Consider the following 230686-nt stretch of genomic DNA (forward strand, 5'->3'; position numbering starts at 1 on the left):
CGACCCAGTGCGACTCGCCCTTCTGCGACCGGCCCGTCGTCACCTGGTACATCCCGGGCACGGTGGCGGAGACCCGGAGCGAGCGTGCGGCCAACGCCACCAGCGGCTCGAGCTCGACGTCGCCGATCGGCTGGAACGGGGAGACGCCGCGAAGGAAGGCGAGCTCGTTCACCCACAGGTTGCCCAGGCCCGCCATGTTGCGCTGATCGAGCAGCGCCGACACGAGCGGCCGCGCCGGCTCCCGCCGCAGGCGCCCCACGGCCTCCGCCGCGTCCCAGTCGTCGCGCAGCGGATCGGGGCCGAGGTGGCCGATGACCTGGTCTTCGTGCGATGTCGGCACGGTCTCCACGACGGGGAGGTCGAGCCCCCACATCGTGCGCCCGTCATCGAGCCGCATCCGCACCCTCACCTTGTCGTGCATCGCCCGCGGGAGCGTCTTGCCCGTGCCGGTGATCGACCAGCTGCCCTGCATACGCAGGTGGGTGTGGAGCGTGACGCCGTCGTCGAAGCGCATGAGCAGGTTCTTCCCATGCGTCACCATCTCGAGGATCTTCCGGCCGGCGAGCGGTGCCCCGGCCGACGGACCGGAGCGCAGTTCACCGTCGACGACACGGCGACCGTCGCCCACTGCCCGCAGCCGCGCGGCCAGCAGATAGACGCTGTCTCCCTCCGGCACCCGCTCACTGTAGGCGCGACCTGCGACATGATCGTGGCCTGGCGCCGGAGCCCGGGATGACGTAGGACGTCTCCGCCACGGGCGTCAGCTGATCCGGGTGACGCGCACGGTCACGTGCACCCCAGCGCCGTCGCCGAACCGGGCGGCGATCGCCTCGGCGGCGGCCCTGCCTGTCTCCGGCGCGGGGCGTGACCGGTCCACACCCACGTGCGCGAGCGCCTCCACGGCGTCCGTCTCCTCGTCGACGTACACCTTCGACAACGCGGCGAGGTCGTGCGCCAGCACGGCCGCCACCGTCTCAGGTGGATCGGCCAGCGCCGCCGGCGCCGGGAAGACGTCGGTCACTCCGTCGACCTCCCGCGCAGCATCCGTCAGCTCGGACTCTTCGGGAACAGCGTTCATCATCCCTCCCCCGTTCTCGTCGATCGGTGCACGTCGACGATCGAGATGTCGATGTCCTCGATGCGCAGCTCGGTGTGCTCGGCGATGGCCTCGGCGACCGCGTCGCGGAGGGCCGTGATCGCCTCGGCGGCGGGCACCTTCCAGTCGAGGCTCACGGTCAGCACGACCCGTGTCGGCGCGCCGGGGGTCTCGACGTCGCCTTCGAGGCTGCAGCCGGCGATCACCACGCCGGGGATCGATCCGCCGACGGAGCGCACGAGTGCGCGCACGGCGCCTTCGGCGATCACGACCGTCAGGCGCGGATCGGGGTGCGCCACGGGCAGGTCCCGGCCCGATCTCACCTCGAGCGCGATGCTGTCCAGGATGCCGCGGATCCACGACTCGTCGGGCGCGCCCAGCCGTCGGCCGTCATCCTCGAGGAGCTCGCGGGACCACGCCGAGAGATCGTTCAGACCGCTCAGCGCATTCAGGCACTCCGCGCAGTTCTCGATGGTGGGGTCGTACGGTTCGCGCTGCTGAGAGAGGTAGTCGCTCAGCTCATCGATCGTCTTCCCGCATGCCAGCATGCGAGGGTCAGAGGTCGTCATCGCCACTCCTCCATTCGCGTATAGATCGTCGCCCGGGCCACGGCGAGGCGCGCCCGGACGTCGGTGTCCGTCAGTCCGAGCAGCTCCGAGATCTCGTGGACCTCGAGTCCGCCCATCTCTCTGAGGAGCCAGCAGTGCCTCTCTTCGTCGGGAAGCGCATCGAGCACACCCGACAGCGCCCGGGTGCGCACCTGACGCGGGTCGGGCTCGGCCGTCTCGTCATGAGCGGATGCCGCGGCATCCTGATCCTCGTCGTCCACCGCGGGCACGTCATCTCCGTTGCGGCCCTCGCGAAGCCGCGTCAGAGCGAGGCGGATGGCGATGCGCAGGAGCCACCCGCGGAGGTCGGCACCGGCGGACATGCCCGGCAGCTCGCGCCAGGCCGTGAAGAACGCCTCCTGCGTCAGCTCGTCGCCATCGGCCGTCGACCCGGCCAGTCGCCCGAGGAGGGCGCGCACCACCGGCCCATGACGGCGGATCAGCGCTGCGAACGCCTCCGTGTCACCGTCGACCGCGCGCTGCACGAGCACCTCGTCGGACACGTCCGCGAGGGCCCCCTCCTGTGTCATCGTTTCGCTCACCGAGATCAGTCCCGCCCTTTCCTCTCGGAGATAAGAGGGTGTCGGCGGCTGTTTCGTCACGAATCCATCCCGAGCACGACGACGCGGGAGATCTGAGCGGAGACGGGCAGAAGAGAGTACACCGCGGTCTCGTCGGCCGCTATGCCCGCGGCCGCGGTGGCACGCCTGCCTACGCTCGGTGTACGGGGCGATCTCGCGCGCCCCCGCGTGGGCTCTGACCGAGCCGCCGCTCTCGCACGGCAGAAGGAGTTCCCGTGGGTATCGGCAGCGGCATCGCTCTCATCGTGATCGGCGCCATCCTCGCGTTCGCGGTGAACGTCGACCTCGGCGGCTACGTCGACATCCACCTCATCGGCTACATCCTGATGGCAGCCGGCGCCGTGGTGTTCCTGATCAGCCTCATCTTCGTCCTGCGACGCCGCTCGACGGTGTCGACGTCGCACACGGCGGTCGACCCCGCGAACGGGCAGAGCGTCACCACCCGACGCACCACCGACAACGGCGACCCGCTCGTCTGACCGCATGTCCGACCTGCTGGCCGCGCCGCTTCCCCACACGGGAGAACTTCTCGCCGGACGCTACCGTCTGATCGAGAGGATCGGCGCGGGCGGCATGGGGCGCGTCTACCGCGCTCGCGACGAGCTGCTCGGCCGCGATGTCGCCCTCAAGCTGTTCTTCCAGGGCGAGGGCGGCGAAGCGGATGCTGCGCGCCGGGCATCCGAGGCGAGGGTGCTGGCGTCGCTCAACCACCCGTGCCTGGTCACCCTCTACGACGCGCAGGTGACGGCGGCCGACCAGGCGTACCTGGTCATGGAGCTCATCGACGGTCCGACGCTCCGCCACGTCATCGAGGACGGTCCGATCGATCCGTCCGATGTGGCGCGCCTGCTGCAGGACCTCGCGGGCGGTCTCGCGGCGGTGCACCGCGCCGGCGTCGTGCACCGCGACGTGAAGCCCTCGAATGTGCTTCTGCGCTCCGAGCCCGGCGGCCGACCCTTGTATCGGGCCGTGCTCGCAGACTTCGGCGTCGCCCATCTGGTCGACGGCGGCCGACTGACCACCCCCGGCACCGTCATCGGCACGGCCGCCTATCTCGCCCCCGAGCAGGTGCACGGCGGGGAGCCGACGACAGCCTCCGACGTGTACGCGCTGGGCCTGCTCACGCTCGAGGCGCTCAGCCGGCTCCACCCGTTCGGCACGCATTCCGCGCCGGCCACCCTGCTGGCGCGTCTGTCGCGCGAGCCGGAGATGCCCGCCGACCTCGGCGAGCGCTGGAGAGACCTCCTCACGGCGATGACCGCGCGCGAGCCGGACGATCGGCCGAGTGCCGAAGAGGTGGAGGAGCGGGCGGCGCAGCTCGGACCGCTCGGTGATCTCCGTGCATCAGCGCGTCGAGAGGCGAGGGAGACGCCGACGCCGACACCCACTCGCGTGATGGCGGCCGCGGCCGACGAGCCGACGGTCGCTCTTCACGCCGCCGTCGTGCCGGCGGTCGCCGCGCCCGGCACCACCGCCTCGTCCGCGGCCGGCAGCGAACTCGACGAGCTGTTCGCCGCAGGCGCCGCGGAGACGGAGGTCGAGCGCGAGCCCGGCTCGACCCCGCGGAAACGGGCGGGCGTGATCGCCCTTGTGGGGGGCGTCGTCGTGGCCCTCCTCCTCATCCTCTGGATGGTGCTGGCGACGCTCGCGTCCGGAAACGTCACGACTCCGTCGCCCGACCCTGTCGTCACCACGGACGGCTCCAACCCCGCCCCGGCAACGGACGGCGCGACGAACGAGCAGACCACCGTCGACCAGACGGGCACCGACGATTCCGGCGCCGAGCAGTCGGCGCCCGACGGGTCGACACCCGTCGAGACGACTCCTGTCGAGACGACACCCGTCGAATCGGCGACGACCGAGCCTGTCGGCGGCGGAACCGTCGAATCGCCGGCGCCCGTGGTCGATCAGCCCGCACCGGAGACGACCGCTCCGGCGCCCGCCCCCGAGCCCTCGACACCCGCCGAGAACCCGAACAAGGGTCCCGGCAACAGCAACGGCGGCGGGAACGGCAACGGCGGCGGCAAGGGCCCGACCCGCCCGTAGCGCTCACATCGGCGGAAGGGTGCTCCCCGGCATCCTGTCGTGGACACCGCCGACGACCACGGCGCCGACCGCCTCGACGACCTCGGCAAGCGACGCATACGACGTCGAGTCGGCACGGCCCGCGATGGACAGCTCGTAGCCGCCGTCGACGGTCGCGTCGACACGGCCGAGCGGCCGGCGGGAGCCTCCGGGGCCGGGCGCGGGGTCGCAGAGTACCCACGTGCCTCCGCCCTCCCAGAGCAGGATCGGCCGGCGCGCGTGCGGCGACCGCGCCGCCTTTCGTCGGGTGTCCATGATGGTGTCTCCGTCCCCCGCCGCACAGAGCAGACGCGGCAGACCCCCACGATCGGCCACGGACGGCCGTCCCCTCACGGGGGTTGACACCTTGACGCCCCGAAGCCAGGAGGGGTCTGATCGACTGACCCGGCCGCGGCAGCGAGGGGTCGATCAGAGCGACGCGACAAGCGCCTCAGCCGCGGCGCGGGAGCGCGTCAGCCTCGCAGGATCGACGTCGAAGTCGCCGAGGAAGACCGAGCCGAGCGCGCACATCAGCAGGCCATACGCCACCGTCGCCTGCGCATCGTAGGGGGCGTCGGGCTTCGCCGCGGACACCAGGTCGAGCAGCTGCTCGCGGGTCGCGCTGTAGGCGGAAGTGAGCACATCGGCGATGGCCGGGGTCGTCCGCGACAGCTCGACCAGCCCGAGGACGACCGCGTTCTCCCGGTCAGGAGAGAGGAACACCTCTCCGAAGAGATACTCGAGCGCATCGCCGATCTCTGCGACGTCGGCCGGCAGAAGCGAGCCGACCTCGCCGGTCTCGTCAGCGAAGACGAAGATCGCCGTGTCCATCAGCAGACGGTCGCGATTGCCCACGAAGTGACGCACGTGCCCGCGCGACATGCCCACCGCGTCGGCGATGCGGTCCAGGGTGGCGCCCCGGATGCCGTATTCGGCGATCGTCGTCATGGTCGCGTCGATGATCTGGTCGCGGCGCTCTGCCGCGATCGATGGGCGTGCCATCGCGGTACCTCCGATTTCGCGGTGAGGGCGAGGTCTTCGTCGAGTGTAACGAGCGTGTAAATCCTAGTCTAGTCGGACTTGACTACTTTCGTCCGGGGGGTTTAGCGTCATCGTCACCGCATATGGCGGTGCTGTCGATCATGACGAAAGAATGAGATGCCTGACGTCCTGCGCATACCCCCCGGCCCCGAAAGCCCGCTTTCCTCGGCAGCCAGGATCCGCATGCGCGACGGCATCACGCTCGCCGGGGATCTCTACCTCCCCGGCGCGCCCGACCACGCCGATCGGTCGCCTGGCGACACGATCCTCATCCGCCTTCCGTACGACAAGTCGGGCTCCTACTGCTTCATCCCCCTCATCGCCGAGTACTTCACGAACCGCGGCTACCGGGTGTTCGCGCAGGACGTCCGCGGGAAGTTCCGCTCCGGCGGGGACGCGCTCCTGTTCGTCAACGAGGTCGAGGACGGGTACGACACGATCGAGTGGATCACACAGCAGGAGTGGTCCAATGGCCGCGTCGCGATGTGGGGCGACAGCTATTACGGCTACACCCAGTGGGCCGCCGCTGCGAGCGGGCATCCCGCTCTGAAGGCGATCGCCCCGCGGGTCACCGGCACAGGCCTCGGCGAGCCCGTGCGCCGGGCCCCCGCGGAGCGCACACGCGCGGTCGAGTGGACGGTCACCTACATGTATCCCCTCACGCAGTTCTTCGACCGTGACATGCTGCTGTGGGAGCCGGACTGGGAGCGCCGCGACTTCGCTGCACAGGCCGAGGAGTTCATCCAGCAGGTGGGGGCGCGCGGGCTGTCCTACGACCAGTGGTACCCACACCCCGTCCTGCTCCCCCGTTTCCCGTCCGGAGACCCGTTCGCCGGACGATCGGTACCCGCCCTGCACACGGTCGGCTGGTGGGACAACTGCGCGCCCTTGGCGTGGGCCGACGTCGAGCGGATCAGGAACCACCCCAACTGGGACGCCCACCACCATCTGCGCATCGAGGCGCTCGACCACGAGGGCTATTACCTCCTCGACGACGACGCTGACCGCGTTGGCGAGCGCAGCGATGAGCAGCTCCGCGCCAACCTCCCGCGCATGCTCGATCCGGCGCTGGACTTCTTCGAGGTCTTCGTCAGGGGGAACGGGGCAGCCGCCGACGTGCCTGCGGTCTGCTGGAATCTCGCCGGCACCGACGAGATGCGCCGCGACGCGACTTGGCCTCCCATCGGCGCACACCCGATCGTCCGGTTCGCCACGGGCGACGGGGCGCTGTCCGCGGAGAGGCCGGTCGCAGCATCCGCACCGCAGTGGACCCACGACCCGGCCGACCTCGTCCCCTCGAGCGCACCCGACGCCTTCGCCTTCCTTCTCACCCTCCCCGACGAAGCGCCCCTCGGAGAGCGAGCGGATGTCCTGCGCTTCGACTCCGCTCCCGCGGTCGGGGACGTCGACCTCGCCGGGCCCGTGTCCGCCCGTATGACGGTGGCCTCCGACGGCCCGGTCATGGACTGCTTCGTCCGCCTCCTCGACGTGTCCCCCGACGGCACCGCCTTGCGGATCGCCCGCGGACAGATCCAGCTCCACGACGCCACGAAGGCCGCGACGGTGGACATCGACATGGGCCACATCGGATATCGACTCGCGAGCGGGCACCGGCTGCGGGTGCACGTGTACAGCAGCGATTATCCGGAGTACCTTCCGCAGACCGGAACGGGTGCCGACCCATGGACCTGGGGGTCAACCGCGCCCAACAGGCAGACGCTGACCCTGGGCGGCCCGGACGCCTTCCGACTCACCCTGACCGTCCTGGATGGAGAACTGCCGTGATGGAACCTGTTCTGGAGTACGTCTTCGAGATCCGCGCGCGCATCGACGCCGACCTGCACATCGGCCGAGGGCCCGACGAGAGCCTGTCCTTCACCCCCATCTCGGGCGGCAGCGTGTCGGGCCCGCGCCTCAACGGCGCCGTTCTCGCCGGCGGCGGCGATTGGGCGGTCGAACGCTCCGGCACCGCGCAGCTCGAGGCGCGATACCTGATCCGCGCCGATGACGGCGCCGTGATCGACATCCTCAACCGCGGCTACTTCCGCGCGACGCCCAGGATCCTGGCCCGGATGGACGCGGGCGAGGACGTCCCCGAAGACGAGCCAGGGCTGTACTTCCGCACCGCGCCCGTCTTCCAGACCGACGCGCCGGCGCACCGGTGGCTCGCCGAGAACCAGTTCGTCGGCCTCGCACGCGATGAAGACGGGCACGTCTGCATCCGCGTCTACCTGCTCACCTGACACGAGATCGACCCGACACCGCAACGATCAGAAGGAAAGAACATGAAGCGATCAGCACTCGCCATCGGAGCTCTCGCCTGCGTGACCGTTCTCGCGCTGAGCGCATGCGCACCCCGCGACGAACCGAACCCGCAGAGCAGCGGGGAGGTCGCGCTCGTGGACGCGCAGCCGGCCGGCACGAAGCCCGTGGACGAGGTCACATGGGCGATCGTGGAGGGGGAACCCGCCACGCTGAACCCCGCGGCCTCTGCGAACCTCATCATCCCGAATCTGTGCGACAACCTGCTCTCGCTTCAGCCGGACTTCTCCATCCAGCCGGGCATCGCCACGACCGCCGAGTTCGTCGACCCGACGACCTTCGTCATCACGCTGCGCGATGACGTCACGTTCTGGAACGGCGACCCCGTGACGGCCGAGGACGTCGCCTACAGCCTCCGCCAGAGCACGAACCCCGCCTCGCAGTGGTACGGAGCGTTCGCCCTGGTCGATCCCGATCCGGCCACCGGCATCACCGTGACGGGCCCGAACGAGGTCACGGTGCGCTTCGTCGCCCCGGACTCCGCGTTCCGCGACGCGCTGGCCGGTCAGGGGTCGGCGGTGATGCAGGAGTCGTTCGGCGCGGCGGCCGGCGGTGCGGTCGGGACCTCCGACGTCGGACTCATGTGCACCGGCCCGTTCGAACTCGCCCCGGGCGGCTGGAAGCCGGGGAGCGAGATCGAGACGACCGCCAACCCCGACTACTGGAACGGCACCCCCCTGGTGCAGAAGCTGACCTACAGTTTCGTCTCGGACGGGCCGACGCTCACCACCGCCCTCACGCAGGGTGACATCGACGGCGCGATCAACGTCGCTCCGAGCTCACGGACCACCTTCGAAGGCGACGGTGCGGGCACACTGACGGTGGGCCACTCGACGGCGTCGTACAGCTTCGGGCCCGCAACGGCCGAAGGCCCGGCGGCCGACCCCGCCATCCGTCGGGCATTGAGCATGGCCATCGACCGGCAGCAGTTCCTCGACACCGTCGTCAGCGGCCTGGGCTACCCCCAGAAGACGATCGTCCCCGAATTCTCCTTCCAATCGCTGGATGCCGCGGCCACCTACCAGGCAGGCTACGACGCGCTGGCGGCGCCGGCGGTCAACATCGAGGGTGCCAAGAAGCTGGTCGAGGAGAGCGGTGAGGATGTCAGCCGGCCGTTGGTCCTCGCGGTGCCGGCGGGAGCGCGCGAGCTGCAGCAGACGGCGGCCATCATCCAGAGCGCCGGCGCGTCCATCGGGCTGAACATCACGATCGACGCGATGCAGGCATCCGACTTCGGCGCACTGTTCTACGACCCCTCCCGACGAGACGGCGTCGACTTCGTGGCGACGCAGGGTTACCTCGAGACGCCGGGCGTGCTGGGATACCCGTCCCTCTTCATGCTCCCCGCCGCACAGGGAGGCGTCTTCAACTGGAGCGAGTACGACAACCCCGAGGTCACGGCCGATCTGATGGCCGCCCGCACCGCCACCGACGCCCAGAGCGCAGCCGAGAGCTTCGTCGCCGCGCAGGAGATCTTCGCGCCGGACATGCTGCAGATCACCCTCGCGGGGTCGTACCAGCTGACCTATCTCAACAAGGAGCTCACGGGTGTCACCACCTCGGTCGCCGCGTACGGCAGTCCGTGGGCTCTCCACCTCGGCGGCAAGTGACCGCATGAGCACTCCCGGTGGCGTCGCCGAGTCCTGCGACGCCGCCGGGATCAGGAAGGGCACCACGATATGAACCAGGGAAAGGAGGCGCGGCGCCGATGAATGCGATGTTCAGAATGGTCGCCGGCCGACTGGGAGGGTTGCTGCTCACGCTGCTGCTGGCCAGCATCGTGATCTTCTCGGCGGTGCTGGTGACGGGCGATCCGATCTCGACACTCGCGGGAGGCGCCAAGCCGACGCCGGAGCTGATCGCACAGATCCGCGCGGACTACCGGCTGGACGACCCCGTGTGGACGAGGTACTGGCTCTGGCTGACCGACGCGCTGCACGGCGACTTCGGGCGCTCCTTCGTCTACAAGACCGACGTGGTCTCGCTCATCGGCCCCCGGTTCGGCGTGACCCTCCAGCTCGTGCTGCTGACACTGGCGTTCATCCTCGTGTTCGGCGTGGGGTCGGGCATCCTCGCCGCGACGCGCGGACGCGTCGTGGACCGGACGGTGTCGATTCTGACGTCGCTCGGGATGGCCCTGCCCACCTTCGTCGTCGCGATCCTCCTCATCTGGCTCTTCGCCAAGACCCTCGGGTGGTTCCCCGTGTTCGGCGAGGGTGACGGTTTCGTCGACCGGCTGTGGCACCTCGTCCTGCCGTCCGTGTCGCTGGCGGTGCTGTTCGTCGCCTACATCAGCAGGATCACCCGGGCCGCATTGGTCGCGCAGCTCTACTCCGAGCACGTCGAGACGGCGACCGTCCGCGGGATCCCGCGTGGTCGCGTCTTCCGCATCCACGTCTTCCGCAACGCGGCACCCCAGATCCTGGCGATCTCCGGCACGACCGTCGCCGGCCTGTTCGCCGCGTCGGCGATCGCGGAGGTGGCCTTCGGGATCGGAGGGGTCGGGTCCTTGCTGGTGGAGGCCGCCGCGCGAGCGGATCTTCCCGTCGTGCAGGTGCTCTCCCTCATCCTCGTCGCGATCTTCGTGGTCCTCAACGCGGTCGCCGACATCATCGCGGCGCTCATCGACCCGTCGAGCGTGGCTGGCGGTGTCGCCGCATGAGCGTCGCGCAGATCGCCGGAGGGGCGACGCCGGCCGTCGCCCGGCGGGCGGCGAAGAAGGACTGGCTGGTGGCCGCGGCCGCTGTCGTCCTGGGCCTCGTGGTCGTGGGCGCCGTCATCGGGCCGTGGGTGGCGCCGTACGACCCCACCCAGCTCTACGTCGGTCCGGTGAACGGCATCGCCGGTCTCGCCCATCCCTTCGGGACCGATGATCTGGGCCGCGACATCTTCTCGCGCGTGCTGGCCGGCGCAGGAGCGAGTGTGTTCGCCCCCGCCATCGTCGTCGCGTTCTCGACGCTCCTCGGCGCGGCGATCGCGGTGGTGTCCGCCTGGTTCGGCGGCTGGGTGAGTGCCGGCATCGCCCGGCTGATCGACGTCATCTTCGCCATCCCCGGTCTGGTGGTCGCGGTGCTGGCGGTGGCGATCTTCGGCAAGGGGATCGCCGCGCCCGTCATCGCGCTCTCGATCGCCTACATCCCGGTCGTCGCCCGTCTCACGCGCACGGCGGCCGCCCGCGAGCTCGGCAAGCCGTACATGGCCGCACTGCAGGTGCAGGGGGTGAGCAGCATGGCCATCGTCTTCCGCCATCTGGTTCCCGCCCTGCTTCCGCTCGTCGCCGCGCAGATGGCGATCGGCTTCGGGTACGCGATGCTCGACCTCTCGGCGATCTCCTTCCTCGGCCTCGGGCAGCAGCCACCGGCGCCGGACTGGGGGTCGATGATCGCCAACGGACAAGCCGGCATCCTCGCCGGCGCTCCCGAGCAGTCCGTCTTCCCCGCGGTGCTCGTGGTGCTCACGGTGCTGTCCGTGGGCGTCCTGGGGGGCAAGGTCGCCGTCTGGGCCGAGGAGAAGGAACGATGACCGCCGTCCTGCAGATCGAAGGCCTCGACGTGTTCGCGCCTGCCCCTGGTGGACCCCGTCAGCTGGTGTTCGGCAGCTCGCTGTCGGCCGGCCGCGGCGAGTCCGTCGGACTCGTCGGCGAGTCCGGATCGGGCAAGACGCTCACCGTCCGCGCGATCGCCGGCCTGCTGCCCGAGGGTTTCACCGTCGACGGGTCGATCCGCGTCGACGGACAGGACCTGTCGGATCTGGACCCGCGGAGCCTTCGTGACGTGCGCGCGCGCCGCATCGGCATGATCTTCCAGACCCCCCGCGCACACCTCAACCCCCTCCGCTCGATCGGCGACTTCATGACCGAGGCGCTCGTGAGCGTCGGCGGAGCGCGGCAGGCCGATGCCGAGCGGCGCGCGCGGGAGCTGCTGGATGAGGTCGGCATCACCGACCCGGGGCGACGGATGCGCCAGCATCCCGCGGAGCTGTCCGGCGGCCTCCTCCAGCGGGTCATGATCGCCGCGACTCTGGCGATGGACCCGCGCATCCTGCTGGCCGACGAGATCACCACCGCACTCGACGTGACGACGCAGGAGGAGGTCATGGCCGTGATCGCCGACCTGCGCACGCATCGCGAGTTGGCTCTGCTGTTCATCACGCACGACCTCGCCCTCGCCGGAGCGGTGTGCGACCGGGTCAACGTCATGCAGCACGGCCGCATCGTCGAGACGCTGGCGGCCGGCTCCATGCGGCAGGACGCGACCCACGAGTACACGCGCACCCTGATGTCGGCGGCACTGGACGAGGCGGTCCCCGTCGACGCACGTCAGGACAACGCCGAGCCCATCCTCCGCATCGAAGACCTGCGCAAGCGCTATCGCGTGCGCGCGGCCGGCGGCGGCACGGAGATCCTGCAGGCCGTCGACGGCGTCACGCTCGAGGTCGCGCCCGGCGGGTCGCTCGGCATCGTCGGGGAATCGGGATCGGGGAAGTCGACCACCGCGCGCATCCTCGTCGGGCTCGAACGCGCCGACTCGGGCATCATCCACGTGGCCGGGGAGGACTGGAGTCGCCCGGCCCGGCGCGGATGCGAGCGACGGTCCCGCGCGAAGATCGCACAGATGGTCTTCCAGGATCCATACCAGTCGCTCGACCGGCGTCAGACGGTCCGCCAATGCCTCACCGAGGCCGTGCGGGTGCACCGCCCGAACGACGCGAAAGGCATCGTCGCCGCGCGAGTGGACGAACTCATGACGCAGGTGCGGCTGGATCCGCGCCTCGCGGACACCCGGCCCCGATCGCTGTCCGGCGGGCAGCGCCAGCGCGTCGCCATCGCCCGCGCCCTCGCGGCGGACCCGCTGCTGCTGGTGCTGGACGAAGCGGTCTCGGCGCTGGACGTCACGACGCGGGTGGAGATCCTCACCCTTCTCGACGACATCCGTCGCGACACCGGCGTGGCACTGCTGATGATCACGCACGACCTCACCGTCATCCGCCGGCTGTGCGATCGGGTGATCGTGATGCGCCGGGGCACGGTGGAGGAATCCGGCTCCGCGGAGGACATCCTCGACGATCCCCGCGCCGAATACACCAGGATGCTGCTGGACTCGATCCCCCGCGAAGGCTGGTCGCCACGCCGTCGCGGACTCGGGCGCACGCAGGCACTCCCGACGATCATCGACGACGCCCCCGCGCCCTGAGGAGACGAAGACCCGTGCACGACGATCACATGACTCCGGCATTCGAGTACTGCTTCGAGCTCCGCTGCACCGTCGAGGAGGCTCTGCGTCTCGGCGGGGAGACCCCGGGTGAAGGACTCCACTTCGCCAAGGTGTCCGGCGGCGACGTCAGCGGCCCACGCCTGAGCGGTCGCGTGCTCGACAGCGGCGGCGACTGGTGGCGTGGTCGCGGGCTGACCGTCCACCTGGACGCGCGTTATGTCATCGAGGCGCACCTCCCCGACGGGACGGCCGGCATCGAGGTGGTGAATCGGGGCATCTGGCGCACCGACCCGGCGACATTCGAGCGGATGCTGGCGGGCGAGCCCGTCGGCGAGGAGGAGCTCTACTACCGCACGGCGTTCGAGTTCCGGACCGAGCACCCCGCCGTGCAGTGGCTGACTGAGTCGCAGTTCGTCGGGTACGCGCGGGCGGAGCCGGGCGTGGTCGTCATCCGCGTCTTCCGGCTCGTGTGAGCGGGGGCGTCATGCATCCATCAACTGAGGAGAAACCCATGCCAGAACACGCAGACCTCGTCGTCACCGGCGGCCGCGTCTTCGACGGGCGCGTGCGCACCGATTCCACGGCCGTCGCCGTCACCGGGGGGCGCATCGTCCGTGTGGGCTCCGACGACGACGTGCACGCGCTCACGGGACCCCGCACGCGCATCGTCGACGCCGGCGGCGCACTCATCCACCCCGGCTTCGTCGACGCGCATGTCCACGCCGTCTTCGCCGGCGTGGAGCGCCTGAGCCTGGACCTCACCGGCGCGCGGACCGTCGAAGAGACTCTGGAGCAGATCCGGATCGGAGCGGAGCGCAGCGACGCCGCCTGGCTCACAGGGGGCGGCTGGGACCACGACCTGTTCCCGCACCCCACCCGGCACCAGCTCGACGCGATCGTGCCCGATCGCCCCGTCGCACTCAGTGACGCGGGACACCACACGCTGTGGGTCAACACGCGGGCGCTCGAGCTCGCCGGCGTCGACCGCTCCACTCCCCAGCCGCACAACGGCGAGATCCACCTGGACGCCGCCGGGGATCCGTCCGGCTACCTGAACGAGACGGCGGCGGAGCTCGTCGGACGGGTGATCCCCGCGTCGACGCCGCAGGAGATGGTGGCGGGGCTGCTGAACGCTCAGGATCACCTGTGGTCACTCGGCGTGACCGGATGGCATGAGGCGATCCTCGGCGAGTACAACGGCAAGGCGGACGGCACTCCGGCCTACCTCCGGGCGATCGCCGACGGCACGCTGAGCAGCCTGGCATCCGGGGCGCTGTGGATCGCGCCCGGTCTGCGGCTCGAGGACGTCCCCGACCTGGTCGACCGCTTCGTCGCAGCGCGCGAGCGCAACGGCGACGCCGGCTTCGACACCTCCACGGCCAAGGCGATGATCGACGGCGTCCCGCACGGCGAGACCGCTGCGCTGCTCGAGCCCTACTGCAGCCATGCCGAGGACGGCTTCTCCGGTGAGCTCCACTTCGACGAGGCGACGATCTCGGCGTTCGTCTCCCGACTGGACGCCGCCGGGTTCGCGCTGCACCTGCACATCATGGGCGACCGCGGCATCCGCGTCGCCCTCGACGCCATCGAGGAGGCCCGCGCCGTCAACGGCTCCGGACCCCGCCACCACATCGCGCATCTCTCGATGGTGCAGCCCGAGGATGCCCGCCGCTTCGGCCCGCTCGGCGTCACGGCGAACATCCAGGGCCTGTGGGCCGCGCCCGACCCCTTCCTGGCGTCGATGATCGGGGAGGAGCGGATGCAGACCGGCTACCCGTTCCGGACGATGGCGGACGGCGGTGCCGAGCTCGCGATGGGATCGGACTGGCCGGTGTCCCCCGCCGACCCGTGGCTGGCGATCCACGTCGCCGTGAACCGCTGGGCGCCCGCGCCCCCCGGACATTCCCCCGCGCCGGCCGGTGTCGAGCCGCCGACTCTCGACGCGGAGCACCAGTCCCTCACCCTCGCGCAGGCGCTCGGCGCCTATACGAGCGGGTCGAGCGCGCTCGTGCTGGGACGATCCGGACGACTCTGCGTGGGCGAGCGCGCCGACCTCGTCGTGGCGACGGCCGATCCGTTCGACCTGCCCCTGTCGCAGATCGCGGCCGTCCGATCGCGGGTGACCGTCGTAGCCGGAGACGTCGTCCACGAGATGTGAGGCGCGACCGGATGCCGCCGCATCCGGTCGCGCCACTCTGTCGGTCTCGACCTCCCGTCGACTCCATATCGGCACCTTCTCCCACAGATCGCGCGCCCAGACTTGACGCATGAGCGAATCAGCCGTACCCCTCCTCCCGCATTGGATCGACGGCGCCGAGCGCCCGTCGACGTCCGGGCGCACGGCGCCCGTCTACAACCCGGCGACCGGAGTCGTACGGGGGGAGGTCGGGCTGGCCGACGACGCGGAGGTCGCCGAGGCGATCGCGTCGGCGGAACGCGGCTTCTCCGTCTGGAGCGGGTACTCGATCGCGAAGCGGCAGACCGTCTTGTTCGCGTTCCGGGAGATCCTCCACTCCCGCAAGGGCGACCTGGCCGGGATCATCACGGCCGAGCACGGCAAGGTCGTCTCCGACGCCCTCGGTGAGATCCTCCGCGGCCAGGAGGTCGTGGAACTGGCGACCGGCTTCCCGCACCTGATCAAGGGCGCCTACTCGGAGAACGCGTCAAGCGGCATCGACGTCTACACGCTCAAGCAGCCGCTCGGCGTCGTCGGCATCATCTCGCCGTTCAACTTCCCCGTGATGGTGCCGCTGTGGTTCGCCCCCATCGCGATCGCCGCCGGCAACGCCGTCATCCTCAAGCCGTCCGAGAAGGATCCCTCGGCGGCCGTGTGGATGGCCGCGGCGTGGAAGGAGGCGGGTCTTCCCGACGGTGTCTTCACCGTGCTCCAGGGCGACAAGCTCGCCGTCGACGGACTGCTCACGAGCCCGGCCGTCCAGTCGATCTCATTCGTGGGATCGACCCCCATCGCTCAGTACATCTACGAGACCGCCTCCCGTCACGGGAAGCGGGTGCAGGCGCTCGGCGGGGCGAAGAACCACATGCTGGTCCTTCCCGACGCCGACCTCGATCTCGTCGCCGACCAGGCGGTGAACGCCGGCTACGGCGCCGCCGGCGAGCGATGCATGGCGATCTCCGTGGTCCTCGCCGTCGAGCCCGTCGCCGACGAGCTGATCAGCAGGATCACCGACCGCATCGCGCGGCTGCGCATCGGCGACGGAGCCGGCGGCGTCGACGGCGAGCCCGACATGGGCCCGCTCATCACCGACGCGCACCGCGAGAAGGTGTCGACATACGTCGACATCGCGGAGCAGGACGGCGCCACCATCGTCGTCGACGGTCGGGGATTCACTGTCCCGGGCAACGAGGACGGCTTCTTCTTCGGGCCGACCCTCATCGACGGCATCCCCACCACGTCCCGTGCCTACACGGAGGAGATCTTCGGCCCCGTCCTCTCCGTCGTCCGCGTGCAGACCTACGAGGAAGGGCTCGCGCTCATCAACAGCGGCGAGTTCGGCAACGGCACCGCCATCTTCACCAACGACGGGGGCGCCGCCCGGCGTTTCCAGAACGAGGTGCAGGTCGGCATGATCGGCATCAACGTGCCGATCCCGGTGCCGGTCGCTTACCACTCCTTCGGCGGCTGGAAGAAGTCGCTCTTCGGAGACGCGAAGGCGTACGGCGTCCACGGGTTCGACTTCTTCACCCGCGAGAAGGCGATCACGAGCCGCTGGCTCGACCCTGCCTCGCACGGCGGCATCAACCTGGGATTCCCTCAGAACAGCTGACGGGGGCCGTCTGCTCCCGGCGACAGCTCGTCGGTCGCATCGGCGAACTGCAGAGCGGCCCACAGCTCCGCCCGTCCGGCGAACGTCGACAGGTCGAGACCGATCAGGGCTCCGAGTTCGTCGATGCGCGCGCGGAGCGTGTGACGGTGGATGCCGAGGCGCCGCGCCGCCGGATCCCACGCTGTGTTCGCGTCGAGCCAGACGCGAGCATTTTCGAGGAGCCGCGCGCGCTCGACGTCGCCGAGCTCGCCCAGCCGGCGATGAAGATGGGTGGCGAGCTCCTCTCCCCCACCGGCGCGAAGCGCACCGAGGATCCCCGCGGCGGCGACGTCCTCGAAGCGCACCACTCCGGTCTCCGTCTCCGTCTGCGCGGCGCGGGCGGCCTCGCGCACGCCCTGTGCGAGCTCCGACCACCCGACCGGAGTGGACACGCCCAGCGTCAGGCCGTGACGCTTCAGGGTCGCCGTCGTCGTCGGCACGGAGGCCGGTGACATCAGCAGGACGACCTCGTCCCCCCGCTCGGCGAAGAAAGCCGCACGGCCTCTCGTGCCGCTCTGCACCTCGAACTCCTCCAACAGGGACGGGGCGGCGTGCACGTCACGCACCATGCCGACGAGGAACGGCGTCTCCGGGAGAGCTGCTCCGAGCGCCTTCGCCGCGCGGCGGGCTTCGGCGGTCCGATCCGCGAGGGCCAGCTCGAGCACGCCACTCCGGATGCGGCGGCGCGCATGACCGAGTGCCCGCTGCTGCTCGAGGGCGATGCTCGCCAGAGCGATGACCGCCTCCACCAGATCACTTTCCGCGGCCCCGAGCCGCGTAGCGCTGCCGACGGCGAGGACACCGCGCAGGCGACTCGCCTGGCCGATCGTCTGCAGCGTCGCCAGGGGCTCCTCGAGAGTGCGGAGACTCGCCGGCAGGCCGCGGTCCAGAAGCCGCCGCACCTCCCTGTCGACGGTTGCGGACCGCCCACCGGGCACGGAGGTCAGGCCGGGGATGCGCACCGGTTCGCCCGTCGCGCCGTAGAGCGCGACCCATGTCTCGAGCCGCTGAGACAGGGTGCGGAGGATCTCACGCAGACCGTTGTCACGCACGGCAGCGCGCGCGACGGCCTTCTGCGATTCGAGGGACCACGACAGCCGGGCGCTGCGGTCAGCCGCAGCGACATCCGCGATGTGCCGGATGATGCCGAGGAACGGGGTTGCGCGGGGCACGACGAGCAGCGGCAGCCCCTGCTGCGTGCATGCCTCGACCACGTCCGGCGGCACCGCCGCATGGATGACGTCGACGGCGAATCCGAGGCCCGCGGCACCCAGGTCCACCAGCCGACGCACGTATGCTGCGGCCTCCGCCGTGTCCCGGCCTCCGATGAATTGCGCTCCGTCGGTCAGCAGCAGTTGCCCCGGTTCGAGCCAGGGGGTCGGATCGGCGAGATCCGAGCTGTGCGCCCAGGCGATTGTCCGATCGAGCATCGTCTCGTCGAGGGGCACGGCCGGTCGGAGGTCGAAGGCATCGACCTCGAGAAGGGATCTGAGCGTCGTCGGCATTCCTGGTCCGCCATATCGTCGATCGCCGATGCTTCCCGTCGACAGTCTGTCCAGTCATCGGCTCCACACATCGTACGAGAATCCCAGTCATGACCGATTCCACGATCACCGCCGCGACCAACGCGGCCGTCATCGACCGCGACCGCCGCAGCGTCTTCCACTCCTGGTCGGCGCAGGGCTCCTTCGGCGGTCTGCCGATCGTCGGCGGCGACGGGACGACGGTGTGGGATGCCGACGGTCGGTCCTACCTCGATCTGTCGAGCCAGCTCGTGAACGTGAACATCGGCCACCAGCATCCCCGAGTCGTCGAAGCGATCCAGCGACAGGCGGCGACCTTGTCCACGATCGCTCCGGCGCACGCGAACGAGACCCGCGCCCACGCCGCCGAACTCATCCTCGAACGCGCTCCCGAGGGCTTCTCGAAGGTCTTCTTCACCAACGGCGGCGCCGACGCGAACGAGAACGCCATCCGCCTCGCGCGCCTGACGACCGGTCGCGAGAAGGTCGTGTCGCACTACCGCTCGTACCACGGCAACACGGGCACCGCGATCAGTGCGACGGGCGACTGGCGCCGCATGCCGAACGAGTACTCCCGCGGGCATGTCCATGTGTTCGGGCCCTACCTCTACCGCACCGAGTTCTGGGCGGCGACGCCCGAGGAGGAGGCGGAACGGGCGCTGCGCCATCTGGAGCGCACCATCCAGGCAGAAGGTCCGGACACCATCGCCGCCGTCCTGCTCGAGACCATCCCCGGTACCGCAGGGGTGCTCGTCCCCCCGCCCGGCTACCTCCCGGGCGTCCGCCGGATCGCCGACCGCTACGGCATCGTGCTGATCCTCGACGAGGTGATGGCCGGGTTCGCCCGCTCGGGAGAGTGGTTCGCGTTCGACGCGTTCGACGTCCGGCCCGACCTGATCACCTTCGCGAAGGGCGTGAACTCCGGCTACGTGCCCCTCGGCGGGGTCGTCATCTCCGAGGAGATCGCCCGCGCCTTCGACGACCGGATCTTCCCCGGCGGGCTGACCTACTCCGGCCACCCGCTCGCCGCCGCCAGCGCGGTCGCGACCATCCAAGCCATGGCGGAGGACGGTGTCGTCGAAAACGCCCGCCGCATCGGCGGTGACGTCCTCGGTCCGCGACTGACGGCCATGAGCGCCGTCGCGCCCGTCATCGGGGAGGTCCGGGGGCTCGGGGTCTTCTGGGCTGTGGAGCTGGTGGCCGACCGGGAGACCCGAGAGGCTGTGTCGCCTGCCGTCGTCGCCGCGGCGAAGTCGGCGCTGCTCGAGCGCGGGGTTCTGGGATTCTTCGCCGACAACCGGCTGCACGTCGTGCCACCCGCGGTCATCACGGATGACGAGGCCGGTCGCGGTCTCGACGCGATCGAAGAGGTCCTCGTCTCGATCGACCCCCTCGCATGAGCGACCTCGAGCCGTTCGCGCCCATCGATGCGCTCACGGCCGCCCTCGCCTACGACGTCGTGCCCGCGGCCCAGGTCGTCGATGGCGGCCCGCGGACCGGCCTCCTGGAGCTGGCGACGGTGGCCGGTGCGGAGGTCGGCATCTGGGAGCTGACGGCGGGCACCGCGCGCGACATCGAGTCCGACGAGGTGTTCGTCGTGATCGACGGACGGGGAACGCTCACGCTCGAGACGGACGGTGGGGAGCAGCACATCGAGCTCTCCCCCGGTGTCGTGTGCCGGCTGACGGCCGGCATGACGACGCGGTGGGTCGTGCCCGACCGCCTCCGCAAGGTCTACATCCTCGGTGCCCCGGGCGATGCGCCGTCATGACCGCGTACCGTGAGCCGTACCCCGTCGATCCCGAGGAGCACGCATGACCGTCCCCACCGCCTACGGCCACGACCTGCGCACCCCGCGGGCGATCGTGGATGCTGCGCTGTCGGATGCCGCCCCCCGGCCCTTCTGGCTCGACGACCCCTCTCGGCCCGCGCCCCGGCCGGCGCTGCGCGGCGATCGCGAGACCGATCTGGTCGTGGTCGGCGGCGGCTACTGCGGTCTGTGGACCGCACTGATCGCCAAGGAGCGCGACCCGCAGCGCCGGGTCATCCTTCTGGAGGGCCAGCGCATCGCGTGGTCGGCGAGCGGTCGCAACGGCGGGTTCGTGGAGCCGAGCCTCACCCACGGCCCCGAGAACGGCGAACTGCACTTCGCCGACGAGATCGCCGAGATCACCGCGCTCGAGACCGAGAACTTCGAGGCGCTCGATGCGACGCTCACCCGCTACGGCATCGACGCGGAATGGGAGGAGACCGGCATCCTGACCGTCGCCACCGAGCCGCACCAGCTCGGCTGGCTGGAAGAGGCGGCCGCGGCCGACTCCGGCCACGGGCACGCGGAGTACCTCACCGGTGATGCGCTCGCGACGAAGGCGTCGTCGCCGCTGTTCCGCGCGGGGCTCTTCGCCGCCTCCGGAGCCGCGTACGTCCACCCCGCCAAACTCGCCTGGGGTCTGGCCGAGGCGGCGGAGGGTCTGGGCGTGGAGATCCATGAGCACTCGCCCGCGATCGGTCTGAAGACGACCGCCGAGGGCGTCGTCATCACGACCCCGGACGGCGAGGTCCGCGCGGCACGGGTCGCCCTCGCGACGAACGTGTTCCCGTCGCTGCTGCCCTCGCGTCGCCTGTTCACGGTGCCCGTCTACGACTACGTGCTCATGACCGAGCCGCTGAGCGCCGAGCAGCTGGAGAGCATCGGATGGACCGGCCGCTACGGCATCACCGACTCCTCGCGCGAGTTCCACTACTACCGCAAGACCGCCGATGACCGGATCCTGTTCGGCGGCTACGACGCCGTGTACCACCGGGGAGGCCGGGTGCGCCGCTCACAGGACCAGCGTCCCGAGACGTTCCGCCGCCTCGCGGACCACTTCCTCCTCACCTTCCCGCAGCTGAGCGGCATCCGGTTCACGCACGCCTGGGGCGGCGCGATCGACATGTCGACGCAGCTGGTCGCGTTCCACGGCGTGGCGAAGGGCGGGAGGGTCGCGTACAGCGCCGGGTACACCGGCCTCGGGGTCGCCGCCACGCGCTTCGGCGCGGAGACCATGCTCGACCTCCTCGCCGGCGCCGACACCCCGCGCACCCGCCTCAAGATGGCGCGACGCCTGCCCGTCCCCATCCCGCCGGAGCCGTTCGCCTACCCGCTCATCCAGACCATGCGGCACGCGGTCGCGGCGTCCGACGCGAACGGCGGCAAGGACGGCCCCCTGCTCAAGCTCGCCGGTCTGTTCGGCGTCGGCTTCGACTCCTGAGGGCGGCCCTCGCCCGCATCCGTCAGCTCCGGTCCCGGCGCCCGTTCAGAGACCGGTGAATGACCTCCGCCGCGATCTCGCCGAGGGGTCGCCTGCTGTTCCGGGCACGCGACCGGAGGACCTGGAACGCCTCGTCGAGGCTGATCTTCTCCGAATGGGCGATGACGCCCTTCGCCTGTTCGATGACGACGCGGCTGTCGAGGGCGTGCTGCAGCTGCTGAGTGAGCCGGACACTGTCTTCGAGCGTGCGCTGCTGCAGGATGCTGATCGTGGCCACATCGGTCAGCGCCTGCCCCGCGGCGACGTCCTGCGCGTCGAAGGTCCGCGGCGTCCGCCCGAAGAGGTTCATCACCCCGATGACGGTGCCGCGCAGTCGAAGGGGGAACGAGTGCAGCGAGCGGAAGCCCTCCCTGCGGGCGCTGTCGCGGAAGTCCGGCCACTGCTCGGCGTCCGTCTCGATGTCGTCGATCGACACCGGCTCGCCGATCTCGAAGCTCGTGATCGAGGGACCGCGGCGGGTGGCGAGCTGCTCGGCCTCCAGACGGCGCGGTCCCCCGTGGGTGGACACGACCGAGCGCAGCTGCGACGTGGACGGGTCGGCGATCAGGAGACCGCCCTCGTCGGTGCCGAGCAGCTCGATGCTCTTGGCGACGAGCGTCTCGAGCAGGTCGATGAGACTGTAGTCGGACGTGAGGGTGTCGGCGAGAGTGACCAGCGCCACGCTGAGCCTTCGATCCCGCGACGATCGCGGGCGCGACGAGGCGGGCACCGGATCATCCATGCCAGATCCCCCTGGAGTCGTGTTCGTGACCGGCGGGATCTGGGCCGTTGGGTGCGGAAGCCTCTGGGCGGTGAGGCGCGTGAGGAGAGCCGTTTCGGGCGGCATCCGCTTCAGAGAATCTATCTGAGACACGCGTGTTCCCGTGGCAATGGGTCGCCGGACGACACGCCCGCGTCGCCCGCGAGCCGGGCTCTCGACAAGGCTTGCGGGGAGGGAAAGAGGGGCAGTCCCCTGCCGAAGGCGACCTGGGTCCCTGGTCCACCCCGCGCCTCGCACCTAGAGTCGGCCCATGCGTCTGGGGACCGGCGACCGTCTGCGCGCAGCCGCGGGCGCGTTCGCGAGCAATGGGCGCAACCCGAACCTGCGGCGGGCACAGCTCGGCTTCCTCGGAGCCTGGACCGCGGAATGGGCCTTCACGGTCGCGCTCGGCATCGTCGCCTACAACGCCGGCGGCGCTCTCGCGCTCGGCCTGGTGGGCCTGCTGCGGATGGTTCCCTCCGCCATCCTCGCCCCGCTTCTCTCGCCCTTCGCCGATCGAGGAAGACGGGAACGGGTGCTCGTCGTCGTCTCACTGCTTCGAGGGCTGGCCACCGCGGTGGCCGCCGTGGTGGTGGCCCTTTCGGGCCCGGTGTTCGTCGTCTATGCACTCGCCGTGCTCTCCACGATCGCGGCGACCCTCTTCCGGCCCGCGCATTCGGCGCTGCTGCCGACACTGTGCCGCACCGGCCACGAGCTCGCCAGCGCGAACGTCGTCCGCGGCTTCCTGGACTCGGTCGCGACGCTGGTCGGGCCGCTGCTGGCGGCGGTGCTGCTCGCCTTCACGGATGTCTCCGTCGTCTTCGCCGTCGCGGCAGCCGCGTCGTTCTGGGCGGCGCTGCTGCTGTCCCGGGTCCGCTACGAGGCACCGGCGCGCTCCGCCGCCGCTCGACCGCAGCTGGTGAGGGAGGCCGTCGAGGGCATCCGTGCCGTCGCGGGCGACCGCGACCTCGCGCTCATCCTGCTGCTGGCCGCCGCGCAGTCGATCACCCGCGGGGCCCTCACGGTGTTCTCGGTGGTCGTCGCGATCGAGCTGCTGGCCATGGGGGAAGCCGGAGCGGGCACGCTGATGGCGGCCGTCGGCGTCGGCGCGGTCATCGGGTCGCTGTCGGCATCCCTGCTGGTCGGCACCGGGCGCCTCGGAGCGTGGTTCGCCGTCGGCGTCGCCCTGTGGGGCCTGCCGATCGCCCTGATGGGCGTGTTCCCTCAGCAGGCCGCGGCGCTGCTGCTCCTGTCGTTGGTCGGCGTGGGCAACGCCTTGATCGATCTCGCCGGGTTCACCCTCATCGGCCGCCTGGCGCCCGACGCGGTGATGGCCCGTGTCTTCGGCGTGCTGGAGAGCCTGGTCGCCGTATCGATCGGCGTCGGATCGGTTCTGGCATCGGCGCTGATCGCCTGGATCGGTCTCGCACCGGCGCTGATCGCGGTCGGGCTCCTCTGTCCGGTGCTCGCGACCGCCGCGTGGTGGCGGCTGCGTCGGCTCGACAGCACGGTCGACGCGATCGATGCCGACGTGGACCTGCTGCAGAGGGTGCCGATGTTCCGGCCTCTCCCCCTGCCGTCGATCGAACAGCTCGCGCGAGGGCTCGAGCCCGTCGAGGTGCCCGCCGGCCGGAAGGTCTTCGCCCAGGGCGACATCGGCGATCGCTACTACGTGATCGAATCCGGGCAGGCGGACGTCGTCGGCGACGGGCGCGTGGTCGCTCGGCTCGGCGCGGGTGACGGTTTCGGCGAGATCGCGCTGCTCCGGCGGACGCCCCGCACCGCCGGCGTCGTGGCGCACACCGACCTGATCCTGCGCGCGCTGGAGCCCGAGACGTTCGGCGCTGTCGTCATGGGCTACGCCCCGAGCGCGCGCGCCGCGCAGGACGGCGTCGACGGACAGCTCGGGCGCTTCTCGCCGCCCGGGGTGCCGGCGCACACTCCGCCGGACTCGACCGCATGACTCGGCCCGCACCCACTTCTTCGCAACGGAGCGCCTCATGACGACATCCCGGACGACCCTCCTCATCGCCGACATCGGCGGCTACACCGAGTACATGGGGAGCCACCGCATGACCCTCGCGCACGCCGAGGTCAACACCGCCCGGATGCTCGACAGCGTGATCGATGCGGCCCGTGGATTCGACCTCGTCGAGATCGAGGGCGACGCCGCCTTCCTGTCGCGCCGCGCAGGCGACCGGGATGCCGACGCCGTGCTGGCGGAGGTTCTCCAGGCGGCCGCGCAGATGCACCGCGCCTTCCATCGCGAGCGCGAGTACGTCGTGGCCAACCTCTGCCCGTGCGGGGGATGCCGGCAGGCCCGCGCACTCACCTTGAAATTCGTCGCGCACGTGGGTGACGTGGCGACCCAGAGCATCCGCGGCCGCTCGAAGCTGGTCGGCATCGACGTGATCCTGGCGCACCGTCTGCTGAAGAACGACGTGACGATCCCGGAGTACGTCCTGATCACCGACGACCTCTATTCCGAGGTCGCCGGCTCCCGCCCGGAAGGCGTGCAGGAGCTCACGCAGGAGGTCGAGGGGATCGGACAGGTGCTGACGCACATCGTCGACGTCGGCGAGCTCGACCAGGGCTCCGACCCCGGCCGCCCGACTCTCGCGACCCGTCTGAGCAGCACGTTCTCCGCCATCGGGCGGGGGCTGCCGTACATGATCGGCGCCAGGGGGATGCGCGTTCAGCGCTGATCCCGGCGGGCGGGACATCCGACCAGCATCCGGAAATGACAGAAGCCCCGGTTTCCCGGGGCTTCTGTCGGTCACTGTCTCAACACAGTGTGCGCCCGAAGAGACTCGAACTCCCAACCTTCTGATCCGTAGTCAGATGCTCTATCCATTGAGCTACGGGCGCAAACCCACGCGCGAAACGGCGCGCGGGCCGTTGTTCAGCTTACCCCAGCTCCGCCGAGGTCGCGAATCGGCGACACGGACCGTCAGCGCTGCGCGGCCTCGGCATCGGGCGCCTCGGCCTCGACGTCCGCGTCCGACGCGCCGATGTGACGCTGGTGCGCGGCCAGCCGAGGCAGGTCGACGAGGCGGAGGGCCTGCATCCGAGCCGAGCGCAGCTGCGCGTAGTCGGGATACGAATCCGCCGTCATCCCCTCGACCCGCAGGCGGCGCTGCAGGTTCGCCTCGACGTCACCCCACGCCGCATCGCGAGCTTCTTCGACGAGCTCGCGCACAGCGTCGCCATCCGCAGCCACCTCTCGCAGCCGCGCGGCCACGCGGGCGTACTGCCGCTGCCGCTTCCGCAGGTTGCGCGTGTCGCGATCCCGGTAGTCGTGCGTGCCATCGGGATCGGAGAAGCGTCCCCAGGCCTTCTTGCGCTGCTTCTTCGCGAGGGATGCGGCGGTGTCCTGCTCCTGCGCGAGGTTCTCGAGCATCTCACGCGCGTATCCGGCGATGTCCTCGACGACGAACGGTTCACCGCGGGAGATGGTCTGCACGAGGATGTGGTTGCGCACGGCCAGACGCGCGGCGGATGAGGCGATGGACACGCCCTCCTCCACAGCCTCCGAGGTCTTGCCCACCGGTGCTCCTCTCCCCTGCCCCAGGCTATCGCGCGCCCGCGCCCGTCACGATCGGCCAGGAGGGCGACCCGCTCGGCGAGCAGCCGGTGTCAGACCGCGAGCGTGGAGACGATGGACTCGATCCGGCGAGCGCGGGTGTCCGCGGTCTTCGCGCCCTCGACGCCCGTGACGTGCGCTTTGCGCCGGCTCGGCGAGAGGGCGTCGAATTCCTCCCTGCGTCCGGCGGCCGCGAGCGCCGCCGCGAGATCCTCGGGCACGTCGACGGTGCGCGGTGCCGTGTCGAGCTCCACCTCCACCACGATCGCGTCGCCGCCGGAGATGCCGCTCGCGGCCCGCTTGTCGGAGCTGAACGGGATCAGGGACTTCCCCGCCATCGCCCCGACCGTGCTCTTGTAGGCGAAGCCGTTCACCGTGACGTCTACCGCCGGTCGCCTGCCGCCGCCGAGGGCCTCGAGCACCTCCGGCGGCACCTCGATCCCGGTGTTGTTGCCCATCTGCAGCATGGTCGTCTCGAAGCGCATGCCGCGAGTGTGACACGGATGCCGCAGCCTCCGCCAGCGCGGGATACCAGTGCGGGCGGCGAAGGGGCAACCCCCGGGTCAGAGGCGGAAAGCGGGCCCTAGCGTGTGTGGTTGCAGCACCGCGCCTCCCGGCTCGGAAAGGATTCACATCCGATATCCGCTGCTGAACGAACTAACAGATGAACGCGGCGCAGCCGCACGAACAAGGAGGTCGCTCATGCGTCAGTCACCCAATCGCCTCGTGGCAGTCATCTTCGGCGCGGTCTACGTGCTCGTCGGTCTGCTCGGCTTCGCCTTCACCGGGGGTGTCGGCTTCATCGCCACCCAGGGAGGCCTGCTGCTCGGCATCTTCGAGGTCAACCCGCTCCACAACATCGCCCACCTCCTCATCGGTGCGGCGCTGCTGATCGCCGGCCTGTCCAACGCCCGCGCGGCGAAGGGCGTCAACATCACCGTCGGAGCCGTCTACCTGCTCCTGGGCATCGTGGGCTTCTTCATCGGCTCGCCGGACAACGCGCTCAACATCCTCGCGCTGAACGTGCCCGACCACTTCCTGCACCTCGCCAGCGCGGTCGTGCTCCTCGGCGTCGGCCTGTCGGCCGACAAGGACGTCCGCGCAGCCACGGTCTGATCACCTCATGACCCTGCAGCAGCACATCCGTACGGCCGCCCCGACCGAGGTCGGGGTGGCCGTACGGCCTGCGCGCTTCACGGGTTCCTGGCCGTCGGCTGCGGCCTGGGGCGCGGGGCTCGTGCAGCTCGCCCTCGGCGCCGGAGCCATCGTCTCGGCCGATTCCAGCACCGCGGCCCGCATCGTCGGCATCGTCGTCGCCCTTCTCGGCGCGGCGGCGTTCGCGTGGGGGTGCGCCGGCCTCGCACTCTCCCGCCTGGTCGCGCCCCGCACGGCACTGGCGGGTGTGCTCGCCGGCGTCCTGGCGCTCTTCGCTCTCCTCGTCCTCGCGCCGGCGCGCGCGAGTGTGTTCGCCGTCGCGATCGGCACCGTTCTGCTGATCGTCGTGGGTGCCTTCTGCGCCGCGGCCGTGCGCCGCGGCATCCGTCCCCGTGATGCGGGAAGCGGCCGCGGTGTCATCGGTATGCTTCTGGCCGCCGCCGTGCTCTCGGCCCTGGTCACCCCTGCGCTGGGCGCCACGCAGGACGGCTATCTGCTGCGCGACGACGGCACGCTGCCGGTCATCACGCACGAAGGCCACTGACGCGTCGGTTCCGACCGCCCCCGCGTGATCAGTCGATCGCGTGGACGATCCACTCGGCCGTGGGTGACCACTCCCCCGGCGCGATGGTGATCAGGCCGGCGTCGAAGTCGTAGCGGTCGGCGTTGTACGCATCGGGCGCGCACGTCATCGGCTCGACGGCGAGACCGGCACGATGCCCGGGAGTGCCCGGTCCGGCCGGCAGGTCCGCCGTGTGGATCTGCACCCAGGGGCACACCGCGCCCCAGCTCATGGCCACGCCGCGGCCGTCGTCCGCGGTGAGGGTCACGGTGGCGACGCCGTCTGCGCGCGACAGTCCGGCGTAGGCGTGGTCGATCTCCACCGCGCCGATCCGCCGCTCCTCGCGGAAGTCGAAGCGTGCGGCGTCCGTCTCCACGCCGACGAGCTCGGTCGGAGCCAGGCGGTCAGGTGTCACCTCGAGCACGCGCGATGCCGGGAGCCGCAGCATCCAGTCGTCCACCGATCCCTCGCCGGCGACGAGGTAGGGGTGCGGCCCGGTGCCCCAGGGCGCCGGCTCGTCCGTGTCATTGCGCGCGCGGACGGACTGCGCGAGCCCCTCGGCGGTCAGCGCGTACGTCGTCTCGACGACCAGGCGCCACGGGAAGGAGGTCTGCGGCTCGATGACCGCGGCCAGCGTCACGTGGCTCGGACTCTTGTCGATCGCGTCGAACTCGAGCCACGCGGCGAGCCCGTGGAGGGCGTGCCCGCGGTCGGGTTCGGTCAGAGCCAGCTGACGCTCGACACCGTCGACGGTGTACAGCCCGTCCACGACGCGGTTGGGCCACGGCGCGAGCGTCGCTCCGCGGAACCCCGGGCGCACCTCGTCGGCCTCGAAAGGCACGACGAGGTCGCGTCCGGCGTACGTCAGCGAGCGCAGGGAGGCGCCCACGCCGGCGACGACCGCCTCGTAGCCGCCCGCGCGGAGCGAGTGCTGGATGCCGGAAAGGGGGGTACGGGCCATCGTGGCGCTCCTGGGTGTCGCGTCACCGACGGTGACGTTCGGGCTTCGGGGCTCAGAGGCCCTGTGCGAGACGGTAGTACGCCTGGTTCCAGCGCAGCTCCTGCTGGAAGCCGCGGACGGTGGTGTCCTCGTCGATGACGACGAGCTCCGTGCGCGAGATCTCGGCGAAGTCGCGGAACACCTCGATGCCGACGGTGGTCGTCATCACGGTGTGGTGCGCGGCTCCGGCGGTGAGCCAGCAGGCGGCGCTGGTGGCGAAATCGGGCTGCGGCTTCCAGATGGCGCGGCCGACGGGGAGCTTCGGCAGATCCGGCGCCTCGACGTTCTCGACGACGTTCGCGACGAGGCGGAAGCGGTCGCGCATGTCGCTCATCGCGACGACCAGCGCCGGGCCGGGGTCGGCCGTGAACACCAGGCGCACCGGGTCGGCCTTGCCGCCGATGCCGAGCGGGTGCACCTCGAGGCGCGCCCGGGAGCTCGACAGCGTCGGCGACACCTCGAGCATGTGCGCGCCGAGGATCCGCTCGGATCCGGGCACGAGGTCGTAGGTGTAGTCCTCCATCAGGCTCGCGCCGCCGGGAAGACCCGCGCCCATGACGTTGGCGACGCGCACGAGGATGGCCGTCTTCCAGTCGCCCTCCGCGCCGAAGCCGTAGCCGTCGGCCATCAGTCGCTGCACGGCCAGGCCGGGCAGCTGGGTGAGCGCGCCGAGGTCTTCGAAGCTCGTGGTGAACGCGCCGAAGCCGCCCTCCTCGAGGAACGACCGCAGTCCGATCTCGATCGCGGCGCCGTCGCGGAGCGACCCGTGGCGCTCGGCACCAGGGAGCAGCTCGGGGGCCACGTCGTACTCGTCGAGGTAGACCGCGACCAGCGCGTCGATGTCGGACTCGGATGCCGCGGCCACCGCCTCCGCGAGCTCGTTCACGCCCCACGTGTTGACCTGCACGCCGAAGCGGAGCTCGGCCTCGGTCTTGTCGCCCTCGGTGACGGCGACGTAGCGCATGTTGTCGCCGAACCGGGCGAGCTTCAGGGTGCGCGCGGCGGTCCAGCCGGCCGCCGCGCGCTGCCAGTCCTCGACCTGCTGACGCACGACGGGATTCGACACGTGGCCGACCACGGTCTTGCGCGCGACGCCGAGGCGCGTCTGGATGTAGCCGAACTCGCGGTCGCCGTGCGCGGCCTGGTTCAGGTTCATGAAGTCGAAGTCGATGTCGGCCCACGGCAGCTCGACGTTCGCCTGCGTGTGCAGGTGCAGGAGCGGCTTCTGAAGCGCGTCGAGACCTGAGATCCACATCTTGGCGGGGCTGAACGTGTGCATCCACGCGATCACGCCGATGACGTCGTCGCGGCTGTTGATCTCGAGCGCCATGCGGCGGATGCTGTCGGAGTCTTTGAGCACCGGCTTCCAGACGACCTTCACCGGCAGACCGCCGAGGCCGTCGGCGACCGCCTGGGACTGCTCGGCCACCTGGCGGAGGGTCTCCTCGCCGTACAGGTTCTGGCTGCCGGTGACGAACCAGATCTCGTAGCCGTCGAGGGACGTGGACAGGGGCGTGCGGGTCATGCGGTTCTCCAGGGGGTGAGGCGGGTCAGAGGGCGTCGACGGCGGCGGACTCGACCGCGAGCCCCGCCCGGTACCGATCGAGCCAGGCGGCGAAGCCCGCGACGTCCGCGGGCTCGGGGTCGGCGGTGTCGAAGGTGGTCGAGGCGAAGACGGACTCGAGCAGGTAGTCGTCGAGATCTGCTCCGGATGCTGCGGCTCCCGCTGCGGGCGCGGCACTCGTGTGCGCGGCTGCCCGATGCGCGGCGAAGGCTGCGAGCACGGCCATTCCCCACGCTCCGCCCTCGGAGGCGGTGCCGGCCACCGCGACGGGAGCGTCGAGGGCGGCCGCGAGGAAACGCTGCGCGACACCCGCCGTGCGGAACATGCCGCCGTGCGCATACATCCGGTCCAGCGCGACGTCCTCCTCGGCCAGCACGCGCATGCCGAGCGCGAGCGTGCCGTACACGCCGTAGAGCTGCGCGCGGATGACGTTGGCCAGGGTGAACGGGCTGTCGGGCGAGCGCACCAGCAGCGGGCGTCCCTCGCTGAGCCCGGCGATCGGCTCCCCCGCGAGGTGGTTGTAGGCGAGCAGGCCTCCCGCGTCCGCATCGCCCTCGAGCGCCTCGCGCAGGAGGACGTCGAACGCGGTGTCGGCGTCGACGGGCCGACCCGCGGCATCCGCGAATCGGCGGAAGAGCCCCACCCAGGCGGCGAGCTCGCTGGCGCCGTTGTTGCAGTGCACCATGGCGACCGGGTCGCCGGCCGGAGTCGTGACGACGTCGAGCTCGTGGTGGAGACCCGCGAGCGGACGCTCGAGCACGACCATCGCGAAGATGCTCGTGCCGGCCGAGACGTTGCCGGTGCGCGGAACGACGGCGCGCGTCGCGACCATGCCGGTGCCGGCGTCGCCCTCGGGCGGAGCGGCGACGGCGCCCGGGCGCAGGGCCCCGGACGGGTCGAGCAGGCGCGCGCCGGCCTCGGTGAGCCCGCCTGCGCTCTCGCCGGCGACGAGGACGTCGGGAAGGAGACTGCGGACCGGGCCCGGCAGCGCCGTGTCGGCCGCCAGCGCGTCGAAGCGGCCGAGAAGGTCGGCGTCGTAGTCGCGGGTGGACGGGTCGATGGGGAACATGCCCGAGGCGTCGCCGACGCCGAGGACGCGGCGTCCGGTGAGCTTCTCGTGGACGTACCCGGCCAGCGTGGTGACGGAGGCGATCGCCGGCACATGCTCCTCGCCGTCGAGGACGGCCTGGTAGAGGTGCGCGATCGACCAGCGCAGCGGGATGTTCACGCCGAACGACGTCGTGAGGGCCTCCGCCGCCGGACCCGTGCTCGTGTTCCGCCAGGTGCGGAACGGCACGAGCAGCTCACCGTCGGCGTCGAATGCGAGGTAGCCGTGCATCATCGCGGAGACGCCGATGGCCGACACCGAGGCGAGCGCAGCGTCATGCCGCCCGGACGCATCGGAGACGAGGTCGGTGTAGGCGGCCTGCAGACCGCTCCAGACCTCGTCGAGACCGTACGTCCACCGGCGGTCGACGAAGCGGTTCTCCCACTCGTGTGATCCGGTGGCCAGCACCGCGGCATCCGGTCCGATGAGGCACGCCTTGATGCGCGTCGAGCCGAGCTCGATGCCGAGCACCGCACGTCCGTCGGCGATGACGGTCGCCGCGTCGACGCTCATCGGCGGTCGTCCGTGTTCTGTCCGTAGACGTTCTGGTAGCGGCTGAAGAGCGCGTCGATCCGGTCCTGCGGGATCGGGATGAGCGGCCCCGCCTCGCGGGCGATGTGCACCGTGCGTGCCGCGTCCTCGCACATGACAGCGGCCTTGACGGCGTCCTTCGCGCTGACGCCGATCGTGAACGGACCGTGGTTCTGCATCAGCACGGCGCGGGAGCGGTGACCGCGGAGGGTCTCGACGATGCCGCGGCCGATGGAGTCGTCGCCGATGACGGCGAACGGGCCGATCGGGATGGGCCCGCCGAACTCGTCGGCCATGCCCGTGATGACGCAGGGGATCTCCTCGCCGCGTGCGGCCCAGGCGACCGCATAGGTCGAGTGCGTGTGCACGACACCACCCACGTCGGGCATGTGGCGGTAGACGTAGGCATGCGCGGCGGTGTCGCTCGACGGGCTGCGCTCGCTGCCGGGAGCCCCGGGCATGGCGACGCCGTCGAGGTCGCAGAGGATCATGTTCTCGGGGGTCAGGTCGTCGTACGACACCCCTGACGGCTTGATGACGAAGAGGTCGGCGCCCGGGACGCGGCCCGAGATGTTGCCTCCGGTCCAGATCACGAGGCCGTAGCGGACGAGCTCCGCGTGCAGGCGGGCGACGTCCGCCCGGGTGCGGTCGATCGCCTCCGCGAGGGCGGGGTCGGTCAGGTCGGCAGGGGTGGCGGTCATGCGGGTCACTTCCTCGTGTCGAGCGGATGCCGCGGCATCCGGAGTCATGTTACCGGTAACAATCGCGCTTGACCAGTGGCGTGATCGCCGGGCGGCGTTCAGCGGGCGGGCGGGGCGCTGGAGGCGCGGACGATGAGGCGGGCCTCGTCGGGGACCGCGGCCTCGTCGTCCGGGGGTTCCTGGTCGGTGGGCGCTTCGCGGTCGCGCAGCACCGCCGCGATGCAGGCGCGCGCCTCGCCGTCCACGTCGAGGCGCACCGTGGTGAGCGCGGGGCGGTAGAACGCGGCGTCGGGGTTGTCGTCGAAGCCGACGACGCTCACCTCGTCGGGAACCCGGACGCCCGCGGCGGTGAGGCCCGCGATGAGTCCGAGTGCCATCTGGTCGTTGGCGACGACGATCGCCGTCGGTCCGCCCGGCGCGCGCACCGCCTCCGCGACGGCCGGAGCGAGGTCCGACCCGGTGCGGGCGGACCAGTCCCCCGACCACACCGGGCCCGGGTCGAGGCCGAGCGCGGCGAGCGCGGCGGCGTGACCGTCCGCGCGCGCGCTCTCGTCGAGCCAGTCGGCGGGTCCGCCGAGACGCGCGATGCGGCGATGGCCGAGGTCGTGCAGGTGCGCGACGACCGCGGCGGCGCCGTCGGCCTGTCGGCGTGCGCCCGGCCCGCCGTGCAGCGTGGCGAAGGGGAGTCCGCCGGTGGCATCGGCGAGCACCTCGAGGGTCCTGCCGTGGGCTCCGACGAGGATGATGCCGTCGACGCCCTGCGCGTGCACATGGGCGAGAGCGGCGGCGACGGATGCGGCATCCTCCGCACTCGCGTACGCCGTCGAGATCCAGCGCCCCTGCGCGCGCGCAGCCGACTCGAGCGCGGCGATGCCGGCCGCGGGGCCGTAGAGGGTCGGATCGGACGCGATCACGCCGAGCGTGCGGGTGCGGGCCGTGCCGAGGGTGCGGGCGGCGTTGTTGACCCGGTAGTCGAGGGCGGCGATGGCCTCGCTGACGCGGGCGCGGGTCTCCTCGCGGATGTGCGGGTGCCCGTTCAGCACGCGCGAGACGGTCTGCGTGGACACGCCCGCGCGGTGCGCGACCTCCCGCATGCCCGCGCGCCGGGTGCCGCGTTCGTCCGCCGTGCTCATCGAGGACACGTTATCGCGCGCGCACGCACCCTCATCCGGGCCGATAGGGCCGCCCTCTCCTCCGCGAGACGTCGCAACACGCCGTCACCGCCCACCCACGCACGGCATGTTGCGACGTTTCGCGGGAAGAGGGGAGGGCGAGGAAGGGCGAGGGCCGCGCGCGACGAGCGCGACGAGCGCGACGAGCGCGACGAGCGCGACGAGACGAGCGAGAGGAGGAGCGGAGCCGGGACCTGCCCCCAGTGCAGTTCCCGGCTCCACACGGCGGCGCCCGCCGAGCGAGGAGCCCGGGGGTCCCCCCGGGCCGCCGCGGAGCGCATCCCCAGATGCGCACAGATTCTCATTCGGGGGGCGGTCGGAATCGGATGGGCGTTTTCACCGAACACTCAGGAACGCGGCCGCGGCTGTCTGACAACCCGCTCTGCGAGCTGCGCCGGCGGCCCTCGCCTCCTGCCACCGTGGCACGCTGGATGGATGCGACACCGGACCCGTTCCCGATCCGTTCCGGCTCCCGCGCTCCTCTCGTGAGCACCCGCGAGGAGCGGCTGCGCGGACGGCTCCTGACCGCACTCTCCGGCGACGCCGGCGGCTCGCCGCCGTGGATCCGTGCGCTCGCCGACGGCGACGACACCGGCTACTTCGAGGAGGAGGGCGCGGTCTGGACCGTGCACTCCGGGATGGGCACGCTGGTCGCCGGCATCCGCGCGCTGCTCATGCAGGCGCTCCACCCCGGCGCCCTCGCCGGCGTTCACGACTGGTCGCGCTACCGCGACGATCCGATGGGGCGTCTGACCGGCACGGTGCGCTGGGTCATCACACTCACCTACGGTTCGCGCGAGCAGACCGGCCGGGAGGTCGGGCGCGTCGCGCGCTTCCACGACAAGGTCAAGGGCACCTACGTCGCCGCGGACGGCTCCGAGCGGTCGTACTCCGCGGAGGACGCCGACCTCGCCGAGTGGGTGCACCTCGCGTTCACCGACTCCTTCCTGGCCGCCCACGAGATGTGGGGCGGTCCGATCCCCGGCGGGTCCGATGCCTACGTGCGCGAATGGGCGACCGCGGGAACGCTGATGGGCGTCCCGCACCCGCCCACGACCGAGCGGGAACTCCGCGGCCGCATGGCCGGCTACCTGACGGCGGGCACCCTCCGACGCGACGAGCGGGTCGATGAAGTGGTGCGGTTCCTGCGCCGCATCCCGTTCACCGGTCCGATGCGCCCGGCCTACGCGGTGCTCTTCCGCGGCGCCGTCGCCAGCATCCCGAAGCCCTACCGGCGTCTGCTCGGCCTGCGACGGTCGCCCTTCCCCGTCGTGACCGCGACCCGGCTCATCCTCGCCGTCACCGGCCGCACGCTGGGCGGCGGACCGCGCGCGCAGGACTTCGCCCGCCGGCGACTGGAGCGCCTGCGCACCCGCACCCCGTGACAGGCTGAGGGGATGCGCATCGCACTCACCGGCTCATCCGGCAAACTCGGCTCCGTCGTCGCCCGCGAGCTCACCGCCGCCGGGCACGACGTCATCGGACTCGACCGCACGGGGGAACGCGGGCCGCGGTTCGTGCAGCTCGACCTCACCGACTACGGGCAGGTCGTCGATGCGCTGGCCGGCGTCGACCGCGCCGTCGGCTTCGACGCGGTCGTGCACCTGGGTGCGATCCCCGCGCCGGGGCTCATGACGGATGCCGCGACCTTCCACAACAACATGACGAGCACGTTCAACGTCTTCTGGGCGGCGGTGCGGCTCGGCATCCGCCGGATCGTCTACGCCTCCAGCGAGACCGTGCTCGGCCTGCCGTTCGACGTGCCGCCGCCCTACATCCCCGTCGACGAGGAGTACCCGCCGCGGCCCGAGTCGGTGTACTCGATCGTCAAGACGCTGGAGGAGCAGCTGGCCCGTGAGCTCGTGCGCTGGCATCCGGATCTGTCGATCACGGCGCTGCGCTTCTCGAACGTGATGTGGCCAGAGGACTACGTCGAGTTCCCCTCGTTCGACGCCGACGCGTTCGCGCGGAAGTGGAACCTGTGGGGCTACATCGACGCCCGTGACGGCGCGCAGGCGATCGACCGTGCACTGGATGTCGCACCCCTCGGCTTCGAGACGTACATCATCGCGGCGGCCGACACCGTGATGTCGCGCCCGAACGCGGAGCTGGTGGCCGAGGTGTTCCCCGAGGTGCCCGTGCACGGTGAGCTCGGCGAGCACGACACGATGCTGTCGATCGCGAAGGCCCGCCGCGTGCTCGGCTACGAGCCGCAGCACTCCTGGCGCGACCCGCGCTGAGACCGGCCGACCTCCGCACGATCGCGCCGGCCGGAACCCGCCTCACACCGCGCGGGTGCTCCCCCGGATGATGAGCGGCGGTTCCCGTGGCGCCGGCAACCGCGTGCCCTCCTCGTCCTGCAGGAGCGCGAGGACGGCGGCCATGGCATCGCGTCCGATCGCGACGAAGTCCTGCCGGACCGTCGTGAGCGGCGGCGAGAAGTGCGCGGCCTCGGGGATGTCGTCGAACCCGATCACGCTGACGTCCTCGGGCACCCGGCGGCCGGCCGTCTGCAGCGCGTGCAGCACGCCGAGGGCCATCTGGTCGTTCGCGACGAACACCGCCTCCGCCCCGGTCTCCGCGAGCGCGGCGCCGAGCTCGTAGCCCGACGCGGGCGTCCAGTCGCCGCGCAGCGCCTCGGTGGGGGTGAGTCCCGACTCCTGCAGCCGGTCGCGCCATCCGCGCAGCCGCTCCTCGCCGTCGATCGAGCCGACCGGGCCGGCGACGTGGCGGATGTCGGTGTGCCCGAGTTCGAGCAGGTGCGACACCGCGGCGCGGGCCGCGCGGTACTGGTCGAGGCCCACGCGCACCGCGCGCCCGCGGGGCTCCCCCGACACGACCACGAGCGGAACGCCGAGCTCCCAGCCGTCGAAGGCGTCCAGCGCGACCCGCTCGGCGGCGATCAGCACGATCGCCTCGACGTTCTGGCGGATCAGCAGCTCCGCGGCCGACCGCAGGCTCGGGCCCGCAGCATCCGCCAATGTCGTCGTGATCACGGCGTAGCCCGCGTCGCGCGCCGACTCGTTCACCGTGAGCACGTAGCTCGCGGGGCCGTAGTCGGGCAGGCCCGTCGCGACGAGGCCGATGGTGCGCGACCGGCGTGTCACCAGTGCGCGCGCGGCCTGGGAGGGCACGTAGCGCAGCTGCCTGATCGCCTGCTCGACCCGCTCGCGCGTCGCCGGGCGGACGTTCGGGAGGTCGTTCAGCACGCGCGAGACCGTCTGATGCGACACGCCGGCCAGCCGGGCGACGTCGAAGATCGTCGTCCCCCGACTGCGGTCGCCGTTCGTGCTCACGTGCTGCGCCGGCTCCCCCCGGGCGCGCCGACACGCGCCCTCGACCTCATTATCGCGGCAGGGTCTGTGTTCGCCCCCGCGCCGCGGGCCGTCATCGTCGTCGCGCGGTCAGCACGCGCTGCAGGATGATGAAGACCAGCAGCAGTGCGCCGATGAAGATCTTGGTCCACCAGGACGACAGCGTCCCCTCGAAGGTGATGATCGTCTGGATGATGCCGAGCACCAGCACGCCGAGCACCGATCCGAGCACGAAGCCGTAGCCGCCCGCCAGCAGGGTGCCGCCGATGACGACCGCGGCGATCGCATCGAGCTCGGTGCCGATCGCCGTGAGCGGGTAGCCCGACAGCGTGTAGAAGGTGAAGAGGATGCCGGCGATGCCGGAGCACAGTCCGCTGATGAGATAGACGAGGACCTTCGTGCGTGCGACGGGCAGGCCCATCAGCATGCCGCTGTGCTCGCCGCCGCCGATGGCGTAGACGGTGCGGCCGAAGCGCGTGCTGTGCAGCACCCACACGGCGATGACGACGACGAGCACCGCGATGATGACGCTGGGCGTGATCGACAGGCCCGGTCCGAGCGGGATCCGCGTCACGGCCAGGGCGATGAACCCCGGGTCGGTGATCGAGATCGAGCTCTGACTGATGATGTAGCAGAGCCCGCGGGCGAGGAACATCGCCGCCAGTGTCGCGATGAACGGCTGCACGTGGAAGTAATGGATCATCAAGCCGACGAGAAGACCCAGGATGCTGGTGGTCACCAGGATCAGCGGGATCACCACGACCGGCGACCACCCGCTCTGCAGAGTGCTGGCCGCGATCATGCCCGACAGGGCGACCACCGCCCCCACCGACAGGTCGATGCCGCCGGTGAGGATGACGAAGGTCATCCCGACCGCGAGCACGATCAGGTAGGCGTTGTCGACGAACAGGTTCAGGAAGACCTGGCCGGTGAAGAAGCCGCGATAGCGGAGCCCGCCGCCGATGAAGACGACGAGGAAGAGGATCGCGGTGACGAGGACGGGTCCGTACTTCGGGCTCGTGAAGGTGTCCTTCAGGATGCCGGTGGTGCGGGTCAGCGGCGTGCGCGGCGCTGCGGTGGTCGTGGTCATCATGCTGCCGCGACCCCCTTTCCGGAGCGGAGGGCGAGGCGACGGCGGAAGCCGGCGAACGCCTGGTTGGTGGTGGGCGACTGCAGCAGGCAGACGATGATGACGACCGCCGCCTTGAACACCATGGTCGCGACGGGCGAGATGCCGACGGTGTAGACCGTGGTGACGAGCGTCTGGATCACGAGGGCTCCGACGAGCGTGCCGGCGAGGGAGTACCGCCCGCCCGCCAGCGATGTGCCGCCGATCACGACGGCGAGGATCGCGTCGAGCTCGATGAACAGGCCCGTGTTGTTCGCGTCGGCGGCCATCGTGTTGGCCGTCAGGATGAGCCCGGCCACGGCGGCGCACACGGCCGTGAAGATGTAGACGGCGAACAGCACCCCCCGCGCCCGGACGCCGGCCTGACGGCTCGCCTCCGGGTTGATGCCGACCGACTCGATCAGCAGTCCGAGGGCCGTCCGGCGGGTCATCAGGGCGGCGATGATGAAGATGAACGCCGCGATGAAGATCGCGACGGGCACGCCGAACCAGAAGCCGGTGCCCAGCACCTTGAAGGGCGGGCTGGTCACGGTGAGGATCTGGCCCTCGGTCAGCAGCATCGCGATGCCGCGGCCCGCGGTCATCAGGATCAGCGTCGCGATGATCGGCTGGATGCCGATGACCGCGACGAGCAGGCCGTTCCACAGCCCGCAGCCGACCCCGATCACCAGGGCGACGAGGATCGCGACGATGACGGTGGCCGGGTCGCCGGGGTTCGGCGAGCCGAGCAGGATGCTGCACGCCACCGCTCCGGAGATGGCGGCGACCGCGCCCACCGAGAGGTCGATGCCGCGGGTGGCGATGACGACCGTCATGCCGATGGCGACGATCAGCGTCGGGGCGCCGTTGCGCAGGATGTCGATGAGGCTGCCGTAGAGGTTGCCGTCGCGGAAGGAGATGCTGAAGAAGCCGGGGAACGCCACCACGTTGATGGCGAACAGCACGGCGAGCATCACGATCGGCCAGAAGATCCGGCTCGAGACGAAGCGGGCGAGGACGGTCTTCATGCGGGATCTCCCTGCGGGCGGGCGGTCGAGTCGGCGGGAGCGGTCGTGTCGGCGGGAGCGGTCGGTTCGGCGGGAGCGGTCGCGCCGGCGGGGTCCTCGATCTCGAGGGAGCCGTCGGCGATGAGGGCGAGGAGCCCGTCCACCGTGAGCTCGTCGTTGACGAGGTCGGCCACCTTGCGCCGGTCGCGCATGACGATCACGCGATGGCTGAGCCGCAGCACCTCCTCGAGCTCCGCGCTGATGTAGACGACCGACATCCCGTTCTCCGCGAGGGAGAACACGAGCTTCTGGATCTCCGCCTTCGCGCCGATGTCGATGCCGCGCGTGGGCTCGTCGAGGATGAGCAGGCGCGGTGCCGTCGCGAGCCACCGCGCCAGCAGCACTTTCTGCTGGTTGCCGCCGGACAGGTTGCGCACGATGGCGTCCTTGTTGGCGGGGCGGATGTTGAGGGCCTGGATGTAGCTGTCGGCGAGCTCGTCGCGGCGCTTCTTCGAGATGGGCCGGAACCAGCCGCGATCGGCCTGCAGCGCGAGGATGATGTTGTCGCGCACGGTCAGCTCGTCGACGATGCCTTCGCTGCGGCGGTTCTCGCTCGAGTAGGCGATGCGCTTCTTCAGAGCCTGGCGCGGAGTCCGCAGCCGCTGCGGCACGCCCGAGATGGTGAGCTTCCCCTCGTCGGAGCGGTCGGTGCCGCCCAGCAGGCGGGCGAGCTCGGTGCGGCCCGATCCGAGCAGGCCGGCGAAGCCGATGACCTCGCCCTCGTGGATCGTGAGGTCGAACGGCGCGACCGAGCCGCGGCGGCCGACGCCGGAGGCGCGCAGGAAGACGGTCTCGTCACCGGAGTCGCCGTCGGACTCCTGCACGCGCTGCTCGAGCTCTTCGAGGGTGGTCAGCTCCTTGCCGATCATCTTCTGCACGAGGTCGATGCGCAGCAGCTCGGGCGTCAGGTACTCGCCGATGAACCGTCCGTTGCGGAAGACCGTGAGCCGGTCGGCGATCTCGTAGACCTGGTCGAGGAAGTGCGAGACGAAGAGGATGGCGACGCCGTCGTCCTTCAGCGAGCGGATGATGCGGAAGAGCTCCGCCACCTCGTCCGCGTCGAGGCTGGAGGTCGGCTCGTCGAGGATGAGCACCTTGGCGTCGATGTTGGTCGCCCGCGCGATCGCGATCAGCTGCTGGATCGCGAGCGAGTGCGAGCCGAGCAGAGAGGCCGGGTCGACATCGAGCCCGAGGTTGGACAGCACCTCGGCGGCCCGACGGCGCATGCCGCGCGTGTCGATGGAGCCGAAGCGCCGGGGCTCCCGCCCCAGCATGATGTTCTCGGCGACCGAGAGGTTGGGCAGGAGGTTGACCTCCTGGTAGACGGTGCTGATCCCGGCATCCTGCGCCTGGGCGGTGCTCGCGAACGACACGGGCTGACCGGAGAGGAGCACGGTGCCGGAATCGATCTGGTAGACGCCCGTCAGCGCCTTGATGAGCGTGGACTTCCCGGCGCCGTTCTCGCCCATGAGCGAGTGGACCTCGCCGGGGAACATGCGGAACGAGACCCCGTCGAGTGCCTTCACCCCGGGGAACGAGATCGAGATGTCGCTCATCTCGATGACCGGCTCGGAGTGGGCTGCCGGTGCCGGCGGACGAGCGGGCGCGGCGGTGCGACTGGGCGCGGTCATGTGGTTCTCCATCGAACGGGATCGGCTGCTCTGAGAGTAGAGGGGTGCCGCGGCCCCGGCGTCTGCACGTCGGGGCCGCGGCGTCGTGTTCAGTACTGGCGGTCGGGCAGGGCCGTGACGGCCTGCTCCTGGGTGAAGGTGGTCTCGTCCGTCAGGATGCGCTTCTCGACGGTGCCGCCCTCGTTCAGGGTCGTGATGACATCGACCAGCTGGGGTCCGAGGAGCGGGGAGCACTCGACGATGAAGTTGATCTTCCCGTCGGCGAGGGCCTGCATGCCGTCCTTGACCGCGTCGACCGTGACGATCTTGATGTCCTTGCCCGGGACGAGGCCGGCGGCCTCGATCGCCTCGATGGCACCGAGTCCCATGTCGTCGTTGTGGGCGTAGACGAGGTCGATCTTCGGGTTGGACTTGAGCATGGCCTCCATGACCTGCTTGCCGCCGGCGCGGGTGAAGTCACCCGTCTGGCTGGCGATCACGGTGAGGTTCGGGTTCGACGAGATGGTGTCGGCGAAGCCCTCGGCGCGGTCGATCGCGGGCGCGGCACCCGTCGTGCCCTCGAGCTGCACGATGTTGACCGGCGCGGAGGCGTCCTTGTACTCGTTCACGACCCACTCGCCGGCCTTCTTGCCCTCTTCGACGAAGTCGGAGCCGAGGAACGTGACGTAGAGCGAGTCGTCCTTGCTGTCGACGGCGCGGTCGGTCAGGATCACCGGGATGTTGGCGGCCTTGGCCTCGTTGAGCACCGCGTCCCAGCCGGTCTCGACGACGGGCGAGAAGGAGATGTAGTCGACGCCCTGCTGGATGTAGGAGCGGATCGCCTTGATCTGGTTCTCCTGCTTCTGCTGTGCGTCGGAGAACTTGAGCTCGATGTTCGCCTCCTCGAAGGCGGACTGGATGCTCTTGGTGTTGGCGGTGCGCCAGCCGGACTCGGCGCCGACCTGCGCGAAGCCGACGACGAGCTGGTCGGTGGCCTTGGGGCCTGCGGCGTCGCCACCGGCAGTCGTTCCCCCGCCCGCACAACCGGCGAGCCCGAGCAGCAGGACACCTGCGGCTGCGAGCGAGATGAGCTTCTTCATGTGCGTGAACCTCCTAGTTGCGTCCTGGTGCGCAGCACTGCGCTCCTGGTGCGTCGGCCACCGTGGCCGTGATCAGGATGTTAGCGCTCACTGTTAGCGTTCACAAGGTTTCTCAGGGGAGCACAATGCAACGTTCCGGTAACGGATGTGAGCGTGAACATTCCGTGCTGGACGGGGGCGGGACCGGACATGATGAGCGGCCCGAGGCGATGTGACGTCAGCGGCGGGGCGCGCCGCGCAGCGACAGCGCGATCCCGATGGCCACGCCGGCGACGCCCACCATGAGGACGCAGACGGCGATCAGGGCGATGTGCACCGCGTCGGGCATCGCGACGACGGCGGCGATCACGCAGCAGGCCACGGCGACCAGGGCGCACGCGGCCGCGATCAGCCCGAGGTTCTTCGCGTTCACCCGACCACCGTATCCGGCGCGGGCGGATCGATCAGATCGAGACGTCGTTCTCGATCTGCTCGGCGAGGTCCTCGACGACCTCCGGGCGGAGGTGCATGCCCGCCTCTTCGAGCCGTTCGTCCAGCACGTGGCTCACGTCGTCCTCGACGTGGCCGTGGCGGATGTCGTCGCGGACCTCGTCGATCACCTGGTCGACGGCTTCGTCGTCGTCGTTCTCCGGCCGCTGCTGCTCATCCGTTGCCATGATCCGACCCTCTCTCCGGTCGCGCAGATGCGGGATGCCCTTGACGCGCGCCGTCGACGCGGTCCGGGACGACGAGGGCATCCAGGCTCAGGATCCCGCCGGGCGCGCCCTGCGGGCCGCGCGACGCTCCCGCCACGACGGCCGCCCGACCTCGCGCTCGGCGGCCCGGGCGGCGGCGGCGGCACGGGCCGCGGCATCCCGTCTCTCCCGCCACTCCGTCACGCGCTCCTCGACGTCCACCAGCGGCGTCACGACAGGCGGACCGCCGAGCAGCTGCCGACGCGCTTCGATCACCCGTCGGTTGAAGTCCTCCAGCGCCTCACGGACGTCGGTCTCGCGGGAGTGCTCGTCCAGGCGGGCGTCGAGGTCGGCGTACTCCGTGCGCAGCAGGAGCGCGGGCGGACCGAGACCGGTCAGACCCTCCACCTCGATCTTGCGCTTCAGCCACCAGTCGGGATCGTGCGAGCCGCCGAGCCCGGCCAGCGGCTTGCCCGCACCTGGGAGATCGTCGAAGTCCCCGCGGCGCACGGCCTGCTGGATCGCGTTCTCGACGTAGGCACTGCGTTCCCGCCATGTGGAAGCGGATGCGCGGGATTCCGCGGCGGCCGGCTTCTCGGTCGAGTCCGTCGCCTGCTCCGCACCCCTGGACTCCTGCTCGGCCCGATAGCGGGCCGCCGCCTCGCGGGGATCAGCCATTCCTGCACCTCCGATTCCAGGGTAGAACGGGCGGAAACACCTCCGGGCCGAGCCGGCCGCCGCGTCGCAGGGCCATGATCAGGGGATGACCCGTCACTGGACACCCCTCGCCGTCGGCTACGCCGTGCTCGCCGTCGCCGGCTTGGTCGGCACCTGGATCTTCAACGTGCTCTCGGTCGTGCAGATGTCGAACTTCATCGGAGACCTGGTCTCGAGCGGTCCGGCCGTCTCGTCGATCACCGTCGACCTGTTCGTCGTGGCCGTCGCCGGGAGCATCTTCATCATCGTCGAGGCGCGCCGGCTGGGCATGCGCCGCGGCTGGCTGTACGTGGTGGCCGCGGGCATCACCGCGTTCGCCTTCGTGTTCCCGCTGTTCCTCGCGAACCGGCAGCGGAGGCTGACGGCGCTGGCGGCGGAGGCGGTCTGAGCCCGCGCGCCTTGAATCGACGCCGCGGCTCGGGGCCGCGGCATCCGTCACTCAGATGCCGAGCATCTCCTCGGACCGGTCCCACAGCCGTCGGGCGAGCTCGGAGTCCTCGGCCTGCCGCTTCGGGCGCTTCACCGCCCGGTCGACGAAGTACTCGCCCGTCGGGTAGTCCACGCCCGGCTGCCCGTCGGCGAGGAAGACGAGTGTGTCGGCGCCGCGCTCGACGGGCACGAGGAAGCGCGCGAAGAGCGGCGAGGTGTAGATCAGCCGCATCGCCGTGCCGCTCGAGCCCGAGAAGCTCGAGGCGACGACCCCGGGGTGGAACGCGGTGGCGGACAGGCCGACGCCGGAGAAGCGGCGCTCGAACTCCTTCGTGAAGAGGATCTGCTCGAGCTTGGCGTTGCCGTACGCGCGGCGCGGGTCGTAGCGGCGTGCAGCATCCAGGTCGTCGATGTCGAAGCGGCTGAACAGCTTGTTCGCCGCGCTCGAGGTGTTGACCACCGTCCCGCCGGCCGCGAGGAGCGGCTCGTGCAGCAGGTGCGTGAGCAGGAACGGCGCGAGGTAGTTCACCTGGAACGTCTGCTCGTGCCCGTCGGTCGTCAGCACCCGCGTCCTGCCGAAGATGCCGCCGGCGTTGTTGGCGAGCACATCGATCCGCTGATGCCGCTGCCTCAGGTCATCCGCCAGCCGCCGGACCGAGGCGAGGTCGGAGAAGTCCGCGAGGTGCGACTCGGCGTCGAGCTCGCGCGCGACGGCGGCGGTCTTGTCGGGCGAGCGGCCCACCAGCACGACCTCATGGCCCAGGCGGGAGAGCTCCCGCGCGGCGGCGGCGCCGATGCCATCGCTGGCACCGGTCAGGACGATGGTTCGAGAGGTCACCGCCTCACTCTCGCACGCCCGAGCGAGGGGTCGGCTGTGGACGGGCGGTCGGGAGGAGATGTGCAGCACGGGAGGGACGGATGCTGCGGCCCCGCCCTCCGGATCGCCACATCTCCTCCGGTCCCGCACGGGCGGGTGGTGGGTGGGGTGTGTCCCATCCGCCGTCACCGGCACCACGGGTCGTGCAGACGTCGGGCTTCGCGGGTGGCCGGGCGGCGAGCGCGGCCCTATCGTGTGGTGAGACGACACGAGGAGGCCCCATGTCCGACGCCGCGACTTTCATCCATCCCGAGGTTCCGCCCTCTGGCACCGGCTGCGTGGAGTGCGAGGAGCAGGGCAGCTGGTGGCTGCACCTGCGGCGCTGCGCGGACTGCGGACACATCGGATGCTGCGACGACTCGCTCAACAAGCATGCGACCGCCCACTGGAAGGCCACGGGCCACCGCGTGATCCAGAGCTTCGAGCCGGGCGAGGACTGGTTCTGGGACTTCGCCACGGAGGAGATGTTCGACGGACCCGAGCTCGCGCCGCCGACCGAGCACCGCGCCTCGCAGGGCGTGCCCGGACCGCGCGACCGCGTGCCCGGCGACTGGCAGCGTCAGCTCGCCGCGCAAGCACGCTGACGCGCGAGCGCGCTGACTCGGCGACACGCTGACGCGACGACACGCTGACGCGACGTCGCCCCGCGCGGGGCGGGCCCGGCGATAACGCCGGCCGCTCGCGTCGCCGTGCGGGCCTGGCGGACAGCTCCGGCCGTCGTCGGGCGGCGCGCCCGCGTCAGAGCTTCGCGAGCGCTCCGTCGACGTCGGCGAGCAGGTCGTCCACGCTCTCGATGCCGACCGACAGGCGCACGACCTCCTCGGGCACGGCGAGCGCGGTGCCGCGGACCGACGCATGGGTCATCGCGTCGGGGTAGTTGACGAGCGACTCCACACCGCCGAGCGACTCGGCCAGCTGGAAGAGGCGGGTCGACTCCGCGAAGCGACGTGCGGAGGCGGCATCCTCCAGCGCCAGCGACACGATGCCGCCGAAGCGGGTCATCTGGCGCGCGGCCAGCTCGTGCCCGGGGTGCGAGGCGAGGCCCGGGTAGTAGACGCGCGCGACGCGGCCGGAGCCCTCGAGGTGCTCGGCGATGGCCTGAGCGCTCTCGCTGTGGCGCTGCATGCGCAGCGGCAGGGTCTTGATGCCGCGCGTCGTCAGCCACGCGTCGAGCGGACCCGACACCGCACCGGCGGCGAACTGAAGGAACCGCGCCCCCTCGGCGACCGTGTCGTCGTCGAGCACGAGGGCTCCCCCGACGACGTCGGAGTGTCCGCCCAGGTACTTCGTCGTCGAGTGCACGACGACGTCGGCGCCCAGCGAGAGCGGCCGCTGCAGCGCGGGCGAGGCGAAGGTGTTGTCGACGACGACGAGCGCGCCGACGGCGTGCCCGAGGGCGGCGAGACCCGCGATGTCGGTGATGCGCAGCAGCGGGTTGCTCGGCGTCTCCACCCACAGGATGCGGGCCGGGCGCTCCTCCAGCGCCGCGGCGACCGCACCGAGGTCGCTCATGTCGACGACGCGGAGCTTCACGCCCCACGGTCCGAGCACGCGGGCGATGAGCCGGTAGGTGCCGCCGTAGACGTCGTCGCCGAGCAGCACCTCGTCCCCGGGGGTCAGCACGGAGCGCAGCAGTGCGTCCTCTGCGGCCAGGCCCGACGCGAACGAGATGCCGTGACGGCCGCCCTCGAGCGCGGCGAGCTGGGTCTCGAGCGCGGTGCGCGTCGGATTGCCGCTGCGACCGTACTCGTAGCCGCCGCGGAGTCCGCCGATGCCGTCCTGCGCGTAGGTCGTCGAGAAGTGCACGGGCGGGATGACCGCGCCGGTGGTCGGGTCGAAGGCCTGACCTGCGTGGACGGCGAGGCTCTCGATGCCGCGCGCGGCGCTGTGGGCGCCGGAGGTGTGATCGGTCATGCAGAGGGTCCTTCGGTCGCGGAGCGGGCAGCAGAGTTGTCGGGGTCGCCGGGGCGGGGGTCGAATCCGGCGGGCAGGAGGGATGCCGCGGGCTCGACCTCGTAGCCGCGATCGGTCATCCACCCGTCGTCGAAGATCTTCCGCACGTAGGCGCGGCCGTGGTCGGGCAGGACGACGATCATCACGGCGTCGGCGGGGAGGGTGCGGGCGACACGCAGCGCGCCCACCACGGCCATGCCGCTGGAGCCGCCGACGAGGAGCCCCTCCTCGCGGGCGAGGCGGCGGGTCATGGCGAAGGACTCGGCGTCGGAGACCCGCTCGTAGGCGTCGACCACGGTCGGGTCGAACGTCTCGGGCCAGAAGTCCTCGCCGACGCCTTCGACGTCGTAGCCGTGCGCGGGTCCGCCGGAGTAGATCGAGCCGACCGGCTCCACGCCGATCACGCGGACGGTGCCGTCGGAGATGTCGCGGAGGTAGCGGCCCGTGCCGGTGATGGTGCCGCCCGTGCCGATGCCCGCCACCAGGTGGGTCACGCGGCCGTCGGTGTCGTCCCAGATCTCGGGACCTGTGGACTCGTAGTGCCCGCGGGGACCGTTCTGGTTCGCGAACTGGTTCGGCTTGAACGCCCCGGGGATCTCCCGGACGAGACGGTCGGACACGGAGTAGTACGAGCCGGGATGCTCCGGCGGCACGCTCGTCGCGGTCTCCACGACCTCCGCGCCGTACGCGCGCAGCACGTCGACCTTGTCGCCCGCGAACTTGTCGGGCACGACGAAGATCATGCGGTAGCCGCGCTGCAGCGCGATGAGCGCAAGCCCGACGCCGGTGTTGCCGCTGGTGGGCTCGACGATCGTTCCACCCGGCTGGAGCGCGCCCGAGCGCTCGGCCTCGTCGATGATCGTGCGCGCGATGCGGTCCTTGGCCGAGCCGCCGGGGTTGAAGTACTCCACCTTCGCCAGCACGGTGGCGGCGATGCCGTCCGTGACGCGGTTCAGGCGGACGAGAGGTGTGCGGCCGACGAGATCGGCGACACTCTGCGCGTAACGCACGAGATGTTGTCCTTCGGAAGGGCCGCGAGCGCGGCGTGCTGGAGGGTCGGCGAAGACGAGCGCGAAGCGCTCAGCGACAACACAGACAGGTCAGCACGGCGACCACTCTAGCCCGAACCGGGCGCTGCCACCCGGTTCGCGGGAGAATGGAGGTCTATGACCTCCGCATCCGCCCTCGCTCCCGATCACGCGTCGCCCGACGGCGGCCGCGGGCCGCGGCATCCGCTCGACGTCGCCCACATCCGTGAGGATTTCGCCTTCGTGGGCGCCGGCGACCGCATCTACCTCGACTCCGGCGCGACCTCGCAGCGCCCGTCGGCCGTCCTGGACGCCGAGCGCTCGTTCGTCGAGACCTCGTACGCGGCGGTGCACCGCGGGTCGAGCGAGGCCACCGGCTCCGCCACGAGCGCCTTCGAAGACGCCCGCGACGACGTCGCGCGCTTCGTCGGCGCGGGCGCGGGCCAGATCGTCTTCACCGAGAACGCGACGGACGCCCTGAACGTGGTGGCCCTGGGTCTGTCGGATGCCTCGCTCGGCCTCGGCGCCCCCGAGCTCGCCCTGAAGCCCGGCGACGAGATCCTCCTGACCGAGGCGGAGCACCACGCCAACCTCATCCCCTGGCAGCGGCTCGCCCTGCGCACCGGCGCCGTGCTGCGCTGGGCCGCGGTCGACGACGACGGGCTGTGGGGCATCGACGACCTCGCCGCGGCATCCGGGCCCCGCACCCGGGTGATCGCGTTCGGGCACGTCTCGAACGTCACCGGCGCACTCGCACCCGTCGCTGACGTCGTCGACCTCGCGAAGACGCTCGGCGCGATCACGGTGCTCGACGCGTGCCAATCCGTGCCGCACCGACCGGTCGACCTGGGAGTGCTCGGAGTGGATCTTGCGGCGTTCTCCGGGCACAAGATGCTCGGCCCCACGGGCATTGGGGTGCTCTACGGGCGGTCGGAGATCCTCGACTCCCTCCCACCGGCGCGCACCGGCGGATCCACCATCACGACCGTGACGATGGATGCCGCGGAGTTCCTTCCGGCACCGCAGCGCTTCGAGGCGGGCACGCAGCCGGTGAGCCAGGCCGTCGGACTGGGTGCCGCCGTGCGCTACCTCGAGGGTCTCGGCATGGACGAGGTGCTCGCGCACGAGGACGAGCTGGCGGCCCTGCTCGTCGAGGCCGTCACCCGCGTGCCCGGCGTGCGGCTGTTCGGGCCGCGCCCCGGCGCCGACCGGGCGGCGATCGTGAGCTTCACGGTCGACGGCGTGCACGCGCACGACGTGGGGCAGTTCCTCGACGACCGCGGGATCACGCTGCGCACGGGTCACCACTGCGCGCAGCCGCTCCACCGCCGGCTCGGCGTCGCCGCCACGACGCGCGCGAGCGGCTACGTCTACACGACGGCCGACGAGATCGAGCGCTTCGGCGGCGCCCTCGCCGAGGTGCGCGCGTTCTTCGGAGCAGACCGATGAGCGAGCTGGAGGACCTGTACCGCGAGGTCATCCTCGACCACTCGCGACGGCCGATCGGCCGCGGCGACGTGTCGGGTGCCGCCGTCACGCACCACGAGCTCAACCCCTCCTGCGGCGACGAGATCACCGTCGGCCTGAGCGTCGACGGCGACCGCATCGCGGGCATCACGTGGGAGGGCCAGGGCTGCAGCATCTCGATGGCGTCCGCCTCGGTGATGACCTCCCTGCTGGACGGGATGCCGCGGCCCGAGGCGCAGGCCCTGATCGAGGAGTTCCGCACCATGCTGCGTTCGCGCGGCGGCGGGGCGGAGCCGTCGGAGGAACTGGGCGACGCCGCCGCGTTCCAGGGCGTCGCGCGCTACGTCATGCGGGTCAAGTGCGCCATGCTCGCCTGGGTTGCGCTGGAGGCGTGCCTGCTGCAGACCGAGGCCTGACCGGCCCGTCCCCACGTCATCCCGCTCGCCGCTGCGCGTTCCCGCGAGACTGCACCCGGCCGGCGAGACGTTGGGGTTTCCCCTCCGTCTCGCGCTCCGAGTGCTGTCTCACGGGGGACGGGTGCCGGGCGCGGGCGGGACGGCGCGGGGCGGGCGCGGGGCAGGCGCAGCGCTGGGCCCCGTCCCCGCGAGACTGCACCCGGCCGGCGAGACGTTGGGGTTTCCCCTCCGTCTCGCGCTCCGAGTGCTGTCTCACGGGGAAGGGGTAGGGGGCGCGGGCGGGACGGGGCAGGCGCGGCGCGGGGCAGGCGCGGCGCTGGGCAGGCGCGGCGCTGGGCAGGCGCGGCGCGGGGCGGGCGCCGCGCGGAGCGTGCGCGGCGCGGAGTGGGCGAGCGGGTCAGGCAGCCCAGCCGTAGGTCGCGCGGAAGCGCTCGCGGAGACTGCGCTCCACGAGGGTCGGCACGTATGCGCGCAGCCGCACGCCGTCGAAGCGCTCGAACTCGTCGACCGTCGCGGCGAGGAGCTCGTCTTCCGGGAGCAGCGGGTAGCGCGAGGACAGCCGGCGCATGACGTGCACGAGGGACTCGTACTCGCTCTCCGGATTCGTCGCGCTCATGCTGTCATCCTCGCCTCCGCGCCACCGTCACGGAAACCCCTTGCGCAATCGGGCGTGCGGTGTTTCCCCGCCGCACGCGGCGCCGACCGCCGGGCGCCCGTTCTCGGGCGTCGCCCCGCCTACCCGCGCAGCGCGAGCGCGAAGGGCAGCACCGCCTCCGCCCCCGCCCGTCGCAGCTCGCCGGCGGCGACGGTCAGGGTCCATCGGCTGTCGGCGAGGTCGTCGACCAGCAGCACCGGGCCCGGCGGGATGCTGAGCCCCGTCGCATCGAAGCGGTCCCACACCCCGGCGAGACGATAGACGCTGTTGCCGCCCGGCTGCCCGGACGGCCCTCCCCCGCGGGTGCCGAGCGTGCCGAGGAACGGCAGCCGGCCCGCGCCGGCGAGCGCCTGGGCGAGCGACGCGATCAGCTGCGGCCGCGAACGGGAGGGCATGGCCACGACCGAGCCGGGACGCTGCGCCCACGGCCACGACGCGAGCACGCGCACGGTCGCCTCGAGCAGCGCCGGGGGAACAGGGCCGTCGGGGCTCGACGCCGCGAACAGCTCGCGCAGCGCGCCGCCCCAGCCCAGGTCTGTCAGCCGGGCCAGCGCCCGGCCCTCCTCGGCCCGCTCGTCGAGCGGGATCCGCCCCTTCACGGGCACGCCCAGCCGGTCGGCGCCGGTCGGCCACTGCGCCCGCGGCTCGATCGGCACGCCGACGCGTTCGAGAGAGGCGGATGCCGCGGCATCCGCCTCTCCGGGAACCTCAGCGTCGAACCACATCCCGGCGCAGTTGTCGCACCGGCCGCACGGTGCGGCGGTCGGGTCGTCGAGAGCGGTCTGGAGGAACGCCATGCGACAGGTGGCGGTGCGCTCGTAGTCGAGCATGTTCTGCTGCTCGGCGACGCGCTCCGCGGAGATGCGCTCGTAGCGCTCGGCGTCATAGGTCCACGGCTGTCCGGTGGCCGCCCACCCGCCGCGCTCGCGACGCACCGCGCCGTCGACGTCGAGCACCTTCAGCAGCAGCTCGAGCGGCGTGCGGCGGATGTCGACGAGCGCCTCGAGCGCGGGTGTGGAGGTCGGGTTCGGCCCGAGCTCGGAGATGACGCGCTCCGCGCGCTCCCGTGTGGGCATGGAGGCGGTCGCGAAGTAATGCCAGATGTCGGGATCCTCCGGCCCGGGCAGCAGCAGCACGTCGGCGTTCTCGGTCGCGCGGCCGGCCCGGCCGACCTGCTGGTAATAGGCCACGGGCGACGACGGCGCGCCCAGGTGGACGACGAATCCCAGGTCGGGCTTGTCGAAGCCCATGCCCAGCGCGCTCGTGGCGATGAGGGCCTTGACCTCGTTCGACTTCAGCTGCGCCTCGGCCTCCTCGCGCTCCCCCGCGTCAGTCTGACCGGTGTAGGCGCGCACGTTGTGGCCCGCCTCCCGCAGCAGCCGGGCGACGTCTTCGGCCGCACTGACGGTCAGCGTGTAGACGATTCCGGAGCCGGGCAGGTCGGCGATGTGGCTCAGCAGCCACGCGAGGCGGGCCTTGGCCGTCGGCAGGCGCAGCACCCCCAGCCGCAGGGACGTGCGGGCGAGCGGACCGCGGATCGTCAGCACGTCCGCAGACCCGGTGCCGCCCTCGGATGCCCACCCGGCACCGCCCTCGGATGCCCCACCGGCACCGCCGAGCTGCTCGGCGACATCGACCACCACGCGACTGTTGGCCGTCGCGGTCGTCGCGAGGATCGGCACCCCGGCCGGCAGACGACGGATGAGTTCGGCGAGACGCCGGTAGTCGGGGCGGAAGTCGTGGCCCCAGTCACTGATGCAGTGCGCCTCGTCGACCACCAGCATCCCCATCCGCCGCACGAGCGCGGGAAGCTGCTCGTCGCGGAAGGCGGGGTTGTTGAGCCGCTCGGGCGACAGCAGCAGCACGTCGACCTCGTCGCGGTCGAGCGCCGCGACCACGTCGGTCCACTCGTGTGCGTTCGTGGAGTTGATGGCCACCGCGCGCACGCCGGCCCGCGCGGCCGCGGCGATCTGGTCGCGCATGAGCGCGAGCAGCGGCGACACCAGCACGGTCGGTCCCGCACCCGCGCGGCGCAGCAGAAGGGTCGCGACGAAGTAGACCGCGGACTTGCCCCATCCGGTGCGCTGCACGACGAGCGCGCGCCGGCGGTCGTCGACGAGCGCCGAGATGGCCTCGAACTGCCCCTCGTGGAAGTCGGCGTCCTCGCGGCCGACGAGGGTCTGGAGCACGCCGCGGGCGGCGGTGCGGGTGTCGTCGGTCATCTGTCGAGTCTTTCAGCGGGCGGCGACATCGGCGCCACGAGAGCCGTAGCATCCTCGGAGAGACGAACGTCGGCGGATGCCGGGGAGGAGCCACCCATGGACGACCGCACCCGATCCCGGCATCACCTCGGCTTCTGGATCGTCGCCGTGGTCTTCGTCCTGGTGATGTCGTACGCCACCGTGCCGACACCGCTGTATCCGCTCTACCAGGAGCTCGACGGCTTCCCGGTGGCCATGATCACGGTGATCTTCGCGGCCTTCGCCGCCGGCGTCATGCTCGCGCTGTACCTCGCCGGCCACGTCAGCGACTGGGTCGGACGCCGACGCGTGCTGCTGGTCGCCGTGCTCCTGTCGATCGTGGCCGCGGTCATCTTCCTGCTCTGGCCCGAGACGGCGGGCCTGCTCGTCGCGCGGGTGATCGACGGGCTCAGCGTGGGCCTGCTCACCGCCACCGCCACCGCGCATCTCGGCGAGCTCCGCGCGGTCGCCCGTCCCGGCGAGGGGCCGGCACTGGCCGCCTCACTCGCCGGCGCCGCGAACATCGGCGGCCTGGCGCTGGGGCCGCTCATCGGCGGTCTCTTCGCGGAGTTCCTCCCGGCACCGCTCGTGCTGCCGCACGCCGTCTACCTGGTGCTGCTCGTCGCCGCTGCCGGCGCGCTGCTGATCGTGCCCGAGACCGTCACGCGCCCCGATGAGCTGCCCGCGTACCGCCCGCAGCGGCTGGCCGTGCCGGAGGGCGGCGGACGGGTCTTCCTCCTCGCCGGGGCCGCCGTGTTCTCCGGCTTCGCCGTGTTCGGACTCTTCACCTCGCTCGCCCCGACGTTCCTCGCGAAGACGTTCGACGAGACCGACCATCTGCTGGCCGGCATCCCGCCGTTCGCCGTCTTCGCCGCCGCCGCGATCGGCCAGGTCGCGCTGGCGGGCCTCTCGCTCCGGCGCCAGCTGACGATCGCGATCATCACGTGCATCGCCGGACTCGGACTGGTGGCCGTCGGCGCCGTCGTGCCGGAGCTGATCGCGTTCATCGTCGGCGGGGCGATCGCCGGTGTCGGCGTGGGCCTCCTCTTCAAGGCCGCGACGAGCACGGTGCTGGCCGTGGCCGACCCGGCCCGTCGCGGAGGAACGCTCGCGCTGCTGTTCCTCGTCGCCTACACCGGCCTGACGGTGCCCGTCATCGCCGTCGGCGTCGCACTCGTGAGCATCCCCCCGGTGCCGGTGCTCCTCGTCTTCATCGCCCTCGTGCTGGTCGGCACCACCCTCGCCGGCCTGACGATGCGCCGCGATGCGGCCCGGGCCGCAGCATCCATCGCCTCCTGAACGCGGGCATCGTTCACCTGCTGGTCACCCGGGCGTCGTAGCGTCGCGCCATGAGCGACAGCGACACCCCCGACGACACCTACCTCGCCCAGACCGGGTTCGCCTCGACCACCCGCGGCGACCGCGGTCCGGCGCCGGAGGAGGACGAGATCCTCATCGAGGAGCGCCGTGCCGGAGCCGCCGACGAGGGCGTCGACGCGCACGAGTCCCCCGTGCCGCCCGCGGCCGAGGAGACGCCCGAGGAGGCCGCCGAGCGCGCCCGCCTCGAGGAGGCGGACGTCGAGAAGGTCGTCGAGCGGCTCGCCGAGAGATTCTCCGATGTCCCCGTGGAGGTCGTCGAGGAGACGGTGACCGAGATCCACGAGTCGATGGAGGATGCCGCGGTGCGCGACTTCGTTCCGCGCATCGTCGAGCACGATGCCCGCGACCGGCTGCGCGAGGTCGAGGAGGAGATCGACGGATCCTCGGCGGACGAGGCTCCTTCCGCACGCTGACACGCGTCCGGTCGTCCCACCGGCCGTCAGCGCCCGCGCGACCCGCTTAGGCTGGAGCGCAGGAGGATCATGTCGTCTCGAGCCGACCGCGGCACCCGCGCCCTGCGCGGCGTGGCCGCCGCCGCAGTCGCGACGTTCGCCGCGACCGCCTCCCACGCCGCGGTCACCGGCCAGGCGCCGCCGCTCGCCAACCTGCTTCTGGCCCTCGGCCTGGCCGCGCCGATCTGCGTGATCCTCACCGGACGGGCGCCGTCGTGGTGGCGCATCTCGATCGCCGTCGCCGCGAGCCAGACCCTGTTCCACTCGATCCTGTCCCTCGACCTCGCCGGGACCGGCGCCGACGCCGCGGGTCACCACGGCATGACCATGTCGGAGCATGCGAGCTCCGCGACGGCGGCCGGTCCTGCACTCCTCCACGGGGTCGACTCGCCGTGGATGTGGCTCGCCCACGCCGTGGCCGCCGTTCTCACGATCCTGGCCCTCGGCCGCGGCGAGCGCGCTCTGCGCGTCGTCCGCGACTTCCTCGCCGAGGCCTTCCGCGCCCTCGCGCCGCTGCGCGCGCCGGTCGTCCACACCGTCCCGCAGCCCGCCGTTCCCGCGCCCCTCGTGCGCTCAGGCATCGCCGTGCTGTCGGTGATGCGGCGGCGGGGACCGCCGGCTGTCGCCTGACCCGCGACATCCACCTCTTCCCTCTCCGCGCGCAGCGGCGTCGATCGCGCGCGCGTCCGCAGAAAGCAGCATCACCATGTCTTCACGCAACACGTATCGTCGCGCCCTCACGGGTGCGGCCCTGGGCATCGTCCTCGCCGTCGGCGTCCCGCTGGCAGCATCCGCCCACGTCACCGTCAACCCCGGCACGGCCGATCCCGGCAGCTACACGCAGGTGCAGTTCCGCGTGCCGAACGAGTCCGAGACCGCCGAGACCGTTCGTCTCGAGGTCACGCTGCCCTCCGACACCCCGTTCACGAGCGTGCGGTACGAACCCGTGCCCGGATGGACGGCGACCATCACCACGGCGACCCTGCCGCAGCCGGTCGAGGTCGGCGGCAACACCATCACCGAGGCGCCGACGAGCATCGTCTGGCAGGCCGATCCCGGCGTCGGGATCGGTCAGGGCGAGTTCGTGAACTTCCCCGTCTCGCTCGGACCGGTGCCGGACGTCGGCTCGGTGCTCCTGCCGGCCGTGCAGACGTACGACGATGGCAAGGTCGCGGAGTGGACCGCCACCCCCGACGAGGTCGCCGCGGACGACACCCTCGATCCCGCGCCCGTGCTCTACATCACCGACGTCCCGCCGGCGGATGAGCACGCTGCGCACGGCGCGGGTGCCGCCGGGTCGTCGGGGTCGTCGGACGAGATGACGATGACGACGGATGCCCCGGCCGACTCCTCGTCGGGCCTCGCCCTCGGACTCAGCATCGCCGCGCTGGTGCTGGGTGCCGGCGGTGCGGTGCTCGGCGCGCTCGCGTTCGCCCGCCGGCCGAAGGCGCGCTCGTGAGGGCCGGCCGCCTCACCGCGGCGCTCGTGCTCGCGGGAGTCGTCGTCTTCGCGGGGGCGCAGACCGCCTCCGCGCACGACTCCCTGATCGCCGCGTCGCCCGCCTCCGGCGACACTGTGGCCGCGCTGTCCCAGGTCGAGCTCACCTTCAGTGAAAACCTCCTCGACCTCGGCGCGGGCAACATCGTCGAGATCACCGGCCCCGACGGCCGGTACTACGAGACGGACTGCGTGGCGCTGGCAGGGCCCACGCTCTCCACCCCGGTGGCGCTCGGCGCAGCCGGCACCTACGAGGTCGTGTGGCGCGCGGTCTCCTCCGACGGCCATCCCGTCTCCGACACGTACTCGTTCGAGTACGCGCCGGCCGCCGGCGCCGCCGCATCGGCCGGATCGGCGACGCCGGTCTGCGGCGACGGGTCGACGGGTGACGCGGCGGCCGGCGACGCAGCGGCCGGTGGCGACACATCCGCCGCACCGGATGCCGCGGCGGACGGTTCGCCCCCGGGATCCGCGGGCGACGGCGGCATCGGCCTCGGCCTGCTGCTCGGCGGCGGCGCGGTGGTGCTGGTCGGGGCTGCGGTGATCCTCATCCTCCGCACCCGCACGCGCTGATCACCCGGCACCGGGAGCGCCTCGCGCGCCCGGTGCCTGGTGGCCGCGCGAGCTCGAACCGGAAGAGCCCCCTCCGCTAGGCCGCGGCGCCCTGAGCCGCCGCCTCCGCCTCCGCCTCCGCGAGCGACACGGCGAGCACGTCGCGGAGGGAGGTCGTCGGCCTCCCCAGCACATCGGCGAGCGTCGGGTCGACGATGCCGAAGTGCCGCTGCCGAGCCGCCTGGAAGAGGCCGATCGACATGCGCGCCGCCATCTCCGGAGCCCCTCCGCGCGTCAGCTCCGCGGCGTGGTCCTCATCGTCGATCACCGTGTGCCGGATCTCACGGCCGAGGATGCCGGATGTCGCGGCCGCCAGTGCCGCCATGTCGAACGCCTCCCCCGCCGTCAGGTTGACGGCGGGAAGCTCGAGGGTCTCGTCGAGCAGCAGGGCTGCGATGCCGGGCCCGAGGTCGCGGTGGAAGGTCCAGGACACCGGGGCGTCCCGGGGCGCACGCAGCTCGCCGCCGGAAGCCGCGGTCGTCGCCATGCGCAGCGCCGTGTCGGCGTAGAACCCGTTGCGAAGCGCGGTGAACGGCAGACCACTGTCGCGCAGCATCACCTCGGTCGCGGCGTGCGTGACGGCGGGCGGGAACGGCGACAGCGCGTCGGCGCCGACGTGGCTCGTGTAGAAGACACGCGACACCCCGGCGGTGCGGGCGGCATCGAGGGCGACGCGGTGCGCCTCCAGGGCGGCCGGGCCGATCCGCGGCGCGGAGACGACGAGCACCCGGTCGGCGTCGGCGAAGGCGTCGACCAGTGACGACGGGTCGTCGTAGTCGCCGCGACGAACGCGCACGCCCCGTTCGGCGAGTGCGGCGGCCGCCTCCGGACGTGTGGTGCTGACACCGATGGATGCCGGGTCCGCGCGCTCGAGCAGGGCGTCCACGACAGCGCGGCCGAGGCGGCCGCCGGCTCCGGTGATGACGATCATGAGATACCTCCTTATCGCTGCTAACGCATTTTCGTTAGCGTTGGGTTAGTGACGCTAACACCGTTGCGATAGCGTGGTCAACATGGCTGACGACGACGCCCCGACGGGCGAACGCATCCTCCGCTCCGTCCTCGAGCTGCTCGACGAAGGCGGGGCCGACGCCGTCTCGACGCGCGCCGTGACGGCGCGCGCGGCCGTGCAGGCTCCGGCCATCTACCGGCTGTTCGGCGACAAGGACGGGCTGCTGCTGGCCGCCTGCGAGCGCGCCTACGCGGACTGGGTCGGGAGCAAGGCCCGCCGATCCCCGCACGAGGACCCGGTCGAGGCGCTGCGCGACGGCTGGGACGACGCGGTCGACTTCGGCACCCGGCATCCTGCCGTCTACCGGCTCGCCGAGGGCCGCTCCGACCGCCTGCCCTCACTGGCGGCCGGACAGGTGATCCTCGGCGACAAGATGGCACGGCTGGCGGCGGCGGGCCGCCTGCGGGTCAGCGTCGAGCAGGCCACCCTGCTCTTCCACGCCGCCGGTCGCGGTGTCATCCTCACCCTCATCGACGGCTCCATGGACACGGCCGGACTCGCGCTCAGCGATCTGGCGCGCGAGGCGGCGATCGCGGCCATCGTGACCGATGCGCCTCTCGCCGGCGACGCCACCGGCGCGGCGAGTGCCGGAGCCCTCCGCGCCGCCCTGTCGGCCGACCCCGACCTGTCAGCGCACGCCAGGCTCATCCCCGCGGAGGTGCAGCTGCTCGACGTCTGGCTGCAGCGCATCGCCGCTCCCCCGCTGCCCCCGCTGCGTGTCGGTTCATGACGCCGCGAAGAGCCCCGCACAGCCCGGACGTCTAGCGTGTCGTCATGCCCTCGCCCGACGCTCCCGATCGCGCCCCCTCCGGCGACCGCCTCGGCTTCGCCACCCGTCAGCTGCACGCCGGCGACGAGCAGCACGGACCGCACGCGCCGCGCGCGACGCCGATCTACCTGACCGCCGGGTTCGAGTTCGACGACTTCGACCAGGCGCACGGCCGGTTCGCCGGCACGGAGAGCGGCTTCAGCTACACCCGTGTCGGCAACCCCACGAACGCCGCCGCCGAGCGCCGCATCGCCGACCTCGAGTCCGCGAAGGACGCGCTGCTCGTCGGGAGCGGGCAGGCCGCCGTCGCGACGACGGTGCTGGCGCTCGTCTCGGCCGGAGACCACGTCGTGGCCGCGTCCAGCCTGTACGAGGGCACGCGCGAATTCCTGCGCGACGACCTCAGCCGGCTCGGCATCACGGTCGACTTCGTCGCAGACGCCCGCAACCTCGACGAATGGGATGCCGCGTTCCGCCCCGCGACCCGACTGGTGCTGGCCGAGTCCATCCCGAACCCCAAGAACGACGTGCTCGACATCGCGGCCATCGCCGCCATCGCGCACCGCCACGGGGTTCCGCTCGCGATCGACAACACGCTCGCCACCCCGTACCTCGTGCGTCCGATCGAGCACGGCGCCGACATCATCGTGCACTCCGCGAGCAAGTTCCTCGCCGGCCACGGCTCGGTGCTCGGCGGCTTCGTCGTCGACGCCGGCACGTTCCCATGGGGCGACCATCCCGACAGATACCCGCAGCTCGTCGTGGATCGGGGTCCCGACGGACGCACCCACCTCGAGCGCGCCGGCGCCACCGCGTTCACCGAGTTCGCCCGGCGCGTGGCCATGCGCTACGGCCCGTCGCCCTCGCCGCTCAACGCGTTCCTCATCCTGCAGGGCATCGAGACGCTGTCGCTGCGGGTGAAGCACCAGTCCGCTGCCGCCCTGCAGCTCGCCGAGTGGCTGGAGAAGCAGCCCGGCGTCGCCTCCGTCGACTACAGCGGACTGGCCTCCAGCTCGTACCACCCGCTCGCCGAGCGGTACCTGCCCGACGGCCAGGGATCGGTGTTCGCCGTCACCGTCCACGGCGGCCTCGAGGCGGCCCGGGTGTTCCAGAACGCGCTGCAGCTCTTCACGCGCATGACCCACCTCGGTGACGTGCGCTCGCTCGTGCTGCACCCCGCCACGACCACCCACGTCGGCAGCACCGACGAGCAGCGCGCGGCGCGCGGCATCGAGCCCGGTCTTCTCCGGCTCTCGATCGGGCTCGAAGACGTCGAGGACCTCATCGGCGACCTCGCGCAGGCGCTGGAGGCCGCAGCATCCGCTCGCCTCCTCACCGAAGCGGGACTCGCGTGAGCAAGCCGCAGCACTTCGGCTGGTTCCTCTCGCGCGGCTTCGGGCCGCACGGGTGGGCGCGGCCGTACTGGGAGTGGAACCACGCCTGGAAGGAGCCCGGCCTCTACCAGCAGTCCGCCCGCGAGCTCGAGCAGGCCGGCTTCGACTTCGTGCTCATCGAGGACGCCCTCTCCGTCGGCATCAGCCCCGCCACGCTCGACCTGCGCGTGCGCAAGGCCTACGGCGGGCCCAAGCACGACCCGTGGATGCTGGCTCCCTACCTCTTCGCCGCAACCGAGCATCTGGGTGTCATCCCGACCGCCAACCCGGCGGCGTGGCATCCGTACACGGCGGCCCGGCAGTTCGCCTCGCTGCACCACCTCAGCCGCGGACGCGTGGGCATCAATGTCGTGACGGACGTCGGCTCCGCCCACCACTTCGGGCAGGACCGCCTCTCCCACGACGCGGCCTATGACCGCGCGCAGGAGTGGCTCGACGCCCTGCGGCTGCTCTGGCGCAGCTGGGACGACGACGCCCTGATCCTCGACGCGGAGTCGCAGATCTACGCCGACGGCACGAAGATCCGCGCGGTCGAGCACCGCGGCGAGTACTACTCGTTCGACGGTCCGCTCAACGCGGAGCCGCTGCCGACCGAGCCGGTGATCGCCTCCCCGGGCGGATCGGGCCGGGGACTGGGCTTCGCCGGACGCAACTCCGAGATCCAGCTCGCGCTGTCGAACCTCGACGTCGACGCGATCCGCGCGTACCGCGCGAAGGTGCACACGGCAGCCCGCGCGGAGGGCCGCGACCCGGCGGCGATCAAGACGATGTTCGTGTTCAAGCCCATCGTCGCGGCATCGGTCGACGAGGCCGACCGCATCGTCGCCGCGTCGGCGCATCCCGACGACGCGGCGCTGCTGGCGGTCGCGGAGGCGTGGTCGAGCGACCTCGAGACCGACCTCACCGCGCTCGACCTCGACCGGCCGCTCGACCCGGGCATCTTCGGCGAGCACGTGTCGCAGGGCACGATCAAGGGACTGCGCGGCCGCTTCGACTCGTTCGCCGACGTGCCGTTCCGCGAGATCCTGACCGGCAAGGCGCGGCTGGGCCGCATCGGCGACGGGATCAGCGGCACGGTGGGCACCGCCGACGAGCTGGCCGACCTGATCCAGGCGCTCGGAGACGACGCCGACAACGACGGCCTGATCTTCTCGGGCGACCTGCACCCGGTGACGCTGCACCGAGCGCTCGACGAGCTCGTGCCGATCCTGCGTCGCCGCGGCATCCTGCGCGACGACTTCACCGGCGAGGGGCTCCACGCCAACCTGGCGTCCTTCTGAACCGGAATGCCACCGAGCCGACCGACGTTGACACAGGACGCAACAGGACGACGCGAGCCGACACATTCGCGGCCCGTCGTGCGGGAGAGGATTAGCGTCGAGACATGACCGCATCGCGCAGTGCCCGTATCGAGGCCGAGGACTCCGGCCCCCACCGGCCGCACACCCTGGGCGCCACGGTGTCGGCCGACGAGTTCAAGGCCGTCTTCCGCGGCCACCCCGGCGGCATCGCGGTCATCACCGCGCAGGGCCCCGACGGACCCGTCGCCCTCACCGCGTCGTCGGTCTCATCCGTGAGCGTCGACCCGCCCCTGCTGATCTTCTCGACCTCCGTGCTCTCCTCCGCCACCCCGGCCATCGCCGCGGCGGAGACGATCGTCGTGCACCTGCTCGATGCCGATGACCTCGACCTCGCCCGTCTGGGCGCGACGAGCGGCGTCGACCGCTTCGCCGACACCGACGCGTGGACCCGCCTGTCGACCGGCGAGCCGGTCTACCGGGGCGTGCGCGCCTGGGTGCGCTGCGCGGTCGTGAGCAGGATGGATGCCGGCAGCTCCGTCGTCATCGCCGCTCAGGCCCTCCAGGCCCACGTCGAACGCGACATCCCGCCGGCCGAGGCCGGCAACGGGCTGGTCTATCACAACCGTCTCTGGCACCGTCTGGGCGAGCACTCCCGCGTCGACTGAGCACGGCGCCGCGGTCAGGCCGCAGCGCGCGCCATGCAGTCGTAGTCGGGGACGACTCTTGTCGGCTCTGAGGATCGCCGCGCGACAGAAGTCATCCCAAACTCTCGCCGGGCAGGGCTGGGCCGGGCCGGGCCGGCGGGCGCGACGCCCAGCGGGAGCCGGACTCGAGAGTGACGCGGTCAGGCAGGGTCGTCGAAGAGCTGGCCGATCGGCTCGCGCTTCTCGGACTGGAAGCGGTCTTCCGCGCGGCCGCGCGCCCAGTATGCCGACAGCGACATGTCGGTGCGCGACAGGCCCCAGACGCGCTGCAGGTGGGTTCCGAGCGCCTTCACCTGGCCGCGCTCGCCGTGCACGAACGCCTCGACCGGCGCGTCGGGCGGCGTCAGGCCGGAGACCTCGGTCACCACGTCGGACTTGCTGCGGTGCACCCAGCGCACCCGGACGCCGGCTGGCGCGCGCAGCGGCACTTCGTCATCGGGACCGTCGACCTCGATCAGCACGCTGCCCACGGCATCGGTGGGCGCCGCCTCGAGCGCGGCGGCGATCGCCGGGACGGCCGACTCGTCGCCGACGTACAGACGGTGGACCGCGGCATCCTGTGTCGGCAGGAACTTGCCGCCCGGACCGCTCAGGCACAGCAGGTCGCCCGGCTGAGCGGAGGCAGCCCACGGTCCGGCGATGCCGTCGTCGCCGTGCACCACGAAGTCGATCGCGATGGTGCGGCCCTCGAGGTCGACGTCGCGGACGGTGTAGGTCCGTCGCGACGGGAGGTCTTCCGGGGCGAGCGTCTCGCGCAGCGCATCGAGGTCGTAGGGCGGCTGGAGGCCGAGCTCCGGCTTGGCGAAGAGGAGCTTGACGTACTTGTCGGTGGCGGCGAGGCGCTCCGGGTCGGCCTGGGTCAGGAACTGCTCCACGCCCGCCCCGCCCAGGCGCACACGGGTCAGCGACGCCGAGAGCCTCTCGGTCGCGACGACCTCGAGCACGAGCGGGGTGCGGGGCTTGCGCGGCCGATCCATGGGCGAAGAAGGCGGGGTGAGGGTCATGGGTGCTCCTGGGCGATTCAGCCGGCGCGCAGCTCGTGGATGGCGGTGGACAGGTTCGTGCCGTTCAGCTCGAGGTAGACGGTGCCCTCGGTGACCGAGACGGACAGTGTGCTGCGGCGCTCGAGGGCGGCGGCGGCCGCGTCGACGAAGCCGGGGTCGAAGCTGCGGAGCGGGATGTCCTCAGCGCGGTGGATGCGCTTGCCGTCCCACGTCGCGGCCACCTTCGCCGGATCGCGGTGGGTGTACACGACGGTGCGGTCGGCGAGCTTGCTGCCGGTGTGCAGTCGCGACGCATCCGGGGAGCCGACCTCGATCCACGACGTCACGCGCCCGGTCAGGTCGCGCACGAGCACGGCGGGCTCGTCAGTGGCGGCGACGCCCTCGCTGAAGGAGATGCCCTCGGCGTACTCCAAGCAGTAGGCGAGCACGCGCGTCATCATGAAGGCGGCGGTCTCGGACGGATGCCGCGCCACGCGCAGCGTCAGATCCTCGTAGACGCCGCGATCGACGTCGGCCAGCTGCACCGCGAAGGTGTGGATCGTCGCACCGATGGCCATGTGATCGAGGCTACCCGCGCGGGCGACCCCCACCGCACGGAGCGGAGGCGCGGCCGTGGCTCAGAGCGCCTTGAGCCGCTTCTTCGCCTGCTTCTCGACCAGCACCGCCACGAAGTCCCGCACGTGGGCGTCGTGCAGCTCGTCGAACGAGTCCTCGACGACGGAGCGGACCGTCTCTTCCGGAACCTCGGGGAATCGCGGGCGGAGGCGTTCCGCGATCTCCTCGATGCTGACGGTTTCCTCGGGGGTGCGGTGGGGCATGGCGTGTCTCCGTGGGGGCGAGGGGAGCTTCCACGCTACTCCTGCATGCAGCCGAATACTGTCCTCTCAGGGCGCCGCATCCCACCAGTCGAGCACCCGTGTGCCGATGAGGGTCAGCCACGGCGAGCGCTCGCCCTCGTCGACGTCGACGTCGAACCACGTGCGACCGGGAAGCCTCCCCGCCTGCAGCCAGGTGCCGTCGCTCTGCCGCGCCGCGCGGACGAGTTCGATCGCGTCGGCGAGGCGATGGTCGGGCGGCGTGCCCTCCAGGTCGGAGGCGTCGCGGAAGTGATCGAGGGCGGCGAGGGCGCTGTAGCGATAGCGATCGGGGTAGAGGAACTGGTCGACGAACTCCCCGACGCGCTCGCCCGTCGACGCGCGATACAGCAGCCTCCGCGACAGCAGATACTCCTCGCCCGCGTGACGCGCCTCGCGGAGTGACGTGTCGCCGGTGATCCGTTCGTAGGCGAGCATGCCGCGCACCGCATTGAGCGTGGAGTGGAAGGACGATCGCGTCGAATCGCCTTCTTCGGCCTGACAGTTCCAGCCGCCGTCGGCGAGGCGATGCTCGGGGAACCAGGCTACGAGGCGCGAGACGTCCGCTCCGAGCCAGGCACCCGTCGCAAGCGTGAATGCGTTGATGCAGACGTCGACCTCGCCGCCCCAGTAGGGGAGGTCGTCGTACTCCCAGCGGCTGTGGCGGTCGAGTTCCTCCGCCGTTCCTGCGAGCACCGACGCGTCGAGCCCCCACTCGCGCAGGTCTTTGAGGCTCCACGTCGTGGCCACCCAGGGCTGCCCGGGCTCTTCCGCCTCGGGGCTGTCGAAGTAGCCGGCCGGGAAGTACGCGCCGCCCAGCCATTGCCCGTCGTCGTCCTGGTGCGAGAGCAGCTCCGCCCCGAACCCCTCCGTGGCCACGCGCGACCGGGTCTCCTGCCAGACCTCGGGCGGCGCCTGCAGCAGGTCGCGCTGCACCTGCCAGCGCAGTGCGGGGTCGGTGTCGAGGAGCCAGTCGAGCGTCTTCGGATCGAGGGACATGGCGGCACGCTACTCCCGCCCGCCGACACCCGCGACCCGCCCGCTCACACCCGCGACCCTCGCTGACACCGGCGATCAGGCCGCCGGCACCGCCGCCGTGGTCGCGCGGGGCACCAGCCTCGTGGGGAGCAGGATGCTGGTCTGCGCCGGCGTCTCCCCCGCCATCAGCGCCATGGCCAGCTCGGCGGCGATCCGGCCCAGGCGGTGCATGGGCTGGCGGACCGTGGTGAGGGCGGGCAGCCGGCGCGAGGCCTCGGGGATGTCGTCGAAGCCGACGACCGACAGGTCTTCGGGCACCCGCAGGCCCAGCTCGGCCGCGACGCCCAGCACCGCGAGGGCGGAGAGGTCGTTCGCGGCGAACACCGCGGTCGGTCGCGCTCCACCGAGCAGGGTGCGCGCAGCATCCCCCGCCGCCTCCGGCTCGTACCGGCCGACCTCCACCAGCCTCGGGTCGAAGTCGATGCCGGCATCGGTGAGCGCCTGCCGGTAGCCGGCCTCGCGGAGCTTCGCCGAGCGGAGGTCGGGACGGCCGGCGAGGAACCCGATGCGGCGGTGGCCGAGCTCGACGAGGTAGCGGGTCGCCTCGACCGCTCCCCCGAAGCTGTCGGACTCGACGGTGGGGAGATCGCCGTGGCCCGTGTGCGGGTCCACCGCGACGATCGGGATCTCGGCACTCGGGGCGATGACGGTCGGGGTGACCATGATCGCGGCGTCGATGAGGGTGCCCGACAGCCGCTGGAGCGACCGCTTCTCCCACCCGGCGGAGGCGTGGTGGCGCACCCCCGCGTAGGCGAGGACGTCGTAGGGCGAGCCGGCGAGGCCGGCGCTGACGCCCTTGAGGATCTCGGCGGTGAAGGGCTCGAAGTCGGGCACCAGCACGCCGATCACGCCCGTCTGGCGCGCCCGCATGCTGCTGGCCACGAGGCTCGACGCGTATCCGAGGCGCTCGACCTCGGCGAGCACGCGCTGCGCCGTGCCCTCCGCCACGCCGTACCTGCCGTTGACGGCCTTGGAGACCGTGGCGACGCTCACCCCGGCCGCCGCCGCGACGTCGTGGATGGTGGCGCGACGCGTGGGCATGAGGCTGAATCTAGTGGAAGAAAATGATTTCGAAAACGTTTGACGAACCGCGCCCGCGGTTGCGACGATCCTCGGACCGGTCGCCGGACAGCTTTACGGCACCGACCTGCGTCGTCACCCATCGGCGCCACTCAACGAGGAGAACATGGTGAGTCACATGAACAGCAGAAGGATGCTGGTCGCATCGGCCGCACTCGTCGCGGGAGCGCTCGCTCTCAGCGGCTGCGGCGCAGGCGGAGACAGCGGCGGGGACAGCGACGGCGGCGACGTCACGATGAGCCTCTGGCACAACTCGACGACCGGCCCCGGCAAGGACTTCTGGGACACGACGGTCGCTGACTTCGAGGCGGCCAACCCCGGCGTCACGATCGAGATCCAGTCGGTGCAGAACGAGGACCTGGACGGCAAGCTGCAGACCGCGCTCAACGCGGGCGATGCCCCCGACCTGTTCCTGCAGCGCGGCGGCGGCAAGATGGCCGCCATGGTCAAGGCCGGCCAGCTCAAGGACCTCACCGACGCCATCAGCGGCGCGGCCAAGGACGAGATCCCCCAGGCGGCGTACTCGGCGAACAGCCTCGATGGGAAGATCTACGCCCTCCCCGTCGCCGTCCTCCCCGGCGGCCTCTTCTACAGCCAGGACCTCTTCACGCAGGCCGGCATCACCGAGACGCCCACCACCATGGACGAGTTCGACGACGCCGTGTCGAAGCTGAAGGACGCGGGCGTCGCCCCGGTCGCGCTCGGCGCGAAGGACGCCTGGCCGGCCGCGCACTGGTACTACTGGTTCGCGCTGCGCGAGTGCAGCGCCGACACCCTGGCCCAGGCCGCCGACGAGAAGAACTTCGACGACGAGTGCTGGATCGCCGCGGGCGAGGACCTCGAGAAGTTCGCCGCGACGCAGCCGTTCAACGAGGGCTTCCTCACCACCTCCGCCCAGCAGGGCGCGGGAAGCTCGGCCGGTCTCGTGGCCAACCACCAGGCCTCGATGGAGCTCATGGGCGCCTGGGACCCGGGCGTGATCAGCTCGCTCACCCCCGACGCCAAGCCGCTCGCCGACCTCGGCTGGTTCCCCTTCCCGGAGATCTCCGGCGGCAACGGAGAGCCCGGCTCGATGATGGGCGGCGTGGACGGCTACTCGTGCTCGGTGGACGCCCCCGACGCCTGCGTCGACTTCCTGAACTACCTGGGCACCTCCGACGTGCAGACGAACTACTACAAGGCCTTCAACGCGCCGCCGGTGAACACCGTCGCGCAGAAGGCGGTCACCGAGCCCTACCTGCAGAGCATCCTGGAGGCGTACAACGCCGCCCCGTACGCCTCGCAGTGGCTCGACACCGTCTACGGCCAGAACGTCGGCAACGCGATGAACGTCGCCGTGGTGGACCTGCTCGCAGGCAAGGGCTCGCCGCAGGACCTCGTCGAGGCCGTCAAGAGCGCCGCAGCGAAGGCGTGAGGTCATGCACTCACGCGTGAGCGCCGCCGAGCGCGGCAGCACACCGGGAGTGCTCGCGCAGGCCGGCGGGGACGACGTCATCTCGTCCCCGCCGGCTTCGCCGCCGGCATCCCCCCGCCGCAGGCGCGGCATCAGCTGGTCGACGCGGCTGGAGATCCTGCTCCTGGTCGGGCCAGCCCTGATCATGTTCCTGGGCTTCGTGATCTTCCCCGTCGCGATGGCCGCCTACTACGGCTTCTTCAGCTGGCAGGGCTACGGCGCCCCGACCGACTTCGTCGGCTTCCGCAACTACCTGACGATCATCCAGGACCCGCTCTTCCTCGAGGCGCTGGGGCACAACGGCTTCATCGTCGTGCTGTCGCTCGTGCTGCAGGGGCCGGCGGCGATCCTCCTCGCCCTGCTGCTGAACCGGCGCATGCGCGGTCAGTCGCTGATCCGCGTGCTGATCTTCGTGCCCTACGTCATCGCCGAGGTCGTCGTCGGCACCGGCTGGAGCCTCATGCTCCAGACCACGGGCGCCCTCAACGGGCTCCTGGAGAAGATCGGGCTCGGCGCGTTCACGGCCGACTGGCTGTCGGACCCGAGCATCGCCATCTGGACCCTCATGGGGATCATCACGTGGAAGTACATCGGCTTCGCCGTGATCCTCTTCCTCGCCGGTCTCCAGGGCATCCCCGAGGAGCTCTCGGAGGCGGCCGCCATCGACGGCGCCTCGTTCTGGCAGATCCAGTGGCGCATCACGCTGCCGCTGATGGGCCCGACGCTGCGCATCTGGGCGTTCCTGTCGATCATCGGATCGCTGCAGCTGTTCGACCTCGTCTACATCATCTGGGGGCAGTACATCGCCTCCACCGCCGGCACGTCGACCATGGCGACGTACATGGTCTCCGAGGGCCGCAACGCGGGCAACTTCGGCTACGGCAACGCCGTCGCCGTCGTGATCTTCGTCATCTCCCTGGTCGTCGCCCTCATCTATCAGCGCTTCGTGCTGCGTCGGGACACCGACGGCGCCCTCACCGGCGACAGCGGCAGGAAGAGGAAGGAACGCCGATGACCGCCGCTCCCGCACCCCTGACCGAGCGTCGCGGCGCCCGGACCGCGACCCGCCCCACGGGCGACGCGCCGACCCGTCGGCGCCCCCGCGCCGGCGGAGCCCTCCCCACCGGCAGCCCCGGCGTCTACCTGATCGCCGTCGTGGTGATCGCCGTGATGCTCGTGCCGATCGGGTACATCATCATCGGCGGCTTCCGCACCAACGCCCAGATCACGGTCGACCCGTCCGGGTTCCCGAGTCCGTGGGACGCCGGCAACTACATCGACGTCCTCACCGGCGGCATCTTCTGGCGCCAGGTGGGCAACTCGCTCATCGCCGCGGTGGCCACGACCGCCGGCGCCGTCGGCCTCGGCCTCATGGCCAGCTATGTGCTCGCCCGCTACCGGTTCGCCGGCCGCGGCGTGCTGTACGCGCTGTTCGCCGCGGGCCTGATGTTCCCGCTGACGGTGGCGATCACCCCGCTGTACATCGTGGTGCGCAACCTCGGACTGATGAACTCCCTCGGCGGGGTGATCCTGCCCCAGATCGCCTTCGCCCTGCCGACGACGATCATCATCCTGGTGCCGTTCCTGCGCGCCATCCCGGACGAGATCCAGGAGGCCGCGTTCATCGACGGGTGCAGCCGCATCGGCTTCTTCTGGCGCATGGTGCTGCCGCTGTCGCTCCCGGGCGTCATCACCACCGGCATCCTGGCGTTCATCGGCAGCTGGAACAGCTATCTGCTGCCCCTGTTCATCCTGAACAACGAGGCCGCCTTCACCCTGCCCCTCGGGGTGCAGTCCTTCGCGTCGCAGTACTCGGTCGACACCGCCAAGGTGCTGGCCTTCACGTCGCTGTCGATGCTTCCGGCGCTGGTGTTCTTCAGTCTCTTCGAGCGCCGCATCGTCGGCGGCCTCACCGGAGCCGTGAAGGGCTGACGCCCCCGCGAGGTGTCCGGCCGCCGACAGCGGCCCGACACCGTCTCGCACGTCCGCCGGACGTGCCCGCAGATACAGAAAGAGAACGACGTGGCCCTGCCTGAAGCATCCCCGGTGTCGCCCCGCGTGCGCGACCTGCTCGCCCGCATGACGATCGAGGAGAAGGTCGCCCAGCTGGTCGGCTACTGGGTCGACCAGGGCGACGAGGTCGTCGCGCCGATGGCGGGTGAGATGCGCACCTCCACGCGCTACGCGGAGGCGACCGCCCACGGCCTCGGACACCTCACCCGCGTCTACGGCACCCGCCCCGTCGACCCCGTCGAGCGCGCGCAGTGGCTGCACGGCGAGCAGCGGCGGCTCACCACCGAGACCCGCCTCGGCATCCCCGCGATCGTGCACGAGGAGTGCCTCACCGGACTCGCCGCGTGGAAGGCCGCGACCTTCCCGACTCCGCTGGCCTGGGGCGCCTCCTTCGACGAGGCCCTCGTCGAGGAGATGGCCGCCGCGATCGGCGGCTCGATGCGCGAGCTCGGCATCCATCAGGGCCTCGCCCCCGTGCTGGACGTCATCCGCGACCCGCGCTGGGGCCGCGTCGACGAGTGCATCTCGGAAGACCCGTACGTGGTCGGGATGCTGGGCTCGGCCTACGTCCGCGGGCTCCAGGGCGCCGGGGTGCACGCCACCCTCAAGCACTTCGTCGGCTACTCCGCCTCGCGCGCGGGCCGCAACCACGCCCCCGTCTCGGCCGGCGCCCGCGAGCTCGCCGATGTGCTGCTGCCGCCGTTCGAGATGGCCGTCCGCGATGCGGGCGTGCGCAGCGTCATGAACTCCTACGCCGAGATCGACGGCATGCCCGTCGCCGCGACCCCCGACTACCTCCAGACCCTGCTGCGCGAGGTCTGGGGCTTCGACGGGGTGGTGGTCTCGGACTACTTCGCCGTCGCGTTCCTCATGACCATGCACCGCGTCGCCGAAGACCGCGCCCGCGCGGCCTCGCTCGCCATCGCGGCCGGCATCGACGTCGAGCTGCCCGGCGCCGATGCGTATCCCGAGCTCGTCGCGCTGGCCGCGGCGGGGGGGATGGATGCTGCGCTCGTCGACCGCGCGGTCGCCCGCGTGCTGACGCAGAAGGAGGACCTCGGGCTCTTGGACGCCGTGTTCGAGGCGGCGCCCGAGACGATCGACCTGGACACGCCCGAGCACCGCCGCATCGCGCGCGAGCTCGCGGAGGAGTCGCTCGTGCTGCTCAGCAACGACGGCATCCTCCCCCTCGCCGCCGGCACGACCGCGCGCGTGGCCGTCCTCGGCCCGAACGCCGACAGCGCCGAGGCGCTGATGGGGTGCTATTCCTTCGTCAACCACGTGCTGGCCCACCACCCCGGCACGCCCGCCGGCATCGAGCTGCCCACGGTGCTCGACGGCCTGCGCGCCAACCTGCCGCACGCCGGCATCACGCACGCGGCCGGGTGCGACGCCGAGGGAGCGGACCGCAGCGGCATCGCCGACGCGGTCGCCCTCGCCGCCGACGCCGACGTCGCGATCGTCGTGGTCGGCGACCGCGCCGGGCTCTTCGGGCGCGGCACGGTCGGCGAGGGCAACGACGTCGAGTCGCTCGAGCTCCCCGGCGTGCAGCGTGAGCTCGTCGAGGCGGTCGCGGCGACCGGCACGCCGGTCGTGCTCGTGCTGCTGACCGGCCGCCCGTACGCGATCGAGTGGGCCCTGCCCGCCCGCGCGACCGACCCGGGCACGAGAGCCGGACTCGGCATCCCCGACGCGCCCTCCGACGCGGATGCCGCGGCCCCGGGAGCCACGGGGGCCGCAGCCGCCGCGCTCCAGGCGTTCTTCCCCGGCGAGGAGGGCGGCATCGCGATCGCCCGCGTGCTGAGCGGCGCCGTCGTCCCGTCCGGGCGCCTCCCCGTCTCGCTCCCCCGCTCCGCGGGCGCGCAGCCGTACTCCTACCTGCACCCCGTGCTGGGCGGGCGCAGCGACATCACGAGCGCCGACCCGACCCCCACGCTGCCCTTCGGCCACGGCCTGTCGTACACGACGTTCGCCCACGAGGAGCTCCTCGTCGACGGCGAGGTCGCGGCCGGAGCCTCGTTCACGGCCCGCGTGCGGGTGCGCAACACCGGCGAGCGCGCAGGCACCGACGTCGTGCAGCTCTACGGGCGCGACCTGTTCGCGAGCGTGACCCGCCCGGTCGCGCAGCTGCTGGCCTTCGCGCGGGTGACGCTCGAGCCCGGCGAGGAGACCCTCGTGCGTTTCGAGGTGCCGACGCAGCGCCTCGCGTTCACCGGGGTGCACGGGCGGCGGATCGTCGAGGCCGGCGCCGTCGAGGTGTGGGTCGGCCCGTCGTGCGCCGAGCGCGACGCCGAGGCGCTCCTCGACATCACCGGCGCCGAGCATGTCGTCGCCCCGGAAGACCCGCGGGTCGCGCGCGCCGTGATCGAGGCCTCCGCCCGGGTGGAGTGACCGGCCCCGCCCGAGTCGCGTGACCGATACCGCCGCGGTCGGTCGGCCCGGCGCCCCGTCACGCCCGCGGGCGCGCCGCGTCAGCGTCCCCGGCCGGTGGCGCCGTCGATCCGCCGACGACGAGCGTGGTGGCCAGCTCCACCCGTCGCGGCGCAGCCGCACCGTCCTCGTCCGGTCGCAGCACGGCGCGTGCGGCCGTCTCCGCGATCTCGCGGAGCGGCAGTCTCACCGTGGTCAGCCGCGGCGTGGACAGCTCGGCCGTCGCCAGACCCCCGACACCGACGACGGACAGCGCGGCCGGAACGGACAGACCGAGGCCGCGCGCGGCCCGGATCACCCCCACGGCCTGAGCATCGCTGCCCGCCACGATCGCCGACGGCTGCGATGCGGCGCCGAGCAGCTCGCGGGCGCATGCCTCCCCGCCGTCGGCGTCGGAGGGGGCGAAGCGCGCCCAGGCCGGCGCGACCTCGAGGTCGGCCCCCGACAGCGCGGCGCGGCAGCCGTCCATGCGCGCGACGGACGACATGTCGCTCGACGGGCCCATGATCGCCGCGATGCGGCGGTGGCCCAGGTCGAGGAGGTGGCGGGTCGCAGCGAGGCCCCCGGTCCAGTGGGCCGCCCCCACGGCTGCCACGCCGACCTGCGGATCCCCGGCCGGGTCCACGAGCACGACGGGCACGCCGGCGCGGTCGAGGTTCTCCCGGGCGCCGGGCGGCAGGCCCGAGGCGAGCACGATCACGCCCGCCGGTCGGCGGCGCACCGCGGCATCCGTCCACTCCGTCGCCGCGGACCGCGCATCTCCCGACAGCGCCAGCGACACGGCCATGCCCTCGGCGGTGGCGACGGCGAGGATCCCGTCGACGAGCTCGAGCATCTCCTCGCCGTGCAGGCGCGGCAGCACCACCTCGATGTACTCGCGGCGCCCGGCGCCGCCGCGGCGGCGGTACCCCCGCAGGCGCAGCTGCTCCTCGATCGCCCCGCGCGTGGCCGATGAGACGTCCGACCCGCCGTTCAGCACCTTCGAGACCGTCGTCAGCGAGACACCCGTCTCGGCGGCGATCTCCCGGAGCGTCACGCGGGCCGTCACGTCGGGCGTCCCGTCAGTTCCGGAGCGAGCCCCGGAGCAGATCCGCGAGCGGCTGACGCACGACGCAGCGCTCGAAGGCGAAGTCCCCGGCCAGCTCCGCGGCCGCGGACGGCGCGACGCCCGCGAAGAGCCGCGCGTGGTCGTCGACCATCGCCTCGGCCAGCATCACGTGCCGCACGTGGCCGTGGATCCACCGTCGGGCGCCCCACGGGTAGGGCTGGAAGTCGGGGAACTCCTCCGCGAACAGCTTCTCGATCGGGTCCAGGATGCTGCGCACCCCCGCATCGGTCGAGCCCCAGGAGTCGACTCCCAGACGGGCCTTCTTCTCGCGCACGGGGGCGATCAGGCGCAGGTAGTCGCCCTGCGGGTCGGCGGTCACGACGCCCTGCAGGCCGATGTCCTTGTACGTCCAGAGCGCCCAGCTCGCGTCGTACCGGTCGTAGATGTCGAGCTGATCCTGCAGCAGCTGCGAGCGCTCGGCATCGCGGTCCGGGTCACCCGTGTAGACCGGTCCGAACTCGCCGACCCAGATGGGGGTGCCCGTCCGGCGCATGAACTCGGTGCGCTGCAGGAAGGTCCGCTCGACGGCGTCGCGGTCGACGAACTGCCCTCGCGAGACGCCCGGATACGGGCCGCCGTCGACGAAGCCGGGAAGCGCGTAGTCGTGCGCCGTGTAGACCGTGTTGGGCAGCGGATCGCCGAGCTGGTCGAACTGCGTGGAGTACCGGTTGCCGTCGAGGAAGAGGATGTGATCGGGATCGACCCGCCGGATCGCGGCCTCCAGCCGCCGGTAGAACGGGCCGATGGTGGACCCCTCGACGTCGGCCGGCTCGTTGACGGGGTTGTAGCCGGCGACCCAGGGGTTGCCGCGGTAGTGGTCGGCGATGTGCTCCCACAGGGCGACCACCCGGTGCTGGAACTGCTCCTGCGCCCAGAAGCCCGCCCACTGCGTGGGGTTGTCGCTGTGCCAGTGCTGGTTCTGGGCGCCCGGCACCGCGTGGAGGTCGAGGATCGTGTAGATGCCGTGGCGCGCACACGCCTCGACGACCCGATCCAGCAGGCGGAATCCTTCGTCGCGCAGGACGAGGGGCTCCGCGTCGTCTTCGAAGTGCCGGTAGCTGAACGGCACGCGGAGGGAGTTCACTCCCAGCGACTGCAGGAACGCAGCATCCGAATCGGTGAAGAAGTCGTGCAGGAAGCGCTCGAAGAACGCCTCGTACGCCTCCTCGCCCATCGCCCGGCGCAGCGCCCTCCGCTGCTGCGACTCCGAGCCGGCGTAGCCGGTGATGAAGTTCTCCATGTTCATCCAGCCGCCGAGTCCGAAGCCGCGGAGGCGCACGGGCTCCGTGCCCGAGACGATGCGCGTCCCGTCGACGCGCAGGATCGGCAGCTCAGACACCCGAGCCCTCGCCTCCGCCCTGCGCGGCGCCCAGTGTGACGGCGCTCCACGAGACCGGCGGCAGGGTGATGGTGACCGTGGAGCCCTCCCGCCGCACCGAGGTGTTCTCGGCGGGCGCGACGCGCTCCGGCTCGGCCAGCGTGTTGGCCGCGTGCACGTCGGGGTCTGCCAGCGTCGTGCCCGACACCGCGTCGATCGCGCCGAAGGCCGAGATGTCGACGCTGAGTTCGACCTCCTCGGTCAGGCTGCGGTTGACGAGGAACACCGACACGTCGCCGGTCGCCTCGTCGTGCGTGGCCACCGCGTCCACCACGGGCACGGCGCCGAACACCGCCGTGTCGTAGGTGGGGCTGTCGAGCGTCACCCGCAGCGCCTGGCCGCGGGCCAGACGCGAGGTGAGCGAGAACGGGAAGAACGTCGTCTGGCGCCAGCTCGGGCCGCCCGGCTCGGTCATGATCGGCGCGATCACGTTCACCAGCTGAGCCAGGCTCGCCGAGGTCACCCGGTCGGCGTGACGCAGGAGCGAGATCAGCAGGCTGCCCACGACCACCGCATCCATCACCGAGTAGGAGTCCTCGAGCAGGCGGGGCGCCACGGGCCAGGTGTCGACGTCGGTGATCTTGTCGACGTCGTTGTAGCGCGACTGGTACCAGACGTTCCACTCGTCGAACGAGATCTTGATCGTCTTGTCGCTGCGGCGGAGCGCCTTGACGTGATCGGCGGTGGAGACCACCGACTCGATGAAGCCGTCCATGTTCACCGCGGAGGCCAGGAAGCTGCCGAGGTCGCCGTCGATCGGCTCGTAGTACGCGTGGCACGAGATGTAGTCGACCTCGTCGTAGGTGCGCTCGAGCACGACGCGCTCCCACTCGCCGAACGTCGGCATCTGCGCACCGGAGCTGCCGCAGACCACGAGCTCGAGGTCGGGGTCGATCTGACGCATCGCGCGTGCCGTCTGGCCCGCGATGCGGGCGTACTCCTCCGCGGTGCTGTAGCCCAGCTGCCACGGTCCGTCCATCTCGTTGCCCAGGCACCACATGCGGATGTCGTGGGGTTCGGGTCGGCCGTTGGCGACCCGCTGCCGGGCGAACGCCGTGTCGGTGCGGAGGTTCGCGTACTCGAGCACGTCGAGGGCGTCCTGGATGCCGCGGGTGCCGAGGTTCACGGCGTACATGAGCTCGCTGCCGACCTTCTCCAGCCACGAGGCGAACTCGTCGAGGCCGATCTCGTTCGTCTCCGTCGAGTGCCAGGCGAGGTCGAGCCGTCGCGGGCGGTCCTCCCGCGGTCCGACGCCGTCCTCCCAGCGGTACCCGGAGACGAAGTTGCCGCCGGGATACCGGATGGTCGAGACGCCGAGCTCGCGGACGAGGTCCATGACGTCGGTCCGGAAGCCCTCCTCGTCGGCGGTCGCGTGCGTCGGCTCGTAGATGCCGTCGTACACGCATCGGCCGAGGTGCTCGACGAAGGAGCCGAAGAGGCGGCGGTCGATCGGTCCGATGGCCGCGGCCGGGTCGATCGTCAGGCGGGAGTGGAGCATGTTCTTCTTCCGGGGTTCAGGGGATGAGGACGACGCGGACAGCGGGGATCATTTGAGGCTTCCGATGGCCAGCCCGCCCTGCCAGTACTTCTGCAGGGTGAGGAACGCGATGATCAGCGGGATCACCGACACCAGCGAGCCGAGGATGATGATGCTCCACAGCGATGTGCCGCCGGCGTTGTTGGCCGAGGCGATGCCCTGCCACAGGCCGATGCCGACCGTCACCGGGAAGAGCCGGTTGTCCGAGAGCATCGCCAGCGGCAGGAAGTAGTTGTTCCACGACGCGACCACCGACAGCAGCACCACCGTCACGATGGCGGGGCGGAGGAGCGGCAGCGCCACCTGGACGAAGATGCGGAATTCACCGGCCCCGTCGACGCGGGCGGCGTCGAGCAGCTCCTCGGGCACCGCGTCGCGCGCATACACGTGCATGAGGTACACGCCGAACGGGTTGAGGAGCGTCGGGAGGATGACGGCCCAGATCGTGTTCGTCAGACCCATCTGGGAGAACATGATGAACGTCGGGATCACCAGCGCCGTGGCCGGCACCATGACCGAGCCGAGCAGGATGGCGAATCCGAGCCGGCGCCCGCGGAAGTCGTACTTCGCGAACCCGTAGCCGGCCGCGACCGCCAGCACCGTCGCGCCGAGGCCTCCCACGACCGCGTAGAGGGCGGAGTTCATCAGCCACCGGAGGTAGATGCCGTCCTGGAACGAGAACAGCTGGACGAGGTTGCCCCAGTAGTCGACGTTGTCCGTGAACCAGAGGGCGCTTCCGCCGCCGAAGAGGCCCGCGGCATCCTTGGAGCTGTTGACGATGACCCACCAGAAGGGGATCAGGAAGTAGATCAGCAGGAATCCGAGGAGGACCTGGAGGGGGATGTAGCGCTGCTGGCGCGGCTTTCGCAGCTCGAGGGTCGAAGCGGTCATGACAGGAAGCTCCCGCGCTTGCGTGTGATGAACATGAAGAGGTAGACGCAGAGGAAGACCACGGCGCCGAGGGCGAAGGAGATCGCCGACCCGTAGTTGTAGTTCGCCAGCGCGAAGGCCTGCTGGTACGCGTACATGTTGGGCGTGAAGTCGGCGCTGATCGCTCCGGCGGCGAGGTACCGCAGGATCTGCGGTTCGTTGAAGAACTGCAGGGTGCCGATGAGCGCGAACACCAGGATGAGCACCAGGGCGGGCGCGATGAGCGGGATCTTGATCCGCAGCACGATCTGCCACTGGTTGGCGCCGTCGATGCGGGCCGCCTCGTACAGCGTCGGGTCGATGCCCTGGAGCGCGGCGTACAGGATGATCATGTAGTAGCCCGCCCACTGCCAGATGACGATGTTCAGCAGGCCGTAGAAGATGAGGCCACGACTCAGGAAGTCCGGGCCCGTGGCTCCGAAAGTTCCGAAGATCTCCGCGAGAGGGCCGAAGCTCTTGCTGTAGAGGAACCCCCACATCAGCGCGCCGATGACGGCGGGGATGGCGTAGGGCAGGAAGATCATGAGCCGCGAGAACCGCGCGAAGCGAGTCGTGACCACGTCGAGCATGAGCGCGACGGCCAGCGACACCAGCATCTGCAGCGGGATCAGGACGAGCGAGAACCGGACCACGAACCAGACGCCGTCGAGGAAGCTCGGGTCGGTGAAGGCCTTGACGTAGTTGCCGAAGAGGACGAAGCGGGTGCCGCCGATGAGCTGGGACTGGAAGAGGCTCAGGTACAGGGCGTAGAGGAGGGGCGCCACCAGGAAGGCGAGGAAGACGATGGCGAACGGGGCGATGAACCCCCATCCGATGAGACCACGTCGGGATCTGCGGCGTCGGGGTGCGGGTGCGACGGCCTGGGGCGCGTCCTTCACCAGTTGAACGGTCATGCGTGTCTCCCGGAGACGAGGGTCGGGACGACGGGGGCCGGTCCGGCGAGCGGACCGACCCCCGTCGCGGTGGTCACTTGACGGTGAAGCCCTGCTCCGTGGCGTAGGCGGCGATGTCGGCCTGCAGAGCGTCGGCGGCGTCGGAGCCGGAGATCGAGCCCTCGTTGATGGAGGCGAGCTGCTGCGTGAAGGCGTCGTAGTAGTACTGCCCGAACGGCACGTACGTCATGCCGGTGTAGTCGTTCGCCGCCGGCACGTACACCTCCTTGTTGGCCTGCTGCCCGCTGAAGAACGGGATCTCGTAGTCCACGAAGGCGTCCGAGTTCAGCGCGGTGAGGTTGAGCGGGAAGATGACCTGGTTCTGCCAGCCGTCCTCGAGCGACTTCTCGTCCGCGTAGACGCCGAGGGCGACCTTCGCCGCCAGCGCGGGATCCTTGGCCTGGCTCGTCACCGAGAACGCCGACCCTCCCCAGTTCACGGAGATCGGGTTCGAGGAGTCCCACTGGGGCAGCGGAGCGGTGCGCCAGACATCGGCGTCCTCGCCCTCGCCCACGCCGGCACCGGTCAGGTATCCGGGCGCCCACGCGGCGGAGATGTAGGTGGCGTAGTTGCCGCCGATGACCCCCGAGATGTACTCCGGCGTGAACTGGTCCTGCGTGCCCACGAGGCCCTTCTCCACGAGCCCGGCCCAGTAGTTCAGGACCTCCTTCGACTCGCTGCCGGCCAGGTCGATCGCGATCTCCTCGGGCTTCGAGGAGTCGTACCCGAAGGGCGTGGCGCCGTTCTGGTACTGCAGCGCCATCATGACGGCCGGGACGTTCGCGCCGAGGTCGCCGAACAGCGGTCCGCCGGCATCCTTCATCTTCTGGGCGGCGGCCTCGTACTCCTCCCACGTCGTGGGCGGGGTGATGCCGTACTGCTCGAAGATGTCGGCGCGGTAGATCATGCCCATGGGGCCGCCGTCGACGGGGACGCCGTAGACGCCGTCGCCGACGGAGACGTCCTTCCAGGCTCCCTCGCTGTAGTCGCCCTTCACGTCCTCGTAGCCGAGGTCTTTGATGTCGACGATGCCCTTCTGGATCTGGAAGGTCGGGATGCGGTCGGCCTCCACCATGATCACGTCGGGTGCGCCGGTGCCGGCGGTGATCGCCGTCTGGAACTTGTCGTACTCGTCACCGCCCTGGCCGACGTTCGTCCAGCAGACCTGAACCTCGTCGTTCTGGTCGTTGAAGTTGTCGATGACCGTCTCCATGTTGGGGTACCAGGCCCACATGGTGACGACGGGGAGGTCGGCTTTCGGAATGGTGTTGGTGCAGTTGGTGGCGTCGTTGCCGCCTCCACCGCCCTGGGATGCAGTACCGCCTCCGCCGCCGGAGCAGGCGACGAGCCCGCCGGCGAGCACGAGCGTGGTGGCCGCAGCAAGGACATGCTTCGTCTTCACTGGAGATTCCTTTCGGTGTGCTGGACTTCTTCGTCGGTGCCACCCCCGGAACACGCGACGCGACGGCCGAGCCGTACGCGTCGCCGTTTCCGGCAGGTTATTACAACGTTGTATATAACGTTGTAGAGAGAATGCCAGCCGACCCCGCGGGTGTCAAGAGAGTCGGCGGAACTTCCCGGAGACTGAGCGGAACTTCCGCTCAGTACCGGATGGGCGGGGCCGGCAGATCGGCGAGGAGGCGCGACAGTGCGGCGTAGGCGTCGTCGCGGTAGCGCGCGACCTCCGGGGCGGTCTCGGGCGACGTGGCCAGGAACCCGCGTCCCGTCTTCAGGCCCAGTTCACCCCGCTCCACGTGCGCGGCGAGCACCTCCGGCTCGGCGAAGCGCTCGGGATAGGTCTCCGACAGCGACCGGTAGCAGAACTCGTACACGTCGAGGCCGGCGATGTCGGCGATGGCGAAGGGCCCGAAGAACGGCAGCCGGAAGCCGAAGGTCGTGCGGGTGATGAGATCGACCGCCTCGGCCGTCGCGACACCCTCCTCCACGAGGCGGGCCGCCTCGCTGAACAGGGCGTACTGCAGGCGGTTGAGCGCGAAGCCGGTCACGTCCTTGATCGGCACCCCGACCTTGCCCGCCTCGGCGAGGAGCGCGATGACGCGCTCGACGACACCGTCGGCGGTGCCGGCGTGCGCGATGACCTCGACCCCGGGCACGAAGGTGGCCGGGTTGCTGAAGTGCACCCCCAGGAAGCGGTCGGGGCGCTCCAGCGCGTCCGCCAGAACGCCGATCGAGATGGTCGACGTGTTGCTGCCGATGATGGCGTCTGCGGGGCAGGCGGCGTCGATGCGCGCAAGGGTGCCGGACTTGATCTCCGGAACCTCCGGCACGGCCTCTTCGACGAACTGGGCCTCCGCGACGGCGTCCTCGATCGACGCGGCGGCCGTGACGCCCGCGGCGACGCGGTCGCGTGCGTCCGGCGGGAACAGCCCGCGGGCGGCGTGGTCCGCAGCCTCCGCGATGATGCGCTCCCGGCCCGCCGCGGCGACCTCGGGGCTCACATCGGCCAGCGACACCCTCCGGCCCGCCAGAGCGAGCACCTGGGCGATGCCGCCCCCCATGTAGCCGGATCCGACGACGGCGATGGACTCGATCATGCTGTCTCCTCGTGCTTCTCGATCAGATCGACCTTCGCCGCCGACGGCGACGCGGGGTCGAAGCGGTATTCCAGCCACTCCGCGACGAGGCGCTTCGCCAGCTCGAGGCCGATGACGCGGGCGCCGAGCGCGAGGACGTGGGCGTCGTTGCTCAGGATGCTGCGCTCGACCGAGTAGCTGTCGTGAGCCGTCACGGCGCGGATGCCGCGGACCTTGATGGCGGCGATCGCCATGCCCAGTCCCGTGCCGCAGACCAGCACGGCGCGATCGGCCGTCCCCGCGGCCACGCGCTCCGCGGCCTCGACGGCGATGCTCGGGTAGGCCGTGGACCCGCCCTCCGCCACGCCGATGTCCTCGACGCGGTCGACTCTCGGGTCGGCGGCCAGCAGGTCGCGCAGAACGTCCTTGTACGCCTGCCCGGCGTCATCCGCCCCGACGACGATGCGCCAGCCCATGTCAGCTCCCCTTCTCGACGCGCGCCGCCACGGCATCGACGATCATGGCGAAGGACGTCGCGCCGGGGTCGGCGTGGCCGACGCTGCGCTCGGCGAGCGGTCGCGCCCGTCCGCGGCGCGGCACGAGTGCGGCCGTCGCCTCGGCCGCCCCCGTCGCCGTTGCGGCCGCCGCGCGCAGAGCGCCGGCGACGGGCTCGCCCGCCGCGATCCCCTGCCGGAGCGATGCCGCGAACGGCGCCATGGCGTCGAGCATGGTCTTGTCTCCGGCTTCGGCGCCGCCGAGCGCGCGGATGCGCTCCACTGCCGCGTCGACCGCGTCCGCGACGAGCGCGGGCGGGTATTGATCGTGGTCGCCCAGCGAGGTGCCGAGCTGTGCGAGAGCGGCGCCCCACAGCGCTCCCGAGGCGCCTCCGGCGCGCTCGGCCCAGCCTTCCCCCGCCGCGGTGAGCGCCGCGGACAGCCCCGCGGCGGCGCCGCTCCGCTCGGCGGCCGTCACCGCTGCATCCAATCCGCGCACCATCCCCACGCCGTGGTCGCCGTCGCCCGCGATCGCGTCGAGTGCGCCGAGCTCGGCCTCGTGGGCGCCGACGACGTCGTGCGCGACCCGCAGGAGGTGGATGGCCGTCTCCGCGGCGGCGACCGAACCCGCCGGGACGGACTCGGAGGACGACGGGATGCCGGAGGAGCCCTCGACGGCAGGCTCGTCGTCGATCTGCTCGGCGTCGCCCGTGCGAGGTGCGACCGCGCCCCGGTGGAAGGCGGGCGCTGCCGCCGCCGCGGCCCAGAGCTCCTCGAGCTCGTCGTCGAGCCACAGCAGGCTGACGGACGCGCCGCCCATGTCGAGGCTCGTCACCAGTTCGCCGCAGAGCGGCTGCACCACGGTGATCCCCTGCGCGTCGAGCAGGCCCGACACCTCTCCGAACAGCACGAACAGCTCCTCGTACTTGACCGAGCCGAGGCCGTTGACGATGAGGGCGACGCGGTTTGCGTCTGCGGGCCGCTCCGCGAGGAGCGGCTGCAGCAGGGTCGCGGCGAGGTCCGGCGCGGTCTGCAGCGGGACGTCCTCGATGCCGGGCTCGCCGTGGATCCCCAGTCCGAGCGACATCATCCCCGCGGGCACCTCGAAGAGCGACGCATCGGCGCCGGGCAGCGTGCAGCCCGAGAACGCGACGCCGAAGGTCACGGTGCGCTCGTTGGTGAGGCGCACCAGCCGCTCGACCGAGTCGAGATCGTCGCCGCGGTCGGCGGCGGCACCCGCGATGTGGAACGCGAACACGATGCCGGCGATGCCCCGGCGCTGATCGCGCGCATCCCGGGGCGCGCTGGCGACATCATCGGTCAGCAGCACGGTGCGGGCGTCGACGCCCTCATCGCGCAGACGGCGCTCCGCCTCGCCGAAGTGCATCACGTCGCCGGCGTAGTTGCCGTAGGCGAAGAGGATGCCGCCCCCGGCGTCGGCCGCATGCGCGACGCGCATCGCCTGGCCGGTGGACGGCGAGGAGAAGATGTTGCCGCAGACCGCGCCGGCCGCCATGCCCTCCCCCACGTAGCCCGCGAAGGCGGGGAAGTGACCGGATCCGCCGCCGATCAGCACCGCGACGCGCCCAGGAGCGGACCTGTGGCGACGGACGACACCGCCGTCGACCGCACGCACGACGTCGGCGTGCGCGGTCACGAAGCCCGCCAGCGCGTCGCGGGCGAAGGTCTCGGGCTCGGACAGGATGCGCGTCACGACGACACCGGCGCCGGCGTCTGACGCACCCGGCTCTCGCCGGCCTCATACGCCCGCCTCGGCAGCACGCGCCGGAGGTAGTCGCGGTTCGCCGCGCTCATGCTCAGCCCGTCGCCCCCGTAGTGCTCTGTGCAGATGACCCCTTGGAAGCCGGCTCCGACGGCGATCTTCACCGCGGACCGGTAGTCGATCACGCCGGACTCGAGGTAGGACGGGGTCGTCGAGAACCAACCCGCCGCAGCATCTTCGTCCCTCGCATAGTTCTTGACGTGCCAGAAGTTCGCGTACGGCATCGTGGCCTCGAGCAGCATCCGCCACGATTCGACGGGCTCGTGCAGACGGACGAGGTTTCCGATGTCGGGATTCAGGCCGACGGTGTCGAGACCGATCTCCTCCACCAGCCGCACGGACGAGGCCGCCGAGCCGAGGTAGGTGTGCTCGTACATCTCCAGCGAGACCACGAGACCGACCTCGCCCGCGTGGGTGCCGAGTTCGCGGAAGCGCTGGACAGCGCGCTGCCACGCATCGCCGTCGTCAGGGTCGTCGCGGTGCCCCTCGACGGTCCAGAACCACTGCTGCTTCGCCTGCTCGGCGGTCAGCGCGCGATGCAGTCCGAACGACACCACCTCGACACCCAGTTCGGCCGCCGCGTCGATGCAGCGGTGGGCGTAGGCGAGGTGCGCGTCGCCGTCGCGCTCGTCGATGACGCTGCGCCGGATGGCCGACATCGACAGGGCCCGCAGGCCGGTCTCCGTCAGGGCCTCGCGCAGGGCGGTCAGGCCGCGGGCGTCGAGGTCGCCGTACCGGACCCAGGAGTCGGTGAGATCGACCCCCTCGAACCCCGCGTCGCCCACCTCGAGGAGATCGGAGCGCCACCTCTCAGCCAGCCCCGCCGCGGGCACCACCGCGGGATCGGCGTCTCCCAGAGGGAGGAGGGCGGCCGCGATGGGCCAGGTGTCGGCGGTCAGCATCGAGGACTCCTTCGTCGTGATGGTCAGCACACTACACACGCGATACAACGTTGTAAAATGAACGGTTCGGAGCGATGAGGGAAGCGGATAAAGTACGAGGATCGCTCTGGCCGGATGGAGGCGTCGATGGGATCGACGATGCACGACGTCGCGCGCGTCGCGGGGGTGTCGATCAAGACGGTGTCCAACGTCATCAACGACTACCCGCACGTGCGTCCCGACACCCGGACCCGGGTGCAGGATGCGATCGCGGAACTGGACTACCGGCCCAACCTCTCCGCGCGCGGTCTCCGCTCCGGGCGCACCGGGGTCATCGGGCTGGCCGTGCCCGCCCTGCGCGAGAACTACTTCGCCGAGCTCGCCGACGCCGTGATCCGCAGCGCCGAGGCGCACGGTCTCGGGGTCGTCGTCGAGCAGACGAGCGGGGAGCGCGACGCCGAGCTCCTGGCCGTGTCGGGCGGCCGGCGCCGCTTCCTCGACGGCCTGCTGTTCAGCCCGGTCGCGATGGGCCAGACGGACGCGGCCGCGCTCACCGGCGGCAGCTTCCCGCTCGTCCTCCTCGGGGAGCGCATCTTCGACGGTCCGACCGACCATGTCGTGATGCACAACACGACCGCGGCGCGCGCCGCCGTCGAGCACCTCCTCGAGCGCGGTCGACGTCGCATCGTCCTGATCGGCGCCGATCCGGCCGCCGGCGACGAGGCCAGCTCCGCGAGCCTGCGACTCAAGGGGTACCGGCAGGCGCTGGACGCCGCCGGCATCGAGATCGATCCCGCGCTCATCCGCCCCTGCGAGCACTGGAACCGCGCCGGCGGCGCCGACACGGTGCGCGGCCTGCTGGACGAGGGCGTCGACTTCGACGCGATCTTCACCCTGAACGACACCCTGGGGCTCGGCGCCCTGCGCACCCTGGGCGCCGCGGGCCTGCGCGTGCCGGACGACGTCGACGTGATCGGCTTCGACAACATCGACGAGAGCCGCTACTCCGTGCCGTCGCTGTCCACCGTCGACACCGGCCGGGACGAGATCGCCGCGATCGCCGTCGAGCTCCTGATCGAGCGGATCGCCGAGAAGGACGATGCCCGCCCGCCGCGCACCATCAAGCCCGACTTCCGCATCGTCGCCCGCGAGTCCACCGGCAACCCCGACTCCGCGCAGTAGCGGGGGTCAGCTCGCGCCGACCCGGTCTTCGCCGACGGATGCCGCGACATCGGCCGGCGCGACCGACTCTTCAGCAGCGGAGGTCCCGGACGGGATCGTCGCGGCCGTGGCGGCGGCGACGGCGGCGTCGATCCGGGCCTGGACGCGTGCACCCGACCGACGTCGCACAGCCCGCCAGCCGAAGAACCCGCCGACGATCAGCAGCAGGAGCACCAGCTGCGACCACGGCACCGTCCACACCGTGAACGCCGTGGAGGCGGAGGCCAGTTCCGCCTCCACCGAGTCCTCCCCCACGACGACGGGCGCGGAGCGCACCTCCCCCCAGGCGAAGAAGAGCGGCGCGACGGGGACCGTGACGGTCGCGGTCGTCGCCTGGCCGGGCAGCACCTCGCGCTGCGACGACACCTCGCGGGCCGCGCCGGCGCCGAGCGGCCCCTGCAGAGCCGTCTCGGTCTCCGCTCCGAGGCGCACGTTGCCCGCGTTCGCCAGCGCATAGGTCACCGTGACCATCGACGGCTCGAACGGGTTCCACGACGGGGTGACCGCCGTCTGCACGGCCTCCGGCACGACGGCCGCCACGACGTCGCCCGAGACGCGGAGGTGCATCCGGACTCCGACGCGCGATGCGAGTTGGACGTTCGAGCCGTTCGCCGGCACGAACTCCGCGACGACGCCCGCGGGGTGGTCGCCGGGCGTCGCGTTGCCCGGCACCGAGATCTCGATCGGGATGAGGGCGGTGGCTCCCGCCTCGAGGGGGAGGAGCATCCCTCCCCCGTCGCGCGGCGTCGAGCCGGCGACGTCTCCGAGCGCGACCCACGAGCCTCCGTCGCTCGGCGCCTGATCGGCGGGGACGAGGTCGAAGCCGCCACTGCTGCTGATGGTGCCGTCACTCGCGTAGACCGCGAAGGTGGCCGGCTGTGCGCTGAAGTTGGTGAGAGCGATCGCATCGGATGCCTGCGCACCGCCGTCGATGACGTGGCGCAGTGAGACGCGGCCGTCGGGGCCGTCAGCGGTGGCGGGCTGGAGCGCCCAGGTGGTGCCGCCGGCCGGCGTCGGAGCCGCCTCCCCCGACCATGCGGAGGGAGAGGCCGGCTGGGCGCCCGAGGCGGCTGCCGGTGCAGCACTCAGACAGGCCGCGACGACGGCGGCGAGAACGAGAAGGGTGCGAGGCCGAGCGTTCATGGTGTCCTCCGAGGACGCGGCCGGCGATCGGCCGGCCGCGTCCTGTCAGGTGTTGCGTGGGTCCTGCGTGATGGTGATGCGGGTCAGTCGACGGGGAACAGAGAGATCGTCACCTGACCGGTGTAGGTGCCGGGCTGGGTGTCCACGGGGACCTCCAGTCGCAGCTCCGCGCCGAGCTTGGCGGTGCCGAAGCGTCCCTCACGGTCCGCCGAGGCCAGCTCGCCCGGCGTGGTCAGCCCGGGTCCGGCATCCATCACCGTCAGCACCGGGTCACCGGCTGACAGACCAGGACGCGGGGTCAGCACCTGCGGGATCCAGCCGAAGTGCTCCGCCTCGACGGTCTGACCGTCGGAGGTGAACGCGTCCGCCTGACCCGACACGGCCCACCCGCCCAGACCCGCCTGCTGCGCGGTGCGGGAATCGGTGACCGTCACCTCGGGCAGCGCGCCCGTCATCCGCAGACGGTCGCCGGCGTTCTCCGGAGCCGACAGCGCCACCCCGTCGCCGAAGTCAGCGACCGTGAGGGCCAGCACACCGTTCTCGGCCTCCGGGATCGTCGCCTCCACCGGAATCCCCGACGACGTGTCCGCCTTGAACAGCCGCGGAGCGAAATCGATCAGGGCCTTCTGCCACACGTCCCAGCTGTGCGGGCCGGCGATCACCGGGTTGAACTCGAACTCGATGCCCCTGCTCGTGAGGGAGTCCACCAGCGCCAGCGTGTTCTGGTAGGTGAAGTCCTGGATGTCACCGGTGTAGATGCGCAGGAGCTTGGTTCCCGCGTTGATGGCCGCGACATCCGCGGTCGCGGGGACGTTGGCGAAGGCGGAGAAGCCTCCGACGTAGGCGAACTCGCCGGGGTACTGGAACAGCGTCGTCAGCGCGTGTCCGGAACCCATCGACAGCCCGGCGAGAGCGCGCTCCGCGGGATCATCGCTGATGTTGTAGCTCGCATCGACGGCGGGGATGATCGCCTGGCGCAGTTCGTTCTGGAAGTTGACCCCGTTTCCGTTGCCCATGACGACGACCATCGGACCGATGCTCCCGTCCTGGTACAGGTTGTCGAGGATCTGGGCAGCACGGCCGACCTTCACCCAGTCCGACCAGGTCTGTCCCGCTCCGTGCTGGAGGAAGAAGACCGGATACGGCTCCGCGCGATCCGCGTCGTACCCCGGAGGTGTCCACACGTTGGCGGAGCGCTGCTGGTTGGCCGCGGTGCTCTGATACGTCAGCTCGGAGACGGATCCCCGCTGACCCTCGGGCACGTCGCCCAGGAAGTCGCCGCGCAGACCGTCACCGGCGACGAAGAACGTGCTCCAGTTCGGCTCGGACGGCAGGTTGTCGGCGGGGTTGCCGGTGTCCTTCTTGTCCACGCGGTCGACGATGAACTTGTAGTAGTACGAGCCGCCCGGGACGGCACCCACCGTCACCCGCCAGCGATCGCCCGACTTCACCATCGGGATGCGGAGCCATCCCCCCGCGGGGGCGAAGTTGCCCCAGACGGTGACGTTCTTGGCGTCGGCGTACTCGGTGCCGGTCTCGAAGGTCACGATCCCGTTCTCATCGATGAACGGCGTCGGCGTGGTCCCCGGAGCCGGCAGCGAGGTCGGCCCGGTCAGCTCGAGGTTGCCCTCGCTCGGCCCGTGGTCATCGACCGTGCGGAACAGACGCGACGCGAAGTCGCGCAGGTTCTCCCGCCACGTGTTCCACGTCCCACCCGTCTCCGCGGTGACCCCGTCGAACTCGTACTCCACACCCGCACCGTCCAGCTTCTGCACGAGGCTGACGTTCTGGTTGTAGGACGAGTCCGTCGCGTTGCCGACATACAGCCGGATGAGATCGGTCGCATCGTTGATCTGAGCCGCCTTGGCCGACCCGATGCTGCTCACCAGGCCGCCCGAGAACGAGCCCACCTTGGAGAACTCACCCGTGTCGGTCAGCAGCAGGTTCAGCGCCTGCGACCCGCCCCGTCCGATCCCCGCGATGGCCTGATCAGCCGGCTCGTCCGAGATGTTGAAGTCCTCGCGCGCCGCCGGGACGATGTTGTCCAGCACCTCCGCACGCGCCTCCGACGTGTCACCGTCGCCCATCACGACGACCATCGGCTCCGCCTCGCCCTCCACCACGAGGTTGTCCAGGATCTGACCCACCCGGCCCAGCTCCGCCCACTCCCGGTAGCTCTGCCCGGCATCACCCAGCAGATACAGCACCGGATACGGCTCCGCCCGCTCCGCGTCATAGCTCGGCGGAGTCCACACCAGCGCCGACCGCTCCGCACCCGCCGTGGAGCTGTCATACGAGATCGTCTGCAGCGCACCACCCGCCGGCACATCCGCCATCCACGCCGACTCCGCACCCGACACGAAGATCGTGTTCAACGACCCGTCCGACGACACCTCCTGCGGCGACCCCGGATTACGGAAAGACACCAACGCCTCCGAGCCTCCGACCGTCGCCTTGTAGCGGTACGAGTACAGCCCCGGCTCGAGGGGCCCGATCGTGCCCGTCCAGTTGTCGCCGCTGCGCGACATGTTCAGCTGCGCGGTGGTCTTCCCCGGACCGAAGCCGCCTTCGACCGCCACCATCGCCGCCTCCGAGCCGACGGCCGTGACGACCGCCGCGTTCGGGACCGAGAACCGGTAGTACGCATCCTGCGGCACCGAGACCCAGGAGTCGTCGTCCACCGCCATCGCCGGCGGTGCCGCCAGAAGCGACCCCACCCCCACCGCTGCGGCCGTCATCGCGGCCGCCCATCTGCTGCGCGTGCGACTGCGCCGCGCCCGAGTATCCATCACCGTTGATTCCTCTCTGGGGTGTCGATGCGCAGGTCCGCGCACCGCCGGCCACCGCCGCGAGACGTCCGCGAGCCGGCTGCCGTGTAGTGGCGTCCACCACCCCGGATGAGGCGAGGATCATCCGTTTACAACGTAGTAAACGCCTCCGTGCTCAAGAGTGCCGCTCGGGCCGCAGGAGGTCAAGGAAAATTTCTAACGTTGTACAAGAGACGCGGAACAGCACCCAGCGCCGCCGGAGGAGGTCCGTCGGGTCGGCGACTCAATGACGCGCCGGCGGTCCCATCCGACCGGGGAGGAACGGCAGCACCGGCGCGCGATACGCGATCGGTCCGTCATCCGCCGGATCGATCGTCAGCTCGGCTCGGCCGAAGCGCCAGAACCGGGCGAAGAGATAGACCCCGAGCACGACGGGGCGTTCGTCCGGCAGCTGCCAGGTGCCCACACCCCACTGCACGGGCTGCCCTCGACCCTCGATGACGAGCGTGGGACGGATGCCGGCGTAGAGCGCGAACCGCGGCTTGTGCAGCGTCAGCTCGATGCGCCGGGTCATCGAGCGCGCCGCGAGGTCATCACGCCACCGTAGCCGGTGGCCGTGGCATCCGGTCTCCGGTCTCCGGTCTCCGGTCCCGGTCTCCGGTTCCGGTCTCCGGCGGCGACGCGCGTCACCCCTGATGCGCTCCGGCACTCATGCGCCGTAGATTTCGAGTGTGACCGTTCGGCCGCTTCCCCCCGCAGGAGGTCCTGCGGCGCGCGGCAGCGATCAGCTCCCGCGCGTCTCGGTCATCGTGCCCGCCTTCAACGAGGTCGAGACGGTCGGCCGGTGCCTCGCCGCCCTCCGGCGCCAGAGCGTGGCTCCCTTCGAGGTGATCGTGGTCGACAATATGTCGACGGACGGCACGCTGGAGCACGCCCGCGCACTCGCGACCGTCGACCCGTCCGTGACGGTGATCACCCAGACCGGTGCCCAGGGGCTCGTCCCCACCCGCGATTGCGGCTTCGACGCCGCACGCGGCGACGTGCTGGCGCGCATCGATGCCGACACGGTCGTCTCGGCCGACTGGGTCCGTCAGCTCGCGCTGTCGTTCGCGAGGCCCGGCATCGCGGCCACCACCGGCCCCGTGGGGTATTACGACCTGCCGCTGGCCACGGTGATGCGCCAGGTCGACGACTTCGCCCGCCGGGCCATCACCACCATCTGCGGAGCGCCCTTCCTCTACGGGAGCAACATGGCCCTGCGGCGATCGGCGTGGCGCAGCATCCGGTCATCGGTCTGCTCCGACCCCGACGACCTCTTCCACGAGGACATCGACCTGGCCGTGCATCTGGCCCAGCACGGCCTGCCGATCGGCTACACGCCGCGGATGGTCGCCACCGTCTCGGCGCGACGCATGGGCGATTCGGCGGCGGAGTTCGCCGACTACACGCGGCGCTTCGACCGCACCCTCGATGCGCACGGCGTGCGGCACGCGTCGCTTCGGGTCACCGGCGCGCTGCTGCGGCGCGCGTATCCTGTGCTCCACCACGCGCACCGGTACGAGGTGCGTCGCGCCGCAGCCGCCTGACGGCTGCCGACGCGTCAGGGTCGCGGTCGCCGGACGATCACCGTCGCAGGCCCGTGACGAGCCGCGGGGTGAGCAGACCGTCGGCCAGCCCGATCCGCAGGAGGTCGTCGAAGACGCGCTGGTCGCGGCGGCACGCGCGCACGGCCGCGTCGATGATGCGCGGGGCCCGCGTCCCCCGCGCGAGAAGCGTGGTGTGCCGGAAGTGCCTCCCCAGGGCGCCGCGCATGGCGCGGCGGTACAGCGTGCCCGCCCGGGCTCCGGCGAGCGCCGCCCGCCCCGCGAGCTGCCCCGACCGCACGGCGTAGAAGATCCCCTCCCCCGTCAGCGGGTTGATGAGGCACTGCGCGTCGCCGACGAGGAGGATGCGCCCGTCGGGGATCGGCGGGCGGCCCGTCGACAGCGGCAGGCGGTGCGCGCGCAGCGCGTCGCGCGGACCGCCCGCGGGGGCGAGCGCGTCCCACCGCTCCAGCATCGCCGCACGCGACGGCGGCGCGGCCGTGAGCACCTCGCCGTAGCCGACGTTCGCCCGCCCGGTGCCGTCGGGGAAGCTCCAGGCGTAGGCCGGCCAGTGCGCGGAGGTCATGGTGATGACCTGCGTGCCGGTCTGTCCGGCGGGCTCGTCGGCGTACGCGCGGAAGGCGAGCGCCACCGTGCCGGCCGGGGGCGCCGGGTGCAGCGCCCGGCGCACGACCGATTCGGCGCCGTCCGCCCCCACCACGACGTCCGCCCGCAGCCCGTCGACGGTGACACCGTCCGGCGTCGACTCGACGGAGCGCACCGCGTGCTGACGGAGCACGACGCCCTGGCGCAGCGCCTCCGCGACGATGCGGGCGTCGAGCACGCGCCGCGGGATGACGTGGGCCGGCCGCGCCAGGGGACGCTCGACCTCTGTGCCGCCGGGGGCCGCCAGGCGGAGCCGCTCGACCGGCGGATAGCCGTCGGCGATGGCCGCGGCATCCATCCCCAGCTCTGCGAGCACGTCGAAGGCCTCGGCGGCGATGCCGTCGCCGCAGACCTTGTCGCGGGGGAAGTCCGAGCGGTCCAGGAGCAGCACCCGCGCACCGGGGCGGGTGCGGCAGGCGGCCACTGCCGCCGCGCACCCCGCGGGCCCCGCGCCCACCACGATGACGTCCCAGCGCTCGGAATCCGACTCCTCGTGCGTCATCCTCCGACTGTCTCACGCCGGCGCACCCGGCGGTCCGCGGAGCTTTGGATACCCACCCGGCCGGCGGCGACCAGATCGGTGAGACGTCGGAGCGGGTGAGGCCACGACGTCGACGCGCGGACGGAGGCCGTCACCGCGCCTCAGTGCGGAGCGTGGAACTCCGTCTCGCCGCTCTTCCCGTCGGATCCAGCCCCCTGTCGCACGAGGCCCTAGGTCTTCTCGGTCATGCCGTTCTCCGTTCCATCGGCCCGCTCACTCCCACAGCACCACGCTGCGGTCGCCGAGATCGAGCACGCGCGCGGTCGCCTCGTACAGCGCCGACAGGTTCTGCGCCGTCAGCACCTCGCGCACCGGCCCGTGATGCACGACCCGACCGTCGCGCATCGCCACGACGTCGTCGGCGAACTGCGCGGCGACGTTGATGTCATGCAGGACCACCACGACGGTCATCCCGCGCTCGGCGACCAGACGGCGCAGCAGCTTCATCAGGCCGACGCTGTGGCGCGGGTCGAGGTTGTTGAGAGGCTCGTCCAGCAGGAGGTGGTCGGTGTCCTGGGCGATCGCCATCGCCACGAACGCTCTCTGTCGCTGCCCTCCCGACAGCTCGTCGAGGAACCGTCCGCGGACAGCCCCGAGGTCGAGCAGCTCGATGGCGTCCTCGATGTGGAGACGGTCCTCGGCTGTGCGCCGGGACCCGCCGTGCGGGAAGCGCCCGTAGGCCACGAGGTCCTCGACGCTGAGGCGGATCGCGAGGTGGTTGTCCTGCCGCAGGATCGCCAGCCTCCGGGCCAGGTCGCGCGATCGCACCGCCGCGACATCCAGTCCGTCGACCGTGATGACGCCCGCATCCGTGCCGATCAGCCGGCCGACGGCGGCCAGCAGGGTCGACTTGCCCGCCCCGTTGGGCCCGATGATGGCGGTGAGGCCGGCCGAGATGCGCAGGTCGACGTCGTCGACGGCGAGGAGGGAGCCGTGGCGCTTGACCACGGAGTCGATCGAGATCACGTCAGCGGGCCCTTCCGGTGAGCACGAGGATGATGAAGAAGATGCCGCCGGCGAACTCGATGACGACGGGCAGCTCGGTGCCGAAGCCCAGGACGCGATCGAGGATCAGCTGACCTCCGACGAGCGCGATGACGCCGATGGCGATGGCCGCGGGGATGCTGCGCATGTGCCGGTGCCCGACGGCCCCGTACGCGAGCGTCGCCACGAGCAGCCCGAAGAACGTGACGGGGCCGACCAGCGCGGTGGATGCCGCGACCATCGCCGCGATCGCGACGACCGCGTGCATCACCACGCGCCGGTGCTCGACGCCCAGGGAGACGGCCGTGGCCTCCCCCAGCGCCAGGACGTCCAGCGACCGCCGGATCGGCCACAGCGAGGCGACGGCCACGACGACCAGCACTCCGGTGGGCACCAGCAGATCGCGGTCGATCGAGGTGAAGCTGGCGAAGGCGAGGTTCTGGATGATCGCGAAGGTGTCGGGGTCGAGCAGTCGCTGCAGGAAGGCAGTGACCGCACGGAAGAGCACGCCCAGGACCAGCCCCGCCAGCACGATGACGTGCAGGTCGAGACGTCGCCGCACGAACAGCCACCAGTACAGCAGCACGATCGCCCCGCCCATGAGCACGAGCTCGACGATCCACGAGGCCAGCGGCGGTGCCGACACCAGCAGCGCCGGCCCGATGAGGAAGGCGGTGAGCACCTGGATGGCCAGGAAGATCGCGTCGAAGCCCATGATGCCCGGCGTCAGGATGCGGTTGGCCGTGATCGTCTGGAAGAGCACCGTGGCGACCCCGACCGCGGCGGCCGCGATGACCATGCCCGCGACGGTCCGGCCGCGCAGGCCCAGGGCGTACTCCCACTTGCCGGGCAGGCCGGTCAGCAGGAAGAGGGCGACGACGAGGACGGCGGCGGCTGCCAGCGCGATCAGCCGGGCGGCGGGAGAGTGCAGGAGCCCCCGGGCGTGAGGCGGCGGCGAGGTCCTCGACGGCGCGCTCATCGCACGGCCGCCGTCCGGGCGCGGCGCCGCCGCGGCGCGGCGTCGACGGGTCGGGCGGTGCCGACCAGCAGCCACAGGAACACGACACCGCCGATCACGCCCATCACGATGGAGATCGGCAGCTCGAAGGGGAAGCGCACGACGCGGCCGACGATGTCGCACAGCAGCACCATCGCGGCCCCGAGGAGGGCCACCAGCGGAACGGCCCTGCGCATGTTGTCGCCGATGAGGCGGCTGACGATGTTGGGAACGATCAGCCCGAGGAACGGGATGGCGCCGGTGACGACCATGAGGATGCCGGTGACCACCGCGATGATCGCGACGCCGAGGCCCATGACGGCCCGGGTGTCCAGCCCGAGGCCGCGGGCGGTGTCGTCTCCGAGACCCGCGACGGTGAACCTGTCGGCGGCGATCCAGGCGATGGCGGCGGCGGCCGCCGCGAAGAACAGGATCTCGTAGCGGCCGCGCAGAACCCCCGAGAAGTCGCCGATGCTCCAGCTGAGCAGCTCCTGCAGCACGTCGGCGCGGTAGGCGAAGAACACCGTCACCGCGCCGATGACGCCGCCGTAGAGGATGCCGACGATCGGGACGAGGACGCTCGAGCGCGACGGAATTCGCCGCGCGAGCGCGAGGAACCCGAACACACCGGCGAGCGCGCCGATCGACGCGGCGATCGCCTTGCCCCACAGCGGCAGCGCCGGCATCGTCAGGAGCACCACGAGCAGCGCCAGGGAGGCGGCATCCACCGCGCCCGTCGTGCCGGGCTCGACGAAGCGATTGCGCGTGAGCAGCTGCATGATCAGGCCGATGATCGCGAAGGCGGAACCCGCCAGGATCAGCGCGACGGTGCGGGGCAGCCGGCTGGCGAAGAAGACCAGCGCGTCGAGCTCGGCGACCCCGATGAACAGCGAGATCGTCGCGAGCGCGGCCACGGCGGCCGCCCCCGCGACGATCCAGAGCGTGGGCGAGGAACGGGTCAGGAGACCGCTGCCTCGCCTCGGCGGATGGACGGGGAGATCATCAGGCGGCCAGCTGGTCGTGCACGGACGCGAGGACGTTCTGGATGGCCGTGAGGCCGTTGATGACGATGTACAGCTCGCTGGCCGGGAGCAGGACGATGTTGCCCTCCTTCGCGGCGGTGGTCTGCGCGACGAGCTCGTTGTCGAGGGTCGCCTCGGCCGTCGAGCTCTCGCCCGTGGCGGCGCCGCGGTCGAAGGCGATGATCCAGTCGGGATCGGCCGAGAGGATGAACTCGTTGGTCACGGTGTCGCCGTGCGGGGAGCCCTCGGCGCCGGGCAGTTCGGCGGCCGCGACCGCGGGGGTGAAGCCGAGCTCGTCGAAGAAGTAGCCGAAGCGGGACCCCTCGCCGAAGGCGCCGTACTCCCCGCCCGACACCGACAGGACGAGGGCGCTGCCGGCGGCCTCGTTCGTGATCGTGGATGCCAGCTCGTCGATGCCGGCGACCTGGTCGGCCACCTCGTCCTCCGCGCCGAAGATCTCGCCCAGCTGTTCGGCGCGCTCGATGCCGGCGGCGGGGCTGAAGGCTCCGGCGTAGGCGGCGGTCAGGTCGATGGTGGTGGAGATCTCGGAGAGCTCGTCGAACTGCCCGGTGCTGCGGGCGGCGGTGACGATGAGGTCGGGCTCGAGTTCGGCGACCGCCTCGAAGTCGGGCTCGAAGAGCGTGCCGACCTTGGGCAGGTCGGAGTACGCCGCGAGGTAATCCGGCAGCACGACGTCCGGGATGCCGATGACCGCGTCGCCGGCGCCGATGGCGTGCAGGGTGTCGAGCGTGGCGATGTCGAAGGTGATGACGGCGCTCGGCTGGAAGGGCACCTCGACCGTCTCGCGCGCCACTGCCATGTCCTCCTGGTAGGAGGATTCGCCTTCCTCCTCGAACAGGACGAGCGCGGGTTTTGCGCGTTCGACGAGGACCGTCCGATCCTCGTCGGCGGATGCCGCGTCCGCCGGTGCGGAGGGGGTCGTCGCGCATCCGGCGACGAGGGCGACGGAGGTCAGAGCGGTGAGGGACCAGGACACACGTGATGTAGTGGACATGAAGGTAAGGCTAACCTAACCTCGCGAACCATTCGAAATCGACGGGTGTTGACCGACGCGGTGCGGGCGGCGGCCGCCCGCACCGTCCGTGTCAGAGGCCCCGCCCTCGCAGCCGCGCGGGCCAGATGCCGGCCTTTCCGGGGTTGAGGATGCCGTTCGGGTCGAGCGCGTCCTTGATCCGCTCGTTGAAGCGGCGCTGCGCGTTGTCGTTGAACGAATAGGTCGCGGCGACCTGATCGGCCCAGGCGTGGTGCGCACGGTACTCGCCGTACCCGTTCTGAGCTGCTTCATCGATGAGCTCGTGGACGAGGCGAAGGGTCTTGTCGCGCTGCGCCGGGTCGGTCTTCGTGTACAGCAGCAGGCTGATGTGGTGCATCTCGCGCAGGCCGATGACGAACTGCGCCGCGTAGTCGACCGAGAACTCGTCCGCGCGCTGCTTGACCATGCGGAACTGCCGCAGCGCGTCGGCTCCATCGGGCGCGGAGAGCGGCGAGAAGCCCATGTGCGCGCCGTCCGGCAGCCAGTTCATCAGGTTGGCCTCTTCGATGGTCGGGATGCCGGTGTTAATCCGGTGCCGATCGTGCAGCGTGTGCGCCCCTCGGTCATCGGCGGAGTGCGGCCGGGTCCGGGTCGTGTGGAACCGCGATCCGGGGATCTGCGAGAAGGCGCCCTCGATGATCTGCAGATACTGCTCGACGACGGGCGGCGGCCCGTACACGGTGCCGTAGAAGTTCCAGTAGCCCAGGTTCAGCTCCGCCTTCATGCGCTCCACCACGTCGTCGGGGATGGGTCCCTCGCCGGTGTACCAGTCGCTGCGGCGCGAGACCTGCGCGGCGTCGAGGAAGATGTTCCGCAGCACCGGCACGTTCTGCAGGGGCGCCATGTTGATGCGCAGCGGCAGCATCAGGTCGATGATCGCCTCGAGGTCCTCGGGGTTGTCGAAGGTGATCTGGAAGGTCTCGGCGGCGGGCGGCGCCCCCATCAGCTGGATGCCCAGCTTCGTGACGATGCCGAAGTTGGACTGCTCGAAGAGGTTGTCGGGCTGCGGACCGAAGCTGGGCGCGAACAGCTGCCACGTGTTGCTGCCGGGCAGTCCGCCCATCCCTGTGCGCAGCAGGTCGCCGTCGGGCAGCACGATCTCCATGCCCGATTTCCACAGCGAGTGGTTCCCGTAGGGCGTGTAGCCCACGCCCCGGTCGAGGATGTTCCCCACGATGCTCCCCCACGACAGGTCGGGCGCGTCGATCCACAGCGGCAGACCGGCGTCCTGGATGGCCTGGTAGAGCTCGAAGTAGGTCACCCCGGGCTCGATCAGCGCGTACGCGAACTTCCCGTTCAGCTCGAGGATGCGGTTCATCCGCTTGCCGACGTGCACCACGATGGAGCCCGCCACGCGCGGTGACGCACCCCCGTAGCCGAGGTTCTTGCCCGTGGAGATCGCGTGCAGCGGGATGAGGTGACGGTTCGCGATCCGGACGATCTCCTGCACGTCCTCCGTCGTGGCCGGGAAGACGACCGCGCTCGCGGTGAACGAGAGGTCGCCCGTCACGGGGAACTCGTCGTCGTAGCGCCCGACGAGCTCGGGGTCGACGTGCACGCCGTCCTCGCCGAGTGCCGCGATCAGCTCGCCGATCGCGGTGTCGAAGGTCGCCGCCGAGACATCGGGCGGCAGCACCCGGGCCAGATCGGACGGATTCCGCACAGTGGTGGGCGTGGACATGGGTGCGCTCCTCATCGAGTCGTCGTCGGGCGCCGCGGGGAGCGCTCCGTCCCGGATCACCGGGCGGACTCGACTGTGCGCCGCCGTGCGCGCCCGGACAACGCCCGTGCGCTTTTCGGACATCACCCGGGACAGGCCGACGGGATGCGGCGCGCAGCCGCCGCGGAACCTGCCGGCGGCTATCCGCGCCGCAGCGTCGCCGACGGACTCTCGCCGAACCGGCGACGGTACTCCGACGAGAAGCGTCCATGATGGGCGAACCCCCAGCGGTCGGCGACCTCCGCGACCGATACGGCGTCGGGGTCGGACCGTTCCAGATCGCGCCGCGCATGAGTGAGCCGGCGCTCGTGCAGGAACGCGAGCGGCGTGGTGTCGAGCGACTGCCGGAACCCGACCTGCAGCGCGCGTACGCTCACGCCGGCGACCACGGCCAGCTCGGGCACGCTGATGCGGGCCGCCTCCGCGGACGCGTCGACGTGGGCGACGGCCCGCTGCACCGCCCGCGGCGCTGCGGCACCGACGGGCTGGGCGAGCTCGTCGCGGAACGAGTGCGGTGAGGCGACCAGCAGCCCGGTGAGAAGCGCGTCCTGGAGATTCGCCAGGACGAGCGAATCGTCGGTGAGTCCGCGCTCGCTCCACAGGCGCCCGGCCAGCAGCTGCACCAGCGTGAACCAGTCCCGTGCCGGCGCGGTGTCGAGGACGAACCCCAGACTGAATTCGATGTGCGCGCCGTTGAGGTCGCGTCCCAGCAGCACCTCGAGTCGTCGTTCCAGGGCGACACGGTCGATCTTGACGCCCAGCAGGCGGGTGGGCGTGTCGAACCCCTCGAAGCCGTGCGGGTGCAGGCCGTACTGCACCGCGCGGCGGGGGGTCGCGATCAGGTCCTCGCCGCCGAGCCGGCCGGTGCGCAGCGAGCCCTGCAGGACGATGTTCGTCTGGTACGCGGTGGGCACCGCGGTCGATTGCAGCTGCACGCCCGAGCTGTAGTGGAGCGTCCCGAGGGTCACCGGACCCGACCGGTACGAGGCCAGGTTCAGTCGCGGCGGTCGGGACGCATCGAGCGGTCGCAGAACGTGGCGGTGGAACACGAGGCTGCCGATCGACATGGCCTCCTCCATCGTGGCGTCGCGCAGCGCCACTGTGGGCGGGGACACCCCTGTCCCCGCGACCGCACCGTCGACTCTCACACTTCCTGGAGTAACACCTCGCGACGCGGGCGACAAGGCGCGCACGAGGATGTCCAGCGCTTTATCCGAATTGCGAAGCGCGCGGACGTTCGGAGGATCCGCGGACCATACTCGCCTGGACGTGCCCGGCCGCCCCCTCCGGACACGTGACCCGATGTCTCGACGAGGAGAATGCGATGACCGACACCCTGACCGCGCCCGAGGTCGCCACCTTCGCCCCGGGCCGCCTGTACATCGGCGGACAGTGGCGGGAGGCCTCCGACGGCGGCCGATCCGACGTGCTCGATCCCGCCACCGGCCGCGTCATCACCGACGTCGCGCGGGGCACGACAGCCGATGTCGATGCCGCTGTGGCCGCCGCCCGCGCGGCCTTCGACTCCGGCGTCTGGTCGACGCTCTCCGGCCGCGAGCGCGGACGCATCCTGCAGCGCGCGTACGCCCTCATGCGCGAGCGCACCGAGGAACTCGCGCAGGCGGAGTCCGCCGACGTCGGCAAGCCGATCATGCTCGCGCGGGTGGTCGACGTGAACAACGCCGCCGAGCTCTACGAGTACTACGCCAGCCTCGGCCATCACCTGGACGGAGTCGTGCGCGAGACGACCGGGAACACGCACGCCTACGTGAAGTCCGAACCGCTCGGGGTGGTCGCCGCCATCACGCCGTTCAACTTCCCGCTCATCCTGTCGTCGAGCAAGATCGCGCCGGCGCTGCTGGCCGGCAACACGATCGTCCACAAGCCCGCCTCGATCACGCCGCTCTCCGCGCTCCTCATGGCCGAGATCCTGAGCGAGGCCGGCGTGCCCGACGGGGTGTTCAACGTCGTCACCGGCCCGGGCTCCGTGCTCGGCGATCACCTCGTCTCGCACCCTGACGTGGACAAGGTCGCCTTCACCGGATCCACCGAGGTCGGTGCGCATGCGGCGTCACTGGCCGCTCAGGCGCTGAAGCCCTTCACCGCGGAGCTGGGCGGCAACGCCGCCAACATCCTGTTCGCCGACGCCGACCTGGATGCCGCCATGCACACCGTCATCTCGGCCTTCGTGTTCAACACCGGCCAGTTCTGCATGGCCGGTCCGCGCCTCCTCGTCGAGCGACCGCTGTACGACACGGTGCTGGGGATCCTCGCCGATGCGGTGCCCCACGTGCCGCTCGGCGACCCCTCGGATCCCGACACGGTCATCGGCCCGCTGGCGAGCGCCGACCAGCTGGAGAAGGTCGCCTCGATGGTCGACCGCGCCCGGAGCGCCGGCGCCCGCGTGGTGACGGGCGGGGAGCGCATCGACCGGGGCGGCGGCTTCTTCTACGCACCCACCGTGCTCGCAGGGCTCCCCTCCGACGCCGAGGCGGTGGCCGAGGAGATCTTCGGACCGGTCCTGACAGTCCAGCCGTTCGACACCGAGGAGGAGGCGATCGCGATGGCCAACGGCACGCGCTACGGCCTGGCCTCGGGCATCCAGACCGCGGACCTCGCACGCGCCCACCGCGTCGCCGCCCGGCTGCGTGCCGGAATCACCTGGGTCAACGGCTGGGCGCTGCTGGACCCGTCGGTGCCGTTCGGCGGCGTCAAGGCATCGGGATGGGGGCGCGAGGGCGGCCCGGAGGCGATGGCGTCGTACCAGCAGTCGCACTCGATCGTCTTCGACCTGGGCGCGCAGAAGTGACCTTCGGACGCGCGGCGGTCCTGGACGGGCCGTTCCAGCTCACGGTGTCCGACGTCGAGTTCTCCGACCCCGGGCCGGGTGAGGTGCTCGTGCGGATCGTCGCCTCCGGCCTCTGCCACACCGACCTCGGCGTGCTGGCCGGCGGCATCCCCTTCCCGACCCCGGGCATCATCGGACACGAGGGCGCCGGGGTCGTGGAGACGGTGGGCGCGGGAGTGCACACGGTGGCCGCGAGCGACCGCGTCCTGCTCAGCTTCACCTCGTGCGGGTCCTGCGCGGCCTGCACCGCCGACCACCCCGCCTACTGCGAGACCTGGCTGCCCCGCAACCTGCTCGGCGGACTGCGGGATGCCGCGTCCGGCGGCGTCACACGCGACGGCGAGGCCGTGGCATCCCACTTCTTCGGGCAGTCCTCCTTCGGGTCATGGGCCCTGGCCGACGAGCGGTCGGTCGTCAAGGTCGATGCCGAGGAGGCGGAGCTGGTGGCGCTCGCGCCCCTCGGGTGCGGCGTGCTGACGGGCTTCGGGTCGGTGTGGAACGTGCTGGACCCGGGGCCCGGCGACATCGTGGCCGTCTACGGCACCGGCGCGGTCGGACTGTCCGCGGTCATCGCCGCGGCGCTCCGTTCGCCCGCTCAGCTGATCGCCGTCGACCTCGTCGACGCACGCCTGGACCTCGCGCGCGAACTGGGCGCCACCGCGACGATCAACGCGGCGACCGAGGACGTCGCGGCACGCCTCGCCGAGCTGACCGGCGGACGGGGGGTGTCGCACAGCTTCGACACCACCGGCAATCCGCAGGTCGCGCGCGGAGCGCTGGACGCAGCGTCTGTGCGGGGTACGGTGCTGGTGTGCGGCGCGCCGCCGCCGGGCACCGAGATCGCGGTCGACATCCAGGGGATCCTCACGGGCAAGGTGCTGCGCGGCGTGACGATGGGCGACACCGACCCGCAGCAACTCATCCCCGAGCTGGTGGCCCTGCATCGCGAGGGAAGGCTCCCGCTGGATCGGCTGGAGCGGCGCTACGCCCTCGACGACATCGCGCAGGCTGCCGAGGACATGCACACCGGCGCGACCGTCAAGCCGGTCATCGTCTACTGAGGTCCGCTGCGCGGCACCCCGAGGTCGTGCGTCGTCGTCAGACCAGCGAATCGAGGATGTCGCGCAGCAGCTCGATGGTCGTCATCGGGCTGATGATCGCGAAGCGCAGCACCGGCTCCCCGTTGTGGGAGGACGGCACGACGAAGGCGTGCTGCTCGGCCAGGAGCCGATCCGACCACGCCTGGTAGTCGGCGAGCGCCCATCCCTCCCGGCGGAACACGACCACCGACAGCTGCGGCTCGTGGACGAGCGACACCTCGGGGCGGCGGCGGATCTCGTCGGCGATGTCGGCGGCGAGCACGATGCCGGCGTCGATGGCCGCCCGGTAGTGCGCGGTGCCGTGCGTGGCCAGGGAGAACCACAGCGGGAGGCCGCGCGAGCGCCGCGTCAGCTGCACCGCAAGGTCGGACGGATTCCAGTCGGGCTTGTCGGTCAGGTGGTCGAGGTATTCGGCCTTCTGCGTGTGGGCTGCGCGCGCCTTCGCCGGCTCGCGGTAGATGAGCGCGCACGCGTCGAACGGCGCGAAGAGCCACTTGTGCGGGTCGACCACGAGCGAGTCGGCGAGCTCGACGCCGCGGAAGAGCGGACGCGTGCGCTCGACGAGCATCGCGGCGAGCCCGTAGGCGCCGTCGACGTGGAACCAGATGCCGTGCGCGCGGGCGGCCTCGCCGACCGACGCGATGTCGTCGACGATGCCGAGGTTGGTGGTGCCGCCGGTCGCGACGACGGCGAAGACGTCCTGACCGCGCTCGGCGAGCACGGCCCGGACGGCGTCGCCGCGCAGCCGGCCCTCGGCGTCGGTCTCCGCCGTCAGCACGTCGACGTCCATCACGGCCGCCGCGGACGCGATCGACGAGTGCGCGCCCGAGCTGCACACCACGGCCCACCGCGACGGCAGCGGCTCGTCGGATGCCTCCCGCGCGCGACGCGCGTCGTGGCGCGCGGCGACCAGCGCCGACAGGTTGCCGATCGTGCCGCCCTGCACGAAGACGCCACCGGCGCCGGCCGGCAGCCCGAACTCCGATGCGAGCCAGTGCAGCACCTCGTTCTCGGCGAAGACCGCTCCCGATCCCTCCAGCCACGACCCGCCGTAGATCGACGACGCCGACACCACGAGGTCGAACGACAGCGCGGCCTTCGTCGGCGCCGAGGGGATGAACGACAGATAGCCGGGGTGATCCGTCGTGATGCACGCGGGTGCCAGCACGTGCTCGAACAGGTCGATCGCGCGCTGGGCGCCGATGCCCTCGTCGGTGATGGACCCGGATGCCACGGCCGCGAGCTCGTCGGGAGTCTTCGGCTCGTCGAGGGGCACGTCCTCCCACAGCGCGCGCCGGCGGGCGTAGTCCAGGACGACGTCGACCGTCCCGGTCGTGTCGGGGGTGATCGCGTGCATCGCGCGGGCATCGGTCATGTGCGGGCCTTTCCGCGGTGCCGGTCGGCGGGCGCGTGTCGGGGGTGGAGCGCCCCGCGCCGCGCACCGGGACGGGCGGGCGTTCGCGGGACGGCTCCGACGCTACCCCGAGTCGACGCTTCCGCCCATCCCGGTTCGGCGCCGGTGCAAGCCCTCCGGGCGACACCGGGCGCGGGGTAGCGTCGAGGAGTGAGCGACACCCGGCATCCGTCCCCACCGCCCGAGCCCGACTGGGTGGCCCACGCCATCTGGTGGCGCGTCTACCCGCTCGGCTTCGTCGGCGCCGTGCCCGCCCCTGAGGGCGGTGCGCCCGGCCCCGAGGAGCGCCGCCTCCGTCGCCTCATCCCCTGGCTCGATCACGTCGTCGAGCTCGGGGCGTCGGGCATCGCACTCGGACCGATCTTCGCCTCCGACACCCATGGCTACGACGTCGTCGACCACTTCCGCGTCGACCCGCGCCTCGGTGACGACAGCGACGTCGAGGCCCTTTTCGCCGCCGCGCACGAACGCGGACTCCGCGTGCAGCTCGACGGGGTCTTCAACCACGTCGGACGGCGGCATCCGCTCGTCGCCGACGACCCCGACGGGGTGCTGCGCCGCACCGAGGGAGGCGATCTCGTCGCGTTCGAGGGCCACGACGCGCTCGTCGAGCTCGACCACTCCCGACCCGCGACCCGGCGGCTGGTCACCGACGCGATGCGGCACTGGCTGGACCGCGGCGCCGATTCCTGGCGACTGGATGCCGCATACCGCGTACCTCTCGACTTCTGGGCCGCCGTCCTTCCCGACGTGAGGGCCGCCCACCCCGGAGCGTGGTTCGAGGCGGAGGTCATCCACGGCGACTACGCGGCGTTCGTCACCGAGGGCACCGTGGACAGCGTCACGCAGTACGAACTGTGGAAGGCCGTCCGCTCCAGCATCCAGGAACGCAATCTCTTCGAGCTCGCGTGGTCGCTCACCCGCCACAACGAGTTCCTCGAGGTGTTCGCGCCGGTGACCTTCGTGGGCAACCACGACGTGACGCGCATCGCGTCGGCCATCACCGACCCGCGCCACCGCCCGCACGCCCTGGTGCTGCTGGCGCTGCTGGGCGGCACGCCGGCCCTCTACGCCGGTGACGAGTTCGGCTGGGAGGCGGTGAAGGAGGAGCGTGCGGGAGGAGACGATGCGATCCGACCCGAGTTCCCCGCCGACGGCCCGGCCGCGGTCTCCGGCTTCGACGAGCGCGTGCTGCGGCTCCACCAGGAGCTGCTGGGCCTCCGTCGCCGCCACCCGTGGCTGCACCGGGCGCGCACCGACGAGCCTCGCACCCTCACCAACGAGCACCTGGAGATCGACGTCATCCTCGGCTCCGACCGGCTGACCGTCGCCCTCAACCTGAGCGACGAGACCTTCCCGCTCACCCCCGGAGAGCTCCTCTCGGCCGACGACGGCACGCGCGGGATGCCGGGACGTCTCGCCCCGCACGGCTGGGCGGTCGTGGCACCCCGCTGAGGGGCGCCTAGCGATACCCCATGTCCGCGCCCGGGGGAACCCCGGCGTGCGCTCGCGCGACCGCTCGTAGCGTGGCGGCCATCGCGCCGCATCCGGACGGCGCGTCGGACCAGGAGGACACCGTGACCGATCAGCCCGCACAGCAGCAGGACGTCCCCGGCGAGGAGGCGGCGCTCGAGCCCCGCGCCGACCACGGCGAGCGCAGCTACGTCGGCACCGGCAAGCTCACCGGCAAGATCGCGCTCATCACGGGGGCCGACAGCGGCATCGGCAAGGCCGTCGCGATCGCCTTCGCCCGGGAGGGCGCCGACGTCGCCATCTCCTACCTTTCGGAGGACGAGGACGCTCAGGACACCGCGCGGTGGGTGGAGGAGGCAGGACGGAAGGCCGTCCTCCTGCCCGGCGACCTGTCCGACCCGCAGACGTGCCGCGACGTCGTCGCCCGGACGGTCGGCGACCTGGGCGGCCTCGATATCCTCGTCAGCAACGCAGCCTTCCAGATGTTCCGGGAGGACATCACCGACATCCCCGACGACGAGTGGGACTTCACGGTCGCGACCAACCTCAGCGCGTACTTCCACCTCGCCAAGGCCGCCGTGCCACATCTGAAGCCCGGATCGGCCATCATCGCGACGTCGTCGATCCAGTCCGACTCGCCGAGTCCGCAGCTGATGCCCTACGCGATGACGAAGGCGGGGATGGCGAGCATGACCGCCTCGCTCGCGCAGATGCTGGGCGAGCGCGGCATCCGGGTCAACGCCGTCGCCCCGGGACCCGTCTGGACCCCGTTGATTCCCGCCACGATGCCGCCGGAGGCGGTCGAGCAGTTCGGCGGCGACACTCCCCTGGGCCGCGCCGGACAGCCGGCCGAGCTGGCACCGGCATACGTGCTGCTGGCTTCGGATGACGGCAGCTACATCTCGGGCGCGGTGCTGCCCGTCACCGGCGGGAAGCCGATCCTCGGAGCGTGAACGCTCTCGGCGGGGCGTCGGCGCGGATCCTCAGTCGAACGCCGATGCCTCGTCATGACCGCGGGCGTGGTCGAGGAAGCCGTCGAACGCCTCGTCGGTGTCGCGCGGGTCGACGTACTCCGTCTCGCTCGCGATCGAGACGTGACTGCTCCCGGTGATGAGCACGCTCGCATCGCAGTCGCCGATGACGGTGAACTCCACGAAGCTCTACGTGGTGCCCGAGCCGGCCCACCCCAGCAACGGGGAGACGTTCGATGAAACGGATTGACCTCCGCTACGGCGGCGAGCAGTACTCCGTGGGCGGTCGCGACCTCGCCGAGTTCCAGAGCGACATCATCGCGCGTCTGAGCCCCGGCGCCCCGCCGTTCTGGCTCGAGGTGAACCAGGGCGAGGGCGACCCCCGTCCCACCTTCCTTCTCATCACCCCGAGCACCGAGCTGGCGGTCATGCCCGTCCCGGGCGGCTGACGCGGCGCCGGAGTCGACGACCGCGGGACTGAGGCGGCGCCGGAGACGCCGCCCGCGCGACATCCGACTCAGGCGGGGCAGGCTTGGAAGACGTGGTCGGCGTCGTCCGCCGGCACCAGGTCGCGGTCGCGCAGGATCGTCGAGTGCGGGCGGTCGTCGACGGCGCAGGCGGCATCGAACCCGCTCAGAAGGTTGTCGGCGTACTCGATGTCGAGCACCGCCTCGCCGTAGACATCGCGGTAGGCGGAGCACTCCTCGAAGGCGACGCACTCCTCCGCGACGGCGAAGTCGAATCCGACGTCGTCGCGCCCACGGGGCCCCATCTCGGCCGCGTTCTTCTGCCCGATGAGCAGTCCGGCGTCATGCGCCGCCTGGACGTAGAGGGTGGCCAGTGCGATCGCGTCCTCCTCGGTGAGGCGACCGTCCGACCGGGTGTAGGAGTCGAGGTTGTCGATCTCGACGGCCGAGAACCCCTTCCGCCCACAGGCGGCGATGCTCTCCCCGACGCGGGCGGCGATGCGCTCGCGCCGATCGGCGGTGGAGATGTCGAAGATCAGCTCGTCGGGCCAGTTGTCGTCGATCAGCGGCTGGCCGTCGTCGCCGATCAGCACGAGGTCGGGCTCTGCCAGCCAGGAGTCGCGATCGGCGGGCTGACTCTGGAACCCGTTGACGTAGCAGATCGAGTACATCCCCGGCTCGGCCACGTCCGTGCTGTCACGCACCACGCCGCCGACACCGGCCGCGGGTGCATAGCCGCCGCCGAGCTGGTAGTCGAAGACAAGGAATGCCGGGAAGCCGGTGTCGGCGCTCGGCGCTCCGGCCGGGGTGGTGGTGGCCGCGCACGCGGGAAGAAGGGCGGCGAGCGCCGCGAGGGAGCCGACCACCCTCCACCGGACGGTGATTCCTCGGCGCACGTCCCTCATTGTGGCGCTCACGAGGTCGGGCGGGCGGAGGCGATCAGCATCCGCAGTCCGAGCGCGAATGCGCGGGAGGCGACCGGATCCTCGGGATCCTCGTCGGCGACGGTGTCGAAGGCGGCGGAGAACCGGGGGAACTGCTCCTCCTGGCCTGTCGGGTCGAAGACGACCGACGGACCGGACATGTCGAGCACGCTGCCCAGGATGAACGACTCGAAGAGCGTGAGGAGGGGCAGGATGTCGCGGGTCGCCCAGCCTGCCGCCTCGGCGGCGACGGCGAAGTCCTCGTAGCCGGCGAGGAGCACCGGCGCGGACGCCGACATCGTCATCAGCAGAGGGATGGCGCGGGGATGCTGCGCGAAAGCCGCCCGGTACGACCATGCCCAGGCCTCCAAGCCGTCCTCCCACGGCAGCTCCCGGAGCGGCCGGAAGTCGATGCGGGCCGAGACGATCGCCCGCACGTCCTCCACCATCGCGGCACGGTTGGGGACATGGTTGTACAGCGACGCCGGGTTCACGCCGATGCGGGCGGCGACCCGGCGGATGCTGGCTCCCTCCACGCCGTACCGGTCGACGAGGGTGAGCGCCGTCCGGGCGATCAGCTCGCGACTGAGCAGGGGATGCGGTGGTCGGGCGATGACGGGCCTCCTCGGGGTAGTGACAGTCTAAAACAAACGCTGTATGTTTTAGCCGGAGGGCCGCATTCATCTCCGGGAGACCATCATGACCCCCAGCACGTTCACCGTCGTCGAGGCGGACATCGACAGCCTGCGCACGGCGCTGGATGCCGGTGCGGTCACCAGCGTCGAGCTGGTCGCCCGCTACCTCAACCGGATCGCCGCCTACGACCGCAGCGGACCGCTCCTCAACGCCGTCCCCGTCCTGGATCCGACGGCCTTCGTGCAGGCGCGCGCGTCCGATGAGCGGCGCGCGAGCGGGCACCCCCGCGGGCCGCTCGAGGGCATCCCCTTCACCGCGAAGGACAGCTACATGGTGAAGGGCCTCACCGTGGCCGCCGGGTCACCCGCCTTCGCCGACCTCATCGCCGGCGACGACGCGTTCGCCGTGGCCCGTCTGCGCGAGGCCGGCGCCGTCATCCTCGGCCTGACGAACATGCCGCCCATGGCCGCCGGCGGCATGCAGCGCGGGGTCTACGGCCGGGCCGAGTCCCCCTACAGCGCCGACCACCTCACCGCCGCCTTCGGCTCCGGATCCTCCAACGGATCGGGCACGGCCACGGCGGCGAGCTTCGCCGCGTTCGGCCTCGGCGAAGAGACCTGGTCGTCGGGGCGCGCTCCCGCCTCCAACAACGCCCTCGTCGCCTACACGCCGTCGCGCGGCATGATCTCGGTGCGCGGCAACTGGCCGCTCGTCCCCACGATGGACGTCGTGGTGCCCCACACCCGGTCGGTGCCCGACCTCGCCCGCGTCCTGGACGTGGTGGTCGCCGACGATGCCGACACGGGCGGGGATCTGTGGCGCCGGCAGCCGTGGGTTCCGATCCCCAAGCCGTCGGAGGTGCGCCCGCCGTCCTTCGCGGCCCTGCCCGACCTGCCCCTCGCCGGCCTCCGCCTCGCCGTGCCACGGATCTACATCAACGCCGACCCCGACAGCGCGCTGCCGATCGTCACGCGCGCCAGCGTGATGGACCTGTGGACCTCGCTCCGCACCGACCTGGAGGCGGCGGGCGCCGAGGTCATCGAGACGGACTTCCCTGCTGTGGACAACTACGAGAAGCTGCACGCCGACTCCCGCGACTTCGTCGAGCGGGGCTTCGTGTCGGCATCCTTCCTGGACACCGAGCTCAGAGAGCTGTCGGCCGCGGCCTTCGACGACTTCCTCCGCCGCAACGCCGACCCCGACCTCGATCGTCTCGCCGATGTCCGGGCGGACCTGATTTTCCCCCACCCCCCGGGGGCCCTGCCCGACCGCTACGGCATCTTCTCCTTCGACGTCTCGTACGACCTCGCGGAGTACGTGGATGCCGCGCGACGGGGCCTCCCTGCCGTCACCGAGGTCGAGGGTCTCGAAGCCGGCCTCCGCGGGCTCGAGCACACCCGCAAGGTCGATCTCGAGGACTGGCTCGCCGCCGAGGGCTTCGACGCCGTCGTCTTCCCCGCCGCCGCCGACGTCGGGCCGGCGGACGCGGATGTGAACGAGGCGTCCGCCGACATCGCGTGGCGCAACGGCGTGTGGGTCTCCAACGGCAACCTCGTGCCGCGCCACCTGGGCGTGCCCACGGTGACCATCCCGATGGGGATCATGGCCGACACCGGCATGCCGGTGGGCCTCACGATCGCGGGAGCGGCCTACGACGACGCGCGGCTCGTGGCCCTGGCCGCCGCGATCAGCGCGCTCGGCGATCGCCGCGCCGCGCCGCCGCGCACGCCCCCGCTCGCCGACGAGGCGCCGTTCGCGCGCTCCCGCCCCGCAGCCCGCGGTCCGCTCGCCGTCGACCTGCGCGACGTCCGCGCCGAGAGCAGCGGCGACCGGCTCGAGGTCTCGTTCACCGCGACGGTGACCGGGGGTGCGGTCGAGGACTCCGCGGCCTACGTCGACGGCGTCCGCGTCCCCCTGACCGTCGACGGCCACCGCCTGACCGCCACCGCCGTCCTGCCGGGCGACGCCCACGGGCGGGCTCACAGCACGTGGCGCGATCCGTACGGCCCGCTCGTCGTCGTCATCGTCCGCGATGACGCGGGCGCCGTCGCCGGAGCCTTCGGCACCACCGCCTCCGCACCCCTCTGACCCGCCCCGCCACCGCAGGAGAACCATGACCGTCCCGACGTTCGATTACTTCGCGCAGGTCGAACTCCCCACCCCCACGCTCGGCCTGGACGAGGTGCGGCGGCTGTTCGCGTCGACCTTCGGGATCGAGGTGGATGCCACGTCCCTCGGCAGCCAGCAGGATCAGAACTTCCGCGTCTTCCGGGCCGGCGAGAGCGAGCCGCTCGGCGTGCTGAAGCTGAGCAACCCGGCGTTCAGCGAGTCCGAGATCGAGATGCAGGACGAGGCAGCGGCCGTCGTCGCCGACCGCCAGCCGACCCTGCGCATCCCCCGCATCGTCGTCGGCCCCCGCGGTCCGCTCTCGGCATGGTGGGAGTCCTCTCAGGGCCGCATCCACGCGCGCGTGATCGAGAACATCGCCGGCAGCACGCTGATGGGGTCGGGCTACCTGTCGCCGTCCGTCGTCGCGCGCATGGGCGAGGTGTCGGGGCGGGTGAGCGTCTCGCTCGCCGACTACGTGCACCCGGCGTTCAGCCGCGTCCTCCAGTGGGACCTGCGCCACGCGACCCGGGTCATCGACATCCTCCTGCCGCTGGAGCCCGACGCCGCCGTGCGCGAGGAGGTCGACCGCGCGGTGCGGCCGGCCCGCAGCATCCTGCAATCCGTCTCCGAGCGCCTGCCGGTGCAGGCCGGTCACTTCGACGTCACGGACGACAACATCCTGCACCCGCACGGCGACCCCCTCCCCGACGCCGTCATCGATTTCGGCGACGTCACGGCGTCGTGGGCGGTGGGCGAGATCGCGGTGACGGTGTCGTCGGTGCTGCACCACGACGGCGCGAGCCCGGTGTCGGCGCTTCCGGCCATCCGCGCGTTCCACGCGCTGCGGCCGCTGTCGGACGAGGAGGTCACCGCGCTCTGGCCCCTGGTGGTGCTGCGCGGCGCGATCCTCGTGCTGAGCGGTCGGCAGCAGGTGCGCCTCGACGAGGAGAACACCTACGCGGGCGATGCGCTCGATCGCGAGTTCGACGTGCTGCGTCAGGCGGCGTCGGTGCCGCTCGAGGTCATCACGCACACGATCCGCCGCGCGCTCGGACTGCCTGCCGCCGCCGAGCCGGCGTGGGACGGATCCGTCCTGCTGCCCGCCCTCGCCGACGTCGTCACCCTCGACGCCGGCACCGTGTCGGAGCTCAACGACGACGGCGCCTGGCTGCAGGCCGACACGATCGACCGGGCCGCCCATGCAGCGCTGGCCGGCGGCGCCGACGCGGTGGTCCTGCCCGCGTGGCTGCCGGTCCTGTCCGGCGCCCCGCGCCGCACCCTCACGCCGCCCGCCACAATCCCCACCGCCCTCACGCTGTGGCTGGCCGAGGCTGTGACCCTTCCCGAGGGGGCGGATGCCGCGGCATCCGCTGACGGGACGCTCGTCATCCGCTCCGGCGACCGCCGGGTGAGCATCACCGGCATCCCGGCCGGGACGCCCGAGCGCACCCTGCCCGCGGGCGTGGCGCTGCGCGTCCGCGGACCCCGCGCCGCGGATCTCGACGCGCCTGAGCGCGTCACGGCGTCACTCGCCCCCGCGTGGCGCACCGTGCTCGGCGATCCGGCGCCGGCGCTCGGCCTGCCGTCGGCTCCGGCCGGCCACGACGACGACGTGCTCGACCGGCGCGAGCGCGTGCTCGCCGAGGTGCAGGAGCACTACTACGCGCGTCCGCCGCGCATCGAGCGCGGCTGGCGCGAGTACCTCGTCGACGTCGACGGCCGCGTCTACCTCGACATGGTCAACAACGTCGCCTCCGTCGGCCACGCCCACCCGAAGGTGGCGGCCGCCGCGTCGCGCCAGCTGCGGCTGCTGAACACCAACTCGCGCTTCAACTACGGGGCGATCACCGAGTACGCCGAGAAGATCGCCGCGACCCTGCCCGACGAGCTCGACACGGTCTTCTTCGTCAACTCCGGCTCGGAGGCCACCGACCTCGCGATCCGCCTCGCGATGGCCTCGACCGGTCGACCCGACATCGTCGCCATGCGCGAGGCGTACCACGGGTGGACCTACGCCAGCGACGCCGTCTCCACCTCCATCGCCGACAACCCGAACGCTCTCGGAAGTCGCCCCGCCTGGGTGCACACCGTCGACGCCGCCAACTCCTACCGAGGCATCCACCGCGGCGACGACGCGGCGAAGTACGCGGCCGAGGCGGCCGCCGTCATCGATCGGCTCGCGGCGCAGGGCCGCCCGGCGGGCGGGTTCATCTGCGAGACGTTCTTCGGCAACGCCGGCGGCGTCGCGCTCCCCGAGGACTACCTCTCCGAGGTCTACCGCACGGTGCGCGCTCACGGCGGCATCGCGATCGCCGACGAGGTGCAGGTCGGCTTCGGCCGCCTCGGCGAGTGGTTCTGGGGCTTCCAGCAGCAGGGCGTGCTCCCCGACGTGGTGGCCGTGGCGAAGTCGATCGGCGGCGGCCAGCCCATCGGCGCGGTCATCACCCGGAAGGAGATCGCCGACCGCTACCGCACGCAGGGGTACTTCTTCTCGTCCACGGGAGGATCGCCTGTCTCATCGGTGATCGGCATGGCGGTGCTCGACGTGATCCAGCAGGAGCAGCTCCAGGAGAACGCCCGCCTCGTCGGTGCCCACCTGAAGGCCCGCCTGCAGGAGCTCGGCGACCGGCATCCGATCGTCGGCACCGTGCACGGCTCCGGGCTGTACCTCGGCCTCGAGTTCGTCCGCGACCGCGAGACCCTGGAACCGGCGCCCGACGAGACCGCGGCGATCTGCGACCGCCTGCTGGAGCTCGGCGTCGTCATGCAGCCGACGGGAGACTTCCAGAACGTGCTGAAGATCAAGCCGCCGCTCTGCGTGACGCAGGAGTCGGCCGACTACTTCGCCGACGCGCTGGAGCGGGTGCTGTCCACCGGCTGGTGAGCCGGCCGACGCATGTGCAGACACCGAACGAACACCGAGGAGACGATATGTGGCGCATGCCCGCGGAGACCGCACCGCACGACCGGACCTGGATGGCCTTCCCGCGCGAGGGCCTCACACTGGGCGACAGCGACGCCGAGCGCGAGGAGGGGTACGCGACCTGGACGGCCGTCGCGCACGCCGTGCTCGAGTTCGAGCCGGTCACCATGGTCGTCGACCCGTCGGAGATGACCCGCGCGCGACGGATGCTGGACTCGTCCATCGAGATCCTCGAAGCGCCCATCGACGAGTTCTGGATGCGCGACATGGGGCCGACCTTCGTCGTGGACCCCGACCGGCCCGGCGTCCTCGGCGCCGTCGACTGGATCTTCAACGGGTGGGGCGACCCTGCGTGGGCCGAGTGGCGCAAGTCCGCCCGCATCGGGCGCATCGCCGGCGAGGCCGCCGGCGCGGAGGTCATCAGCTCGCTCCTCGTCGCGGAGGGCGGCGGTCTCCACGTCGACGGCGCCGGCACCGTCCTGCTGACCGACACGGTGCAGCTCGACCCACGCCGCAACCCCTACGCCGACCGCGCGGGCGTCGAGGCCGAGATGCTCCGCACCCTCGGCGCGGAACGGGCCGTCTGGCTCTCGCGCGGCCTGACCCGCGATTACGACGAGTTCGGCACGAACGGCCACGTGGACATCGTCGCGGCCTTCGCCGACGTCGACCACATCCTCCTGCACGACCAGCGCGACGCCGCGCACCCCGACCATGAGGTCACGGCGATCATCCGGCGCGAGCTGGAGGAGGCGTACGCCGCAGACGGCCGGGCGCTGCGCATCACCTCGCTGCCGGCACCCGCCACGCTGCGCGACGACGACGGCATCGTGGACTGGAGCTACGTGAACCATCTCGTCGTCAACGGCGGCGTCATCGCGTGCGGCTTCGGCGAGGAGGCGGCCGACGCCGAGGCGCGGGAGATCCTCACCGAGGCGTACGGCGGACGGCGGGCGGTGACCGTCGACGCGCGGCCGCTGTTCGCGCGCGGTGGTGGCATCCACTGCATCACGCAGCAGCAGCCGTCCACGCCGAGGGTGTGAGCCGAACCTGACCGCTAGCGTGTGAGCCATGCAGGACTTCCTCGCGGCGAACCGCGCCAACTGGGACGACCGCGCCGCCCTCCATGCGGACCGCGGCGGCAAGGGCTACCGCGTCGGCCGGTACATCGACGACCCTGCGGCGCTCTCCGACGTGGTGCGGTTCGACCGCGAGCGCCTCGGCGACATCCGCGGGCTCCGCGTCGTGCACCTGCAGTGCCACATCGGCACCGACACGCTGTCGCTGGCCCGCATGGGCGCCCGGGTGACCGGGCTCGACTTCTCCCCCATCGGCATCGCCGAGGCACGCCGACTGGCGGCCGACGCGGGGGCCGGGGTCGACTACGTCGTGTCGGATGTCGCGGACGCGGTGTCCGCGCTGGGTGCGGGCCGCTTCGACCTCGTCTACACGGGCATCGGAGCGCTGTGCTGGCTGCCGAGCATCCGCGCATGGGCTGACGTCGTCGCGGGCCTGCTCGCCCCCGGCGGGCGGCTGTTCATCCGTGAGGCGCATCCGATCCTCTGGGCCGCCGACGAGACGATCGGCGACGACGTGCACCTGCGCTACTCGTACTTCGAACGCGCCGAGCCGCTCGAGTGGGACGACGACAGCAGCTACGTCGAGACCGACCGCGCCCTCACGGCCACGAAGACCTACGAGTGGAACCACGGGATCGGCGAGGTGGTCACAGCGCTGCTCGATGCGGGGCTCGCGATCACCGGGCTGGTCGAGCACGACAGCGTGCCCTACGACGCACTGCCGGGTCAGATGCGCCTGCGCGAGGACGGCGAGTACGTGCTCCACGCGCGCTCGGGTGTGATGCCGCTGAGCTACACGCTGCAGGCCGTCGCGCCGGGCGCGTAGGACGGGTTTTCGTCAGACGAGGATCTCGCTGCTGCCCATGAAGCGCGTCGGCGCGATGTGGATCGCGACGCGCTCGGGGTTCTCGCGCGGCTGCCGGTAGCGCTGCGAGTACAGGGCCACGGCGAGCGCCACCTCGTCGGGATCGTCGTGCACCGTGGCGATGCCCTGGATCGTGAGCCACGCCGGACCGCCGACCTGGCTCACGGTGGCGGCGCCGTCGCGCCGCACGTTGCGGACCTTCTGCGACGCGCGCGACGTGATGATGCGCACGACGCCGTCATGCAGGGTGAATCCGACCGGCACGACATGGATGCCGCCCCAGGGCGCCATCGTCGAGAGGGTCGCGAGGTGCCGCTCCGTCGCGAACGCCGCGCCGGCCTCGGTGAGGGCACGGAACGCGCTCACGACGCCGCTCCCGTCAGCGTCGACGCCGGCGAAGGGGCTGGGGCGGAGGATCCCGCCGCCAGCCTCTCGCCGAACCAGTCGGCGAGCAGCTGTCCGCGCTGCACGCGGTGCACGGGGCTGCCGGTGCGCGTGAGGGAGTGGCCCTCGCCCGGGAACCGGATAAAGCGCACGGGACGACCCAGGACGCGCAGCGCGAAGAAGAGCTCCTCCGCCTGCTGGATCGAGCAGCGCCAGTCCTCCTCGGAATGGACGATCGCGAGCGGCGCGGTGATGCCGTGCACGAACTTGAGCGGCGACGCGTCCCAGTAGGGTGCGGCGTCGTCGAGGTGCGAGACGCCGAGGTACTGCTCGAAGAACCAGGGCGCCTCGTCCTTGGTCGCGGCGTCGCTGAGGAGGTTGTAGGGCCCGCGCTCGGCCCATCCCGCGGCGAAGAGGTCGGTGCGCGCGAGGAGCATCGCGGTCATCATGCCGCCGTACGAGCCGCCCATGACGCCGACCCGCGCGGCATCCACGTCCTCGGAGCCGATCAGGTGCTCGACGACCGCGACGATGTCGGCGAGGTCCCGCGTGCCCCAGCCCGCGCCGGGCTCTGCGGCGCCCGGCGCGGCGTTGACCTTCATCCATGCGGTGCCGTAGCCCGCCGACCCGCGCGGGTTGAGCCAGCAGACCGCGTATCCGGCGCTGAGGAGCAGCTGCACCTCGTGCGACCACTGATAGCCGTACTGGGTCCCGCCGCCCTGCAGCCACACGATGAGCGGGTGCGGACCGTCGCCGGGCGGCACGGCGATCCACGAGTCGATGGTGGTGCCGTCGGCGTCGACCGGCACGTGACGCGACTCGATGAGACGGTGGCCGGCGCGGTACGCCGCGTTGGGGTCGTGGATGACGCGCTCGGCCGCCCCCGCGCCGCCGCCGGCGATCACGCGCGGCGGTGAGGTCGGCATCGCCTCGACGGCGACCCACCGGTCCCCGTCCGCGTCGTGGGCGGTGAGGTGGCGCCGCCCGGTCAGGATCGTCCGCGCTGACGGCGAAGCTGCGGGCGCGCACGCGATCTCGACGACCTCCATGCGTCCTTCGCTGCCCACGATCACCGTGAAGGCGTCGTCGGACACCCAGTGGATCGAGGACGCCGCGCCGTCGCGGTCGACCACGTCGCGCAGGTCGGTCACCCGGCCCGTGGCGAGATCCACGAGAGCGGGATGCGACGTGCTGGGGTAGCTCTGCAGTTCGACGGCGATGACCGCCGCGCGGCTGCCGTCGGGCGAGAGCACCGGACCTGAGAGCTCGCGCGTCGCGTCGGTGATCTGCTCGACGGAGCCGTCCTCCAGCCGCAGACGGAACAGCGCGTTGGCCTCGGTGAGGTCCCGGTCGGGCTGACGCTGCGACACGAACAGCAGGTGGCCGGCGTCCTCCCACGCGACGCCGTGGTCGTCGGCGGTGCCGTCGCTCACGCCGCGGAGGTCGCCCGAGGCCACGTCGACGACGAAGAGCTGCCGGCGGGTGTTGACCGTCCAGCCGATGCCGTCCGCCTTGAAGCGCAGAGTCTCGATCACGAGCGGCGGGCGGCGGTCCACCGGCGCCTCCCACCAGGTGCGGTCATCGGGCACGCGGGCGACGACGGCCAGCGTCGCACCGTCCGGCGACCAGGCGAGCTCCTCGATCCCGTCGGGGAGCGCGGCCACCTCGCGAGCCGCGGCGGTTCCAGCCGGCCGCAGATCGAGCAGACGCACCGCGCTGCGGCCGTCCCGCGTCGCGGCCCAGGCCACGACGTCGCCGGACGGCGAGAACGCAACGGGACCGATGCCCCGGCCGGCATCCACCTCGGTCAGGTCTGCGCCGTCGGCGTCTCCGAGGAGGAGTCGCCCGACGTAGGTGTTCTCGTCGACGTCGGGACGCGTCTCGAGGATCAGCACGCGGCCGGCGTCCGGCTGCAGGCGGACCTCCACCGGCGTCCAGATCTCCGTGAGGTCGTTGGCGAGGACCGGAGATCCCCCTGTGTCAGAACCGCTGTCGACCACTCTCATCCCTCCGCCACGACCGAGGGGCAGGCTATCAGCCGGGCGAGGGGCGGCGGCGTCGGGTAGATGACGAACCTTCGCCTGACCCGAACTGCGCGAACCCCACCTGTTTCGCCGCATCTTGCGTCCGGTGGACGGCGTCGCCGCCGTGGCAACGACCGAGCCGGGGCACTCGACCAATCCACCTGAACCGAACTGCGGTATCCAGCCGCCGTTCCCGCCTCACACGTCAGGCCGACTGACGCGCACCGGCGAAGCGTGCGGGCGTCGTGCCCAGCAGGCGGCGGAAGTGACGCGTGAGGTGTGCCTGATCGTGGAAGCCCGCCGACGCCGCCGCCGTCGACGGCCTCTCGCCCCGCAGGAGCAGCTCCCGTGCGAGGTCGACGCGGCGGCTGGTGAGGTACCGGTGGGGCGGCATCCCGAACGAAGCCGCGAACGACCGCGACAGATGCCCCGGATGCGACCCGAGCACGCGACCCGCGTCCTGCAGGCTGATGCCGTCGACGAGGTGCACCTCGAGCAGGTCGCGGAGCCGGCGCGCGAGCACGTCGTCGCGCTGCGGATGCGCGTCCCCGTGCGCGGCGGCTGCCAGCATCTCGGCGACGCGCAGCAGCGCGTGCTCGGCGGCATGCTCCTCCCCCGGCTCGGCGAGTGCGCGATGGAGCCGCCGGGTCGCGGCGAGCAGGTCGGTGCGACCGGGCATGTCGACGACGGGTCCGGCGAACGACTCCGGCATCCATGACCGGTCGAGGTAGGCGACGCGCTTGGTGAAGCCGTCGCTGCGGGGCGCCGCCCGCCCGTCGTGCGCGATGCCCGGCGGCAGCAGTGTGGCGCTCGAGCGATCGGCGATGCGCTGCCGGCCGCCGAGGTCGTAGACGACCGCGCCATCATCGACCAGCATCAGCGCCCAGTCGGCGTGTGCGTGAGCCGGATACGCGTGGTCCGTCATCCGCGCGTGCAGCACCTCCCGCACCGACGGCACGGCCGGGCTCCACGCCCTCATCCAGGTGCCGCCGCCCATGCGAGAACAGTACAGACGCGCGAAGGCAGCACGTCGACTTCACGCCGTGACCGGCTGCGGAGGTCGCCGCGCTCCGTTCGCGCGGCAGCGCGCCGGCGCGACCACATGGCGGGTGTGCGACACTCGACCGACGACGGGGGACGAGTGGCCATCGAAGTGCAGGGACTGACGAAGTCCTACCGGTCCGTTCGGGCGGTGGACGATCTCAGCTTCTCCGTCGAACAGGGCACCCTGTTCGCCTTCCTCGGCGCCAACGGGGCCGGCAAGTCGACCACGATCAACTGCCTCACGACGGTGCTGTCCTTCGATGCGGGACGTGTCGAGATCGCCGGTCACGACGTCGTCCGCGACGGCGCGGCAGCCCGTCGCCGCATCGGGGTCGTGTTCCAGGAGTCGATCCTCGACTCGGCGCTGACGGTCGAGGAGAACCTCCATCTCCGCGCCACCCTCGCGGGCGTCGACCGCTCGCGCGCCACCGCGCGCATCCGCGAACTCTCGGAGCTGATCTCGTTGGGATCGTTCCTGAAGAGCCGGTACGGACGGCTGTCCGGCGGTCAGAGGCGCCGTGTCGACATCGCGCGCGCCCTCCTGCACGAGCCGTCCATCATCTTCCTCGACGAGCCGACGGCCGGGCTGGACCCCGCCAGCCGCGCGATCGTCTGGGAGACCATGAGCGACCTCCGCGAGCGGACCGGCCTGACCGTCTTCCTCACGACGCACTACATGGAGGAGACGGAGGAGGCCGACCGCGTGTGCGTCATCGAGAAGGGTCGCATCATCGCCGACGACACCCCGGCCGCCCTGCGCGCCCGCTACAGCACCAGCATCCTGACGATCGACACGGTCGACCGCACCGCGCTGTCCGCATTGGCCGCCGCACAGGGGGCGGAGGTCGGCTACGAGAACGGTCTCGCCGTGATGGCGGTGCCCGACGCGGCCACCGCCCGCGCGATCCTCGCAGCGCACGGCGACCACGTCCGGGACTTCGAGTTCCGACATGGCCGGATGGACGATGTCTTCCTCGCGCTCACCGGGCGCACTCCCGAGGGCGACGACGTCGCGGAGACCGCCGCGTGAGGGTCGTCACGGCCGTCGTCGGGCGGAATCTGCGACTCTTCTTCCGCGATCCGATGAACGTCTTCTTCTCGCTGCTCGGGGCGCTCATCCTGTTCCTGCTGTACACGCTCTTCCTCGGCAACCTGCAGATCGAGGGGCTCAAGGGGACCTTCCCGGATGCGACCGAGGATGAGGTCCGGACATTCGTCGACAGCTGGATGTTCGCGGGCATCGTGCTCCTGTCGACGATCACGACCGGCCTCGGCGCTCTGGCGCCGCTCGTGAACGACCGCGAGACCGGTCGGTTCCGCGACTTCCTCGTCTCCCCGGTCAGGCGCGCGCAGCTGGTGCTCGGCTACCTCATCTCCGCGGTGACCGTCGCCATCCTGATGTCGAGCATCGTGCTCGTGATCGGACTGCTCTACCTCGGCCTCGTCGACGGCGTCTGGCTTCCCGTCTCCTCCATCGCGCGGCTCCTGGGGTGCGTCGTCCTGTGCTGCCTCGGCTTCACCGCGCTCACCGCGTTCATCGTGACCTTCGTCAAGACCAGCGCCGCCTTCTCCGGTCTGTCGACCGTCATGGGCACCATCCTGGGCTTCGTCGCAGGCGCCTACATCCCGGTCGGTTCGCTCCCCGACGGCGTCGCGAACGGCATCAACACGCTGCCGTTCGCCCAGGGGGCCATGCTGCTGCGTCAGGAGTTCACCCGCGAGACGCTGGCCACGATGGTCGGCACCGTGGACGGAGCCGGGGCATCGATCTCCGAGTTCTACGGCATCGACATCCTGGTCGGCGGCAACGTCCTGCCCATCTGGGTGGCCGTCGCGGTGCTCTTCGGCGTCGCCGTCGTCTTCACGGTGCTCTCGGCCGTCCGCATCCGGAGCCTCATCCGCTGACGTGCGACGGTCACCGGCGTCGTCCCCGGCTCTGCCACCGGTGTGCGGAACGTACAAGACACGGCGGGCGCAGCATCCCAGGATCGGACCATGACCGATGAGCCCGTCCGCTTCCCCACCCGCATCGCGCTCGTGCTGCGCGACGACCTCGCGCCCTGGCAGATCGCCAACGTCGCCGCGTTCCTGGCCAGCGGCGTCGCGGCCGAGCCCGGCCTTCTCGGCGAGCCCTATGTGGACGGCGGCGGCACCTCGTACCTCCGGCTCCTCGGGCAGCCGATCACGATCCTGCAGGGCGATGCCACGACGCTGCAGGACGTGCGCGCGAAGGCGGTGACCCGCGATCTCCGGGTCGCCGTCTACGACCGGGCGATGTTCACCACCGGCCACGATGCGGCGAACCGCGAGGTCGTGGCCGCCGTCCGAGGAGACGCGCTCGACCTCGTCGGCGTGGCCGTGCACGGTCCGAAGAACGCCGTCGACCGCATCCTGAAGGGCGTACCGCGCCATCGGTGATCGCACCCACGACCCGGGGGCTACGCTCGGACCACGTTCCCGCCACGGTCACGGAAGCTCGCCGCTCCGATCGCGACGGGATCCCCCGCCCGACGCGCACGCCCGTCGGCAGACGCCGCGAAGGGCCCCATGTCTCCGAAGAAGCAGGACCGCAGGATCACGCCCACGCGGGTGTCGAAGAGGGCCTACGAGAAGGACCTGCGCAAGCTGCAGATCGAGCTGGTCAGCATGCAGCAGTGGGTCATCGCGACGGGCACCCGCGTGCTCGTGATCTTCGAGGGGAGGGATGCTGCGGGCAAGGGCGGCGCGATCAAGCGCGTGATGCAGTACCTCAACCCCCGTCACGCCCGCGTGGTCGCGCTGCCGCAGCCGACCGAGCGGGAGAAGGGCCAGTGGTACTTCCAGCGCTACATCGAGAAGCTGCCGACGGCCGGCGAGATCGTCCTCATGGACCGCTCCTGGTACAACCGCGCCGGCGTGGAGCGGGTGATGGGCTACTGCACCGATGAGCAGTACGAGCGCTTCCTCCAGCAGGTGCCCGTCGTGGAGAAGATGCTCGTCGACGACGGCATCATCCTGCTCAAGTACTGGTATTCGGTGTCGGACACCGAGCAGGAGAAGCGGTTCCACTCACGGCTCGACGATCCGATGCGGCGCTGGAAGCTCTCCGACACGGATCTGCTGTCGATCACGCGCTGGGAGGACTACTCCCGCGCCAAGGACGCGATGTTCGAGGTCACCGATCAGGCGGACGCCCCGTGGTGGACCATCACCAGCGACGACAAGAAGGCCGCCCGACTCAACACCATCAGCCACCTCCTCAGCCAGGTGCCCTACGACCACCTCGAGCCCGAGGAGGTGCACTTCCCCGATCGGCCCGCGCCGACCGGCGCTGCTCGCCCCCCGATGGACGAGCACCGGTTCGTGCCCGACCACGCCGCGACGCTCTGACGAGCCCGCACATGCCGCGCTCCGTCGTCTCGGACCCCGCCGCGCCGGAGCCCGTCGGTCCGTACTCCCACGCCGCATCCGGTTCGGGCGCCCTCCTGCACCTGTCGGGCCAGACGCCGATCGATCCCGCGACGCAGCGGCTGGTGGAGGGCGACGTCGAGGTGCAGACCCGGCAGGTCTTCGCCAACCTCGGCTCGGTTCTCGCCGCCGCGGGGCGCGGCTTCGACGACGTCGTCAAGGTCAACGTCTATCTCACCGACATGGCCGACTTCGCCGCGATGAACGCCGTCTACGCGACGATGTTCACCGCCCCCTACCCCGCGAGGACGACCGTCGCCGTCGCGGGCCTCCCCCTCGGGGCGCGCGTCGAGATCGAGCTGATCGCGGGCGAGCACGGCTGAGACCCGGCATCCCGCGTCCTCGCGGCCGTCTCCGGCCCGAACGCGGTCGTCGCCGGTCCGCGCACGCGGTCGTCACGGGTGCGCGCGATCCGCGTGCACCCGTCAGAAGTGGATGACCTGCCGTACGGCACGGCCGGCGGCGAGCTCGTCCATCGCCTCGTTGATGTCGCCGAGGCCGATGTGCCGGCTCACGAGCTTCTCGACGGGCAGGCGACCGGCGCGCCACAGCTCGACGAAGCGCGGGATGTCGCGCCGAGGCACCGAGCCCCCGAGGTAGCTGCCGATGATCGAGCGGCCCTCGGCGACGAGGGCGAGCGGCGACACCGTCGCGAGGTCGTCCGGCGCGGGAAGCCCCACCGTCACCGTGCGCCCGCCGGGCGCGGTGAGCTGCAGCGCCTGCTCGAAGGCGCTCGCGCGGCCGACCGCCTCGACGACGACATCGGCCGTCAGCCCCGCGTCGACGGCATCGGAGGACGTCAGCGCGTCGTGCGCGCCGAGGGCCCGCGCGGAATCGAGCTTGGCCGGCTGCACGTCGACAGCCGTCACCCGACCCGCGCCCAGAGCGAGACCGGCCAGCACCGCAGCGAGGCCGACTCCCCCGAGCCCGACGACGATCAGCGACTCGCCCACCTGCAGCCGCGCCGAGTTCATCACCGCGCCGCCGCCGGTCAGCACGGCGCAGCCCATCAGCGCGGCGACGTCGGGCGGCACGTCGTCGTCCACGACGACCACGGAGCGCTCGTCCACGACGGCGTGGTCGGCGAACGCCGACACCCCGAGGTGGTGCGCGATCTCCTCACCGCGACCCTCGCCGCGCTCGCCATCGCCATCGCCGCGCTCGCCATCGCCACCGCCGCGTTCGCCGTCGCCGTCGCCGTGGAGGCGGCTGCCGCCGCCGAGCAGCACGCCCGCGCCGTTGGCGGCGCTGCCGACGCTGCACGGGGCGCGACCGCCGGTGCGGCACGCGACGCACTCCTCGCACCGCGGGAGGAACGTCATCACGACTCGCGCGCCCACCGGCACCGACGTGCCCGCGCCGGCCGCCGTGACGATGCCGGCGGCCTCGTGGCCGAGGAGCATCGGCACCGGCCGCGGCCGAACTCCGGAGACGACGGAGAGATCGGAATGGCAGACCCCGGCCGCCTCGATCCGCACCAGCAGCTCACCCCGCCGCGGATCGTCGAGCCGCAGCCTGCGGATGCGGAGCGGACGCGAGTCCGCGTAGGGCGCTGGGTCTCCGATCCGCTCGAGCACGGCTCCGGTGATGGTGGTGATCACGCTCTCCTCCTCGATGCGGCGGGCTCAGGCGATGAGAAGGCTGAACATCGTCTCGAGCGTGTCGGTCATCTCGTCCGCGTTCTGGGTCGGCGAGCGCAGGAAGAACTGCAGGGCGAGCCCGTCGCGGAGGGCGATCAGACCCGACGCGAGCTTCTCGGGATCCGCGGTAGTCACCAGCGTCCCCTCCCGCTGCATCTGCGCCAGCGTCGCGCGGAGGTCGTGGTGGATCCGCGTGTACACATCGTGGAAGAAGTCGTGGGCGGGATGCTCCGGACGGATCGCCTCGGCGGCGAGCTGCGTGAACATGGCCGTGATCCCGGGGGCGGCCGCATTGGCCCGCACGACGGCGACGATCGCCCGGAACGGTGAGCCGGACTCCCTCAGCACGCCCTGGAACAGCTCCTGATCGGCCTCGTCTCGCTGGCGCAGCAGCGCCATCAGGAGGTCTTCTTTGCTCTTGAAGTGGTGGAGAAGGCCCTGTCGTGAGATCCCGCAGGCCTCGGCGATCTCCTGCACCGACACGCCGTCGAAGCCCGCGCGCCCGAAGGCGCGGGTCGCCTCGGCGAGGATCTGCTGCTGCCGAGCGCGTCCCGGTGCGTAACCGCTTCCCGTTGACACGCCTTCACCTAACCACAGATCGAATACTTACGGAGATGTAGGTATTCGTGCTACCGTCGCCGCGTTGACCACCCGTTATGCAAAGGAGCTTCACCGTGTCCGACACCATCACCGCGGCATCCCTCGAGGAGATCACCGCCGAGCTCGCCCACCTTCGCGAGGAAGTCGCCGCCGCGAGGGGCCTCGCACAGCGTGCGGAAGACCGCGGTCAGGTCGAGAACCTGTTCAACCGATACATGTTCCTGCACAACGCGTTCGAGGACGAGCAGATCATCCCGATGTGGGTGAAGGAGGGCACGGAGGGCATCCGCGCCCGCTACACCAACGCCGGTCAGTACACCACGTGGCAGAGCGTGACCGACTACCACCGCGGTCGCCCCCACCCCGAGGGCAAGCTCATCCTGCACACCACCAACACGCCCGTGATCGAGGTCGCCGCCGACGGAAAGACCGCGAAGGGCGTCTGGCTGATGGCCGGCACCGAGTCGGGCCTCACCGACCCGGCGGTCGCCGAGGCGTTCCCCGACATGTACTCGCCCGACGAGGTGCTCGGCAAGAAGGTCTGGGCGCACTGGGTCTGGTGCAAGTACGCGATCGACTTCCTGAAGCAGGACGGCGAGTGGAAGTTCTGGAAGTTCCGCTGCTACGAGCTGGCCCGTGCGCCGTTCGAGGAGAACTGGGTCAGCTTCGGCCTCAAGAACCAGGGCGCCTTCGACCTCGACCTGATGTACTTCGGTGACGACGGCAAGCCCGTGTTCATGCCGCCCGCCGACGAGCCGGCGCCGTCCACGAACCACCCCTACAGCCCCGAGTCGGTGCAGAAGCTCGAGCCGGTGCCGCCGGTCGCGCACGACACCTTCACCGACACCTTCGCCTGAACCGGTTTCGGCAACAACCACCCGTCCCGGGCTCATCGCCCGGGACGGTGCTCGGAAGGAGCACCTCATGGCAGAGCCGCTGAAGATCCTGATCGTCGGCGCCGGTATCGGTGGCCTGACCACCGCATCGGCCCTGGCCCGGATCGGCGCACGGGTCGAGGTCATCGACGACAAGCCCGAGATCAGCGTGGCGGGCGTCGGCTTCGGCCTCCGTATCAACGGTCTCCGAGCGGTGCGCGAGATCGGCATGCTGGAGGATGTGCTCGCGATGGGCCACCCCGCGCCCGGGATCGACAACTACGACTCCGAGGGCAACCTGCTCAGCACCATGAGCTACGGCACGCAGGACGAGGGCCTCCCGGGCTGCGTGACGATGTCGCGGGTCGCCTTCCTCGAGCTGGCCACACAGCACGCGCTCGACAACGGCTGCACGTTCCGCATGAGCACGACGGTCTCCGCCCTGACGCAGGACGACGACATGGCGCTCGTCACCTTCAGCAGCGGCGACCAGGAGGAGTACGACCTCGTCCTGGGCTTCGACGGCCTCAACTCGCAGATCCGCCGCGACTACTTCGGCGAGAAGCACGCTCCCCGCCCCGTCGGCGGCGTGGCGTGGCGTGCGGGACTTCCGAATCGACGGAAGATCATGCAGCCGATCATCTGCCAGGGCCACGGCGGCAAGATCATGCTCACGCCGCTGTCGGAGGACCTGATGTACATGGTCCTGACGGTGGCGGAGGAGGGGCGCCCTCGGTACGACGCCAACAAGATGGCCGAGATCATGCACGACCGCGCGGTCGCCCTCACCGGAGGAGCGGAGTTCCTGGCCGACGCACTGGAAGACGTCCGTCACGCCGAGAACGTCGCCTACACGCCCTACTCGACCGTGTGGGTGCCGTATCCGTGGTTCCGCGGGCGTGTGATGATCATGGGCGACGCGGCGCACACCATGACTCCGTACCTGGGGTCGGGAGCCGCCATGAGCATCGAGGACGGCGTCGTGCTCGCCCAGGAGCTCGCGAAGGATCAGTCTCTGCTCGACGCGCAGCTGAACGTCATGAAGCGCCGCCTGCCGCGCGTCCGCGCCGTCCTCGATCGATCGATCGAATCGATGCTCGAGGAGTTCGACTCCGTCACGCCGGAGGCGTACCGCGCCCGCATCGAGCACCTCCGCCACGACGAGCCGATCGCGAACGAATACGCGAACCGCCTGCTGCGGATGCCCTACTGAGCGGCTCAGCCCGCCCCCTCGATCTCAAGGAGATGCTCGTGTCGCGAACCGACGAATCCACCCCTGCCCGTGTACTCGTCATCGACGCCGGTGAGGAGAGCGCCTTCCGGCCGCTGAACGGGGTCGGAGGCATTCCCGGGCCGGTCGCCGCCTACCCGCAGTTCCCGGACATGACCCCGCTGTGGCGTGAGGCCGGCGTCACGGTCGTGCGGTCGTTCGACTGGGTGTCCCGGCTCGACACGCGCAACAACCCCACGAGCCTGTTCCCCGACTGGGACGCCCCCGTCGACGATCCCGCGAGCTACAACTTCGCCGCGACGGACGAGTGGGTGGAGGCCGTCACTGCGGCCGGCGCCGAGGTCATGTTCACGGTGGCCAGCTCGATCCCCTCGAACAAGCTCCCCGCGCAGGACATCGACGTGTACGGGCGGGTCGTGGAGCACATCGTGCGCCACTACTCGCAGGGGTGGGCGGGTGGGCCGTCGCAGCCGATCCGCATCTACGAGTTCGGCGATCAGCCCGACTTCGGGCCGCTGCACTTCGGGGGTCGCCCCGAGGAGTTCTACGCCATGTACCAGGCGTTCTGCGCGGCGGTGCGGCGCGTCGATCCGTCGCTGACGGTCGGCGGTCCGGCTCTCGCCTTCCCCCTCGAGATGGATGCGCCCTACCGCGAGGGCTTCCTCGCCTTCGTGCGCGAGAACGACCTGCCGCTGGACTTCTTCTCCTTCCTCTGGTTCACCGATGGGAGTCGCGACCCCCTCGACTACCGCTACGTGTCCGCCGAGCTCCGCGCGCTGCTCGACAGGCACGGATTCACCGACACCGACCTGACGCTCTGCTACTGGAACTACCTCGCCGTTCCCAGCAGCTCCGCGCCGGCGGCGGAGAAGGGCGCGTTCCAGGCGGCGACGGCGATCTACCTGCAGGACACCGTCATCGACCACGCGTTCTTCTTCCGCGCCGACAGCGGGCGCGACCCGCACTACGGCTTCGTGGATCCGGGCGGTGTCGGAACGGCGGACGACGGTCCCGACGAGCGCTCCCGTGCGCTCGCCCTCGCCGGACGCACCCTCGCGGGTCGCCGTCTGGCAGTCACGGGCGGGGACGAATCGGGTCTGGCCTGCGCGGCCGGTCGCGACGACGACGTGGTGCGCGTGCTCGTGGCCAATTACGTGGCCCCCGACGTGGCGCTCGCCGAGCGGGCGGAAGACCGCTTCACCTTCCGCATCCCGATCGGTGCCGAGCGCATCGAGCTCGGTCTCACCCTGCCCCCGCAGCGCCCCGAACTGGAGTCGGCCGGATCGACGTCGGCCCGGATCGACGTCCGCAACCTCCCGTGGGCGGGGCGGACGGTGAGCGTCACGCGCACCTCGACGACCGGGAACGTCGACGGCCCCCGCGACGCGCAGGTCTCCGAGGCGGGCGACATCCAGCTCGACCTCGACCTCGCTCCTCAGTCGGTCTTCCTCGTGGAGCTCCAGGCGCGGTAGCCGTGGAACGGCGCTCCCTCGTTCACAGCGACGCCGCCAGAGTCCGTCCGACGGTGCGTCCGGTGAAGATGCATCCGCCGAGGAAGGTGCCCTCGAGGGCGTTGTAGCCGTGCGCGCCGCCTCCTCCGAAGCCGGCCGCCTCGCCGGCGGCGAAGAGGCCCGGAATCGGTGTTCCGCCCATCCCGAGAGCGCGTCCGGAGAGATCGTTCTGGATGCCGCCGAGGGTCTTCCGGGTGACGATCCACAGCCGGACGGCGATGAGCGGACCGTGGGCGGGATCGAGGATCCGGTGGGGCTTGACGGTCCGGAACAGCCTGTCGCCGAGGAAGCGGCGGCTGTTCTGGATGCCGATGGTCTGCGCATCCTTCGAGAACGGGTTCGCCATCTCGTTGTCCCTGGCGCGGATGATGTGCTCGATGTCCTCGCGGTCGAGCAGCCCGTCTCCGGTGAGCGCGTTCATCCCGGCGACGAGCTCGTCGAGGGTGTCCGCGACCACGAAGTCCTCGCCGTGCGCCTTGAAGTCCTCGACGGGGCCGGGGGCGGATCGGCCGAGGCGGCTCTTCAGCAGCAGCGTGAGATCGCGGTTCGTGAGGTCGGGGTTCTGCTCGGAGCCGGAGAGGGCGAACTCCTTCTTGATGATCGACTGGTCGAGGATGAACCAGGAGTAGTCGTAGTCGACGATGTCCGGCGTCGTGCGCAGGATCTTCAGGGTGCCGAGGGTGTCGTAGCCCGGGAGCCCGGGGGCGGGCAGACGGCGTCCGCGGGCGTCGAGCCAGACGGACGAGGGGCCGGGGAGTATCCGGATGGCGTGATCCGGCCAAATCGGATTCCAGTTCTGCAAGCCCTCGGTGTAGTGCCACATCCGGTCGCGGTTGACCAGGCGCACACCCTGCTCGGTGGCGATGTCGAGCATGCGGCCGTCGACGTGCTCCGGCACACCCTTGATCATCCGGCGTGGGGGCGTGCCCAGACGCGCGGGCCACCACTTCCTCACCTGCTCGTGGTTCCCGCCTATGCCGCCGCTGGCGATGACGACCGCCTGGGCGTGGAACTCGAACGCGCCGACCGCGTCGCGGCTGGACGGGGCTCCTCGTCGCGCGGTATCCGGGGCGAGCACGGTGCCGTGCACGCCGGTGACCTGATCGCCGTCGAAGACGAGACCGTCGACCCGGTGCCGGAAGGCGAAGCGGACGAGGCCGGAGGCGGCCGCCTCGCGGGCCTTGTCGGCGAAAGGCTCCGAGATGCCGGTTCCGGTGCCCCACGGCACGTGGAACCGCGGCACGGAGTTGCCGTGCCCGCGCGCGGTGAGACCTCCCCGCTCCGCCCAGCCCACCAGCGGAGTGAACCTCACACCCTGCTCCTGGAGCCACGGGCGCTTGTCGCCGGCCGCGAACTCGACGTAGGCGCGACCCCACTTCTGCGCCCACTCGTCCTCGGGGTGATCGCCCTCGAGGCGGTCCCAGCCCGCTGAGCCCTGCCAGTCCTGCCAGGCCAATTCGAACGAGTCGCGGACGCGGAGCCGGCGCTGCATCGGGGTGTCGACCATGAAGATCCCGCCGAAGGACCAGAACGCCTGTCCGCCGAGGTTCGCCGCGTTCTCCTGCTCGACGAGAAGCACCCGCTTGCCTGCACGGACGATCTCGTTGCTCGCGACGAGGCCCGCCAGCCCGCCGCCGATGATGATGACGTCCGCGTCCATGCGACTCTCCTGACTTCGACGGATGCCTCGACGCACACCCCACGACGATTCAGACCGTACTCTCCGAGACGCGGAAGCGGCTGCGGGAGGCCTGCGCGGCGTCGGCGGCGAGCGTGCCTGATCGACCGAATGAGGACCGGCGGTACGCCTGTCAGCGACGGGCAGGGTTCAGCGGGAGCCACTCGTCCAGGCGTGTCGCGAAGATCTCCGCGCCGTCGGCGGGGATGAGCGTGCGCTTCTCGATCTGGGCACCGTAGTACGGTGATGCGTCGTCGCGGACGACCGTCCGGGGGTCGTTGTGGAACGCGAGTCCCCGACGGATGAACTCGTCCAGGCCGAATTGCTCCGGGCCTCCCACCTCGATGTCACCTGCAGGTTCTCCTGCGGCCGCACGGGCAACAGCCGTGGCGACGTCCTCGGCCGCCATCGGCTGGATGAGAGCCCCGGGAAGCGTCACCGTGTCGCCGTCAGTGGAGATGTCGGCGATGCTGCCGAGGAACTCGAAGAACTGCGTGGCGTGCACCAGGGAGTATCCGATCCCGGATTCGCGGATGAGTTCCTCCTGCGCGGTCTTCGCGCGGAAGTAAGGGATGTCGTGCGGACGATTGGTGCCGACGATGGTGAGGGCGACATGGTGCCGCACTCCTGCTTCGCGTTCCGCAGCGAGGACGTTGCGGGTGGAGGTGGTGAAGAACACCATCACGTCGTGCTCCTCGAATGACGGAGAGTTCGACACGTCCACCACGACGTCCGCGCCGACGAGGACGTCGGCGACTCCTTCACCGGTGACGGTGTTGACACCGCTTGCCGGGGAGGCGGGAACGACGTCGTGTCCGTGGTCTGCCAGCTTCCCGACCACTTTGGATCCGATCAATCCCGTGCCGCCGATCACAACGATTCTTGCCATGTCCATGCCTTTCGATGAGGAGGCCGCCGGATGTCAGCGCCCGTGAGTATGACCAGGTGCGGCCGGCGGTTGTGACGTCACAGGGGCCACCGGGTTCCAGTGCGTGAGTTTGCGCGGATCCTCCGTCATCCAGACGTGCGAGATGCGGGCTCTTCGGAGGCCGATGCTGATCACGGCGATGACCTGGCCGTCTTCGCGGAGAGCGAGCCCGGGTCGCCCGTTCACGCCGACCTCATCGAGCGACGCATTCGACCAATCCACCGCGATCTGAATGAGGGCGGCCGCGAGAGAGGCGCGGCGAGCACCCGAGCGGGAGGGAGCGACGCCCGGTCCGTCGCTGTCGACGACGAGAGTCGCCCGCGGTGCCAACAGTCTCCGGAGTGCAGGCTCGTCTGCGTTCTGCCAGGCGTGAAGAAGCGCGCGTGCGACGTTTCGAGTGCGACGTTGATCGAGCCGCTCCCGCGTGCGCCGACCCGGGAGACGGCGGTACGTCATACCGACACTGCGCTGCGGGTACGTCCCGAGGAGATCCACGCGTCCAGGGACGTCGACCCGTACTGCACTTCCCCGCTGGGCAGCAGCTTGTCGGATTCGATGTTGAAGCCGACAGTCTGCCTGGTGGCATCTTCCACGACGAAGCGTGGGTCATGATCGGCGAGGAGCACGCGGCCGACGAATCCCGGAAGGGGCATCGGATCGGGACCCCCGAACTCCACGGCGCGCTCGAGCGGACATGAGCGAGCGATCTCGTAGAGAGCATCGGCCACATCGACGGCGGCCACCGGCCGCACCGTCGTCGGGGGGAGATGGATAGTGTCCTCGACGGTGTTCCAGTCGGCGATCGCGCGCGCGAATTCGAAGAATTGTGTGGAGCGCAGGATCGTGAACGGTATGCCGCCGGTGGAGACCACGCGTTCCTGCTCCGCCTTGGCCGCGAAGTAGCCGTCGTCGTGAACGAGCTCCGCTCCGACGATCGACAGCACGACGTGGTGCGACACGCCCGCGGAGCGCTCGGCCTCCAGCAGCCTGCGAGAGGATTCAGCGAAGAAGTCCTTGCCTTGACGGTCGTCCCGGTGAGACGAGTCGGTGACATCGATGACGACGTCGGCGTCCTCGAGTGCGGCTGCCAGACCGTGGCCGGTGCGGGCATCGACGCCGTGCCGACGGGCCGCGACGACGACTGCTTGCGCGGCTTGCTCGAGACGGTCGACGACCAATCGACCGACGTGTCCGGTTCCGCCCATCACCACAACGCGCATGAACAACCCTCTTCTCCTGAATCACGGCCGCTGGGCGGCCATGCTCGCGGATGCGAGCTCTACAGGGAATGACCGGCGAACACGACGAGATGTGACGGCGTCAGCCGGCTGAGGTGTGCTGCTGCTGCTGCTCGAGTGCGGCGAGCTTGTCGGGGTTCATCACCCACATCACCTTCTCAATCGCCTCTTCGCCCACCTCGACACTCAACAGGGCCTGAATGCGGTCTTCTTGGAGCAGCAGCGCACTCTCTCGCCCGTTGACCTGAATCGTGCGCACCTCGAGGTCATCCCAGAAGCGGAATCTCTCGGCGAAACCGCAGAGGAAGCGGACGAGGTGATCGCGTCCCAGGATTTCGCGTCGTGCCGTGTGAGCGACGATGCCGCCGCCGTCCGTGTAGTTCACCGAGTCGGCGGCGAGAAGAGTTTCCAGTGATGTTGCGTCGCCGCGGCGGGCTGCGTCGAGGAACGCAGTGAAGAAACGATGGTGGTGTTCACGCGACGCCTCACGAGCGGTCCCGGTCATGAGGTGTTTGCGAGCCCGGCTCACGAGTTGTCTGGATGCAGCCTCTGTGGTGTCGACGATCTCCGCGATGCGTCCGTAGGGGTAGTCGAACGCTTCGCGAAGAACGTAGGCGGCTCGCTCGGTCGGTGTGAGGCGCTCCATCAGCAGCAGGGTCGCCAAGTGCAACGCCTCCGTCCGCTCGGCGCCGAGAGTGGGATCGGAAGTCGTGTCCACCGGGCTGGGAAGCCAGGGGCCGATATACGTCTCACGGCGAACCCGGGCGCTCTGCAGGACGTTGATGGCGATACGAGTCGCTGCTGTCATCAGGAACGCTGCAGGCTCCCGCACGGCGGTGCGATCACACGATTGCCAGCGCAGCCATGTCTCCTGAACGACGTCCTCAGCCTCCGCCGCGCTGCCGATGATCCGGTATGCGACGCCGAACAAGCGCTTGCGCAACGATGTGAACACCGCCACCGCGTCGTCGTGAACGGGTGGGGAGCTGCAATCGACATCGCTGACCATCACCGGCTCCTTTCCCGATCGGAGACCATCCCCGCCATCATGCTCACTCCCCCGCGAAGCATGTCATGCCGTCGCCGGCCATGAAGGCTGCTCGACCTCCGACGACCGGCCGGCGCGCGGCGCGCCGGAACGCCAGTCGCGGAAGCGTGTCGTCGAGATGGTCGCCTGCGGAGATGGGAGGAGGTCGTAGGGTGCGAGGCGGGCGCCGAAGTACGTGCCGAGGGGGTCGGCGACGACATCGCGCTCGTCATCAGCCCACCGCATCTCCTGACACGCGAGATCCGGCAATCGGAAGACATCGGGGCCGGCGAATTCCCTCATCGCGTTCGACGGCTGCGCCACCGAGGCAAGGGCGACGGCCGCCGCTACATCGTCCGCGGCCATCGGTTGCATGAAGACGTCGGCAAGAGTGGCCACGCCTCCGCGTGTGGAGTCCGCCACGATACTGCGGATGAACTCGAAGAACTGGGTGGCGTGCACGATCGAATACGGTCGCCCGGACTTTGAGATGAGGGCTTCCTGTGACGCCTTGGCCTGAAAGTAGCCGCCTTCGGCTCGCGCGAGGCGGTCGGTGCCCACCACGCTCAGAGCGACGTGGTGACTCACTCCGGCGGCCGCGCCGTAGGTGAGGAGATTCATCGTCGAGGCGTAGAAGAATTCGCGCGCCGCAGCCTCGTCGATGTAGGACGAGTTGGACACATCCACGATGGTGTCCGCCCCCACGAGCGCGTCGTCGAGACCTTCGGCAGTGAACGAATTCACGCCTGTCGCGCGCGCGGCGACGACCACGTCGTGTCCATCCCCGCTCAGGCGAGCCACCACTCGAGCGCCGATCAAGCCTGTTCCTCCCACAACCACGATTCGCAAAACGGTCTCCCCCACTCAGGCATATCCAGATCGTCGGGCGGCGAAGAAGCCACGCCTACAAGAACTGACAAGGCAGGCCGAGGAATTGTGACAGCCCTGAATAAGGGATCGAAGCATGTCCGGGGCCGATAGATCGTCCGCCCCCTCGACGAGGGTGAGGTCGCCCTCGGCACAGTGACCATCGGACTCCCGTTCGCGGTTCAGTTCCTCCTGCACGGTCTTCCGACGGGAGCGGTCGCTTTCCGCGTCGGCAGATGGAACAGCGGTTTCGCGTGTCTTCTCTCCCTCCCGCACGTCGCTGTGGCCTCTTGCCGGTAGGACCCCTCAGGACCACCCGTCGACCCGCGCCGTCACGGCGATCATGCGACAGCGCGGGCCGCGGCATCCCGCGACAGAACCGGATCACGCTCCCAGGGGCGCGCGGTGCTCGTGGTGCTCCGATGTCGACCTGCCCAACGATGTCGTCAGAGTCAGCGCGATGCGCGCCGGCGACGAAGGCCGCCGCGGCGACACGCTGGGCACTCTCGTGTGCGCCGAACTCGAATGCGAAGACAACGTGCGACGTCGGACCCGAAGCGCGAACCTCGGCTTCGACGTCGGGGCAGCCCACCGGCGGCGGATCGAGATGACGGGTGAAAACACGAAAAACCCGCGGAATTCCGCGGGTTCTTGAGAAGGTTTCGTGGCGGAGACGGAGGGATTCGAAACCCATCTGTGGACGTCGCGGCTGTTCGTGTTGGATCACTATCGGTCACCCTGCCGCGGATTTCCGCCGCAACGATCGTCGACTCCGTACCCGGACGGCGGTCTCGATCGTGCTCGATCTCGACCATTTGTGGGCAAGATGCGGGCACACGCCGACCCCGCACCCGAATCGGCTCTGAGACGTATCAGGACATCCCTGACGATTCTCCACCAGGACACCTCTGACATCTCCTGCGTCGGCGTCGGCTTTGGCTAACGGTGCTCCACGACGAGGGTGCAGCGGAGATTTTCAGGAGATGAGCGTGTCCGCGGCCAAGTGCATGTGGTTCTCTACGGTCGCCGTCGCGATGGTGGCATCGCCGGTCGCGATGGCGTCGACGATCTCCATGTGCCGGGTCACGTCCATGTTGCGGAGCGCCCGCTCGATGCCGGAGTGGGTGATCGACATGACGATCGACCCTTCGAGTGACCCCCAGGCACGAGCGAGCGTGGAACTGCCGCTCAGCTCGCACAGCAGCCGGTGGAAATCGAGATCGGTCTGCATGCGATCGCTCAGCGATCCGGCGCCGTCCATGCGTTCGACCGCGGCGCGCAGGCGGGCGACGGCGACGGCGCGGTCGTCGTGCTCGCAGATCATGCGCGCGGCCAGGGCTTCGAGCGCTCCGCGGACGCGGAAGAGGTCGAGCAGCTCGTCCTGGTTCATCTGTCGCACGAGCAGACGACCGCGCGACCCCTCCGTGAGGAGGCCTTCGAGTTGGAGGGTGCGCATGGCCTCACGCAGGGTGCCTCGGCTGATGGCGAGCCGTGCCGACATCTCGATCTCCGAGACGTGCGAGCCCGGAGGCAGTTCGCCGGTGGTGATCGCGCGCCGGAGGGCATCGACGGCCTGCATGCGCAGGGTCGTTCGCTGCAGCCCCAAGATCGCCGGCTGATCGGTCATCGCGCTCCCCCTCCCCGCCTCTCGAGTGTAACGAGAGCGGCACGCCGGACCGGCGCGCCGCTCTCGTTACAGCGCGCCGGTCAGCGCGACGTCTGCAGCTGCGAGTCGTCGGCGGAACTCGCCCGCAGCGCGAACTCGCGCTGCGCCCGCGTCCAGGTCTCCGGCGTCAGCACCGCGGAGATGAATCCGATCAGCGCGTACAGGGCGAACAGCGCCGCCGGTCCGACCCAGCCGAACGAGGTGAACAGCAAGGTCGTGATGAAGGGGGTGAAGCCCGAGACCATGGCGGAGATCTGGTACGCCAGCGAGGCGCCCGACGTGCGGGTGTTCGCGGTGAACAGCTCCGGGAACCACGCGCCCTGTGCCCCCGCGAGGGCATTCTGGAAGACCGCGTACGAGAGGACGATGACGACCACGACGAGCGGGTAGACCGCCGTGTTGACGCCCAGGAACATGAGGAAGCCCCAGAACACGCCGGCAGCCGTCACGATCAGGTAGAGCGGGCGCCGGCCGATCCGGTCGGTGAGGGCGGCCCAGCCCCACGTCGCGAAGATGCCCACCCCGGCGGCGATGCACAGGGCCGTCAGCGTCTGCCAGCTCTCGGTGATCTTGTTGGTGTTCAGGTACGAGATCAGGTAGGTGATCGAGACGGCGTAGCCGGCGGTCTCGGCCACCCGCAGGCCGATGCCGCGCAGGATGTTGCGCCAGTCGGTCTTGATGACCTCCGTCAGCGGGGACTTCAGGATCTTGCCCTCGGCCTTGACGTCCTCGAAGACCGGCGACTCCGGAACCTTCGCCCGGATGATGAGCCCGACGATAACCAGCAGGATGCTGGCCAGGAACGGGACGCGCCACGCCCAGTCCCCGGGGAGGTGCACGCTGACGAGGAACACGAGGTTGGCGAGGAGGAGGCCGACGGGGAAGCCCGACTGGACGATCCCGGTGAACCGGCCCTTACGGCGCCACGGCGCGTGCTCGTAGGTCATGAGGATCGCACCGCCCCACTCGGCGCCGAAGGCCAGGCCCTGGATGATGCGGACGATCACCAGCAGGATCGGCGCGGCGATGCCCACTGCGGCGTAGGTGGGCAGGAGCCCGATGACGAACGTGGCCAGGCCCATCAGGATCAGGGATGCCACGAGCACCGGCTTGCGTCCGACCCGATCGCCCAGATGACCGCCGATGATGCCGCCGATCGGGCGGGCGGCGAAGCCGACACCCAGCGTCGCGAACGACAGCAGCGTGCCCGTGACGGGATCGGAGCCCGGGAAGAAGGCGGTGCCGAAGTAGAGCGCCGCGGCGGTGCCGAACCCGATGAAGTCATACGTCTCGATCACGGCGCCCACACCGGATCCGACGGCGACGCGTCTCGCTTCGGGAGTTCCGTTGACCGGTCCTCGCATCTTGATGGCTGCTTCGCTCATCGATCTGCCTTTCTCACAACATTGTGTCCGGCCCGCGTCGCGAGCTGGTGGACATCAGTATTGAAGGGCGCCCGGTCATTGTCAACAGTCAAACAAACTGACTCTTGCAATGTCGGTAACCGCGGCCATAGCATCGTCCTGCTGCCGCGAAGACGCGGCGGGAAGCAGGAGTCATGACAGAAGCACGCACGGCCGTCCTCACCGGAGCGGCGGCGGAACGCGGAATCGGACAGGCGACGGCCCGGGCATACGCCGAGGCCGGGTGGGCGATCGCCGTCCTCGATCTCGATGGTGGAGCGGCCGAGCGCGTCGCCGCCGACATCGGTGCAGCATTCGGGGTCGCCGCCTACGGCGGTCCGATCGATGTCGCCGACGAGTCCTCGGTCGAAGCCGCCCACGCCGCGATCGAGCAGCGCGTCGCCGGCGGGGCGCTCCCCCCCGTGGGGGCGCTGGCCAACATCGCCGGCATCACCTCGCCGGTGCCGTTCCTCGAAACGACCCTGGACCTGTGGAACAAGGTGATGGCAGTCAATGCCACCGGCACCTATCTGGTCACCCGCGCATTCCTTCCCGGCATGATCGAGCGCGGCTTCGGTCGCATCGTCAACATGTCGTCGGTGTCCGCGCAGCGCGGCGGCGGCGTGTTCGGCAAGGTGCCCTATTCCGCCGCCAAGGCCGCCATCCTCGGCTTCACCAAGGCGCTGGCACGCGAACTGGGCTCGACCGGCGTCACCGTGAACGCGGTGACTCCCGGCGCCGTCGACACCAACATCCGGGTGGGGTCGACCCCGGAGCAGGAGGCAGCGATCGCCCGCGACATCCCCCTCGGCCGTACCGCGACCCCCGAGGAGGTCGCGGCGGTGTTCGTGTTCCTCTCCAGCGACCAGGCCGGCTACCTGCAGGGCGCCACCATCGACATCAACGGCGGCAGCCACCTGCACTGATCCGCGCGCCCGCGCAGACCTCGAACGAAGGAGTTTCGACGTGACCACCGCTGTGACCACCCCGGCCCGCGCGGAGCGCATCAGCCGCGTGCGCGACGCCGCTTACCGGATCCGCCGCAACGCGCTGACGATGGGGGAGGTGCAGGGGCAGGGGTATGTGGGCCAGGCCCTCGGCGCCGCCGACATGTTCGCCGCGGTCTACGCCGGGGCTCTGCGCTTCCGCCCCGAAGAGCCCGAGTGGGCCGGGCGTGACCGCATGCTGCTGTCCACCGGGCACTACGCCATCGGCCTCTACGCCGCGCTCGCCGAGGCCGGGGTCATTCCGCTCGAGGAGCTCGACACCTACGGCTCGGACGACTCCCGGCTGCCGATGTCCGGCATGGCCAGCTACACGCCGGGGATGGAGATCTCAGGCGGATCACTCGGCCACGGACTGACGGTGGCCGTCGGGATGGCGCTCGGCCTGCGTCTGAAGGGCAGTGACGCGCGCGTCATCAACTTCCTCTCCGACGGGGAGCTCAACGAGGGCTCCACCTGGGAGGCGGCGATGGCCGCAGCATCCCATCGCCTCGGAAGCCTGATCGCACTGGTGGACATGAACGCCCTGCAGGCGGACGGTCCGACGGCGGGGGTGCTGCGCATCGAGCCCGCCGAAGAGAAGTGGCGCTCGTTCGGGTGGGGCACGCAGCGCATCGACGGCAACGACCCCGCCGCCCTCGTCGACGCGTTCGACGCCATCGATGCGCGGGAGCCCGACGGGATGCCCCATGTGATCGTCTGCGACACGCGCGTGGGTCGCGGCGTGCCTCTGCTGGAGAACCGCGAGAAGGCGCACTTCATGCGCATCGAGGAGCACGAGTGGGCCATCTGCCAGGAGCAGCTGACCACCGGGCACGACGCCGCCGTCGCGGCACAGGGAGAGATCCGATGAGCGCTCCGACCACACCGAAGCTGAAGACGTCCGCGATGATCGCGTCCTTCGCCGACCCGGGTCAGAAGACCGCGCCCGCGCCTTTCGGCCACGCGTTGGCCGCGCTCGCGGAGACCGACGAACGGATCGTCGGCCTGTCGGCCGACCTGGCGAAGTACACCGACATGCACATCTTCCGTGATGCGCACCCCGACCGCTTCTTCCAGATGGGGATGGCGGAGCAGGCACTCTTCGGTGCCGCAGCGGGCATGGCGGAGGTCGGGCTCGTGCCGTTCGCCTCGACCTACTCCGTCTTCGCCGCACGCCGCGCGTACGACTTCATCTGCCTCGACATCGCCGAGCCGCAGCTGAATGTGAACATCGTCGGTGGGCTGCCCGGCCTCACCACGGGCTATGGCCCGAGCCACCAAGCCACGGAGGACGTCGCGATCTTCCGCGGGGTGCCCGGTCTCACGATCGTCGACCCCTGCGACTCAGTCGATCTGGAGCAGGCCGTACCGCAACTCGCCGCGAGCCCCGGACCCACCTATCTGCGCCTCCTGCGCGGGAACGTGCCCACCGTGCTCGACGAATACGACTACACGTTCGAATTGGGCAAGGCGAAGGTGCTGCGCGGCGGCGCGGATGTCGTGTTCGTCTCCAGCGGCCTCATGACGATGCGGGCGCTGCAGGCTGCCGACGCGCTCGCCGCTCACAAGGTCGACGTGGCGGTCGTGCACGCGCCGACCCTCAAGCCCTTCGACGAGGAGACCGTGCTGCGGGAGATCGATACGCCGCGCCTGGCCGTCACGCTCGAGAACCACAGCGTGGTGGGCGGCCTGTTCGAGACGGTCGCCTCGGCTGCGGTGCGCCGGGGGACCAGCACCCGCGTCGTGCCCATCGCCCTCCCCGACGAGTTCCTCGACGCCGGAGCCCTGCCGACGCTGCATGACCGCTACGGCCTGAGCGTGCAGCGCATCGTCGCCCGCGTGCTCGGTGAGCTCGGATGACGCGCACCGCGAGCTCGCCGGCGGGTCGCCGCTGATGGCGGTCTCCGACTACGTCGTCTCGACGGTGTGCCTGCGCCGATACCCGCTCGGGGAGGCGCTCGAGGTCGCCGCGGCACTCGGCTTCGACGCGATCGACCTCGTCGGGCTGCGCGGCCTGTGCGAGCACGTCCCGGTGATGGGGTCGACGAAGGACCTGATGGATGCTGCGGCCATCGTTCGCTCGTCGGACCTGCGTCCTGCGAGCGTGAACGCCGACCCCGGATCCTTCGACGGACACGATGACCAGAGGGCGGTCCTCGGCCGGGTCGAGCGTCTGCTCGACTTCGCAGCCGACGTTGCCGCGCCGATCCTCGTCCTCCCCGCAGGCGAGAAGAGAACGGAGCCGGACGTCGCCCCGGCGGTCGGGCTCATGGCCGAGTGGATGAACCGCAGCGGAGAGCTCGCGCGAAGCCGCGGCATCCGCCTGGCCATCGAGGCACCGTACTTCGGGCGTCCGATCGATCGCATCAGCCGGACGACGGATCTCCTTGCGGAGCTCGAGCCCTCGATCGAGCTCGCCTTCGACGTGTCGCACGTGGCGGGAGCGGGCGAGTCAGTGCCGGACGCCTTGCGGCTGTTTCGCGACCAGGTCGCCGTCGTGCACGTGCGCGATGCGGTGGCGGGCGACATCCGCCGCGTGTTGGGGGCCGGGGAGATCGACTTCGCCGGGTTCCTCGGGGACCTCTCCGCCGATGGATGGATGGGCGACGTCGTGCTCGAGCTCGAGACGCGCAACAGCCCCTTCGTCTCCAAGGAGGCGGAAGTGCTCGCCGCCGTCGCCTTGCTCGACGCAGCCCGGACTCGATCTTTCATCGCACCGGAGCACTGATCGCTGCAGAGGGCGAGGCCGGGCCGCGGATGCGGCTCCCTGCGGCATCAGGACAGAAGACCGCCCATCTGCTTCGCGATGAGCGTGGTGGCTGTCTTCGGGCTCAGTCTGGACAGCCGGTCCATCGTCGCCGCATCGCGTCCGATGGTTGCGCGGAACTTCTCCTTCTTGATCGCGTCGATGATCACGCGCGCTGCTTCTTCCGGCGGAGTGGTCTTGTACGCCGGGGCATCTCCGGACGCGTGTCCGAGTGACACGCCGGAGTTGGAGGCGATGTCCGTGCCGATCGCCCCGGGGAAGATCACGGTCACGGAGACGTTCGTGTCGAGCAGTTCGGCATAGAGGGCCTCGGTGAGGATCTTCACGGCTGCCTTGGACGCACCGTAGACCGCTTGGCCCGGTACGGGTGCGTACGCACCCATGCTCGAGACGTTGACGAGTGCCGCAGAGGGGCGTGCGAGCAGCGCAGGGAGGAACGCCTTGCACATGTTCATCGTCCCCCAGAAGTTGACGTTCATGACCTTCTCGATCTCGGAGAAGGGCAGGTCGATGACCTTCTTGAACTGCTGGATGACGCCGGCGATGTTCACCACGGCGTCAACTCTCCCGAAAGCGGCCTCGACGGCCGTCGGTAGCGCTTCGACGGCCTCGCGATCAGTGATGTTGAGGACATGAGACGCGAACCTCCCGCCCGCGTCCGCGAGTCGCGCCGTCTCGGCAAGGCCGGACTCGTTGAGATCGACGCCGGCGACCGACGCTCCTTGGGCCAGGAGCTGCAGAGCGACTTGACGGCCGATGCCGTTGCCTGCGCCCGTGACGACGATGACGTTGCCGGGAATGTTCATGATTCTGTTCCTTCACTGGTGCGCTCGCCGTCGGCGACGGAGAGGCGGTTTTCGGCGGTCCGGCCCGCGCCGGGGGCGGGAGTCGCGTTTCGGGTGATGTGGTCGGTGTGGGGGACGGGGCTCACGGCCATCCACGCGAGCGCGGCCTCCACGACGTCATCGACAGGGAGGGCGACGTCAAAGCGGGCCCCCGGTTCGCCGCCGCGAAGTGGTTCCAGTGCCGATATCTGTGAATCGAGAAGGGATGCGGGCATGAAGTGGTCGTGACGGGCGGCTGCGCGCGACAGGAGCAGTTCGCGAGAGCCGTGCAGGTGGAGGAAGCGGACGCCGTGTGCGGAGGCTCGCAGGTGATCCCGGTAGGTGTGGCGCAGCGCGGAGCACGCGATGACAATGCCGTCGCGGCGTGCGGCGACGCCGAGCGCGTCCCCCACCAGGTCCAGCCAGGGCCACCGATCACTGTCGTCGAGCGGCACTCCCGCCGCCATCTTCTCCAGGTTCGGTACGGGGTGCAGATCGTCAGCGTCGAGCCACGGCGTATTCAGCCGCGCGGCGAGCGCCGCTGCCACGGTGGACTTCCCCGCCGCTGATACTCCCATCACGACGATGAGGGGCTGTTCGTGTGACATCGCGTCGATCGGGTCACCAGTCATGCACGGTGCCGTCGAGGAGTCGGTTGTAGGGCAGATAAGCCTGCTCGTACGGGTACCTGCCCGCTTCGTCGACGTCGAGTTCCACTCCGAGTCCGGGCTTGTTGCCCGGATGGAGGTAGCCGTCGGTCCAGGTGAAGGACTGCTGGAAGACCTGATCGGTCTTCGCCCCGTGGCGCATGTACTCCTGGATGCCGAAGTTGTGGATAGAGAGTCCGAGGTGCATAGCGGCGGCCATCCCGACGGGCGAGATGTCGGTCGGTCCGTGCATGCCCGACTTGATCTGGTACATCGCGGCGTAGTCGAGGGTCTTCTTCAGCGCGGTGATACCGCCCATGTGGGTCACGGCGCCGCGGACGTAGTCGATGAGCTGGTCGCGGATGATGTCCTTGAAGTCCCAGACGGTGTTGAAGATCTCGCCGATGGCCAGGGGTGTCGTGGTGTGCTGGCGGACGAGGCGCAGCGCTTCCTGATTCTCGGCCGGGGTGCAGTCCTCGAGCCAGAACAAGTCGTAGGGCTCGAGGTCCTTGCCCAGGCGAGCGGCCTGGATGGGGGTCATCCGGTGGTGCCCGTCGTGCAGCAGGGGGATGTCGGGACCGAATTCGTTGCGGACCGCTTCGAAGACGCCGGGCAGGTGGTTCAGATACGCCCTGGTGTCCCAGTCCTCCTCGACGGGCTTCGCCCCGCGCCTCGCGGGCTCGTGGTCGTATCGGACGGTCGCGTCGCCGACATCGGCGCCCTGCGCCGCGATCCCGTAGATCGCCTTGAGCGTGGGCACACCGGTCTGGATGCGGATCGCCTTGTAGCCCTGCTCCTGATGTGCCCGGACGGAGTCGAACAGTTCGGGCAGTTCCTTGCCGGATGCGTGGCCGTAGGCCATCAGCCCGTTGCGGCTCGCGCCCCCGAGAAGCTGGTAGACGGGCATCCCCGCCGCCTTGCCCTTGATGTCCCACAGCGCCATGTCGACGGCGGCGATCGCCGCCATCGTGACGGGGCCGCGGCGCCAGTATGCCGAACGGTAGAGGAATTGCCAGGTGTCTTCGATGCGACTCGCGTCGGCACCGATCAGGAGCGGCACGATGTGCTCGCGCAGGTAGGCCACCACGGCGAGTTCGCGGCCGTTCAGAGTGGCATCGCCGAGGCCGGTGTGACCCTCGTCGGTGGTGAGCTTGAGCGTGACGAAGTTGCGATCGGGACTCGTGACGATGACGTCAGCTTTGTCGATGATCATGGATGCTGCCTCCTGTGTTCCGGCATGGTCATGGGGCCGAGCGGCAGAGCTTCCGACTGCCGCTCGAGCTCGCGCGCGATGTCGGCGACGGAGCGCGGGACGTCGGAGCGCGCGGCGAGCGCGGGCGAGAGCCGCCGGAGCTCGGTCGTGATGCTCGTCACGTCGGGACGTATGCCCTCGCGCACGAGGACGGCGGCGATCGCCGTGAGTCCTGCGAGGGGATGACGCCCGTTGTCGAGTTCGTGCAGAACGGTGGGGATGATGCGGATGCGCATTTTGGCCGGCGCGTCCTGGCTGATCTGGTCGAGGTGGTGGGCGATCCGGGAATTCGCGAATCGCTGGACGAGCGAGGCGCGGTAATTCTCGAGATCGAGTCCGTCGGGGAGGCCGTTCTCCACCTCGTCCCACCAGCGCTCGACGACGTTCCGGCATTCAGGGTCGCGGATGGCGGCGTCGACGGTGGCGTGTCCACGCAGGGCACCGAAGGAGGCCAGGAGGGTGTGAGCGCCGTTGAGGATCCGGAGCTTGCGCAGCTCCCACGGCCGGATGTCCGTGACGAATCTGGCCCCTGCGTCCTCCCACGCGGGTCGTCCGGAGGGGAATCGACCGTGAAGCACCCAGTCCGTGAACGGCTCCGTCACCACGGGGATGCTGTCGGAGCGCCCGGTCAGGACGCGGACGGTCGCCACGTCCTCGATCGTTGTCCGCGGCGTGATGCGGTCGACGGACGTGGAGACGAACGACGCGGTCTGGTCGAGCCATCCTGAGTCGCCGGGGTCGACCGCCTCGACGAACGCGCGGCACGCGTCGGCCAGGGCGCGCCCGTTGTCAGGGATGTTGTCGCACGGAACGACGGCGACGGCGGACAGGCCCGCGTCGTGTCGCGCCCTCAGTGCGGTTGCCAGACGTCCGACGACACTGCGCACGGCCGGCACCGCATCGGTCCCGCGAGTGGCGCGGACAGCATCCACATCCCCCGCGACCACAGGGTCATCCAGCCTCAGGCGTCCGTCGTCGTCGAGCCGATAGCCGGCCTCGGTCACGGTGAGCGTCACGATCGCGACCTCGGCGCGTCGGAGGAGCTCCAAAAGCATGGTGACGTCGTCGCCGGGGTGCGCGTCGACGATGCTCTCGATCGTCTCCGATCGATCCCCCTCCGATGAGCGCTCGATCAGCGTGTACAGGCAGTCTTGGGCGCGCAGCTCATCGGCGACGACGGAGGACCGCCCGGTGAAGGCGGCGATCCCCCAGTCGGCCGCATCGGCGGCGTGGGCGGTGTACCACGCCTGGTGGGCACGATGGAAAGCGCCGATGCCGAGGTGGACGATGCGCACCGGTGGGGTGGGGCGGGCGCGCACCAGGGCGGGCGCGGCGATCGATGCAGGGCTCACAGTTTGAACACCCTTCGGGGCTGAGGTCCGACGATGTCGTCGGCGATGCGCTCGGCGTCCGCCAGGCGCAGACGACCCTCCGCGACCAGACGCGCGAGGAATCCGGCATCCGCCCGCCGCGCCGTGTCGTGCCGGGCGGGAATGGACAGGAACGCACGGGTGTCGTCGATGAAGCCGGAGCCGCGACTGAAACCTGCCGTCTCGGTGGTGGCCGAACGGAATCGGGCCATGGCGTCAGGAGCGTCGAGGAACCACCAGGGGGCCCCGATGAACACGCTGGGATAGAACCCGGCGAGCGGCGCGATCTCCCGCGAGTAGACACTCTCATCGACGGCGAACAGCACAAGGTGGAATCCCTTGACCAGACCGAATCGCTCCAGAAGCGGCCGCAGTCCACGGGCGAAATCCGTTCGCACAGGGATGTCGTGGCCGGTGTCGGGGCCGAACCGCTCGAGGGTGGGGCTGCTGTGGTTGCGCAGGACTCCGGCGTGAACGGTCATCACCAGCCCGTCGTCCACGCTCATCCTCGCCATCTGCAGCAGCATGTGACCGCGGAAGTCGCGGACCTGGCTCGCGTCGGCGGTCTCGGCAAGGACAGCCTGGAAGAGAGACTCCGCCTCTTCTGGCGTCAGATCGACGGTGTAGGGCTCCTCGACACCGTGATCGGCGGACACGGCACCATGTCGAATGAAATGGGCGCGTCGCTCCTCGAGCGCCTGGAGGTAGCCGGCGAATGTCGCGGGCGCGGAGGTGATTCCGAGCAGGGCGTGGACGTTGCTTCTGAAGCCCGTGGCGGAGGGATCGAGGTACCGGTCCGGGCGGAAGGTGGGGAGCACGCGGCCGGGCAGTGGAGTTCTCGCGAGCTCGGCGTGTCCGCGCAGGTCGTCCAGCGGATCGTCGGTGGTGGCCAGCACGTCGATCCGGAAGCGCTCGAACAGTGCACGTGGCCGGTAGCCGGGGGTGTCCAGGAGAGTCTGGACACGCTCGTAGATGTGGTCGGCGGATGCGGAGTGCAAGGACTCGGCGATGCCGAAACCTCCGGCGAGCGCTTCCTCCATCCAATAGCCGGACGCGGTTCCGGCGAACAGATGCCAATGCTCGGCGACCCGCCGCCAGACCGATCTCGGATCGGCGTGGGAGCCTCCGACGCCGAGGTCGGCGAGATCGATTCCCGACGCGTGCAGGAGGCGGGTGATGTAGTGGTCGTGGGTGATCAGGAGCGCCGCGGGATCGCGGAAGGGTTCATCGCGAACGAGCCAGTCGACCGGGACGTGACCGTGCGGCGACACGATGGGCGCGGTGGCGACACGGTCGTAGAGGTCCCGGGCGATCGACCTGGTGCGCCGGTCGGCCGGCAGAAGGCGGTCGGGATCACGGTCGGGAGTCGCGGTCGGGTCGGGGCCTGTGGCGTTCCTCATCGCACCGTCTCCGACTGAGCGCCGGTGATCCGCTCGAGAATCTCGTCCATCGTCCGAGCGACGCGGACGGTGTCGTCCCGACCGTGCCAGGGATGCTGGGCGAGACCATCCTCCAGCGCCTCCACCACCGCGGCCAGCATCGGCTGATACCCGTTGCCCACACGCGGGTGCTCGATGAGTTCGGGCTCCACGAAGATCCTCTGGACGGAGCCGGCGTGCACCCGCGCCCGGGTACCCGCCCAGAACATCGGCTCGAGGGTGATCCACCCGCTCTCGCCGCTGATGGTGGCCGACAGGTCGAGGAACTCGACGCCCGACCACGCCAGCTGGGCGAAGCCCTGCTCCGACTCGAGAGTCGCGTGGCCGCGGACATCGACCTCGCCGTCGACGGTGCCGGTCGCGCGGATGGTGTCCGGAGCGCCGAGGAACCACTGCGACAGCGTGATCGGGTAGATGCCCCTGTCGAGCGTGATGCTGCCGCCCTGCGCGGGGGCCAGCACCCGGCCGCGCGCGCGGAACGGTGTGCCGAAGGCTGCGCGGACGCTGCGCACGGCGCCGATCTCGCCGGCCGCGATCCTTTCGCGGACTTCGATGTGGAGTGGGTTGAATCGCATCCACATGGCCTCCATCACGAAGCGCCCCGCCTCCTCTGCCGCCGCGAAGACGACCTCTGTGTCGGCTGCGCTCGTGGTCATCGGCTTCTCGACGAGGATGTGCTTCCCAGCCGCGAGCGCCTGCAGGGCGATGTCCCGGTGCGTCGTCGCGGGTGTCGCGATGTACACCACGTCGACGTCGTCGCGCCCGAGCACGTGTGCAAGGGAGTCGGATGCCACGGCTATGCCGTGCTCCGCCGCGAAGGCGTGCGCACGATCACGGGAGCGCCCCCAGACCGCGGTGATGCTGCCGGGAGCCACCGCCTGCAGATCCGATGTGATGCTGCGCGAGATCTCACCCGTGCCGATGATCGCCCATCGATGCATTGCTGTCCCTTCCTGCTCGCCGCCGGAGGCCGGCGGAATCCGTGGTCCCGGCCGGGTGGGTCGATGCCGTGATCCCGCCCGACCGTGGTCTCACCGGACGGACTTGACCTTGAAGATGATCAGCGCCGCGCCGATGAGAGCGAACGCTCCGCCCACCAGGTAGAGCAGCGTGTAGTTCTTGACGCCCTCGGCCGCGCCGATCGTGATGATGCCCGCGGCCAGGATCGGGGCGAACGCGCTGGGGATCTTCTGCGCGAACTGCACGACCGCCATGTAGCGGCCGGCCTCGGCCCGCTCGGGGAGGATGGCCATCACGATGGCCTGGTCGACGGCCCCGAAGGCGGCCAGGGCGAGGTTCATCAGCACCGCACCGACGATGAGGGTGGGAACCGTGTAGGCGGTGGCCTCCACGATCGCACCGGCGGCGAAGAGTCCCGCGCCGATTCCCACGAACAGCTTGCGCCGTCCGAGCTTGTCGGAGAGGAACCCGCCTCCGATCGCGCCCACCACGGCGGCGACGATGCCCAGGATGCCGATGATCGCCACGAGACCCGCGATCTCGGAGATCGGGAGGCCGAGGCGCTGGGAGTAGAAGAACGTTCCGAAGGCCGTGTTGAAGTAGAGGCCCACGAAGAAGATGAAGCGGCCGAGCCAGTTCCATCCGAAGTCGGGGTGCTTCCGCGGGTCGAATACGAAGGCGCCGAAGACCTTCTTGATCGAGATCCTGTCGCTCGGCAGGTCCATCTGACGCGAGTCGGGGTCCTTCCCGAAGAACACGAAGAACAGCGCGAGGATCGTGCCGACGACGCCGGGCAGGACGAACACGAGGAACTGGCTGACGTTGACCACGGCGTAGACGACGCCGATGCCGAGGATGGCGGCGATCTGCGCCGCGACGCCGGTGAGCGCGGAGACTTTGCCGCGCTGCGAGTCGGGCAGCTGGTCTGCCTGGATGAACAGCACCGTCGATCCGACGTTGGCCCACCCGAGCATCCCGATCGTCCACCCGAGGATCATCACCGGCACGTTCGGGGAGATGCCGATGATGGCCAGACCGATCATTCCGATGACGATGCCACCGAGGATGAAGGGCTTGCGTCGTCCGAGGCGGCTGCGGGTGCGGTCGCTCCAGATGCCGATGAGGGGTGAGGACAGGATGAAGACGGTCTGGGCGATGCCTGTCGCGTAGCCGAGGATCTCCTCGTGACCGGGGGCCAGTTCCTGGATGCGCAGCGCGAGCGAATAGGTCAGCGGGACGAGGAACGCCATCGCAGAGCCGAAGTTCAGCAGGATCAGCCAGAGGATGAATCGCTTGGTGACCCGCTCGGTCGGACCGCTCTCGGTCGCGACCGTCGTCGTCAGCGGGCCGGCCGCCGGGCCGGCCGTGATCGGGCGGCCGGCTGCGACCGCGAGGGTGATGCGCTCCGCTTCATCGGCGGTGAGGTCATCGTCGTCGTTCATTGGGGACTCCTTCGTCAATCATGAATGTCGGGTGGTGCAGCGACCAGGGAAGGTCAGTCGGTGGTGCCGGGCTTGCGTCCGTCCAAGCCCAGCCACCGCCGGCGGAGGGAGTGCGCGGCGGTCTTGGGCTTGCGGTCGCGGGTGAAGATGCCCTTCTTGTTGCCCTCGACACGGTGGATGCCGTTCGACGTGGCGAAGTCGGCGAAGTTCCATACCTGCTCGCCGACGAACTGCGGGAAGCGGTCGAAGACGCGATGGTTCATCGCGAGGTAGTCGCGCTGGTACTCCTCGGTCCAGGCCGCATCCCAGATGGAATGCACGCCCGGCTGGGTGTCGGCACCGTACTCGGTCATCATGATCGGCTTGCCCGTGCGGTCGATCCACCCTTGGATGTCGCCCTGGAGGTACATCTCGGCGAGGGCCAGATCGGCGGTCGCGATGTACCAGCCGTAGTAGCGGTTCATGCTGACCACGTCGAACAGGTCGATGATCTTGTCGTTCTGGAACGTCGCGAACATCACGAGCGAGTACGTGACCGGTCGCGTCGGGTCGAGCTCCCTGGTCAGCGTCACCAGGGGCTCGAAATACTCGAGCGCGCCCTCCTCGTTGGAAGCGGGCTCGTTGGCGATGCACCACATCACGACGCAGGGATGGTTCTTGTCGCGCGCGATGAGCTCGCGCAGGTGCTGGGCGTGCGCTTCCTGCGTCGCGGCATTCGCGTATTGCTCGGAGAACGTCGGGAACGGGGGCGTCCCGGACATCCCGCCGACGACACCCATGTTCAGACCCACGGCGGCGGTCTCGTCGATGACGACGATGCCGTGCCTGTCGGCGAACTCGAGCACCTCCTCCGCATAGGGATAGTGCGAGGTGCGGAAGGAGTTCGCGCCGATCCATTCCATCAGCTGGAAGTCGTGCACCATGAAGGCGTCGTCGTGCCCCTTGCCGCGCACGGGCGAATCTTCGTGCTTCCCGAAGCCTGTGAAGTAGAACGGCTCATCGTTGATGAGGAACTCGTGCCCGCGGACCTCGACGGTGCGCACACCGACCGGCAGGCTGTAGCTGTCGACGACGACACCGTCCGAGACGGCCTCGACCGTCAGGTCGTAGAGGTACGCGGCACCGGGCCGCCACAGCACGACATCCGCCACCGTCAGCGTCCCGACGGGACCGGTCGCTTCGGCGACGATGTTGCCGCGAGCGTCGGCGAGTCGCACGCGGACGTCGATCGCACCCGACGTGACGATGCGATAGTCCACCGATCCGGCGGTGCCCGCGAAGCCGGTGACGACCGTCACGTCCTCGACGTGCGTGCGGGGCCTGCTGTACAGCCAGACCGACCGAGCGAGGCCTGCGTAGTTGTAGAAGTCGTGGAAGTAGGTCTGGCGGCGCCGGCCGTCTATGCCGACCTCGATCTTCCCCGGGGGGACGGTTTCGTTCGTGAGCTCGCCGCTGACCGCCACGGTGAGACGGAAGGAGCCGCCGGCGGGCACGATGCCGGTGAGGTTTACGTCGAACGGCGTGTAGCCGCCGATGTGCTCCCCGACGAGTCGGTCGTCGACGTAGACACGAGCGGCATGGGTGGCCGCGTCGAAGCGCAGGAGCGTCTCGTCCTCGCCCCATCCGCGCGGCACACGCACCTCGCGCTGGTAGTACACCCAGCCGACGTGATCGCGGATCTCGGGGTCGGCGAAGAGGTCGTTGTAGCTGGCGGGGACAGCCGCTTCCAGTGGCGTGTCCAGCGGTCCATGCCAGGGCTGGTCCGGCAGCCGTGAGTCGATCGCGAATCGCCAGACGCCGTCGAGGCTGACGAGCTCACGGGTGGAGGTGGAGGTGGGTTTCAGCATTGAAGGTCCTTGTCTGGGCGGAGGCCGAGGGTCAGATGGTCTGGCCGGCGTCGGCCAGGAGGGTGCTGCCGGTCATGATCATCGACATGTCGCTGGCGCAGAACAGCACCACCCGCGCGATGTCATCGGGGGTCCCCAGGCGGCCGATCAGGCTCTGGTTCATCACCGGCAGGGTGGAGGGGTCGACCCCGGCGGCCTCCATGGCCGCCGCGGCGGCGGCGATGTTCCCCTCCGTCGGCACGAAGGTGGGTGCGACGCCGAGCACCCTGATGCCGAGGGGCGCGAACTCGAGTGCCATCTGCTTCGTCATGCCGCGCACGGCGTGCTTGGAGCCGACGTAGGCGGACAGGCCCGGAGCCGTGCCCTGGAATCCTGCGGTCGAGACGACGTTGACGATGACCCCGGAGGCTCCCTGCACCATGTGGCGCGCAGCCTCCCGGGCGCCGTTGAAGACCCCCCGCGCGTTGACGGCCAGCACGTGATCCCACGCCGCGTCGTCGGTCTCCAATACCGGCATGCTGGGGAAGACGCCCGCGTTGTTCACCCAGATGTCCAGGCCCCCGAAGGTCTCCACCGCGACAGCCGCGGCCGACTGGACGGATGCGACGTCCGTCACGTCCATCCGCACTCCGATCGCCCGGGCGTCGAGGCGAGTGGAGACATCGGCCGCCGCATCCTGCGCCAGCCGCTCGTCGATGTCCGCGATCGTCACACGTGCACCGGCCTCCGCCAGGCGGAGTGCGATCGCCTTGCCCAGGCCGCGCGCGCCACCCGTGACGAGCGCGCTTCGTCCGGTGAGGGACAGGAGGTCGCGGACGGGCGACTCCGAGACGTCGGCGAAGGGGAAGCTCACGCAAGCACCTCGGCGGGGAGACCGTTGTGCTGTGCGACCTGGCCGAGCCACGCGAGGCTGGGCTTGGGGGTGCGGACGAAGGTCTCCCGGTCGATGGCGATGAGACCGAATGTCGGCTCCCAGTGGCCCCACTCGAAGTTGTCCAGCAACGACCAGTGCAGGTAGCCGCGCACATCGATGCCGTCGGCGATGGTCTCCCCCAGTCCCTGGAGCGCTGCGGTCGTGTACCGGATCCGCTCGGAGTCGTCTGCGGTGGCGATGCCGTTCTCGGTGATGAGGATCGGAACCCCCTGGGTCACCTCCGTGGCGTGCCGCACGGCCATCGCGAGCGAATCCGGCCGGAAGGTCGTGCCGACGAGGGTGTTGTCGGGACGCTGAGGGTGCGGGACGAGACCGTTCGCGTCGACCTGCTGACTCGAGTAGGCCTGAACGCCGGCCCAGTCGTCGCCCCGGCTGCCCTCCCAGAAGATGTCCTCCTTGCCGTAGCGGATCTCGAGGAGCTTCTCCTCACCGCCGGGCGCTGCGGTCAGTGCGCCCGCGGCGATCGTCCAGCCGACTTTGGCCTCAGTGCGCGCGCGGACGACCTCGCGAGCCGCATGGTGGATCTCGACGAACCGGCGACTGATCGCGGGGTCGGCGTAGGCGAGGAAGTCGTTGCGTGCCGCCTGCTGACTCTCTTCGTCGCTGGTGTGCTCGGCCTCGACGGTGGGACTCTGCCACTGGCCCCCCGACTGCGCCATCCGCGCCATCGCCGTCATGATCGCCGCCTGCATGTTGGGCTCGTTCATGGTGGCGACCCATTCGACGCCGTCGAGAATGGAACACGCCTGCTCTGCGTAGCGGACGAACAGCTCCTTCGCGTCGGGGCCGGACCACCCCCCGGCTTCGGCGAACCACTGCGGCGTCGTGAAGTGCTGCAGGGTCACGACCGGCGTCACTCCGCGGTCGAGGCACGCGTCGATCACGCGGCGGTAGTGCGCGAGCTCCGCCCGGGAGAAGTGGCCCCGGATCGGTTCGATGCGCGACCATTCCAGGCTGAAGCGGTAGGACGTGAGGCCGGCATCGGCGAGCAGCTGGATGTCTTCCGCGTAGCGGTGGTAGCTGTCGCACGCGTCGCCCGACAGCTCCATGCCGGGCATCTGCTGTTCGCGAGCCCACCAGTCGCTGTTGACGTTGTTGCCTTCGATCTGGTGGCCGGCGGTCGCCGCACCCCACAGGAAGTTCTCGGGGAAAGTGGTCATTTTCGGTCCTTCGGTGTGAGGGGGTCAGTCGGTGCGGGTCACTGCGCCGCGGTCAGGAGGGAGGAGGGATGCCGCAGGGGGCGTCGTGCGGAGAACGAACCGGGTTCCGCCGACACCTCTGTGCCGTCGGGGAACACGATGCGTGCGTCCGTCCCGGACGGCAGCTCCGCCGAGATGTGCATCTCGCCGTCTTCGATGCGCCAGTCGACGGTGATGAGCCCCTGGGGACTTTCGTGCGAGCCGCGCGCCCACGTGATCGACGGACCGGGGGTCGGCTCGATGATGATCGACTCCCACGCGATCGAACCGGGCGCCTGTCTGAGCCCGAGAGCATGGGTGTGGAGGAAGCGGATCACCGCGCCCTTGCTGTAGTGGTTCAGCGACTCGTGCGCGACGCCGGCCTCGTCGATGCCCTCCCAGTCCTCCCAGATCGTCGTCGCTCCGCGCTCGATCATGTTCAGCCACGACGGCGCTGTGCGCTGGAGGAGGAGGTCGTACGCGACGCCGACGTGGCCGGTGTCGCACAGCACGGGCAGGAGGTCGCCGGTCGAGAGGAACCCGGTCCGCAGGTGCGTGCCGGCGGCGCGGATCAGTTCGACCAGGCGCGTGGCCGCGGCATCCCGGAGCTGGTCGGGGATGAGCCCGAACGAGAGCGCCCGAACGTAGGCGGCCTGCGTGTCGGCGACGGTGGTGCCGTCGGGGCGCAGATACGCGGCGCGCCAGGCATCAGCTACCCGGCCGGCGGTCAGCTCGTAGCGCGCAGCCGCATCGCGGTGGCCGAGGATCGCCGCGATCCGGGCGAGGGTCGCGGTGGACCGGTGGAGGTAAGCGGTGCCGACCTCCCCCTTGTCTGCCATGAACCACGCCATCGGGTTCTGCATGATCGGGTCGATCGCCCGCCCGTCGGCGTCGACCTCCTTCGGTTCGGTCCACTCCCCCCAATGGAAGCTGCCGTCCCAGAGGTACTGCTCGAACGGCTCCGGATCGTGCGACAGGCGCGCGTGATGACGCTCGGTGCGAGCCTTGCCGAGAGCCCACTCGACCCAGCGGACCATGGCATCCCAGTTCTCGGACAGCACACGTTCGTCGCCATACGACTCGTAGAGCTCCCACGGCACCGCGACGATCGCGTCGCCCCAGCCGGCGGAGCCGGTCATCATCGCGAACTGATCGTCGAGGTGGTGCTTGATGCGTCGTCCGTCCGGGGAGAAGTTCGCGATGCGACCGTCGTCGAGCTGGTCGTCGCGCACGGAGCGCAGCCACTTGCGGCTGAAGCCGAGCACGTCGTACAGGCGCGTCGCCGTCGGGGCGAAGATCTGGTAGTCCCCGGTCCAGGCCAGGCGCTCGCGCGTCGGGCAGTCGGTCGGCACGTCGACGGCGTTTCCGCGGAAGCTCCATTCGGCGATCTCATGCAGCCGGTCGAGATCCTCGTTGCTGCACGCGAAGGTGCCCGTGCGGCGCAGATCGGTGTGCACGACCTGCATCGTGACGGCTGCCGTGTCCAGCGGGGCGCCGTGGCGGGTGATCCGCGCGTACTGGAACCCGTGCACCGTGTGACGGGGCTCGAAGACGTCATGGCGCGGGCCGGCGATGACCTCGTCGCGCTGGCGGAAAAGTACGGGAGGCTCTCCAGGTCGCTGGGAGTCCAGGTGAGCGGTCGACAGATTCCCTTCGACATCGACGAACTCGCCGTAGTCGACCACGGTCACCGTGCCATCGGGTCCGAGATCGCTCAGCCGCACCCACCCGGAGGCGTTCTGACCGAAGTCGAAGATCCACACTCCCGGTCCGCTTTCGCGGACCGAGCGGGGCTCACGCGACTCCACGACCCGCACGGGCGGCGCCGGTGACCAATCGATCGCGGGAGCGTCCACCACTCCGACCCGCACGGACGTGGGTGCAGAGGCCACGACGGTGAGATCCACCGCCTGGCCGTCCATCAGATCGGCGCGGACGATCGAGGAGCGGCGCCCGGTCCAGGCGTCGTCGCTGCGGACGACCGTGCGGGTCCCGTCGGCGTGGTCGATGTGGAGCTCGACTCGAAGGCCCAGCGTCGTGCCCCATCCCGCCGGCATCCGGAAGGCGCCGACCTGGCCGCGGTACCAGCCGTCGGAGAGCTCGAAGCTGAGGCGATTCTCACCCAGCCGCAGGCTGGCGGTGACATCCGACGCTTGGGCGTACAACGTACGGTCGTACGAGGTCGAGCCGGGCGAGAGCTCCGCCGTGCCGACTCGCGCGCCGTTGACCTCAGCCGTGTACAGACCGAGGGCGGTCGCGAAGAGCCTCGCTGAGCTCACCGGCGACGTGACGGTGAAGTCCGTGGCGAGCAGAGTGGCCGGACGACGGCCGTAACCGGGGTCGTCGGAGTCGATGGGCGAGATCCATGAGGCTGTCCAGTCCGCGTCGAGCAGACCCACCTCGAAGTGCGCCGGGTCAGACCAGTCCGCGTCCAGCGTCGATGATGCCATCCGCACGCGCCATGCGATGCGCTGACCGCTGCGCAGCGGCGCCCAGGGCCATGCGACGAATCGATGACCGTTCACACGCATCGGGCCGGGCAGAGGGGTGCCGTCCACGTCGGCCTCGAGCTCATACACCGCGTCAGCGCGCGCATCGGAGGAAGGCTTCCACGACAACCGCGGGCGGTCGCCGCTGACGGCGAACTGATCGCCGCCGTGGTCGATCGTGAGGTCGAAGGGAGTGCGCATCATCGGTGTCACTTCTCGGGCAAATGTAACCACCATGGTTACTGGATCGCTACTGTAACCAAAGTGGTTACACTTGGCAAGCGACCGGTGAAAACGCGTTAAGGTCGGGCGAGGATCAGAAGACAGAAGGGAACCATGCGTGGCCGCATCGGTGAGTGCTGAAGACACCCGAACGGACCCGCGCCGCACGCGGGGGCAGTCCGCGTCGACCCCCGCGCGACGCGCGGAGATCGTCCACGCCGCCTCGGCGAGCATCGCCGAGCACGGCTACGAACGCGCGTCGCTGCGGGACATCGCCTCGCGCGCGAACGTCACCCATGCGGCCCTGCTCCGCCACTTCGCCAGCAAGGACGAACTCCTCCTCGCCGCCCTCGCTCGTCGGGATGAGGACGACGAAGACCTCGCTCGGCGCATCATGGGGTCGAAGGTCCCCGCCGAGCAGGTGCTCAGCTCAGTGCTCCGCGAAGAGTTCGCTCATCCGGACCAGCAACGCAATTGGCTGGCCATCGCCGTGGCGGCCACCAACCCCGAGCACCCCGCCCACGACTTCTTCATCGCGCGCCGTGAGCGCCTGCGCGCTCATCTGTCCAGCGGACGGCTGGGAACCGCTCACGACAGTGAAGAACTGACGGCTGATGAGAAGGTCACCATGGTGATGGCCATGGTGGACGGTCTTCGCATCCAGGCCCTCCTCGACCCCACACGCGAGACGCTGCCCCTGCTCGAGACGTTCATGCGCCTCATCGCCACAGCCGAGAACTCGTGAGAGCCTCCCCGGCAGGACAGATGGCGTGAAATTCAAGTTCGCTGCAACGTGGCAATTCGTTTCAGTGCGAGCACGTTGCCGAGTTCTCTAAGCGGCTGGACGAGCCGCGATGCCTGGGGGTAAGGCACGGCCCTGAGCCGAACTCCGGAGGGACGACGGGGCTGCGACGTCCGATGAGGACAGCGTCGCGCCACCGGCCGATCGCCCGGCCTGCTTGCAGCGAGTCGTTCGCGACCGTCGCGGTCTACCCTCCTCGACGCGTTGGGTGGACTCGCCGGCAGGGGTGTCGATTCGGGAGCGAAGACTGAGCGATGCAAATGTGCGAGCTGAGGAACCGACAGATCGACCGACATGACTACGCAGCAACGCCACGAGCATTTGCACCACGGGCCCGCAAACCAGATGTGGGCAAATTGTGGGCTAGCGTCCTCGAGAATTTAGCGCTGATCTGGGAATTATGTGGCGGAGACGGAGGGATTTGAACCCTCGCGGTGCCTCAGCGAGGGAGCGGATCTGGTTGTTGTTCGCGTATTTCTGGGCCATTCTCGGTTACGAGGGCTCCTCCGGATGACTTGAAACAGGATCATCTGTTGTCACGGCGTTGTCACGGCGTCGTCACCCCTCATAGTCCGGAGGCATCTGCCCACCCTTATCTGGGTTCGCGTGATTCCATGCCCGTTCGAGGAAGTCCCGCCGGAGTTCTCGCGCGCGCTTTGCGATCACCTGCTGCGCGTCCGACCGTGTGTAAACAACCGGGGGCTTGTCGCCCATCCGGATGACCTGGTTGCCGAGGGAGTCCGTCCAGTAGAGGTCCGGACTCGGAAGCATGCCAAACCAATCGTCATCCATGGCCCCGTTCCAGTTGCCGTCTACTGTGCGGGCGCCTCCTGGCTCCAGGTATTCGATCTTCAGGGCTGAGGCAGCAGTCCAGCTCCAGTACTGATTGCTCAGATAGACCGGATTAGGCAGGAAGGCGATGTCGGTTATTGGCTGACGCGTCGCATTCCTGACAGTGAAGGACATCTGGGATGTGGCCTGATCGTCGGGCGCAGGCACCCGCGAGACCGTGATTCCCCTAGCTTCCTGCGCTGCAGTCAGCGTGCGCTCCTTCCTCCGTGCTCTGCGGTCCAAAAAGACGCCCCCGACCGCAATGAGGAGGGCAACTCCCGAGGCAATGAGGGAGCCCACGAACGATGACCAGTCTTGCGGCCAGTTAGTCACCACCACGTCGATCGTCGGCATCGGCGTGGGGCTGTTGGACCCGTGCAGGATGATCATGGCCCGACACTACGGGTGCAGTTCTCGTGACGCGATCGCTACCGCCGCCCGGTGTGGCGCTGATGGCATGCACTGCGTACGATCCGGACATGGACCCGCTTGATGACGCCGTTCAGCCGAAGTGTCCCGAGTGCGGGACGGTGCTACATAACGCCGGCGGCCAAGGGTACGTCTGCCGGAGCTGCGAGATCGTCGTCATCGGCTCGATCCCGTCCTAAGCTATGCCGTTCCAGGACCCGCGCTGGCTGAGCTACCGCGCCGCAGCTGCACGGGTCGGCCGGAGTGAGATCACGGTGAAGCGATGGCGTCGAGATGGCATGGCGACGAAGTTGAGTGGGGGTCAGCGCGTGGTTCGGGAGGATGTGCTGCTCGCGTGGTGGCGAGACCGGCTGGCGGCAGACCCGGCGCATAAGTATCGGATGCGTCGGCTTATCGCGACAGACCCTGAGTGAGGCGCAGCACGCTGCCTTCCCCCGCTGCGCATCCACGACCTTTACTATCCACTCGTGGATCCCGAACTCTTAGAGCGCTTCCAGGAAGAAGTCCTGACGCAGTGTGACTACATTGCCTTGCACTACGCGAACGCGGGCATAGCCTTTGACCGCAAGCAAGTTGCTGCACTGTGGTCATCGCTTGAGCCCATGATTTCGGCCGGCGCGAACGTGGCGAAGCTCCTCTGGGGACCGGGCGGTCGCTTGGCCGATGAACGAGCTCCACTCCGCGAGACTTTAGATGTCGCGGATGATTCGCCTCTGCACGAGGTGACTTTTCGGAATCACTTCGAGCACATCGATAACCGAATCGATAGGTGGTGGACGGAATCGACGTTGCCGCGAGCCATCCTCGACATGAACGTTATGCCCGAGGCGATGCTCCAGCGTTGGCAGAAGGTGTCCATCTTCCGGAACTACGACCCCCAGACTGGCAACGTCTACTTCTGGAGTGATGCGTTCGCAATCCACGAACTCGCGTCGGCAGCCGCTGACCTCGCCGTTAAGGCTCGGGCCGCTCTCTCAGTGGACCTCCAGCAGCCGCCGAACAGTGTGACGTACGCCCGTACATTCACGGGCGGCGACGTGCGCATCTCTGACCTCCTCAATGGCGAACACCAGCTGAGCGGATTCACCTTCGATTCGTGCCGGCTAATCGGCCCTGCAGTTCTGATCACGGTCGAAGGCGGGTACTACCAAGACAACGAGATAACGGACGAGATGCTCTGGCAGATCGAGAGAGAAAAGTCCTATCTGGGATCCGTTGGTCTGGTCAATTGCACGATCGTCAGGTGCTCGTTCGTGAATGTCGGATGGGCGAAGCCGCCGCCTGGTGAGTGATCGCTCAAACTTCAGCGCTCGTCGGGGGATCAAACGTCTTCGTCCGCCGATTCTTCGGTCTGAGTCAGCGGGTAGTACCAGGCGTTACTCGGGTCCAGGTCCAGACGATTTGGGCCCTTGGAAACGAAATTTCCGTCAACGTCGTACCAGCGAAGCTCTGGGGTCACGTAGAGCGTTATCGATGGGTTGACAGTGATTGGTGGATGTGGCGCTCCCGTGCTCGCATCAGACCAGTAGCCGGCGAAGGCGAACGTCTCGCCTGGCATGATGACCCTCGCCACCCAGTCGCTTCCGTCCGGCCGCCGCCAGAACTCTACTGGAGCGCCAGAGCTGGTCGTCTGCACAGAATCGACGGAGAAGTTCAGGATGGGGTCGGAGGTTGCATTCACGACCTCAAACTCACCCTCCGTGTAGCCGTCCTGATCCGTGCCTAGAAGTCGGTGTGTCACCACCACCCGCGAAGCGTTCTTCCGTGCGGCCGCGAGAAGCGCCGTTCCCTGTGCCTTCTCGTTTCTGGCGCGCTCAAGACGACGCTCTCGATCGTGATACTCCCGCTCGTCGGCGAGTGCCTTAGCGCTCAGCTTCGTGTCAGCCGAGCGATCCCGTCGCGACACAATGAAGCTCCACGCTGCGATGGCCAGCGCGACCGTGGGGGCGATCAACTGCACCCACCAGAGATCATTCGCTGCGGGCGGCTGACAGTTGATCATCGCCACAGCGTATTCCGCAGCTACCTCGATGTCAGGGGTCACGAGTTACCCTGAACACTCTCGGCCGGAGATCGGATGCTGGCCATGCTCTCCACTACCTCGCTGGATATTCATGTCGCGGCGACGTGCACCCGCCACCAGTTCACCCGCGATCCGGCGGCAGTCATCGAGCAACTCCAGCAGATCGGACCGCCAGAGAAGCTGGCTCCGACGATTGGACGGTGGATTGGCTACTACGACCACCCCGACCGGCAGACCCTAATCGCTGCTCTATTGGCGGCGTACCCGAACAGCTCCCGGTGGATCGCGGACGGCGCCGCGATGCGATTCCAACCGGTACACGGGACTGCCTGCTACTGAGAGAGCCCGAGCCCGTCAGGTTCGTGTCAGATCGGAGCCTCGCGACGGTCGTCTACCGTTAGCGTCTACTCCGACGATCGCTTCGGCGGCCGCGGGAACCTGACCACGTTGTCAGCTCTCGCCGGCGCGTCATCTGACTCAGCGACCGCGAGACGACGGGAGCGAAGTTCCAGCTGCATTCGCACACGCGGCGTGCCACCGAGAGCGTCCAGCAGACGCGACAGCAGACCATGCGCCCGTATCGCTAAAGACAGCTCACCCGCCTCCATGGCTGAATCCACGATGGTCGCCACCGCCCGAGCCTGCGCAACCGCAGCCCCATCACTCGGAGCAATCCACTTCATCGCCTCCACCGCCGCATCTACCGACTGACGCACCGGACCCAGCACACCGTCAGACGCCGCACGCGCCCGTTCAGCCCGAACCACACGCTGTCTGGCCCGGTACTCCCGTGCGTACCTGCGGTCACGCTCCTGCTTCGACTCCGCGGTCATCTGACGCACTTTCTCTGAGATTCGGACAGGTGGGGGAAACCACTGCCGGAGAAGTTGCCGGGGCTGTGGGTAGTAGAGATTGGCGCCCCCTTCCACCGGTGGGAATGAGGATGGGGAGTCGACCGGTATGGCTCCGGCCGACTCCCCTGGAGACCCCGCGCAGGGTGGCAACACTGAAAGTACTCCCCGCGCGGGAGTATGGGTCAGGCGGCGAGTGCCGTCTTGACGAACGAGAGCGGGCGTCCGACCTTCAGGCCGTATCGACCCTCGACACGCATCCGGAACTGGTTCTTCTCGAACAGGACACCCGAGGTGTCCGTGTCCACGTGGTCGTCTTCGCGCACGAGGAGCTCCACGGTGCGCCAGTCGCCGAGCAGGCCGGTGCCGACCGTCATCTGCGTGGAGAGCACGATGGGCGCACCCAGGAACGCCTCAGCGTCCTTCAGCCCGTTGCGGAACAGGAACGCGCCCGTGCTACCCGACTCCCGCAGCAGCTCCAGCTTCTGAGCATCGGTGGGGTTGAGCACCCACGCCGTGGGATCCTGCGACGCGCTGATCAGCTTGAACTTCGCGTTTGACATGCTCGTGAGCAGATCGGTCGCAAACGCCTGCGACTGAATGCCGGAGGTGTTCAGCACGCCGGTGAAGCTGTCACCCGTGCCCGTGCCGGCGATCACGTCAGCCTCGATCGCCTCCAGCAGCCCGGCGCCGAGCTGATCACGGAGGATGTCCGTAAGGCCGTCGAAGTCGGTGAGATAGCGCAACGGGAGCACCTCGCTCATGTGCGCGTACACGGCGAACGTGTCCTCAACGGCGCCGAACGTGTAAACGCTGGTCGGCTTGGTCGCACCGTCAGCCACCGCTGCTGCATTGTTCGTGCGCGTCTGCTGGCGGAGGTACTGGAACGCATTGCCCTGCCCGGTGGCGGGGCTCGCGGGCTTCTGGATCAGGTCCAGGACGCTAGTAGGCCGACCGGCGATCTCGACGGGCTGCCCGGCGACGCTCGGGACATCAACCGAGCCGGACACGAGCGCCTTCGCGCCGTCCGCGGTGCGCATGACGGTCTGCAGACGATCGCCCACAGCCTTGGCCCACGACGCGCGAGCACTCGCCTTGAATCCGGGGCCGGCGAGACCGCCGGTGGCCTTGCTACCGGGGCCGCCTAGCGCGTCGATCGCGGCGTTCAGCTCGCGGGACTCCTTGATCTTGCGGGCCATCACCACCGCGTCGGCGGCGTCCTTCTGGCCGGCCTCGATGGTGGCAAGCTGCTCCAGCGTCGGATCGGTCTTAGTCAGCAGCAGCTGCTCCGCCAGGTCGCGCGCCTTCCGGCCGGAGTCGAGAAGTTCGGAATAGGTCTTCGTCGTGCTCATGGTGAGCCTTTCGTGTGCGATGAGGCGTGTCACTCAGAGGACACGCATGGAGGACGCCGGCGCCGTGTAGGTGGTCCCGCCGCAGATCGCGGGGAACGGGTTCAGGTCGTCTGGCGGTGCGTAGCTACGGACAGGTTCCTCCGCACACCCGGAGGTGTCGCGTTGACCGGTCCTTCGCCTGCATCTGGGCCTTCCCGATGAGTGCTCGACCTTGGCCCGGAGGCTCCTCGGTCTTCACCAGCGATTCGACTTGCCGGGAGATTAACACGGACGGCCGACATGGTGCCAGCGTCAGCCGACTCGGCGTGTTGCAGCCATGCCACCTCTGCCGCGGCCGACAGGAGCCCTGACTGATCCCGCAGCTCTTCCGGTGGCTGCAGACCCGCGCCCGCGAACGGTGAGCGCGCCGCGCCACTCGGGTTCGCGAACGGGGAACGGCGGCGGGTCACCCTTCAGTCTCCGCGACCGTCCGCAGCTGCAGCAGCGTCTTCCGCAGCAGCTGCTCCGCCGCCTCCAGCCCGATCGTCGCGTGCAGCATCTGCACGAGACTCACCCCGCACGCGATCACCAGCGCGTGCAGCGACTCATCCCGGACATCCTCCGCAGCCTCCGAGATCGCAAGCAGCGCCATCGCGTCATCGCCCGTCGCGACCGCCACAGCCACCGCGGCCGCCCGTGCGTGATCCACGGCGAGCAGGTTGTTCGTGTTCATTGTCAGCTCCGTCTCTCGTTCTTTGACGCGGTGCCATGAGGACACCGCGAACACCTCGCACCCACGGACACCCCGTGAACGCAGTAACCCAGATCGGGCCGCTCCCACACACAGACGGGCGCGGCGCCGGCGGCGAGCCCGCGCGCGTGCACAGGTGGTCGCGCTGACACGCACCGCAGCAGGCGCCCAACTTCACGACTTCCAGCCAGCAGGCCAACACGACCCGCTCGGAACTCCTCGTCCCCAGCTAGCGACGGCGGGAGCCGGCACAACAGAGACCAGCTCGGAGACCGCAGCCAGCGGCTCGCGGGATCTCGTGGCTGGTCCCCCCTCCGCCCCCAGAGGGGGGACGGCGACGCAAGCGCCGCCGAGCTAGTTGAAATCTCGCTCTCGATCGGACTCCCAAAGCGCAGCGAGCGGCCAGCGCCCGGCAGGGCGCGCACTCGGGCTCGCACGCGGCCGACGTGAGTAGTTCTTTCTTCTGGACTACCCAGTAGGCCTCTGACCGCGAACCGATATGGCATACGGAGAGGTCCATAACTGCTGTTCCCGTATGGACTACACAGAGGTCCATAACTCGGGCGCGACTCGATACCTCGCGGAGCGCCTCGGGCCGCCTTTCTCGATGAGTTGCACGACACCCCGATGCAGCAGCGCGGGGATCTGCTTCTGCACCGCTGATCGCTGCATTCCAGATTCGAGTGCGATCGTGCGTTCTGCCGGGTAGCTGATCCCGTCACCGTCCGCGTGATCCACGAGGACGAGAAGAACGAGCCGCTGACCGGCTGTGAGACGGAGCCTGCTGAGATTCCCGCTGCGCAGCAGAGATCGCGTCGGAATCTGTGCCACACCTCACGCACCACTTCCGACACCGGGGAACTCTGTGGTTCGTGTCAGATTGGAACCTCCGGCCGCTGCGACCCAGTTCCTAGCCGCACCCGCAGAGCCCGTCACGCTTCGCCATCCATTAGGACGGAGAGACGGCAGCGCATCCACGATCGACCTACATGCCTTGCAAGGTGGGTGGACGTTAGTGAAACCGAGCTGTGCACCCCAGGCGAATTGAGCCGCGCAGGCGTCACACAGTCCCGCAACGCGAGCATTCAGCTGCACCCGTTCCCACGTTGCCGCCTGCGAAGGCGTCTCCGGCCGCGCGCGGTCACCACCGGCGCGGACCGAGGAGGGGTGGTTATGCTCATCGGGAGAAATAGCCGTCTCACCTAGGGCCGTCCGGGGAAAGTCCGGGCGGCTCTTTCGCGTCACCGGACGCTCGCAGTGCTGGTCTGCTCCGACCCCTCCAGCCACGCGATCACGTCGCTGCGCCGGTAGAGCACCTTTCGCGGAGTGGGCTTCAGGAACCGCGGGCCGTGTCCGGTGAACCGCAATTGCGCCAGTCCCGTCTTTGTCATTCCAGGGACGATCTCGCACACTTGGTCAGCGGTGAGGTACTCGTTCACGATATCTCCGTTCATATTTGGTGGTGTTGAGTTTAGGTTTCCTAAACTGTACCACCGGCTTTAGCTATGATCGAGTAAAGTTTTCTCGTGGAGAGACAAGCAGAGACTTCAACAGGTGAGACGGTTGCCGCGAACATCCGGAGGATCCGGAAGTACCGCCGCATGCGACTGGAAGACGTGGCGCATCTCGTCAGCTACCACGGGCGTCCGATGGGTAAAGCGACCTTGTCTCTCATCGAGAACGGTCAACGTCGCGTCGATGTGGACGATCTGATGGCGTTCGCCCGCGTCCTGAAGGTCACGCCTATGGATCTGCTCGTACCGCCCGCATTCCCTGACGGAACCACCGTCGTGAAGATGACGGCGTTTGATCTGTTGGACCGCAGCGAGATCGGACCCTGGCTGCGTCATGAGTCGCCGCTCAGCATGCCAGACGACGTTCCGGGCGTCGCTGACGTGACTGCCGACGACTGGCTCGGGCACTATCGCGTTGACGCGCGTCAGATCGAGATCGCGCCAGTGAATGAGGAGTTCCCGCATCGGCGAGCGTTGACCTGATGGGCAGCGTTCACGCCTATGAGACGAAGGCGGGTAAGCGTCTCTATCGTGCGGTCTGGCGAGACCCTCTGAATCAGCAGACCTCCAAGCGTGGCTTTCCCTCCAAGAAGGCCGCTGAGGAGCACATAGCCCGCCAGACAGTGAGCAAGGCAGACGGGACTTACATCTCCTCAGCTGCCGCGAAGACAACGGTGAGCGAGCTGAGCACAGCGTGGCTGGCGAACAAGCAGGCTCTGCTGAAACCATCGTCCTACGCTCCCCTGCGGGCATCGTGGGCGAACTACGTCGAGCCGGCATGGGGACCGCGCTCTATCGCTGGCATCCGTCACTCAGAGGTGCAGGCGTGGGTGGCGGGGATTGGCAAGAGCCCGACCGTCGTGGCGCGGGCCTTCGGCATCCTGGCCGGCATCCTCGACACTGCCGAGCGAGATCGTCGCATCCTCGCGAACCCCGCCCGCGGCGTCAGGCTCCCCCGCAAGGTCAGTTCGCGCTCGCGTCGCTACCTGACTCACGAGGAGCTGTGGGCTGTGGCTGAGGCTTCCCCGCGGCCGGCGCTCGTCCTCACACTCGGATACTGCGGACTCCGGTGGGGCGAACTCGTCGCCCTCCGCGTCTCAGACGTGAACTTCCTGCGGCACCGGATCAGCGTCACGCGGAACGTGGTCGAGGTGCACGGAGAGTTCCACCCCGGCACACCGAAGACCCATGAATCACGACAGGTGCCCGTACCTGCCACGGTCCTGCAGCAGCTCGCGGCCGCAGTCGAAGGGAAGGCGCCCCAGGCGCTGATCTTTGATGACGGCCACGGCGGCTACATGCGACGCACGAGGGCTTCAGCCGGCTCCCGCTCGTGGTGGGTGAGCGCGCTCGTGACTGCCGGCGTCGAGCCCCTCGTGCTGCACGACCTCCGGCACACGGCCGCATCGCTCGCGGTGTCCTCCGGCGCCAACGTGAAGGCCATCCAGCGGATGCTCGGACACGCCTCCGCAGCCATGACACTCGACGTCTACGCGGACCTGTTTGACGACGACCTGGAGGCGCTCACGGTCCGTCTCGATGAGGCGATCGCAGCGCGGGTTGTTGCCGTTCCGTTGTCACGCGCCACCTGACTGGAAAGCAGAACGCCCCCAGTCCCGCGTCTTTCTGCAGTTCTATGGGCGTATGTGGTGGCGGAGACGGAGGGATTTGAACCCTCGGTCCCCTTGCGAGGACTCCACCTTAGCAGGGTGGTGCACTAGGCCGAACTATGCGACGTCTCCATGCGCGAGCACCGGAATGCGTCGCGCGACACCCATCATAACCGCTGCGCACCCGAGCGCCGAACGTCGTCGGGATCGGCATCCATTGGACGCGAGTTGCGGAAATCCACGACGGGATGCCACATCTCGCGTCATATGAACGGCACGCCGTTCGAGCGAATGCGTCAGGGCGGGCAGGTCGTCGGAATTGGCAACCGGTGGACGCGAGCTGCGGAAATCCACGACGGGATGCCGCATCTCGCGTCAGGTGGACCTCACGCCACCGGGGCGATGCGTCAGGGCGGTACACCACCCGGCGAACGCATCGGGCTAGCGCTGCGGCTGGGTGCAGGTGACCTGGGCGGCCGTGGTGCCGGCGATCGCGCTCGGCAGCTCCACGGAATCGACGGAGGGATCAGCCGGCGCTGACGCCGTGGCGGACGCCGCGGGGGCGGGCGTCTCCGCACCCGACCCGCCTGTCGGCGTCGGCGTCGGTGTCGGCAGCGGCGCGGCCTCGCCCGTCACCTCGACCGCACTCCCCTGGCTGGCTTCGCCGGTCAGGATGAGCGCCTTGTTCTCGGCGAGCGCGGCGAAGAGGGCGTCCGCCGCATCGGTCACCGGGAGCACCCTGCTCGCACCCGAGCTCGAGTAGTAGGTCGGGTACTGCACGAAGACGATGTCCGAGAACGGCACGCTCCGCAGCGCCATGGCGATCTGCACCATGCGCGTGGGGTTCGCCAGCCCGGAGCTCAGGATCAGCTGGCCGTTCGACACCTGCTGCATGGCGGTGCCCGCGAAGTTCAGAAGGGTCGCCGGGTTGCCGAGCACCGACTGGCTCTGCAGCTTGCGCACGAGCGACGACATGAACTGCTGCTGGTTCGAGATGCGTCCGAGGTCGGAGCCGTCGCCGATGCCGTGGCGGATGCGCAGGAACTGCAGCGCCTCCGCGCCCTGCAGCGTGTGCGTGCCCGCGGTGAGATTCAGGCCGGTGTAGCCGTCGGAGATGTCGCCGGCGACGCAGACGTCCACTCCCCCGACGGCGTCGGACAGGTTGATGACACCGGTCCAGCGGATCGCGGCGGCGTACTGGATCTGCGTACCCGTGAGCTTCTCCACCGTGTCGACGGTGCACGACAGCCCGCCGTTCGCGTACGAGGCGTTGAGCATCGCCGACGACTCCGCCCGGTACGTGCGGCCGTCGGGGCCGGTGCACTCCGGGAGCGACACCATCATGTCGCGCGGGATCGACACCACCGTCACCCGCCTCGGGCTGTCGCTGATGCGCACGAGCATCGTCACGTCGTTGCGCTCGCCGTCGGTGTCGCCGGCCTGGCAGGCGCCCGAGAGCGCGGCGTTCGGCCCCTCGCACGAGTCGGTGCCGACGAGCAGCATCGTGACGTCGCCCTCGATCTCGCCGATGGTCGGCGGCGGGAGCTCGTCCTCGTCGCCGATCTGCACGGAGCTCGCCGAGATGAGGTCGGCCGCATTCCACAGGGCGAATGCCCCGACGCCGCCGATCGAGACGATGAGCACGGCCGCGACCACTCCCATCGCCAGCAGCAGACGCGTCAGCGGTCGCGAACGCGGCGCACGTCCGTGCTGCGCGAGCGGAGGCCGCCGGTCAGGGGCGCCGGTCATGCTTCATCCCTTCCGCTGCGAGCGCTCGACGACACGAGAAGCGGATGCCGCGGCATCCGCTCATCGGCAAGGTCAGCCGTCCGCTCGGAGATTGCCGGCGGAGCAGGTGGCCTGCGCCGCCGTGGTGCCGGGGATCGACGAGTTCAGTTCGACCGCGGACTCGCTCGGTGCGGGCGTGGCACCCGGGTCGGCGGACTCGACGGGGGCGGGCGTGACCTCGGTGCCGGGGTCGGCGGCGATGACGCCCCCCGTGCTGTCCGGATCGCTCGTCGGCACGATCGGCTGGTTGGCGGCGAGCGCCGCCCACAGCTGATCGGCCGCCTCGTAGTTCGGCACCACGCGGTTCGAGTCGGACGGGTCGTCGTAGACGGGGTACTGCAGGAAGACGATCTCGTCGAACGGCACGCTCTTCACGGCGAGCGCGATCTGCACGAGGGTCAGCGGGTTGGCCAGGCTCTGGCTCGGCGTCACGTTCTCGACGGCCGTGGTGGCCAGCTTGTAGAGCAGCGCGGGGTTGGACAGCACGTCCTCGCCGACCAGCTTGTGCGCCAGGCGCGACATGTACTGCTGCTGGTTCGAGATGCGCGCGAGGTCGCTGCCGTTCTCGAGTCCGTGGCGCGTCCGCAGGAACTGCAGGGCGTCGATGCCCTGCACGTTGCGCATGCCGGCGGGCCAGTCGATGCCGGTGTAGGAGTCGCGGATGCCGCCGTTGCCGATGCAGACCTCGACACCGCCGATCGCGTCGGTGATGTTGATGACGCCGCCGAAATTGACCTTCGCGGCGAACGGGATGCTGAGACCGCTGAGCTCGGACACGGTCTTCACGGCGCACGACAGCCCGCCGTACGTGAAGGCGGAGTTGATCTGGCCCTTGCTGATGCCGCCGGCCTCGGAGCCGTCGGCGTTCGTGCAGACGGGGATCTCGGTCATGAGGTCGCGGGGGAAGGAGATGACCGTCACGCGCCGCGGGTTGTCGGAGATGTGGACGAGCAGGTTGACGTCGTTCAGCTCGCCACCCGCGTCGGCGCCGGTGCAGCGGTCGCCGAAGTAGTCGGCGAATTCGGGCAGGCATTCGTCGGTGCCGGCGATGAAGAGGTTGACTCCGCCTTCGATCGCGCCGATGTCGGGCGGAACGGAATCCTGACCCTCGAGCGCGACGGCCTCGTCGGTGAAGCTGGCGGTGAGGTCGTAGGCCGCGTAGGCGGTGACGCCTGCACCCGCGACGAGGACGACGGCGAGCATGACGCCGAGGAGCTTCAGCAGCTGGCCGAACGGGCTCGGCGAGGTGAGCGCACCGTGGCGCGCGACCGTGCGGCGGCCGCGCGGTGCGGGCGGGTTCGTCGGGCTCACTCGTGTCCTCTCGGCAGAACGTCTACGGGCACGATCGGGGCACACTCCTCGCCAGGGCGGAGGGTGTGGGATTCGAACCCACGGGACATTGCTGCCCACTGGTTTTCAAGACCAGGTCCATCGGCCGCTCGGACAACCCTCCCGGCGGAGCGCCCCGAGCGGGGGCGTCATCCGTCGACAGAGGCCGAGTCTAGTAGACGGGCCATCGCGACCATTGTCGCGAACACGGCTGAGGAGGTGCTGAACGACCCGCGGGGTCAGAGGGTGCGGAGCACCGCGGCGACGCCACCCTCCGTCACCGACGTGGTGCGCTCGCCCGCGGCATCCCGCACCTCCTGCGGACCCTGCGCCATGGCGACCGCGCGCCCGCCGTGCGACAGCGCCCATGCGAACATGCCCATGTCGTTGCGGCCGTCGCCGAACACGATCACCCGCTCGGGCGGCACCCCGAGCAGCCCGCGCACCCGTTCGAGCGCGGTGCCCTTGTCGACGCCCATGGGGGCGATGTCGAGCCAGGCGGTCCAGCCGATGGCGTACGAGACCTGGTTGAGCCCGATGTCGCCCACGAGTGCGAGGAAGTCCTCCTCGCTGTGGTCGGGCGCGACGACGACGACTCTGCTGACCGGATGCTGCGCCAGCTCCTCGAACGCGACCTCGCGTGCCTCGGAGAGGTTCCAGTCGTGCATCGACTCGGTGTAGAGGCGCACCCCGTCCTCGAGCTCGACCATGAAGTGCGCCTCGGGCAGGTGCGTGCGCAGCAGCTCGAGCACCGTGCGCGGGTCGAAGGTCTCGGTGTGGAACCGGACGTAGGACGCGGCGCCGGCGGCATCCGTCTGCCGCTTCAGCACGACCGCGCCGTTCGAGCACACGACGTACTCGGGCTCGATCTCGAGCAGCCGCTGGATGTGCTGCGTGCCGCTCCAGCTGCGCCCGGTGGCGAGCATGACCTCGTGGCCTGCGGCGTGCGCGGCGGCCACGGCGTCGATGATGCCGGGGCTCAGCGTCTCGTCCTCGAGGAGGACGGTGCCGTCGATGTCGAGGGCGATGAGCATGCGCTCCGCGGCGCCGGGAGCCGCGGCACCCTGGGCGATCTCCTCCACCAGCTCCGCGGCATCCTCCTGCGGGGAGACGTCGATCGTTCCGGTGTCGGGCATGCCGGCATCGTCGGGGGTCACGCGATGGGCTCCAGCACGTCGAGTCCGCCGAGGAACGGCCGCAGCACCTCGGGCACCGTCACCGAGCCGTCGGCCCGCTGATGCGTCTCGAGGAGGGCGACGATCCACCGGGTCGTCGCGAGGGTGCCGTTGAGCGTGGCGACCGGTGTCGGCTTCGCCGGAGCGGCGCCCGCCTCGACGGCCGGCCGGTGGCGGATGTCGAGCCGGCGCGCCTGGTACGTGGTGCAGTTGCTCGTGCTGGTCAGCTCGCGGTAGGCATCCTGCGTGGGCACCCAGGCCTCGACGTCGTACTTGCGGGCAGCGCTGGAGCCGAGGTCGCCCGCCGCCACGTCGATGACACGGTACGACAGGCCGAGGTCCTGGAGCATCTGCTCCTGGAGGCCGACGAGGCGCAGGTGCTCCTCCTCCGCCGCCTCGGGCGTCGTGTAGACGAACATCTCGAGCTTGTTGAACTGGTGCACGCGGATGATGCCGCGGGTGTCCTTGCCGTACGAGCCCGCCTCGCTGCGGTAGCAGGTCGACCAGCCGGCGTAGCGCTTGGGGCCGTTCGCCACATCGAGGATCTCGCCCATGTGGTAGCCGGCGAGCGGCACCTCGCTCGTGCCGACGAGGTACATGTCCTGATCCTCGAGGTGGTAGACCTCGGCCGAGTGCTTGCCGAGGAACCCGGTGCCCTGCATGACCTCCGGACGCACGAGCGTCGGCGGGATCATCGGAGTGAAGCCGGCCTGCAGGGCACGGTCGAGGGCGAGGTTCATCAGCGCGATCTCGAGGCGCGCGCCGATGCCGGTGAGGAAGTAGAAGCGGCTGCCCGACACCTTGGTGCCGCGCTCCATGTCGATCGCGCCGAGCAGCTCGCCGAGCTCCAGGTGGTCGCGGGGCGTGAAGTCGAACGCCGGCGGCTCGCCGTGGGTGCGGAGCGTGATGAAGTCGTCCTCGCCGCCGGCGGGCACGCCCTCGATGACGATGTTCTCGATCTCGGCCATGGCCGCGGTCGCGACATCCTCCGCGGCGGTCACCGCGTGCTGCGCCTGCTTGACCTGCTCGCTGAGCTCCTTGGCCGCTGCGACGAGCGCGGGCTTGTCGTCCTTGGACGCCTTCGCGACCGTCTTGCCGTGCGCGTTCTGCGCCGCGCGCAGCTCTTCGAACGCGGTGATGGCGGCCCGGCGGTCGCGGTCGGCGGCGATGGCCGCGTCGACGGTCTCGGGAGACAGGCCGCGGGCGATCTGGGACTCGCGAACGATCTCGGGCGTGTCGCGCAGGAGCAGTGGATCGATCACCCTTCGATTCTATGGGCGGGATGCCGCGGCCCGCCGCGCCGCGGGCCGCCCAGCGCTCTCAGGGAAGCCCCGGAACGGCGGCCATAAGGTGTACCCATGGCGAACGGTCCCGACGACGTGTCGGCCGATCGCGTGCCTCCCGCCGATGTCGAGCCGCCGCTGCGTCGCGCCGCCCTCGTCTACAACCCGATCAAGGTCGACGCGGAGCAGCTGCGCTCCGCGGTCACGCGCCTGTCGGCCGAGGCGGGCTGGGACGAGCCGCTCTTCTTCGAGACCACGGTCGAGGACCTCGGGGACGGGGTCACCCGCCGGGCCCTCGCCGAGAAGGTCGATGCGGTGCTCGTCGCCGGCGGTGACGGGACGGTGCGGGCCGTGTCGGAGGCCGTGTGCGGGTCCGACGTGCCGCTCACGATCGTGCCGAGCGGCACCGGAAACCTCCTGGCCCGCAACCTCTTCCTGCCGCTCGGCGACCCCGAGACGATGATCCGCGCCACGTTCGAGGGCGACCACCTGCCCATCGACGTGGGCTTCGCCGCCCTCCAGCGCTCGGACGGCAGCTCCATCGAGCACGCCTTCGTCGTGATGGGCGGCATGGGGCTCGACGCCGCGATGATCGCCAACACCAGCGGCGACCTCAAGAAGAAGGTCGGCTGGATCGCCTACGTCGACGGCGCGGCGCGCTCCCTCGCGAAGGCCACGCCGTTTCGGATCATGTACCAGATCCCCGGCCGCAAGCTCCACTCGGCCCGCGTGCAGAGCATCCTCGTGGCCAACTGCGGATCGCTGCCCGCCGGCCTCGAGCTCATCCCCGGTGCGTCCGTCTCGGACGGCGAGCTCGACGTCGCCATCTTCGCGCCGAAGAACTTCTTCGGATGGTTCCTCGTCTGGCGCCGCGTCGCGTGGGACAACAGCTTCCTGCGCCGCTTCCGCGCCGGCCGTCAGGTGCTGGCGCTGCGGACGCGGGACAGCACCGTCATCTACTCCCGAGGCCAGGGCATCGAGCTGCAGGCCGAGAGCGCGCAGGCGGTGCAGCTCGACGGCGACGAGTTCGGCGAGGCGACACGCATCCGCGTGCGTCTCGTCGCCGGCGGCATCATCGCCGCCCTGCCCGCCGGTCACGACACCTCCCGTCTCTGATCCGGGCGCCCGTTCCTGGCTCTCGAGCCGCGGGGCGCTCCCGGGGACGACTTTCGTCGTCGCCGCCGTGTCCGCCGCGACGAAAGGCGTCCCCGATACTGGCGGCTCCGGCCCGGGGCGAGGTGGGCGGGCGAGGTGGGCGGGCTGGGTGGGCGGCGAGATGGGGGTGGTGGGCGGGCGAGGCGAGCGGGGAGGGGTCGGCGCGCGGGTCCTCCACAGGCCCAGGTCACGATGCGAAGCCCCCGCTGCGGTCGGTGTCGCGCCCGCGGGCGAAGCGGATTCGGCGAACGTCAGGGGATGTCGCGACCTGCACCGCTGCCGAATGGACTGCCCACCGCGTTCACCACCCGAGACGCCCTCGCCGCCGGGGTGTCTCGGGAGCGCCTGAGGCGTGCGGATCTGCGCGCTCCGCGCTGGGGCGTCAGGACGACGACGGATGCCGCATCCCTCGCCGGTCTGCCGCCGTGGGAGGCTGCGGAGACACGCCATCTCGAAGCCGCCGCGTCAGAGCGGTTACGGCTCGGTGGCCGCGCGTGCTTCAGCCACGTGACCGCCGCGATCGTGCACGGCATGCCGCTCCGATCCGAGCGGCTGCATCCGGCGACTCTGCATGTGAGTGTGCGGATCGAGGCGGCCGATGCCCGGCGCCGTCGCACAGGCGTCGTGGTCCACCCCACCCTGGGCGGTGGCGATGTTCTGCTCGTTCGGGGGCTGCCCGTCACCTCAGCACTGCAGACCTGGGCCGACCTCTCCTCGATTCTCGGCCTGGACGAGCTGATCGAGATCGGCGATTGGCTCGTGCAGCGGCAGCACCCGCTGGCGTCCATCGACGACCTCAGGCTCGCCGTCGTGCGACACGCGGGACGCCATGGGGTTCCGCGACTTCGAGCCGCTCTCGAGCTCGTGCGCCCGCGGACCGACTCGCTCCGCGAGACGCAGGTCAGGCTGATCCTGGTGCGTGCTGGACTCCCGGAGCCGGTGGTGAACGCGTCCGTGCGCGACCGCGTGGGGCGGCACGTCAAGTGGGGCGATCTCGTCTATGAACGCGAGCGCGTGCTGGTGGAGTACGACGGCGGGCAGCATCGCACCGACGAGCGCCAGTACGCGAAGGACGCCGACGACATCGAACGCCTCGTCCTCGACGGGTGGGTGATCGTCCGTCTGCGCAAGGAGCACCTGCGCGCGCCCGATGCCATCGCCGCGCGGGTCCGCGCCGCCCTGCAGCGCCGATGAGTACCTGCAGTCGAGTGAAGCTGCGGACGACTTTCGTCGGCCCAGCGGAGTCGCGGCCGACATAATTCGTCCCCAGCGCTTCGAGGCGGGAAGTGCGCGAAGCTGTCAAGCCCGCGCCGACGTCGGCGGCGCTCGGCAGGATGTCCGCATGACGAGTCCGTCCATCGTGTGGTTCCGTGACGACCTCCGGCTCGCCGACCACCCCGCCCTGCGCGCCGCCCTCGACCGCGACGAGCCGGTGATCGGGCTGTACGTGCTCGACGACGAGAGCCCCGGCATCCGTCCCCTCGGCGGCGCCGCCCGCTGGTGGCTGCACCACTCGCTCACCTCACTGGCGGAGCGGCTGCGCGAGCGCGGGTCGACGCTGGTGCTGCGCCGGGGGCCCGCCGAGAAGGTCGTCGCCGAGCTGGCGCGGGATGCGGGAGCGGGAGCCGTGTTCTGGAACCGTCGCTACGGTCAGCCCGAGCGCGATATCGACGCGGCGCTGAAGACCGCGCTGCGCGACGACGGCCTGACGGCGCAGTCCTTCGCCGCGTCCGTGCTGTTCGAGCCGTGGACGGTCGCGACCGGATCGGGCACTCCGTATTCCGTCTACACCCCGTTCTGGCGCGCATGCCTCGCGCTGCCGACGCCCCGCGAGCCCCTCCCGGAGCCGCTGTCGATCCCCGGCGTCTCGAAGGCTCCGCCCTCGGACGACCTGGAGTCGTGGGAGCTGCTGCCGCAGCACCCGGATTGGGCGGCCGGTCTGCGCGAGATGTGGGAGCCGGGCGAGCCCGCGGCGCGTCGCCGTCTGCACGAGTTCCTGACCGAGGACAGCTCGTCGTACGAGGCCGCCCGCAACACCCCGTCGGCCGGGGCGACCTCGCTGCTGTCGCCGCGGCTGCGCTGGGGCGAGCTGAGCCCGCACACGATCTGGCACGAGTCGGTGCAGGCCGGTGTCGGCGGCATGTTCCTGTCGGAGCTCGGATGGCGCGAGTTCGCGTGGCACACCCTGTTCCACTTCCCCGATCTCGCGACGAAGAACCTGCGCCGCGACTTCGACGCGTTCCCGTGGCCGACGCCGGATCCGGAGCACCTCTCCGCGTGGCAGCAGGGCCGCACCGGCTTCGCCATCGTCGACGCCGGCATGCGGGAGCTCTGGCAGACCGGCTACATGCACAACCGCGTGCGCATGGTGACGGCGTCGTTCCTGATCAAGAACCTTCTGATCGACTGGCGCATCGGCGAGGAGTGGTTCTGGGACACGCTCGTCGACGCCGACGGCGCCAGCAACTCGTTCAACTGGCAGTGGGTCGCGGGCTCGGGCGCCGATGCGGCCCCGTACTTCCGCATCTTCAACCCCGAGCTGCAGGCGAAGAAGTTCGATCCGGCGTCGCGCTACATCGCCGAGTGGGCACCCGATCACGTCTCCGACTCGCCTCCGCCGCAGATCGTCGATCTCGGCGAGACGCGGAAGGCGGCGCTGCAGGCGTACGAGGCCGTGAAGGGCGCGTCGCGGCGCTGAGCCGGTCGAGCAGGTGTTCTCGCAGCTCCGAGGAATGCCGTGAGGCGCGGAGCGGTTGCCTTCAGGGATGAGCACTTCAGCCGCCCCCGCCCTGTCCGTCCTCGACCTCGTGCCCGTCCGCACGGGTCAGACGAGCGCGCAGGCCGTCGCCGCCTCCCTGAGCGTCGCCACGGCAGCCGACGCCGCCGGCTACCGGCGGTACTGGTTCGCGGAGCACCACAACATGCCCGCCGTGGCCTCGACGACGCCGCCCGTGCTGATGGCGGCCGCCGCAGCGCGCACCGCGCGCATCCGGGTCGGATCGGGCGGCATGATGCTCCCCAACCACTCGCCCCTCGTCGTCGCCGAGCAGTTCGCCGCGCTCGAGGCCCTCGCTCCCGGCCGCATCGACCTCGGCATCGGGCGTGCGCCCGGCAGCGACCCCGTCATCACCCAGCTGCTGCGGCAGTCGGGCACCACGAGCGACGTCGAGCGCTTTCCCGACCACGTCGCCGACATCCTGTCGCTCGTCTCCGCCGACGGCGCGACCCTGCGCTTCACCTCGGGCCGCGACTACGCCGTGCGCGCGACGCCTGCCGCGACCGGCACCCCCGACGTGTGGCTGCTGGGCTCGAGCGACTACTCGGCGCGACTCGCCGCATCGATGGGCCTGCCCTACGTCTTCGCCAACCACTTCTCCGGCGAGGGACTCGAGCGCGCGCTCGACCTCTACCGCACCGGCTTCCAGCCGAGCGCGACGCTCGCGGCGCCGCGGACCTTCCTCACCGTCAACGCCGTCGCCGCCCCCACGGCGGAGGAGGCGGAGGAGCGCTCGCTCCCGAACCAGCGGATGATGGCGCGGCTGCGCTCGAACATGCCGCTCGTGCCGCTCGAGACGGTGGAGGAGTCGCTGGCCCGCGCCGACGACTTCGACGCGATGACCCGCTCGATCATGACCTCGGGCCGCGCCAAGTGGTTCGTGGGGACCGGTGCGGACGTGGCATCCGAACTGCTCGCCTTCGCCGCCAGGCACGAGGTCGACGAGGTGATGATCTCGCCCATCGCCGGGTCGTACGAGAACGAGCCGATGGATGCCGCACCCGGCCGCGTGCAGACGATCGAGCTCATCGCGGCCGCGCTCGCGCCGGCGATGGCCGCGGCCTGATCTGATCGGGCGTCAGGCCCCGGGCGTCACGCCTCGGGTTCGCCGCTGAGGAGGCCGCGCAGCCAGTCGCGCGCCTCGACGAACACGTCGTCGGAGTAGCGCTCGGGGTAGCGGATGACCGCGCGGTCCGCGCGGGGGTACGACCCGAGGAACACGACGCGCGGGCTGAAGCGCCGGAGACCCAGCAGGGCGTCCGCCATCCGCTCGTCCTCGACGTGACCGTCGGCGTCGATGACGAAGCGGTACCGGCCGAGGGCGTCGCCGATCGGGCGCGAGGCGAGAAGACTCAGGTTGATCCCGCGGGTGGCGAACTGCTCGAGGAGCTCGAGCAGCGCGCCCGGATGGTCCTCGGGCAGCTCGACGATGAGCGACGTCTTGTCCGCGCCGGTGGGCGGCGGCGGCGTGACCGTGCGGCTGACCAGCACGAACCGGGTCACCGCGTCGGGGTTGTCGCCGATGCTGCGCGCGAGCGGCTCGAGCTCGTAGTGATCGAGGATCCCAGGAGGGGCGATCGCGGCATCCGCGTCGCTGCTGCCGTCGAGCAGACCGACGGCACTCGCGACGTTGCTGGCCGCGGGGATGTGCGCGTGGCCCGGGAGCGCGCCGGTGAGCCACCGGAGGCACTGCGCATAGGCGACGGGGTGCGCGGCGATGAGCGAGACGTCCTCGAGTCGCGTGCCGGGCCGGGCGACGAGCACGAAATCGACGGAGACGAGGTACTCCCCCACGATGCGCAGCCCGGGAATGGTGGCGAGGGCGTCCTGGGCCACCGAGACCCCGCCGTCGACGGAGTTCTCGATCGCGATCATCGCGGCGTCCGAGCGCCCCTCGAGCACGTCGTCGAGCGCCTCGCCGACGTTGCGCACCGAGCGCCACTGCTGATCGCGGGCCTCCGGCACCTGCGCGAGCGCGGCCTCCGTGAAGGTGCCCGCCGGCCCCAGGTAGCTGTAGGTACGGCGCGGGGGCGGGCTGTCCGAAGTCACCGGCTCAGCCTAGCCGCGGCGGCACCGCCTCCTCCGTGACCGGCGGCCCGGTCGGCGGGGACTGCTCGCGGGCCCGTTCCGGCGCCCACGGTGCGGGCCGCGGCATCCGCCACCGCAGGCTCGTGAGGAGCACGCCCACGACCAGCACGATGCCGCCGACGACCTCCGCCGCGTTCGGGATCTGCCCGAGCAGCAGCGCGGCGGCGGCCATCGCGACGACCGGAGCCAGCAGCACCCACGGGACGACGGCCGCCGAGCGGTTGCGCGCGAGGAGGCTGTTGAAGACGGCGTAGCCGATGACGGTGCACACGACCGCGGTGTAGAGCGTCGAGACCGCAGGCCGCCAGCCGAACGCCGCCAGACCCGCGCCGACGGCGGTGGGACCGTCGACGGCGAGCGCCAGCACGAGGGCGGGCACCGGCACGACGAGGGCCGACCACACCGTGAGCGAGAGCGCGCCCAGCGGACCGCGGCCCGTCACCACCCCGGCGCGACGGGCGATCACGTTGCCGATCGCCCACGACAGCGCCGCTGCCAGAGCGAGCACGACGGCGAGCGCGGGGGCGTCGCCGCCGCGACCGGCGGCGACGATCGCGAGGCCGAGGATGCCGACGGCGACGCCGATCGACTGCGCCACGGTCGGGCGCTCCCGCAGCACCCCCGCGGCGATGACGATCGTGAACACCGCCTGCGCCTGCATCAGGAGCGCGGCCAGGCCCGGCTGAAGACCGAACGCGAGCGACGTATAGAGGAGCCCGAACTGTCCGAGGCTCATGAAGAGGCCGACGCCGATGATGGTGCTCCAGGATGCTGCGGGCCGCGGCACCACGACGACCATGAGCGCCACCGCGAGGAAGCGGATCGCGACGAACAGCAGCGGCGGTATGCCCGCCATCCCCCAGTCGATGACCACGAAGTTGAAGCCCCAGAAGGACGCCACCATCGCGGCCAGGATCATGTCACGTCTGCTCACCTTCCCACTCCAGCGCAGGAGCCGATGAAGGACAAGCGATGCTTTCTGCTCCTCACCCGTTAGCATCGCTTCATGATCGACCTCGACGCCGTCGTCTCCCTTCGCGCGGTCGCCACCCAGGGCAGCGTCGTGGCCGCCGCGGCCGCGCTCGGCTACACGCCCTCCGCCGTGTCTCAGCAGGTGAAGCGCCTGGAGCGCGAGACGGGCGTCACCCTCTTGGAGCGGGTCGGTCGCGGCGTGGTGCTGTCCGAGGCGGGCACACGGCTCGTCGTGGCGTCGACGCCGATCCTCGCCGACCTCGAGCGGCTGCGCGCCGACCTGCAGCTCACCGCCGCTACCGCGTCGCTCGTCGGCGAGGTGCGGCTCGCGGCGTTCTCGACGGTCGTGCGCGGTCTGGTCGTCCCCGTCGTCGCGGAGCTGGGGCGGCAGCATCCGGGTCTCTCGCTCCCGCTGCGCGAGAGCGAGCCGTGGGAGACCATCGCCCTGGTCGCGTCGGGACAGCGCGACCTCGGCGTCGTGCACCGCTGGGGCGGCGTCGCGCTCGCGATGCCGGAGCCGCTCGTCGAGACGCCGCTGTTCACCGACATGGCGGACGTCATCCTGCGGCGCGACCACCCGCTGGCCGATCGCGACGTGCTCCACCCGCATGACCTCGCCGACGAGCGCTGGGTCGCGACCTTCGAGGCGACGATCTGCCGGCAGTGGCTGCGGCGGCTCTTCGACGGCGTGCCCCATGCCCCGCGCATCGTGCACGAGTCGATGGAGTTCCCGAACCACATCGAGATCGTGCGCGCCGGACTGGCCGTCGCCCTGGTGCCCCGGCTCGGTCGCGGCGATCTCGGACCCGATCTCGTCGCGATCCCCACCGCCGACCCGGCGTCGACGCGGGACGTGGTCGCGGTGCACCGGCGCACCCAGGCGGACTCCCCCGCGCTCCGCGCCGCCCTCGACGCCCTCGTCGCGCGCGCCGCGTCGCTCGGCTCCTGATGCGGGCGCCGTCCTCTCGAGCGGCGACGAGCTCCGAGGCTCCGTGTCGCCGGCGCGCGGCCGATCCCTCCCCGAGGCCGCGTCAGCGGAAGTTCACCGGTCGTGGGAGAACGTGTCCGCGGGCGCGGCCGCGCCGGCCGGGGATAACCGGCGCGGATCGCGCGACGCGGTGCAAGACTGGGGACCATGAGCCGCGCAGGACAGCCAGCCGAAGCATCCGATCTCATCGACGTCGATGAGCTGATCTCCGCCTACTACGACCGCAAGCCCGACGCCTCGATTCCGGAGCAGCGCGTGGCGTTCGGCACCAGCGGGCACCGCGGGTCGAGCCTGTCGACCAGCTTCAACGAGGACCACATCCTCGCCACCACGCAGGCCATCGTCGACTACCGCACGGCGCAGGGCATCGCCGGGCCGCTCTTTCTCGGCCGCGACACGCACGGGCTCTCACTCCCCGCCGAGCGCAGCGCCGTCGAGGTGCTCGTCGCGAACGGCGTCGACGTGCGGCTCGACTCGCGTGACTCGTGGGTGCCGACGCCTGCTCTCAGCCACGCGATCCTCGCCTACAACAAGGGCCGCGCGCTCGATGACCCGGGCCGCTCCGACGGCATCGTCGTCACCCCCAGCCACAACCCGCCGCGCGACGGCGGCTTCAAGTACAACCCGCCGAACGGCGGCCCCGCCGACACCGACGCCACCGGGTGGATCGCGAACCGCGCCAACGAGCTGATCTCCGCGGGACTCGAGGGCGTCAACCGCACGGCGCTCAAGGACATCGACGCCGACACGCTCGGCGCGTACGACTTCCGCGACGGCTACGTGCGCGACCTCGTGAACATCATCGACGTCGAGGCCATCGCCCGCGCGGGCGTGCGCATCGGCGCGGATCCGCTGGGCGGGGCATCCGTCGAGTACTGGGCCCACATCGCGGAGGTCTACGGGCTCGACCTGACGGTCGTGAACCCCGACGTCGACCCGACGTGGAAGTTCATGACGCTGGACTGGGACGAGAAGATCCGCATGGATCCGTCCTCACCCTCCGCCATGGCGTCGCTCGTCGAGCGCCGGAACGAGTACGACATCCTCACGGGCAACGACGCCGACGCCGACCGGCACGGCATCGTCACGCCCGACGCGGGCCTGATGAACCCGAACCACTATCTCGCGGTGGCGATCGACTACCTGTTCTCGCACCGTGACGGCTGGCCGGCGGATGCCGCGGTGGGCAAGACCCTCGTGTCGTCGATGATCATCGACAAGGTCGCCGACGCGCTCGGCCGGACGCTGCTCGAGGTGCCGGTCGGCTTCAAGTGGTTCGTGCCGGGCCTGCTCGACGGATCCGTCGCCTTCGGCGGCGAGGAGTCGGCCGGGGCGTCGTTCCTGCGCAAGGACGGCACCGTCTGGACGACCGACAAGGACGGCATCCTGCTGTGCCTGCTCGCGGCGGAGATCCTCGCCGTCACGGGCAAGACCCCGTCGCAGCGCTACGCGGAGCTCGAGCAGCAGTTCGGCTCGTCGGCGTACCAGCGGGTGGATGCGCCCGCCAGCCCGGCGCAGAAGGCTCAGCTCGCGAAGCTCTCGCCCGAGGCCGTCAGTGCCACGGAGCTCGCCGGTGAGACCATCACCGCGAAGCTGTCGCACGCCCCGGGCAACGGCGCGGCGATCGGCGGGCTGAAGGTGCAGACCGAGCACGCGTGGTTCGCCGCGCGGCCGTCGGGCACCGAGGACGTCTACAAGCTGTACGCCGAGTCGCTCCGCGGAGAGGACCATCTGCGCGAGGTGCAGGAGGAGGCCCGTGCGGTCGTCTCGGCGGCGCTCGGCGGCTGAGCACGTCTGCAGCGCCGGATGAACGCGATCCGCGCTGACGAGCACCGCATCGCGGTGTGTGTCAGCGCGGATCGCGCTTATCGGGTCAGTTGGCCGGAGCGAGCGTCGCCGTGTCGATGACGAACCGATAGCGCACGTCGGACTTCAGCACGCGCTCGTACGCCTCGTTGATCTGCGAGGCGTCGATGAGCTCGATCTCGGGCGCGATGCCGTGCTCGGCGCAGAAGTCGAGCATCTCCTGGGTCTCGCCGATCGAGCCGATGCTCGAGCCCGCGAACGTGCGGCGGTTGGCGAACAGCGTGAAGACGTGCAGCGGCAGAGCCTCCGGCGGGGCGCCCACGTTGACCATGGTGCCGTCCAGGGCGAGCATGCGCAGGTAGGCGTCCAGGTCGAGCGGGGCGCTCACCGTGTTGACGATGAGGTCGAAGGAGTTGCGCAGGTTCTTCAGGGTCTCGGGATCGCTCGTGGCGTAGTAGTGGTCGGCGCCCATCTTGAGGCCGTCCTCCTTCTTGCTGAGCGTCTGCGAGAGCACGGTGACCTCAGCTCCCATCGCGTGGGCGATCTTGACGGCCATGTGGCCGAGTCCGCCGAGGCCGACGACGGCGACACGGCTCCCAGGGCCGACCTTCCAGTGCGCGAGCGGGGAGTACGTGGTGATGCCGGCGCACAGCAGCGGCGCGGCCGCCTCGTAGGGGATCGACTCGGGCACGCGCAGCACGAAGTCCTCGACCACGACGATCTTCTCGGCGTAGCCGCCCTGCGTGATGGTGCCGTCCTTGTCCTTGCCGGCATAGGTGCCGACGTTGCCCTTCAAGCAGTAGTTCTCCATGCCGGCCGTGCAGTTCTCGCACTCGCGGCACGAGTTGACCATGCAGCCGACGCCGACCCGGTCGCCGACGGCGTGCAGCGTGACCTCGGAGCCGACTTCGGCGACGGTGCCCACGATCTCGTGGCCGACGACCTGCGGGTAGACGATCTCGCCCCACTCGCCGCGGACGGTGTGGATGTCGGAGTGGCAGATGCCGGCGTAGGCGATGTCGATGAGCACGTCCTTCGGCCCGAGGTCGCGGCGCTCGATGGTGGTCGGCTCCAGCGGCTCGGTGGCGGAGGGGGCGGCGTAGGCGTTGACGGTGTACATGGTCTCCTTCGGGGGGATTAAGACGTTCCCATTGTCCTCCTCGCCAGGCTCTCACCGGCCTCACGAAGCCATCGCCTAGGATCACCCGTCGCGCCGGCGACGCCGCCCGCGAGCTCCGTGAGGGAGACCGTCCGAGCGAAGGCGCCGGTCGCGGCATCCGGAGCGATGCGACCGGCCACCAGCATGACCGGCACGCCGTGCGCGGCGGCCAGCGCGGCGACGTGACCTGGCACCTTTCCCGTGGAGGACTGCCCGTCGAACGCCCCCTCCCCCGTGACGACGACGGATGCTGCGGCCACCGCCTCCTCCAGACCGATGAGCTCACCGACGGCCGCCGCGCCGGGCTCGAGGGTCGCGCCCCAGACGAGCAGCCCGCTGCCCGCGCCGCCGGCTGCTCCGGCGCCGGGGGTGCGGGGATCGACCCCGCACAGCGCGGCCCAGCGGGCGAGGGCGGCGTCCAGCATCCGGACGTCCGACGGCGCCGCGCCCTTCTGCGGTCCGAAGACCGCCGCCGCGCCCTCAGGCCCGATCAGCGGGCTGCGCACGTCGGTGAGGACGGTGACCCCGCCGCACGGCAGGGCGCGCAGACCCGTCAGGTCGACCGCCGCCAGCGTCGCCAGGCCGCGGCCCCCGTCGGCGATCGCGGTGCCTGCGGCATCCGTCAGGTCGGCACCCAGAGCCTGAAGGAGACCCGCGCCGCCGTCGGTGGAGGCGCTCGAGCCGATGCCCACCACGATGCGCGAGACGCCCGCGTCGAGGGCGGCGGCGATCGCCTGACCGACGCCGCGCGTTCCGGCGTCGAGGGGGCGGAGCGCGGGCGGGGAACCGAGGAGCTCGATGCCGGAGGTCGCGGCGAGTTCGACGACGGCGGTGCCGGCGGAGGCCCGCGGGGTCGGTGGGAGCAGCAGCCAGTGCGCATCGACCGCCGTTCCGGCCGGTCCGGTCACGCGGACCGCGACGCGCCGGGCGCCCGGCACCGCGGCGGCGAACGCGTCGAGCGTCCCCTCGCCGCCATCGGCCATCGGCAGCAGGCGCAGGTCGGCGTCGGGGAGGACGCGACGCCACCCCTCGGCGAGGGCCTCCGCCGCTGCCGCCGCGGAGAGCGACCCCTTGAACGAGTCGACCGCGATGACGACGCTCATGCCGTCATCCTGGCACCGGTAGCGTGGACGGCGCGGACCAGCCCCCTGCGCCGCAGCGTTTCGACCCGGAGGAGACCCATGTCCTGGCTCGTGACCGGCGGTGCCGGCTACATCGGCACCCACGTCGTGCGCGCACTCGCTGCCGCCGACCTCTCGCCCGTCGTGCTCGACGACCTCTCCAGCGGCCACGCGGGCTTCGTGCCCGACGGCGTGCCGTTCGTGCAGGGGTCGATCCTCGACCGCGAGCTCGTCGAGCGGACGCTGCGCGAGCATTCCGCCACCGGCGTCATCCACGTCGCGGGCTACAAGTACGCGGGCGTCTCGGTGCAGCGCCCGCTGCACACCTACGCGCAGAACGTCGAGGGCACGCGGGTGGTGCTCGAGGCGATGGCGGCCGCCGACGTGGCCTCGATCGTGTTCTCCTCGAGCGCCGCCGTCTACGGCACCCCCGACGTCGCCCTCGTCACCGAGGACACCCCCAAAGCGCCGGCGTCGCCCTACGGCGAGTCGAAGCTCATCGGCGAGTGGCTGCTGCGCGACCAGGGCGTCGCCACCGCCGACTCCGCCTCGCCGCTGCGGCACACGTCGCTCCGCTACTTCAACGTCGTGGGCTCGGGTGACCCGGTGATCTACGACACGAGCCCGCACAACTTGTTCCCGCTGGTGTTCGAGGCGCTGATCGAGGGCCGCACCCCCCGCATCAACGGCGACGACTACGACACTCCCGACGGCACGAACATGCGCGACTACGTGCACGTCGCCGACATCGCGCTCGCGCACGTCGCCGCGGCGCAGCGCCTGGCCGCGGGCGAGCCGCTGCACGCCGCCTACAACCTGGGCTCCGGAGACGGTCTCAGCGTGCGCCAGATCATGGATGCCATGGCTCGCGTCACCGGGATCGACTTCACGCCCGACATCGCGCCGCGGCGCCCGGGCGATCCCGACCGCATCGTCGCCTCGGGCGAGCTCGCCGCGCAGGACCTGGACTGGAAGATGCGCTGGAGCGTCGACGAGATGGTCCGCAGCGGCTGGGAAGCGCGGCGCACAGCCGGCTGATCCCTGCGGCTCGTGGGAGCGGACGGCTCGTGGAGCGCACCGTTCGTCGGGCGCGCGGCTCGTGGGAGCGGGCGCGGTGAACCGAAACGGCCTCACCCGCCCTGCTCGCTGAGCGCGCAGCGAGCCGGAACGCCGGCCGCGGGCTACGCGGACGGGAACGCGGCCGTGCTGGCGCGCTCCACGAGCGTGGCCGGCACCACCACCCGCGACCGCCCGGCGGCCGCGCCGACCTCGCCGTCGATCAGCATCGCGACGGCGGTCTCGCCCAGGCGGTCGAAGTGCTGACGCACGGTCGTCAGCGCCGGACGGTAGTTCGCGGCATCCGCCACGTCGTCGAAGCCGACGACCGACACGTCCTCGGGCACGCGCAGCCCGTGCTCGGCCAGCGCGCGGAGCGCCCCGAGCGCCATCTGGTCGTTCGCGACGAACACGGCCGAGCCGACGGCGCCGGCCTCGAGCAGCGCGCGGGCCGCGTCGAACCCCGACGCGGAGGTCCACGCGCCGCGCACGACGTCGCCGGCGGCACGGCCCGCGCCCGACAGCGCCTCGCGCCAGCCGCGCTCGCGCTCCGAGGCGGCGTAGGACGATGCCGGCCCCGCGATGTGCACGACGGTGCGGTGACCGAGGGCGAGCAGGTGCTCGGTCGCGGCCCTTGCGCCGCCGGCGTGGTCGGTCTCGACGCCGACGTACCGGTCGTCGGGGGGCGAGTCGACGACGGCGAAGCGCAGGTCGGCAGGCAGCTCGGCGGCGTGCGCCAGGGTGGATGCCTCGTTCACGACGATGACGCCGTCGACACCCTGATCGCGCAGCCGGTCGAGCGCCCGGGCGAGGGAATCGCCGATCGTGACGAGGGCGATGTCGTAGCCGCGTCGGGCGGCGGCCTCGGTGACCGCCTCGAGCAGCAGCGAGTTGCCGGCGGTGGCGAGCGTCGACACGATCGCGCCCAGGGTGCCCGACCGGCCCGTCCGCAGCGCCCGCGCGGCGCGATGCACGCGATATCCGCTGTCGACCATGGCCGCCTCGACGCGGGCACGGGTGGCGGGATCGACCCGCGGACTGCCGTTGACCACGCGGGAGACGGTCTGCGCCGACACCCCCGCACGGGCCGCGACGTCGGCCATCGATGCGCGCTTCGCCATGTGAGCCCCCCTCGCGTGTTGACGTTACCAGCCGTCTGCGCGTAGCGTGTTATCGTGAACATGCTTCCGCAGGACAGCCCGCCGAGCGACGACGCCTCCCGCCACGCGGCATCCATGGTGGAGGAGCTCGGCGCGGGCGTGGTGAAGCGTGCGACCCGGCTCGCCGACGGCCGCGACCTCATCTACTACGACGACCCGGGCACCGCCCTCCCGGCGGAGCGATCCGTCGATCCGCGCGTCCTCGACGGGCGGCCGGAGACGGCCACCATGCGCCGCGACGTGCTCACCGGCGACTGGATCTCGATCGCGGCCTCCCGCCAGAATCGCGCCTTCCTTCCGCCGGCCCATCTCGATCCGCTCGCGCCGCAGACGCCCGGCAACGCGTCCGAGATCCCCTCGCTGTACGACGTCGCCGTCTTCGAGAACAAGTCGCCGTCGTTCGGCCCCGGACTCGCCGCGGCCACGGCCGACGCCCCGGCGGCCGCCGACCCGCCGCGCGATCTCGCCGATCTCGACGCCCCGGGTCTCGGCCGCACGCGCAGCTCGGTCGGACGCTGCGAGGTCGTCTGCTTCTCGCCCGAGCACGAGGGCTCGTTCGGCACGCTCACTCCGACGCGCGCCCGCACCGTCATCGAGGCATGGGCCGATCGCACGGCCGCACTGTCGCTGCTCCCCGGCATCCAGCAGGTGTTCCCGTTCGAGAACAGGGGCGAGGCGATCGGCGTGACGCTGCGGCATCCGCACGGCCAGATCTACGCCTACCCGTATCTGACCCCGCGCACCCAGCTGCTCCTCGCCTCGGTCCGGCGCGAGGGCGACGACCTGTTCGAGCGCATCGTCGCCTTCGAGTCGGCCGGCCCCCGCATGGTGCTGGAGGCCGAGCACTGGGTCGCCTACGTGCCGTTCGCCGCCCGCTGGCCGATCGAGGTGCACCTGGCGCCCCGGCGCCACGTCGCCGACTTCGCCGCGACCAGCCCGGAGGAGCGCGACGAGCTCGCCGGGGTGTACCTGCGCCTGCTGCGCGGCGTCGACGCCCTCTACGGCAACCCCACCCCCTACATCGCCGCCTGGCATCAGGCGCCCGTCGGCGTCGGCCGTGACACGGTGCGGCTGCACCTGCAGCTGACCTCCCCCCGCCGCGCCGCCGACAAGCTGAAGTACCTGGCCGGCTCCGAATCCGCGATGGGCGCCTGGATCGGCGACATCGCCCCGGAGGCCGCCGCCGACCGACTCCGAGAGGCCATCGCCCGATGACGACGCACGACGAACACGCGGATGCCGCATCCCGCGCCGCCGCGCTCCTGTCCGAGCTGACCGCGGGTGAGCCGCGGGGATCGTGGTCCGCACCGGGCCGCGTGAACCTCATCGGCGAGCACACCGACTACAACGACGGCTTCGTGCTGCCGTTCGCGATCGACCGCCGCACCAGCGTGGTGGCCGCCGAGCGCTCGGACGGAATGCTCCGCGTCGCGTCGACCTTCGCCGACGAGCCGGTCGAGGTCGCCCTGGCGGATCTGCCCGACCTGTTCCCCGGATCGGACGTGCCCGAGTGGGCCGCGTATCCGATCGGCGTCGCGTGGGCGGCGGTGGCAGCATCCGGCATCTCCCCCACGCGCGGACTCGACCTCGCCATCGCCTCCGACGTGCCGGTCGGGGCGGGTCTGTCGTCGTCGGCCGCGATCGAGGGCGCCACCGCCGCCGCGCTGAACGACCTGTGGTCGCTGGGCTTCGACGCCGTGGCGCTCGCGCGCATCGGCCGCACGGCGGAGAACGACGCGGTCGGCGCCCCCACCGGGATCATGGACCAGATGGCGGCGATGCTCGGGCGGACGGATGCCGCGATCTTCCTCGACTGCCGATCGCTCGACACCGACGTGGTCGACCTCGGCTTCGCCGCCGCGGGTCTCGACGTGCTCGTCATCGACACCGGCGTGAAGCACTCCCACGCGACCGGCGGCTACCGCGACCGTCGCGACTCCTGCGAGCGCGGCGCGCACGCTCTCGGCGTGCCTGCCCTCCGCGATGTGTCGGTCGGCGACCTCGCACGGGCGCAGAGGCTGCTCGACGACACCACGTTCCGCCGCGTGCGGCACATCGTGACCGAGAACGAGCGCGTGCGCGAGACGGTGGCGACGCTGCGCGCCGAGGGGCCCCGCGCCATCGGCGGGCTCCTGCTGGCATCGCACGCCTCCATGCGCGACGACTTCGAGATCTCCGTGCCCGAGCTCGACACGGCGGTCGAGGTCGCGGTCGCGACCGGCGCGATCGGTGCGCGCATGACCGGCGGCGGCTTCGGCGGCGCCGCGATCGCGCTGGTCGAACATGCGGCCGTCGAGCGGGTGGGCGACGCCGTGAGAGCCGCGTTCGACGCCGCCGGCTACGGTGCGCCGACGATCTTCACCGTCGCCGCGTCGGAGGGCGCCCGCCGCGACACGTGAGGCGACGGGTCGCTCCCCCACGTGCAGGGCGCCCATACGCTCGACTCATGGCACAGAGAGGCGCGTACGCGAAGGGCATCGCCAAGCGGGAGGAGATCCTCACCACCGCGCTGGAGGTGATCGTCCGCGAGGGGTTCAGCGGAGCATCCGTCCGCCAACTCGCCGACGCGGTCGGTCTCAGCCAGGCCGGACTGCTGCACTACTTCGCCAGCAAGGACGAGCTGTTCACCGAGGTGCTGCGCAAACGCGACGAGGTGGATGCCGTCGGCATGGATGCTGCCGGACCCGACCCCGCCTCCCTCTTCGACGGGTTCCTCGCCCTCATCCGCCACAACGCCGACGTGCCGGGGCTGGTGCAGCTGTACGTGCACCTGTCGGCGGCGGCCACGGATCCCGCCCACGACGGGCACGAGTACTTCCGGGAGCGCGTGGCGCAGATCCGCTCGCGCTTCGCACCGGCCATCGCCGACCTCCAGGCGCGCGGCGATCTCCCGTCGTCGCTCGAGCCCGAGCAGCTGAGCCGCATCCTCATCGCCCTGGCGGACGGGCTGCAGGAGCAGTGGCTGATGGACCCGTCGATCGACATGGCCGGCGACATCGCAGCGCTGCTGCGGGCCCTCGGCCTGAGCTCCCCCGCCGCCGCTCGCTGACGGCGCGCGTTCAGCGAGGGCGACGCCCCACTCGGCCGGCGAGCGAGCGCAGCAAGGCGACCCGCCTCGGTTCGGCCGACGTCTGCACGACCCGTGACGCGGGTGGGGCCGCGAGTGGCGGATGGGGCGGCTCGCGGGGTGTCGGTCGTGCAGACGTCGGGGCGAGGCGTCTCGTGGCCGGCGCTCCTCGAGCGAGTAGTGCGGACGTCGGGCGTGTCGCCTCGTCGCCGGCGCTCCTCGCTCGAGAAGCGGCGCGCGGTCAGATGAGGGCGGGGATGACCTCGCGCTCGAACAGCTCGATGCCCGAGCGGTCGTAGGCGTGCTCGGGGAAGTAGTGGATCGCGTAGCCGAGGCCGTGCTCGGCCCGCTCGGCCAGACGCTCCACGATCTGCTCGGGCGTGCCGAATCCGAGCGATCCGCGGTAGTCGCTCTCGATCGCGGCCGCGCGCTCCTCGCCCACGTGCGGCGCGACGCGGGCGATGACCTGCGCCAGACGCTCCTCCGCCTCGGCCTCGGTCGCGGCGATGATCGTGTTGACGTTCGACGACCGCGTGATCTCCTCGAACGGCCGGCCCAGCTTCTCGCAGTGCCCGCGGAGCACGTCGCTCTTGTGGTCGAACTCCTCGATCGACCCGGCGAAGTTCGTGTACGAGGCGTACTTGGCCGCGATCTTGAGCGTGACCTTCTCGCCGCCGCCGGCGATCCAGAACGGGATGCCGCCCTCCTGCAGCGGCTGCGGCTGCACGATCGCCCCGTCGACCTGGTAGTGCGTGCCGTCGAGGGTCGCGGTGCCGGTGGTCCACGCCTGATGCATGATCTCGACGCCCTCGCGCAGCATCCCGAGCCTGTCGGGGATGCCGGGGAACCCGTAGCCGTACGCGCGCCACTCGTGCTCGTACCAGCCGCCGCCGATGCCCATCTCGGCGCGGCCGCCGGAGATCAGGTCGACGGTCGCGGCCACCTTCGCGAGGTAGGCCGGGTTGCGGTAGCCCATGCACGTGCACATCTGGCCGAGACGGATCTGATCGGTCACCGCGGCGAACGCGGACATCAGTGTCCACGCCTCGTGGGTGGCCTCCTCGCTCGGCACCGGCGTGGTGTGGAAGTGGTCGTACACCCAGAGGGACTCCCACGGGCCCTCGTCGGCGCGCTGCGCGAGCTCGCTCATCACGCGCCACTGATCGGCCGGCTCGATGCCGACGAGGTCGAAGCGCCAGCCCTGGGGAATGAAGGTTCCGAATCGCATGGGTTCAGCCTAGGAGCGGACCGGATGCTGCGGTGTGATCACGCGGGATCGCTCGGCACCGGCCGCGTGTCCTCGTCGGCGCGGAATCCGAGCGGCGGGCGGGAGCGCTCCTGGGCGACGACCTCGTGCCGGTCGGCGAGGCGGCGGAGCCCCGCGAACGGCTGCTGCATGCGGTGGTTGTCGCCGAGGATCGGCTCGACCCGGTCGAGGAAGGCCCAGTAGCCCGCGGTGTAGGGGCAGGCCTTCTCGCCGATGCGCACGGTCGGCGTGAAGCGGCAGCCGCGGCAGTGGTCCGACATCCGATTGATGTACGCCCCACCCGACGCGTACGGCTTGGTCGCCACCCTGCCGCCGTCGGCGTGCAGGGTCATGCCGACGACGTTCGCGGGCATGACCCAGGGCGTGCCGTCGACGAACATCGAGACGAACCAGTCGTTCATCGCCCGCGGATCGTAGCCGCGCTGCAGCGCGTGGTTGCCGATCACCATCAGGCGCTGGATGTGGTGCGCCCACCCGTGGTCGCGCACGGTGCCGACGGCGTGCGAGAGGCAGGCCTCCTCGATCTCGTCGGCGTCGAGCTCGAGCAGCGCGGGCGGCACGTCGCGGTGCGCGGCGAGCACGTTGCTGTGCACGTAGTCCTCGCCGAAGCGCCAGTAGTGGTGCCAGATCCACTCGCGCCACCCGATGATCTGGCGCACGAACCCCTCGGTGCTCGCCAGCGGCGCGCGGCCGGCGGTGTACTCGGCGACGACGGCGTCCACGGCCTCGCGCGGATCGAGCACCCCGAGGTTCATCGGCACGCTCAGCAGGGAGTGCGCCATCGTCCAGTCGCCCTCGAGGATGGCGTCCTCGAACGGGCCGAAGTCGTTGAGGCGCGTCTCGATGAAGTCGCGCAGCGCGGCGCGCGCCTCCGCCGGGGTGACGGCGAACTCGCGCGGCCCGTCCGTGCCGACGAAGCGCACGTCGCCGTCGCGCTCCCAGCGGTCGAGGTCTCGGCGCACCTCGGCGTCGATGTCGTCCTCCTCCGGCCACCACGGGTCGGGCAGGCCGAGGGTGTGCGCGTTCTTGGGCGGCGACTGCCGGTTGTCGTGGTCGTAGTTCCAGCGACCACCCGCCGGGCGGCCGTCCTCCATCAGGATGCCGGTGCGCTCGCGCACCCAGCGGTAGAAGTCCTCCATCGCGGCCTGGGGATGCGCATCGGCGAAGCCCGCGAAGTCGGGCTCGCTCGTGACGAAGCCGCGGCTGGGCAGGATCTCGGCGCCCAGCTCGCGCGCGAGCCGGCGGGCGCGGTAAGAGGTCGGGTCGATCACCTCGAGGTCGCGGCCCTCCAGCGCAGCGCGGAACGTCGCCGCCTGCACGTACTCCATGCGGTCGCCGAGCTCGGCCTTCCGGTGCCGCATCGCCGACAGGTAGAGGTGCGCCTTGCGACGGTGGATCGGAGCGCGGCTCCACGCCGAGCGGGCCTCGACCAGCAGCATCCGCCCGCCGTCGTCGAACTCCTCGCCGAGCTGACCGGCCACCACCCATCGCTGTCGCGCCATGCGGCCATCCTGACGCGCGGCGCGCGCGCTCACCTCGGGTTGACAACCTCCGCGTCGGGGATGCGCCGGCGCATGACCTCGATCGCCGCCGGGTTGGCGTCCACCAGCACCGCATCCCTGCCGAGGGCGGCCGCCACGGCGCCGGTCGTGCCGCTGCCGGCGAACAGGTCGAGCACGCGGTCACCGGGGCGGGAGGACGCCCGGACGATGCGCCGCAGGATGCCCTCGGGCTTCTGGGTCGGATAGCCCGTCTTCTCGCGTCCGGTGGTCGGAACGATCGTGTGCCACCACACGTCGGTCGGGAGCTTGCCGCGCGCGGCCTTCTCGGGCGTGACGAGCCCCGGCGCCATGTACGGCTCCCGGTCGACCGATTCGGAGTCGAACCAGTAGCCGCGCGGATCCTTGACGTACACGAGGATCGTGTCGTGCTTCGTCGGCCACCGCTTGCGGGTCTTGGCGCCGTAGTCGTAGGCCCAGATCAGCTCGTTGAGGAACCGGTCGCGACCGAACAGCCCGTCGAGCATCACCTTGACGTAGTGCACCTCGCGGTAGTCGAGGTGCACGTAGAGCGTGCCGTCGTCGGCCAGCAGCCGCCAGGCCTCGGCGAGCCGCGGCTCGAGGAACGCCCAGTAGTCGTCGAAGGCGTCGTCGTAGGCGCGCAGGTCGCCGCGCAGCCGCTCGTACGACCGGCCGTGGAAGCCGGCGCGGACCGGCGAGGCGGGCGTGCCGTCGGCCGACCCTGCGGAACTCCACGGATCCGGGGTGGCGGGGGCCTCAGGGGTGGCCACGGCTGCGCCGGCGGCACCGATCCGTGGAGTTTGATCCACGACGGGAGGGACGGATGCCGCGGCCCGGGCCGTCTCGATCGCGCGCTCACGCACGCGGCCGGTGTTGAACGGCGGGTCGAGGTAGATGAGGGTGAAGGAGGCGTCGGGGAGGGTGCGCGCGACCTCGAGGTTGTCGCCGTGATGGATCGCGACGGAACCGCGGGGCACCGGGCCGGGAGCGACCGTGCCGCCGGCGACGGCGCCCGCCGTCGGTTCGGTCACGGCACGCGGCGCAGCCACGCGTCCGTGGAGAACTTCGACGCGACCAGCGCCTCCGCCTCGGCGTACTCGTCCGCGGTGATGTGCCCCGGGACCGCGCCGTAGAGGGTGGAGAACGTCTGGATGAACGTGTCGATGATGGCCGCGCGCGGCATCCCCGTCTGGCTCTTCAGCGGATCGACCCGCTTCGCCGCCGACACCGTGCCCTTGTCGCTGAGCTTCTCGCGGCCGATGCGGAGCACCTCGGTCATGACCTGACCGTCCATGTCGTAGCTCAGGGTCGCGTGGTGCAGCACCCCGCCGTTGGCGAGCCGCTTCTGCGCGGCGCCGCCGATCTTGCCCTGCGGCGAGGCGATGTCGTTCAGCGGCTGATAGGTCGCGTCGACGCCGACCGAGCGCAGCGCCTGCAGCACCCAGTCGTCGAGGAAGGCGTAGGAGTCGGCGAACGTCATGCCCGCGACGAGGGATGCCGGCACGTACAGCGAGTAGGTGACGATCGAGTTGGCGCCCATCATCATGGCTCCGCCGCCGGAGATGCGGCGGACCACGTCGAAGCCGTGGCGCGCGGCGCCCTCGGGATCGACCTCGTTGCGCAGCGACTGGAAGGAGCCGATCACCACGGCCGATTCGTCCCACTCCCAGAGACGGAGCGTGGGATTGCGGCGGCCGTCGCCGACGCGGGCGGTGAGCACCTCGTCGAGGGCGAGGTTCATGCGCGGGCTCACGGGGGCGTCGTGCACGACCTCCCACGAGAAGTCCTTCCACCCGGGCGCGGTGACCAGGGCGCGCCGCACGGCGGTGCCCACGGCCTCCGGGGTGAAGCCCAGCAGCTGCGCCCCGGCGGGGAGCGCGGCGCGGACGGCGGCGGCGATCTGACCGGCGTCGGACTCGACAGGCAGACCCGTGACGGCCGCGTCGATGTCGGCGAGCGCGTCGTCGGGTTCGAGGAAGAAGTCGCCCGCGAGGTGGAAGTCCGCGATCCGTCCGTCGCGGACCTCGAGGTCGACCACCACGAGCTTGCCGCCGGGCACCTTGTATTCGCCGTGCATGCCCTCAGCCTACGGCCGCTGCCGCACGGGGATGCGGGCGTCGAGCCACGCGAGGAGGTCGGCCCGCACCTCGTCCTGCACGCCCTCGTTGAAGATCTCGTGCCGGGCGTCGGGATAGACGAGCGTCGTGACATCCGTGAGTCCTGATCGGCGGCGGTACGCATCCGCCAGCCGGTGCACGCTGCGCGGACCGCCCACCGTGTCGTCGCGGCCGACCATCAGCAGCACCGGGATGTCGCGGCCGAGGTCTCTGCGCGGTCGGCCGATGAGGCGCAGCGTCTCGGCGGCGCCGAAGAGCTGAGCCAGCGGCACGTCGATCGTGAGCGGGTCGGCGGCGAAATCCGCCGCCACGGCGGGGTCGGTCGACAGCCACTCGAGGCCGGTCGCCTCGGGACCCGCCCACGGCGCGTTCAGCGGGCGATGATTCAGCGACCCCGGCCAGCGCAGCGCGGAGCCGGTCAGCACCACCGCGTCGTAGGCGTCGGGGTGGTCGTTCAGCAGGATCTGCGCGAGGAACGACCCCCAGGAGTGCCCGAGGAGCACGAGCGGCAGGTTCGGATTCTCGTCGCGGATGAGCCGTGTGAACTGCCACAGGGCCGCGACGGCCGCCCGATGACCGCCGGGCCCGAGACGTCCGAGGCGGAGGGCGTCACCGTGCTGCGTCATGCCGGTGCGTCCGTGCCCGCGGTGGTCGTCGGCGTAGACGACGAACCCGGCGCCGGTGAGGGCGGCGATCGTGCGCGCGTACCTGCCCGCGTGCTCCCCGACGCCGTGCAGGAGCTGCACGACTCCGCGGGCCTCCCCGTCGCCTGCGGCGCCCGTGGCGGGGTGCCGGTCGTAGACGATCGTGACGCCGTGCGCGTCGATGTACTCGGGCATGTCCGGAGCCTATCGCCGCCCACGCGGAGACGTGCTAACGTATCGGCGACCACAGATCGCTAGAAAAGCTAGGTAAATCTCATGCACGAGACCGTGAGCGACATCTTCACCCGCCGTCGCTGGGCGGGCCTGGTGTTCATCAGCATCGCCGTGTCGCTCATCATCGTGGATTCGACGATCGTCAACGTCGCCATCCCCGCCATCGTGGACGACCTGGGCATCACCTCCACCGAGGTGCAGTGGGTCCAGGAGGCGTACACGCTCGTCTTCGCGGCGTTCCTCCTGGTCTTCGGCAGCCTCGCCGACCGCTTCGGCCGTCGGCGCCTGCTCATCCTCGGCGTGGTGCTGTTCGCGGTATCCTCGGTCGCCGCCGCCTTCGCCCCCACCGGCGGACTGCTCATCCTGGCCCGCCTCGTGCAGGGCGTCGGCGGCGCGATGGTGCTGCCCACCACGCTGTCGCTCATCAACGCCACCTTCCGCGGCAAGGAGCGCGGCATCGCCTTCGCCGTCTGGGGATCGACCATCGGCGGCATGGCCGCCGTCGGGCCGCTCCTGGGCGGCTGGCTGACTACGGACTTCTCGTGGCGCTGGGCCTTCGCGATCAACATCCCGCTCGGCATACTGATCATCGTCGGCGTGCTGCTGTGCGTCGGCGAGTCGAAGGCCGATCGCCCCGGACGCATCGATGGCGTCGGCGCGGCCCTCGCGGTCGTCTCCAGCGCGACCCTCGTCTTCGGCCTCATCGAAGGTCGCACCTACGGGTGGTGGACCACCGAGAAGGCCCCGGCCGTCGGCGACTGGACGTGGCCGTTCGCCCTCTCGCCCGTGCCGATCTCGTTCGCGATCGCGGTCGTGGGCGTCGCGGCCTTCGTGCTGTGGGCGCGGCATCGCAGCCGGCTCGGCAGGACGACCCTCATCGCGTCGGGGCTGTTCCGCATCCCGTCGTTCCGCAACGGCAACATCGCCGCGCTCGTCGTCTCGCTCGGCGAGTTCGGCATCATCCTGTCGCTTCCGCTGTGGCTGCAGTTCGTGCAGGGCTTCTCGGCGCTGCAGACCGGCTTCGCACTGCTGGCGCTCGCGATCGGCTCCTTCGTCGCGAGCGGCGCGGCGGGTGCGACGACCGGGCGCATCTCGCCGGTCGCCGTCGTGCGGGTCGGGCTCGTGGCCGAGATCATCGGCGTCGCCGGCGTGGGCTACATCGTCGGGGCCGGCATCGGGTGGGGATGGCTCATCCCCTGCCTGTTCGTCTACGGCTTCGGGGTCGGACTCGCGACCGCCCAGCTGACGGGTGTCGTGCTCGCCGACGTGCCCGTCGCCGAGAGCGGCCAGGGCTCGGGCACGCAGTCCACCGCCCGGCAGATCGGCTCCGCGCTCGGCGTCGCGATCCTCGGCACCGTGCTGTTCACCAGCACCGCCGGCATCCTCGGGGCGAAGCTCGATGACCGCGGACTCCCGCCTGAGCAGCGCGACCAGGTGGTCTCGGCGGTGGTCGACAGCGCCGGCGGCGCGATCGCGGGCCTCGAGCAGTCGCCGGACACCGCGGCGATCGCGGACGACGCGAAGGCCGCCTTCTCGGAGGGCACGCGCCTCGGCGCCTTCACCGCCGCGGGCTTCCTCACCCTCGGCCTCGTCGCGTCGCTGTCGCTCGGACCCTCGCGCGGCGGCCGCCGCGAGGAGGAGGCGCGCGAGCGGGACGGTGCTCCGACAACCCCTTAGCATGACTAATGAGCTATGCTAAGTAACCGTGAGCGCCACGACCGACACCCCTGAAGCACCCGACACCACCGGCGAGCTCAGCGGCGCGGCATCCGATCTGCGCATGGCGACCTTCCGCCTCGCGCGGCGTCTGCGCAGCCAGCGGGCCGTCGACACGATGAGCGACGGGCAGTTCGCCGTGCTGGTCGCCCTCAAAGTGCACGGCCTGCACACGCTCGGCGAGCTGGCGGAGCGCGAGCGGGTCACGGCCCCCTCGATGAACCGCACCGTCAACTGCCTCGAGGAGCTCGGCTACCTCACCCGCTCGTCCGACGAGAACGACCGCCGCAAGGTGAACATCGTCGTGACGGATGCCGGCCGGGAGGTCGTCGCGGAGACCGTGCGCCGCCGCGACGCGTGGCTCGAGGCGGCGCTGCAGCAGCTGACGGATGCCGAGCGCGCCGTGCTCGCGGAGGCCGCCGCCATCATGCGAGGGGTGGCCGACGGATGAGCAGCATGTTCCGCTCGCTGCGGGTGTTCAACTTCCGCGTGTGGACGCTCGGCGCCCTCGTGTCGAACATCGGCGGCTGGATGCAGGCCACGGCCCAGGACTGGGTCGTGCTCACCGAGCTGACGAATCACGACGCGACGGCGATGGGCGTGACGATGGCGCTGCAGTTCGGCCCGCCCCTGCTGCTGGTGGGCGTGACGGGCTGGGTCGCCGACCGGTTCGACCGGCGCAGGCTGCTGATGGTCACGCAGTCCGCACTGCTGCTCCTCGCCGTCGCCGTCGGCGTGCTGCTGCTCACGCACGTCATGACGCTCCCCCTCATGTGGCTCTTCGCCCTCGGGTTCGGCATGGTCAACGCCTTCGACGCCCCCGCCCGCCAGGCCTTCGTGTCGGACGTGGTCGGCCGCGACGACGCCTCCAACGCCGTCGCGCTCAACTCGGCCTCGTTCAACATGGCCCGCCTCATCGGCCCCGCCGTCGGCGGCGTGCTCATCGTGCTGATCGGCACCGGCTGGATGTTCCTGGCCAACGCCGGCACGTTCCTCGCGATGCTCGTGGCGCTGGCGCTCATCCGCACGCGCGAGCTCGTGCCGCGGGTGCGCTCGGCGGGCGCGGCGCGCCTCGCCGACGGCTTCCGCTACGTGCGCGGACGCCCCGACCTGCTCGTCATCTTCTCGATGGTGTTCCTGCTCGGCGCCTTCGGCATGAACTTCCCGATCTTCGCCTCCACGATGGCGATCGAGTTCGGGCGCGACGCCGACGGCTACGGGCTGCTGAGCTCCGTGCTGGCCATCGGCTCGCTCGTCGGCGCGCTGCTGTCCGCCCGCCGCGACCGCGCCCGCATGCGCGTCGTCGTCTGGGCCGCCGGCGGCTTCGGAGCCGTCTCGCTGCTGTCGTCGTTCATGCCCCTCTACGCGCTGTATGCCGTCACGCTGGTGCTCGTCGGATTCTGCACCGTCACGATGCTGACGACGGCGAACGGCTACGTGCAGACCACCACCGACCCGGCGCTCCGGGGCCGCGTGCTCGCGCTCTACATGGCCGTCATCATGGGCGCGACGCCCATCGGGGCGCCCATCGCGGGATGGGTGGCCACCGAGTTCGGACCCCGCGCGGCGATCCAGGTGGGCGCGGCGGCCGGCGCGCTGGCCTGCATCATCGGACTGACGTGGGTCGCGGCATCCGGTCGCCTGCACCGGCACGAGACCCGGCGCTTCCGCCTCACCATCGACGAGACGCGTCCGATCGGCGTCATTCCGCCCGAGGAGTTCAGCGACGAGATCGCCGAGGCGACCCCGGTGCCGCTGCCGTCGAAGGATCCGCAGCCGGCAGGGCGCCGCGCGGGCTGATCGCCGTGCGACGGCGGCGGACCGTCAGCGCGCCCGGCGCACCCCGACGCGCTCGAGGTGCGCGTTGGAGAAGCGGCCCTCCGGGTCGAGGCGCTCATAGACCTCGCGGGCGTCGGCGAGGCGCGGGTGCACGCGGGCGATCCGCTCGGCGTCGAAGGTGTGCAGCTTGGCCCAGTGCGGACGCGCCGCGTACGGGGCGAGCGCGGCTTCGATCGCCGGCAGCACCGCGCGGACACCGGCCGGGTCGTTGACGAAGGTGAAGTGGATGGCGAGCATGTCGCGCCGGTAGGCGCCGCTCAGCCACAGCTCGTCGGCCGCGGCGGTGCGCAGCTCGCTGACGATGAGGACGGGACGGATCCGCTCGCCGAGCGCGACCATCGCCCGCAGGGCGGCCGGGGCGTCCTCGCGCGCGATGAAGTACTCGCTCTGGATCTCGTCGCCGAACGACGGCACGGCGTCCAGCCGGAAGTGGGGCAGGCGCTGCAGCCACGGCCCGGGGACCCCGCGCACCTCGGTGACGTTGCCCGCCGTGCCGAGCGGGGCGGCCTCATGGTCGCGGCGGCCGTCCAGCAGGGTGTCGGGCACATCCGCATCACCGGACTCCACGCGGGTCTTGACCCACACGAAGCCCACCGACTCCTCGTTCCAGAGGGTGAAGACGGAGACGCTGTAGCCGGCCCCGGTGACGGCGTCGAGGTCGGCGAGCGCGGCATCCCACGTGACCCCGACGTAGATGTCCTGGCGGGCGCGGAAGGTCGGCTGCACCGCCAGCGTCACCGCCACGACGATCCCGAACGCGCCGAGGCCGACGGCGAGCGCCGGGAAGTCGGGGTCGCCCTCGCGCGTCTCGCGCACCTCGCCCGACGCGTCGATCCAGCGGATGCCGCGGACCGCGGTCGTCAGGACGCCGTTGCCGTCGCCCGAGCCGTGCGTGGCCGTCGCGGTCGCCCCGCCGACGGAGATGTGCGGCAGCGAGCCGAGGTTGTGCAGGGCGTAGCCGTTGGACTCGAGGAACTCCGCGAGCACGCCGTAGCGCGTGCCGGCGGCGACCGTGACCGTGCCGGCGCCCTCGTCGAGCAGGAATCCGCCGGTCAGGCCCGCGAGGTCGAGCAGCGTGCCGTCGGTGTCGGGAAGGTCGGTGAAGGAGTGCCGGGTGCCCAGGGCGTGCACGCGGCGCTCGGCCTCGCGCACGGCGTGCCGCACGTCGTCCTCATCCGCCACGGGGAGGATCCACGGTGCGGTGTACTCGTGCGTTCCGGCCCAGTTGCGCTCCATTCGAGCGAGCCTAGGCGACCTCGAGCACCACCCGGGCGTCGCGGCATCCCTCGGCCCGAACGGTCACCGTGACGGTGCCCGCGCCGTCCGGCCGGATGACGGCGAGTGCACGTCCGTCGGAGGTCGTGACGGAGGGTCCGCCGAACGGCTCCTCGGTGCGTGCCCGGCCGGTGGCGAGCCCTCCGAGGGTGCCGGCTCCCTCGACGGTCACGGTGACGAGACGGTCGACGTCGCACGGCACGGTGCCCGCGGCATCCTCCAGCGTGATCTCGACGAACGCGGCATCCGCCGAGCCGTCCACCAGGAGGTCGCGGTCCACCCGGGCCACGAGCGCGATCTCCCCCGCCGCCGTCCGCAGCGCCGTGCGGCCGACCTCGGCGCCGTCGCGCCGGGCGACGGCCACGAGCTCTCCCGGCCGGTACACCGTCGCGAACCGGGCGACGAATGCCTTGCCCGGCGCTGCGCCGTACGGCGCCGCGCCCACCGCCGCCGTTCCGAGCGAGGCGCCGTCGAGGAGCAGCTCGACCTCGTCGGCGTCGGCGTACACGTCCACCGCGACCGGCGACCCGGCGCGGACGCCCCAGCTCCACGAGGCGACGGTGTCATCCCACGACCAGGGCGTCGTCGCGGTCGGACGGCCGTGATGCTGCGGACGGTGCACCGCGATCCACGGATCGGAGCGGAGGCCGAACACGATCTCGCGGTAGTACGACACGGTGCGGCGGTGGCCGGTGATGTCGAGGTCGCCGCTCTCGGCGAGCACGTACGGGTACGGCCCGGCCGTGCCGGTGGGCTCGTAGCCCTCGACGTCGGTGTAGTCGACGCGGCCGATGCCGGCCTCGCCGATGTAGTCCCAGCCCGTCCAGGTGAAGTCGCCGATGACGTGGTCCCACTCCTCCACGAGCTGCCACATCACCTCGATCTTCGAGGGGAACGTCTCGGAGCCGACGATGATGCGCTCGGGGAACAGCTCGGCGTCCAGCGCGTAGCGGGAGTCGGCGTAGTTGAAGCCGACGACGTCGAGCACGGAGGCCGACTCCTCGGTCGACGCGGTCACGAGGTCGGACGCGTTCATCCGCGCCATCTGCTCGCCCATGCCGGCCATCATCGTATTCGGATCGGATGCCGCGGCCTCCGCCATCGCCTCGGCCAGGTGACCGAGGTTGGCGATGATGCCGTTGATCCCGTTGGTGACGAAGCGCGTCGGGTCGTCCTCGCGCACCGCCTCGGCGATGCGGCGGCTCCAGGCGGACCCGAGCGGGGTGGCGAGCTCGAGGATCTCGTTGCCGATCGAGTACAGGATGACGCTGGGGTGGTTGACGTCCTTGCGGACCATCGCCGCCACGTCGTCGCGCCAGCGCTCCGGGAACGTCAGCGAGGAGTCGAACGTGGTCTTCGCCGAGGTCCACACGTCGGTCAGCTCGTCCATCACGAGCACGCCGTGGCGGTCGCAGGCATCGAGCAGCGCGCGGCTGATCGGGTTGTGAGCGCTGCGGATCGCGTTGAAGCCGGCCGCCTTGAGGAGCCGGATGCGGCGGTCCTCAGCCGCATCGACCGCGGCCGCGCCCAGCGGGCCGTTGTCGGCGTGCACGCACGCGCCGCGGAGCTTCACCGTCTCGCCGTTGATCCGGAGCCCCCGGGCGGCGTCGAGCTGGAGGGTGCGGATGCCGAACGACGTCGTGTCCTCGTCGACGACCGCGCCCGCGGCATCCTCCACCGTCGTGTGGAGCACGTACAGGGCGGGATCGCCGGTCCCCCACAGCCGCGGCCCGCGCACGCGGAGACGGGCGCGGGCGGTGGCGGGCTCGCCCGGCAGCACCGTGACGGGCGCCGAGCCGTCCGCGACGGTCGTTCCGTCCGGCGACGCGACGCGCCAGCGCACGCGCGTGAGGGCCGTGTGCCGGGTGCCGTTCTCGAGGGTCGCCGAGACGGCGACGACCGCGCGCTCCGCGTCGACGTCGGGCGTGGTCACGCGCACGCCGTCGACAGCGAGGTGCACCGGGTCGGCCACGATCAGGTGGACGGGCCGATGGATGCCGGCCCCGGCGTACCAGCGGGAGTCCTTGTGGGCGCGCGCCTCGACGGTGACGGCGTTGTCCTGGCCGAAGCGGAGGAAGGCGTCGGCGCGGACGACGAACGTCGCGTACCCGTTGGGCTCGTGCGCCGCGAAGTCTCCGTTGATCTTGACGACCGCGTCGCGATAGACGCCCTCGAACTCGAGCAGGACCGTGCGCGTGCGCCACTCCTCGGGTACCGCGAACGTCTTGGCGTACTCGAACACGCCCCCGGGGTAGTAGCCGGCGTGCACGCCCTGGTCGCTGTCGGGCGAGCGCGGCAGATCGCGGAGCGCGTCATGGGGCAGCAGCACCGCGCGGCGATCACCGGCGACGGGCGCCTCGAACGTGCCGCGCTTGGGGCCGACCGTCCAGCCGGCGTCGAACGAGGTGCGGATCATGCCGCCTCCTCCTCGCGCTGGATGACGACGACGCCGGTCATCGCACTCTCGCCCTCACCGAAGTCGACCATCGAGTCGAACAGGCCCGCCAGCTCGCGGGCCATGTCCACCGCGTCACGATCGAGCAGCCACTGCACCTGCAGACCGTCCATGAAGGCGACCGTCGCGATGGCGGCGCGCGCCGGATCGACGTCGGCGCGGAGGCGACCCGCCTCGCGGAGCCGGGTGAAGGTCTCTCCGACGGAGCGGCGCACGTACGCGTAGCGGTTGACGAAGTAGGCGTGGGCCGGGTGCGCCGGCGCCGTCGCCTCGGCCGAGAGGGTGCAGTACAGCTCCACGACACCGGGGATCGACTGGTTGTAGAGGGCGAGGGAGATGAGTCCGCGGAGGCCGACGCGGCCGTCCTCGTGGTCGAAGTCCACCACCGCGCGGGAGCGCTCGTCGCGGTGATCGAGCACCGCCTGGAGGAGCACGCCCTTGTTGGCGAAGTGGTGCAGCAGGCCGGCCTCGCTCATCCCGACGCGCGTGGCGACCTCGCGGAGGGAGCCCGCGCGGTACCCCGACTCGGCGAACACCTCCAGCGCGGCATCCAGGATCGCGATGCGCTTCGCTGCGGTCTTGGCGTACGTCCCCCGGGTTCGCCCGACCGCGCCGATGGTGTCCGTCATCGTGTCACCTCATCCCGCACCGCTGCCTCCGTCGGCAGCCCGCGTCGGGTCCTCGAGACAGTTCTATAACGAAATGCGAGCGATCGCTAGGTTTTTTGAACGAAAACCTAGCGACAGTTCGGATTTGCTGTTACGTTCTCCCGTCAGAGGCGATCCGTTGGGGTATCGCCCCGATGAAGGGACCAAGGATGTTCCGTTGGAAGGCCACAGCAGCCGCCCTCGCGATCACCGCTCTCGCTCTCACCGGCTGTGCCGGCGGCGATTCCGGCAGCGGCGGCGGCGAGGGTTCGGGCGGCACGCTCACCCTCGGCGCGATCACCGCACCGACCACCCTCGACCCGGCCGGCTCGGAGTGGGGCAACCGCTCCCCCTTCTACCAGGCCGTCTTCGACACGCTCCTGCTCGCGACGCCCGAGGGCACCATCGAGCCCTGGCTGGCGAGCGAGTACTCGTACAACGACGACAACACCGTGCTGACGCTCACGCTGCGCGATGACGTCACCTTCTCGGACGGCACCAAGCTGACCGGCGCGGTCGTGGTGAAGAATCTCGAGCGCTTCAAGGCCGGCACCTCGCCCGACGCGAGCTACTTCGCGGGTGTGACGAGCTTCGAGGCTCCCGACGACACCACGGTGGTCATCACCATGGACGCCCCGAACCCGGCGATGCTGAACTACCTCACCCGCGACCCCGGGCTCGTCGGCGCCGAGGCGTCTCTCGACAGCCCCGACGTGGCCACGACCCCCGTCGGCTCCGGGCCCTACATCCTCGACACCGCCGCGACCGTGACGGGCACGAGCTACACCTACACGAAGAACCCCGACTACTGGAACCCCGACGTGCAGCACTACGACAAGCTCGTCATCAACGTCCTCCAGGACCCGACGGCCGCGCTCAACGCCATCAAGGCCGGCGAGGCCAACGGCGTCCGTCTCTCGACCAACGACGGCATCGCCGAGGTCGAGGGCGCCGGATGGACCGTCGCGTCGAACGAGCTGGACTTCCAGGGGATGCTGCTGCTCGACCGCAACGGCACGCAGGCGCCCGCACTGGCCGACGTCCGCGTGCGCCAGGCGCTCAACTACGCCTTCGACCGCGAGGGTCTGCTCGCGGGCCTGCAGAACGGTCTCGGAACGGTCACCACTCAGGTCTTTCCGGCGACCTCCGACGCCTACGACCCCGAGCTCGACAGCTACTACACGTACGACCCCGAGAAGGCCAAGGAGCTGCTGGCCGAGGCCGGCTACGCCGACGGCTTCACGCTGTCGATGCCGTCGTCGCCGCTCCTGGGCACCAGCACCTACACGCTGATCTCCCAGCAGCTCGCCGACATCGGCATCACCGCCGAGTACACCGAGCCCGGTCAGAACTTCATCGCCGACCTGCTCGCACCGAAGTTCCCCGCCTCGTACTTCGCGCTGGAGCAGAACCCGGACTGGCAGCTGATCCAGTTCATGATCGCCCCGACCGCCATCTTCAACCCCTTCAAGTCCGAGGACCCGAAGGTGGACGAGTACATCAAGGAGATCCAGTTCGGCGATGAGGCCACCCAGAAGTCGGTGGCCAAGGAGCTGAACACGTACATCGTCGAGCAGGCGTGGTTCGCGCCGTTCTACCGCGTGCAGGGTTCCTTCGCGGTCGACGCGAACACGACCGTCGAGATGGTGCCGACGAACGCCTACCCGGCGATCTACGACATCCAGCCCAAGTAATGCCCACGTCCGGTCCGCCCGCACCGCGGGCGGACCGGACACCACCCTCTTCCCATCGGAGCGAAGAATGCTCGTCTTCATCGCGCGCCGCCTGCTCTCGGGCGTCATCCTGCTGCTCGTCATCTCGATCGTGGCGTTCAGCCTCCTCTACCTCGACAGCGCCAACATCGCCCGCCGCATCCTCGGACAGAATGCGACCGCCGAGCTGGTGGCGCAGAAGACGTCGGAGCTCGGACTCGACCGCCCGCTGCTCGCGCAGTACGGCGACTGGATCACCTCGGCCCTCACCGGCGACTTCGGCCGCTCATGGTTCAACGGCCAGCTGGTCTCCGTCAGCCTCTCCGGCCGTCTCGCGGTGAGCCTCTCGCTCGTGATCGGCGCGACGCTGGTGTCGGCGATCATCGCCGTCGTGCTCGGCGTCCTCGCCGCCCGTCGCGGCGGCTGGGTCGACGCCCTCGTGCAGTTCATCTCCGTCGTCGGCTTCGCGATCCCCGGCTTCCTGATCGCGCTCTACCTCGTGCTGATCTTCGCCATCAACCTGAAGCTGTTCAAGGCGACGGGCTACATCCCGATCACCACGAGCTTCACGGGCTGGCTCTCCTCCGTGACACTGCCGATCATCGCCCTCTCCATCGGCGCGATCGCCGCGGTGGCCCAGCAGATCCGCGGCTCGGTGTCCGACGCCCTCTCCCGGGACTACGTCCGCACGCTGCGCAGCCGCGGACTGTCCTCGGGCAGCGTCGTCTACAAGCACGTGCTGCGCAACGCCGGCGGCCCGGCCCTCGCCGTGCTCGCGGTGCAGTTCGTCGGCCTCCTCGGCGGCGCCGTCATCGTCGAATCGATCTTCGCCCTGCCGGGCATGGGCCAGCTGACCGTCTCGGCCACCACCCAGGGCGACATCCCCGTCGTCATGGGCGTCGTGGTGGCCTTCGCCGTGATCGTCATCGTGGTGAACCTCCTCATCGACCTCGCGCAGGCCGCGCTCAACCCGAAGGTGCGACTGTCATGACCGCCGTCGACGTCCCGACCACCGTTCCCACGCCGCCCGTGCGCGTCTCGCTGATGCGACGCCTGGTGCGCCGGCCCATCGGCCTCGCCTCGCTCATCGTGCTGGGCATCATCGCGCTGATCGCCGTCTTCGGCGGGATGATCGCGCCGTACGATCCGAACCTCGCGTCGCTGCAGCTGATCCTCAAGGGACCCAGCGCCGAGCACCTGCTGGGCACAGACACGGCCGGCCGCGACGTGCTGTCCCGGCTGCTCGCCGCCACGCAGGTGACGATCGCCGCAGCACTCGTGGCGCTCGTCACCGCCGCGATCATCGGCGTCACGGCCGGCCTCATCGCCGGCTACTACAAGGGCTGGTTCGACGCCGTCTCCTCCTGGGTGACGTCGCTGACGATGGCCCTTCCGGGAATCGTGGTGCTGCTGGCCGCGCGCGCCGTCCTCGGCCCCTCGGTGTGGCTGTCGATGGTCATCTTCGGCATCCTGCTCTCTCCGGCGTTCTTCCGCCTCGTCTACGCCGCCGTCACCGGCGTGCGCGGCGAGCTGTACGTCGACGCCGCCCGCGTGGCGGGCCTGTCCGACCTGCGCATCATCGGCCGCCACATCCTGTCCGTGGTGCGGGCGCCCATCATCATCCAGTCCGCGATCATCCTGGGCATCGCCATCGCGATCCAGTCGGGTTTGGAGTTCCTCGGCATCGGGGACGCCAGCGTCCCCACCTGGGGCGGCATGCTCAACGACGCCTTCCAGAAGATCTTCCAGGCGCCGCTGCTCATGGTGTGGCCGTCGCTCGCGATCGCGATCACCCTCATCGCGCTGATCCTGCTGGCCAACGCCATGCGCGACGTGCTGGAGCGCACCGCCACGGTCCGCCGCCGCCGTCGTCGCGCGGTGACCACCGCCACGGGCTCGATCGCCGCGGTCACCACCTCGATGAGCCTCTCCGGCGGCGACCTCGACGCGCTGGCCGACTCGGCGGAGCTGCCCGTCATCACCGACACGATCGTGCACCCGGATGACGCGGCCACCGCGCCGGCCTCGCACGACGTGGTGCTCAGCATCCGTGATCTGCGGGTCGGCTACGAGCAGCAGTCCGGTCCCGACGTCGAGGTCGTCCACGGCGTCTCGATGGACATCCGCAAGGGCGAGATCCACGGGCTGATCGGCGAGTCGGGCTCCGGCAAGACGCAGACCGCCTTCGCTGTGCTCGGCCTGCTGCCGCGCGGCGGCCGCGTCACCGCCGGAACGATCGACTACGAGGGCACGCAGCTGGGCGACGCGTCGGAGCGGGCCTACGCCGGCATCCGCGGGCGCCGCATCGGCTACATCCCCCAGGAGCCGATGAGCAACCTCGACCCGTCGTTCAAGATCGGCTCGCAGCTGGTCGAGCCGCTGGTGAAGAACCTCGGACTGTCCAAGGCCGACGCCCGCAGACGCTCGCTCGAGCTGCTCGACCGGGTCGGCATCCCGAACCCGCAGCGCACCTTCGACGCCTACCCGTTCGAGGTCTCCGGTGGCATGGCGCAGCGCGTGCTGATCGCCGGCGCGGTCTCGACCGACCCCGACCTGATCATCGCCGACGAGCCCACCACCGCCCTCGACGTGACGGTGCAGGCCGAGGTGCTCGATCTCCTCCGCGACCTGCAGCGGGAGCGCCAGATGGCGATGCTGCTCGTCACGCACAACTTCGGCGTCGTGTCCGACCTCTGCGACCGCGTGACGGTCATGCAGCAGGGCCTCTTCGTGGAGCAGGGGCCGGTGCGCACCATCCTCGGCTCGCCCTCCCACCCGTACACGCAGTCGCTGCTGGACGCGATCCTCGACGAGGGTCCCGCCCGCGGTCCGCTGGCTCCGGCCGGCTCGTCCGAAGGAGTCCGCCCGTGAACCCGCTGCTCGACATCACCGACCTCGAGGTCGCCTACCCCGGCAAGGGCTTCCGCGCCAAGCCGTTCCAGGCGCTGAAGGGCGTCTCGCTCGACATCCGCCCCGGCGAGACCGTGGGCCTGGTGGGCGAGTCGGGATCGGGCAAGACCACGCTCGGCCGGGCTGTCCTCGGCCTCGCACCGGTCACCGGCGGCTCGATCCGCTACGGCGGACGTGAGATCGGCCACCTCTCCCGCCGGGAGCGGCGCACGCTGAGCTCGGAGATCCAGGTCGTGTTCCAGGACCCGTACTCCTCACTCAACCCCTCGCTCACGATCGAGCAGATCCTCGCCGAGCCGCTGACCGCCCGCGGCACCGCCGCCAAGACCGCCTCGGCGCGCGTGCGCGACCTCCTCGACCGGGTGGGCCTTCCCGCGGATGCCGCGCGACGGCTGCCGCGCGAGTTCTCCGGCGGGCAGCGACAGCGCGTCGCCATCGCCCGGGCGCTCGCCCTCGACCCGAAGCTCATCGTCTGCGACGAGCCGGTCTCGGCGCTCGACCTGTCGACCCAGGCCCGGGTGCTCGACCTCTTCATCGAGATCCAGGAGCGCACCGGCGTCGCCTACCTCTTCATCTCGCACGACCTCGCCGTCGTCCGGCACATCAGCCACCGCGTCGCGGTGATGTACCGCGGCGAGCTCGTGGAGACCGGCGACGGAGACCAGGTGACGGCCCGCCCCGAGCACCCCTACACCCAGCGGCTGTTCCTGGCCGCCCCCGTGCCCGACCCCGACGACCAGGCTGAACGGCGCGCCGCGCGCCGGGCGCTGCTGGCCGCCCAGGCCGACGGCGCCGCGACGTCCGTCGACGCCGCCTGATCCCCTCGCTTCACGGTGCGCCCCCGGCGCACCGACGCTCATCGTCCCCGGAAGGACCACCGTGACCACCGAATCGACCGTCGCCACGAGCGACGCGACGTCTCATCTCCTCCCCCTCCTCGCCCAGCTGACCCTCGCGCAGAAGGCCGCCTTCGTGCAGGGCGCAGACTTCTGGGCGACCGTGCCGCTCCCCGAGATCGGCGTGCGGTCGATGACCCTGTCCGACGGCCCGGCCGGCGTGCGCGGCCCCCGGTGGGACGAGCGCGAGCCGTCGCTGAACCTGCCGTCGGGGTCTGCCCTCGCGGCGTCGTGGGACATCGACCTCGCCTACCGCTACGGTGCTGCCGCGGCATCCGAAGCCCGTCGCAAGGGCGTGGACGTCGTGCTCGGACCCACCATCAACCTGCACCGCTCGCCGCTCGGCGGCCGGCACTTCGAGTGCTTCAGCGAAGACCCCGAGCTGACGGCCGAGCTCGGCGCCGCCTACGTGCGCGGCCTGCAGGACAACGGCGTCGCCGCGACGCCGAAGCACTACGTCGCGAACGACTCCGAGACCGACCGTTTCACCGTCGACGTCCGGGTCGACGAGCGCGCCCTGCGCGAGCTCTACCTGGCGCCGTTCGAGCGCGCCGTGGAGGCCGGCACCTGGTCGGTGATGAGCGCGTACAACTCGGTCGACGGCGTCACCATGACCGAGAACGACCTGCTCGAGACGCCCCTGAACTCCGAGTGGGGCTTCGACGGCGTCGTCGTCAGCGACTGGACCGCGGTGCGCTCCCTCGACGCGGTCGCCGCGTCGCAGGACCTCGCCATGCCCGGGCCGGCGCCCGCGTGGGCCGACCTCGTCGCCGCGGTGGAGGACGGACGGGTCTCCGAGGCGGACCTCGACCGCAAGGTGCTCCGGATGCTGCTCCTCGCCGAGCGCGTCGGCGCGCTCGAGGGCGCGCCCGGCATCGAGCCCGCCCCCGTCGACGGCGTCGCCTTCACCCGCGAGGCCGCCGTCGAGGGCACCGTGCTGCTCACCAACGACGGCACCCTCCCGCTGGATGCGGCGGCTCTGCGCTCCGTCGCGGTGATCGGCCACAACGCACTCGAGGCCCGCACACAGGGCGGCGGCAGCGCGACGGTGCTGCCCGAGCACGTCGTGTCGCCCCTGGAGGGGCTGCGCACCGCGCTGCCCGATGCCGCCGTCTCGTACGAGATCGGCGCCGTCGTGCAGGAGGGCGTCGCGGAGCTGCCCCTCGAGCAGCTGCAGAACACCGTGACCGGCGAGCCCGGACTGCGGGTCTCGTTCTTCGACGCGGACGGGTTGGAGCTCTTCACGGAAGACCGCCGCTCCACGGCGCTGGTGTGGTTCGGCGGCGATGCCCCGATCGCGGCGAGCTCCTCCGTGGTGCTCGAGACGGTCTACACGCCCGCCGAGACCGGCGAGATCCAGCTCGGCTTCGCCGGCGCCAACCCCGGTCGGGTGTCCATCGATGGTGTCGAGGTGCTCGCCGAGACCCCGCTGATCGAGGGCACCGACCTGGGCGCCGCCTTCCTCAATCCGCCGTCGTCGACCGCCGCCGTGCGGGCCGAGGCCGGCCGGCCGCTGCGCCTCCGCGCAGAGTTCGCCCTTTCCTCGGGCGGGCCCCTGGCCGGGGCGCTCAGCGTCACGCTCGGCATCGCCCCGGAGACGACCGACCCCGACGAGCTGATCGCGCGCGCGGCGGCGGCCGCGGCATCCGCCGACGTCGCCGTTGTCGTCGTCGGCACGAACTCGAAGGTCGAGTCCGAGGGCTACGACCGCGTCGACCTCGACCTCCCCGGCCGCCAGGACGACCTCGTGCGCGCCGTCGCCGCCACCGGAACCCCGACGATCGTCGTGGTCAACGCGGGCTCGCCCGTGGTGCTGCCGTGGGCCGGCGAGGTCGCCGCCGTCGTGCAGGGCTACTTCGGCGGCCAGGAGTTCGGCTCCGCCGTCGCGGCGGTGCTGACCGGCGCCGCCGAGCCCGGCGGACGCCTGCCCACGACCTGGCCCGCCGCGCTCGCGGACGTGCCCGTCACCGACGTCGCACCGCAGGACGGCGTGCTGGCGTACACCGAGGGCATCCACATCGGCTACCGCGCCTGGCTGCGCGCCGACGCCGCCCCCGCCTTCCCGTTCGGCCACGGCCTCGGCTACACGACGTGGTCGTGGGGAGCCGTGCAGCGCGACGGCGATGCGCTCGACGTGACGCTCGCCAACACCGGCGCGCGCGCCGGCAAGCAGGTCGTGCAGGTCTACGCCGAGCGGGCGGACTCGACGGTCGAGCGGCCGGTCCGCTGGCTGGTCGGCTTCGCGACCGTCCGGGCGGAGGCGGGCCAGACCGTCACCGCGACGATCCCGCTGCCCGCGCGGCGGTTCGCGCACTGGAGCGACGGCTGGCAGGTCGAGGGCGGCGCCTTCACCCTGCGCGCCGGAGCCTCCGTGGCCGATCTTCCGCTCACGATGGAGTGGAGCATCGGCGACTGATGACCGGCCGACGCCGACGCCGACGCCGACGCCGCCGGTGCTGAGCGCACCACCCCTCGATCCCCCGGAAGGTCCCCCATGTCCGATGCCCTGACCGCCCACGTCGACGGCTTCGCCGACGACCGCCTCGCCGCGGTCGTCGCGGAGATCGAGGGATTCGCCGCGGCGGACCCCGACTACTCCGTTCAGGTGGCCGCCTTCGCCGGCGGACGGCCGGTGCTGGACGTCTGGACGGGCCCACACCTGGGCCGGGACTCGCTGATGGTGCCGTACTCGGTCAGCAAGAACACGCTCGGCCTGTCGATCGCGCTGCTGCTCGAGCGCGGGCTCGTCGATCTCGACGCGCCCGTCGCGCAGTACTGGCCGGAGTTCGCCGCGAAGGACAAGCAGTCCGTGACGGTGCGGCAGCTGCTGTCTCACCAGGCCGGCCTGCCGCAGGCGACGCCCGCCCTCACGTGGGCCGAGCTGCTCGACGCGCACGCGGCCGCCGACCGGCTCGCGGCGAGCCGTCCGCTGTGGCAGCCCGGCAGCTCCTTCGGCTACCACGCGCTCACCATCGGCAACCTCGGCGCGGAGCTCGTCTTCCGCATCACCGGCCGCACGCTCCAGGCCTTCTACGAGGAGGAGATCCGCCGCCCGCACGCGGTGGACTTCTACCTCGGCCTCCCGGAGTCCGAGGACGCCCGCCGCGTGCCCGTGCTGCCGATGGTCCGGCCCGAGATCGATTCCGCGCCGCGCCACACCTCGCTCCTGATGCCGCTGGTCTGGTCGTCCCCCGGTCCGGAGCTCGACGTCGCCAACGACGAGCGCAGCTGGCGCTTCGGCCACGCCGGCGCGTCGGGGACGGGCTCGGCACGGGGTCTCGCGCGCCTGTTCGCGGCGATGGTGACGGGTGTCGACGGCGCCGCGCCCGTGCTGTCGCCCGACACCGTCGAGGTCGTCGGCCTGCAGCAGGTCAGCGGCTACGACGAGGTGCTCGGTCAGCCCCACCGCGCACACTCGATCGTCTTCCAGAAGCCGACGCCGGCGCTGCACTTCGGCGGCCCGCGGGCGTTCGGGCACGACGGCGCCGCCGGCGCCCTCGCCTGCGTCGACCCCGACACGGGCGTGACGTTCGCCTACACGATCGCCCGCGGCCCGTGGCCGGGAGGCGCCGACCCCCGCGCGCTCGCCCTCGCGGTGGAGATCGGCCGCATCTTCGGCCCCTGACCCTCGCGCGCCGCATCCGAACCACACCCGCGCGCCGCGCATCCATCCTCCCGCTCCGATCGAGGCTCCTCATGACCACCCTGTACAACCCGCTCGTCAGCGGCTTCCACCCCGACCCCTCGGTCGTGCGCGTGGGGGACGAGTTCTTCCTCGCGACCTCGACGTTCGAATACCTGCCCGGCATCCCGATCCACCGCTCGACCGACTTCGAGACGTGGGAGCTCATCGGCCACGTCGCCACCCGACCCGGCCAGCTGGCCGTCGAGGACGTGCCGACCGCAGGCGGTGCGTGGGCGCCCACCCTCCGCCACCGCGACGGCGTGTTCCACCTCGTCATCACCGACGCGATGGGGCGCGGGATGCTGCACTTCACCGCCACGGAGGCATCCGGTCCCTGGAGCGACGGCGACCTGCTGCTCAAGGCCGACGGCTCCGCGTCACTCGACGGCATCGATCCCGACATCGCGTGGGACGAGGACGGCACGGTCTACATCACGTTCTCCGGACTCATCCTCAGCGGCGAGGGCATCGGCTCCCACCTCGGCATCCAGCAGGTGCGGGTCGACCTCGACGCGCACCGCGCCCTCGAGGAGCCGCGCTCGGTCTGGTCGGGCACCGGCGGGCAGTTCCCCGAGGCGCCCCACCTCTACGCGGTCGACGGCCGCTGGTATCTGATGATCGCCGAGGGCGGCACCGAACGCGGCCACGGCATCTCCATCGCCCGCGGCGACTCCCCCGAGGGGCCGTTCGAGACCGCACCGCAGAACCCGCTGGTCTCGGCCCGCTCCACGATCCGCCCGGTGCAGAACACCGGCCACGGCGACCTCGTGATCGGCCCCGACGGCGACTGGCTCTGCGTGCTGCTGGGCGTGCGACCCCGCAGCATGACCCGCGCCTTCTCCGCCCTCGGCCGCGAGACCTTCGTCACCCCCGTTCGATGGGAGTCCGACGGCTGGCCCGCCATCGACCCGGTGCTGTGGAATCCGCGCCCAGGCACCCGCACGGTCATCGCTTTCGACGCACCTCTGGACGGCGAGTGGATCGCCGTCCGCTCCCTCCCGATCGACCACGCCGACCTCGGCTCGCGGCCGGGCGCGCTCGTGCTGCAGGGCACGGGTGCAACGCTCGATGACGCGCGCCCCGTGTTCGTCGGCCGCCGCCAGGAGCACCTTCGCTGTGCCGTCACCGTCGGGCTGGACGCCTCCGCGGGCGTGGGCGGACTCGCCGTGCGCTACGACGAGCGCTTCCATGTCGAGATCGAGGCCGGCGACGGTGCGGTCACGGCCCGTGCCGCGCTGTCGGGCATCGTGCAGGAGTGGAGCACGCCCTACACCGGGGGCCGCATCGAGCTGCACCTCGTCTCGCGGCCGCCCGCGGCATCCGGCGGCTTCCCCCGCACGAGCGACGTGATCACCCTCGCCGTGACGGCAGGGGGCGAGCGCGTCGAGCTCGGCGAGGTCGACGGACGCTTCCTGTCGTCCGAGACGACCGAGTCGTTCACCGGCCGGGTGATCGGCGTGTACGCCGTGAGCGGCGAGATCATCGTGGACAGCTGGACCGCCGAAGGAGACGACGAATGACCGAGACGACGAAGACCGCAGCCATCGGGATGCTGCGGGCCGAGCTGCGGGCCGACACCGCGTTCGTCGCGACGCCGACCCCGCGCCTCACGTGGACCGTCGAGGATGCGGCGGACGGCTGGATCCAGGCGTCGGCCGAGCTCTCGGACGGGCGGGACACCGTCACGATCGACGGCCCGGACAGCGTGCTGGTCGCCTGGCCCTTCGCCCCCCTCGCCGCCGGCGAAGAGCGCGACGTCACGGTGCGCGCGGTCGCGACCTCTGGTGCGCAGACCGCCTGGAGTGCGCCGCGGCGGGTGGCGGCCGGTTTCCTCGCCGACGGCGAATGGGTCGCCGAGCCCATCGGGCTGGCCGACCCCGAGCGGTCCGCGCAGCCGGCGCTGGTGCGGACGTCGTTCCGTCTCGACCGTCCGGTGCGCTCGGCGCTGCTGCTGTGGACCGCGCTCGGCGTCGCCGAGCCCGAACTCAACGGCGAGGCCGTCGCGGAGGACGTGCTGGCCCCGGGCTGGACCGCCTACCGCGACCGGCTCGTCCACGAGACCGTCGACGTGACCCGGCTCGTCCGGCAGGGCGACAACGTGCTCGGCGCGACCGTCGCCGGCGCCTGGTACACCGAGAAGTACGGCTTCTTCACCTTCACCGACCGCGTGTACGGCGACCAGCCGTCGTTCCTCGCGCAGCTGCGCGTCACGTTCGATGACGGCGCCGTCGAGACGATCGCCGCGACCGGCGCCGGGTGGACCGCGACCGGCGACGGCCCCGTCGTCGACAGCGGCATCTACCCGGGCGAGCACCAGGACCTCCGGAGGACGCTGCCCGGCTGGTCGGCGCCCGGCGGCGCCACCGAGGGCTGGAGCCCGGTGCGCGTCGGACCCGACGCCCGGCCGGACTATGACGACGTGCCCGTGCCCGAGGCGCGCGTCGCCCCTCCCGTCCGCCGCATCCAGACCCTCCCCGTCGTCGCCGTCACGACCGCGCCCTCGGGAGCGACCATCCTCGACTTCGGTCAGAACCTGGTGGGACGCCTCCGGATCCGGGTGACCGGCCCGGCAGGCACCCGGCTCACGGCGCGTCACGCCGAGGTGCTGGAGGACGGCGAGCTCAGCATCCGTCCGCTCCGCAACGCCGCAGCAACGGCGACCTTCGATCTCGCGGCCACCGGCGAGGAGGTGCTGGAGTCGCGCTTCAGCTTCTACGGCTTCCGCTACGCCGCCATCGACGGCTGGCCGGGAACGTTCGACCCCGCCGACGTCGAGGCCGTCGTGCTGCACACCGACATGACGCGCACCGGGTGGTTCGAGTCATCCGACCCCCTCCTGTCGCGCCTGCACGACAACGTGCTGTGGGGCATGCGGGGCAACTTCCTGTCGATCCCGACCGACTGTCCCCAGCGCGACGAGCGGCTCGGGTGGACCGGCGACCTGCAGGTCTTCTCGCCCACCGCCTCGTTCCTCTACGACTGCGACGGGTTCCTGACGTCGTGGCTGCGCGACCTGGCGCTCGAGCAGGGGCGGCGCGGGGGCGACGTGACGCTCGTCGTGCCGGCCGCGCTGCCGGGCTTCGGGGCGCTGGGGGCGACGGCCGCCTGGGGGGATGCCGCGACCGTGGTGCCCTCGGTGCTGTACGAGCGGTTCGGCGACCTCGGCGTGGTCGAGGCGCAGTATCCGAGCATGACCTCGTGGGTCGACCTGGTCGTCTCCGAGGCCGGGGACTCCGGTCTCTGGGCGGGCTCGATGCAGCTGGGGGACTGGCTGGACCCGGCGGCGCCGCCCGACAAGCCCGGCCAGGCCAAGGTCGACGGCGACATCGTCGCGACGGCGTACCTCGCCCGGTCGCTGCGGATCGTCGCCGACGCGGCCGCGCTGCTCGGGCGCGACGACGACGCGGAGCGCTACGGCGCGCTCGCCGAGCGGTCGCGGAAGGCCTTCGTCGCGGAGTACGTGACACCGGCGGGCCGCATGATGAGCGACGCCCCGACCGCCTACGCGCTCGCGCTGGAGTTCGACCTCGTGCGCGACCCCGAGGTGCGCGCCCGCCTCGCCGCGCGGCTGTCGTCGCGCGTGCGGGAAGGCGGCTACCGCATCGGCACCGGCTTCGTCGGCACGCCCCTCGTCACCGACGCCCTCGCGAAGGGCGGGCATCTGGCCGCCGCCGAGCGGCTGCTCATGCAGACCGAGTGCCCCTCGTGGCTGTACCCGGTCACCATGGGCGCGACGACGGTGTGGGAGCGGTGGGACTCGCTCCTGCCCGACGGCTCGGTGAATCCGGGCGAGATGACCTCGTTCAACCACTACGCGCTGGGCGCCGTGGCCGACTGGCTGCACCGCACCGTGGCCGGTCTCGCACCGGCGGCACCGGGCTACCGCGCGCTGCGCATCGCGCCGCGGCCCCTGTCCGGCCTGACCTCCGCATCGGCACGCCACCTCACGCCGTACGGCGAGGCGTCGGTCGCGTGGGAGCGCGACGGCGACACGGTCGTCGTCCGCGCGACCGTCCCGGCCAACACCACCGCAGAGGTCGACCTTCCGATGCAGCCCGCGCAGCACGTCGGCTCGGGCCGTCACGAGTGGCGGTTCGCCACGGAGCCGGAGGCGCAGCGTCCGGCCCTCGACGGCCTCGACGCCTCGCTCGCCGACGTGATCGACGACCGCCGCGCCTACGACGCGCTGTTCGCGACACTCGCCGAGGTCGCCCCCGACCGTGTCGACGCCGTGCGCGCGGACACGCTGTGGGGGTCGGGTCGCCCGGTGGCGGCCGCCCTCATGTTCACCCCGCCGCACGTGCTCGCCCGCGTCGACGAGGCCATCCGCACGGCCACCGCCTCCTGAATCCGAAAGGCTCCCCCATGTTCGACCGCGCCTCCACCTTCGGCGAAGCCCTCGACCACCCCGCCGCCCGGGCGGTGCTCGAGCGGTACATGCCCGGCATCGCGGCGTCGCCGATGGCCACGCAGTTCCGCACCGGGCGGCTCGGCCAGCTGGTCGGCTTCGTGCCGTCGCTGTCGGACGCCGCCGAGCGCGAGCGTCTGTGGGCGTCGCTGGCGGAGCTCGGCGAGGGGGCGGACCCGCGTCCGCCCTACGCGCCGGCGATCGAGCCGAACCTTGCCTATGAGGATGCGTCGGTCGCGCGCGGCTCGGCGTCGGTCACCGCGCCGGAGCCGACGCCGCTCTGGGACGTCGCCGAGGTGCGCCTCGCCGGCCCGTCGCACGGCAACCCGTTCGTCGACGTCGAGCTCGACGCGCTGGTCACCCGCCCCGACGGCGGCGAGCTGCGGATGGGCGGCTTCTACGACGGCGACGGGCAGTACGCCGTCAGGGTGCTCGCCGACGCGGAGGGCGAGTGGACGTTCACGACCCGCTCCACGGCGCGGTCGCTCGACGGCGTCTCCGGCTCGTTCACGGTGACGGGCGCGCGGCGCGGCGCGCACGGCCCCGTGCGCGTCGACGGCCTGCACTTCCGCCACGCCGACGGCCTGCGGCACCGCCCGCTGGGCACCACCGCCTACGCGTGGACGCACCAGCCGGAGGCCCTGCAGGAGCAGACCCTCGCGACCCTCGCGGAGGCGCCGTTCTCCAAGATCCGGATGTGCCTGTTCCCGAAGTCCTACCTGTTCAACCAGAACGAGCCCGAGGACTTCGTGTTCCCGGGGTCGCTGGCGGACGGCTTCGACCTGGAGCGCTTCGATCCGGCCCACTTCCGCCGTCTCGAGCAGCGCATCGCGCAGCTGGCCGAGCGCGGCATCCAGGCCGATCTGATCCTCTTCCACGCGTACGACCGGTGGGGCTTCGCCGACCTCGGGCCCGCCGTCGACGAGCGGTACCTGCGCTACGTCGTGCGCCGGCTCGCCGCGTTCTCGAACGTGTGGTGGTCGATGGCCAACGAGTACGACCTGCTGTGGAGCAAGGACGAGCCGGACTGGGAGCGTCTCGCCGCGGTCGTGGGCGAGGAGGACCCCTTCGGTCACCTCAACTCCATCCACAACTGCCGTCCGTTCTACGACTACACCCGTCCGTGGATCACGCACGTGTCCATCCAGCGCGTCGACGTCTACCGCACCGCGGAGAACACCGACGAGTGGCGCGAGCGCTGGGGCAAGCCCGTCGTCATCGACGAGTGCGCCTACGAGGGCGACATCGACCAGGGCTGGGGCAACATCACCGGCGAGGAGATGGTGCGACGCTTCTGGGAGGGGGCGGTGCGCGGCGGCTACGTCGGGCACGGTGAGACGTATCTGCCGGCCGCCGACGGGGGTGCGGTGGACGCCGGATTCGGCGACGACCCGGAGGTGCTGTGGTGGGCGAAGGGCGGGGTGCTGCACGGCTCCTCCCCCGACCGCATCGCGTTCCTCGAGACGCTGCAGGCCGAGGCGCCCGAGGGGGTCTGGGATCCGCTGACGTCCGACTGGGACGTCCCCTGGGGAGGAGTCGAGGGGATGCTGCGGGTCGGCTACTTCGGCTTCAACCGGCCGCGCTTCCGCAACCTGATCCTCACCGACGGCGAATGGACGCTCGACGTCATCGACACCTGGAACATGACCGTCGACCGCGTCGGGGAGACCCACCGCGGCACGGTGCGCGTCGAGCTGCCCGGCCGGCGGTACATGGCGGTGCGCCTGACCCGCGTGGGCGACTGAGGCGACCGCCGATCGGTAGGCTCCCGGCATGGTCGATCGCGCCGTGCCCAATCTGCCGTCCCGCGACCTCCCGTCGACCGCCGCGTTCTACGGGTCGTTCGGGTTCGCGGTGGACCACCAGGAGGATGGCTGGCTGATCCTGCGGCGGGGCGACCTCGTCATCGAGTTCTTCCCTTTCGCCGACGTCGCTCCCCTGAGCAGCTCGTTCATGTGCAGCGTGCGCGTCGACGACGTGGACGAGCTCTACGGCGCCATCCGCCGTGCCGGCGTCCCCGAGAAGACGGTCGGCTTCCCGCGGCTTCATCCCGTGCGGCGTCAGCCCTGGGGGCAGCGCGCGGGGTTCCTCGTCGATCTCGACGGCACGCAGCTGCACCTCATCGAGAACGGCCGCTGAGCGGCCGGGAAGGAACGCCCCCATGTCGCGAGAGCTCGTCTACTACATCGCCGTGTCGCTCGACGGCTTCATCGCCGATCCCGACGGCGGGTACGACGCCTTCCTGTCGGACGGCGATCACACGTCGGTGATCTTCGGCGAGTACGCCGATGCGCTCCCCGCCCATGCCCACGCCGCGCTCGGGATCTCGCCTCCGCGCACGCGCTTCGACACGGTGGTCATGGGCTGGAACACCCTCGTTCCCGCCCTGGACGCCGGCATCGCCAGCCCCTATCCGCACCTCCGGCAGATCGTGGCGAGTCGACGCGAACGCGAGGTCGACCCCGCCGTGACGCTGACGGCCGACCCGGCCGCGGTCGTGAACGAGCTCAAGGCGCAGGACGGTCTGGACATCTGGCTGTGCGGCGGCGGGGCGCTGGCCGGCGCACTGCTGCCGCAGGTCGACCGTCTCGTCCTCAAGCGCCATCCGGTCGTCTTCGGATCGGGTGTCCCGCTGTTCGGCGACGCCCCCTTCGCCGCGCGCCCCTTCGCCCCGGTGCGCTCACGCGCCTTCGATTCGGGCGTCGTCATCGAGGAGTTCGCCGCCGAGAAGTGACGGATGCCGGCGGCCCCGGCCGGCGGCGCCATCGCGGGCCTTGTGCGGCTCAGGACGCGGCGGCGTCGGCAGCCAGGCGGGCCGAGGCCGTCGCCATGTGAACGGCCATGGCGGATGCCGCGGCATCCTGATCCCCGTCGCGTACCGCCCGATGCACCCGGTCGTGCTCGTCGAGGGCCACGCGGGCGGCCTCCTCGTCATGCACGGCGCGGTCGGCGTAGACCTGCAGCAGTGACCGCACCACCTGGAGCTGATCGATGAGCACCTTGTTGCCCGCGGCCGCGGCGAGCGCGTTGTGGAAGCCGAGGTCGGCGCGGGCGAAGGCGGTCAGATCGGCGACGCTCCCCCGCATGCGTCCGACGTGCTCGGCGAGGGCGGCCTTCGCGGCATCGGACGCGCGGGCCGCCGCGAGGCGCGCGACGTAGATCTCCAGGCCGGAGCGCAGCTCGAGGAGCTCGGCCGTGTTGCGCTCTCCGATCAGCAGCCCCCAGCGCAGCGTCTGCGGGAGCAGCTCGCTCGCGGTGCCCCGCAGGTAGGTTCCCGATCCCGGACGCACGTCGACGATGCCGAGGATCTCGAGCGCGGCGAGCGCCTCGCGCACGGCGGAGCGGCCGACGCCCAGCGTCGAGGCCAGCTGTCGCTCGGGAGGAAGCCGTGTGCCCGGCGCGATCGAGCCGCCGGTGAAGAGATCCATGAGCTTGCGGGCGACCTCGGAGACCGGCGTCCCGCTGGGCAGCGCGCCGAGCGCGGCGGCGATGTCGCCGGCGTCGTCACCGGGGTAGGCGGGCATGGCACCACGGTAGCGCGGCTGAGCGTGAATTGGTCAACCGGAGGTCTTGTAATTGGTCAACCGGTTTGCCACAATGGACGGGCGGCACCGAGCACCACCGTCGCGAATCAACGTCGATCGAAATCGGAGTCATCGTGGACACGTCCCCCTCACAGACCGCGGCGCCGGACGTCGCGCGGTCCGCCATCCGGAAGGTCTCGATCCGGCTCGTGCCGTTCGTGGCGCTGATGTTCTTCATCAACTACCTCGACCGCACCGCCATCGGATTCGCCGCACCGAACGGCATGAACACCGACCTCGCTCTCAGCGCGGCGCAGTTCGGCTTCGCCTCGGGCGTCTTCTTCGTCGGCTACATCCTGCTCGAGGTCCCCTCGAACCTGGCCCTGCACCGCTTCGGCGCCCGTCGCTGGCTCGCCCGCATCATGGTGTCCTGGGGCATCGTGGCCCTGCTGTTCACGTGGGTGGGCAACTTCGAGCAGCTCGTCGTGCTGCGCTTCCTCCTCGGCGTCGCCGAGGCCGGCTTCTTCCCGGGCGCCATCCTCTTCCTCAGCCTCTGGGTGCCGGCGCAGTACCGCGGTCGCGTGCTCATGCTCTTCTACTTGGCGCAGCCCCTGACCACCGTCATCGGCGCCCCGCTGGCCGGCGCGCTCATCCAGCAGCACGGCGTGTTCTTCGGCCTCGAGGGCTGGCGCTTCATGTTCCTCGGCGTCGCCATCCCCGCCATCGTCATCGGCGTGATCGCGTGGTTCTACCTCAAGGACAAGCCGGCCGACGCGAAGTGGCTGACCCTCGACGAGCAGGTGTGGCTCACCGACGCCCTGCAGAAGGAGCGCGCGGCGACCGGCGGCAACGAGAAGCACGTGTCGGCACGGTTCGCCTTCAAGAGCGGCCGCGTCTGGGTGCTGTCCTTCATCTACTTCGGCTTCATCTACGGCCTGTACGCGCTGGCGTTCTTCCTCCCGACGATCATCGAGGGCTTCCAGCAGAGCGCGGGCACCTCGTTCGATGTCCTGCAGAAGGGGCTCATCACCGCGATCCCGTATCTGCCGGCCGCCATCGTCATGTACTTCTGGTCGCGCGACGCCTCCCGCCGCGGGCTGAAGACCTGGCACATCGCCGTCCCCGCGGTCGTCGGCGCCGTCACGATCCCGCTCGCACTGTTCGCCGGCTCCCCGGCGGCCACGATCGCCGTCATCACGATCACGGCCTGCGCGATCTTCGCCGCCCTGCCGAACTTCTGGACGCTGCCGACCCGCTTCCTCACGGGTGCCGCGGCCGCCGCCGGGGTGGCGCTGATCAACACGATCGGCAACCTCGCCGGCTTCTCCGCCCCGTACATCACCGGTGCCGTCCACGACGCGACCGGCGGCTACGAGGTGCCGATGATGATCGTCGGCTTCGTCATGCTCGTCTCCGCGGTCCTGATGGTGCTCCTCGCGCGCAGCAAGCGCATCGAGCCCGTCGCGGTCGAGCTGGCCACTCCGACTCCGGATGCCGCGGCATCCGCGACCCGCACCCGCGGATCGCGCCGATGACCCGCCTCTGGAACGCGCCGGCGGACTTCGCTGACGAGATGGTCGACGGCTTCGTCGCCGCCAACGGCCGCTACGTCCGGCGCGTGACCGGCGGGGTGGTGCGCTCGACCGCATCGCCCGCCGGGCAGGTCGCCGTCGTCGTCGGCGGCGGCTCGGGCCACTACCCGGCCTTCGGCGGACTGGTGGGGCCCGGGCTCGCGCACGGCGCGGCGATGGGCAACCTGTTCGCCTCGCCGTCGACCCACCAGGTGCACGCCGTCGCCGCCGCAGCGGACAACGGCGCCGGAGTGTTCTTCACCTACGGCAACTACGCCGGCGACGTGCTGAACTTCGACGCCGCGCAGGACCAGCTGCGCGCCGAGGGCGTTCCGGCCCAGACCGTCACCGTGACCGACGACGTCGCGTCGGCACCCGTGTCCGAGAAGGACCGCCGCCGCGGCATCGCCGGTGATCTCACCGTCTTCCGCATCGCCGGCGCCGCCGCCGAGGCCGGCTACGACCTCGACGCCGTGGTCACCGTGGCGCGGAAGGCGAACGAGCGCACGCGCTCGTTCGGCGTGGCCTTCACGGGCTGCACCCTGCCCGGCGCCGCCGACCCGCTGTTCTCCGTCCCGGCCGGCCGCATGGCGATCGGGCTCGGCATCCACGGCGAGCCCGGCATCGACGAGTCCGACGTCCCGACCGCCGACGGCCTCGCCGAGATGCTCGTCGAGCGCCTGCTCTCCGAGCTGCCCGATGGCGTCGAGTCGGCGGCCGGAGCCCGCGTCATCCCCGTCCTGAACGGCCTCGGGTCGCTCAAGTACGAGGAGATGTTCGTCGTCTACCGGCGCATCGCCGCGCTGCTCGACGACGCCGGCATCGTCGTGGTCGACCCGCACGTCGGGGAGTACTGCACGAGCTTCGACATGGCCGGCACCTCGCTCACCCTGTTCTGGCTGGACGACGAGCTCGAGAGCCTCTGGGAGACTCCGGTCGACACCCCCGCCTATCGTCGCGGCTCCGTCGCACCCCAGGAGCGCGTGGATGCCGCGGCCTACCGTGCCGACGACGCCGAGGTCGCGGTGCCCGATGCCGACGACGCCTCACGCGCCTCCGCCGCGACGGTCGTCGCCGCGGTCGAGGCCCTCGCCGCCACGGTCGACGAGAACGTCGACGAGCTCGGACGCCTCGACTCCGTCGCGGGTGACGGCGATCACGGCATCGGCATGCAGCGCGGCTCGACCGCGGCGCTGCGCGCGGCACGTCGGGCCGCCGACGCCGGCGCCGGCGCGCAGACCACCCTGACCCGGGCCGCCGACGCGTGGGCGGACAAGGCCGGTGGCACGTCGGGTGCCCTGTGGGGCGTCATCCTCCGCGCCGTCGCGGCCGATCTCGGCGACACGGGGACCCCGGATGCCGCGGCCGTCGCCGCGGGCGTGGCGGCGGGCTCGCGCGGCGTCACCGACTACGGAAAGGCCGAGCTCGGCGATAAGACCATGGTCGACGCGCTGATCCCGTTCTCCGAGACGCTCACCCGTGGCGTCACGGACGGGGCGGGCCTCGCCGACGCGTGGGCATCCGCAGCCGTCGCGGCCACCGACGCTGCGCAGGCCACCGCCGGCCTCCTCCCCCGCAAGGGCCGCGCACGCACGCACGGCGAGCACGCCGTCGGCACACCCGACCCCGGCGCCATCAGCCTCGCGCTCCTCGTGACGGCCGTCGGCCGCATCCTGGCCGGCCCGACCCCCTCTCTGGAAGGACCCACCCCATGACCGATCCCCAGCCCCTCCGCCTCGTCATCGGCTGCGACGACGCCGGCTTCGAGTACAAGGAGATCATCAAGAGGGATCTCGAGGCCAACCCCGGGGTGGCCTCCGTGATCGACGTGGGCGTGGACGCCGACGGCCACACGGCCTACCCCAAGGTCGCCATCGCGGCAGCCGAGCGCGTCGCCGCCGGTGAGGCCGACCGCGCGATCCTCATCTGCGGGACGGGCCTGGGCGTCGCGATCGCCGCGAACAAAGTGGCCGGGATCCGCGCCGTCACCGCGCACGACTCCTTCAGCGTCGAGCGCGCGGTGCTCTCCAACGACGCGCAGGTGCTGTGCATGGGCCAGCGCGTGGTCGGCATCGAGCTCGCCCGCCGCCTCGCGAAGGAGTGGCTGACCTACCGCTTCGACACCTCTTCGGCCTCCGCCGAGAAGGTCGCGGTCATCGGACAGTACGAGGCCACCGGGTCCTGCTGACCCCCACCGCACCCCGCAGAACGGCATCCGCATGAGCACCCCCCAGGCCGCCCCGATCACGGTGGGCGTCTCCCTCAAGGCGTACTTCACGCACGCCCGGGCGACGTCGTGGTTCGGCGACGTCGCGGCGCGCGTCGCGGCGCTGCCGGCGATCGCCGACGGACGCGTGCGCCTCTTCGTCATCCCGTCGTACCTGCAGATCCCGGCCGCCCTCGCCGCGTTCGGCGGGACCCCGGTGCTCGTCGGCGCGCAGGACGTCTCCGCGCACCCGCCCGGTGCGTTCACGGGCGAGGTCACCGCGGCGGAGCTCGCCGAGGTCGGCGTGCAGGTCGCGGAGATCGGCCATGCCGAGCGTCGTCGGCTGTTCGGCGAGACCGACGCCGACACCGCCGCGAAGGCCGCGGCAGCGCTGTCCGAGGGGATCACGCCCGTGCTGTGCATCGGCGAGGAGAGCCGCATGGATGCCGCGGCCGCCGCCCGCGCGAATCTCCGCCAGCTGCGGGCCGACCTCGACGGCACCCCCGCCGGACCCGTCGTCGTCGCGTACGAGCCGGTCTGGGCGATCGGCGCCGCAGAGGCCGCACCCGACGGGCACATCTCCGTCGTCACCCGCGCGCTGCGCGCCGCCCTCGAGGCCGATCCCGCCCGCGACGGCTCCGCGGTCATCTACGGCGGCAGCGCCGGTCCCGGACTCCTGACGCGACTCGGCGACGCGGTCGACGGCCTCTTCCTCGGCCGCTTCGCGCACGACCCCGACGCCCTCGTCGCGGTGCTCGACGAAGCATCCGCCCTCGCAGCGCGCACCCCGACCGCGCCCGCGCCCGCGACCACGACCGCGCCCGCGCCAGCGAAACTGCACCCGCGCGGCGAAACGTTGGGGAAAGCCCACGGTCTCGCCCACCCGCCGCAGTCTCGCGGGGTAGAGCGCGGGGTAGAGGGCGGCGCAGCGGGAGGGGCGGCATGATCGGCCTCGGCACCTACGCCTTCCTCTGGCAGCACTCCGACCAGGTGCCGGAGCCCCTCTCGCTGCGCGGCGCCTTCGAGGCCACCCGCGCGCTCGACGTCGACCTCTTCCAGATCTGCGACTACGCGCCCCTCGAGACGATGGACGACGCCGAGCTGCAGGATGCCGCGGCCACCGCCCGTGACCTCGGCATCACCGTCGAGCTCGGCACCAAGGGCATCGAGCCCGGGCGCCTCGAGCGCTTCCTCCGACTCGCCGAGGTCTTCGAGGCCCGCCTCGTGCGCTCCATGCTCTACGGACCCGACAGCCGCCCGTCCCTCGCCGAGGCCGAGGAGCAGCTGCGCTCCGTCATCGGGGGGTACGCGGCATCCGGTGTCACGCTCGCCCTGGAGACCTACGAGCAGGTCGCGACCGCCGACCTCGTCGCGCTGATCGAGCGTGTGGGCGACGACCACCTCGGCGTCTGCCTCGACCCCGCGAACGTCGTCGCGCGCGTCGAACGTCCGCGCGACTGCGTCGAGCTCACCGCGGCACATGTGAAGAACGTGCACGTCAAGGACTTCGCCTTCGCCCGTCAACCGGGCTGGGTCGGGTTCACCTACGGCGGCGCCGTCATGGGCGAGGGCCTGCACGACTATCCGCACCTGCTCGAGACCGTCCGCCCGCGTGAGCGCGGCGTCAACGAGATCGTCGAGCACTGGCTCTCCTGGCAGGGAGATCCCGAGACCACCATCCGCACCGAGCGGGACTGGACCCGCGCCACCATCGAATACCTGAGGAGCACATCATGACCGACACGTCGACGAGCACCGCCGCCGAGACGGCGACCGAGTCCTACAAGATCGCCGTCATCGGAGCGGGCGGGAAGATGGGCATGCGTGTCTCGAACAACCTCGACAAGACCGCGCACACCGCCTGGTACGTCGAGAACTCCCCCGCCGGCCAGCAGCGCACCCTCGACGCCGGCCGCCGGCTGACGGATGCCGCGACCGCCGTCGCCGACGCCGACATCGTGGTCTTCGCGGTGCCCGACCTCGCGCTCGGTCCGGTCACGGCCGACCTGGTGCCGCAGATGAAGTCAGGCGCGATCGCGCTCACCCTCGACCCCGCCGCCGCGTACGCCGGGCTGCTCACCGACCGCGAGGACGTCATCCGCGCCGTGGCGCACCCGTGCCACCCGTCGATCTTCCTGCAGCGCCAGAGCCCCGAGGAGTGGGCCGACACCTTCGGCGGCATCGCCGCCCCGCAGGACGCGATCGCCGCGATCGAGAGCGACGACCCGGCCAAGGCCGCCATCGTCGAGGCCACCGTGCGGGCGATCTACGCCCCCGTCATCGACGTGCACTTCGTCACGATCAAGCAGCTCGCCCAGCTCGAGCCGACGCTGGTGGAGACGGTCGCCTGCATGATCGGCGCCCTCCTCAACGAGGCCCTCGAGGAGACCATCAACACGATGGGCGTCCCCGAGGCCGCGGCCCGCAGCATCCTGTACGGTCACACGCAGGTCGCCCTGGCCAACGGCCTCCGCGGCGACAACCCGTTCAGCGACGCGTGCCTGATCGCGATGGACTACGGTCGCGAAAGCATCATCAAGGACGACTGGAAGAAGATCTTCCGCGACGACGAGCTCGACAAGAACCTCGCCCGGATGCTGCACCTCGACCACATCGAGCGCTGAGGACCGGCATGACCAGACTGCAGGGCAGGACGGCGCTCGTCACGGGCGCCGCCACCGGGATCGGCTACGCGGTGGCCGCGCGCTTCGCCCGCGAGGGCGCGCGCGTCATCGTCGCCGACCGCGACGAGGCCGCGGCCATCGACGCCGTGGCCGAGATCGGGGCCGACCTCGCGCGCGTGGCGGTGATGGACATCTCCGACGAGCGCTCGGTCGAGGCGGCCTTCGCCGAGCTCGCCGCCGAGCAGTGGACGCCCGACGTCGTCGTCGCGAACGCCGGCGTGCAGCTCTTCGGCCAGGACGCGAAGGCGGCCGACCTCGACCTCGAGGTCTGGCGGCGCACCGTCGACGTGAATCTCACGGGCACGTTCCTCACCGTCAAGCACGCCGTGCGCGGGCTGCTCTCGATCGGCGGCGGGTCGATCATCCTGACCGGGAGCCCGACCGGGCTGAACGGCGAGGGGCAGGACTTCACCGCCTACAGCGCGACCAAGGCCGGCATCCACGGCCTCGCCCGCACGGTGGCGGCGGCCTACGCCGGGCAGAACATCCGTGTGAACACGGTGGTGCCGGGCTACACCGAGACGTCGCTGGTGACGGCGATCTCCGACGACCCCGCCTCTCGCGCGGCGATCGTCGGGCGCATCCCGCTTGGGCGCGCCGGCACGCCGCGCGACGTCGAGGGCATCATGGTCTTCCTCGCGAGCGACGACGGGGCCTTCGCGACGGGTGCGCTGTTCGCGGTGGACGGCGGGATGACCACCCTGTGAGCCGTCGTGCCGGGTCGCGTCGCTGACATGGCCGCCACGACCTGGGGGGACTGGACCTTCGACCGCCGCGCCGACGAGATCGCCGATCTCGCCTGGCGCGGCGTCGTCGTGCTGCGCAGCATCCGCGCCGTCGTGCGCGACGCCGACTGGGCGACGGCCACCCCGGTCATCTCGCACGTCGATCACGGACCCGAATCGTTGGCGCTCCATCTGACCTGGACCGACCTCGGCGCCGACATCGCGGGTGTCGTGACGGTGCGCGCGGACGACGGCGCGCTGACGGTCTCGTTCGACGCGGAGTCGCACGCGGCGTTCCGCACCAATCGTGCGGGGCTCGTCGTGCTGCATCCGCATCGGCTCGCCGGCACCCCCCTGCAGGTCGCGCACGCGAGCGGCGGGCACGAGGCGACCGCGTTCCCCCGCGCCGTCAGCGCGCATCAGCCGGTCTTCGACATCGCCGGTCTCGCATGGGCGGTCGACGGCGTTGAGGTCGATCTGGTGTTCCGCGGCGACGTGTTCGAGATGGAGGACCAGCGCAACTGGACCGACGCGTCGTACAAGACGTACAGCCGCCCGCTCGACCTGCCGTTCCCGTACGACCTCGCTGCCGGAGAGCGCGTCGCGCAGTCGGTGACGGTGCGGGCAGGCGGAACGCCGACGGCCGACGGCTCCCGTGGGGCCGACCGCATCGAGCTGCATGCGGGCGGCGCGTTCCCGGAGATCGTGGTCGGGGCGGCGTCCGCGCCTGAGCCCGCGCCGAGCGCCGCAGACGCGGGCGCCCTCCTCCTCGAGCTCGACCTGTCCGCACCGAACCGGCGCGCTGCTCTGGCCCGCGCCGCCGGCACCGCCGCGGCCCTGGATGTGCGCCTCATCGCTCCGCCCGCGGCCGACGCGCCGTGGGGGACGAAGATCCCGGGCGCGGTGTCGGGCACGGAGCTCGCAGCGGCACTCGGCTCCGCTGTTCGAGAGCTCGCGGGGCTGCCCGTGCGACGGGTGGGCGTGTTCGACCCCGTCAGCCACATCAGCGAGCCCGCGCTCGTCGCCGCGCTGCGCGTCGCATTCGCGGACGCCGGGCTCTCGCCCGTCCTCGTCGGCGGTACGCGGTCGCACTTCACCGAGCTGAACCGCGAGCAGGATCGCGTGCCCGCGGACGTCGACGCCGTCGCGTTCGGACTCACGCCCCTCTTCCACACCCTCGGTGACGAGCAGCTGTTCGAATCGGTCGCGGTGCAGCGCGTGCTCGCCGCCCAGGCCGTAGAGATCGCCGGCGATCGGCCGGTGCACGTCGGACCGGTCACGCTGCGCGCCCGCTTCAACAACGTGGCGACGCGTCGCGAACCCGCCCCTGCGCGCGGCGACCTCTCCGAGGGCTACGGGCCGCAGTTCACCGGGTTCCCCGATCCCCGTCAGGCCTCGCCGGAGCTCGCCGCCTGGACCATCGCGTCCGCCGCGGCCCTGGCGGTGCCCGGCGTGGCGAGCATCGCCTACTTCGAGGAGTGGGGTGCCCGCGGCATCCGCTCCGCCGACGGCGATCCTCATCCCGTCGCCGCCGCCGTCGACGCTCTGCGCTCGCTGGCCGGCGGGCAGGTGCTGTGGGGCGCGAGCCCCGACACCCTCGTCTGGGCGATCGGAGCGGGGGATGCCGCGGCGACGACCCTGCTCGTGGCGAACCTCGACACGCGGCCCCGTTCACTGGAGGTCGCAGCCGACGGCGCCGCCGCGGTGCAGGTGCAGGTGCCGGCACGTTCCTGGCGCCGCGTCACGCCCCCCGCCCGCTGAGCGCGCGGGCGCTTCTCGCTCGACGACCGGCTGAGTGCCTCACTCCACGCGCGTGATGCGCAGCGCCACGGCCTCGCCGGCCGGAAGCGGGACCGGGTCGGCTCCCTTCGCGTAGGCGTCGTTGCGCTGCACGTCGTCCAGCACGAACCGGCGGCCGACGGGGGTCACCGTCACGTTCCAGGTGTCGATGACGTCGACCTCGAAGGCGTCGCCCACCTCGAGCCGGTCGCCGAGGTTGCCCTGCGGCAGCCGGAACGTCCACGCCTCCGGCGCGTCCTGTCCCAGATACTGCAGGTACTGGCGGCGGGGCGAGCCCGCGACGTACGCCGGATCGTCCCACCGATCGATGGGGTCGAGACCGGGGATCACCAGGTCGTCGAGGATGCGCCGGAGGAATCCGAGACGCGCCGGGCTCTCGCCCCGGAACGGTCCGCCCTCGACCATGTGCAGGCTGCCGGACGGGGTGACGAAGCTCTCGCCGTGGCTGGCGTAGCACCCTGCGACCGTCGCAACCCAGAATTGGTGGACCAGCTGACGTCCGCTGAGGTGCCCCCACCGGTCCGGGATGTCGCCTTCGTACTTGATCTCGTCGAGCACGATCGGCTTCGGATACGCGTCGCGGTAGAGCGATGCCCGGCCGAACTCCGTCGTGGCGGCGCCGTTCTGGATGGAGGCGTGCGTGACCCAGGGCTGGTTGTGGTCGGGGAAGCGCATCCACTGGTGGATCGAGCGAAGACGCTGATGCGGATCCACCGACGCCAGGAGCTCGCCCAGTCGGTTCCAGCGCGCCGTGGGCCGGTCGAGGATGTCGAACTCGTTGCACAGCGACCACCACACGAAGGGCGACGCCGACAGCCGGGCGACGAGGTAGCGCAGGTAGGCGGCATCCTCCTCCTCCGTCAGTCCGTCCAGGCCGAATCGGCCGTTGTCGTAGGCGTTGAGGATGAGGACGTCCGACTGGATGCCTCGGGCTCCGAGCCTCTCGACGGCGTCGTCGAGGCGACGGAAGAACGCGACGACCGGTCGCGAGACATCCCACCGGCCGTCCGCATGCCTCTCGAACGGCAGCAGGTCGGGGAAGTGCTCGACGTACCCTCCGGCCTGCGGGAAGACCATGTAGCGGAACTTGTTGAAGCCGGCCTCGGCCAGCGCATCGACCGTCTCGGAGAAGATCGGCTCCTCTTGATGGAGCCAGTTGTAGGCGGTGGCGCCGACAGGACGGAAGGGCGTGCCGTCGGCGTGGGCGAAGTGGTGGACGGCGGAGACGGCCACACCGCCCGGCCCCGTGCGGGGACCGGCGGTGAAGGTCCCGGTGACGCCGTGCAGCTCGGGCGCCGCGCTGCGGGTCGACCACGACCAGTCGCCCTCCGTCCCGGGCGAGAAGCGCACGAGGTACCGGTCGGCGCCGTCCCAGAAGCCCGGGACCTCCACGGTCGTCGCGCCCTGCGTGAAGCGTGCCACGAGCGGCGTGCGGTCGGCGGGGATCGGCTCGACGGGCCCGGTGAGCACGATCTCGTGGACGCTGTCGACCGGGGTCATCGCGTCGCCTCGAGCTCGAGCACCCCGTCGACGCGGCGGGGGATGCCGAGCGGGTTGCCGTCCTGCAGCGCCTCCGGCAGCGCCGCGTGCGGGGCGTCCTGGAATGCCAGGGGCCGCTGGAAGCGGCGCACGCTCGTCGCGCCGACCGACGTGAACAGCGAGGTCGTCGCGGGCCACGGGCCGCCGTGGTGCTGCGACCACGTGACGGCCACCCCGGTCGGCCATCCGCCGAACAGCACCCGGCCGACCCGGTCCGAGAGCGCCCCGACGACCGCCGTGACGTCCTCGTCGGCCTCGGCGTGGACGGTGCCGGTGAGGCTGCCGTCGAGGCCGCTCACGGCCGCAGCGACCCTCGCGATGTCCGAATAGGTCACCAGCACCGTCGCCGGCCCGAAGAGCTCCTCACGCAGTCGCGGTTCGGCCGCGAACACCTCGAGCGTCGCGCGCACCACGCCCGGGGTCACCCCCTCCGGACCTGCGGTGGCCTCGGCCAGCACGTCCACGCCGTCGATCGAGACGAGGTCGTCCCATCCCCCCGCGTAGGCGTCGCCGATCGATCCGGTGAGCAGCTGCGCGGGCGTCGCTGCCGCCACGGACGCGGCGGCGAGCTCGGGGATGCGACTTCCCGCCGGCACGAAGACGAGACCCGGCTTGGTGCAGAACTGACCGGCGCCGAGCGTGAAGCTGGCGGCCAGACCCGTCGCGAGCTCCTCGGCGCGAGCGGCATCGGCACCCGGGCTGACGATGACGGGGTTGATGCTGCCGAGCTCTCCGTAGAACGGGATCGGATCGGGCCGCCGAGCGGCGATGTCGAACAGCGCGCGACCTCCGGCGATCGACCCGGTGAAGCTCCCGGCCTTGACGAGCGGGTGCGCGACGAGCGCCGTGCCCACCTCGCGCCCCTCGGCGAGGAGGAAGACGCCGTCGGGCGCTCCGGCCTCGGTCAGCGCCCGGGCGACGATCTCGGCGGTGCGGCGTGACAGCTCGCGATGCCCGCTGTGCGCCTTCACGATGACGGGGCAGCCGGCCGTGAGGGCCGCGGCCGTGTCACCGCCCGCGACGGAGAACGCGAAGGGGAAGTTCGACGCCGCGAAGTTGACGACGGGGCCGAGGGGCACCAGCATCCGCCGCAGATCCGGACGCGGGGGTGCGGCCGTGGGGTCGGCGGAGTCCAGCACGGCCTCGAGGTACGAGCCCTCGCGCACGACGTCGGCGAGCATGCGCAGCTGACCGGTGGTCCGTGCCACCTCGCCGACCAGCCGCGCCTCGGCGAGGTGGGTCTCGCGCCGTGCGATCGGCACCAGCTCGTCGCGCCCGGCGTCGAGGGCGTCGGCGACGGCATCCAGCCATCCCGCCCGCACGACGTCGGGGATGCGGCGCAGAGTCTCGGCGGCCGCGGCGCTGCGGGCCAGTGCCGCGTCGAGGTCGCGGGGATCGGTGAGGATGTCGGCGGTCACAGTGACTCCTTGGACAGGTCGGGGGCGGTCAGATCGAGTCCGAGGCCGGGCACGTCGTCCACGTGCGCCCATGCGCCGTCGATCCGCACGGGGGACGGCGCGGACAGCAGCCCGAGCGCGTCGAAGCCGGCGTCCTCCACGTCCTCGACCCAGCACGGGGCGCCCAGACACACGGCGACCTGGGCGGAGAGGTCGGGGAGCAGGTGGGGGGCGATGACGACGCCGGCGTCCGCGGCGAGCCTCGCGATCCGGAGGAACGGAGTGATGCCGCCGACGCGGATGACGTTGGGTTGGAGCACACCCGCGAAGCCGCCGTCGATGGCCTCGCGGAAGCGGTGCACCGTATGGAGGTTCTCCCCGAGGGCGATCGGGATGTCGATGCGGCGAGCCAGCTCCCGGAAGCCGGCGGTGTCGTCGGCGCGCAGCGGCTCCTCGATCCACGCCGGTTCGAAGACGCTCAGCGCCTCGGCGGCGGCGGTGGCGGCATCCAGGTCCCACCGCTGGTTGGCGTCGATCATGAGCTCGCGATCCGGTCCGATCAGCTCGCGCACCAGGGCGACACGTGCGACGTCCTCCGCGAGAGCGGGGCGGCCGACCTTGATCTTCACCGCGCTGAGGCCTCGATCGATCCACCGCCGCACCTGCGCGGCGAGTTCGTCCTCGGTGTAGTGCAGGTTCACGCCGGATCCGTACACCGGCAGGCGCTCATGACGGCGACCCAGCAGCCCCGCGATGCCGACCCCCTGCTGCCGCGCGTGCAGATCCCACAGCGCGAGGTCGAGTCCGGCCATGGCGATCGTGGTCACCCCGCCCCCTCCGGCCTCGTGCAGATGCGCCCAGAGGTCGGGCCACAGCGAGCGCGGGTCCGCCTCGCGCCCGAGGGCGAAGGCCCGGATGTCATCGGACAGCAGGGCGGCCACGGCGCTGGCTCCGATGGTCGGTGTCCAGGAGAAGCCCGACCCGGTCCGTCCTTCGGCGTCCTCCACGTCGACGCGGACCAGATGGAGGTCGGGCGCGCCGGGCACCCAGGGCCGCGGCATCCGCGCCGACAGCGGCTGGATGTCGATGCGGACGATCGCGCTCACGAACCGGTCACGAGCTGCTCGCCCTGAGCGAGGAGCTCGCGGAGCCGGGTGGTGTGCTCCGGTCCGGGGTCCGTCAGCGGCGCGCGCATGCCGCCCACGGGCATCCCCGCCAGGCGCACTCCGGTCTTGATGAGCGACACCGCGTAGCCGGGCGTCGTGTCGCGGAGGGCGATGAGCGGGTGGTAGAAGCCCTGGAGAAGGCGATCGCAGGTCGAGCTGTCGCCCGCCGTGTAGGCGCGGTAGTACGCCGTGGCGATCGCCGGCGCCATCGCGAAGACGGCGGACGAATACAGCGGGATGCCGATGGCACGGTACGCCGCCTGGCTCGCCTCGGCGGTGAGCAGGCCGTTGAAGAACTCCACGTCCTCGCGGACGGTGCCCGCCGCGAGCA

207 protein-coding genes, 3 tRNA genes and 1 pseudogene (2 of these 211 cut by a window edge) are annotated in these 230686 nt (G+C 70.9%); 98 read left to right on the top strand and 113 right to left on the bottom strand.

Annotation, left to right across the window (positions count from 1 at the left end; translation table 11 throughout):
* The 4 genes from CVS47_RS13350 to CVS47_RS13365 form a co-directional block, all read right to left on the bottom strand.
* A protein-coding gene (locus CVS47_RS13350; RefSeq protein WP_127096519.1) for a DNA-formamidopyrimidine glycosylase family protein crosses the window boundary here: on the bottom strand, positions 1–676 show its 5' portion. Its footprint begins 287 nt before the window's first position; only the first 676 of its 963 coding nucleotides appear in the window; its start codon is at positions 674–676; its stop codon lies off the left edge, out of view.
* 84 nt (positions 677–760) lie between these two features.
* Positions 761–1081 (bottom strand): hypothetical protein, encoded by a 321-nt coding sequence (locus CVS47_RS13355; protein WP_127096520.1) that lies wholly within the window; start codon positions 1079–1081, stop codon positions 761–763.
* Positions 1078–1665, bottom strand: coding sequence for an Asp23/Gls24 family envelope stress response protein (locus CVS47_RS13360; RefSeq protein WP_127096521.1), 588 nt, complete (start codon positions 1663–1665; stop codon positions 1078–1080). The genes CVS47_RS13355 and CVS47_RS13360 overlap by 4 nt, the downstream gene beginning before the upstream one ends.
* Positions 1662–2234 (bottom strand): RNA polymerase sigma factor, encoded by a 573-nt coding sequence (locus CVS47_RS13365; protein ID WP_127096522.1) that lies wholly within the window; start codon positions 2232–2234, stop codon positions 1662–1664. Before CVS47_RS13365 ends, CVS47_RS13360 begins: the two co-directional genes overlap by 4 nt.
* A 266-nt stretch (positions 2235–2500) precedes the next feature.
* On the opposite strand from CVS47_RS13365, the gene CVS47_RS13370 reads away from it, so the two are divergent.
* Together CVS47_RS13370 and CVS47_RS13375 are read left to right on the top strand one after the other, a co-directional pair.
* Positions 2501–2764 carry a DUF6458 family protein gene (locus CVS47_RS13370; protein ID WP_127096523.1) on the top strand — a complete coding sequence of 88 codons (264 nt, stop codon included), beginning with the start codon at positions 2501–2503 and terminating at the stop codon, positions 2762–2764.
* A 4-nt stretch (positions 2765–2768) separates the two neighbouring features.
* Positions 2769–4331 (top strand): serine/threonine-protein kinase, encoded by a 1563-nt coding sequence (locus tag CVS47_RS13375; protein ID WP_127096524.1) that lies wholly within the window; start codon positions 2769–2771, stop codon positions 4329–4331.
* A 3-nt stretch (positions 4332–4334) separates the two neighbouring features.
* On the opposite strand, the gene CVS47_RS13380 is transcribed toward CVS47_RS13375, so the two are convergent.
* Positions 4335–4625: a hypothetical protein gene (locus tag CVS47_RS13380; RefSeq protein ID WP_127096525.1), complete on the bottom strand. Its 291-nt coding sequence runs from the start codon at positions 4623–4625 to the stop codon at positions 4335–4337.
* Positions 4626–4778: 153 nt separating this feature from the next.
* Positions 4779–5351: a TetR/AcrR family transcriptional regulator gene (locus CVS47_RS13385; RefSeq protein WP_127096526.1), complete on the bottom strand. Its 573-nt coding sequence runs from the start codon at positions 5349–5351 to the stop codon at positions 4779–4781.
* Positions 5352–5573: 222 nt separating this feature from the next.
* Between CVS47_RS13385 and CVS47_RS13390 the strand changes: the two genes are divergently transcribed.
* The 9 genes from CVS47_RS13390 to CVS47_RS13430 all read left to right on the top strand — a co-directional run bounded on the left by CVS47_RS13390 (position 5574) and on the right by CVS47_RS13430 (position 16713).
* Positions 5574–7175: a CocE/NonD family hydrolase gene (locus CVS47_RS13390; protein WP_241240158.1), complete on the top strand. Its 1602-nt coding sequence runs from the start codon at positions 5574–5576 to the stop codon at positions 7173–7175.
* A complete protein-coding gene (locus tag CVS47_RS13395) occupies positions 7175–7633 on the top strand; it encodes a DUF3237 domain-containing protein (protein ID WP_127097376.1) in 459 nt (152 codons plus the stop codon). The genes CVS47_RS13390 and CVS47_RS13395 overlap by 1 nt, the downstream gene beginning before the upstream one ends.
* A gap of 42 nt (positions 7634–7675) precedes the next feature.
* Positions 7676–9322 (top strand): ABC transporter substrate-binding protein, encoded by a 1647-nt coding sequence (locus CVS47_RS13400; protein WP_127096528.1) that lies wholly within the window; start codon positions 7676–7678, stop codon positions 9320–9322.
* Positions 9323–9429: 107 nt separating this feature from the next.
* Positions 9430–10374, top strand: a complete 945-nt coding sequence (locus tag CVS47_RS13405; RefSeq protein WP_241240159.1) for an ABC transporter permease — start codon at positions 9430–9432, stop codon at positions 10372–10374.
* Positions 10371–11234, top strand: coding sequence for an ABC transporter permease (locus tag CVS47_RS13410; protein WP_127096530.1), 864 nt, complete (start codon positions 10371–10373; stop codon positions 11232–11234). The genes CVS47_RS13405 and CVS47_RS13410 overlap by 4 nt, the downstream gene beginning before the upstream one ends.
* A complete protein-coding gene (gene nikE / locus CVS47_RS13415) occupies positions 11231–12904 on the top strand; it encodes a nickel ABC transporter ATP-binding protein NikE (protein ID WP_127096531.1) in 1674 nt (557 codons plus the stop codon). Before CVS47_RS13410 ends, nikE begins: the two co-directional genes overlap by 4 nt.
* A 29-nt stretch (positions 12905–12933) precedes the next feature.
* Positions 12934–13398, top strand: coding sequence for a DUF3237 domain-containing protein (locus tag CVS47_RS13420; RefSeq protein WP_127096532.1), 465 nt, complete (start codon positions 12934–12936; stop codon positions 13396–13398).
* 38 nt (positions 13399–13436) lie between these two features.
* Positions 13437–15083 carry an amidohydrolase gene (locus tag CVS47_RS13425; RefSeq protein ID WP_127096533.1) on the top strand — a complete coding sequence of 549 codons (1647 nt, stop codon included), beginning with the start codon at positions 13437–13439 and terminating at the stop codon, positions 15081–15083.
* Between the two features lie 109 nt (positions 15084–15192).
* Complete coding sequence (locus CVS47_RS13430; protein ID WP_127096534.1) at positions 15193–16713, top strand: CoA-acylating methylmalonate-semialdehyde dehydrogenase; 1521 nt, start codon at positions 15193–15195, stop codon at positions 16711–16713.
* On the opposite strand, the gene CVS47_RS13435 is transcribed toward CVS47_RS13430, so the two are convergent.
* The gene (locus CVS47_RS13435) at positions 16701–18257 is read right to left on the bottom strand and encodes a PucR family transcriptional regulator (RefSeq protein WP_127096535.1); all 1557 of its coding nucleotides are present in this window, start codon (positions 18255–18257) and stop codon (positions 16701–16703) included. The genes CVS47_RS13430 and CVS47_RS13435 overlap by 13 nt on opposite strands.
* Positions 18258–18346: 89 nt before the next feature.
* Here CVS47_RS13435 and CVS47_RS13440 point away from each other — a divergent pair, with 89 nt between their 5' ends.
* The 3 genes from CVS47_RS13440 to CVS47_RS13450 are packed head-to-tail and all read left to right on the top strand — an operon-like array spanning position 18347 to position 21526.
* Positions 18347–19675 carry an aspartate aminotransferase family protein gene (locus tag CVS47_RS13440; protein WP_127096536.1) on the top strand — a complete coding sequence of 443 codons (1329 nt, stop codon included), beginning with the start codon at positions 18347–18349 and terminating at the stop codon, positions 19673–19675.
* Complete coding sequence (locus CVS47_RS13445; protein ID WP_127096537.1) at positions 19672–20046, top strand: cupin domain-containing protein; 375 nt, start codon at positions 19672–19674, stop codon at positions 20044–20046. Before CVS47_RS13440 ends, CVS47_RS13445 begins: the two co-directional genes overlap by 4 nt.
* Positions 20047–20089: 43 nt before the next feature.
* Positions 20090–21526 (top strand): NAD(P)/FAD-dependent oxidoreductase, encoded by a 1437-nt coding sequence (locus CVS47_RS13450; RefSeq protein ID WP_127096538.1) that lies wholly within the window; start codon positions 20090–20092, stop codon positions 21524–21526.
* Between the two features lie 22 nt (positions 21527–21548).
* Here the strand turns inward: CVS47_RS13450 and CVS47_RS13455 are convergent, their stop codons facing one another.
* On the bottom strand, positions 21549–22247 hold the full coding sequence (locus CVS47_RS13455; protein WP_164734659.1) for a GAF and ANTAR domain-containing protein: 699 nt from the start codon (positions 22245–22247) through the stop codon (positions 21549–21551).
* 349 nt (positions 22248–22596) lie between these two features.
* Here CVS47_RS13455 and CVS47_RS13460 point away from each other — a divergent pair, with 349 nt between their 5' ends.
* Both CVS47_RS13460 and CVS47_RS13465 read left to right on the top strand, forming a co-directional pair.
* Positions 22597–24288 carry an MFS transporter gene (locus CVS47_RS13460; RefSeq protein WP_127096540.1) on the top strand — a complete coding sequence of 564 codons (1692 nt, stop codon included), beginning with the start codon at positions 22597–22599 and terminating at the stop codon, positions 24286–24288.
* 37 nt (positions 24289–24325) lie between these two features.
* Positions 24326–25030: a DUF2652 domain-containing protein gene (locus CVS47_RS13465; protein ID WP_127096541.1), complete on the top strand. Its 705-nt coding sequence runs from the start codon at positions 24326–24328 to the stop codon at positions 25028–25030.
* A 90-nt stretch (positions 25031–25120) separates the two neighbouring features.
* On the opposite strand, the gene CVS47_RS13470 is transcribed toward CVS47_RS13465, so the two are convergent.
* The 3 genes from CVS47_RS13470 to CVS47_RS13480 form a co-directional block, all read right to left on the bottom strand.
* Positions 25121–25193: transfer RNA gene (locus tag CVS47_RS13470), tRNA-Arg, on the bottom strand.
* Between the two features lie 82 nt (positions 25194–25275).
* Complete coding sequence (locus CVS47_RS13475; protein WP_127096542.1) at positions 25276–25872, bottom strand: asparagine synthase; 597 nt, start codon at positions 25870–25872, stop codon at positions 25276–25278.
* Positions 25873–25961: 89 nt separating this feature from the next.
* Complete coding sequence (locus CVS47_RS13480; protein WP_127096543.1) at positions 25962–26393, bottom strand: YdeI/OmpD-associated family protein; 432 nt, start codon at positions 26391–26393, stop codon at positions 25962–25964.
* A gap of 217 nt (positions 26394–26610) precedes the next feature.
* Here CVS47_RS13480 and CVS47_RS13485 point away from each other — a divergent pair, with 217 nt between their 5' ends.
* On the top strand, positions 26611–27024 hold the full coding sequence (locus CVS47_RS13485) for a DUF4383 domain-containing protein (protein WP_127096544.1): 414 nt from the start codon (positions 26611–26613) through the stop codon (positions 27022–27024).
* A 7-nt stretch (positions 27025–27031) separates the two neighbouring features.
* Positions 27032–27607, top strand: coding sequence for a hypothetical protein (locus CVS47_RS13490; RefSeq protein WP_127096545.1), 576 nt, complete (start codon positions 27032–27034; stop codon positions 27605–27607).
* Positions 27608–27635: 28 nt separating this feature from the next.
* On the opposite strand, the gene CVS47_RS13495 is transcribed toward CVS47_RS13490, so the two are convergent.
* From CVS47_RS13495 to CVS47_RS13515, 5 genes are all read right to left on the bottom strand, one after another.
* Positions 27636–28586 (bottom strand): aldose 1-epimerase family protein, encoded by a 951-nt coding sequence (locus CVS47_RS13495; protein ID WP_127096546.1) that lies wholly within the window; start codon positions 28584–28586, stop codon positions 27636–27638.
* A gap of 52 nt (positions 28587–28638) precedes the next feature.
* On the bottom strand, positions 28639–30150 hold the full coding sequence (gene araA / locus CVS47_RS13500) for an L-arabinose isomerase (RefSeq protein WP_127096547.1): 1512 nt from the start codon (positions 30148–30150) through the stop codon (positions 28639–28641).
* A gap of 25 nt (positions 30151–30175) precedes the next feature.
* Positions 30176–31810 (bottom strand): xylulokinase, encoded by a 1635-nt coding sequence (locus CVS47_RS13505; RefSeq protein WP_127096548.1) that lies wholly within the window; start codon positions 31808–31810, stop codon positions 30176–30178.
* Positions 31807–32529: an L-ribulose-5-phosphate 4-epimerase gene (locus CVS47_RS13510; RefSeq protein WP_127096549.1), complete on the bottom strand. Its 723-nt coding sequence runs from the start codon at positions 32527–32529 to the stop codon at positions 31807–31809. Before CVS47_RS13510 ends, CVS47_RS13505 begins: the two co-directional genes overlap by 4 nt.
* Positions 32530–32627: 98 nt before the next feature.
* Complete coding sequence (locus CVS47_RS13515; RefSeq protein ID WP_127096550.1) at positions 32628–33662, bottom strand: LacI family DNA-binding transcriptional regulator; 1035 nt, start codon at positions 33660–33662, stop codon at positions 32628–32630.
* 524 nt (positions 33663–34186) lie between these two features.
* On the opposite strand from CVS47_RS13515, the gene CVS47_RS13520 reads away from it, so the two are divergent.
* The gene (locus tag CVS47_RS13520) at positions 34187–35086 is read left to right on the top strand and encodes an oxygenase MpaB family protein (protein WP_241240160.1); all 900 of its coding nucleotides are present in this window, start codon (positions 34187–34189) and stop codon (positions 35084–35086) included.
* 12 nt (positions 35087–35098) lie between these two features.
* Positions 35099–35941, top strand: coding sequence for an NAD-dependent epimerase/dehydratase family protein (locus CVS47_RS13525; protein ID WP_127096552.1), 843 nt, complete (start codon positions 35099–35101; stop codon positions 35939–35941).
* A 42-nt stretch (positions 35942–35983) separates the two neighbouring features.
* On the opposite strand, the gene CVS47_RS13530 is transcribed toward CVS47_RS13525, so the two are convergent.
* The 8 genes from CVS47_RS13530 to CVS47_RS13565 form a co-directional block, all read right to left on the bottom strand.
* A complete protein-coding gene (locus CVS47_RS13530; RefSeq protein WP_127096553.1) occupies positions 35984–36997 on the bottom strand; it encodes a LacI family DNA-binding transcriptional regulator in 1014 nt (337 codons plus the stop codon).
* 91 nt (positions 36998–37088) lie between these two features.
* Entirely contained in the window at positions 37089–38108 is a 1020-nt protein-coding gene (gene yjfF / locus CVS47_RS13535; protein ID WP_315268549.1) for a galactofuranose ABC transporter, permease protein YjfF, read from the bottom strand.
* Positions 38105–39151 carry an ABC transporter permease gene (locus tag CVS47_RS13540; protein WP_127096554.1) on the bottom strand — a complete coding sequence of 349 codons (1047 nt, stop codon included), beginning with the start codon at positions 39149–39151 and terminating at the stop codon, positions 38105–38107. The genes yjfF and CVS47_RS13540 overlap by 4 nt, the downstream gene beginning before the upstream one ends.
* On the bottom strand, positions 39148–40821 hold the full coding sequence (locus CVS47_RS13545) for a sugar ABC transporter ATP-binding protein (protein ID WP_127096555.1): 1674 nt from the start codon (positions 40819–40821) through the stop codon (positions 39148–39150). The genes CVS47_RS13540 and CVS47_RS13545 overlap by 4 nt, the downstream gene beginning before the upstream one ends.
* Positions 40822–40910: 89 nt before the next feature.
* Positions 40911–41900, bottom strand: a complete 990-nt coding sequence (locus CVS47_RS13550) for an ABC transporter substrate-binding protein (protein ID WP_127096556.1) — start codon at positions 41898–41900, stop codon at positions 40911–40913.
* Between the two features lie 217 nt (positions 41901–42117).
* On the bottom strand, positions 42118–42312 hold the full coding sequence (locus tag CVS47_RS13555; RefSeq protein ID WP_127096557.1) for a hypothetical protein: 195 nt from the start codon (positions 42310–42312) through the stop codon (positions 42118–42120).
* Positions 42313–42343: 31 nt separating this feature from the next.
* Complete coding sequence (locus tag CVS47_RS13560; protein WP_127096558.1) at positions 42344–42556, bottom strand: hypothetical protein; 213 nt, start codon at positions 42554–42556, stop codon at positions 42344–42346.
* 87 nt (positions 42557–42643) lie between these two features.
* Positions 42644–43252, bottom strand: a complete 609-nt coding sequence (locus CVS47_RS13565) for a DnaJ family domain-containing protein (protein ID WP_127096559.1) — start codon at positions 43250–43252, stop codon at positions 42644–42646.
* An 85-nt stretch (positions 43253–43337) separates the two neighbouring features.
* Here CVS47_RS13565 and CVS47_RS13570 point away from each other — a divergent pair, with 85 nt between their 5' ends.
* A complete protein-coding gene (locus CVS47_RS13570; RefSeq protein ID WP_127096560.1) occupies positions 43338–43679 on the top strand; it encodes a DUF2834 domain-containing protein in 342 nt (113 codons plus the stop codon).
* Between the two features lie 51 nt (positions 43680–43730).
* On the opposite strand, the gene CVS47_RS13575 is transcribed toward CVS47_RS13570, so the two are convergent.
* Positions 43731–44558, bottom strand: a complete 828-nt coding sequence (locus CVS47_RS13575) for an SDR family NAD(P)-dependent oxidoreductase (RefSeq protein ID WP_127096561.1) — start codon at positions 44556–44558, stop codon at positions 43731–43733.
* 260 nt (positions 44559–44818) lie between these two features.
* Between CVS47_RS13575 and CVS47_RS13580 the strand changes: the two genes are divergently transcribed.
* Positions 44819–45181 carry a UBP-type zinc finger domain-containing protein gene (locus CVS47_RS13580; RefSeq protein WP_127096562.1) on the top strand — a complete coding sequence of 121 codons (363 nt, stop codon included), beginning with the start codon at positions 44819–44821 and terminating at the stop codon, positions 45179–45181.
* A 154-nt stretch (positions 45182–45335) separates the two neighbouring features.
* On the opposite strand, the gene CVS47_RS13585 is transcribed toward CVS47_RS13580, so the two are convergent.
* Together CVS47_RS13585 and CVS47_RS13590 are read right to left on the bottom strand one after the other, a co-directional pair.
* The gene (locus CVS47_RS13585; protein WP_127096563.1) at positions 45336–46511 is read right to left on the bottom strand and encodes a cystathionine gamma-synthase; all 1176 of its coding nucleotides are present in this window, start codon (positions 46509–46511) and stop codon (positions 45336–45338) included.
* Positions 46508–47560, bottom strand: a complete 1053-nt coding sequence (locus CVS47_RS13590) for a pyridoxal-phosphate dependent enzyme (protein WP_127096564.1) — start codon at positions 47558–47560, stop codon at positions 46508–46510. The genes CVS47_RS13585 and CVS47_RS13590 overlap by 4 nt, the downstream gene beginning before the upstream one ends.
* A gap of 156 nt (positions 47561–47716) precedes the next feature.
* Here CVS47_RS13590 and CVS47_RS13595 point away from each other — a divergent pair, with 156 nt between their 5' ends.
* Both CVS47_RS13595 and sufU read left to right on the top strand, forming a co-directional pair.
* Positions 47717–49027, top strand: coding sequence for an aminotransferase class V-fold PLP-dependent enzyme (locus tag CVS47_RS13595; protein WP_127096565.1), 1311 nt, complete (start codon positions 47717–47719; stop codon positions 49025–49027).
* Positions 49024–49461, top strand: a complete 438-nt coding sequence (sufU, locus tag CVS47_RS13600; protein ID WP_127096566.1) for a Fe-S cluster assembly sulfur transfer protein SufU — start codon at positions 49024–49026, stop codon at positions 49459–49461. The genes CVS47_RS13595 and sufU overlap by 4 nt, the downstream gene beginning before the upstream one ends.
* 397 nt (positions 49462–49858) lie before the next feature.
* Here the strand turns inward: sufU and CVS47_RS13605 are convergent, their stop codons facing one another.
* Together CVS47_RS13605 and CVS47_RS13610 are read right to left on the bottom strand one after the other, a co-directional pair.
* Positions 49859–50077, bottom strand: a complete 219-nt coding sequence (locus CVS47_RS13605; RefSeq protein ID WP_127096567.1) for a three-helix bundle dimerization domain-containing protein — start codon at positions 50075–50077, stop codon at positions 49859–49861.
* Between the two features lie 119 nt (positions 50078–50196).
* Positions 50197–52338 (bottom strand): RecQ family ATP-dependent DNA helicase, encoded by a 2142-nt coding sequence (locus CVS47_RS13610; protein ID WP_127096568.1) that lies wholly within the window; start codon positions 52336–52338, stop codon positions 50197–50199.
* A gap of 96 nt (positions 52339–52434) precedes the next feature.
* Here CVS47_RS13610 and CVS47_RS13615 point away from each other — a divergent pair, with 96 nt between their 5' ends.
* The 5 genes from CVS47_RS13615 (at position 52435) to CVS47_RS13635 (ending at position 56258) form a co-directional block, all read left to right on the top strand.
* Positions 52435–53655: an MFS transporter gene (locus CVS47_RS13615; RefSeq protein WP_127096569.1), complete on the top strand. Its 1221-nt coding sequence runs from the start codon at positions 52435–52437 to the stop codon at positions 53653–53655.
* A gap of 50 nt (positions 53656–53705) precedes the next feature.
* Entirely contained in the window at positions 53706–54149 is a 444-nt protein-coding gene (locus CVS47_RS16865) for a three-helix bundle dimerization domain-containing protein (protein WP_206502636.1), read from the top strand.
* Positions 54150–54218: 69 nt separating this feature from the next.
* Positions 54219–54818 (top strand): hypothetical protein, encoded by a 600-nt coding sequence (locus CVS47_RS13625; protein WP_127096570.1) that lies wholly within the window; start codon positions 54219–54221, stop codon positions 54816–54818.
* A gap of 76 nt (positions 54819–54894) precedes the next feature.
* A complete protein-coding gene (locus CVS47_RS13630) occupies positions 54895–55647 on the top strand; it encodes a YcnI family copper-binding membrane protein (protein ID WP_127096571.1) in 753 nt (250 codons plus the stop codon).
* Positions 55644–56258: a copper resistance CopC family protein gene (locus CVS47_RS13635; protein WP_127096572.1), complete on the top strand. Its 615-nt coding sequence runs from the start codon at positions 55644–55646 to the stop codon at positions 56256–56258. Before CVS47_RS13630 ends, CVS47_RS13635 begins: the two co-directional genes overlap by 4 nt.
* Positions 56259–56334: 76 nt before the next feature.
* Here the strand turns inward: CVS47_RS13635 and CVS47_RS13640 are convergent, their stop codons facing one another.
* Positions 56335–57228 carry an NmrA family NAD(P)-binding protein gene (locus CVS47_RS13640; RefSeq protein WP_127096573.1) on the bottom strand — a complete coding sequence of 298 codons (894 nt, stop codon included), beginning with the start codon at positions 57226–57228 and terminating at the stop codon, positions 56335–56337.
* 82 nt (positions 57229–57310) lie between these two features.
* On the opposite strand from CVS47_RS13640, the gene CVS47_RS13645 reads away from it, so the two are divergent.
* The 4 genes from CVS47_RS13645 to CVS47_RS13660 all read left to right on the top strand — a co-directional run bounded on the left by CVS47_RS13645 (position 57311) and on the right by CVS47_RS13660 (position 61438).
* On the top strand, positions 57311–58039 hold the full coding sequence (locus CVS47_RS13645) for a TetR/AcrR family transcriptional regulator (protein WP_127096574.1): 729 nt from the start codon (positions 57311–57313) through the stop codon (positions 58037–58039).
* A gap of 44 nt (positions 58040–58083) precedes the next feature.
* Complete coding sequence (locus tag CVS47_RS13650) at positions 58084–59433, top strand: O-acetylhomoserine aminocarboxypropyltransferase/cysteine synthase family protein (protein ID WP_127096575.1); 1350 nt, start codon at positions 58084–58086, stop codon at positions 59431–59433.
* Positions 59430–60752, top strand: a complete 1323-nt coding sequence (locus CVS47_RS13655) for an LLM class flavin-dependent oxidoreductase (protein ID WP_127096576.1) — start codon at positions 59430–59432, stop codon at positions 60750–60752. The genes CVS47_RS13650 and CVS47_RS13655 overlap by 4 nt, the downstream gene beginning before the upstream one ends.
* Positions 60753–60856: 104 nt before the next feature.
* Entirely contained in the window at positions 60857–61438 is a 582-nt protein-coding gene (locus CVS47_RS13660; protein ID WP_127096577.1) for a flavin reductase family protein, read from the top strand.
* Between the two features lie 179 nt (positions 61439–61617).
* Here the strand turns inward: CVS47_RS13660 and CVS47_RS13665 are convergent, their stop codons facing one another.
* The 5 genes from CVS47_RS13665 to CVS47_RS13685 form a co-directional block, all read right to left on the bottom strand.
* Positions 61618–62481: a siderophore-interacting protein gene (locus tag CVS47_RS13665; RefSeq protein WP_127096578.1), complete on the bottom strand. Its 864-nt coding sequence runs from the start codon at positions 62479–62481 to the stop codon at positions 61618–61620.
* Between the two features lie 17 nt (positions 62482–62498).
* Positions 62499–63038: a YaeQ family protein gene (locus CVS47_RS13670; RefSeq protein WP_127096579.1), complete on the bottom strand. Its 540-nt coding sequence runs from the start codon at positions 63036–63038 to the stop codon at positions 62499–62501.
* Positions 63039–63098: 60 nt separating this feature from the next.
* The gene (locus tag CVS47_RS13675; RefSeq protein WP_127096580.1) at positions 63099–63299 is read right to left on the bottom strand and encodes a three-helix bundle dimerization domain-containing protein; all 201 of its coding nucleotides are present in this window, start codon (positions 63297–63299) and stop codon (positions 63099–63101) included.
* A gap of 66 nt (positions 63300–63365) precedes the next feature.
* The gene (locus CVS47_RS13680; protein WP_127096581.1) at positions 63366–64334 is read right to left on the bottom strand and encodes a squalene cyclase; all 969 of its coding nucleotides are present in this window, start codon (positions 64332–64334) and stop codon (positions 63366–63368) included.
* 75 nt (positions 64335–64409) lie between these two features.
* The gene (locus CVS47_RS13685) at positions 64410–65414 is read right to left on the bottom strand and encodes a LacI family DNA-binding transcriptional regulator (RefSeq protein WP_127096582.1); all 1005 of its coding nucleotides are present in this window, start codon (positions 65412–65414) and stop codon (positions 64410–64412) included.
* Between the two features lie 157 nt (positions 65415–65571).
* Here CVS47_RS13685 and CVS47_RS13690 point away from each other — a divergent pair, with 157 nt between their 5' ends.
* The 4 genes from CVS47_RS13690 to CVS47_RS13705 all read left to right on the top strand — a co-directional run bounded on the left by CVS47_RS13690 (position 65572) and on the right by CVS47_RS13705 (position 71310).
* The gene (locus CVS47_RS13690) at positions 65572–66867 is read left to right on the top strand and encodes an extracellular solute-binding protein (protein WP_127097378.1); all 1296 of its coding nucleotides are present in this window, start codon (positions 65572–65574) and stop codon (positions 66865–66867) included.
* A 4-nt stretch (positions 66868–66871) separates the two neighbouring features.
* Entirely contained in the window at positions 66872–67921 is a 1050-nt protein-coding gene (locus tag CVS47_RS13695; protein ID WP_127096583.1) for a carbohydrate ABC transporter permease, read from the top strand.
* A complete protein-coding gene (locus tag CVS47_RS13700; RefSeq protein WP_127096584.1) occupies positions 67918–68838 on the top strand; it encodes a carbohydrate ABC transporter permease in 921 nt (306 codons plus the stop codon). Before CVS47_RS13695 ends, CVS47_RS13700 begins: the two co-directional genes overlap by 4 nt.
* A gap of 147 nt (positions 68839–68985) precedes the next feature.
* On the top strand, positions 68986–71310 hold the full coding sequence (locus CVS47_RS13705) for a beta-xylosidase/alpha-l-arabinosidase (protein ID WP_127097379.1): 2325 nt from the start codon (positions 68986–68988) through the stop codon (positions 71308–71310).
* Positions 71311–71368: 58 nt separating this feature from the next.
* On the opposite strand, the gene CVS47_RS13710 is transcribed toward CVS47_RS13705, so the two are convergent.
* From CVS47_RS13710 to CVS47_RS13755, 10 genes are all read right to left on the bottom strand, one after another.
* The gene (locus tag CVS47_RS13710) at positions 71369–72397 is read right to left on the bottom strand and encodes a LacI family DNA-binding transcriptional regulator (protein WP_127096585.1); all 1029 of its coding nucleotides are present in this window, start codon (positions 72395–72397) and stop codon (positions 71369–71371) included.
* Positions 72398–72410: 13 nt separating this feature from the next.
* The gene (locus tag CVS47_RS13715; RefSeq protein WP_206502638.1) at positions 72411–73796 is read right to left on the bottom strand and encodes a glycoside hydrolase family 5 protein; all 1386 of its coding nucleotides are present in this window, start codon (positions 73794–73796) and stop codon (positions 72411–72413) included.
* Positions 73789–75333, bottom strand: a complete 1545-nt coding sequence (gene arfA, locus CVS47_RS13720) for an arabinosylfuranosidase ArfA (RefSeq protein ID WP_127096586.1) — start codon at positions 75331–75333, stop codon at positions 73789–73791. Before arfA ends, CVS47_RS13715 begins: the two co-directional genes overlap by 8 nt.
* A gap of 48 nt (positions 75334–75381) precedes the next feature.
* Positions 75382–76263 (bottom strand): carbohydrate ABC transporter permease, encoded by an 882-nt coding sequence (locus CVS47_RS13725; RefSeq protein WP_127096587.1) that lies wholly within the window; start codon positions 76261–76263, stop codon positions 75382–75384.
* Positions 76260–77195 carry a carbohydrate ABC transporter permease gene (locus CVS47_RS13730; protein ID WP_127096588.1) on the bottom strand — a complete coding sequence of 312 codons (936 nt, stop codon included), beginning with the start codon at positions 77193–77195 and terminating at the stop codon, positions 76260–76262. The genes CVS47_RS13725 and CVS47_RS13730 overlap by 4 nt, the downstream gene beginning before the upstream one ends.
* Positions 77196–77268: 73 nt before the next feature.
* Positions 77269–78636 (bottom strand): ABC transporter substrate-binding protein, encoded by a 1368-nt coding sequence (locus CVS47_RS13735; protein ID WP_127096589.1) that lies wholly within the window; start codon positions 78634–78636, stop codon positions 77269–77271.
* Between the two features lie 199 nt (positions 78637–78835).
* Positions 78836–79789, bottom strand: coding sequence for a 3-hydroxyacyl-CoA dehydrogenase family protein (locus CVS47_RS13740; protein ID WP_127096590.1), 954 nt, complete (start codon positions 79787–79789; stop codon positions 78836–78838).
* Positions 79786–80244, bottom strand: coding sequence for a ribose-5-phosphate isomerase (locus CVS47_RS13745; protein WP_127096591.1), 459 nt, complete (start codon positions 80242–80244; stop codon positions 79786–79788). The genes CVS47_RS13740 and CVS47_RS13745 overlap by 4 nt, the downstream gene beginning before the upstream one ends.
* Before the next feature lies 1 nt (position 80245).
* Positions 80246–81976: a dihydroxyacetone kinase subunit DhaL gene (gene dhaL / locus CVS47_RS13750; protein WP_127096592.1), complete on the bottom strand. Its 1731-nt coding sequence runs from the start codon at positions 81974–81976 to the stop codon at positions 80246–80248.
* Positions 81973–82947 carry a sugar phosphate isomerase/epimerase family protein gene (locus CVS47_RS13755; RefSeq protein ID WP_127097381.1) on the bottom strand — a complete coding sequence of 325 codons (975 nt, stop codon included), beginning with the start codon at positions 82945–82947 and terminating at the stop codon, positions 81973–81975. Before CVS47_RS13755 ends, dhaL begins: the two co-directional genes overlap by 4 nt.
* 138 nt (positions 82948–83085) lie before the next feature.
* Here CVS47_RS13755 and CVS47_RS13760 point away from each other — a divergent pair, with 138 nt between their 5' ends.
* Positions 83086–84108: a LacI family DNA-binding transcriptional regulator gene (locus tag CVS47_RS13760; protein ID WP_241240162.1), complete on the top strand. Its 1023-nt coding sequence runs from the start codon at positions 83086–83088 to the stop codon at positions 84106–84108.
* A 6-nt stretch (positions 84109–84114) separates the two neighbouring features.
* Here CVS47_RS13760 and CVS47_RS13765 read toward each other — a convergent pair whose 3' ends face one another.
* The 3 genes from CVS47_RS13765 to CVS47_RS13775 form a co-directional block, all read right to left on the bottom strand.
* Complete coding sequence (locus CVS47_RS13765) at positions 84115–85290, bottom strand: COG1470 family protein (RefSeq protein ID WP_127096594.1); 1176 nt, start codon at positions 85288–85290, stop codon at positions 84115–84117.
* 83 nt (positions 85291–85373) lie between these two features.
* Complete coding sequence (locus CVS47_RS13770) at positions 85374–88028, bottom strand: alpha/beta hydrolase-fold protein (RefSeq protein WP_206502639.1); 2655 nt, start codon at positions 88026–88028, stop codon at positions 85374–85376.
* Positions 88029–88341: 313 nt separating this feature from the next.
* Positions 88342–88632 carry a hypothetical protein gene (locus tag CVS47_RS13775; protein ID WP_127096595.1) on the bottom strand — a complete coding sequence of 97 codons (291 nt, stop codon included), beginning with the start codon at positions 88630–88632 and terminating at the stop codon, positions 88342–88344.
* Positions 88633–88789: 157 nt separating this feature from the next.
* Between CVS47_RS13775 and CVS47_RS13780 the strand changes: the two genes are divergently transcribed.
* Positions 88790–89644 (top strand): glycosyltransferase family 2 protein, encoded by an 855-nt coding sequence (locus tag CVS47_RS13780; RefSeq protein ID WP_164734660.1) that lies wholly within the window; start codon positions 88790–88792, stop codon positions 89642–89644.
* Between the two features lie 37 nt (positions 89645–89681).
* Here CVS47_RS13780 and CVS47_RS13785 read toward each other — a convergent pair whose 3' ends face one another.
* The 7 genes from CVS47_RS13785 to CVS47_RS13815 all read right to left on the bottom strand — a co-directional run bounded on the left by CVS47_RS13785 (position 89682) and on the right by CVS47_RS13815 (position 97740).
* Complete coding sequence (locus tag CVS47_RS13785; RefSeq protein WP_127096597.1) at positions 89682–90809, bottom strand: NAD(P)/FAD-dependent oxidoreductase; 1128 nt, start codon at positions 90807–90809, stop codon at positions 89682–89684.
* A gap of 252 nt (positions 90810–91061) precedes the next feature.
* The gene (locus CVS47_RS13790; protein ID WP_127096598.1) at positions 91062–91814 is read right to left on the bottom strand and encodes an iron ABC transporter ATP-binding protein; all 753 of its coding nucleotides are present in this window, start codon (positions 91812–91814) and stop codon (positions 91062–91064) included.
* A 1-nt stretch (position 91815) separates the two neighbouring features.
* Positions 91816–92811 carry an iron chelate uptake ABC transporter family permease subunit gene (locus CVS47_RS13795; protein ID WP_127096599.1) on the bottom strand — a complete coding sequence of 332 codons (996 nt, stop codon included), beginning with the start codon at positions 92809–92811 and terminating at the stop codon, positions 91816–91818.
* A complete protein-coding gene (locus tag CVS47_RS13800; RefSeq protein WP_127096600.1) occupies positions 92808–93791 on the bottom strand; it encodes an ABC transporter permease in 984 nt (327 codons plus the stop codon). The genes CVS47_RS13795 and CVS47_RS13800 overlap by 4 nt, the downstream gene beginning before the upstream one ends.
* 40 nt (positions 93792–93831) lie before the next feature.
* Complete coding sequence (locus tag CVS47_RS13805) at positions 93832–94866, bottom strand: siderophore ABC transporter substrate-binding protein (RefSeq protein ID WP_127096601.1); 1035 nt, start codon at positions 94864–94866, stop codon at positions 93832–93834.
* A 91-nt stretch (positions 94867–94957) separates the two neighbouring features.
* On the bottom strand, positions 94958–96586 hold the full coding sequence (locus tag CVS47_RS13810) for an FAD-binding oxidoreductase (RefSeq protein WP_206502641.1): 1629 nt from the start codon (positions 96584–96586) through the stop codon (positions 94958–94960).
* Between the two features lie 179 nt (positions 96587–96765).
* The gene (locus CVS47_RS13815) at positions 96766–97740 is read right to left on the bottom strand and encodes a helix-turn-helix transcriptional regulator (RefSeq protein ID WP_127096602.1); all 975 of its coding nucleotides are present in this window, start codon (positions 97738–97740) and stop codon (positions 96766–96768) included.
* Between the two features lie 209 nt (positions 97741–97949).
* Between CVS47_RS13815 and CVS47_RS13820 the strand changes: the two genes are divergently transcribed.
* Both CVS47_RS13820 and CVS47_RS13825 read left to right on the top strand, forming a co-directional pair.
* Positions 97950–99434, top strand: coding sequence for an aldehyde dehydrogenase family protein (locus tag CVS47_RS13820; protein WP_127096603.1), 1485 nt, complete (start codon positions 97950–97952; stop codon positions 99432–99434).
* Complete coding sequence (locus CVS47_RS13825; RefSeq protein ID WP_241240164.1) at positions 99431–100534, top strand: NAD(P)-dependent alcohol dehydrogenase; 1104 nt, start codon at positions 99431–99433, stop codon at positions 100532–100534. Before CVS47_RS13820 ends, CVS47_RS13825 begins: the two co-directional genes overlap by 4 nt.
* A 37-nt stretch (positions 100535–100571) precedes the next feature.
* On the opposite strand, the gene CVS47_RS13830 is transcribed toward CVS47_RS13825, so the two are convergent.
* Entirely contained in the window at positions 100572–101948 is a 1377-nt protein-coding gene (locus tag CVS47_RS13830; RefSeq protein WP_127096605.1) for a pyridoxal phosphate-dependent decarboxylase family protein, read from the bottom strand.
* 189 nt (positions 101949–102137) lie between these two features.
* Here CVS47_RS13830 and CVS47_RS13835 point away from each other — a divergent pair, with 189 nt between their 5' ends.
* On the top strand, positions 102138–103442 hold the full coding sequence (locus CVS47_RS13835; protein ID WP_127096606.1) for an alpha-amylase family glycosyl hydrolase: 1305 nt from the start codon (positions 102138–102140) through the stop codon (positions 103440–103442).
* 122 nt (positions 103443–103564) lie between these two features.
* A complete protein-coding gene (locus CVS47_RS13840) occupies positions 103565–104413 on the top strand; it encodes an SDR family oxidoreductase (protein WP_164734661.1) in 849 nt (282 codons plus the stop codon).
* 30 nt (positions 104414–104443) lie between these two features.
* On the opposite strand, the gene CVS47_RS16805 is transcribed toward CVS47_RS13840, so the two are convergent.
* A complete protein-coding gene (locus CVS47_RS16805; protein ID WP_164734662.1) occupies positions 104444–104614 on the bottom strand; it encodes a hypothetical protein in 171 nt (56 codons plus the stop codon).
* A gap of 53 nt (positions 104615–104667) precedes the next feature.
* Between CVS47_RS16805 and CVS47_RS13845 the strand changes: the two genes are divergently transcribed.
* Positions 104668–104880, top strand: a complete 213-nt coding sequence (locus CVS47_RS13845; protein WP_127096608.1) for a hypothetical protein — start codon at positions 104668–104670, stop codon at positions 104878–104880.
* 68 nt (positions 104881–104948) lie between these two features.
* On the opposite strand, the gene CVS47_RS13850 is transcribed toward CVS47_RS13845, so the two are convergent.
* Both CVS47_RS13850 and CVS47_RS13855 read right to left on the bottom strand, forming a co-directional pair.
* Complete coding sequence (locus CVS47_RS13850; RefSeq protein WP_378790297.1) at positions 104949–105794, bottom strand: endo alpha-1,4 polygalactosaminidase; 846 nt, start codon at positions 105792–105794, stop codon at positions 104949–104951.
* 17 nt (positions 105795–105811) lie between these two features.
* Entirely contained in the window at positions 105812–106435 is a 624-nt protein-coding gene (locus tag CVS47_RS13855) for a TetR/AcrR family transcriptional regulator (RefSeq protein ID WP_315268289.1), read from the bottom strand.
* Between the two features lie 85 nt (positions 106436–106520).
* Between CVS47_RS13855 and CVS47_RS13860 the strand changes: the two are divergent.
* From CVS47_RS13860 to CVS47_RS13875, 4 genes and pseudogenes are all read left to right on the top strand, one after another.
* A pseudogene (locus CVS47_RS13860) lies at positions 106521–108194 on the top strand (amidase); the annotation flags it as partial.
* Positions 108195–108570: 376 nt separating this feature from the next.
* A complete protein-coding gene (locus CVS47_RS13865) occupies positions 108571–111450 on the top strand; it encodes an aminotransferase (protein WP_127096612.1) in 2880 nt (959 codons plus the stop codon).
* 47 nt (positions 111451–111497) lie between these two features.
* Positions 111498–112532, top strand: a complete 1035-nt coding sequence (locus CVS47_RS13870) for an agmatine deiminase family protein (RefSeq protein WP_241240165.1) — start codon at positions 111498–111500, stop codon at positions 112530–112532.
* A 28-nt stretch (positions 112533–112560) separates the two neighbouring features.
* On the top strand, positions 112561–113394 hold the full coding sequence (locus CVS47_RS13875) for a class I SAM-dependent methyltransferase (RefSeq protein WP_127096614.1): 834 nt from the start codon (positions 112561–112563) through the stop codon (positions 113392–113394).
* 12 nt (positions 113395–113406) lie between these two features.
* Here CVS47_RS13875 and CVS47_RS13880 read toward each other — a convergent pair whose 3' ends face one another.
* The 3 genes from CVS47_RS13880 to CVS47_RS13890 all read right to left on the bottom strand — a co-directional run bounded on the left by CVS47_RS13880 (position 113407) and on the right by CVS47_RS13890 (position 116838).
* Complete coding sequence (locus CVS47_RS13880; RefSeq protein ID WP_127096615.1) at positions 113407–113799, bottom strand: PPOX class F420-dependent oxidoreductase; 393 nt, start codon at positions 113797–113799, stop codon at positions 113407–113409.
* A complete protein-coding gene (locus CVS47_RS13885; RefSeq protein ID WP_164734663.1) occupies positions 113796–115817 on the bottom strand; it encodes a S9 family peptidase in 2022 nt (673 codons plus the stop codon). Before CVS47_RS13885 ends, CVS47_RS13880 begins: the two co-directional genes overlap by 4 nt.
* Positions 115818–116046: 229 nt before the next feature.
* Entirely contained in the window at positions 116047–116838 is a 792-nt protein-coding gene (locus CVS47_RS13890) for a helix-turn-helix domain-containing protein (RefSeq protein ID WP_127096617.1), read from the bottom strand.
* Positions 116839–116982: 144 nt separating this feature from the next.
* On the opposite strand from CVS47_RS13890, the gene CVS47_RS13895 reads away from it, so the two are divergent.
* The 5 genes from CVS47_RS13895 (at position 116983) to CVS47_RS13915 (ending at position 120655) form a co-directional block, all read left to right on the top strand.
* Entirely contained in the window at positions 116983–117915 is a 933-nt protein-coding gene (locus CVS47_RS13895) for an ABC transporter ATP-binding protein (RefSeq protein WP_127096618.1), read from the top strand.
* Positions 117912–118790: an ABC transporter permease gene (locus CVS47_RS13900; protein WP_127096619.1), complete on the top strand. Its 879-nt coding sequence runs from the start codon at positions 117912–117914 to the stop codon at positions 118788–118790. The genes CVS47_RS13895 and CVS47_RS13900 overlap by 4 nt, the downstream gene beginning before the upstream one ends.
* A gap of 90 nt (positions 118791–118880) precedes the next feature.
* Complete coding sequence (locus tag CVS47_RS13905) at positions 118881–119303, top strand: DUF2000 domain-containing protein (protein ID WP_127096620.1); 423 nt, start codon at positions 118881–118883, stop codon at positions 119301–119303.
* Positions 119304–119432: 129 nt separating this feature from the next.
* Positions 119433–120254, top strand: a complete 822-nt coding sequence (gene ppk2 / locus CVS47_RS13910) for a polyphosphate kinase 2 (RefSeq protein WP_127096621.1) — start codon at positions 119433–119435, stop codon at positions 120252–120254.
* Between the two features lie 11 nt (positions 120255–120265).
* Complete coding sequence (locus CVS47_RS13915; RefSeq protein WP_127096622.1) at positions 120266–120655, top strand: Rid family detoxifying hydrolase; 390 nt, start codon at positions 120266–120268, stop codon at positions 120653–120655.
* A 102-nt stretch (positions 120656–120757) separates the two neighbouring features.
* Here the strand turns inward: CVS47_RS13915 and CVS47_RS13920 are convergent, their stop codons facing one another.
* A complete protein-coding gene (locus CVS47_RS13920; RefSeq protein WP_127096623.1) occupies positions 120758–121933 on the bottom strand; it encodes a zinc-binding dehydrogenase in 1176 nt (391 codons plus the stop codon).
* A 24-nt stretch (positions 121934–121957) separates the two neighbouring features.
* The gene (locus tag CVS47_RS13925; RefSeq protein WP_127096624.1) at positions 121958–122551 is read right to left on the bottom strand and encodes a TetR/AcrR family transcriptional regulator; all 594 of its coding nucleotides are present in this window, start codon (positions 122549–122551) and stop codon (positions 121958–121960) included.
* A gap of 95 nt (positions 122552–122646) precedes the next feature.
* Here CVS47_RS13925 and CVS47_RS13930 point away from each other — a divergent pair, with 95 nt between their 5' ends.
* From CVS47_RS13930 to CVS47_RS13940, 3 genes are all read left to right on the top strand, one after another.
* Positions 122647–123429, top strand: coding sequence for a nuclear transport factor 2 family protein (locus tag CVS47_RS13930; protein ID WP_127096625.1), 783 nt, complete (start codon positions 122647–122649; stop codon positions 123427–123429).
* A 67-nt stretch (positions 123430–123496) separates the two neighbouring features.
* The gene (locus tag CVS47_RS13935; RefSeq protein ID WP_127096626.1) at positions 123497–124660 is read left to right on the top strand and encodes an FAD-dependent monooxygenase; all 1164 of its coding nucleotides are present in this window, start codon (positions 123497–123499) and stop codon (positions 124658–124660) included.
* 38 nt (positions 124661–124698) lie between these two features.
* Entirely contained in the window at positions 124699–126150 is a 1452-nt protein-coding gene (locus CVS47_RS13940; RefSeq protein ID WP_164734664.1) for a GH39 family glycosyl hydrolase, read from the top strand.
* Positions 126151–126172: 22 nt separating this feature from the next.
* On the opposite strand, the gene CVS47_RS13945 is transcribed toward CVS47_RS13940, so the two are convergent.
* From CVS47_RS13945 to CVS47_RS13965, 5 genes are all read right to left on the bottom strand, one after another.
* A complete protein-coding gene (locus tag CVS47_RS13945; protein ID WP_127096628.1) occupies positions 126173–127849 on the bottom strand; it encodes an FAD-binding dehydrogenase in 1677 nt (558 codons plus the stop codon).
* Positions 127850–128000: 151 nt separating this feature from the next.
* Positions 128001–128756, bottom strand: coding sequence for an SDR family oxidoreductase (locus CVS47_RS13950; protein WP_164734665.1), 756 nt, complete (start codon positions 128754–128756; stop codon positions 128001–128003).
* A gap of 491 nt (positions 128757–129247) precedes the next feature.
* Positions 129248–130015, bottom strand: coding sequence for an SDR family oxidoreductase (locus CVS47_RS13955; RefSeq protein ID WP_127096630.1), 768 nt, complete (start codon positions 130013–130015; stop codon positions 129248–129250).
* A gap of 100 nt (positions 130016–130115) precedes the next feature.
* A complete protein-coding gene (locus CVS47_RS13960) occupies positions 130116–131042 on the bottom strand; it encodes an RNA polymerase sigma-70 factor (protein ID WP_127096631.1) in 927 nt (308 codons plus the stop codon).
* Positions 131043–131105: 63 nt separating this feature from the next.
* A complete protein-coding gene (locus tag CVS47_RS13965; RefSeq protein WP_241240166.1) occupies positions 131106–131924 on the bottom strand; it encodes an SDR family oxidoreductase in 819 nt (272 codons plus the stop codon).
* A 346-nt stretch (positions 131925–132270) separates the two neighbouring features.
* On the opposite strand from CVS47_RS13965, the gene CVS47_RS13970 reads away from it, so the two are divergent.
* Positions 132271–132582: an FBP domain-containing protein gene (locus tag CVS47_RS13970; protein ID WP_127096632.1), complete on the top strand. Its 312-nt coding sequence runs from the start codon at positions 132271–132273 to the stop codon at positions 132580–132582.
* A 321-nt stretch (positions 132583–132903) separates the two neighbouring features.
* Here the strand turns inward: CVS47_RS13970 and CVS47_RS13975 are convergent, their stop codons facing one another.
* Together CVS47_RS13975 and CVS47_RS13980 are read right to left on the bottom strand one after the other, a co-directional pair.
* Positions 132904–133554: a GntR family transcriptional regulator gene (locus tag CVS47_RS13975; protein WP_127096633.1), complete on the bottom strand. Its 651-nt coding sequence runs from the start codon at positions 133552–133554 to the stop codon at positions 132904–132906.
* A gap of 80 nt (positions 133555–133634) precedes the next feature.
* Positions 133635–134978: an MFS transporter gene (locus tag CVS47_RS13980; protein WP_127096634.1), complete on the bottom strand. Its 1344-nt coding sequence runs from the start codon at positions 134976–134978 to the stop codon at positions 133635–133637.
* 173 nt (positions 134979–135151) lie between these two features.
* Here CVS47_RS13980 and CVS47_RS13985 point away from each other — a divergent pair, with 173 nt between their 5' ends.
* From CVS47_RS13985 to CVS47_RS14000, 4 genes are read left to right on the top strand one after another with little or no spacing between them, the layout of a single operon-like run.
* Positions 135152–135922: an SDR family NAD(P)-dependent oxidoreductase gene (locus CVS47_RS13985; RefSeq protein WP_127096635.1), complete on the top strand. Its 771-nt coding sequence runs from the start codon at positions 135152–135154 to the stop codon at positions 135920–135922.
* 40 nt (positions 135923–135962) lie between these two features.
* The gene (locus tag CVS47_RS13990; protein WP_241240167.1) at positions 135963–136853 is read left to right on the top strand and encodes a transketolase; all 891 of its coding nucleotides are present in this window, start codon (positions 135963–135965) and stop codon (positions 136851–136853) included.
* Positions 136850–137842, top strand: a complete 993-nt coding sequence (locus tag CVS47_RS13995) for a transketolase family protein (protein WP_127096636.1) — start codon at positions 136850–136852, stop codon at positions 137840–137842. Before CVS47_RS13990 ends, CVS47_RS13995 begins: the two co-directional genes overlap by 4 nt.
* Positions 137829–138710 (top strand): sugar phosphate isomerase/epimerase family protein, encoded by an 882-nt coding sequence (locus CVS47_RS14000; RefSeq protein WP_127096637.1) that lies wholly within the window; start codon positions 137829–137831, stop codon positions 138708–138710. Before CVS47_RS13995 ends, CVS47_RS14000 begins: the two co-directional genes overlap by 14 nt.
* Before the next feature lie 47 nt (positions 138711–138757).
* Here CVS47_RS14000 and CVS47_RS14005 read toward each other — a convergent pair whose 3' ends face one another.
* From CVS47_RS14005 to CVS47_RS14055, 11 genes are all read right to left on the bottom strand, one after another.
* A complete protein-coding gene (locus CVS47_RS14005) occupies positions 138758–139555 on the bottom strand; it encodes an SDR family NAD(P)-dependent oxidoreductase (protein WP_127096638.1) in 798 nt (265 codons plus the stop codon).
* The gene (locus CVS47_RS14010) at positions 139552–140205 is read right to left on the bottom strand and encodes a gluconokinase (protein WP_241240168.1); all 654 of its coding nucleotides are present in this window, start codon (positions 140203–140205) and stop codon (positions 139552–139554) included. Before CVS47_RS14010 ends, CVS47_RS14005 begins: the two co-directional genes overlap by 4 nt.
* Complete coding sequence (manD, locus tag CVS47_RS14015; protein WP_127096639.1) at positions 140195–141433, bottom strand: D-mannonate dehydratase ManD; 1239 nt, start codon at positions 141431–141433, stop codon at positions 140195–140197. The genes CVS47_RS14010 and manD overlap by 11 nt, the downstream gene beginning before the upstream one ends.
* The gene (locus CVS47_RS14020; RefSeq protein ID WP_241240169.1) at positions 141430–142824 is read right to left on the bottom strand and encodes a mannitol dehydrogenase family protein; all 1395 of its coding nucleotides are present in this window, start codon (positions 142822–142824) and stop codon (positions 141430–141432) included. The genes manD and CVS47_RS14020 overlap by 4 nt, the downstream gene beginning before the upstream one ends.
* Entirely contained in the window at positions 142821–144242 is a 1422-nt protein-coding gene (uxaC, locus tag CVS47_RS14025; protein ID WP_127096640.1) for a glucuronate isomerase, read from the bottom strand. The genes CVS47_RS14020 and uxaC overlap by 4 nt, the downstream gene beginning before the upstream one ends.
* Positions 144239–145222, bottom strand: coding sequence for a Gfo/Idh/MocA family protein (locus CVS47_RS14030; RefSeq protein WP_127096641.1), 984 nt, complete (start codon positions 145220–145222; stop codon positions 144239–144241). The genes uxaC and CVS47_RS14030 overlap by 4 nt, the downstream gene beginning before the upstream one ends.
* Positions 145223–145312: 90 nt before the next feature.
* Positions 145313–146683 (bottom strand): MFS transporter, encoded by a 1371-nt coding sequence (locus CVS47_RS14035; RefSeq protein ID WP_127096642.1) that lies wholly within the window; start codon positions 146681–146683, stop codon positions 145313–145315.
* Positions 146684–146736: 53 nt separating this feature from the next.
* Entirely contained in the window at positions 146737–148530 is a 1794-nt protein-coding gene (gene uidA / locus CVS47_RS14040; protein WP_127096643.1) for a beta-glucuronidase, read from the bottom strand.
* 31 nt (positions 148531–148561) lie between these two features.
* Positions 148562–149383, bottom strand: a complete 822-nt coding sequence (locus CVS47_RS14045) for an SDR family NAD(P)-dependent oxidoreductase (RefSeq protein WP_127096644.1) — start codon at positions 149381–149383, stop codon at positions 148562–148564.
* Positions 149380–150624, bottom strand: a complete 1245-nt coding sequence (locus CVS47_RS14050) for a glycoside hydrolase family 1 protein (RefSeq protein ID WP_127096645.1) — start codon at positions 150622–150624, stop codon at positions 149380–149382. The genes CVS47_RS14045 and CVS47_RS14050 overlap by 4 nt, the downstream gene beginning before the upstream one ends.
* A gap of 38 nt (positions 150625–150662) precedes the next feature.
* Entirely contained in the window at positions 150663–153335 is a 2673-nt protein-coding gene (locus CVS47_RS14055) for a family 78 glycoside hydrolase catalytic domain (protein WP_127096646.1), read from the bottom strand.
* A 148-nt stretch (positions 153336–153483) separates the two neighbouring features.
* On the opposite strand from CVS47_RS14055, the gene CVS47_RS14060 reads away from it, so the two are divergent.
* The gene (locus CVS47_RS14060) at positions 153484–154098 is read left to right on the top strand and encodes a TetR/AcrR family transcriptional regulator (RefSeq protein ID WP_241240170.1); all 615 of its coding nucleotides are present in this window, start codon (positions 153484–153486) and stop codon (positions 154096–154098) included.
* Between the two features lie 615 nt (positions 154099–154713).
* Here the strand turns inward: CVS47_RS14060 and CVS47_RS14065 are convergent.
* Positions 154714–155376 (bottom strand): hypothetical protein, encoded by a 663-nt coding sequence (locus CVS47_RS14065; protein WP_127096648.1) that lies wholly within the window; start codon positions 155374–155376, stop codon positions 154714–154716.
* A gap of 506 nt (positions 155377–155882) precedes the next feature.
* On the opposite strand from CVS47_RS14065, the gene CVS47_RS14075 reads away from it, so the two are divergent.
* The gene (locus CVS47_RS14075; protein WP_127096650.1) at positions 155883–156707 is read left to right on the top strand and encodes a hypothetical protein; all 825 of its coding nucleotides are present in this window, start codon (positions 155883–155885) and stop codon (positions 156705–156707) included.
* 29 nt (positions 156708–156736) lie between these two features.
* On the opposite strand, the gene CVS47_RS14080 is transcribed toward CVS47_RS14075, so the two are convergent.
* Entirely contained in the window at positions 156737–157459 is a 723-nt protein-coding gene (locus CVS47_RS14080) for a hypothetical protein (RefSeq protein ID WP_127096651.1), read from the bottom strand.
* 33 nt (positions 157460–157492) lie between these two features.
* On the opposite strand from CVS47_RS14080, the gene CVS47_RS14085 reads away from it, so the two are divergent.
* The gene (locus CVS47_RS14085) at positions 157493–157777 is read left to right on the top strand and encodes a hypothetical protein (RefSeq protein WP_127096652.1); all 285 of its coding nucleotides are present in this window, start codon (positions 157493–157495) and stop codon (positions 157775–157777) included.
* A 65-nt stretch (positions 157778–157842) separates the two neighbouring features.
* Here CVS47_RS14085 and CVS47_RS17065 read toward each other — a convergent pair whose 3' ends face one another.
* The 5 genes from CVS47_RS17065 to CVS47_RS14105 all read right to left on the bottom strand — a co-directional run bounded on the left by CVS47_RS17065 (position 157843) and on the right by CVS47_RS14105 (position 161810).
* Positions 157843–158271: a terminase small subunit gene (locus CVS47_RS17065; RefSeq protein WP_420899333.1), complete on the bottom strand. Its 429-nt coding sequence runs from the start codon at positions 158269–158271 to the stop codon at positions 157843–157845.
* Between the two features lie 203 nt (positions 158272–158474).
* Positions 158475–159641: a phage major capsid protein gene (locus tag CVS47_RS14090; RefSeq protein ID WP_127096653.1), complete on the bottom strand. Its 1167-nt coding sequence runs from the start codon at positions 159639–159641 to the stop codon at positions 158475–158477.
* 445 nt (positions 159642–160086) lie between these two features.
* Entirely contained in the window at positions 160087–160353 is a 267-nt protein-coding gene (locus CVS47_RS14095) for a hypothetical protein (protein WP_127096654.1), read from the bottom strand.
* 558 nt (positions 160354–160911) lie between these two features.
* Complete coding sequence (locus CVS47_RS17070; protein WP_127096655.1) at positions 160912–161202, bottom strand: helix-turn-helix domain-containing protein; 291 nt, start codon at positions 161200–161202, stop codon at positions 160912–160914.
* Between the two features lie 410 nt (positions 161203–161612).
* Entirely contained in the window at positions 161613–161810 is a 198-nt protein-coding gene (locus tag CVS47_RS14105; protein WP_206502643.1) for a helix-turn-helix transcriptional regulator, read from the bottom strand.
* Between the two features lie 87 nt (positions 161811–161897).
* Between CVS47_RS14105 and CVS47_RS14110 the strand changes: the two genes are divergently transcribed.
* Both CVS47_RS14110 and CVS47_RS14115 read left to right on the top strand, forming a co-directional pair.
* Complete coding sequence (locus CVS47_RS14110; protein ID WP_164734667.1) at positions 161898–162368, top strand: helix-turn-helix domain-containing protein; 471 nt, start codon at positions 161898–161900, stop codon at positions 162366–162368.
* Positions 162368–163477: a tyrosine-type recombinase/integrase gene (locus tag CVS47_RS14115; RefSeq protein ID WP_127096658.1), complete on the top strand. Its 1110-nt coding sequence runs from the start codon at positions 162368–162370 to the stop codon at positions 163475–163477. Before CVS47_RS14110 ends, CVS47_RS14115 begins: the two co-directional genes overlap by 1 nt.
* A 58-nt stretch (positions 163478–163535) precedes the next feature.
* Here the strand turns inward: CVS47_RS14115 and CVS47_RS14120 are convergent.
* From CVS47_RS14120 to serS, 6 genes are all read right to left on the bottom strand, one after another.
* Positions 163536–163627 (bottom strand) — tRNA-Ser (locus CVS47_RS14120).
* Positions 163628–163936: 309 nt separating this feature from the next.
* The gene (locus CVS47_RS14125) at positions 163937–165244 is read right to left on the bottom strand and encodes an LCP family protein (protein ID WP_206502645.1); all 1308 of its coding nucleotides are present in this window, start codon (positions 165242–165244) and stop codon (positions 163937–163939) included.
* Positions 165245–165316: 72 nt separating this feature from the next.
* Positions 165317–166594: an LCP family protein gene (locus CVS47_RS14130; RefSeq protein ID WP_241240171.1), complete on the bottom strand. Its 1278-nt coding sequence runs from the start codon at positions 166592–166594 to the stop codon at positions 165317–165319.
* 57 nt (positions 166595–166651) lie between these two features.
* Positions 166652–166736 (bottom strand) — tRNA-Ser (locus tag CVS47_RS14135).
* A 115-nt stretch (positions 166737–166851) separates the two neighbouring features.
* Positions 166852–167748: an HAD family hydrolase gene (locus tag CVS47_RS14140; protein ID WP_206502646.1), complete on the bottom strand. Its 897-nt coding sequence runs from the start codon at positions 167746–167748 to the stop codon at positions 166852–166854.
* Positions 167749–167765: 17 nt separating this feature from the next.
* Entirely contained in the window at positions 167766–169049 is a 1284-nt protein-coding gene (serS, locus tag CVS47_RS14145; protein ID WP_127096659.1) for a serine--tRNA ligase, read from the bottom strand.
* A gap of 96 nt (positions 169050–169145) precedes the next feature.
* On the opposite strand from serS, the gene CVS47_RS14150 reads away from it, so the two are divergent.
* From CVS47_RS14150 to CVS47_RS14165, 4 genes are all read left to right on the top strand, one after another.
* A complete protein-coding gene (locus CVS47_RS14150; protein WP_127096660.1) occupies positions 169146–170186 on the top strand; it encodes a diacylglycerol/lipid kinase family protein in 1041 nt (346 codons plus the stop codon).
* Between the two features lie 297 nt (positions 170187–170483).
* Positions 170484–171419: a DUF559 domain-containing protein gene (locus CVS47_RS14155; RefSeq protein WP_164734668.1), complete on the top strand. Its 936-nt coding sequence runs from the start codon at positions 170484–170486 to the stop codon at positions 171417–171419.
* A 148-nt stretch (positions 171420–171567) separates the two neighbouring features.
* Positions 171568–172923 carry a cryptochrome/photolyase family protein gene (locus CVS47_RS14160; protein WP_127096662.1) on the top strand — a complete coding sequence of 452 codons (1356 nt, stop codon included), beginning with the start codon at positions 171568–171570 and terminating at the stop codon, positions 172921–172923.
* A gap of 67 nt (positions 172924–172990) precedes the next feature.
* Positions 172991–174067 (top strand): MsnO8 family LLM class oxidoreductase, encoded by a 1077-nt coding sequence (locus tag CVS47_RS14165; RefSeq protein WP_127096663.1) that lies wholly within the window; start codon positions 172991–172993, stop codon positions 174065–174067.
* A gap of 26 nt (positions 174068–174093) precedes the next feature.
* On the opposite strand, the gene pheA is transcribed toward CVS47_RS14165, so the two are convergent.
* Together pheA and CVS47_RS14175 are read right to left on the bottom strand one after the other, a co-directional pair.
* Positions 174094–175050: a prephenate dehydratase gene (gene pheA / locus CVS47_RS14170; RefSeq protein WP_127096664.1), complete on the bottom strand. Its 957-nt coding sequence runs from the start codon at positions 175048–175050 to the stop codon at positions 174094–174096.
* Positions 175051–175054: 4 nt separating this feature from the next.
* Positions 175055–176023, bottom strand: coding sequence for an EamA family transporter (locus tag CVS47_RS14175; RefSeq protein WP_127096665.1), 969 nt, complete (start codon positions 176021–176023; stop codon positions 175055–175057).
* 72 nt (positions 176024–176095) lie between these two features.
* Here CVS47_RS14175 and CVS47_RS14180 point away from each other — a divergent pair, with 72 nt between their 5' ends.
* Entirely contained in the window at positions 176096–177010 is a 915-nt protein-coding gene (locus tag CVS47_RS14180; protein ID WP_127096666.1) for a LysR family transcriptional regulator, read from the top strand.
* A gap of 186 nt (positions 177011–177196) precedes the next feature.
* Positions 177197–178837 (top strand): phosphoglucomutase (alpha-D-glucose-1,6-bisphosphate-dependent), encoded by a 1641-nt coding sequence (gene pgm / locus CVS47_RS14185; protein ID WP_127096667.1) that lies wholly within the window; start codon positions 177197–177199, stop codon positions 178835–178837.
* A gap of 85 nt (positions 178838–178922) precedes the next feature.
* Here pgm and CVS47_RS14190 read toward each other — a convergent pair whose 3' ends face one another.
* Together CVS47_RS14190 and CVS47_RS14195 are read right to left on the bottom strand one after the other, a co-directional pair.
* The gene (locus CVS47_RS14190; RefSeq protein WP_127096668.1) at positions 178923–179975 is read right to left on the bottom strand and encodes an NAD(P)-dependent alcohol dehydrogenase; all 1053 of its coding nucleotides are present in this window, start codon (positions 179973–179975) and stop codon (positions 178923–178925) included.
* Positions 179976–179992: 17 nt separating this feature from the next.
* On the bottom strand, positions 179993–181117 hold the full coding sequence (locus tag CVS47_RS14195) for a glycerate kinase (protein WP_127096669.1): 1125 nt from the start codon (positions 181115–181117) through the stop codon (positions 179993–179995).
* 78 nt (positions 181118–181195) lie between these two features.
* On the opposite strand from CVS47_RS14195, the gene galE reads away from it, so the two are divergent.
* Positions 181196–182173 carry a UDP-glucose 4-epimerase GalE gene (gene galE / locus CVS47_RS14200; RefSeq protein WP_127096670.1) on the top strand — a complete coding sequence of 326 codons (978 nt, stop codon included), beginning with the start codon at positions 181196–181198 and terminating at the stop codon, positions 182171–182173.
* Between the two features lie 143 nt (positions 182174–182316).
* Here galE and CVS47_RS14205 read toward each other — a convergent pair whose 3' ends face one another.
* On the bottom strand, positions 182317–183312 hold the full coding sequence (locus CVS47_RS14205; protein ID WP_127096671.1) for a LacI family DNA-binding transcriptional regulator: 996 nt from the start codon (positions 183310–183312) through the stop codon (positions 182317–182319).
* 114 nt (positions 183313–183426) lie between these two features.
* Here CVS47_RS14205 and galT point away from each other — a divergent pair, with 114 nt between their 5' ends.
* From galT to CVS47_RS14220, 3 genes are read left to right on the top strand one after another with little or no spacing between them, the layout of a single operon-like run.
* The gene (galT, locus tag CVS47_RS14210) at positions 183427–184566 is read left to right on the top strand and encodes a galactose-1-phosphate uridylyltransferase (RefSeq protein WP_127097391.1); all 1140 of its coding nucleotides are present in this window, start codon (positions 183427–183429) and stop codon (positions 184564–184566) included.
* Positions 184563–185750, top strand: coding sequence for a galactokinase (gene galK, locus CVS47_RS14215; RefSeq protein ID WP_127096672.1), 1188 nt, complete (start codon positions 184563–184565; stop codon positions 185748–185750). Before galT ends, galK begins: the two co-directional genes overlap by 4 nt.
* Before the next feature lie 47 nt (positions 185751–185797).
* Positions 185798–186400, top strand: a complete 603-nt coding sequence (locus CVS47_RS14220) for a TetR/AcrR family transcriptional regulator (RefSeq protein WP_127096673.1) — start codon at positions 185798–185800, stop codon at positions 186398–186400.
* Positions 186401–186659: 259 nt separating this feature from the next.
* Here the strand turns inward: CVS47_RS14220 and CVS47_RS14225 are convergent, their stop codons facing one another.
* Genes CVS47_RS14225 through CVS47_RS14245 form a run of 5 tightly spaced genes read right to left on the bottom strand, consistent with a single transcriptional unit; the run spans position 186660 to position 192161 of the window.
* On the bottom strand, positions 186660–187646 hold the full coding sequence (locus CVS47_RS14225; RefSeq protein ID WP_127096674.1) for an LLM class F420-dependent oxidoreductase: 987 nt from the start codon (positions 187644–187646) through the stop codon (positions 186660–186662).
* A gap of 38 nt (positions 187647–187684) precedes the next feature.
* Entirely contained in the window at positions 187685–189187 is a 1503-nt protein-coding gene (locus tag CVS47_RS14230; protein WP_127096675.1) for a cryptochrome/photolyase family protein, read from the bottom strand.
* A gap of 29 nt (positions 189188–189216) precedes the next feature.
* On the bottom strand, positions 189217–190236 hold the full coding sequence (locus CVS47_RS14235; RefSeq protein WP_378790299.1) for a DNA-methyltransferase: 1020 nt from the start codon (positions 190234–190236) through the stop codon (positions 189217–189219).
* Positions 190233–191282 carry a lipoate-protein ligase LplAB gene (locus tag CVS47_RS14240; protein WP_127096677.1) on the bottom strand — a complete coding sequence of 350 codons (1050 nt, stop codon included), beginning with the start codon at positions 191280–191282 and terminating at the stop codon, positions 190233–190235. Before CVS47_RS14240 ends, CVS47_RS14235 begins: the two co-directional genes overlap by 4 nt.
* A 9-nt stretch (positions 191283–191291) precedes the next feature.
* A complete protein-coding gene (locus tag CVS47_RS14245) occupies positions 191292–192161 on the bottom strand; it encodes an alpha/beta fold hydrolase (protein ID WP_127096678.1) in 870 nt (289 codons plus the stop codon).
* A gap of 81 nt (positions 192162–192242) precedes the next feature.
* Between CVS47_RS14245 and CVS47_RS14250 the strand changes: the two genes are divergently transcribed.
* From CVS47_RS14250 to CVS47_RS14260, 3 genes are all read left to right on the top strand, one after another.
* The gene (locus CVS47_RS14250) at positions 192243–193877 is read left to right on the top strand and encodes an MFS transporter (protein ID WP_206502652.1); all 1635 of its coding nucleotides are present in this window, start codon (positions 192243–192245) and stop codon (positions 193875–193877) included.
* Between the two features lie 103 nt (positions 193878–193980).
* Positions 193981–194367 carry a MarR family winged helix-turn-helix transcriptional regulator gene (locus tag CVS47_RS14255; protein ID WP_127097393.1) on the top strand — a complete coding sequence of 129 codons (387 nt, stop codon included), beginning with the start codon at positions 193981–193983 and terminating at the stop codon, positions 194365–194367.
* Positions 194368–194372: 5 nt separating this feature from the next.
* Positions 194373–195716 (top strand): MFS transporter, encoded by a 1344-nt coding sequence (locus tag CVS47_RS14260; protein WP_127097394.1) that lies wholly within the window; start codon positions 194373–194375, stop codon positions 195714–195716.
* Between the two features lie 24 nt (positions 195717–195740).
* Here CVS47_RS14260 and CVS47_RS14265 read toward each other — a convergent pair whose 3' ends face one another.
* Genes CVS47_RS14265 through CVS47_RS14275 form a run of 3 tightly spaced genes read right to left on the bottom strand, consistent with a single transcriptional unit; the run spans position 195741 to position 200114 of the window.
* Positions 195741–196991, bottom strand: a complete 1251-nt coding sequence (locus CVS47_RS14265) for an FAD-binding protein (protein ID WP_127096679.1) — start codon at positions 196989–196991, stop codon at positions 195741–195743.
* Positions 196992–197001: 10 nt separating this feature from the next.
* Positions 197002–199446: a glycoside hydrolase family 2 TIM barrel-domain containing protein gene (locus CVS47_RS14270; RefSeq protein ID WP_127096680.1), complete on the bottom strand. Its 2445-nt coding sequence runs from the start codon at positions 199444–199446 to the stop codon at positions 197002–197004.
* Positions 199443–200114 carry a TetR/AcrR family transcriptional regulator gene (locus CVS47_RS14275; protein WP_127096681.1) on the bottom strand — a complete coding sequence of 224 codons (672 nt, stop codon included), beginning with the start codon at positions 200112–200114 and terminating at the stop codon, positions 199443–199445. Before CVS47_RS14275 ends, CVS47_RS14270 begins: the two co-directional genes overlap by 4 nt.
* Before the next feature lie 188 nt (positions 200115–200302).
* Between CVS47_RS14275 and CVS47_RS14280 the strand changes: the two genes are divergently transcribed.
* From CVS47_RS14280 to CVS47_RS14330, 11 genes are all read left to right on the top strand, one after another.
* Positions 200303–201826 carry an ABC transporter substrate-binding protein gene (locus CVS47_RS14280; protein ID WP_127096682.1) on the top strand — a complete coding sequence of 508 codons (1524 nt, stop codon included), beginning with the start codon at positions 200303–200305 and terminating at the stop codon, positions 201824–201826.
* Between the two features lie 67 nt (positions 201827–201893).
* The gene (locus CVS47_RS14285; protein WP_127096683.1) at positions 201894–202835 is read left to right on the top strand and encodes an ABC transporter permease; all 942 of its coding nucleotides are present in this window, start codon (positions 201894–201896) and stop codon (positions 202833–202835) included.
* On the top strand, positions 202832–204715 hold the full coding sequence (locus CVS47_RS14290) for a dipeptide/oligopeptide/nickel ABC transporter permease/ATP-binding protein (RefSeq protein ID WP_127096684.1): 1884 nt from the start codon (positions 202832–202834) through the stop codon (positions 204713–204715). Before CVS47_RS14285 ends, CVS47_RS14290 begins: the two co-directional genes overlap by 4 nt.
* Positions 204712–205572: an ATP-binding cassette domain-containing protein gene (locus CVS47_RS14295; protein WP_127096685.1), complete on the top strand. Its 861-nt coding sequence runs from the start codon at positions 204712–204714 to the stop codon at positions 205570–205572. The genes CVS47_RS14290 and CVS47_RS14295 overlap by 4 nt, the downstream gene beginning before the upstream one ends.
* Positions 205573–205633: 61 nt before the next feature.
* Positions 205634–208066 (top strand): glycoside hydrolase family 3 protein, encoded by a 2433-nt coding sequence (locus CVS47_RS14300; protein ID WP_241240172.1) that lies wholly within the window; start codon positions 205634–205636, stop codon positions 208064–208066.
* 78 nt (positions 208067–208144) lie between these two features.
* The gene (locus CVS47_RS14305) at positions 208145–209275 is read left to right on the top strand and encodes a serine hydrolase domain-containing protein (RefSeq protein ID WP_127096686.1); all 1131 of its coding nucleotides are present in this window, start codon (positions 208145–208147) and stop codon (positions 209273–209275) included.
* A 71-nt stretch (positions 209276–209346) separates the two neighbouring features.
* Entirely contained in the window at positions 209347–210855 is a 1509-nt protein-coding gene (locus CVS47_RS14310) for a glycoside hydrolase family 43 protein (protein WP_127096687.1), read from the top strand.
* On the top strand, positions 210852–213683 hold the full coding sequence (locus tag CVS47_RS14315; protein ID WP_127096688.1) for an alpha-L-rhamnosidase: 2832 nt from the start codon (positions 210852–210854) through the stop codon (positions 213681–213683). Before CVS47_RS14310 ends, CVS47_RS14315 begins: the two co-directional genes overlap by 4 nt.
* A 17-nt stretch (positions 213684–213700) precedes the next feature.
* Positions 213701–215488: a DUF5605 domain-containing protein gene (locus tag CVS47_RS14320; protein WP_127096689.1), complete on the top strand. Its 1788-nt coding sequence runs from the start codon at positions 213701–213703 to the stop codon at positions 215486–215488.
* A 28-nt stretch (positions 215489–215516) separates the two neighbouring features.
* On the top strand, positions 215517–215882 hold the full coding sequence (locus tag CVS47_RS14325) for a bleomycin resistance protein (RefSeq protein ID WP_127096690.1): 366 nt from the start codon (positions 215517–215519) through the stop codon (positions 215880–215882).
* 22 nt (positions 215883–215904) lie between these two features.
* Complete coding sequence (locus CVS47_RS14330) at positions 215905–216477, top strand: dihydrofolate reductase family protein (protein ID WP_127096691.1); 573 nt, start codon at positions 215905–215907, stop codon at positions 216475–216477.
* Positions 216478–216526: 49 nt separating this feature from the next.
* Here the strand turns inward: CVS47_RS14330 and CVS47_RS14335 are convergent, their stop codons facing one another.
* On the bottom strand, positions 216527–217267 hold the full coding sequence (locus CVS47_RS14335; protein ID WP_127096692.1) for a FadR/GntR family transcriptional regulator: 741 nt from the start codon (positions 217265–217267) through the stop codon (positions 216527–216529).
* Positions 217268–217401: 134 nt separating this feature from the next.
* On the opposite strand from CVS47_RS14335, the gene CVS47_RS14340 reads away from it, so the two are divergent.
* The 8 genes from CVS47_RS14340 to CVS47_RS14375 are packed head-to-tail and all read left to right on the top strand — an operon-like array spanning position 217402 to position 226214.
* Entirely contained in the window at positions 217402–218802 is a 1401-nt protein-coding gene (locus CVS47_RS14340) for an MFS transporter (protein WP_241240173.1), read from the top strand.
* A complete protein-coding gene (locus CVS47_RS14345) occupies positions 218799–220553 on the top strand; it encodes a dihydroxyacetone kinase family protein (protein WP_127096693.1) in 1755 nt (584 codons plus the stop codon). The genes CVS47_RS14340 and CVS47_RS14345 overlap by 4 nt, the downstream gene beginning before the upstream one ends.
* Positions 220550–221026, top strand: a complete 477-nt coding sequence (locus CVS47_RS14350; RefSeq protein WP_127096694.1) for a ribose-5-phosphate isomerase — start codon at positions 220550–220552, stop codon at positions 221024–221026. Before CVS47_RS14345 ends, CVS47_RS14350 begins: the two co-directional genes overlap by 4 nt.
* Before the next feature lie 31 nt (positions 221027–221057).
* Complete coding sequence (locus CVS47_RS14355; protein WP_127096695.1) at positions 221058–221990, top strand: triose-phosphate isomerase family protein; 933 nt, start codon at positions 221058–221060, stop codon at positions 221988–221990.
* Positions 221987–222781, top strand: coding sequence for a sugar phosphate isomerase/epimerase family protein (locus tag CVS47_RS14360; RefSeq protein WP_127096696.1), 795 nt, complete (start codon positions 221987–221989; stop codon positions 222779–222781). The genes CVS47_RS14355 and CVS47_RS14360 overlap by 4 nt, the downstream gene beginning before the upstream one ends.
* Positions 222778–223668, top strand: a complete 891-nt coding sequence (locus tag CVS47_RS14365) for a phosphogluconate dehydrogenase C-terminal domain-containing protein (protein WP_127096697.1) — start codon at positions 222778–222780, stop codon at positions 223666–223668. The genes CVS47_RS14360 and CVS47_RS14365 overlap by 4 nt, the downstream gene beginning before the upstream one ends.
* An 8-nt stretch (positions 223669–223676) precedes the next feature.
* The gene (locus CVS47_RS14370; RefSeq protein WP_127096698.1) at positions 223677–224435 is read left to right on the top strand and encodes an SDR family NAD(P)-dependent oxidoreductase; all 759 of its coding nucleotides are present in this window, start codon (positions 223677–223679) and stop codon (positions 224433–224435) included.
* A gap of 27 nt (positions 224436–224462) precedes the next feature.
* Positions 224463–226214 (top strand): D-apionate lactonase family protein, encoded by a 1752-nt coding sequence (locus CVS47_RS14375; RefSeq protein WP_127096699.1) that lies wholly within the window; start codon positions 224463–224465, stop codon positions 226212–226214.
* Positions 226215–226253: 39 nt separating this feature from the next.
* On the opposite strand, the gene CVS47_RS14380 is transcribed toward CVS47_RS14375, so the two are convergent.
* The 4 genes in view from CVS47_RS14380 to CVS47_RS14395 are tightly spaced (at most 8 nt apart) and all read right to left on the bottom strand, a layout consistent with a single transcriptional unit that may run on beyond the window.
* Positions 226254–227753, bottom strand: coding sequence for an apiosidase-like domain-containing protein (locus tag CVS47_RS14380; protein ID WP_127096700.1), 1500 nt, complete (start codon positions 227751–227753; stop codon positions 226254–226256).
* The gene (locus CVS47_RS14385) at positions 227750–229198 is read right to left on the bottom strand and encodes an aldehyde dehydrogenase (NADP(+)) (protein ID WP_378790303.1); all 1449 of its coding nucleotides are present in this window, start codon (positions 229196–229198) and stop codon (positions 227750–227752) included. The genes CVS47_RS14380 and CVS47_RS14385 overlap by 4 nt, the downstream gene beginning before the upstream one ends.
* 8 nt (positions 229199–229206) lie before the next feature.
* Positions 229207–230295, bottom strand: coding sequence for a mandelate racemase/muconate lactonizing enzyme family protein (locus tag CVS47_RS14390; RefSeq protein ID WP_241240175.1), 1089 nt, complete (start codon positions 230293–230295; stop codon positions 229207–229209).
* Positions 230292–230686, bottom strand: the final stretch of a protein-coding gene (locus CVS47_RS14395) for a 5-dehydro-4-deoxyglucarate dehydratase (RefSeq protein WP_127096702.1). It continues 532 nt past the right edge of the window; 395 of the gene's 927 nt are visible here — the last part of the coding sequence; its start codon lies off the right edge, out of view; its stop codon occupies positions 230292–230294. Before CVS47_RS14395 ends, CVS47_RS14390 begins: the two co-directional genes overlap by 4 nt.

This window comes from Microbacterium lemovicicum (assembly GCF_003991875.1).
GTDB classification, from domain to species: domain Bacteria; phylum Actinomycetota; class Actinomycetes; order Actinomycetales; family Microbacteriaceae; genus Microbacterium; species Microbacterium lemovicicum.

Coding starts and splice junctions, on each gene's coding strand:
- CVS47_RS13355 (WP_127096520.1), bottom strand. CDS start 1,081: ATGATGAACGCTGTTCCCGAAGAGTCCGAGCTGACGGATGCTGCGCGG.
- CVS47_RS13360 (WP_127096521.1), bottom strand. CDS start 1,665: ATGACGACCTCTGACCCTCGCATGCTGGCATGCGGGAAGACGATCGAT.
- CVS47_RS13365 (WP_127096522.1), bottom strand. CDS start 2,234: ATGACACAGGAGGGGGCCCTCGCGGACGTGTCCGACGAGGTGCTCGTG.
- CVS47_RS13375 (WP_127096524.1), top strand. CDS start 2,769: ATGTCCGACCTGCTGGCCGCGCCGCTTCCCCACACGGGAGAACTTCTC.
- CVS47_RS13380 (WP_127096525.1), bottom strand. CDS start 4,625: ATGGACACCCGACGAAAGGCGGCGCGGTCGCCGCACGCGCGCCGGCCG.
- CVS47_RS13385 (WP_127096526.1), bottom strand. CDS start 5,351: ATGGCACGCCCATCGATCGCGGCAGAGCGCCGCGACCAGATCATCGAC.
- CVS47_RS13390 (WP_241240158.1), top strand. CDS start 5,574: ATGCGCGACGGCATCACGCTCGCCGGGGATCTCTACCTCCCCGGCGCG.
- CVS47_RS13395 (WP_127097376.1), top strand. CDS start 7,175: ATGGAACCTGTTCTGGAGTACGTCTTCGAGATCCGCGCGCGCATCGAC.
- CVS47_RS13400 (WP_127096528.1), top strand. CDS start 7,676: ATGAAGCGATCAGCACTCGCCATCGGAGCTCTCGCCTGCGTGACCGTT.
- CVS47_RS13405 (WP_241240159.1), top strand. CDS start 9,430: ATGTTCAGAATGGTCGCCGGCCGACTGGGAGGGTTGCTGCTCACGCTG.
- CVS47_RS13410 (WP_127096530.1), top strand. CDS start 10,371: ATGAGCGTCGCGCAGATCGCCGGAGGGGCGACGCCGGCCGTCGCCCGG.
- nikE (WP_127096531.1), top strand. CDS start 11,231: ATGACCGCCGTCCTGCAGATCGAAGGCCTCGACGTGTTCGCGCCTGCC.
- CVS47_RS13420 (WP_127096532.1), top strand. CDS start 12,934: ATGACTCCGGCATTCGAGTACTGCTTCGAGCTCCGCTGCACCGTCGAG.
- CVS47_RS13425 (WP_127096533.1), top strand. CDS start 13,437: ATGCCAGAACACGCAGACCTCGTCGTCACCGGCGGCCGCGTCTTCGAC.
- CVS47_RS13430 (WP_127096534.1), top strand. CDS start 15,193: ATGAGCGAATCAGCCGTACCCCTCCTCCCGCATTGGATCGACGGCGCC.
- CVS47_RS13435 (WP_127096535.1), bottom strand. CDS start 18,257: ATGCCGACGACGCTCAGATCCCTTCTCGAGGTCGATGCCTTCGACCTC.
- CVS47_RS13440 (WP_127096536.1), top strand. CDS start 18,347: ATGACCGATTCCACGATCACCGCCGCGACCAACGCGGCCGTCATCGAC.
- CVS47_RS13445 (WP_127096537.1), top strand. CDS start 19,672: ATGAGCGACCTCGAGCCGTTCGCGCCCATCGATGCGCTCACGGCCGCC.
- CVS47_RS13450 (WP_127096538.1), top strand. CDS start 20,090: ATGACCGTCCCCACCGCCTACGGCCACGACCTGCGCACCCCGCGGGCG.
- CVS47_RS13460 (WP_127096540.1), top strand. CDS start 22,597: ATGCGTCTGGGGACCGGCGACCGTCTGCGCGCAGCCGCGGGCGCGTTC.
- CVS47_RS13465 (WP_127096541.1), top strand. CDS start 24,326: ATGACGACATCCCGGACGACCCTCCTCATCGCCGACATCGGCGGCTAC.
- CVS47_RS13480 (WP_127096543.1), bottom strand. CDS start 26,393: ATGCGCTTCGAGACGACCATGCTGCAGATGGGCAACAACACCGGGATC.
- CVS47_RS13485 (WP_127096544.1), top strand. CDS start 26,611: ATGCGTCAGTCACCCAATCGCCTCGTGGCAGTCATCTTCGGCGCGGTC.
- CVS47_RS13490 (WP_127096545.1), top strand. CDS start 27,032: ATGACCCTGCAGCAGCACATCCGTACGGCCGCCCCGACCGAGGTCGGG.
- CVS47_RS13495 (WP_127096546.1), bottom strand. CDS start 28,586: ATGGCCCGTACCCCCCTTTCCGGCATCCAGCACTCGCTCCGCGCGGGC.
- araA (WP_127096547.1), bottom strand. CDS start 30,150: ATGACCCGCACGCCCCTGTCCACGTCCCTCGACGGCTACGAGATCTGG.
- CVS47_RS13505 (WP_127096548.1), bottom strand. CDS start 31,810: ATGAGCGTCGACGCGGCGACCGTCATCGCCGACGGACGTGCGGTGCTC.
- CVS47_RS13510 (WP_127096549.1), bottom strand. CDS start 32,529: ATGACCGCCACCCCTGCCGACCTGACCGACCCCGCCCTCGCGGAGGCG.
- CVS47_RS13515 (WP_127096550.1), bottom strand. CDS start 33,662: ATGAGCACGGCGGACGAACGCGGCACCCGGCGCGCGGGCATGCGGGAG.
- CVS47_RS13525 (WP_127096552.1), top strand. CDS start 35,099: ATGCGCATCGCACTCACCGGCTCATCCGGCAAACTCGGCTCCGTCGTC.
- yjfF (WP_315268549.1), bottom strand. CDS start 38,108: ATGATGACCACGACCACCGCAGCGCCGCGCACGCCGCTGACCCGCACC.
- CVS47_RS13540 (WP_127096554.1), bottom strand. CDS start 39,151: ATGAAGACCGTCCTCGCCCGCTTCGTCTCGAGCCGGATCTTCTGGCCG.
- CVS47_RS13545 (WP_127096555.1), bottom strand. CDS start 40,821: ATGACCGCGCCCAGTCGCACCGCCGCGCCCGCTCGTCCGCCGGCACCG.
- CVS47_RS13550 (WP_127096556.1), bottom strand. CDS start 41,900: ATGAAGAAGCTCATCTCGCTCGCAGCCGCAGGTGTCCTGCTGCTCGGG.
- CVS47_RS13560 (WP_127096558.1), bottom strand. CDS start 42,556: ATGGCAACGGATGAGCAGCAGCGGCCGGAGAACGACGACGACGAAGCC.
- CVS47_RS13565 (WP_127096559.1), bottom strand. CDS start 43,252: ATGGCTGATCCCCGCGAGGCGGCGGCCCGCTATCGGGCCGAGCAGGAG.
- CVS47_RS13570 (WP_127096560.1), top strand. CDS start 43,338: ATGACCCGTCACTGGACACCCCTCGCCGTCGGCTACGCCGTGCTCGCC.
- CVS47_RS13580 (WP_127096562.1), top strand. CDS start 44,819: ATGTCCGACGCCGCGACTTTCATCCATCCCGAGGTTCCGCCCTCTGGC.
- CVS47_RS13585 (WP_127096563.1), bottom strand. CDS start 46,511: ATGACCGATCACACCTCCGGCGCCCACAGCGCCGCGCGCGGCATCGAG.
- CVS47_RS13595 (WP_127096565.1), top strand. CDS start 47,717: ATGACCTCCGCATCCGCCCTCGCTCCCGATCACGCGTCGCCCGACGGC.
- sufU (WP_127096566.1), top strand. CDS start 49,024: ATGAGCGAGCTGGAGGACCTGTACCGCGAGGTCATCCTCGACCACTCG.
- CVS47_RS13605 (WP_127096567.1), bottom strand. CDS start 50,077: ATGAGCGCGACGAATCCGGAGAGCGAGTACGAGTCCCTCGTGCACGTC.
- CVS47_RS13610 (WP_127096568.1), bottom strand. CDS start 52,338: ATGACCGACGACACCCGCACCGCCGCCCGCGGCGTGCTCCAGACCCTC.
- CVS47_RS13615 (WP_127096569.1), top strand. CDS start 52,435: ATGGACGACCGCACCCGATCCCGGCATCACCTCGGCTTCTGGATCGTC.
- CVS47_RS16865 (WP_206502636.1), top strand. CDS start 53,706: ATGAGCGACAGCGACACCCCCGACGACACCTACCTCGCCCAGACCGGG.
- CVS47_RS13625 (WP_127096570.1), top strand. CDS start 54,219: ATGTCGTCTCGAGCCGACCGCGGCACCCGCGCCCTGCGCGGCGTGGCC.
- CVS47_RS13630 (WP_127096571.1), top strand. CDS start 54,895: ATGTCTTCACGCAACACGTATCGTCGCGCCCTCACGGGTGCGGCCCTG.
- CVS47_RS13640 (WP_127096573.1), bottom strand. CDS start 57,228: ATGATCGTCATCACCGGAGCCGGCGGCCGCCTCGGCCGCGCTGTCGTG.
- CVS47_RS13645 (WP_127096574.1), top strand. CDS start 57,311: ATGGCTGACGACGACGCCCCGACGGGCGAACGCATCCTCCGCTCCGTC.
- CVS47_RS13650 (WP_127096575.1), top strand. CDS start 58,084: ATGCCCTCGCCCGACGCTCCCGATCGCGCCCCCTCCGGCGACCGCCTC.
- CVS47_RS13660 (WP_127096577.1), top strand. CDS start 60,857: ATGACCGCATCGCGCAGTGCCCGTATCGAGGCCGAGGACTCCGGCCCC.
- CVS47_RS13665 (WP_127096578.1), bottom strand. CDS start 62,481: ATGACCCTCACCCCGCCTTCTTCGCCCATGGATCGGCCGCGCAAGCCC.
- CVS47_RS13670 (WP_127096579.1), bottom strand. CDS start 63,038: ATGGCCATCGGTGCGACGATCCACACCTTCGCGGTGCAGCTGGCCGAC.
- CVS47_RS13675 (WP_127096580.1), bottom strand. CDS start 63,299: ATGCCCCACCGCACCCCCGAGGAAACCGTCAGCATCGAGGAGATCGCG.
- CVS47_RS13680 (WP_127096581.1), bottom strand. CDS start 64,334: ATGTCCCTCGATCCGAAGACGCTCGACTGGCTCCTCGACACCGACCCC.
- CVS47_RS13685 (WP_127096582.1), bottom strand. CDS start 65,414: ATGCCCACGCGTCGCGCCACCATCCACGACGTCGCGGCGGCGGCCGGG.
- CVS47_RS13690 (WP_127097378.1), top strand. CDS start 65,572: ATGAACAGCAGAAGGATGCTGGTCGCATCGGCCGCACTCGTCGCGGGA.
- CVS47_RS13695 (WP_127096583.1), top strand. CDS start 66,872: ATGCACTCACGCGTGAGCGCCGCCGAGCGCGGCAGCACACCGGGAGTG.
- CVS47_RS13700 (WP_127096584.1), top strand. CDS start 67,918: ATGACCGCCGCTCCCGCACCCCTGACCGAGCGTCGCGGCGCCCGGACC.
- CVS47_RS13705 (WP_127097379.1), top strand. CDS start 68,986: ATGACGATCGAGGAGAAGGTCGCCCAGCTGGTCGGCTACTGGGTCGAC.
- arfA (WP_127096586.1), bottom strand. CDS start 75,333: ATGCTCCACTCCCGCCTGACGATCGACCCGGCCGCGGCCATCGGACCG.
- CVS47_RS13725 (WP_127096587.1), bottom strand. CDS start 76,263: ATGACCGCTTCGACCCTCGAGCTGCGAAAGCCGCGCCAGCAGCGCTAC.
- CVS47_RS13730 (WP_127096588.1), bottom strand. CDS start 77,195: ATGACCGTTCAACTGGTGAAGGACGCGCCCCAGGCCGTCGCACCCGCA.
- CVS47_RS13740 (WP_127096590.1), bottom strand. CDS start 79,789: ATGATCGAGTCCATCGCCGTCGTCGGATCCGGCTACATGGGGGGCGGC.
- CVS47_RS13745 (WP_127096591.1), bottom strand. CDS start 80,244: ATGGGCTGGCGCATCGTCGTCGGGGCGGATGACGCCGGGCAGGCGTAC.
- CVS47_RS13755 (WP_127097381.1), bottom strand. CDS start 82,947: ATGCTGACCGCCGACACCTGGCCCATCGCGGCCGCCCTCCTCCCTCTG.
- CVS47_RS13760 (WP_241240162.1), top strand. CDS start 83,086: ATGCACGACGTCGCGCGCGTCGCGGGGGTGTCGATCAAGACGGTGTCC.
- CVS47_RS13765 (WP_127096594.1), bottom strand. CDS start 85,290: ATGAACGCTCGGCCTCGCACCCTTCTCGTTCTCGCCGCCGTCGTCGCG.
- CVS47_RS13770 (WP_206502639.1), bottom strand. CDS start 88,028: ATGACGGCCGCAGCGGTGGGGGTGGGGTCGCTTCTGGCGGCACCGCCG.
- CVS47_RS13775 (WP_127096595.1), bottom strand. CDS start 88,632: ATGACCCGGCGCATCGAGCTGACGCTGCACAAGCCGCGGTTCGCGCTC.
- CVS47_RS13785 (WP_127096597.1), bottom strand. CDS start 90,809: ATGACGCACGAGGAGTCGGATTCCGAGCGCTGGGACGTCATCGTGGTG.
- CVS47_RS13795 (WP_127096599.1), bottom strand. CDS start 92,811: ATGAGCGCGCCGTCGAGGACCTCGCCGCCGCCTCACGCCCGGGGGCTC.
- CVS47_RS13805 (WP_127096601.1), bottom strand. CDS start 94,866: ATGTCCACTACATCACGTGTGTCCTGGTCCCTCACCGCTCTGACCTCC.
- CVS47_RS13810 (WP_206502641.1), bottom strand. CDS start 96,586: ATGTCCACGCCCACCACTGTGCGGAATCCGTCCGATCTGGCCCGGGTG.
- CVS47_RS13820 (WP_127096603.1), top strand. CDS start 97,950: ATGACCGACACCCTGACCGCGCCCGAGGTCGCCACCTTCGCCCCGGGC.
- CVS47_RS13830 (WP_127096605.1), bottom strand. CDS start 101,948: ATGACCGATGCCCGCGCGATGCACGCGATCACCCCCGACACGACCGGG.
- CVS47_RS13845 (WP_127096608.1), top strand. CDS start 104,668: ATGAAACGGATTGACCTCCGCTACGGCGGCGAGCAGTACTCCGTGGGC.
- CVS47_RS13865 (WP_127096612.1), top strand. CDS start 108,571: ATGACCGTCCCGACGTTCGATTACTTCGCGCAGGTCGAACTCCCCACC.
- CVS47_RS13870 (WP_241240165.1), top strand. CDS start 111,498: ATGTGGCGCATGCCCGCGGAGACCGCACCGCACGACCGGACCTGGATG.
- CVS47_RS13875 (WP_127096614.1), top strand. CDS start 112,561: ATGCAGGACTTCCTCGCGGCGAACCGCGCCAACTGGGACGACCGCGCC.
- CVS47_RS13890 (WP_127096617.1), bottom strand. CDS start 116,838: ATGGGCGGCGGCACCTGGATGAGGGCGTGGAGCCCGGCCGTGCCGTCG.
- CVS47_RS13905 (WP_127096620.1), top strand. CDS start 118,881: ATGACCGATGAGCCCGTCCGCTTCCCCACCCGCATCGCGCTCGTGCTG.
- ppk2 (WP_127096621.1), top strand. CDS start 119,433: ATGTCTCCGAAGAAGCAGGACCGCAGGATCACGCCCACGCGGGTGTCG.
- CVS47_RS13915 (WP_127096622.1), top strand. CDS start 120,266: ATGCCGCGCTCCGTCGTCTCGGACCCCGCCGCGCCGGAGCCCGTCGGT.
- CVS47_RS13935 (WP_127096626.1), top strand. CDS start 123,497: ATGGCAGAGCCGCTGAAGATCCTGATCGTCGGCGCCGGTATCGGTGGC.
- CVS47_RS13945 (WP_127096628.1), bottom strand. CDS start 127,849: ATGGACGCGGACGTCATCATCATCGGCGGCGGGCTGGCGGGCCTCGTC.
- CVS47_RS13950 (WP_164734665.1), bottom strand. CDS start 128,756: ATGGCAAGAATCGTTGTGATCGGCGGCACGGGATTGATCGGATCCAAA.
- CVS47_RS13955 (WP_127096630.1), bottom strand. CDS start 130,015: ATGCGCGTTGTGGTGATGGGCGGAACCGGACACGTCGGTCGATTGGTC.
- CVS47_RS13960 (WP_127096631.1), bottom strand. CDS start 131,042: ATGGTCAGCGATGTCGATTGCAGCTCCCCACCCGTTCACGACGACGCG.
- CVS47_RS13970 (WP_127096632.1), top strand. CDS start 132,271: ATGCGACAGCGCGGGCCGCGGCATCCCGCGACAGAACCGGATCACGCT.
- CVS47_RS13975 (WP_127096633.1), bottom strand. CDS start 133,554: ATGACCGATCAGCCGGCGATCTTGGGGCTGCAGCGAACGACCCTGCGC.
- CVS47_RS13980 (WP_127096634.1), bottom strand. CDS start 134,978: ATGAGCGAAGCAGCCATCAAGATGCGAGGACCGGTCAACGGAACTCCC.
- CVS47_RS13985 (WP_127096635.1), top strand. CDS start 135,152: ATGACAGAAGCACGCACGGCCGTCCTCACCGGAGCGGCGGCGGAACGC.
- CVS47_RS13995 (WP_127096636.1), top strand. CDS start 136,850: ATGAGCGCTCCGACCACACCGAAGCTGAAGACGTCCGCGATGATCGCG.
- CVS47_RS14005 (WP_127096638.1), bottom strand. CDS start 139,555: ATGAACATTCCCGGCAACGTCATCGTCGTCACGGGCGCAGGCAACGGC.
- CVS47_RS14010 (WP_241240168.1), bottom strand. CDS start 140,205: ATGACTGGTGACCCGATCGACGCGATGTCACACGAACAGCCCCTCATC.
- manD (WP_127096639.1), bottom strand. CDS start 141,433: ATGATCATCGACAAAGCTGACGTCATCGTCACGAGTCCCGATCGCAAC.
- uxaC (WP_127096640.1), bottom strand. CDS start 144,242: ATGAGGAACGCCACAGGCCCCGACCCGACCGCGACTCCCGACCGTGAT.
- CVS47_RS14030 (WP_127096641.1), bottom strand. CDS start 145,222: ATGCATCGATGGGCGATCATCGGCACGGGTGAGATCTCGCGCAGCATC.
- CVS47_RS14035 (WP_127096642.1), bottom strand. CDS start 146,683: ATGAACGACGACGATGACCTCACCGCCGATGAAGCGGAGCGCATCACC.
- uidA (WP_127096643.1), bottom strand. CDS start 148,530: ATGCTGAAACCCACCTCCACCTCCACCCGTGAGCTCGTCAGCCTCGAC.
- CVS47_RS14050 (WP_127096645.1), bottom strand. CDS start 150,624: ATGACCACTTTCCCCGAGAACTTCCTGTGGGGTGCGGCGACCGCCGGC.
- CVS47_RS14055 (WP_127096646.1), bottom strand. CDS start 153,335: ATGATGCGCACTCCCTTCGACCTCACGATCGACCACGGCGGCGATCAG.
- CVS47_RS14065 (WP_127096648.1), bottom strand. CDS start 155,376: ATGATCATCCTGCACGGGTCCAACAGCCCCACGCCGATGCCGACGATC.
- CVS47_RS14085 (WP_127096652.1), top strand. CDS start 157,493: ATGCTGGCCATGCTCTCCACTACCTCGCTGGATATTCATGTCGCGGCG.
- CVS47_RS17065 (WP_420899333.1), bottom strand. CDS start 158,271: ATGACCGCGGAGTCGAAGCAGGAGCGTGACCGCAGGTACGCACGGGAG.
- CVS47_RS14090 (WP_127096653.1), bottom strand. CDS start 159,641: ATGAGCACGACGAAGACCTATTCCGAACTTCTCGACTCCGGCCGGAAG.
- CVS47_RS14095 (WP_127096654.1), bottom strand. CDS start 160,353: ATGAACACGAACAACCTGCTCGCCGTGGATCACGCACGGGCGGCCGCG.
- CVS47_RS14115 (WP_127096658.1), top strand. CDS start 162,368: ATGGGCAGCGTTCACGCCTATGAGACGAAGGCGGGTAAGCGTCTCTAT.
- CVS47_RS14125 (WP_206502645.1), bottom strand. CDS start 165,244: ATGACCGGCGCCCCTGACCGGCGGCCTCCGCTCGCGCAGCACGGACGT.
- CVS47_RS14140 (WP_206502646.1), bottom strand. CDS start 167,748: ATGCCCGACACCGGAACGATCGACGTCTCCCCGCAGGAGGATGCCGCG.
- CVS47_RS14150 (WP_127096660.1), top strand. CDS start 169,146: ATGGCGAACGGTCCCGACGACGTGTCGGCCGATCGCGTGCCTCCCGCC.
- CVS47_RS14155 (WP_164734668.1), top strand. CDS start 170,484: ATGTCGCGACCTGCACCGCTGCCGAATGGACTGCCCACCGCGTTCACC.
- CVS47_RS14160 (WP_127096662.1), top strand. CDS start 171,568: ATGACGAGTCCGTCCATCGTGTGGTTCCGTGACGACCTCCGGCTCGCC.
- CVS47_RS14165 (WP_127096663.1), top strand. CDS start 172,991: ATGAGCACTTCAGCCGCCCCCGCCCTGTCCGTCCTCGACCTCGTGCCC.
- CVS47_RS14180 (WP_127096666.1), top strand. CDS start 176,096: ATGATCGACCTCGACGCCGTCGTCTCCCTTCGCGCGGTCGCCACCCAG.
- pgm (WP_127096667.1), top strand. CDS start 177,197: ATGAGCCGCGCAGGACAGCCAGCCGAAGCATCCGATCTCATCGACGTC.
- CVS47_RS14190 (WP_127096668.1), bottom strand. CDS start 179,975: ATGTACACCGTCAACGCCTACGCCGCCCCCTCCGCCACCGAGCCGCTG.
- CVS47_RS14195 (WP_127096669.1), bottom strand. CDS start 181,117: ATGAGCGTCGTCATCGCGGTCGACTCGTTCAAGGGGTCGCTCTCCGCG.
- galE (WP_127096670.1), top strand. CDS start 181,196: ATGTCCTGGCTCGTGACCGGCGGTGCCGGCTACATCGGCACCCACGTC.
- CVS47_RS14205 (WP_127096671.1), bottom strand. CDS start 183,312: ATGGCGAAGCGCGCATCGATGGCCGACGTCGCGGCCCGTGCGGGGGTG.
- galT (WP_127097391.1), top strand. CDS start 183,427: ATGGTGGAGGAGCTCGGCGCGGGCGTGGTGAAGCGTGCGACCCGGCTC.
- galK (WP_127096672.1), top strand. CDS start 184,563: ATGACGACGCACGACGAACACGCGGATGCCGCATCCCGCGCCGCCGCG.
- CVS47_RS14220 (WP_127096673.1), top strand. CDS start 185,798: ATGGCACAGAGAGGCGCGTACGCGAAGGGCATCGCCAAGCGGGAGGAG.
- CVS47_RS14225 (WP_127096674.1), bottom strand. CDS start 187,646: ATGCGATTCGGAACCTTCATTCCCCAGGGCTGGCGCTTCGACCTCGTC.
- CVS47_RS14230 (WP_127096675.1), bottom strand. CDS start 189,187: ATGGCGCGACAGCGATGGGTGGTGGCCGGTCAGCTCGGCGAGGAGTTC.
- CVS47_RS14240 (WP_127096677.1), bottom strand. CDS start 191,282: ATGCACGGCGAATACAAGGTGCCCGGCGGCAAGCTCGTGGTGGTCGAC.
- CVS47_RS14245 (WP_127096678.1), bottom strand. CDS start 192,161: ATGCCCGAGTACATCGACGCGCACGGCGTCACGATCGTCTACGACCGG.
- CVS47_RS14250 (WP_206502652.1), top strand. CDS start 192,243: ATGCACGAGACCGTGAGCGACATCTTCACCCGCCGTCGCTGGGCGGGC.
- CVS47_RS14255 (WP_127097393.1), top strand. CDS start 193,981: ATGGCGACCTTCCGCCTCGCGCGGCGTCTGCGCAGCCAGCGGGCCGTC.
- CVS47_RS14260 (WP_127097394.1), top strand. CDS start 194,373: ATGTTCCGCTCGCTGCGGGTGTTCAACTTCCGCGTGTGGACGCTCGGC.
- CVS47_RS14265 (WP_127096679.1), bottom strand. CDS start 196,991: ATGGAGCGCAACTGGGCCGGAACGCACGAGTACACCGCACCGTGGATC.
- CVS47_RS14270 (WP_127096680.1), bottom strand. CDS start 199,446: ATGATCCGCACCTCGTTCGACGCCGGCTGGACGGTCGGCCCCAAGCGC.
- CVS47_RS14275 (WP_127096681.1), bottom strand. CDS start 200,114: ATGACGGACACCATCGGCGCGGTCGGGCGAACCCGGGGGACGTACGCC.
- CVS47_RS14280 (WP_127096682.1), top strand. CDS start 200,303: ATGTTCCGTTGGAAGGCCACAGCAGCCGCCCTCGCGATCACCGCTCTC.
- CVS47_RS14285 (WP_127096683.1), top strand. CDS start 201,894: ATGCTCGTCTTCATCGCGCGCCGCCTGCTCTCGGGCGTCATCCTGCTG.
- CVS47_RS14290 (WP_127096684.1), top strand. CDS start 202,832: ATGACCGCCGTCGACGTCCCGACCACCGTTCCCACGCCGCCCGTGCGC.
- CVS47_RS14305 (WP_127096686.1), top strand. CDS start 208,145: ATGTCCGATGCCCTGACCGCCCACGTCGACGGCTTCGCCGACGACCGC.
- CVS47_RS14310 (WP_127096687.1), top strand. CDS start 209,347: ATGACCACCCTGTACAACCCGCTCGTCAGCGGCTTCCACCCCGACCCC.
- CVS47_RS14315 (WP_127096688.1), top strand. CDS start 210,852: ATGACCGAGACGACGAAGACCGCAGCCATCGGGATGCTGCGGGCCGAG.
- CVS47_RS14320 (WP_127096689.1), top strand. CDS start 213,701: ATGTTCGACCGCGCCTCCACCTTCGGCGAAGCCCTCGACCACCCCGCC.
- CVS47_RS14325 (WP_127096690.1), top strand. CDS start 215,517: ATGGTCGATCGCGCCGTGCCCAATCTGCCGTCCCGCGACCTCCCGTCG.
- CVS47_RS14330 (WP_127096691.1), top strand. CDS start 215,905: ATGTCGCGAGAGCTCGTCTACTACATCGCCGTGTCGCTCGACGGCTTC.
- CVS47_RS14335 (WP_127096692.1), bottom strand. CDS start 217,267: ATGCCCGCCTACCCCGGTGACGACGCCGGCGACATCGCCGCCGCGCTC.
- CVS47_RS14345 (WP_127096693.1), top strand. CDS start 218,799: ATGACCCGCCTCTGGAACGCGCCGGCGGACTTCGCTGACGAGATGGTC.
- CVS47_RS14350 (WP_127096694.1), top strand. CDS start 220,550: ATGACCGATCCCCAGCCCCTCCGCCTCGTCATCGGCTGCGACGACGCC.
- CVS47_RS14355 (WP_127096695.1), top strand. CDS start 221,058: ATGAGCACCCCCCAGGCCGCCCCGATCACGGTGGGCGTCTCCCTCAAG.
- CVS47_RS14360 (WP_127096696.1), top strand. CDS start 221,987: ATGATCGGCCTCGGCACCTACGCCTTCCTCTGGCAGCACTCCGACCAG.
- CVS47_RS14365 (WP_127096697.1), top strand. CDS start 222,778: ATGACCGACACGTCGACGAGCACCGCCGCCGAGACGGCGACCGAGTCC.
- CVS47_RS14370 (WP_127096698.1), top strand. CDS start 223,677: ATGACCAGACTGCAGGGCAGGACGGCGCTCGTCACGGGCGCCGCCACC.
- CVS47_RS14375 (WP_127096699.1), top strand. CDS start 224,463: ATGGCCGCCACGACCTGGGGGGACTGGACCTTCGACCGCCGCGCCGAC.
- CVS47_RS14380 (WP_127096700.1), bottom strand. CDS start 227,753: ATGACCCCGGTCGACAGCGTCCACGAGATCGTGCTCACCGGGCCCGTC.